We start from the raw sequence: 226,683 nt of genomic DNA, 5'->3' as shown, positions 1-226,683 counted from the left end.
GATCAGCAATGGATCGATGCGGTCTGTGGACAAAACCTGAAAGACCGTCAGTGTTACGACGTCAACGATGGTGAACGCGAATGGCTCGAGTCGGCCGATCCCGACCAAGCGCCCCCTCCCGAGCCATTGAAAGGGAGAAAACGCCCGTGCCAAGGCACCCAGTGCGATCACTGCGTACGCAACGATCAATACGGTTTGTTGTGGCCACTCATGCCGCGGAGTGCCGATGATCATGGCGGCGACCATCAGCCCCACCACGCCGATCCGAATCACCGACGCAATCCGATACGAGCGCAGCTGGTGAATCCTGCGTACCCGGTGCAACTCTGCGTCGCTGGTATCCGCCACGCGAACACAGTACTCATCGGTGCGCGCCCCTCCGGGGCTAAGCGGCAAAACCCGCATCAGGTTGTCCGCGGCGGCAATCTGCGCTGGTGCGGCAAACCGCTACACTGACCGCCATGGCCGGCGCAGCAACGCCCGAGAAGGTCAGCGTCGTTGTCGGCGATGATCACCCGCTCTTCCGGGAAGGGGTGGTGCGCGCACTCGCGCTCAGCGGTGAGGTGAACGTCGTCGGCGAGGCGGATGACGGCACGCGAGCGCTGGAACTGATCAAGGAGCATCGGCCCGACGTCGCGTTGCTCGACTTCCGGATGCCCGGCATGGACGGCGCCCAAGTGGCCGCGGCGGTGCGAAGCAACGACTTGCCCACCCGCGTGCTGCTGTTGTCCGCCCATGACGAGGCGGCCATCGTGTATCAAGCGCTGCAGCAGGGCGCGGCGGGCTTTCTGCTGAAGGACTCGACGCGCTCCGAGATCGTCAAAGCCGTGCTCGATTGCGCGAACGGAAACGACGTGGTGGCCCCCTCTCTTGCCGGAGGACTTGCCGCGCAGATTCGGCAGCGAGCCGAGCCGTCGGCTCCTGTGCTGTCCGCTCGCGAGCGCGAGGTGCTCAATCGGATTGCGCGCGGTCAAAGCATCCCCGCGATCGCCGGCGAACTGTTCGTGGCGCCGTCCACCGTCAAGACCCATGTGCAGCGGCTATACGAGAAGCTCGGGGTCAGCGACCGGGCGGCCGCCGTCGCCGAGGCGATGCGGCAAGGTCTGCTCAACTAGCGGCCGGCCAAACTTCGGGCTCCCGAATCGGCTGGGGCTGCTCTTCGGCCAACATCGCCTTCGCGTGGGCCTCGGCCTCGGCGACCAGGTGGCGAGCCCGGCGCTCCAGCTCGTAGAGGTGGCCGGCGCTGATGCCGGCGCCGATCAGGCGCTGCCTTTCGAAGACCAGTGGGTCGACCGAGGAGACACCGTTCGTACGCTGGGTCATCGCCTGAACCAGAACGGGACCGCCGCCCTCACCCGCGCGTCGCACGGCCTCGGCGACCGAGTCACGCACCGCGTCAACGTCGTTGCCGTCGACAGAGAGCACCGGGATGCCGTGGCACTCGGCGGCGTAGTTGTCCTGACTTGCGTTCTCGACGACGAACACCACCGGAAGCTGCCAGGACACCGCGATGTGGGCGGCCTCGGCGAAGTCCACGGACTTCACGTCACGAGTTTCCATGGCGCACACCGTGACCCGGCCGTCGTCGAGCAATTGCTTGCCGTAAGCATGTCCCACGGCCAGCAGCGGCGACTGCTGCAAAGCGCTTTGAGTTGCCGACAACCCACGAACCGACGCGACGAACGCGGCGTCCTCGTCACCGTCCGGACCGAAGCCCGGTCCGGTCAACGCGGCGATGGCCGGACCCAGCGGCAGCGCGCACGCGACCTGCTGAGCGTGCTGCAGATGAATGATGCCGGTGGTCATGACGTCGCCCGGGCGAAGTGCCGCGGCGGTTCCGATGGCAACCGCCTCCTGGCCGAAGGCGGCCTGGACCGGCTGGTTGAGGCGACCGTCGATGCGCAACTCCTCCACCGCCATGTCGAGCAGGCGCAGGACCCACATTTGGCGGTACAGCTCCACCTGGTCACGCAACCGGGCCGGTGACAGTTCGGGTGTGCGAGTCATCTTGCGGGTCTCCTTAACTCGTCGTGGATACAAGAGTTAAGTTAGGCCGCTCTAGCTCGGTAAACCTCCGCTGATCGGGCCGGAATCCGGATGAACCCCCGTTCCCCCGATTGGGGGACATGCGAACATCAGTCCTGGTCCTGACCTGCGCGTAACAGCAGTCGCGCGGCGGCCGAATACGGGTCGTCCTGGCCGTCGACCACCGACTGAGCCAGCCCGTCGAGGTCCGCCCGGGTCCGCAACTGGCTTTGGGCCAGGGACAGGATTTGGGCGCGGGCTCGCGCCACCCGACGCTCACGGCTGTCGGTGCGGTGATGATCGTCGATGACGGCGACGAGGTCGGCGACACCCTCCCCTCGTGCGGCGATCAGGCTGACGATCGGCGCCTTGGTCTCAGCGCGCAGGTCCCGCACGGTCTGTTCGGCACCTTCGCGGTCGGCCTTGTTGACCGCGACGATGTCGGCGACTTCAAGCACACCTGCCTTGGCGGCCTGGACGGCGTCTCCCGCCCCGGGGTTGAGGATGACGATGGTGGGGTCGGCGACGGCGGCGATCTCGATCTCCGACTGCCCCACTCCCACGGTTTCCAGCAGCACCAAGTGGTAGCCGATCGCACCCAGCAGGCGGATGGCCGCCGGTACCGCGGCCGCCAAACCCCCGAGGTGTCCGCGGCTTGCCACCGAGCGGATCAGCACGTCAGAGTCATTGATATGCGCGGCCATTCGAATGCGGTCACCCAGTAGCGCCCCGCCACTGAACGGTGACGACGGGTCGACGGCCAGTACGGCCACCCGGCAGCCTCGCTCGCGGTAGGCGCCGACGAGGGCCGCAACCGTCGTCGACTTACCCACACCCGGCGGGCCGGTAATCCCGACGACACGCACCGTGAGAGCGCTTGCCGGGCCGATGCTGGCCAGCACCTCGTCGCGCTGGTCGCCCTCGACGAGACTGAGCAGCCGACCCGCCGCGCGCTGAGATCCGTTGCGCGCTGCGGCAATTAAGTCAGCGATCGTCATGAAGACATTATGGAGCCGCAACCTCGATGACCGTCGCGGAGCCCATGCCGCCGCCGGCACACATGGCGGCGACACCGATTCCGCCGCCGCGCCGACGCAGTTCGTGCACCAGCGTGACCAGCATCCGGGCCCCGGTGGCCGCGACCGGATGTCCGAGGCCACAACCGCTGCCGCTGACGTTCACCTTGTCCGGATCGAGCTCGAGCATCTTGATGGTCGCTACGCACATCGCAGCAAAGGCCTCATTGATTTCGAACAGATCTACATCAGAGATCGAAAGACCGCCGCGGGCAAGGGCTTTCGGGATGGCATCGACCGGCGCCAAACCAGTGATCGCGGGGTCGACGCCGACCGAAGCCCAGGACCGCACGGTAGCCAATGCCGGCAAACCCAGCTGGGCACCCAGGCGGTCACTTGCGATGACCAACGCCGCCGCGCCGTCGTTGGCACCGCACGCGTTGCCGGCGGTGATCGAAAAGCCGTCGATCTCGGGATGCAGCGGCTTGAGCCCGGCCAGCTTCTCCATCGTGGTGTCGCGGCGCGGGTGCTCGTCGACCGAGAACAGCCCGTGCGGCGTCTCGATCGCAACGATCTCCTCCTTGAAGCGGCCTTCGTCGATCGCAGCGATCGCGTTGCGATGCGACCGCAGCGCCCAGGCGTCCATCTCCTCGCGGCTGACACCCGCCTTGACCGCGGCGTTCCAGCCCACGGTGATCGACATGTCCATGTTCGGGGCATCGGGCCGGTCCGGGTGCGTCGGCGGAAACCAGTCGACCCACTCGCCGTCCACCTGGATCCGGGACCGCGGTGACGTCGACGCCGCGTTCACACCGCCGGCGATGATCAGCTCGTCCATGCCGGCGCGCACGCTTGCCGCGGCGCTCTGCACCGCGGCCTGCCCGGCCGCGCAATGCCGATTGTTGGCCAGACCGGGCACGTGAGACAGCCCCGCGGTGATGGCCGCGTGCCGGGCGACCACGCCGCCGCCGTAAAGCCCCTCACCCAGGATCACGTCGTCGACCTGCGCCGGATCCAGGTCCGTGGCCGCCTCCGAGACGACGTGGTGTGCGAGCTCGAACGCGGTGGTGTCGCGCAGCGTTCCCTTGCGGGCGGTGCCGATAGGGGTCCGCAGAGCGGACACAATGACTGCTTCAGGCACGGGTTTCTCCAGTTCAGCCAGCACAGTGCGGGGCTTCGAAAGCCGCGCGCAGATTCATGAGAATCATATTCTCTCAGGCTGAGAGTGGCAGTTGCAAGGCGGTCGCCGGACTTGCACGCGCGCGACTGCCAGACGGCGTGCGGACTCATGCGCCGCGGTCGGCATAGTCGGCCCCGCTACGGTCCGTCTCCAGGAACCTTCGGTGCGCCGTAGCGACGGCCGGCGCGTGCCCCCAGGAGAATCCCGACGCTGCGCGGCCCCATGATGACATCCGACTATTCCCCAGACGGGAAATCGTGAAGCGATTCGGCCGGGGCGATGCGCGCGCCAGTATGCCACCGGGACCGCCGCGGTCGTGCTCGCCGACTGTTAAATAATCACTAATTCTGTTGTGGCAGCGCGCGTCGCATGGCACCGGGCATATCGGCGACGCAAATTGCCCGAAACCCTCCCCGAATCGGGGCGGCTATCTAAAGTTGGTCCGCCTAGCCGTTCAGCCAGCAGTCCCGGGGGGGTCGCGTGGATCTCAATACCGTCGTCGACGTCGTCCGTCGGCCGTCCGATCGCCCGGGCACTACCTGGCGCACCGGCGATGCGTGGCTGGCCGGCGGAACGTGGCTGTTTTCTCAGCCGCAGCCCGCCGTGAATCGGCTGGTCGACCTCACCGGGCTTGGCTGGCCCAGCGTGGCGTCGAACTCCGAAGGACTCGAGATCGCCGCGACGTGCACGGTCAGAGAGCTGCACGAATTTGTGCCGCCGGATGGCTGGCTCGCCGGCAGCCTGTTGCACACCAGCTGCGAGATGTTCCTCGCGTCGGTCAAGGTGTGGAACGCCGCCACGGTGGGCGGCAACATCTGCATGTCCCTGCCCGCCGGACCGATGATCACCATGACCGTGGCACTGCAGGCGACGTATCGCCTGTGGGCCGTCGACGGAACCGAACGGACGGTTGCGGCAAAGGATTTCGTCACCGGCGATCACCAAAATGTGCTTGGGCCGGGGGAAATCTTGCGCAGCGTTCACATCCCCGAACACACCCTTGGCAGGCGCTACACCTACCGGCGCTTCACGCTGACCAAGCTCGGCCGCTCCACGATCTTCATGGTGGCCACCCAGACGCCGGCCACCGACGATCTGTTGCTCACCATCACGGCGGCCACCACGCATCCGGTGGTGCTGCAATTCGGCACCGTGCCCGACGCCGACACTTTGCAAGAACACCTGGATGCGATCCCAACGGCGTTCTGGTTCGCCGACCCCAACGGGACGCCCGAGCACCGGCGACATCTAGCAAAGCACTACGCCGAAGAAATCCGCGTCGAACTTGGGGGCGTGCGATGAGCTACACCGTAAACGGCAAGACGTTTTCGCAAGAGCCACAGCCCGGGCAGTGCCTGCGGACCTTCCTGCGTCAATTGGGCTGGTACGGCGTTAAAAAAGGTTGCGACACAGGCGATTGCGGCGCATGCACGATCTGGCTTGACGGTCGTGCCGTGAACAGCTGCATTACGCCGGCGTTCCGGGCCGACGGGCATGAGGTGACCACGATCGAGGGACTCGGTTCACCCGAAAACCTGCACCCGATGCAGCGGCAATTCCGCGACGCCCCGGGATTTCAATGCGGCTTTTGCACTCCCGGCATGATCATGACGGCAGCCGCCTTGACCGATGAACAAAAGAAGGACTTGCCGCATGGGTTGAAAGGCAACCTGTGCCGCTGCACCGGTTATCGGGCGATCGAGGATGCCGTCAATGGCGTGGCCGCGGTCGAAGAGGCAGCGCCCGGCGAGGCGATCGGTACGAGTGCGGGCGCACCCGCGGGGACCGACGTAGTGACTGGACGCGCCGAATACACAATGGACACCGAGATGGACGGCATGCTTCATCTGAAGGTCCTGCACTCACCGCATGCGCACGCGCGCATTGTCTCCATCGACAAATCCGCAGCACTGGCGGTGCCCGGGGTGCACCGCGTGTACACCTGGGAAGACGTGCCCCGCAAGCTATTCAGCACCGCGATCCACACGGATCATCTGGTCGACCCCGACGACACCTACATGCTGGACGACGTGGTGCGCTTCGTGGGCCAGCGGGTGGTCGCGGTGCTGGCCGAGACCATCGGCGCCGCCGAAGAAGGTTGCCGCAAGGTCGTGGTCGAGTACGAACTGCTGCCCGCGGTGTTCGATCCCGACGAGGCGATGAAGCTCGGTGCGCCGCAGTTGCACAGTTCCGACGACCCGTTCATTCGGGACCCGGTGCATAACATACTGGTCGAGCTGCACGGTGAGATCGGCGATGTGGCAGAGGGTTTCGCTCACGCCGACGTCATTCATGAAGGCACGTACTTCACGCCGCGGGTGCAGCACGCACATTTGGAGACGCATGGGTCAATTGCCTGGATGGAAGATGGCCGGCTGCACGTGCGGACCAGCTCGCAGTCCCCGTGGGTCTGCAAGGGCAAGCTGGAGCACCTGTTCAACTTGCGGCCGGATCAAGTGCGGGTCTTCTGCAAGCGCGTCGGTGGCGGTTTCGGCGGTAAGCAGGAAGTGATCAGTGAGGATTTGGTGGCGCTGGCCACGCTGGACACCGGCCGCCCGACATCGTGGGAATACACCCGCGAAGAGGAGTTCACCACCGCCTCGCCCCGGCATCCGATGAAGATCACCGTAAAGCTCGGTGCGCGCGCCGACGGCACGCTGACCGCCTTCCACTTCCGCAACGTGTCCAACACCGGCGCCTACGGCAATCACGGCGGGGAGACCGCGTTCGCCGGAGCCGCCGCGGTCGCGATCTACCGCTGTCCCAACAAGAAATTCGACGCCTACGCGGTGTACACCAATACCGTGCCCAGTGGCGCGTTGCGCGGCTACGGCATGACTCAACCTGCATTTGCGGTGGAGTCGGCAATGGACGAGCTAGCCGTCGCGCTGGGCATCGATTCGCTGGAGTTGCGGCGCCGCAACATCGTTCGCCCCGGTGACCCGTTGCTGGCGATCCACGTCGAGGCCGACGACGTGGAGTCCACCGAGGACACACTGTCTACGTGTATCGATCGCGTTGACGCCGCGTTGCGTTCCCACCCAACCGGGGAGGCGTTAGGTGAGGACTGGCTGATCGGCACCGGCGCAGCCAGCTCGATACACGAAACCGCACCGCCCACCGAGCACATCTCTGTTGGGCTCGCCACCCTCGGCGAAGATGGGATGTACGAGATCGCAATAGGTACTTGCGAATTCGGCGAAGGAACATCGACCGCCCACGTCCAGATCGCCGCGGCCGAGCTGGGCACCACTGCGACGCGGATCCGGCTCGTCCAGTCCGACACCGACCGCACCGGGTTCGACACCGGGGCATTCGCCAGCGCCGGACTGTTCGTCGCAGGCAACGCGGTGCTGCGGACTTCGATCGCGCTGCGCGACCGGATCTTGCGCTTCGCTTCCGAGCACACCGGCGTCGACCTTGCGTCGTGCACGATGGACGACGACGCGGTGCGCTGCGGCGACGCCCGAGTCATGCTGACGGAACTGGCGGCCGCCGCCGCGGGCCGCGGCGTGCTGTTGACCGAATCGCGCAAGGCATATGGTTCGCCGCGCAGTCTCGCCTGCAATACGCACGGCTTTCGTATCGCGGTACACCGGATAACCGGGGAGATCCGCATCCTCTACAGCGTGCACGCCACCGATGCCGGAGTAGTCATCAATCCGCAACAGGTCCGCGGACAGATCGAAGGCGGTGTGACCCAGGGCCTTGGCTTCGTGCTGACCGAGCACCATATGGTGGACGAGAACGGCGTGATGATCAATCCGACGCTGCGCAACTACCGCATCCCGACCTACGCCGACGCTCCACGTACGGAGGTAATCCTGGTCGATTCCACCGACTCGGCGGGCCCCCTGAGGTCCAAGGGGATCGCCGAAATGTGCATCAACCCGGTCGCGCCCGCGATGGCCAACGCGGTTTACCACGCGACCGGCGTCCGATACCGTGAGCTGCCGTTAACCCCGGACCGGATCTTTGCGGCCCTGCAGTCACGCCGACTGATCCCGACCGTCTGAGCGCGACGGACATCGAATGACCTCCAAGGAAATTACCGACAACGTCGCCACTGTGATCATCGGCGAAACAGTCCGCCCAGGTTGCGAAGAGGCTTTTCTCACCTGGCAGCAGAGGCTCAACACCGCGGCGTCGCGCTATCCGGGATTCATTGCCGCGGAGATCAATCCGCCGACGACCTTGCAGCCGCAGTGGTCGCTGATTTACCGCTTTGATTCACTGCCGAATCTGCGGGCATGGGTCAACAGCGCCACGCGTCAGGACGGGCTCGCTGAAGGGCAGCGCTACCTCGAGTGCCCCTCCACCCAACAGGTCATCACAGGCGGCGCGACGCCCCCCGATACTTTGGTCACAACGGTGGTGACCCATCGCGTCAAGCCCGAGCATGTCGATGAATTCCTATCCTGGCAGGAACGACTTCGTTTGGCGGAGAGCAAATTTCCGGGCTTCCATGGTTCTGAGATCTTTCGACCGATCGAGGGCGTGCAAGACGAATGGACCGCGCTCTACCGCTATGACAGCGCTGCTGACCTGGACGGGTGGCTGACGTCGGCGGAGCGCCAACAGCTTCTCGACGAGGGAAAGAAGTTCAGCGACTTTCGGTTACGCACGCTCGATAACTCCTTCGGCAGTTGGTTTACCTTCGACGAGCCCGCCGGCCAGGTGCGCGGTCCATCGCCGGCGAAGACGGCGATTTCAGTGTGGGTCGGCTTGTATCCGACAGCGATGCTGCTCACTCTCGCGATGGCGCCGGCAAGGCTACCGCTTTGGCAGGGAATGCTGATCGCAAACCTAATCTCCAGCGGCATCATGACCTTTTTCACGATGCCGTTTTATGTGAACCGGTTGTTGAAACGGTGGCTTTACCCGACCCCCGGCACACCGATGTCGGCGATCAACGTTCGCGCAGCCCTGTTGATCACCACGTTGATGGGATTTTGGGTGGTGCTGTTCTGGCTGGTGACCACCGTGTTCTGGAAGCTGCCGTGAGAACCGCGCGCCGGCACGGATCGAAACCAGATGACGTCATTGCCTGCGGCATAACCGAGAAAGGGAAGTGACCACCATGACCGAATCCAACGCCCGCACGGTGCCGGACTTCATGCGCCCAGTAGTCGCCGACGAGCCACCGGCGAGCGCGCGCGCCGTGGCCGAGCGCGCGGTCCTCGCCCTGAACGAGTCCATGTTGACGATCTACGACGCATCTCTGGAGATTTTCAAAAAGAACATGCGCGACCAGGTGCCCATCATCCTGGCGCTGTTCACCGGGCAGGGCGGACAGATGATCCTGTACCCGCCAGGACAGCCAGCCGAAGTCGCGCCGTCGGTGCCGATCGTGTACCAACTGTTCAAGTCGGTGGGCCACAGCACCATGGCCATCTACGAGATCGTCTCGCCCTATGTGTCAAACGCCTACGAGAACCAGCTGTGGCGGCCCCCGCTCGAGATGTACCGAGCGCAAAACCAGACCGCTCTGGAAAGCCTTGACGCCCTGAATGTTTCCGATGATGACCGCTCCCTGCTGCGCACGATTCTGCAGAACAATCTGGCCTTCATGGACGAGTGCGTCGCCAGAGGGGGTTACAGCTACGAGGACGTGGAGAACTACATCCGCGACACCACACCCCATTCGGCCAAGACGATCGGTGTCGCCTCGAGCGCCCAGGTAGGCCACTGGGTGAAGGTCATCGAGGGATGGAAGACCAAGCTTGGCGACGACTGGGAGCGCACCTACGGGGTCAGCAACTCGCTGTACGTCGCGCGGCAGAACAACATCCTCTTCAGCGTCCTCGTCCAATTCATGGGCACCGAGACCATGGGTGACCGGCTATTGCTGATCGAGACACCGGAATTCGAGACCACCCCCGAGAAGATGCTCGACGTGCTTGGCCGCATCGTCGCCGACCGCTCACTAGGTCAGGTCTTCTTCCGTGACTACTTCCTCATGGACGTCGAGCTTCTCGGTGGTGGCGGCCGCGCCGCGATCGAACGTGAGATGGCCGACCGGGGCCGGGAAGCGTTGCTGCCACCCCTGGTGCCGTTTAGATCCAACGACTGGCCGTGGAAGACCGACCCGGCTAAAGGGACCGGCCCGTCGCGGCTGGAGGATGCGTTAGCGTGCCCGGTACGCCCAAAGCCGGTCGGATGACGTCCGGTTCGAGGACTCCCATGGATTTCGCACAGCGCGCCATTGACATCGCCCGCACCAGTGTCGCCGAGGGTGGGCTGCCGTTCGGGACCGTCATCGTCAAGGACGGGGAAATCCTCGCCGAGGGCCGAAATCTCGTCCCCGAGACCCATGACCCCACCGACCATGCGGAGATTCGCGCCATCCGCGAAGCATGCAGGAAGCTGGGCACCGAGTACCTGACCGGCTGTACGGTCTACGCCATCGCCCATCCATGCCCGATGTGCCTGGGAGCGTTGTATTCCTGCGCGCCAGACGAAGTCGTCTTTACGGCCAGCCGCGAGGACACCGGGCCGTACCTGGCCGGCGGCCACAACAAGTACTTCGAACCCGACAGTTTCTACGGTGAGTACGCCAAGCCGTGGGACCAGCGTCGTCTGCCGATGCGGTATGAGCCCTACGATGACGCGCTCGACGTCTACAAGCTCTTTCACGAACGCAAGAGCGGCGGTCGAGAGTAATGACGGCGTCAGCCCCGGGTGGAAATCCGATCAAAATCGGTGCCGTGCTGCCCTGATCGTTCCGGGCCACCAGCTCTCCCGGACCCAAGAGCGGCCACGCTAGCGGTTTCGCGGCCTCTTGGGGGAGACGCACCGGTTCGACGAGGTATTGCGGAATTTCCTGCGCGACCACGACGGCGTTGCCGCTGGTGAGCGGTCAGGGTGACCGACACCACAGCAGACGCGCCGATTTAAACGTTGGTGCGCCCGAATCTTCGGGTACGGGGCAGTAGACCCGCAAACGAACGAAAGGGGCTCCATCATGAGTGAGCGCGACAATGGACTCGTGGAAGGCATCAAGGGCGTCGTCGAGGACGCGATCGGCAAGACCAAGGAGATCGTCGGCATCCTGATCAGCCACGAGGGTCTTCGCAAGGAAGGCCGCGCCCAGCAGGACAAGGCCAAGGCGCAGCGCGACGTGGCCAAGAAAGAGGCTCAGGCTGAGGCCGCCCGCGGGGCGGAGAAGACGGCCGAGGCCCGCGAAAAGGCTGCGGCCAAGAGCTAGTTACGCCCGTCAAAGAGCTGAGTCGCGTTGTGCGGCTCAGTTCTTTGCGGCGTTGAACTTCGCGACGTTGGCCCGGAAGTCCTCGGTCAAAAAAGATTGACTCTCGGCCGACAGGGCGTAGTCCAGGCTGGCCAGCACCGCCCGTTCCAGGTGGATGTTGAGCACCCGCTTCGTGCTCTCGACCGCCTGTTGCGGTAGCTCCAAAATCTTTTTGGCGCAAGCGATCGCCTCCGCGAGCGGGTCGGCGGCCACGTGGTTGGCCAGCCCGAGTTCCACAGCGCGCTGTGCCTTGATGCGAGCGCCGGTCAGCGCGTACTCCTTGGCCAGCAGCAGGCTGATGTGCAGCGGCCAGGTAAGCGGGCCACCGTCGGCGGCGACCAAACCGACCTGTACGTGTGGGTCGGCGAGGTAGGCATCCTCGGCGATGTAGACGAGGTCGCTCAGCGCGACCAGGCTGCAGCCGAGACCGACGGCTGGCCCATTTACCGCCGCCACCACGGGAATTCGGCAGCGCGCCATACCCAGCACAATCTCGCGGCCGTCGCGAATGGTCTTGGCCCGCAGCTCCGCATCGTTCGAGAGCTCCTCGAGATACCCGAAGTCACCGCCGGCCGAGAATGCCCTGCCGGCACCCGTGATCACCGCGGCGCGGGCGGCGGGGTCGTCGGTCAATCGCTGCCATATCCGCGCCAGCCCGGAGTGCAGGTCGTCGTTGACCGAGTTCAGCGAGTCCGGCCGGTTCAGCGTGATGATTCGCAGTGCACCGTCGGCACGGACGTCGATTTCAGCAGGCATGTCGTACACGTCAGACTCCCAATCCCAAGATGCGCGAAGCAATGATGTTTTTCTGTATCTGTGATGTTCCGCCCATGACGCTCTGCGCGCGGCTGTACAGGTAAGCGCTCAGCAGATCCGGATCGCGGGTCCCGGCGACCGCCAGAGCGGCGTGCCCCACGGATTGTTCGACCCAGGTCATCAGCAGCTTGTCCAGCGAGCCTTCCGACCCGTGCGACACCCCGTCCAGCTGCTCGGACAACCGCCGCCGCACGTGGTGGGTCAACATGTCCGATTGAACAGCGGCCCAGGCCAGCTCTTCGGGAACCGAACCTTCGCCATTATCCCAGCGCGCCAACAGTTCTCGGACAAGCTTGCCGTACCGCGCGGCATAGCCGAGAGTCGAGGGCTCGCGTTCGTGTCCCACGACGGTCATTGCAACGGCCCAGCCGTCACCGGGAGCACCGACCATCCGATCCGCCGGCACCGTGGCACCGTCGAAGAACACCTGGCCGAATTCGTTGGTGACGCCGTTCATCATCTGCAGCGGGCGTTGTTGCACGCCAGGCTGCTTCATCGCGATCACAAACGCCGAAAGGCCCCGGTGTCGCTTCGCGTCGGGATCGGTGCGGGCCAGCAGCAGGCACCAGTCGGCCACGTCGGAGTAGCTGGTCCAGATCTTGTGTCCGCGGATGACATAATTGTCGCCGTCGCGGGTGGCGGTGGTGGTCAGCGACGCCAGATCCGAGCCGGCTCCGGGTTCGCTGAAGCCCTGGCACCAGCGCTCGGTGCCGTTGATGATGCCGGGCAGGAAGCGCTTGCGGACCTCATCGCTGGCGTGCTCACCGATGCCGTACACCAGATAGCCGACGCTGGGCCGCGGCGGAGCGCCCGCCCGCACCAGCTCCTCGTCGACGATGACGTCGTACACCGGCGCCAGGTCCTGCCCGCCCCAATCGCGTGGCCAGGACAGGCCGAAAAAGCCGTTCTCGTACAGGGCGCGGTGCCAGTCGGCCATCCGCGCCCAGTACTCGTCGCCCGATCCGGAGAATTCCTTGGCGTGCGCCGAAAGCCAGGTGCGCAGTCGCTCGCGGAAGGCGGCCTCTTCGGGTGAGTCACGAAAGTCCAAGATCGATCTCCTTCAAGGTGACGGGCCACAGCTCCGTCGATGTCAGGGCGCGGCGCAGGTAGACGTGCGCGATGCACTCCCAGGTATTGCCGATGCCGCCGTGTACCTGAACCGCGGTCTCACACACGGTTCGGGTGGCACGCGCGCAGTAGACCTTCGCGATCTGCGCGGCCCGGATGGCTTGCGCCGGCTCGAGTTCGTCGACGCCCCACGCGGCATGCCGCAGCACGCTGACCGAACCTTCAATCAGGGCAAGGCTTTCCGCCAGGAGGTGGGCAATGGCCTGATACGAGCCGATCTGCTTGCCGTACTGTTCACGAATTTTGGCGTAGTCACACGCGACGGCCTGTGCGCCCCGGGCGATTCCGACCAGGTCTGCCGTTGTGGCGGCCAGCGCGAGCGCATACCATCGGGCCGCGTCGTCGGCGGCCAGCTCGCCCAGCGTCTCGGGAGAGCCGCCCAATTCGGCGTGGGCTCTGGTCAGGTCGGCACCGGCGCACGCGGTACCGGGGTCTGCGGCCAGCACTGTGGTGCCGGACAGCGATAGAACGCGCCGGGCGCCGCGCGCGTCGATCGCGCGGCCGTCCACCGCCACCGTCGCTTCGGCGGCGTCGGTCCCGATGCGGTGGGCCAGGTCGTCGGCCAGCACCGGGCCGAGAAACGGGGTGTCGACCAACCGGCGGCCGAATTCCTCAGCGACGATCGCGACTTCGACGCCCGAGGCTCCGTCGGAGCGCAGCGACCTCCAGCCCGTCGCCACAATCTGCTTGTCCAGCCTGGTGATTCGGCTGTCGTCGTCAAGGTCGGTAACCGTGGCCGGCCCGAGATCATCGGCCAGCTTTGCGGCCGCATCCCGCAACTGTTGCTGTTCAGCTGTCAGACGTACATCCATAGCGCTCCTTCAGCACTCGGCGCAGCACCTTGCCCGAGGGCAGGCGAGGAATATCGGGTACGAAAACGACGCGGCTCACATGTTTGTAGGACGCCAGCTTCTCATCCACCCGGGCGGTGAGGTCGGCGGCGTCGACGGGAGCCCGGGTGGCCACCGCGGCGACGACGGCTTCCCCGTTGGCCCCGTCCGGAATGCCAAACACCGCACAGTCTTTGACGGCGGGATGCCCATGCAGCACCGTCTCGATTTCGGCCGGCGCAACCTGGAAGCCACGCACCTTGATCATCTCCTTGAGGCGGTCGGTGATCCGCAGCCAACGATCGGCGTCGAGCCAGCCGACGTCCCCGGTGCGATACCAGCCGTCGCACACCGCCTCGCCGGTCGCCGCCGCCGGCAGGTAGCCGGCCATCAGTGAGCTTGACCGCGCCTGGATCTCACCGACCTCGCCCGGGCCGACCGGCTCGCCGGTCTCCAGCGATACGACCCGCAACTCCACCCCCGGTACCGGATGCCCGACAGTGTCGAGCCGGGCACCGTCGAGCGGATTGCAGGCAATGACAGGCAGTTCCGTGGTGCCATAGGCCGGGACCCATCCGACGCCGGTGCGCCGTGTCACGGTCTCGGCGACGCTGGTGCTGACCGGCGTCGCGCCCCACATGATGAAGCGCAGCGACGACAAATCGTACGACTCGAGCGTCGGGTGCGAGGCGATGGCCAAGGCGATGGGCGCGACCGCCATTTCGATTGTGATGCGGTCTGTTTCGATGTGATGCAGCATCGAGTCGATATCGAAGCGGCGGTGCAGGCGCAGCCAGGCGCCGGTGCGCAGCGCAGTCACGATGTTGAGCAGACCGAGGATGTGCGACGGCGGCGTGACAACCTGGATGCGGTCCTGACGGCTGAGTTGCAGCGCGTCGCGCCAGTGCCGCACGGCGTCGGTCAATGCGGCGTGAGTGTGCCGGACCGCCTTGGGCAGACCGGTGGTACCCGAACTGAACACCAGCACCGCATCGGCGCGCGGCGGGGTGGACATCGGCGTCGGCTCGGCGGGGGCGATCGGATCGTCCAGGTGCAGCATCGGCATCAGCCCGGCCAGCACCGGATGATCCCCGACCGCGTGACTGGGGTCGGTCAGCGACAGCGCGTGGTCGACCTCGTCGTGCTTCCACGCGGGACTGATCAGCGCCGCCGTGGCACCCAGCCGCCAGATCCCCAGCAGGACTGCGACGAACTCCGGCCGGTTCGAGGACATGACTGCCACCCGCTGGCCCGCGGTGACACCGATTTTGCCCAGGGCCGCGGCCAGACTGTTGGCCATCGCGTCGAGCTCAGGCAGGCTGACATGCCGTTCCTCGAACACGAGCGCGGCCGGCTCGGTCACGTCCTGTCCTTTCCCGCAGGCCAGGCTGACCCGACATCGGCGCAGTAGAGAAGATGCTATCGATTAGTGAGAATAGTATTCTCTATACTGAAGAACGCAAGTATGGGCGGGGCGGCCGGCGGTGGAACCCGAAGCGTTCCAGCGCGCGGCGATCACCGCGACGATCGAGGAGACTCCAAGGGTGCCAGAACCCACATCGAACGGTGCCGAGCCCGGCACGGTGACGATCTACCTGGAACGCAAGAAGGCGTCGGTGCCGCTGGTTCCAGGCGAAACGCTCCTGGAAAGCGCACGGCGGGCCGGGCTGGATCCCCCGTTCAACTGCGAGGCCGGCAACTGTGGCACCTGCATGGCCCGCCTCGAGAGCGGGCACGCCACGATGCGGATCAACGACGCTCTCGACGACGACGAAGTGGACGAAGGCTACATTTTGACGTGCCAGGGCGTACCCGATTCGGATTCGGTCACGGTGCGCTACGAATAGTCACGAAAGAGGTTGGCGACAATGGCCAAGGGCATCATCCTGGTGGAGAGTCGACCCAGTTCGCCCGAACGCGACCAGGAGTACAACACCTGGTACGACGAAGTCCATCTGCCCGAACTCGTCGCTCTCGACGGATTCGTCTCAGCGCGGCGACTGCGTCCGGTCAACGCCGAAGGCCCCTATGTCGCCATCTACGAGATCGAGGGCGACGACTTGCAGGCCGTCCTGGACAACATGATCGCCAACGCCGGGCAGCTGACGATGTCGGATGCATTGCTGCTCGATCCCGCGCCGATCCCCCGGCTGCTGGCGACGACGACCGAGTGCGACGGCTAGCCGAATTCGGCTGCGCCGCTGTATGGGAGAGGAACCCTGATGGATGTCGATGACCTGATCCTGGTGAGCATTGACGATCATGTGGTCGAGCCGCCGGACATGTTCCTGCGCCACGTGCCCGCCAAGTACAAGCCCGAGGCGCCGATCGTCGTGGTCGACGACAAGGGTGTCGACCAGTGGATGTATCAGGGCAGGCCGCAGGGCGTAAGCGGGCTGAACGCCGTGGTGTCGTGGCCGGCCGAGGAATGGGGTCGCGATCCCGCCGGTTTCGCGGAGATGCGCCCCGGCGTCTACGACGTCCACGAACGCGTTCGGGATATGAACCGCAACGGCATTCTCGCGTCGATGTGCTTCCCGACGTTCACCGGCTTCTCCGCGCGACACCTCAACATGCACCGCGAGGAGGCGACGCTGGTGATGGTGTCGGCCTATAACGACTGGCATATCGATGAGTGGGCCGGCGCCTACCCCGGACGGTTCATCCCGATCGCCATCTTGCCGACCTGGAGCCCGGAGGCGATGTGCACCGAGATCCGCCGGGTGGCGGCCAAGGGCTGCCGGGCGGTGACGATGCCGGAATTGCCCCACCTGGAAGGGCTTCCGAGCTACCACGACGAGAACTACTGGGGCCCGGTGTACCGGACGCTGTCCGAAGAGAACGTGGTGATGTGTCTGCACATCGGCACCGGATTCGGGGCGATCAGCATGGCCCCCAACGCACCGATCGACAACATGATCATTTTGGCCACCCAGGTGTCGGCGATGTGCGCCCAGGACCTGCTGTGGGGTCCGGCGATGCGCAACTACCCCGACCTGAAATTCGCCTTCTCCGAGGGGGGCATCGGCTGGATCCCGTTCTACTTGGACCGCAGCGACCGCCACTACACCAACCAGAAGTGGCTGCGCCGCGACTTCGGCTCTCAACTGCCCAGCGACGTGTTCCGCGAGCACTCACTGGCCTGCTACGTTACCGACAAGACCTCACTCAAGCTGCGCCACGAGATCGGCATCGACATCATCGCCTGGGAATGCGACTATCCGCACAGCGATTGCTTCTGGCCCGACGCACCCGAGCAGGTGCTCGCCGAGCTGCGTGCCGCCGGCGCCGACGACTCCGACATCAACAAGATCACCTGGGCTAACTCCTGCCGGTTCTTCAGCTGGGACCCCTTCGCCCACACCGCCCGCGAACAGGCGACCGTTAAAGCCCTGCGCGCCAAAGCGGCTGACGTGGACGTGTCCATCCGGCCGCGGGCCGAGTGGGCGCGGCTCTACGAGGAGAAGCAGGCTGCCGAGGCCAACGCCTAACGCCGAACGTCGGCTTGGCTAGCCTAGTTCGGCCAGCGCCGGCGCCCATCGCTCTAATTGCCTGATGCCCGAGTCGAATTCGATACCGATCGGCAGCAGCAGCGCTACATGATCGGCACCGGCGGCAAGGTGCTCGCGCACTTGTCCGGCGATGGCAGCGTCGGGCCGATCGACCTCGACGGCCATTCCGACCACCAAAAGCTTCTCGGGCCCCAGCGACTGCCGGGCGTGTGCCGTGAAATCGGGAGTCGACATGGCCGGCAGTGCCCCGTCGGCAATGTCCCCAGCAAGCGCAAGCATTTTCGGGCCGTTGGCCGCGACGATGCGGGCAAAGGCCGTATCGGGCGCCGGCGGCCAAGTGGGCGCGTTCATCCCGTCGAGGTAGTCCCGCATCGTGACCACGCGGTCGCCGAATTCGCGTCCGACGCTGGCCGCCTGCTCGCGATACCCTACCCCCAGTCCCAGTACGAACCGGCCTGGATATGCCTGGGCCAGTTGGGCGGCCGCGGCGTTCATGGTCTGGGCCGGCCGGGCCCAGATGTTGGCGATGCACGTGCCGAAAGTCATCCGCTCGGTGGCGGCAAGCAGCGTGGCGAGCAGTACCAGAGCATCCTTTCCGATGACCTCGTTGGTCCACACCGCGCGGTGTCCGGCCCGCTCCAACCTGCCCACCGCCGCACGCTGCAGGTCGATGGACAGCGCGTCTGTGAGCGAGACCGGCAGGCAGACGCCTAACGTTCCCAACGCTTTTCGGGAATCATCGACGATCGAGTCAGCCATGGTGTCGCTCATTCGCCGAAGTAGTGGCCGGCTTCCAGGTCCTCGAGCAGGGCCGCCCGTTCCGGCTGCCAGTCAAGCACCTTCTGCGTCAAGGCGCTCGACGTCGGATTGTCCAGTGCCGCAAACAGCGCGAGGAAACCGAAATGGCCGGCTTCGTCGACCGGGATGCTGACCACCGGGACGTTCAGGTGGCGGCCGATCACCGTGGCGATGTCCCGGAATGGCACCCCCTCGTCGGCGACCCCGTGCAAACGCGTTCCCGGAGGCGCCTTTTCGAGCGCCAACCGGTACAGATGGGCGGCGTCCAGCGTGTGGACCGCCGGCCAGCGGTTGGCCCCGTCGCCGATGTAGGCGGACTTGCCGGCGTCGCGCGCCGTGCCGATGAGGTGGTGGGCGAAGCCGTGGTGGTCCAAGTCGCTGTGGACCAACGGAGAAAGCCGGATCACGGACGATCGCACCCCCGAGTCGGCCAGCGCGATCACCGCGTTCTCCGAGTCGACCCGCGGTCCGCTGGGCAGTGTGTCCTGTTCGGTGCCGAGACCGCCCTGCCCCAACATCGAGAGCAGCAGCGTGCCCGAGGTGCTGACGAAGGGCCGGTCGGACCCGGTGAGCGCCTCCCCGATTGCCCGCACGGCGCGCAGGTCGGTCTCGGCCGCACCCAGGAAGTCGTCGAAGTCGTGTTTGAACGCGAGGTGAATGACACCGTCGGAGGCCGCGGCGGCGTCTCGCAAGCCGTCGAGGTCGTCGAGGTCACCCCGGTGCACTCTGACGCCCTTCGCCGCGAGCGCCGCGGCGGACTCGTCGGAGCGCGCCAGTCCGGTGACTTGATGCCCGGCTTGCAAGAGTTCGTCGACGACGGCCGAACCGATGTGTCCGCTCGCGCCGGTCACAAAGACATGCATAAATGTTCCCTTTCGTTGTTCGCTGTTCGCGACTTCAAGTCAAGGAGCTCACCGGACTGCCTGTCCAAGGCCTGTTTCACATGACGCGATACCGAATCGGCATCACCGCACGTTATAGGGCTAACAGGTCTAGGAGCTGTCGCGTGGGCGGATACACTTCACGCATGACCGATTCGGCGTTGCCGGTGATCGATCTCGACCTGCGACTGGTCGGGTACTTCGTCGTGGTCGCCGAACGGCGACACTTCGGCCGGGCCGCGAGCGCACTGCGGGTCGCGCAGCCGTCGTTGAGCCGTCAGATCCGCCGGCTCGAGCAGCAGCTGGGCGTTCGTCTGCTGGATCGCACGCCGCAGGGCACCCGGCTGACGGGGGCCGGGGAGGTGTTCCTGCCGCGAGCCAAGGCCCTACTGCGTTCGGCCACTCAGGCCGCCGCACAGGCCCGGGCCGCCGCCGAGCCCAGCCGCATTGCGATCGGATACACGACCGGGATGATCGTCACCCCCGCGGTGCGCGAGATGCGCCGCGAACATCCCGACGCCGAAGTGCAAGTGTCGCACCTGGATTGGGGCCAGGCCCTTGACGCCCTGCTTGGTCATCGGGTGGACGCCGTCGTCACCCGGTTTCCGTTTCCGACCGACGGGCTGCACGTGACGATCCTCTATGACGAGCCCCGGGTACTGGCGGTGCCCGTCGACCACCGCCTGGCGGGCCGCGATTTCGTGACCCTCGACGACATCGCCGACGAGCCGATGCCGCGGGTGCGCAACTCCGACCCGGCCTGGAGTGCTTACTGGCGGATCGATCCCCGTCCCGACGGGCGCCGGGCTCCCGATGGACCATTCATCGACGCGCTCGAGGACAAGTTCGAAGTCATCGCCTCCGGGCAGGCGGTGGCCATCACGGCCGGCTTCCACGGCAACGCGCTGCGACCCGACATCACCACGGTGCCGCTGAAAGGCGTCGAACCCTGCCACGTCGTCTTGGCGACGCGCGCCGGGGATCGCAACCGGCTGGTGGCGGCGTTCCGCAAGCTGGCCGAAGCACACCTCACCGGCCCGGTCCAGGCGTAACCGCGCTCACTCCGGCAGATCCGGCGGCGGCCGATAGTCGGGCTGATACCCGGAAACGTGGATCGGGCTGCCGACGAGGCGGAAATCCCCCGCCGTCACAACCACTTCCGGCGTCGCATCGAGCGCTTCGGGCAGGGTCCGGACGGCGGCCGCCGGAACACCCAACGGGCGCAGTCGTCCTTCCCATCCGGCGGCGCTGTCGGTCGCCAGCATCGCCGTGACCACCGCCAGCACTTCGTCGCGGCGAGCGACTCGCTCGGCCATCGTTTCGAAGCCCCCGATGCCCGCTTCGGCGGCAAACGACTTCCAGAAACCGTCGTGCGTGATGAACAGCGCCAGGTACCCGTCGGCAGTCGGAAATAGCTGGGCCGGAACGTAATACGAGTGGGCCCCGTACGGCCGGCGCTGGGGCTCGATGCCGCTGTTGAGGTAGGCCGACGCGTGATAGTTCAGTTGCGACAGCATCACGTCGCGCAGCGACACATCCACCTGCCCACCGGTTCCGGAGATGATCTTGGCCAAAAGCCCCAGTGCCGCACTCATTCCGGTGGAGTTGTCTGCCGAGGAGTAGCCGGGCAGCGTCGGCGGCCCGTCCGGGTCACCGGTCAGCGCGGCGGTGCCGACACCGGCCTGCACCACGTAATCGAATGCCGGGTCGTCGCCGCCGTACAGCCCGAATCCGGTGATCGCGACGCAGACGATCCGCTCGTTGTGCCGTCGCAGCTCGCCATAGGTGAGCCCGAGGCGCCGAATGGCCGACGGCTTCAGGTTCACCAGCAGCGCATGCGCCTGGCCGACCAGCTCACCCAACCGTTGCTGTCCCGCATCGGAATTCAGGTCCAAGGAGATGCTGGACTTGTTGCGGTTGAGGCTGGCGAAGTAGGTGGCGCCGACGCTGCGAGAGATCTCACCGCCGGCGGGCTCGATCTTGGTGACCTCGGCACCGAGATCGGCGAGCAGCATGGTGGCGTACGGACCCGCCAGCATGGTGCCGACTTCGAGGATGCGTATCCCTGCCAGCGGCCCGATGTTGCTGGCAGTCAACGCAATCCCGCTGCGAGCGAGGCGATCACTTCGCGGGTGCGGCGCTTGGAAGCGACCAACTCGTCGCGGTTGTCGCCAATGGGCAACAGCCGCACCGACAAGTCGGTCACACCGGCGTCGGCGAACCGCCGCATCCGGGCGAGGATCGCTTCCTCGTCCCCTGCCGCACACAAATCACCGACGTCGCGCGCGTCGCCGCGGTCGAGCAGGCGCTGATAGTTGGGCGACACCTCGGCCTCGCCCAGGATTCGGTTGGCCCGCTCCTTGGCCTCGTCGACTTGTGAAGGCGCACAGAGACATACCGGGATACCAGCGACGACCCGCGGCGCGGGACGACCGGCGTCCGCGGCCGCCTTGGTGATCTTCGGTGCGATGTGATCACCGATCGCGCGCTCGTCGGCCATCCACAGCACGGTGCCGTCGGCGAGTTCACCGGCGATCTGCAGCATCACCGGTCCCAGCGCGGCGACCAGGACCGGCATCGGGGTATCGGCCCCGATCGCCATTGGGTTGTGCACGGTGAACGAGTCATTCTCGACGTCAACCGATCCCGGCCCGGCAACCGCGGCGTTGAGCACCTGCAGGTAGTCGCGGGTGTAAGCGGCCGGCTTCTCGTACGGCAAGCCGAGCATGTCGCGGATGATCCAGTGATGCGACGGTCCCACCCCTAGCGCCAGCCGTCCACCGGCCACCGCATGCGTCGAAAGCGCCTGGCGGGCAAGTGCAATCGGATGCTGGGCCTGCAGCGGCACCACCGCGGTACCCAGCTCGATGCGCGAGCTGTGCGCGGCCATCAACGACACCATGGTCAGGCAGTCGAAGTCGTTGGGCACCTGCGGCATCCACGCGGTATCCAGACCCGCGGATTCGGCCCATTCGATATCGGAGGCGAGCTTGTCCACCTTGCGCGTCATATCGCCACGCTCGGCGCCGATCATCACTCCGACGCGCATGGTTCCTCCGTGGCTGATTGCTTCGGTTCAATTTCCGCGGTGCCGGTCAGTGCGCGGATGTCCCGCACCAGGTTCTCGAGCGGTGTGCCGGTCGGGAATACGGCGGCGGCGCCGGCGGAGATCAGCTTGGGGACATCGGCGTGCGGGATGGTTCCCCCGACGACCACGGCGATGTCGGCGGCGTCAGCGGCGCGCAACGCTTCGACAGTCCGGGCGGTGAGCGCCAGATGCGCACCGGACAGGATGCTCAGGCCGACGACGGCGACGTCTTCCTGCACCGCGATCGACGCGATGTCTTCGATGCGCTGCCGGATGCCGGTGTAGATGACCTCGAATCCGGCATCGCGCAGGGTACGGGCGACGATCTTGGCGCCGCGGTCGTGTCCGTCGAGGCCGGGTTTCGCGACCAGGATTCTTACCGCCATCTAGAACACCACCGGTTGCTGGAACTCGCCCCAGACCGCCTTGAGTGCGGAAACCATTTCCCCGACCGTGCAGTAGGCGTTGGCGCAGTCGATCAACTTGTGCATTAGATTGTCAGTTCCCTCGGCGGACTGCGACAGTGCCTTAAGCGTGGATTCGACTGCAGCCGAATCCCTTTCGGCCTTCACCTTGGACAGCCGCTTGAGCTGTAAGTCACGCCCTTCGGCATCGAGCTCATAGGTGACGACATCGTGTTCGGGCTCCTCGGTCACGAACCGGTTGACCCCGACGACCGGTCGGGTGCCGGCTTCGACGTCGCGGTGCAGGTTGAAGGCTTCGTCGGCGATCAGGCCCTGCAGGTAGCCGTCCTCGATGGCGTGCACCATGCCGCCGTGGCGCTCGAGGTCGGCCATGATTTCGATGATGCGCGCCTCGGTGGCATCGGTCAGCGCCTCCACGAAATACGAACCGCCGAGCGGGTCGGCGACGCTGGCTACGCCGGTTTCGTGCGCCAGGATCTGCTGGGTGCGCAGCGCCAGTGTCGTGGTCTCCTCGGTGGGCAGGGCGAACGGCTCGTCCCAGGCCGCGGTGAACATCGACTGCACACCGCCGAGCACCGCGGCCATCGCCTCGTAGGCCACCCGGACGATGTTGTTGTGCGCCTGCGGCGCATACAGCGAGGCACCACCGCAGACGCACCCGAAACGGAACATCGCCGCCTTGGCCGTCGTGGCGCCGTAGCGCTCCTGCACGATGGTCGCCCAACGCCGCCGTCCCGCACGGTATTTGGCGATCTCTTCGAAGAAATCTCCGTGGGTGTAGAAGAAGAACGAGATCTGCGGAGCGAACTGGTCGATCGTCATGCGACCGCGCTCCACCACGGTGTCGCAATAGGTCACCCCGTCGGCCAGGGTGAAGGCCATCTCCTGCACCGCGTTGGCACCGGCATCGCGGAAGTGCGCTCCGGCCACCGAAATCGCGTTGAACCTCGGCACCTCGGCGGCACAGAACTCGATGGTGTCGGCGATCAGCCGCAGCGACGGTTCCGGTGGCCAGATCCAGGTTCCTCGCGACGCGTACTCCTTGAGGATGTCGTTCTGAATGGTCCCGGTGAGCTTCGCCCGCGGAATCCCTTTTTTCTCGGCGGCGGCAACGTAGAACGCCAGCAAGATCGCCGCCGTTCCGTTGATCGTCATGCTCGTGCTGAGCTTGTCCAGCGGGATGCCCTCGAACAAGATCTCGAAGTCGGCCAGGGTGTCGACCGCGACGCCGACCCGGCCGACCTCCTCGCCGAACTCCGGGTCGTCGGAGTCGTATCCGCATTGAGTGGGCAGGTCGAGCGCCACCGACAGCCCGGTCCCGCCTTGCTCCAGCAGGTAGCGGTAGCGGCGGTTGGATTCCTCGGCAGTGCCGAAGCCGGAGTACTGGCGGAAAGTCCACAACTTGCCGCGATAACCCGACGCGAAGTTGCCCCGGGTGAAGGGGAACTCTCCGGGCGCCGGAGGCTCCGCGCCCCTATCCGCCGGCCCGTACACGGGCTGCAGCGGGATGCCAGACGGAGTGTGGGCCGTATTATCCATCGATGAATAACGTACTTGCAAAAAAAGAGAATGCCAATACCACGTGTTGACCTGGTCAAACACGTGACAGACCTGTACAGAGGGAGAGGGAATGGCCGACAACAAGCTCGCCGACCGCACTGTGGTGATCTCCGGCGGCAGCCGGGGCATCGGACTCGCGATCGGAATCGGCGCGGCCCGCCACGGCGCCAACGTAGTGCTGCTGGCCAAGACCGACACCCCGCATCCCCGCCTGCCCGGGACCGTGCACACCGCGGCCGCCGAGGTCGAGGCCGCCGGCGGCAAGGCGCTCGCGGTCGTCGGCGACGTCCGCCGCGAGGAGGATGTGCAGCGCGTGGTCGACGCCGCGGTGCAGCGGTTCGGCGGCATCGACGTCTGCGTGAATAACGCCAGCGCCATCGCGGTGGAACCGACGGCCGTGCTGTCGGCCAAGAAGTACGACTTGATGCAGGAGATCAATCTGCGCGGCACCTTCCTGCTGACCAAGGCATGCGTGCCTCACCTCCAGAAATCCGCCAACCCGCATGTGCTCACCATCTCGCCGCCGATCAACATGAACCCGCGCTGGCTCGGCGCCCACCCCGCCTACACACTGTCGAAGTACGGGATGACGCTGCTGTCGCTGGGCTGGGCGGCGGAATTCGCCTGCCAAGACGGCAAAGACGGAATCGGCGTGAATTGCCTTTGGCCGCAAACCTATATCGCCACCGCAGCAGTGGCAAACATGGCCGATGGCGACAAATTGGCCGAGTCGTCGCGCAGCCCCGAGATCATGGCCGACGCCGCCGTAGAGATCGTCTCTCGGCCCGCTGCCGAAGCCACCGGCAATTGCTACATCGATTCCGAAGTCCTGCAATCGGCCGGGGTCACGGACCTGTCCAGGTACGGCGGCGGGGAGCAGCCGATACCCGACCTTTTCCTGGATTGACCGTTAAGCTGCTGACACCAGCGACCGGCGACTAGCGCCGACGGAGGTCGACGTGACGGTTTCCAGGCCATCAGCGGCTGACATCGAGGCTGCTGCCCAGCATTTCGGCTTTTGCCTGGACGCCGACGAGCAACGGGGTTACCTGGCGGCCGTGACGGAAACGCTGAGGTCCTACGACGTGGTCGATGAGCTCTACGATCTGCTCGATCGCCCGCACGTGCCGGAACGCGAATACCAGTTCCCAGAACCGGCCGATAACCCACTGGGCGCCTGGTATGTCACCACCCGGATCGCGTCCGGCGCCGACGGGCCCCTATCGGGCCGGCAGGTGGCGATCAAGGACAACATCGCGGTCGCCGGGATTCCGATGATGAACGGATCACGAGCGATGGAGGGTTTCGTCCCCGGGCTCGACGCGACGGTCGTCGAGCGCCTGCTCTCCGCCGGGGCCACCGTCGCCGGCAAGAGCGTCTGCGAGGATCTGTGTTGCTCAGGTTCCAGCTTCACCTCCGCCTCCGGCCCGGTACGCAATCCCTGGGCCACGGATCGCGAGACGGGCGGATCATCCAGTGGCAGTGCGGCATTGGTGGCCGCCGGTGAGGTCGAGCTGGCCATCGGCGGCGATCAGGGCGGATCCATTCGGATCCCCGCGGCGCTGTGCGGAATCGTCGGACACAAGCCGACGCACGGGCTCGTCCCCTACACCGGTGCGTTCCCGATCGAGCGGACGATCGACCACCTCGGTCCGATGACGCGGACCGTCGCCGACACAGCGCTGATGCTCACCGTGCTGGCCGGAGCTGATGGCCAGGACCCGCGCCAGTGGCCGCCGATACCCACACTCGACTATCTCGATGCGCTCACCGGTGATGTGGCCGGTCTACGGGTGGGCATTCTCGCCGAGGGGTTCGGATGGCCCAACTCGCTGCCGGAGGCAGACGACCTGGTCCGGTCTGCGGCACAGCGGTTCACCGAAATCGGCTGCACCGTAAACGAGGTCAACGTGCCCTGGCACCGCAATGCCTTGCACCTCCTCACGGTCATCCTCACCGACGGTGGCACCTATCAGATGCTGGACGGCAACGGATACGGGCTCGGCGTGCCAGGATTCTACGATCCAGAACTTATGGCGCACTTCGCAACACAGCGTGCCGCGAAGTCTGACGAATTCTCCAGCACCGTGAAGGTGACGGCACTGTGCGGCCATTACGGGTTGCGCACGCTGGGCGGCACCTCGTATGCGAAGGCGCGCAATCTGGTACCGCAGGTGCGCGCGGCCTACGGCGCGGCGCTGGCCCAATACGATGTGTTGGTCATGCCCACCGTGCCCGGCGTCGCAAATGTGCTGCCCGAGGGAAGCCCGCGAGACGTCGCGTTGATTGCACGCGCCCTCGGTAAAGCATTCAACACCGGGCCGATGGATATCACCGGCCATCCGGCGATATCGGTGCCGGCCGGCCTGGTCGACGGGCTGCCGGTGGGAATGATGCTGGTGGGCAAGCACTTCGACGACGCCACCGTGCTCAAGCTCGCCGATGCCTTCGAATCGCTGCACGGCGGCTTTCCCGCAGCACCGGGCCTCGAATCATAAAGTCATGCGCGGCAGACGATCTCGCCGTGCGGCATCGCCAGCCAACCGTCTTTCGCCGCGGCCCACTCCCGCCATGCCGCCGAGATCTCCTCGAGCTGCGCGGTAGTGGCCAGGCCGAACCGCAGAATGTCGCCGGCGATGCCGGAGTGCAGGATTCGGTCGGCCCACATTCCACCCCACCACTCGCGGGCCTCGGCCGTGGCATAACACCAGAGGCTGCCGGTGGGCGTGACGTCGTCGAAGCCCGCGTCCAGCGCCCATGACAGCAACCGCCGGCCGGCGTCCGGTTCACCGCCGTTGACACGCGCGGCCTGCTGGTAGATATCGCGCCAAAAGTCCAGTGCCGCAAGGCGTGGATGCCAGATGAACCCCGCATAGTCGGCATCTCGAGCCGCCACTATGCCGCCGGGCGCACACACCCGTCGCATCTCGCGTAGCGCCCGGACCGGATCGGCGACGTGCTGTAGCACCTGGTGCGCGTGCACGACATCGAACGTGCCGTCGGCGAAGTCGAGCCGCTCCACGTCGGCGGTTGCGAACGTGACATTGGACAGGTTGCGCTGCCGGGCCTCGCTGCGGGCCACGTCGAGGACATCAGCGAATTGATCGACGGCCGTGACCGATCCGGGCGCCACGATGCCGGCGAGGTCCGCGGTGATCGTGCCGGGGCCGCAGCCCACATCGAGGAGCGTCAGCCCCGGCTTCAGGTAGCCCAGCAGATAACTCGCGGAGTCCGCTGCGGTGCGCCGCTGATGGCTGCGCAGCACCGACTCGTGATGTCCGTGCGTGTAGCTGGCCCGGTCGTTCATGCCGCAAGCCTACAAGCGTGTGGTCATATTATGAAACTATCGTCTCATATCATGAGATGACTAATCGACGGGGACGTTGAGGATCGGGCGGTCGACGCCCGCCCCGGGACCGTCGAAGTGCCACCACTCACCCGAGTACGGGGACAATCCGCCGTACTTCATCGCGTCGCGCAACCGGGACCGATTCGCTTGGGCGTCGGCACCGACTCCCTGGGTCGCGTATGCCGTTGCGCGCGGGGTGAAATCGTCGAAGTCGGTGCCCATGTCGGCCAGGCACAGCCCGTCGGCGTGACGTTCCGGCGGGCACTGTGGCTGCACGCTGGTAAACGTCACGTCCACCGAACGTCCCGACTCGTGGCTGTGGGCGTATGGGCCTGGCCGTGCCACCCAGGCCGGGTTGGGGACCACGTTGAACATTCGGACCTGAACGTCGTGCGGCCGGTAACAATCCCAGAACACCAGCAGATGGCCTTGGGGGCGTAGCGCCGACGCGGCGGTCGCGAGCCCCGCAACCATGGATTGATGCACCAGGCATCGGGCGTCGGAGGGATACAACTGTGTGCCGGTGAAATTGTTGGTCGTCGCGTAGCGCAGGTCGATGATCGCGTCGGGAACGACGGTACGAACGTCGACGAAACCGGCGGCGCGCGCCGCGTCGCTGACGGGCGGCACGTCGGGGCCGGCCTGCGCGGTCGCCGTTTCGAAAATCGCCACCAGGCCGACGGCTACCGCGAGCAAAAGAACCAGACGCACACATCGCATCCAGCCATTGTCGCGGCCGGACATCGGTTAACCGTAACCCAACGGCACAAACACGCCATTGATGAACCGCGGCCGATCACTTATCGTCCAGGGTAGCCGATCGGCTAGTCTGTGGCCGGCGGCCCAAAGGAGCAAGGCGATGGCGAAGTTCGGCGTGGGTGTCATGCACAACACGATCAATTCGCGTTTCGGCCCAAAGCCTTTGCTACATGCCGACTACATGACCGGATTGGCGTGTGGGGCCGATTCGTTCTGGGTCGCCGACCATCTGAATTCGGTGCTGCCCCCGTCGATGTGGAACACCAAGCACGTCGGCGCCGCCCGCATCATCCCCAAGATGGATGCGCACCTGGAGCCCTGGACGATGCTGGGCTACCTCGCGGGGCGCAACAAGGCCCGGATGCGCCTCGGCGTGGCGGTCACCGACACCGGCCGCCGCAATCCCGCCGTCACCGCGCAGGCCGTGGCGTCGCTGCACCTGTTGACCAAGGGCCGCGCGGTGCTGGGCATCGGAACCGGTGAGCGGGAAAGCAACGCGCCCTATGGGGTCGACTGGTCGAGGCCGGTGGGCCGCTTCGAGGAAGCGGTGGCGACCATTCGAGCGCTGTGGAACTCAAACGGGGAGTTGGTCACTCGGGACTCGGAGTTCTTCCCTTTGCACAACGCGACTTTCGCGCTCCCGCCGTACCGGGGCAAGTGGCCCGAGATCTGGATCGCCGCCCATGGACCGCGAATGATGCGCGCCACCGGCAAATACGCCGACGGGTGGTTTCCCGGAACGACGCGCGCCACCGAATACGGCGAGCAACTCGAAATCGTGCGCACCGCGGCCTCGGATGCGGGCCGCGATCCACAGGCGATTACCCCCGCGCTGATCCGGTTCATCGTGACCGGGCGATCCCGCGACGAAATCGACGAGGTCATCGATTCCGATATCGCAAAGGTGTTCACCCTCAACTCGCCCGCCAAAGACTGGGCCCGCCACGGTGCACAACATCCGCTCGGGGCGGACTTCACCGGCGTCCAGGACCTGATCCCGCAATTGATCGACGAGCAGACTGCCCTGTCGTACGCGGCCAAGGTTCCGCGATCCCTCGTCCAGGAATTGTTCGCGGTGGGAACGCCCGACGAGGTGGTCGAACAAATCGCGGAGTTCCGCGATCACGGCCTGCGCTATCTCGTGGTGGGAAATGCCGGTGCGATCCAGCCGAGTCTGCGCAAGAGCGCATCCGCGACGACGCCCTACGTCAAGGTGGTGCGGGGCCTGCGAAAGCTATGAGGAAGGAGGCGGTGGGCAATGCCGATGATCGACCTGACATTCGTGCGTGGCTCCATAGCCGAGGAAGCGGTGAGCCGGCTCGCCGACGAACTGGTCACCGCGCTGTTGCGCGCCGAACGCGCGCCTGACACACCGTTTTTGCGCGACAACACTTTGGTGTATCTGCACGCGATGGACCCGGCCGAGCTATCGGTCGGTGGTCGCGGGCCGGGTGAACCCCGCTTCCGGGTGGACCTGACGGTGTTCGCGGGCGCACTCGACAAGGCCCGAAAGGAACAGCTCACCGCCGACGTATACGTCGCGGTGTGCGCCGCGGCGGGCATCGAACCGCAGGGCCCGCGGGCGTTTCATGTCTGGACCCTGATTCACGAAATCCCCGAAGGCAATTGGGGCGGTGGCGGCAATGTCATTTACTACCAGCAAGTGAAAGGCCTTGTCGACGAGGATTAGTGCGACGGTGCAATTACCAGTGAACGCTCGCGCCCATAAGCAGTGTGAGCTGGATTGCACCCACCGCGGCATGTGATTTGCCTAACTGTATGACAATTATAGGCGTTGTCGTTCACTAATCCTGATACGTTCTCAACTGTATCTTTGGCAGGAATAATGCGTCAGGAAATAAATGCGAAGAATCACCGCGCTGTTGTTCGTTGGCGCCAATATGCTTGCGACGGCGACATTCTGGGGCGCCACGGGAGTTGCGACGGCGGACGCCAGTTCGGGTGGCTCGCTGGTGCCCTTGACCCCGAAATTCCGGGCGTGCGACTTCACTTGGGCGGTTAATGTGCCGACGATGGGTAAGGGCAGCGGCCAGGCCGTCATCAGCAGGTCGGCATCCAACAAGGTCGTCGCACAGGTGCAATTAATTGCCGCCGAGCCGGGAGCCCACTACAACGTCAGGCTGATTCAGTCGCCCCGGACTTCGGCAGGCTGCGGAGCCGGAGACGTCGGAGTCAGCGCTGGCGGCCTCGACACCGACGGCAGCGGAGCGGGCACGACGACCCTGGAAGGCCCGATCGCCGCGAATTCGACCGGCGTATGGGTTTTCGTTGACCGCCCATCGCCGCACTCGCAGACGCCGATTGACTTCTACACCTCGGAAATCGTCACGCCGCTCTAATTAGTCCGCCGCGGTGAACTCGATGTGCATTTCGGTGGACATCAGCAACGCGGTGCTGTCCCTGCGCTCCTCCGATGAATCCCGTTACATCACAGGCCTTCCCGTCACCGTCGATGCCGGGAGCATGCTCGAGTAAGCGCGCGGTCGCTACCCTGGACTTCATGGCTCCCAAAGTGGCGACCGCGGACGCGGTCAGTCTTCCCGATCTTCTCGAGTTCATCCGGCCGCGACACAAGATGCTGCTGACCACCTTCCGGTCGGACGGGTCGCTGCACAGCTCCCCGGTAACCGGTGGCGTGGACGAGCAGGGCCGCATCGTGATCGCCACCTATCCGCAGCGCGCCAAAAGCGCGAACATCCGCCGCACCCCGTCGGCGAGCGTGCTCGTGCTCTCCGACGATTTCAACGGGCCCTACGTACAGGTCGACGGGGACGCCGAAGTAATCGACTTACCGGACGCGGTGGAACTGCTCGTCGACTACTTCCGGGTGATCGCCGGGGAACACCCGGACTGGGACGACTACCGCCGCGCCATGGTCGATCAGGGCAAGTGTTTGATCCGCGTCACGCCGCGCCGCTGGGGGCCCGTGGCCACCGGCGGTTTCCCGCCGAAGTAGCGCCTCAAGCCGACTCGGGTACGTAGACGCCTTGTCCCTGAGCCAATTTTTCCAGTGTGTCGTAGGCCATCCAGACGAATCCCTTTTGACCCCAACGCCTTCCCCAACTGTTCTGGATCCGGACCGCGCCGGCGGACTTCGTGTATGCGTCGTCGTAGCCGACGATGAGCATCACATGGCCGGATTTCTTGCCGTTGTGGTCGCGACTCACGTTTCCGTTCCCGACGTAGGGCGACGGTTGGCCGCGGTAGTGCGCAAAGTCCGTGTAGAGCGAGGTGCCGAAGGCGATCGGTACGCCGGACGCGATGACAGTACGAAGATTGTTCAATCCGTCCGCCCCGGTGATGTGCGTCAACTTGTACTCGGGGACGCGGAAGCCCGGATCCGGCGGGATTGGCTGCGAACCATACTCCGACCACTCGACTCCGCACGTCGCCTTGGATCCCGGCTTGCGGTTCGGGGCGGCAGCCAGGGACGGAGTACCGCCGTTGGATTGAAGCCAATCCAGGCACTTGGTGATTTGCCCGCCGTGACAAGTGTTTTCGGGCGTTTTGTTTGCGATTTCGTACCGGATGTAGGCGTAGTCGGGCCCGGCCAACCGGTCGGGACGGGTTGGTGGGATGCGGCTCTTGCGAGCGGCATAGAACGTCGCGAGGCCGTATACGGAAGCCCACACGAAGCAATTCGGCATCGTTTGCCGGCCCACCGGGGGTAACCACTCGTCCGGGACATGCGACGCCGGCGGCACTTCGCCACGGTGCGCGGGCTTTTCCGTTTTCCCGGGTTCTCCGGAGTCGGGATCGTATCCATAGGACGCAAGATCGGCCGGTTCTTCGCTCTGGTTTTGGCTTTGATTTGGGGCCTGCTCGTGGCCGCTGCAGGAGGGCAGTGCCACCGCCAAGGCGCCGGCCACCGACAAGCTCAGCATCGAACGCCGGCTGATCCTTGGATCCACGGGTTTCTCCTAGGTCAAGCGGCGGAGTTTGCCAACGACGCCTCATAACCTAATTGCGTCCAACGGTGCTCGCCTGGCGTTGGGGAACCTGGCTTCATGGAGCGCATCGATCGATGGTGGCCAGGGCCGGGATCGAACCGGCGAATTTCCGCTTTTCAGGCGGAAATTGAGTTTACGCCAATGTGTTTCAGCTGTTCATGTCGGGCTGGCACATGCGAGTTGAGGCTTACTGCGGATGGAGCGCGGTGGGCGTTTAGTGTCGCGGCATGGATCGCCTCTGGCAGTGGGCGTGGATGCGGTACGGCGCGAGGTAGGCGTGGGCAGATTTAGAGGCAACCTTCATGCACTTCGCGCTGCCTGCAGGCGTGGGCCTACCGGCAGGCCACACCGACCCCTTAACGGCTGGCCGGCTGGGTGAAGAACAGCGGGTCGGCGTGCGCGATGGCATGCGAAAGCATCCCGCGCAAGAACAGCCCATGCCCGTGGGCACCCTTTATGCCGTAGTTTGTGTCAGACCAGCCGCGCTCGGCGTTACCGACAATCACCCCGTTGTTCGGAATGTAGTTCTGGAAGAACGACACCGGAAGACATACCACACCCGACGACGGATCGGACGTGTACTGATCGGAGGCCATTCCCCGGACCTGACCGGTCTTGGCCTTCAGCGACGCATCCGCCCACGGCGGAGTCTCGAGATTGAACTCAGTGCGGTCATCCCAGCCCCGCATCGGCGCTATCGGGGTCATATTGCAGATGTTGTAGTGACTGCGATAGGCGGTGTAGATGCAGGAGCGGCCCCGGGGATTGAGCCGAACCCATTCGCGGATCGACTGCCACAGCGCGATGAACTTCGGCAGACGTTCGGTGTCGTCGTTGCCGAGGTTGATGTCGAATGCGTTGACCTGTGCCAGGTTGTTCTCGAAGAAGGTCTTCGACGGTCCGCTTTGATTCGCCATCAACGCGGCAAGCCGGTCCCCGCTGCGGCTATATCCCGACACCATCACCTTGCCGATGGTGTCGAATTGCGGCGCCTTGCCGGAATTGAGCTGACGGGCGACGAAATCGTAGAGCTCACCTAGGACGGTCTTGAGCGCGACCGGGGTAAGAATGTCGTCGAAGTTTCCTTGATGCTCTGCGACCGGAACGACGTAGGCGAGGTTCGGTTCGCGCTGCGAGACCGCCATGACATGATGCGCGACCGCTTTGAAATCCTGTGCGAGGTAACGGATACCGAGCTTGACGTAGTGTGCTGTGGAGTCGGAAGGACGCTTGCCATCCCAGTACGGCGTCTCCTTGTACTCGGTTTCGTATGTCGGCGGATGGAACAGTACGTGGAAGTTCAGCGGTGACGGAAGCTTGCCGGCTGCCATGCGCGACACCAGCAGGTTGGGGATCCAGACGAAGAACAGCCGCGTGGTCCCCCGCTCACGATCGAGCACGAACACCCGACCGGCAGCCTTCTGTTTGTTCTTCGACGTCACCCCTGCGGTGGAGTACTTCTTGGCCGAATACGTCCACCCCTCAAGAGCTTTGACGCTGTTGTCGAGGATATGGAAGTCGAAGTTTCGCAACTCGTCACCGGGAAGCAGCATCTCGGGATCGGCGATGAGGGCCCCGGTCGTCTTGTCGGGTACCAGCAGCGGCAGCGGTTGGATGGCCTGCACCGTCGTGCTGACATCTTTCACCGGTGCGCCCCAATCCTCACCCGACCCGTCGTGGCCGGCTCACAGACCCTTGAGGCTGTACTCGGTGGCGACTACCTGGTCGGTGGGCAGAATCTCGGTCCACTGGCTGAACACCTTGAACGGCTTGGCACCGAAGTCGATGCCACCGGCCAGCGGATCGAATCCCTTGGCGAACACCACCTCGGTGGGCAGCGCGACCTGCTGGTTGACACCATTGCCGCCGATGGGAATCGGCTGCAGCGACAGCTCGTTTTCGGCGGCGATCTTGTCGGCGATGATCAACAACACGTCCTCGATCGTTTTGCCCTGGTATTCCGGCGGATCCTGCTGTGGATCAAACGGATAGGGCTCCGATAGACCATCGGTGGCTGCGACCTCCGGGCGCTGCAGCCAGGTGATGGCCTCGCGTTCGCGCCCCGGCCGGATCGGCAGCACCGCTTTGACCCACGGCGAGTTCAAGAACGCATTGCGGTTCGCGTCGCCGTCGAGTTGGATCAGCCATCCCAGCGACGTGCCCAGCGGCGCCGGTGTGGTCTCCTCGGTGACCAGGTAGTAGGGCCTGCCGTTCTTGGTCCCGGGACCACCCGTAGCCGGCGGGGTATCAACGATTGTCGTTGGCTGCAATTCACCGGTGGCCGTCATCGGTACCAGCGGCTGCGGCCGCGGACGCCACCAGTCCGGCGCCACGAAGTACAGCATGGCGTCGACGTCGAAGAAGTACCGGATCAGTTCGGAGGCGACATGGTAATCGTCGTCGGTCCAGCCGTTCTCGTTGCCGTAGAGCCGCGAGATCACCTTGCGGTAGATGATCGTGCGCTCCTCTTCGCGCAGGTCGTCGGGATTGCGCGTTTTGACCTGCCCGCTGAGCTTGAGCCGCTTGCGCAGTGTCGCGTAGAAGAGCGCCTCCTTGGCGGCGGCAACCTGATCGTCGTAATCCTTTTTCGCCGCCGCGTTTTCGTCGTCGACCGCCTTGATCGCCTCCGGCGTCGGCGCATAGACGATGGTGGCTTCGAACGGGATCTGCTTTTGGCCGCCGAAGTTGGCGTGGGTCAACCTCATTGAGAATGTGTTCGCACCCACGTTGGGGTTGGGCATCAACCCCGGGTCGTCGAGCTGATACTTCACCTGCGCGCCCTTGAAGTCGATGCTGCCGATGCTGTCGAGCACAGTGCCCGCCGGTGGCGGCGGCAACTTGAAGTCGAATTTGAACTGGATGATGTCGTCCTTGCCGACGTCGGGACTGAAGATGCCGTGATCGGCGTTGTCGCCGGACAACGAGTAGGTGTCTTCGGCGTCGTCGTCGCCACCCTGATACAGGATGAACGGGATCGACAACTGATAGGTCTTTTCCTGATTGTCAGGCCGCGGCTTCACTTCCGGTTGCTTGAGGCCAGGGTCGAGCGCCGCGGCGGCCTCGTGCACGAACTCGCCGAGTCCCAGCGGGTCACCCGGCCGGTCGACGTAGAGCTGCCAGCACAGCTGCTGGCCCAGATCCTGGACCTGCACAGCGACTTTGCGCATCTTGCGGCTCAGCTCATAGCTGACGAGCCGATCGGTGTTGTTCTGCAGAACGTAGCGCCGGCTGGAGGTGTCGGTCGTCTCGGTCACCGTGCGGAAAGTGGTCTTGTAGTTCTGGCGCACCTCGCTGGAAAGCTTTGAGCTCTGCTCGCGCATGTGCTTGTGTGTGTCCTCCTGGGCTTGTTTGCGCGAGACGTCGAGGTTGAACGTCGAGCTGCCGCTGGCCTGAAAGATCGGGCCCACCCCGCCGCTGGCCGAGGTCGAAACACCAAGCTTCATATCGTTGTCGTTTTCGGTCTTGACCGCGTCGGACAACTCATCTTGGTCCTTGGCCTCGGTCTCGCTCTTTGTGGTCTCCTCGGTGGACTGCTCGACGGTCCGCTCGACCAGGGTGCGCCGGGTGTTCGCCTCGTAGAGCTCCACCATCCCGCCGGGGCTGATCCAGACATGTCCGACGGGCGGGCCGAGAAACGTACCGAGCTCGAAGAAGTACTCGCGGAACCGGTGCAGCAGCCCGATCGGCGACAGGAAACTCAACTTCGACGGATGCTGCTCGGCCAGAAATTGCACCGCGGCCACTACCCGCTGCCACTGCGCGAAGGCCGGCGTGAACAGCTGCTTGACCGCGTCGGGCGACGTCTTGCCCAGGTACTGAAGCAGACTCGCAGTCGCCGCCTCTCGACTGATCAACGCCGCTGAGGCCGGCGCAAAAGCGCCTTCGGCGGCGAGGCGCACCACCGGCCCAGCTGGCTGCGCGCCCGGTGCCGGCGGCGGAGGTGCGTTCAGACCACCGAGCACATCGCGGGTGATCTTGGTCAGGGCGGAATCGTTGCCCTCGGCCAGAATTGACGCCCACCCGTCGCCCAGCCCGTTGCTTCGTACCATCGCCGCGAGCTGACGTCCGACCTGCGAGTCGGTGCGATCCACCACCTGCGGTGCCCCCAGCTGCGGAACGGGCTGAGCCTGCGTCGTTTCGGTCACATCGCGAATGAGGTTGGCCGCGCGGGTGAGTCGCACGGCCATGCCCTCGGCGACCCGTTCCTGGTGCAGCTGACTGCGCCACCCGATCAACGGCTGATACACGCCGAAGGGCTCGCTCGCGTAGGGCAGGATTGTCTGCGGCGGCGCACCAGGACTCGTGGTTGGACCTGGCAGCGGCGTCGCTCCGGGGCCGGGCCGCGGAGGAATCGTCAGGATCTCACCGGGGTTGATCGCATTGGGATTCTCGATCGCGTTGGCCTGGGCGATCAGCGGGAACATGGTGCCGTCACCGTAGAACCGCACCGCAATGTCCCACAGTGTGTCACCGGCGACCACGGTGTAGGTCGTTGGGCCGGCTGGATCAGGTGTCGGCGGCGCGGGTGGCTCGGGAATCTGCAGCACCTGGCCGACGAAGATTTGGTTCGGGTCGGCAAGCTGGTTGGCCTGCGCGATCAACGGGTACATCGACGCGTCGCCGTAGAAATCGCGCGCAATCCCCGAAAGTGTCTCGCCGGCAAGAACAGTGTGTACGCGTGGCATTTCGCCCTCCCCATGCGCGGCGCCGAATTGTGCGCCTTCGTCAGTTCGTTAGACCTTGGACGCTAAGGCGATGGGCAAAGCGCGAATAGAGTACTCACCTACTTGTGTTTGGAACGACGGCCGGTCGAGCGTGAGGTAGCTTCATCCGCTGCTTTGCTGAAATCGCCAGTCGCGGCTGCTTGTTCTCGCGCGTACGCGGCGGCACGGCCAAGATCTTGGCGATCGCCGGGGATGGCCCACGGTTCGTTACCGCTGCAACTACCGAGTGGAGCCAAGGGGACTCGAACCCCTTGATGTTGGAGCAAAAACTTGCCGTGACGTGCACTTATGGCCGATTCGAAGACGAGTGGTTCTACGGCAGCGGAAAAGTGGTTGTTGAACTGCATGAATATCGGTGGCCAGGGCCGGGATCGAACCGGCGACCTTCCGCTTTTCAGGCGGACGCTCGTACCAACTGAGCTACCTGGCCCGGAAGGCACCGATAACGTGCCTCGCCTTTGATGGGCGACCCTGACGGGACTCGAACCCGCGACCTCCGCCGTGACAGGGCGGCGCGCTAACCAACTGCGCCACAGGGCCTTGCTCTCCTACTTGTACTGCTCGCTGCGACGTTGCCGCCGCTGCGCGTACCCCCAACGGGATTCGAACCCGTGCTACCGCCGTGAAAGGGCGGCGTCCTAGGCCACTAGACGATGGGGGCCAAAGTCCAACTACCGTTGGGAGCCACGCCAGCTTAGGTCACCGCAGGCCTAATCCTCAAACGAGCGCCGTTCGAGCCGCGTGTGGAGCCCAAGTATCCTGAACGTTCGCCGCCCCTATAGCTCAGTTGGTAGAGCTACGGACTTTTAATCCGCAGGTCCTAGGTTCGAGTCCTAGTGGGGGCACCAAAACGGCAGCACACCCGGCTAGAGCCGGCGCGACGTAGGGCGGGTTGTGGGGCAGACAACAGCGGGTCGAAGTCCTCGTTTGGCCGGCGCACGACTTGGCTATGCTTCGCGAGGTGAGTGTCGATCCAGCCTGGCAAAACGCGCCCGCAGCCTTGGTAACGATGGAAATCCGTCACCCCGCAACGGATTCCCTCACCGAATCATCGAGCCGGGAGCTCAAAAGCCTCCTCGCCGACGACCTGCCCATCGAACGCCAAGCTCAGGACGTGGCCTGGGCAATGGCCCCGGGGGGAGGCCCGGCGCCCACGGCTGAGCAGTTCGCCCGCTATGTCAACCGGGACGGCACCCTGGCCGCCTCGATCAAGAGTCAGGCAATCGTCGTCGAGACCACCGCCTACTCGACGTTCGAAGCGCTCTCGGACGTCGCGATGCGCGTCATCGAGGCTCGTTCCCAGGTGTCGTCGATCGTCGGGGTGGAGCGCATCGGTCTGCGCTACCTCTTGGAAATCCGCGTCCCACTGGGCGCCGACGGTCGCATCGACTGGGCCGAATGGATCGCCGAGCCGCTGCTCGGCCCGCAACGTATCGCTCCCGGCGGGCTGACCCTGACCGAATGGCAGGGCGCCGCGGTCTACCGCGAGCAGCAACCGGGCAAATCGATGATCGTGCGCTACGGGCCCGGCATCGGCCAGGCGCTGGACCCCAACTACTACCTACGCCGGACGCTGCCGGCGCAGCCCGGACCGTTTTTCCAGCTGGACATCGACAGCTTTTGGACTCCGGTCGCCTCGATCCCCGAATACAACCGGGATGCGGTCCGTGCCACGTTCCACAATCTTTACGAGCCGGCCCGCGCGGTGTTCCAGGAAATGCTGACCAGCAGCCTCAGGGACGGCCTGCAGGGCTGATACGCCTATCGGGTGCGCACCGCCCTGCTGTAGGTCACATCCGCGAAAGCCTGTGCGACCTCGTCTTCGGGATAGTGAAATCCGTTGGCCGCGTGCAGTTCCTTGACCGTCTGCGACGACACGTCCCAGCCACGCTGCTTGAGGTGGTCGACGAGGTGGCTGCGGTGACCGTGGTAGACGAGATCGTTGAAGTCGACTTCGAAGCCGAGTTCGCTCATCCGGTCGTGATGCGCACGCCATCGCGGGTCCGCGAAAATCGCTGTGTCGGGGACGAATTCGAAAGCCAACTGGCTGCCCGGAGCGCTGAGCTCGGTGATGTTGTCGAACAACGCGTCCTGGGCCTCGTCGGGCAGATACACCAGCAAGCCCTCGGCGCTCCACGCCGAGGGTGCCTTCGGGTCGAATCCCGCAGCCTGTAGCGCGCCGGCCCAGTCGTCGCGCAGATCGATCGCGACGGTGCGCCGCTCGGCGGTCGGCCGCGCGCCGAGATCACCCAGGGTCAGGGTCTTGAACTCGATCACGTCCGGCATGTCGACCTCGTAGACGACGGTGCCCGCCGGCCACGGCAAACGGTAGGCGCGTGCATCCAGACCCGAGGCGAGAATCACCGCCTGCGCGACGCCACTGCGTGCGGCTTGCAGGAAGTACTGGTCGTAGAACCTGGTGCGACAGGCCATCCCCTCGGCCGTGCGGCGAGGGTCGAATTCGGCGTCCCCGCCGACCGGAATCTCCCCGTTGACCAACCGGACGTACACGTCAATCCCGACGGCCCGCACCAAAGTCGCGGCGTACGGGTCGTCGATCAACTTCTCGGCGTCGGACAGCGCCCGGTGGGCGGCGACCATGGTTGCCGTCGCCCCGACGCTCGTCGCGAGGTCCCAGCGATCACTTTGGCTGCGCGCCATGGGGCTCCCTAAAATCCGTATCCCGAACAAACATAGACAAGCTAGTTATTACCACGGACGCCGGGCCCTGAACCGGTCGGGACTACTCTGCGACTTATCTGCTGCCCCGGAGGACCCGTGACCGATTTCGCCCAACGGACCATCGAGCTGGCCCGTCAAAACGTCGCCGAGGGCGGCCGCCCGTTCGCGACCGTGATCGTCCAAGACGGCGAGGTCCTCGCCGAGAGTGCCAACAAGGTCGCCCAGACGAACGATCCGACCGCCCATGCCGAGATCCTCGCGATCCGCGAGGCATGCATGAAGCTGGGCACCGAGCACCTGGTGGACGCCACCATCTACGTGATGGCCCACCCGTGCCCGATGTGCCTGGGCTCGCTGTACTACTGCTCCCCCAAGGAAGTCGTCTTCTTGATCACCCGCGAGTCCTACGAGCAGTACTACCTCGACGACCGCAAATACTTTGAGGTCTCGACGTTTTACGACGAATTCGCGAAGAGCTGGGATCAACGCCGGCTGCCCATGCGATACCAGCCCCAGGACGCCGCGGTCGAGGTCTACCGGCTGTGGAACGAACGCAACGGCGGTGAACGCAAATCGACGGTCGTCCCGGCCTGAAACCCTAGGAAACCTTGGGGCAGTAGTGCATTGGGTTGTATCGCTCCTCGATGGGCGGCAGGTTGCGCGCCGGGGTATGCACCAGCGGCGCGTCGGCCGGGATCCGTCCGGACGCCCGATCCAATCCCGCCCTGGCCCGCGGGTGCTTTCTGAATCGTGCTGGCACACAGGCGAACACGAGGCGAACGAAGTCGCCCAGGCGTCGGTGCAGCCATTCGTCGCGGCGCGACCACTGGTAGCCCATCAGTTGGCGCACCGGCGGGTCGTAGAGACCGACGGTGAACCAGACGAAGAACGGCGCCAGCAGCTTGCGTTGCGCCGCCCACAACCAATCCGGAGCCTTGCGCGCAAATGGCGGCTTTGGCAAGTCGGTCAGATCCAGCACCGCACGTGCCGCCTCGTTGTTCTCCAGCACATTGCGGCACATGTGATCCCAGTACGCCTGGAAGTCCTCCCAGGACGCCGGCACCGGCCGCATGCTCATGCCGTACATCCGATACCAGTCGATGTGTTCGTCGAACAGCTGGCGCTTCTGCTCCTCGGTCAGCCCGCCGCAAAACCGTTCTGCCACATGGATGGTCCCGACGAAGAAGGTGGCGTGCGCCCAGTAGAAGACGTCGGGGTTCAGCGCGTGATAGCGGCGGCCCTGTTCGTCGACACCCTTGATGTTGACGTGATAATCGCGCACCTCGGCGCCGGTGACCGGAGCGCGGTCCCCGTCGAAGACGACTCCGCCGATCGGATACAGCGACCGCAGCAGCCGGGGCCAGCGTTCCCGGAAGAAGGTCGAGTGGTCACTGACTGCCGCGCCCAGCTGAGGGTGCATATTCTGCATGGATCCCGCCCACGGGCCCTGCAGCATGCCACGCCAATCTCCGAAGTACCGCCACGTCAGGGAATCGGGACCAAGTGGTGGCGCGTTATACCCGGATGGTGATACCGGACACCCGCTCCCGACCCCGTCGGAGGCCTGAGCAGAAATTGCCAACTCGTCGAGAGTGGTCGCGTCGCTACCAGCTTCGGCGCTGGTCAGTGGGCAGGCTGCGGACGTATGTTGGGTCACTGTTGGGTTTCCTGTAGCTAGCCGAAATTTTGACTACGTGCGTTGTCAATTTAGAGCTTAGGAGCGATGTGCAGTCCGGTCAACGACGGGGCCGTTGGTCAGGCGTCCCCCTGGAAAGTCGCCACGCTCTGCGACGCGACAACCTCATCGCCGCCGGCGTGCAATTACTGGGCGGCGAGCGCGGTCCCGCGTTGACCGTCCGGGCCGTCTGCCGCAAGGCCGCGTTGACCGAACGGTACTTCTACGAGAGCTTTTCCGACCGCGACGAATTCGTGCGCGCGGTCTACGACGATGTCTGCGCGCGAGCCATGACGACCCTCACCTCCGCCGACACCCCGCGGGAAGCGGTCGAGCAGTTCGTCGAGCTGATGGTCGACGACCCGGTACGCGGGCGCGTGTTGCTCTTGGCGCCGGCCGTCGAGCCGATCCTGACGCAGTCGGGCGCCGAGTGGATGCCCAGCTTCATCGACCTGCTGCAGAAAAAGCTGTCCAACATCGGCGATCCGGTGCTGCAGAAAATGATCGCCACCAGCCTGGTCGGCGGCCTGACCAGCCTGTTCACCGCCTACCTGAACAGACAGCTCGGCGCCACCCGCAAACAGTTCATCGATTATTGCGTCAACATGCTCTTCAACACCGCGGCCCCGTATGTTCCGCCCCTTGACGGGGTATCAGAGTAACGACCATTTGTTTGCTCAGGGCTACCCGAATTAAGTACGCCAAGTTGTGACTCGGCGCGCCCGGGGCGGAACTTGATGCTACTGATCGACACAGATATATTGACTGCAACCATTAGACACAGATAACTTGGGGGTGACATGCCAGCCGAATTGACGGACCTGCAGCTTTTGCATGAGCTGGAGCCGGTCGTCGAGAAGTACCTGAACCGGCATCTGAGCATGCACAAGCCGTGGAATCCGCACGACTACATCCCGTGGTCGGATGGCAAGAACTTCTACGCGCTCGGCGGGCAGGACTGGGACCCGGAGCAGAGCAAGCTCTCCGACCTCGCTCAGGTGGCGATGGTGCAGAACCTGATGACCGAGGACAATCTGCCCTCCTATCACCGCGAGATCGCGATGAACTTCGGACTCGACGGCCCCTGGGGTACCTGGGTCAACCGCTGGACCGCCGAAGAGAACCGGCACGGCATCGCGCTGCGCGACTACCTGGTGGTGACGCGCGCGGTCGATCCCGTCGAATTGGAGAAACTGCGCATCGAGGTCGTCAACCGGGGCTTCAGCCCGGGCCAGAACCACCAGGTTCGAGCCGACCTGTTCGCCGATAGCTTGTTCGATTCGGTCATCTACGTCACGTTCCAGGAACTGGCCACCCGGATCTCGCACCGCAACACCGGTAAAGCCTGCAACGAGACGATCGCCGACCAGTTGCTGGGCAGGATCTCGGCCGACGAGAACCTGCACATGATCTTCTACCGCGATGTCAGCGAGGCCGGGTTCGAGGCCAATCCCAACCAGGCGATGAAGTCGCTGCACAAGATCCTGCGCAACTTCCAGATGCCGGGCTATCAGGTGCCCGAGTTCCGCCGCAAGGCCGTGTTCATCGCCGTCGGCGGCGTCTACGATCCCCGCATCCACCTCGACGAGGTCGTGATGCCGGTGCTGAAGAAATGGCGCATCTTCGAGCGCGAGGACTTCACCGGTCAAGCAGCCGCATTGCGCGACGACCTTGCCCTGCTGATCAAGGAACTCGAAGAGGCCTGCGACAAGTTCGAGGTGTCCAAGCAGCGCCAGCTCGATCGGGAACTCCGTACCGGCAAGAGGACCACCGCAAGCGAACTGCACCAAACCGCGGGCAAGCTCGTGATGAGCCGGCGGTAACCAAGCGGTGCACATCGGTTCCATCGCGCTCGCCAGCCCGGTGGTCTTGGCACCGATGGCGGGCGTGACCAACGTTGCGTTCCGGACGCTGTGCCGTGAGCTGGAACAGTCGAAGGTCGGCACGGTCAGCGGGCTCTACGTCTGCGAGATGGTGACCGCCCGTGCCCTCGTCGAGCGGCATCCGGTCACGATGCACATGACGACGTTCGCCGCGGACGAATCGCCGCGCTCGCTGCAGCTCTACACCGTCGACCCCGCCACCACCTACGCGGCGGCCAAGATGATCGCCGACGAGGGCCTCGCCGACCACATCGACATGAACTTCGGCTGCCCGGTGCCCAAGGTCACCAAGCGCGGCGGCGGTGCGGCGCTGCCATTCAAGCGGCGCCTGTTCGGCCAGATCGTCGCCGCGGCGGTGCGCGCCACCGAGGGCACCGACATCCCGGTGACGGTGAAGTTCCGCATCGGCATCGACGACGAGCACCACACCCACCTCGACGCCGGCCGCATCGCCGAAGCCGAGGGCGCGGCCGCGGTCGCGCTGCATGCCCGAACCGCGGCGCAGCGCTACTCCGGCACCGCCGACTGGGAGCAGATCGCTCTGCTCAAGCAGCAGGTGACGACGATTCCCGTGCTGGGCAACGGCGACATCTACGACGCCAGCGACGCGCTGACCATGATGGCCAGCACCGGATGCGACGGCGTCGTGATCGGCCGCGGCTGCCTGGGCCGGCCCTGGCTGTTCGCCGAACTGTCGGCCGCTTTCACCGGTACCGCGGCCCCCGCCCCGCCGACGCTCGGCGAGGTCGCCGACATCGTGCGCCGGCACGGCGAGTTGCTCACCGCGCACTTCGGCGAGGACAAGGGCATGCGCGACATCCGCAAACACGTCGCCTGGTACCTGCACGGTTTCCCGGCCGGATCCGATCTGCGGCGCGCTCTGGCCTTGGTCAAGACGCTCGACGAGCTCGACGCGCTGCTGGACCGGCTGGACCGCACGGTCGAATTCCCGGAGGCGGCGACCGGTCCGCGTGGCCGCCAGGGTTCACCGGCCCGCGTCAGCCTGCCCGACGGCTGGCTGAACGACCCGGATGACTGCACGGTTCCGGCGGGAGCCGACGTCATGCACTCCGGCGGCTGAGCCGACCCCGCTCGAAATCGCGTCTGCGGCGATAAGTCAGTACGATGTGGACCTTGCTTGATTGCGTTTGGGTAGCGGTCGGTTTTGCAGCGCTGTTAGCGCGGCGCGGCGGCGAATTGGCGCACGGACACCACTGACGGCGGCATCAGAGCTTCGGAGGCGGGTAGGACATGAGTGACGGCGAGGTAGACGCCACTCTTGACCATCGCCGTGGCCCCCGCGACCGTCGACCGGCCTCCCCGAGTTCGGCCGCCGCATTGAGCGCCGCACCGTGGGAGCGATTCTCCCAACCACTCGCCGATGACAGCGTCCATCGCTGGCAGATTGAGCCGCCCACTCGGACATCCGCCGAAGAGCCGGCCGAACCTGTCGAGCGGTCGGCCCGCAGCGCCGAGCGAGGCGGCAGCCATGCCTCCGGTGCGCTCAGCGTCGCGGACCTGATCGCCAAGGTCGGCGCCAGCAATGCCGGCACCCGGCACCGCCGCGCGGCCCTCGACGACGGACCCACCGAACCCGAGCCGGAGCTGTTCGCCGACCTGCAGGACACCCAGGTCATCGACACCCCGGCCTACTCGCTCGACGTGGTCTCGGAGATTCCCGATCTCGAGCTTACGAACTACCCACACGGCGACGAGCCCGAGCTGGAACTCGCGATCGAGGAACCGGGCGATTCGCGCCCGGTCAAGCCGAAGCGAACCCGTCGACCGAAATCTCCCGCGAACTCGACGCCGAAACGCAAGTCCCGCCGTCGGCCGATATTGCTGGCCGTTCGAACGATGGCCGCCCTGTGTGCCGGGGTGGCGCTGGCCGTGACAGGCGGTGCTTACCAGTGGAGTGCGTCGAAGAACCACCGCCTCAACGTCGTCAACGCGCTCGACCCGGACTCCGCCGACATCGTCGACCCCGGTGGGCAGTACGGCGATGAGGACTTCCTGATCGTCGGCATGGACTCGCGCTCCGGGGAGAACGCCGACATGGGCGCGGGGGACACCGAGGACGCCGGCGGCGCCCGGTCGGACACCGTGATGCTGGTCAACATTCCGGCTAACCGCAAACGCGTGGTGGCGGTCTCGTTCCCCCGCGACCTGGCGATCACCCCGATGCAGTGCGAAGCGTGGAACCCCGAAACCGGTAAGTACGGCCCCCTTTACGACGAGAAGACGAAGACCTGGGGTTCCAAGATGGTCTACACCGAGACCAAGCTGAACTCGGCGTTCTCCTTCGGCGGCCCGAAATGTCTGGTGAAGGAAATCCAGAAGCTGTCCGGTTTGAGCATCAACCGGTTCATCGCCGTCGACTTCGCCGGATTCGCCAAGATGGTGGAAGCACTCGGCGGTGTGGAGGTGTGCAGCAAGACCCCGCTGCACGACTACGAACTCGGTACCGTCCTCGAGCATTCTGGACGCCAGATCATCGACGGCCCAACGGCGCTGAACTACGTGCGGGCCCGCCAGATCACCACGGAATTCAACGGCGACTACGGACGCATCAAACGCCAGCAGTTGTTCTTGTCGTCGCTGCTGCGTTCGCTGATCTCCGAATCCACGCTGACCGACCTCAACAAGCTCAACAACGTGGTCAACATGTTCATCAGCAACAGCCGGGTGGACAACGTCGGCACCAAAGACCTTGTTCAGCTGGGCCAGTCGCTGCAGGGCATGGCGGCCGGGCACTTCACCTTCGTCACGGTGCCCACCGGTGTGACGGACCAGAACGGCGACGAACCGCCGCGCACCGCCGACATGAAGGCGCTGTTCAACGCGATCATCAACGACGATCCGCTGCCCGAGGAGAACGACCAGAACGCGCAGAATCTGTCGCCGGCGCCGACCTCGGGACCGACGACCGCACCCACCACCAAGAAGTCCTCGCCGCCGAGCGCCGCGCCCGAGGGGCGACGCGAGCAGGTGACGGCGACCTCGCCCGACGAGGTCACCGTGCGGGTCTCCAATGCCACACCGCAGAGCGGGCTCGCCGCCACCGCCACCAGCCAACTCAAGCGCAACGGGTTCAACGTCATGTCACCCGATGACTATCCGAGTTCGGTGAATGCCACGACGGTGTTCTTCTCGCCCGGCAACGAACAAGCGGCCGCGACGGTGGCATCGGCATTCGCCAACTCGAAGGTGGCCCGGGTTTCCGGCTACGGGCAGGTCGTTCAGGTGGTGCTCGGCCCGGACTTCAAGTCGGTCAGCACCCCCGCGCCCAGCGGCTCGTCGCTGTCCGTTCAGATCGATCACAGTCCGGGCAGCACGCCAACCAAATTGCCGGACGACCTGACGGTGACCAACGCCGCCGATACCACCTGTGAATAACCATATTTCGCTTCAGTAGATCGCCGATTCGGACGCCGAGTCAGTAGGCTTGGCGACATGCGGACCGCCTACCATGAGCAACTCTCGGATTTGTCCGAGCGCCTTGGCGAGATGTGCGGGCTGGCGGGGGTAGCTATGGAGCAGGCAACCCAGGCACTCCTGCAGGCCGACCTCGTCCTCGCCGAACAGGTGATCTCCGGCCACGAAGAAATAGCCCAGTTGAGCGCTCGCGCCGAGGAGAGCGCCTTCGTCCTGCTGGCGCTGCAGGCACCGGTGGCCGGCGATCTCCGGTCCATCGTGAGTGCGATCCAGATGGTCGCCGACATCGACCGGATGGGCGCGCTCGCGCTGCACGTAGCCAAGATCGCTCGCCGACGCCATCCTCAGCACACTTTGCCCGAGGAGGTCAACGGCTACTTCGCTGAAATGGGCAGAGTCGCAGTCGAATTGGGTAACAGCGCGCAAGAAGTGGTGTTGTCCCGGGACCCGGAGAAAGCCGCCCGGATCCGCGAAGAAGACGACGCGATGGACGATCTGCACCGGCACTTGTTCTCGGTGCTGATGGACCGCGAATGGAAGCACGGTGTGGCGGCCGCCGTCGACGTGACGCTGCTGGGCCGCTTCTACGAACGCTTCGCCGACCACGCGGTCGAGGTGGCCCGGCGAGTGATCTTCCAAGCGACGGGCAAGTTACCCGAAGACGAGACGGCGCAGACGACGTCGTAACCCGTTAGCCGAAGCGACCGGAGATGTAGTCCTCGGTGGCCTTTTGCTTGGGGTTGGAGAAGATCTTCTCGGTGTCGTCGATCTCGATGAGCCGGCCGGCCTTGCCCGCGACTTCCAGGTTGAAAAACGCCGTCTGATCGCTGACGCGGGCGGCCTGCTGCATGTTGTGCGTCACGATGACGATCGTGTAGTCCTGCTTCAGCTCGCTGATCAGCTCCTCGATCGCCATCGTCGAGATCGGGTCCAGCGCGGAGCATGGCTCGTCCATCAGCAACACATCGGGCTGTACGGCGATCGCGCGCGCGATGCACAACCGCTGCTGCTGTCCGCCGGAGAGACCACCCCCGGGTTTGTGCAGCCGATCCTTGACCTCATCCCAGAGGTTGGCGCCGCGCAGCGAGTGCTCAGCGACTTCGTCGAGCAGCCTGCGATTGCGCACGCCCTGCAGCTTCAGGCCCGCCACCACATTGTCGCGAATAGACATGGCGGGAAACGGGTTTGGCCGCTGGAACACCATGCCGATCGCCCGTCGCACAGCAACCGGGTCGATGCCCGGGGCGTAGATGTTTTCATCGTCAAGCATCACCGCACCCTGGACCCGCGCACCGGGGATGACCTCGTGCATCCGGTTCAGCGTGCGTAGGACGGTTGTCTTGCCGCAGCCGGACGAGCCGATGAAGGCCGTCACACTGCGCGGGAGAATCGACAGCGTCACATCGGCGACCGCCTGAAACGACCCGTAGTAGATGTTGACGTCTTTCAGGTCCAACCTCTTGGCCACCGGTACTCCTGCCTAGGACTTCTTGGGAGCAAACATCTTCGAAACCAATCTGGCTGCGACGTTGATCACGGCGATCATCACGATCAGGGTAAGCCCCGCTCCCCAGAGCCGCTCGGTGGGAACCGGGTTCACGCCTGCGCCCGCTGCCGTCTCGTTGAACATCATGCCAGGCAACGTCCCCATGAAGCCCTTGAAGAGGTCGAAGTTCATCGCCTGCGAATAGCCGACCAGGACCAGCAGCGGCGCCGTCTCGCCCATCACCCTGGCCAGCGCCAACATGATCCCGGTGATGATGCCCGACAACCCTGTCGGAATCACCACCCTGACAATGGTTTTCCACTTCGGCACGCCCAACGCATAGCTGGCCTCGCGGAGATCCGTCGGAACAATCCGCAGCATCTCCTCGGTCGATCGCTCAATCACCGGCAGCATCAACAGGACCAGCGCCAATGACACCGCGAACCCCGAGCGGCCAAGGCCCAGCGTGGCCACACACGACGCGTAGATGAACAATGCGGCAATAATTGATGGCACACCGGACAGGATGTCCACCATGAAGGTGGCCAGCCTGCCGAGCCGGGTACCACCGCCGTACTCGACCAGATAGATCGCAAGCATGACACCGATCGGGACGGAGATCGCGGCGGACATCAATCCCTGCAGCAGGGTGCCGACGATCGCATGGTAGGCGCCGCCCCCGGGCACAAACGGCGTCGTGCCCACCTGCGAATGCGTCCACCACGACGTGGACGCGATCGCATTGAAACCCTTGACGATAACCGCGCCCAGCACCCACAGCAGTGGCGCCAGCGCAATCAGCATCGACAGCGAAACTAACACCGTCGCAACGATGTTCGAGGCCCGGCGGCGCCGGCCGAGTCCGGACAGCGTGCGAGCCTTGAGCGGCCGGTCGTAGATCGAGGTCATCGCGCGCCCTTCCGGATCCCGGCGAGGGCGCCGCGTGCCAGCGCATCGACCACGAAGGTCAGCACAAAAAGCACCAGTCCCGCGGCGATATACGCGCCGGCCTTATACCGGTCGTTGAATTCCCATGCGGCGGCCGCGATCTTTGTCGCGAAGGTCGAGCCGCCGTCGAATAGCGACCAGCCGAACGCCTTTTGAGTGCCGCGCACGATGATCAGCAGCGCGACCGTCTCACCCAGGGCGCGGCCCAGCCCCAGCATCGCGCCGCTGATGTACCCCGACTTCCCGAACGGCAACACCGTTGTGGTGACGACCTCCCAGCGGGTGGCACCGAGCGCCAGCGCGGCCTCGATCTGCTCGTGCGGCGTCTGCACGAAAACTTCTCGGGTGACCGCGGTGATCAGCGGCAGGATCATCACGGCCAGCACGATCCCGCCGGTGAAGATGGTGCCGCCGCCGGCCGGAGACGCGGTGCCGTCGGCGAACAGGAAGAACCAGCCCAGCGACTGGTTCAGCCAAGTCGCGACCGGCCGCAGCTGCGGAGCCAGCACATACAAACCCCACGCGCCGTAGATGATCGAGGGCACCGCGGCGAGCAGATCGACCGTGTAGGCCAGCGGCCCGGCGAGCCGCCGCGGCGCGTACTGGGTGAGGAAGATGGCGACGCCCAGAGCCACCGGCATCGCCAGGATCAACGCGAACACCGAGATGAACACCGTCACCTGCAGCAGGTCCAGGATGCCGAAGTGCATCGCCGAGGTGTTGGTGGTGACCCAGTTGCCGCGGTAGGTGAAGAAGTCTTCTTGGTTGCGCTTGAACGCCGGTATCGCGCGCACCAGCAGAAACCCGCCGATCGCGATGACGACGGCGGCGACCAGGACCGCCGAGATCTCCGCGAACTTGCGAAAAATCCGGTCCCCGAAGCGGGATTGAACACCCTTCCAGGAGCGGATGGGTACGACTGGCGTCTCAGAAAAGGACGCGGCAACAACGGCACCCGAACCCGCCTGGGATGGATCTGGCGTAGTCATTGTGAATCCGTCATTGCTGGTTTTGGTGTCGGTCCTTGGACCCGCGGGCTATTGCATCGCATTGATCGCGGTGATCAATCGCTCCTTGACCTTATCGGTCAACGGGATGTAGCCCGCCGAGGAAAGGTTGGCCTGACCGGTGTTCGCCGCCACGCTCAGGAAGGACTTGATCGCCTTGGCGGTCTCGGTGTCGTAACCCTTCGAGCAGACGATCTCGTAGGTGGCCAGCACCAGCGGATAGGCGCCCGCCCGCTGTGCGGCGTACATCGAATTCAGGTTCAGCACCAGGTCGTTGCCACCCGACACGAAGGTGGCCGTGTCGATCGCGGCGCTGGCCGTCTCGGTGGTCAGCGGGACCACGCCAGTGGCCGTGGCGAGTTGCGCGTAGGGAAGGCCAGCCTGGTCAGCGAAGCCTTTTTCGACGTAGCCGATGGCGCCGTGGATGGTCCGCACCGCCTGGATGACGCCGGACGACTTCATCGCTCCTTCGCCGACACCGCCCTGGAATTCGGTACCGACTCCCCGCGACCAGCTCTCGGGCGCTGCGGCGGTCAGAAACTTCTGCACGTTGTCGGTGGTACCCGACGAGTCCATCCGGTAGATCGGCGCGATCCTGATGTCAGGCAGGGCGACACCGGGATTCAGCGCCGTCAGGACGGGGTCATTCCAGACGGCGATCCGGCCGGTCAGAATCCCGGCCAGTGCATCGCCGTTGACGATCAACGTCTTGACCTCGGGCAGGTTGTAGACCAGCGCCACCGGCCCGAACACCAGCGGCAGGTCCCAGGCGGGGTTTCCGTTGCAGCGCTTGGTGGCGGGCAGGATCTGGTCGGTGATCAGCGGCGAGTCCGATCCCGCGAAATCGACGTGGCCGGCGATGAATTGCTCGCGGCCCGCTCCCGATCCCGTCGGGTTGTACGACACCGACTTTCGTGGGCAGTACTGGCCCCAGACATGGCTGAACATCGCCATTGCGTTCTGTTGAGCGGTCGACCCTTCGGCCGTCAGTTCGCCTTTACCGCCGCAGGTCGGCGTGCCGGCGGGCGCCGAGGCCGGGTCGTGATGATTCTCATCGCTGCCGCAGGCCGTCAGGCCCGCACTGGTCATCGTGATCGTCAGCACCGCTGCCGCCAGCGCCTTGCCCACGTTGTCCAGGCTCACCGATCTCGCTTTCTGACGCAGTTTCGACGCATGGGCCCGCCGCTCGAAACTATGCGCTGACGCCCGGTTGGCAAGAGTGCCTAAGTGGTGAACGTGCGGTGAATTGTCAGCTGGCACGCCACTTCTGCCTGCGCTTTCCTTCAGCCCGTGGTGGACGTCGGTGCATAGGCGGTGTCAACGCTGTAGGTGGTGAAGCCCTGCCGCTGATAGGTCCGGACCGCGGCGACATTGTCCGACTCGACGTAGAGCAGCACGGTGACGTCGCCCGAGTCCGGCGGCCCGAGCAGGCGCCGCGCCAGCGACTCGATGCCCACGGCCGTCAACATCTGCCCCAGCCCGCGGCCCTGCGCGGCCGGGTCGACGCCGAGGACATACACCTCACCGAGACGCGGTTGGTCGAGGTGCACCTTGGTCCAGTGGAAGCCCAGTAGCGCCTCGCTGTCGTCGAACGCCAAGAACAAGCCGGCCGGGTCAAACCAGGGCTCGCTGCGCCGCTCGGCCAGGTCGGCCGCGGTCCACCCGCCCTGTTCGGGATGGTCGACGAACGCGGCGTTGTTGACCCGCAGCAGCTCGGCGTCGTCGTCGGTGCCCGCGTAGGTGCGCACCCGCACGCCGGGCAACGGGCTCACCGGGCCGGGGATCGCGTGCAGCGAGAGTCGCATCTGGACGAGTTCCCGCACCGCGACCAGTCCCAGCGCGGCCGCGGTCGCGGTGGCCGGCGCCAGCGTGCCGTGTGCCCAGAAGCGGTTATTCCCATTGGTTTTGGCGATCGCCGCCCGTCCCATCGCCGTGCCGATACCGCGCCGGCGGGCCTGCGGGTGGACCACGAGTTCGGCCATCCCGTCGCCGCCGTCACGCGGCGGACTGAGATTGAGGTAGCCCTGGATCGCGTTGTCCGCGGTGACCAGCAGGTGATCCGTGCGGTCGTGCCCGAGTTCGCGAAGAACCTGCTCGCCGACGGGTGCTACCCCATCGAATTCGGTTGCCGCAGCAACCAGTTCACGCACCTCCTGCTGCTCTTCAGCGGTCAGTGCGCAGCGCCAGTCAGGCGCGATCACTGACTGCGCAGCGGGTCGGCCAGTGGGTCTTGCAGATCCTCGGAGTCGGCCTCGTCGCTTTCGGGCTCGTCATCGGGCTGGGGAATCGGCGCTCGTCCGCGCGCCGGACGAACCGCTTTGTAGCCCACGTTGCGGACCGTGCCGATCAGCGCCTCGTACTCGGGTCCGAGCTTGGCCCGCAGCCGGCGCACGTGCACATCGACCGTGCGGGTGCCACCGAAGAAGTCGTATCCCCACACCTCGTGCAGCAGCTGGGCGCGGGTGAACACCCGCCCCGCATGCTGGGCCAGGTACTTCAGCAGCTCGAACTCTTTGTAGGTGAGGTCCAGCGGGCGGCCCCGCAGCCGCGCGGTGTAGGTGCCCTCGTCGATCACCAGCTCGCCGAGGCTGACCTTGCCGGCGCTTTCCTGATCGGCCAGCCCGCCACGGCGACCCACCACCAGCCGTATCCGGGCGTCAACCTCGGCGGGTCCGGTACCGGGCAGCAGGATTTCGTCCAGCCCCCAGTCGGCGCTGACCGCAACCAGGCCGCCCTCGGCCACCACCGCCACCACCGGGACCGACCGGCCCGCGGTGCTCAACAGGCGGCAAAGCCCGCGCGCGGCCGACAGATCGGTGCGCGCGTCGACCAGCACCGCGTCCGCGGTCCCCGCCTCCAGTAGTGAGGAAGGCTCGGGCGGCGCCGTCCGCACGGTGTGAGGAAGCAACGACAACGACGGCAGGACCGGGTCCGGGTGCAGCTCAGAGGTGAGTAGTAGTAGCTCCAACAAGCCCCTCCAGCTCGTGGGAAAGGCATCTCCCAGATTCATAAAGCACGTGTCGTTAGTGGCCAGGCCACCTAACGATAACGTGCTACCTGGCCTTTGTGCGTGTCCTTGCCAACGACTGTGAGCCCCGCCACGAGGGAGTCCAGACCGGAATCCCCCGCCACGCGCCGCGCCGAACTGCGCCACAATATTCGCATGCGCAGGGTGCTGATCAGTGTGATCGCCTCGGTTTCCGTCGTGGCGGCCATCGTCGTCGGCGCCGTCGGCGTGGACTACGGCGCCAGCATTTACGCCGAGTACCACCTCTCGCGCACCGTACGCAACGCGGCGGATCTGGGGTCAGACCCCTTCGTGGCCATCCTGGCCTTCCCGTTCATTCCGGAGGCCATGCACCGCCACTACAACGAGCTGGAGATCAAGGCAAACGGCATCGATCACGCGCCGACCGGCAAGGCCACGCTGGAAGCCACCATGCACTCGATCGACCTGACCTACGCGTCGTGGCTGATCAGGCCCGATGCGAAGCTGCCGGTGGGCAAGCTGGAGAGCCGCATCATCCTCGACTCGACGCACCTGGGCCGCTACCTCGGCATGGGCGACCTGATGGTGGAGGCGCCCCCCGCCGAGACCAACGACGCTACCGGCGGCACTACCGAATCGGGCATTTCCGGCAACCACGGGCTGGTCTTCAGCGGCACCCCGAAATCGGCAAACTTCGACCACCGGGTGAGCGTGTCGGTGGACCTGTCGATCGCCTCCGATGACCCGGCGACACTCGTGTTCACCCCGACCGGCATCCTCACCGGTCCCGACACCGCCAACCAGGCCGTCCCGGACGACAAGCGCGACGCAGTGCTGCGCGGCTTCGCCGCCAGACTGCCCAATCAGCGACTTCCGTTCGGCGTGGCGCCGCGCACGGTGGGGGCTCGCGGCTCGGACGTCATCATCGAGGGCATCACCACGGGAGTAACCGTGACTCTCGAAGGGTTTAAGCAATCATGACGGAGAAGCGGCGATGACGACCGTTGTCGTCGCGATCGTGGCGGCTGTTGCCATGGCGGCAGCAGCCGGCTGGCTGATGACCCGCCGCTCCGGACGCCTGAAAGAGGTTGATCCCGGTCCCGGCGAGCGCGCCGGCGCCGAATCCGCGGACCTGGGCCTGTCCAGTACCGGGCCGACCGTTGTGCATTTCAGCGCACCGTGGTGCGGACCCTGCGATCGGGTCCGCCGGGTGGTCGGCCAGGTGTGCGACAACATCGGCGACGTGGCGCATGTCGAAGTCGACATCGACGCCAACCCGGCAGCCGCACGCCGGTTTTCGGTTTTGTCGCTGCCGACCACCCTGATTTTCGACGCCGACGGACGCCAGCGTTACCGGACATCGGGTGTCCCCAAGGCCGCCGACCTGCGCTCCGCGCTCGAACCGCTATTGGCTTGATCGCAATGTCATTGGGTAAGCTAACCGACGTGTCATCCCGCATCGAGCTCATGCTCACCAAGCGTCGCGCAGTCGATCTGTGCCGCATCGCGGGCTGTTGTTGTCGCTGTTGCTGTAGCTGCTGAGTAGCCGCGCGCGCCCGCGCAGCACTCGGAGCAGCCCGGAACCCCACCGTGGTGTGTCTCTACTTTTCCGTGCAACAGGCGAATAGGAGTCTTTCGTGTCAGTCACCAATACCAACACCCGGCTGGACCGCGTCGACGTTCGTGGACCCCGATTCGCCGCCTGGGTCACCACCGCGGTCCTGGTCGTCACGCTGCTCGTCTCGGCAATGAGCCCGCCGGCGGCCGCGATCATCCTGGGTCTGCAGGCCGTTGTCTTCGCGATCGGTGCTCTCGGCGGCCCGCGCCGGCACCCCTACGGCCGGGTGTTCGCCACTGTGGTGGCACCCCGGCTGGGCCCGGTCAAGGAGCGCGAACCCGTGGCTCCCCTGAAGTTCGCCCAATTGGTCGGCCTGGTCTTCGCGATCGTCGGTACTACCGGATTCGCCGTCGGTGCGCCCCTGGTGGGCGTCGTCGCGACGGCCTTCGCTCTGGTGGCGGCCTTCCTGAATGCGGCCTTTGGCATCTGCCTGGGCTGCCAGCTCTATCCGCTCGTGGTTCGCTTACGACCACGACCGACCGCCGGTCCGGCGTAACCCAAGTTCATCGCAAGTAATCGAAAGGATCCACCCCATGGCACGCTCTGACGTCCTGGTCTCCGCCGATTGGGCTGAGAAAAACCTCGACACGGCGAACGTCGTGTTCGTCGAGGTCGACGAGGACACCAGTGCCTACGACGGAGGCCACATCGCCGGTGCGATCCGGCTCGACTGGCGCACCGACCTGCAGGACCCTGTCAAGCGCGACTTCGTCGACGCCCAGCAGTTCTCGAAACTGCTGTCCGACCGCGGCATCGCCAACGACGACACCGTGGTCCTCTACGGCGGCAACAACAACTGGTTCGCCGCCTATGCCTACTGGTACTTCAAGCTGTACGGCCACAACGACGTCAGGCTGCTCGACGGTGGCCGCAAGAAGTGGGAGCTCGACGGACGCCCGCTGACCGCCGACACCGTCAGCCGGCCGGCCACCTCCTACACCGCCGCGCCGCCGGACAACACGATCCGGGCGTTCCGGGACGAGGTCATCGCGGCCATCAACACCAAGAACCTGGTCGACGTGCGCTCCCCCGACGAGTTCTCGGGAAAGATCCTGGCGCCCGCGCACCTGCCGCAGGAGCAAAGCCAGCGACCCGGACATATCCCGGGAGCGATAAACGTGCCGTGGAGCCGCGCAGCTAATGAGGACGGCACCTTCAAGTCGGACGAGGAACTGGCCAAGCTGTACGCCGACGCCGGCCTGGACGGCACCAAGGAAACGATTGCCTACTGCCGAATCGGGGAACGTTCGTCGCACACCTGGTTCGTTCTGCAGGAATTACTCGGGCATAAGAACGTCAAGAACTACGACGGCAGTTGGACGGAATACGGCTCCCTGGTGGGCGCCCCGATCGAGTTGGGAAGCTGATATGTGCTCTGCACCTAGGCAAGGACAGACGTTGCCGGCCAGCGTCGACCTGGAGAAGGAAACCGTGATCACCGGCCGCGTCGTCGACCGCGACGGCCAGGCCGTCGGTGGCGCGTTTGTCCGCCTGCTGGACTCGTCGGACGAGTTCACGGCAGAGGTCGTCGCGTCGGCCACCGGCGACTTCCGGTTCTTCGCGGCACCGGGAGCGTGGACGCTGCGGGCGCTGTCCAAGGCGGGCAACGGCGACGCTGTCGTCGCGCCGTCGGGCGCCGGTATCCACGAGGTGGACGTCAAGATCGCGTGACCGTTGACGTGCGACCGGGATCCCCGGAAGCGCGGTCGACGGCGCGAGGCGAATAGACTCGTAGCGTGGTGCTCTTCTTCGAGATCATGCTGGTCGCGGCAGTCGTGGTCATCTCCTGGTTTGCGTTGTACACCCTCTACCGGCTCATCACCGACGAGTCGTGACGTACGAGGACCCTGAGGGAGCGGCCGGCTCTGCAGCCTCCAGTGACCGCGCGGTGGCTGCCGCCGCCGAACGCGCCAAGGTGACCGCGGCCCGCAACATCCCCGCCTTCGACGATCTGCCGGTCCCGCCCGACACGGCGAACCTTCGCGAAGGCGCCAACCTGAACGACGCGCTGCTGGCCTTGCTGCCGCTGGTCGGCGTGTGGCGCGGGGAGGGCGAGGGCCGAAATATCGGGGGCCCCGATGGCGACTACCGATTCGGTCAGCAGATCGTGGTCTCCCACGACGGCGGCGACTACCTGAATTGGGAAGCCAGATCCTGGCGCCTGGACACCGCGGGCAATTACCAGGAGCCCGGCCTGCGCGAGACGGGCTTCTGGCGGTTTGTCCTCGACCCCGACGACCCGAGTGAATCCCAGGCCATCGAGCTGTTGCTCGCCCACTCGTCCGGTTACGTCGAACTCTTCTACGGGCGACCGCGCAACCAGTCGTCGTGGGAGCTGGTGACCGATGCCCTGGCCCGCAGCCGGTCGGGTGTTCTGGTCGGCGGCGCCAAGCGCCTCTACGGCATCGTCGAAGGCGGCGACCTCGCCTACGTGGAGGAGCGGGTGGACGCCGACGGCGGACTGGTCCCGCACCTGTCGGCGCGGCTGTCGCGATTCGTCGGCTAGCGGCCCGCTGCTGTTGGCGGACTAGCTAATTCGCGCTCGTACCAAATCATTGCCTTCGCCCAATCTTTTGCGTGTACTGTTCGACGTCCGAGCAGCCGATACCGCGCGAAGGGAGATCGGCGGATGCGTCCCACGAGGGCACCCTCGCCCATCTTGCGTTGGGCGGTAACCGCGGTCGGCCTGCTGATGATCGCCTACCTGGCCGTGCTGGATGCGCGCCCCTCCCTCGACGACTCATTTCCAGCCTGGGTGGGGTGGTTCGGCCGGCCGGGATCAATGCCGACGCTCGCCGTCGTTGTTCTCGTGCTCATTTGGGCGTCCGTGCTGAATTTCCGCTCGGGTAGCCACCGGGTGGTGGGTGTTTCGTTCACCCTGATCGCAGGTCTGGTCCCGATGACGGCGATTCTCGGGCTGACTTCCTATTGGGGATGTCACGATGCCAACCATCCGGCCCTCTTCACCCCCCTGATGGCGACGGCGAGTCTGGTCAAGGGCGGCACCGGGGACTTCTCGATCAGCGGCAAAACCTGCCCGAGCCCCACGCCGGTCGGCCTGGAAATGGCCCGGATCGCCGCGCTGTCGGCGATTTTCACCGGATTGGGCGGTGCCGTGGTCGGCGTCTTCCGATCCCAGGTGGACCGGATGCGGGCCAACTGGGCCGAATCCGTCACGGCCGTCGTCGGTATCGACAGTGACACCCAGTCGATACTCAGCGCCGTCGCGCGCACCTTGGACCGACGCAGCACTCTGGTCGTCATCACCGGTGCCAGCGACGACCGCGTCCAGCGGGCCCGCCGCCAAGGCGCCCGGGTGGTGCTGGTGGACTTCAACACCCCGTCGACCCTGGTGTCACTTCGGTTGTGGCGCCGCCTTTCTCGGCTCTACCTAGTGGCACCGGACCCGGCGCTCAACCTGCTGTGGCTGGACCTGATCAGCCGCCGGCTCTCCGAAATCGCGCACAAGCAGCGGTTGCCGCTGATCGTGCGCATGGACGATCCCTGGCTGGCCCAGGCGTGGCGCGCCCAGCAGTTCGGCGGATCGGACACCCGATGGGCGGCCGACGTTATCGGCAAATACGAGGTGACCGCGGGCCGGTTACTCAACAGCATTTTGGCGATCGGGCGGATTAAGCATGTATTCGTCTGTGGCACTTCGCAATTGACACTGGCACTCTGCGCGGACCTGACCCAACGCGTGCTGGAGCGCGACTTCTACACGGCACCCGGCGCGGTCGCGTTGCCCGCGCTGACCCTCGTCGAAAGAGACGCCGAAGATTACCTGCGCGATCACGAGTTCCACCGCCAGCAGGCCGGATTCGCCTCGGACGGCCCGACGATCGACGCGGTCGCCGAGGCTCCGACGATACCGACCATGCTGAAGCTGATCGGCGATGTCGACCCTGCCACCAGCGCCGTCATCTTCGTCGACGCCCATGCCGGAACAACCGCGGCCAGGCTCGCCGCCCGCTTCCCCGACATGCCCATCTACGCCTCCGACCTGAACACCAGCATCACCGACGACTCGATCCAGGTCGTCGGCCGACTGCAGTCCTACTCGCTGGTGCTCGACACCGAGGAGGGTCAGGTTCAGGACGCGTGGGAGCGCGCGGCCCGGCTGATCCACGAGCGCTATGTCGCCACGATCGACCCGAGCTGGACGCGGGGGCCAGCATCGGTGCCGTGGGCCGAGCTCAACGAGTTCTACCGCGGGTCCAACCGGCGCCAGGTCCGCAACGCGCTATGGATGGTCGAACAGATCGCGGGGCATACCTGGAACACCTGGGGCAGCCCGCCACAGCAGCTATCGGGCAGCGAGATGGCAGAGCTGTCGCCGCTGGAACAGCTTGCGCTGATGGGCTTCGACCACGACTCCGCGCTGCAGATGGCCCAGGCAGAACACGAGGACTGGTGCCGCTACTACCGGCGCAACGGTTGGAAATACGGCTCCCCACGCGACGACTCACGCAAGATCCACAACAAGCTCGTCGACTGGACCGTGGTGAAAAGCGACCCGGAACTGCTCAACGCCGCGGTGCGCAGTTTGGCGGGCACGCTGTGGAGCCTGCGACAGCTGGGCTTCCGGTCGCGTCCGCTGTGGCAGTCCTTCACCCGGGTCGGCACGGTCACCGCCGAACAACGAAGCGCACCTTGGACTTGGACGTCGGACTCCGGACACACCATGCGCGCCGATGCCGGCGACTGGGCGATCTCCGAGGACGGCAAGGTCTGGTCGGTACGCGACGACATCTTCCGGGACACCTACGAGCCCGCGGGCGACGGGCAGTGGCAGCGCAAGGGGCGAGTGCAGGCGCGCCCGGCTTACCCGGGCGAGACCATCGAGACCCTGGAGGGCCCTACGAATGCCGCCGAAGGCGATTGGGTCGTGCGCGGAGCCAGCGGCGAGCAATGGCCGGTCCCCGGAGACGAGTTCGCCCGGCGCTACGCCGAATACCAGCCGCCCGACGAAGCCCGTGCCCCAGACGTCGGTGAGGGGTAGACGGTCGCCCGTCTCCGAGTCCAAAATCGCGCCGAAAATTTGCGCATCCTGAAGCCTCCCAACACTGATACGGTATCGGCGCATGTGCGTACGGGTCGCGCAGGCAGGCTTTCGGCTCCCGTTGATTCGCTCCGCTTCACCCTAGGAGACTGCGATGGCGCTGTTTATCAGCTACTCGAGCCAAGATCGGTCGAGGGTCGACGCCCTGACCAACGCCCTTCGGCGCGGGCAGAACCAGGTGTGGTTCGACCAGGAGCTCGGTGGCGGCGATTCGTGGTGGGCCAAGATCCTCGAGCAGATCCGCGCTTGTGAAGTGTTCATCGTCGCGCTGTCGAGCAACTGGCTGCAATCCAAGCCGAGCCAGGCGGAGCTGCGCTACGCCCAGGCCCTGGGTCGCCCGATCCTTCCGGTTCGCATCGGTGAAGTCGATAGCATGCGCGTGAATCCCCTTGCCGCATTGCAGATCATCGACTACCGCGAACCGACCGTGGACGCCGGCATCCAGTTGGTCACCGCCGTGCACGCGCTTCGCAGCAAGCCCGTGCCGTTGCCCGACCCGCTGCCAGCTGAGCCCCCGGTGCCGTTCGGCTACATCACCCGGCTGGGGAATACCCTGGCCGAAAAGGAGCTGAGCCCGCAGCAGCAGCTCCAGCTGTTGGTCGAGCTACGGTCCGGATTCGACGAGGACGGCGACGACCCCAGTGCGCGCGGCGACATCGCGCAGCTGCTGCGCATGCTGCGCCTGCGACACGACGTCACGTACCGCACCCGAAGCGAAATCGACAACGTGCTGGCCGAAATCGAGGCTCAGGATGGTCCGCCCGGGGGCGCCGCCAATGCCGCGGCTCCGGCGGCTGCCGCGGCTCCGGCGGCTGCCGCGGCGTCGACTCCCGCGGCCGCACCGACCGGCGCGAACGCGGTCACCGTCCCGACCGCGGTGAGCGGCGGCGCGGCCGGCGGCGGGTCGAACAAACGGCTGCTGATCATCGGCGGCGCGGCAGTCGCGGTCATCGCCGCGATCGCGATCGTCGTGGTGATGACCACGCAGAGCGGCAAGACCAAACCGGCTCCGACGGCGTCGAACTCCAATTCGGCACCGACGGTGGCGAATTCGGGCCCGTCCGCGGACGCGGCAAAGCTACAAACCTATCTGATCGGTGCGCCCGAAATCGCCGCCATCGTGGGTGACCCGACCTTGGTGCCCGGCGACAAGATCATCGCGCTGCGCAGCCCCAAGTGGACACTGACCGACCCGGCGTGCGCCGGCACCTATGAGCCCGCCGTGGCGGCGGCATACGAGGGTGCCAGCGGCTTCAGCGCGGTGGGCGGCCTCATCGTGCACACGGCCACACAGGACCCGCCGAACCGGATCATCGAGACCATCTCGGAATTCTCCTCGCCCGAGAAGGCGAGCGCTTTCGTCGCGGCGTCCGCGGAGAAGTGGAGGTCTTGCGCCGGAAAGACGATCACGGAGACGCTCAATGGCAACAGGTATGACTGGGCGTTCGCGGACGTCACCGGGACCGTACCGAGGATCGCCCAACAACGCACCCGGGGCGACAACGTCAAAGTCTGCCACCACGTCCTGCACGCGGACGGCGCCAGGGTCATCGACGTGACGGTGTGTGGGCCGAATGCCATTCCCGGCCAAGCGGGCAAGATCGCCGAGCAGATCGCCGCGAAATCCAATCAGTAGCGGCCCAAGACATGGAGCGGCCCCCGAGCCATGCTCCTGGTTGGACAGACCGGGAAGCTCGGGGGCCGGGTGGCTACGTGGAATTCGCCAGCGCGCGTAAATCGCTAGCTCTTCGGAAGCCATGCAGCTAGCGCGTAGCCACCTCACATGTCCATGAAGCTATCAATTTCGCGGACCACCTCCTTCCTTGTGTACGGCCGACCGTACCCGCCACTGCGCGAGCCGACAACACAATTCAGCGCTCAGCGATCACTGACGATCGCCGCGTCGACCAGCTGGGCGAAGTCCTCCGTCATCGGCGATCGACCCAGCGGACGACCGTCAAGCGTGTGCACGCGAGCGGCCAGGGTCATGCTGGATACCAACCAGATCCCTTGGGCGGCATGCAAATCCGCGACACGTAGCGCCCGATAGTCGCAGTCGTAACCTTTACTGCGCGCCACCTCGAACAGCGCCTGCTGCGTGGTGCCGCGCAAAATCGGATACCAGGGCGGCGGCGTCAGCAGGCACAGATTGTTGTCCGGGCCCGCATACGAATCGGTGGCGATCACCACCGTCGAACGCGGGCCTTCCAGGATGTAGCCGTCGGAGCTGACGAAAATCACGTCGCCGGCGCCCCGCTGGGCGGCGTGGCGCAGCGCGGCCATATTCACCGCGTACGACAGGGTTTTCGCACCAGCCAACAACCAGGGCATCTCGCCGGCGCCGATCGCGGGTAATCCTCGGTCCAGCGTGATCGCCGCCAGCCCATTGTGGCGAACCACGGCAACCCTTTCCGGGACCGCGCTGACCATCACGTAGCCGGTGGGCCCCGAACCACTCTCACGACCCCGGCTGTAGATCAACCGCAACGCGGCTTCCGCAGACGAGCCGGCCACCCACTCCCGGGTGGCGATGTCGATCGCGCGCCGCCACTTCGGAAGGTCGGGCTCGGGCAGGTCCATGAATTTGGCCGATTGGGTCAGGCGCTGCAGATGCGGCCCGACGAGACAGGCGCCGCCGTCGCGGACCAAGAGGGTTTCGAAGGCACCGTCACCGCGGACCGCCGCGAGATCGTCGGCGTACAAGATCGGGGTGCCGGGCGGATGTATCTCACCGTCGAGGGTGACGATCACACCCGTCTGGGCTGCCATGCCGATTGAGCCTAGCCGCCGACGTGCAGGCTGCAGCCGGGCGCGCCCAGATCCGTAGAGTTGACGTGTGACCTGCGCTAGCGACGATGCAGAGCAAAAGAGCGATGTGGGGGTACCTCCCGCTTGCGGGGGAAAGGAGCAGCGCACATGACGGCAGTACCCGCCCCCGATTCCGGGCCCGACGCCGGCGCGATCTGGCACTACGGCGATCCACTCAGCGAGCAGCGCGCGGCCGAAACCGACGCGGTGCTGGTGGACCGCTCGCACCGCGCGGTGCTCACCCTGACCGGCGCGGACCGGCAGAGCTGGCTGCACAACATCTCGACCCAGCACGTCAGCGAACTTGCCGACGGGGCCAGCACGCAGAATCTCAGCCTGGACGGGCAGGGCCGGGTCGAGGACCACTGGATGCAGACCGAGCTTGGCGGCGTCACCTACCTCGACACCGAACCGTGGCGCGGCGAACCGTTGCTGGGTTACCTGAGCAAGATGGTGTTCTGGTCGGACGTCACCCCGGCGGCGGCCGACATGGCGGTGTTGTCACTGATCGGCCCCCGGTTGCGCGACGGCGCGGTGCTCGACGTGCTCGGCCTTAACGCCCTGCCCGACGACCTGGTCGCCGTTCCGCTCGCCGGCGGTGGCTTTGTGCGGCGGATGCCCGCTTCGGCCGGCCAAATCGAACTCGACCTGTTGGTGCCGCGGGGTGACTCGGCCGGCTGGCAAAGCCGCTTCGCGCAGGCCGGCGTGCGTCCGGCCGGGGTATGGGCCTACGAGGCCCATCGGGTCGCGGCCGTGCGCCCGCGCCTCGGCCTGGACACCGACGAACGCACGATTCCGCACGAGGTGCGCTGGATCGGTGGACCCGGCGCGGGGGCGGTCCATCTGGACAAGGGCTGCTATCGGGGGCAAGAAACCGTCGCCCGAGTCCACAACCTGGGCAAACCGCCCCGGATGCTGGTGCTGTTGCACCTCGACGGCTCGGTGGACCGGCCGTCGACCGGCGACGCGGTGCTCGCGGGCGGGCGTGCGGTGGGACGGCTGGGCACCGTCGTCGATCACGTGGATCTGGGCCCGATCGCGCTGGCGTTGCTCAAGCGCGGGATACCCGCCGACACCGAACTGGCGACCGGCCCGGCGGGCGCTGTGGCGGCGGCCATCGACGCCGATTCGCTGCCGGCGAGCGAACAGATCGGCGCGGGACGGCTTGCCGTCGAGCGGTTGCGGGGCGGGACGAGATAATGTCCGTTGAAGTCCAACACGGCGGGCAGGGGGCACCGACGCTCATCCGCGAGGCACGGTAAGCTGTTGGTAGGACAATAACGACACCAAGAGATCGGAGCCGCCTACTTGTTAGGCCGCTCCGTTATTGCGCGAGGGGGTTCCCCCATGGGCCGCGGCCGGGCTAAGGCAAAGCAGACCAAGGTTGCTCGAGAACTTAAATACAGCTCCCCGCAGACCGACTTCGATCGGCTTCAGCGCGAGCTGGCGGGTACCGGTGCGGACGAATCCGGCGAACTGGATGGCGCCGACGAATTTTGGGATCGCGAAGAAGACTGGCGCCGATAAAGCTTGCCCCCGTGCCGATGCCGCGTGCATCGGCACAGTGTTGTTCCCAGTCGGGTTGTTCCCAGTAGGCGCAAACCCCTAAAACCGCGGGTGCTGCCCAACGAGTTTCGCGCGCGGACCTTCTTTTCCGCCTTTGCAGATGGTCCCCAACACCCAGCAGCCCAGATGGCGTGCGGTCAAAATCGCCAGGGCGCGGTCGGTGTCTTCGGGTGCGACGACGGCGATCATGCCGACGCCCATGTTGAAGGTCTTTTCCATCTCTTCGCGGACGATGCGGCCGCGCTGGGCGATCATCGCGAACACCGGCGCGGGCGTCCAGGTGCCACGGTCGACCTCGGCGGTCAACCCGTGCGGGATCACGCGCTGCAGGTTGCCCGCCAGTCCACCACCGGTGACATGGCAGAACGTGCGCACATGGGTTTCGGCGGCCAGCGCCAGGCAGTCCTTGGCGTAGATCCTGGTGGGCTCCAGCAACTCTTCACCCAGCGTGCGGCCAAACTCTTCGACGTAGCCGGCCAGGTTCATCCGGTCGATCTCGAGCAGGACGCTGCGCGCCAGGGAATACCCGTTGGAATGCAGCCCGGAGGACCCCATCGCGATGATGACGTCGCCGGGCTTGACCCGGTCCGGCCCCAGGATGTCGTCGGCTTCGACGACGCCGACGCCGGTGGCCGAGATGTCGTAGTGGTCGGGTTCCATCAAGCCGGGGTGTTCGGCGGTCTCGCCGCCCAGCAGCGCGCATCCGGCCCGCACGCATCCCTCGGCAATACCGCCGACGATCGCTGCCACTCGTTCGGGCACCGTGCGGCCGACGGCGATGTAATCCTGCAGGAACAGTGGCTCGGCGCCGCACACAACGAGGTCGTCGACCACCATGGCCACCAGGTCGAGGCCGACGGTGTCGTGCTTGTCCATCGCCTGCGCGACCGCCAGCTTGGTGCCGACGCCATCACTGGAGGCCGCGAGCACCGGCTCGCGGTAGTCACCACGCAGCGCGAACAATCCGGCGAATCCGCCCAGCCCGCCGAGCACCTCGGGCCTGGTGGCTTTCGCAGCCAGCGGCTTGAACAGGTCGACCGCGCGGTCACCGGCTTCGATGTCCACCCCGGCCGATGCGTAAGTAATGCCCTGGCTGCCCGGTTCTTCTCCGGGGCTTTTTCCGGGATCCGTCATCGCGATAAAGGCTACCGGTAGGCGCTTCGCGCCGGTATCAAACGTCTTTGAAGGATCCGGTGTGAATTCCGTCAGTGGTTGACGGGAACCTCGTCGGCCGCAACATCGCCGAGCTCCGCACCGCGCGCCGCGTTGGCGAGCATGTGCTCGATGACGTTCTTGCCCAGCGCGGTCTCGCTGGGCAGCTCGATCGGATACTTGCCGTCGAAGCAGGCGGTGCACAGCCGGGAGGCCGGCTGCTCGGTCGCGGCGACCATGCCGCGCAGCGAGATGTAACCCAGCGTGTCGGCCCCGATCGCGTGCCGCACCGCCTCGAGCATCTCTTCCTCGTCCTCGACAGCGTTGGCGATCAATTCGGCCGGCGACGGGAAGTCGATGCCGTAGAAGCACGGCCACTTCACCGGAGGCGAGGCAATCCGCACGTGTACCTCGACGGCGCCGGCCTCGCGCAGCATGCGCAACAACGCACGCTGAGTGTTACCCCGCACGATCGAGTCGTCGACGACGATGAGCCGCTTGCCGCGGATCACCTCTTTGAGCGGGTTGAGCTTCAGCCGGATGCCCAACTGGCGGATGGTCTGGGACGGCTGAATGAATGTCCGCCCGACGTAGGCGTTCTTCATCAGACCCTGCCCGTAGGGAATGCCGGACTCCTGCGCGTATCCCACCGCGGCCGGGGTGCCCGATTCCGGCACACCGATCACCAGGTCGGCGTCCACCGGGCGTTCACGCGCCAGCCGGCGGCCGATCTCCACCCGCGCGCCGTGCACCGAGCGACCGCCGATCGTGCTGTCCGGCCGGGCCAGGTAGACGTATTCGAAGACGCAACCCTTGGGGGTGGGGTTGGCGAAGCGGGTGGACCGCACCCCGTCCGCGTCGATGGCCAGCAACTCACCCGGCTCGATGTCGCGGACGAACGAGGCACCGACGATGTCGAGCGCCGCCGTTTCGGAGGCCACCACCCAGCCGCGGTCCAGGCGTCCGAGCGAGAGCGGCCGCACCCCATGGGGATCGCGGCCGGCATACAGCGTGTTCTCGTCCATGAACGTCAGGCAGAAGGCCCCGCGCACGGTCGGCAGCAGTTCCAGCGCCGCCTGTTCCAGGGTGGAGTCGGCCGCGCCGTGGGCGAGTAGCGCGCCCAGGATGTCGGAGTCCGTCGTCGCCGGGGCCGGGCAACGCTTGGCGATCAGCCCGGCGTCGCGCGCACGGGCGGCCAGTTCAGCGGTGTTGACCAGATTCCCGTTGTGACCCAAGGCAACCCCGGTACCGGCCGCGGTGTTGCGGAACACCGGCTGCGCGTTTTCCCAGGTGGTATCGCCCGTGGTGGAGTAGCGGCAGTGCCCGATCGCGACGTGGCCCTGCATGGCCGCCAGCGTCTGCTCGTCGAATACCTGGCTGACCAGGCCGAGGTCTTTGAAGACCAGTACCTGAGATCCATCGGCGACGGCGATACCGGCGGCTTCCTGACCGCGATGCTGCAGCGCGTAGAGGCCGTAGTAGGTGAGTTTGGCAACTTCCTCGCCCGGGGCCCAAACCCCGAATACACCGCACTCTTCGCGGGGCGAGTTCAGGTCCTGCTCGGACTCATCTGATCCAGCGACGGTCACGGTGGGCGGCTCCCTAGCGAGGGGTAGTGACGCTTCGGAGTTTACGGGCACGTAAGCCCAGCGGACGAATCTGTTGGGCGTGTTGTGCACGAAAGTTCGCGGCGTGTCACCCTAAACCTGCAGTTCAGAGTTATATTCAGGCCACCTCGAACAGGGGCAACCAGTGGTCAATTTCACCCGCCCGCGAGCCCGAGAGCGTTAACAATCCGTTCGCTTTTGCGTCGGCGAGCGTCAACATCCCGGTGGCCAGCAGCAGCCAGGTCCGCGGATCGGTCTCGACGACGTTGGGCGGCGTGCCGCGGGTGTGTTTCGGCCCCGCCACGCACTGCACGGCGACGAACGGCGGGATCCGGACCTCGACGCTGGCGCCGGGCGCCAGCGCGGCCAGGGTGCGCGCGGTGAGCCGGACCGCGGTCGCCAGGGTGGCGCGATCGGGTGCCGGGCGGGTTTGGTCGCGCAGCCAGTCCGCGACGGTCATCAGGACCTGACGTGTCTTGGCCGGATCGGCAGCATCGCGGGCGGCCATACCCTAGGGTCTCAGAATCATGGAGCGTCGTCGTTCCCGGCCGCCGCCCCCCTATAAAACCGTCGGCCTCGTGACGATCGTGGTCATGGGGCTCCTCGGGTTGGTCCTGTACTCGCAGTTTCGCGGAGACTTCACCCCGAAGACGAAGTTGACGATGGTGGTCGCCCGCGCGGGTTTGGTGATGGATCCCGGCTCCAAGGTCACCTACAACGGCGTCGAGATCGGCCGGGTGGCCGGGATTTCCGAGATCACCGAGCGCGGCAAGCCGGCTGCCAAGGTGGTACTGGACGTGATTCCGAAGTACGTCAACATGATTCCGGCCAACGTGGCGGCCGAAGTGAAGGCGAGCACGGTGTTCGGCAACAAATACGTTGCGCTGAGTTCACCGAAGAACCCCGCGCCACAACCGATTGCACCTTCAATGGTGATTGACGCGACAACGGTGACGACCGAGTTCAACACCGTCTTCGAGACGCTGACCTCGATCACCGAGAAGATCGATCCGGTCAAGGTGAACCTGACGCTGTCCGCGACGGCGCAGGCGCTGGCCGGGCTGGGCGAAAAATTCGGCGCATCGTTGCTCAACGGCAACGCGATCCTCGACGACCTGAACCCTCAAATGCCGATGATCCACTTCGACATTGCGCGGCTGGCGGCGCTGGGCGACACGTACGCCGATGCCGCGCCGGACTTGTGGGATGCGCTCGAGCACGCGGTGAGCACGGCGCGAACACTCAACCGGCAGCAGGGAGATCTGGATGCGGCGTTGCTGGCGGCCGCGGGATTGGGCAACAACGGCGCCGACGTGTTCGGCCGAAGTGGACCGTATCTGGCACGCGGCGCGGCCGATCTCGTTCCCACCGCCCAACTACTGGACGAGTACAGCCCCGAAATCTTCTGCACCATACGCAATTTCAACCAAGTCGCACCCAAGCTCCACGTCGCGCTCGGCGACAACGGCTACGCGCTGGGCGCCCACTCGTCGGGCTCGATCGCGGGAGCGCCGAATCCGTACACCTACCCGGAGAACCTGCCGCGGACCAACGCCCGGGGCGGGCCCGGCGGACGGCCGGGATGCTGGCAGTCGATTACCCGCGAACTGTGGCCCGCTCCCATGCTCGTCATGGACACCGGCGCGAGCGTGGCCCCGTACAACCACTTTGAGGTCGGTTCACCAATTGCCGTGGAGTACGTGTGGGGTCGCCAACTAGGCGACAACACCATCAACCCCTGAAGAAACCCCTGATGAACCCCCAGAAGAGAGGCGATGACCATCGCACGCTTGGCTGCTCACCGGGCGGCGGCCGTCGCTCGTCGACTCACGGTGTTGGCGATCACCGCGGCAACGCTGTCGTTGTCGGGCTGTGGCGACTCCGGCGACCACCGCGAAGGTGACGCCAGCGACAACGGCTGCCGCATGCTGGCCGCCGATCCCGGCTGGTATGGCGACAACCGAGACCGGCTCAACGATATGGTCAGTCACCTCGGCACTTGCGGCAAGCTGGAACCCGAGACGGACGGTCCCGCGCTGGCGTTGTTCGACTGGGACGGCACGATGGTGAAGAACGACATCGGCGACGCGACCTTCTTCTGGATGGTGCGCAATTCCAAGGTGCGCCAACCCGTCGACGGAAATTGGACCACCACAAGCTCGTATCTCACCGCTGCCGCGACGGCGGCGCTGGCTTCCGCGTGTGGCGCGCTGGCACCTCCGGGCCAGCCGTTGCCGACGGGAACCAGCCCCGGATGCGCTGACGAACTGGTCTCGGTATACAGCGAACGCCAAATACGAACGGGGGCAGCGGCTTTCGATGGATACAACCATCGGCGCATGGCTCCCGCCGCCGCCTGGGCGGTACAACTGCTCGCCGGCTGGACCGACGCCGAGGTCAGCGGATTCGCCGAAGCGGCTCGCAAGGAGAACCTGGACGCACCCGAGGGCACCGAACAGCAGGTCGGCAGTACCCGCCGGGTTGGGTGGGTTCGCTACTACGCTCAAATGCGGGATCTGGTAGCGACCTTGCAGGCCAACGGATTTGATGTGCGAATCATCTCCGCCTCGCCGGAGCCCGTGGTGCGGGTGTGGGCCGCGGAGCTCGGAATCTCCGCTGACCGGGTGATGGGCACCCGCACCGAGCACGACGGTGATCTGCTCACCGCGCGGTTGGCGTCCTGTGGCGGGGAGACCTCGATTCCGTTCAACGAGGGCAAACGCTGCCGGGTCAACGAGCAGGTGTTCGGCGTCCAGGGGCCGGCGGCGTTCGACCAACTGCCCGAGGACCGGCGCCAGGTGTTCGGGGCGGGCGACTCCGACGGAGACGCCACCTTCACCGCGGACGCGACCGCGCTGCGCCTGGTGATCAATCGCAACCAGATCGAGTTGATGTGCCGGGCCTATGCCAATCTCGACGGGCGATGGCTGGTCAACCCGATGTTCGCCAACCCGTTGGGCGTGAGCCCGCCCTACCCTTGTGCGACACAGGGTTTCGACGCTCCCGACGGCGGCCATGCGCCGTTGCTGCGGCCCGATGGCAGCACCGTGGCCGACCAGCAGGACCGCGTGCACGCGGGATAGCTCGGCTCAGCCGAAGAATCGCGGCAGTACCGCTTCGGACGTCGCGCGCAGTTCGGCCAGTGACACCGTGAACAGGCCTTGAAATTCCACCGCATCCGAGTCCTGGTCGACGACGCCGATGCGGACGGCGGGAAGTCCGCGCGCCTCGCACATGGAGCGAAACCGGCTCTCCTCGGTGCGCGGCACCGCCACGAGTATCCGTCCCGCCGACTCGGAGAACAATGTCACGAACGGATCGCTGCCCTCGGGAAGTACTATGCGGCAACCGGTTTCACCCGCCAGAGCCGATTCCACGATGGCCTGGGCCAAGCCGCCCTCGGACAGGTCATGGGCCGCGGTCACCAATCCGTCGCGTGACGCGGCGCTGAGCACCTCGGCCAGCAGCTTCTCTCGCTGCAGGTCGACCGTCGGCGGCAAACCACCGAGATGGTCGCCGGTCACCTGGGCCCAGATCGACCCGTCGAACTCGTCGCGGGTATCACCGAGCAGCAGCAGGGATTCGCCCGGGTCGGTGCCCAGGGCCGTCGGGATGCGCCGATCGACATCGTCGATCACGCCCAGCACCCCTACCACCGGGGTGGGCAGGATCGCGACCGAGCCGGTCTGGTTGTAGAAGCTGACGTTGCCGCCGGTCACTGGAATCCCCAGGGCCACACAGCCATCGGCGAGCCCCCGGACCGCCTGCGAGAACTGCCACATCACCCCGGGATCTTCGGGTGAGCCGAAGTTGAGGCAGTTGGTCACCGCGACCGGGACGGCCCCGGTGACCGCGACATTGCGGTAGGCCTCGGCCAGCGCCAGCTGGGCTCCGGTGTAGGGATCCAGCTTGGTGTAGCGCCCGGAGGCGTCGGTCGACAGCGCGATGCCGCGGCCGGTGGACTCGTCGATGCGCAGCACCCCACCGTCGGCGTGCTCGGCTAGCACGGTGTTGCCGCGCACATAGCGGTCGTACTGCTCGGTGATGAATGCCCGGCTGCACAGGTGCGGACTGCCCAGCAGCGCAAGCAAAGTCGCGCGCAGTTCGGCACCGGACGTGGGCCGGGGCAGGCCGGCCGAAGTGTCGGCGTTCAACGCGTCCTGGGATTCGGGGCGGGCCACCGGGCGTTCGTATACCGGCCCTTGATGCGCCACCGTGCGCGGCGGCACGTCGACGACGGTCTCGCCATGCCAGGTGATGCGCAACCGGTCGCCGTCGGTGACCTCACCGATGACCGTCGCCAGCACCTCCCACTTGCGGCACACCGCCAGGAAAGCCTCGACGTTCTCTGGAGCGACCACGGCGCACATCCGCTCCTGCGACTCGCTGGAGAGGATCTCGGCGGGCGTCATGTTGGCCGCCCGCAACGGCACGGTCTCCAGCTCGACGCGCATCCCGCCGTCGCCGGCAGATGCGAGTTCTGAAGTCGCACAAGATAATCCGGCACCGCCGAGGTCCTGAATGCCGATCACCAACCCGGCCGCGTACAGCTCCAGGCAGCACTCGATGAGCACTTTCTCGGTGAACGGGTCGCCGACCTGCACCGAGGGCAGTTTCTTTCTGTTCTTGTTGCCGGTGGTGCCGCCCTCGTCGCCGCCGAAGGTCTCCGACGCCAGCACGGACACGCCGCCGATCCCGTCCAGGCCGGTGCGCGCACCGAACAGGATGATCTTGTTGCCGGTTCCCGAGGCGAAAGCCAGGTGCAGGTCCTCCTTGCGCAGCACCCCGACGCACAACGCGTTCACCAACGGGTTGCCCGCATACGACGCGTCGAAGACGGTCTCGCCGCCGATGTTGGGCAGGCCCAGCGAGTTGCCGTAGCCGCCGATCCCGCGGACCACGCCGTCGAGCACGCGGCGGGTATCGGGCGCGTCGGCGGCGCCGAACCGCAGCTGATCCATCACGGCGACCGGACGGGCACCCATGGCCATGATGTCGCGCACGATGCCGCCCACACCGGTGGCCGCGCCCTGATACGGCTCCACGTAGGACGGGTGGTTGTGCGACTCGACCTTGAACGTGACGGCCCACCCGTCGCCGATGTCGACCACACCGGCGTTCTCACCGATGCCGGCCAGCATGCCCGCGCGCATTTCCTCGGTGGTGGTCTCCCCGAAGTAGCGCAGGTGGACCTTGGACGACTTATACGAGCAGTGCTCGCTCCACATCACCGAGTACATCGCCAGCTCGGTGTCGGTGGGACGGCGGCCCAGGATCTCGCGAATCCGCTGGTACTCGCCGTCTTTAAGACCCAACTCACCGAAGGGCTGCGGCTGGTCGGGGGTGGCGGCTGCATGTTCGACGGTGTCGACCACGTGAGTACGAGCGCCCGCTGGGGAGACAGTCACGCCCACAGTCTAAAGAGCTAGTCGCCGCGCAGCAGGCGGGCGCTTTCGGCGTCGGCCGGATAGAACAATTCAACGGCCAATTCGGCGAGTGTGACGTCGAGCGGAGTGCCGAACGTCGTCAGCGTGGTGAACATCGACAGCCGTTGACCGGCGCCGGCATCGAGCACCAGCGGAACGAGCAGCGACGCGCCGTCGGCTGGCGTGCCCCATGGTTTTGCGTTCGTCGCGACGCCGGGGTATCCGCGCACTTCGGCGCGCAGCGCCTGCAACGCCGGGTCGCCGGTCAAAGCGATCGTCCGCTGCAGCTGGTACAGCAGGTAGCCCGCCCACTCTCCGAAATTCAGCGTCCGCCCGGCTAGGCCGTCGGGATGCAGGCACAGCCGGTAGACGTTGCTCGGCGGGCCGAGTAGTTCCTCGGGCAGGCCGGCGGTCAACGCGGACGCGGCGGCATTGGCCCCCACGATGTTCCAGCACCGATCGATGACCACGCCGGGGTAGGGGTCGTGCGCATCGAGGAGCCGCTGGATCGCATCGCGAGCCGGGGACAGGGCGGCGTCGTCGAGTGGGCGCGACCGATAGCGCGGGGCGAACCCGGCGGCCAGCAGCAGCGCGTTGCGCTCCCGCAACGGAATGTCGAGACCCTCGGCCAGCGACAGCACCATCTCCGGGCTCGGACGCGAGCGCCCGGTCTCGATGAAGCTCAGATGTCGCGCCGACACACCCACGCTCAACGACAGGTCAAGCTGGCTGACCCGCCGCCGCGTGCGCCATTCGCGCAACAGAACACCGACCGGCGCGTTACTCACGCACTCACGGTAGCCACCACGCGTACCCGAGGCGATGACCTCACAGGTAATTGTGTTGGCGCACCGCGCCGGAACACGCTTGCTTGCAACGCGCTCACTCGGAGCGTCTACCCCCGGAGGGAATCATGACCGACATCGCATCCGCTGCGCCCAAGTTCAGCGCCGAAATGTTCGCGGCTTTTTGGGCCGCCCCCGACATGTCGCGCGGGATGGACATTTTGGCCGACGACATCGTCGGCTACTGGCCGGGCGACGCGGAGCCGGTCCGCGGGGTCGCGGCATACACGGCGAAGATCGCCGAAATACTCGATGCCGCACCGGATTTGCAGCTCCAAGTCGTCGACAGCGCGACGGTCGCCGGCTCCGCCGCAGGCGAAGAGCTGGTGTTCTTGCATTACATCGGCCGGGGCACCGGCCCGGACGGCCCGTTCCAGATCCGCGGTCTCGACCGGGTGCGCACTCGCGACGGCCTGGTCGTGGAGAACGTGATCCGTTACGACCCGCTGTTCGTGGGGCGGGGCTGAAGTCAGCCCGCGATCTCAGCGAGCGCCGACGCGGTGTCGAGGTCGGCATAGGCGAACGAATACCGTTGCGCCAGTGGGACCGAGACGTCGGTGCGTTGCCACTCCCCGGCGCTGGCGGTCACCAGCCACAGGGTCAGACCGTGCGCAACCGATGCCCGGTAGCGCAACCAGATCTCTGCGGCACTGGGCATTTCGTCGATCGGCAAAGCGAGCGCGTCCCGGTACTCCTGTAGGAGGGCGCGCTCGCTGCGCCGGCGGTCCTCGACGGTCAGCGCGCCCTGCAGGAAGTAGCCGAGATCCAGCGACCAGTTGCCGCGCCTGGCCACCTGCCAGTCCAGGAAGCCGACCTCTCCGCTGGGCAGCAGGTAGGTGTTGCCGATGTGGGGGTCGCCGTGCAGCAGGGTTTGCGGCGAGGTGGTCAGTGTTCTGATGTAGGGCTTCCAGATGGACTCGATCAGCTCGTCGATGGTCAACGACATGACCTCGGCGGGTGCGTCTGCGCCGAGACTTTCCAGTGCGACGGGTAACGGTGCCGCTTGCATGCCCTCCCACGTCACGAAGGGCTCGAGCCAGTCCAGCGCCGGCTCGCGGCGCAGCCGTTGTCCCCAGTACTTGGCGTGCATGCGGGCCAGGCCGCGCACGCCGGTGGCGACCTGCTCGACGGTCATCGGCCGGCTGCCGTCGCGGGGATCGGCGCCCCGGGCGCGCAGATCTTCCATCACCAGCACGAAGTCGTAGTCGGCCTCGTCGATCAGCGCGGTGTAGACGGCCGGATGCTCGAGCGGCAGATCCACCCCGCAGGTGAACAGCCGTGGCTCATGAAACATGCCGCTGGTCAACCGGATCAGTGCTTTGTGGGCAGGATCGGCGGCCTTGACGAAGACGGTCGCCGGACCCGCACCGCAGCGATAGGTGACGCCCAACCGGGCGCGTCGATTGGTGCCGTCGTCGCGGAGCTCAACGGAAACGGTGTCCACGTCCGCACCGGGGAAGTCCGCGGCCAGTGCCGCCGACATCCATTCGGGCGTGACTTCGTCCCAGGTTTTCGGCACCGACAACGACATGGCACTCACCGGCGAGTCCTTTCGTAGAAACGACACGTGTCGTTTCCTATGCTGTGTGAATGAAGGTAGCCCAAGCCGGCGCCGCGCCGCCACCGCCGACCGAGCGGGTAGGTCGACCGCGTGATGCCCGGCTGGATCACGCGATCCTCGACGCCACCCGTGAACTGCTCACCGCCGGCAGCTACGCCGAGCTGTCGATGGAAAGCGTCGCGGCACGCGCGGGCGTCGGGAAAAAGACCGTGTACCGGCGATGGCCATCGAAGGCGCCGATGGTCGCCGAAGCGGTCCTGGAGGCTTACGGCGGATCGGGGTCATTCCCGGTCGCCGAGACCGGCGACATCCGTGCCGACCTGCAAACCTGGCTGACCGAGCATGCCGAGTTCTTGGCCGAGCCGTCGAATGCCGCCTTGGTGCGGGCTCTGGTTGCCGCGGCTGCCGCGCGCCCGGGCGACGGCGAGGATCTCTACCGACAATTGAGCGCCCCGCAGCTCGCCGGGTTGACGACGCGCCTGCGCCAAGCCGTCGACGACGGAGAACTCCGCGCCGGCGCGGGCATCGACGCCGTCGCGCAAGCATTGGTCGGCACGCTGCTCTTCCACGCGCTCACCCGGCCGACCGCGGGCGCCGGATTCGGTGGGCTCGGTGGGCTCGTCGACGCGCTATTCGACGGCGTTTCGAATCACTGACCCGCTACGCAGAACGCGTTGCCTTCCGGGTCGGTCAGCACCACCCAGCGAAAGTTCTCGCTGAACTGGTGCCGGCCCACCTCGGTGGCTCCGGCGGCCGTCAGTCGCGACACCTCACCGTCGACGTCCTCGGCGGCGAAATCGAGATGCAGGCGATTCTTTCCGGGCGTGGGATCAGGCACGTTCTGAAATCCCAACCGCGGCCCCTCCGGCCGCATCACCGCGATGAATTCACCGGGGATCAATTCCTGTGTGGTGCCACCGAACTGGTCCGCCCACCAACCGGCCAGCTTCGCGGCATCGCCGCAGTCGAACGTGACCATCTCCACTTTGAGCGTCATACCGGTCGACTCTAAGCGTGACCGACCTGCTCGACTAGTGCGGCGAGAAAAACGCTTGCAGCGCAGCCGAATAGGCCGCCACGTCGTGCACGCCCATCAGCTCGCGGGCGGAGTGCATCGCGAGCTGAGCGGCGCCGACGTCGACGGTGGGAATACCGGTTTGCGCCGCGGCCAACGGACCGATCGTCGAACCGCACGGCAGGTCGGCGCGATGCTCGTAGCGTTGCAGCGCCACCCCGGCCTGCCGACAGGCCAGCGCGAACGCCGCCGCCGTGCGTCCGTCGGTGGCGTACCGCAGATTCGGATGCACCTTGAGCACCGGGCCGCCGTTGATCTCGATCAGGTGGCCGGGCTCGTGACGCTCCGGGTAGTTCGGGTGAGTGGCGTGCGCCATGTCGGCCGAGGCCAGCAGCGATACCGGCAGCCGACGCAGGAAGTCTTCCCGGCTACCGCCGGACGCCAGCACGATGCGTTCCAGCACCGTGCCCAGCAGGTTGGACTGTGCACCGTGGTCCGACGACGAACCGACCTCTTCGTGGTCGAACAGCACCAACACCGCCACGGCGTCCTGCGGCTCGGCACCCAACAACGCCTCCAAACCCGCATAACAACTGGCCTGGTTGTCCAGCCGGGGTGCGCTGAGCAGACTCGAGTCGGCGCCGAGCACCGTCGACGGCGTCAGGTCGTGCGTCATCAGGTCGGCGGCCAGCACGTCGGCCGGTGCGACCCCGGCGCGCTCGGCCACGTAGTCGACGAATGCACGTGCTTGGTCGCCTTGTGCGTTCGAGCCCCAGACCGCGTTGACGTGGCGCTGCGGGTCCAGGGTCACCGACTTGCGGTCCTCGGCCAGGTGTATGGCCAGCTGTGGTACCCGCAGGATCGGGTCGTCGATGCGGACCAGCCGGTGGTCCAGCCCGGAGCCGTCGCGCACCGACAACCGGCCGCTGATGCCCAGATCGCGGTCCAGCCAGGAGTTGAGCCACGCCCCGCCGTAGGGCTCCAGCGCCACCACCTGCCAGCCGGCGACGACGCGGTCGGGATGTTGCTTGACCCGCAGGTTCGGGCTGTCGGTGTGCGCACCGACGATCCGGAACGCACCGTCGGGTCCGGGTGTGTTCCAGGCGACCAGTGAACCGGCGCGGACGGTGAAGAAGCGCCCCGGCCCTGCGGGCCAGGGGTCGGCCTCGCGAAGTTCGGCGTAGCCGGCGGCGAGCAGCCGGTTCGCGGCCGTCGCGCAGGCATGGAACGGGGACGGAGAGGCGTCGATGAATTCGCAGAGGCCTGCGGCGCTGGCCGACATGTTCAACATCATGGCTGTTCGTTACCGCGCAGTTCACGCTAGGGTCGGCAGAGTGCCGACGGTTCAGCCCCAGCCCATCCTCGCTCCGTTGACGCCTGCCGCGATTTTTCTGGTGGTCACTATCGACGCCGGCGGCGAAGCGACGGTCCACGACGCGCTGCCCGACATCTCGGGGCTGGTGCGCGCCATCGGCTTTCGCGACCCGACCAAGCGCCTGTCGGTGATCACCTCGATCGGCTCGGATGCCTGGGACCGGTTGTTCGGCGGGCCTCCCCTGGCAAAAAAGCCCGCCGAACTGCATCCGTTCATCGAGTTGAGCGGACCGCGGCACACCGCGCCCGCCACCGCCGGCGACCTGTTGTTCCACATTCGCGCCGAGACGATGGACGTGTGTTTCGAACTGGCCGGCCGCATCCTCAAATCGATGGCGGGCACGGTCACCGTCGTCGACGAAGTGCACGGTTTCAAATTCTTCGATAACCGCGACCTGCTGGGCTTTGTCGATGGTACCGAAAACCCCGACGGCGCAATTGCTATCGGCGCGAGCACGATTGGCGATGAGGACCCCGACTTCGCCGGCTCCTGCTATGTCCACGTGCAGAAGTACCTACACGACATGACGGCATGGGAATCGCTGTCGGTGACCGAGCAGGAACGGGTGATCGGCCGGACCAAGCTGGAAGACATCGAACTCGACGACGAGGTGAAGCCGGCCAACTCGCATGTCGCGCTCAACGTCATCGAAGACGACGACGGAAACGAGCTGAAGATCATCCGGCACAACATGCCGTTCGGCGAACTCGGCGCCGGCGAGTTCGGCACCTACTACATCGGGTATTCGCGCACACCGGAAGTCACCGAACGGATGCTGCGCAACATGTTCATCGGTGACCCGCCCGGCAACACCGACCGCATACTGGACTTCTCCACCGCCGTCACCGGCGGGCTGTTCTTCTCCCCGACCGTCGACTTCCTCGAAGATCCACCACCCCTTCCCGCGCTGCTCGAGACCGAGCGACCGGAACCAGCCACGGCGAACGACGGCGCACTTTCGATCGGCAGTCTGAAAGGAACCACTCAATGAAGAACAACCTTTACCGAGAACTAGCGCCGATCACCGACGTCGCTTGGGCCGAAATCGAATTGGAAGCGACGCGGACGTTCAAACGCCACATCGCGGGACGCCGGGTGGTCGACGTGAGCGAGCCCGGCGGTCCGGTCACCGCGGCGGTGAGCACCGGACGCCTGCAGGACGTGCAGGCGCCCACCGAAGGCGTGGTCGCGCATCTGCGCGCCAGCAAACCGCTTGTCCGCCTGCGGGTTCCATTCACCCTGTCGCGCGACGAGATCGACGATGTCGAGCGCGGCTCGCAAGACTCCGACTGGGATCCGGTCAAAGCCGCCGCCAAGAAGCTGGCCTTCGTCGAGGACCGCGCCATCTTCGAGGGCTACCCTGCCGCGTCGATCGACGGGATCCGTAGCTGCAGCTCGAATCCCGCACTGATGCTGCCCGACGACCCGCGCGCGATTCCCGACATCATCACGCAGGCCTTGTCGGAGCTGCGACTGGCCGGCGTCGACGGCCCGTATTCGGTTTTGCTGTCTGCCGACATCTACACCAAGGTCAGCGAGACCACCGAGCACGGCTATCCGATCCTCGAGCACATCAACCGGCTGGTGAACGGCGACATCATCTGGGCGCCCGCCATCGACGGCGCGTTCGTGCTGACCACCCGTGGCGGTGACTTCGATCTGCAGCTGGGCACCGACGTCTCCATCGGCTACACCAACCACGACGCCGACTCCGTGCAGCTGTACCTGCAGGAAACCCTGACGTTCCTGTGCTACACCGCCGAGGCATCGGTCGCGCTGGGCACGTAGGAATCGTTTCACCGCAACGGCTTTCGCCGAATTCCCCGATCAGACGGGTGCCGGGCACTCAGAGATCGAGCACCAGCTCGCCGTCCGGAGCCGCGGAGCAGACCAGCACCGTTCCCGGTGGCGGCGGCTCCAGCGGAACTTGGACGTATTTCGCGGTACCGGCCACGACCCCCGTCTCGCACACATGGCATACACCGCTTCGGCAGGAGAAGCGGGTCGGTACGTCGCACGCCTCCGCGAAATCGAGGATGGTGCCGCAGTCTGGTGACCAGTTGGCGGTCAGTCCGCTGCGCGCGAAGGTAATTGACGGACCGGGTCCCGGCGGCCCGGCCGGCGGGTGTGGGGGCGTGCGCGGAGCATCGCCGACGACGCCGGGATTGATCGGCGGCAGCGCACCGAATAGCTCACTGTGGATACGCGTCGTGTCGAGACCCGCGAGAGTCAGAGCCTCACGCATGTCGGTCATGAATTGGGTTGGGCCGCAGAGATACGCCGCGGCGTCGGGCGGCAGTCCTAACGCAACGATGGCCGGCCGATCCAAACGGCCCCGCGCCTCGGTGTAGAACACCTGCTGGCGAGCGTGCGGCAACGACTCGATCAGGCTCGTGACTTCGGTTGCAAAAGCTTGAGTCTCGCGATTACGGCTGGTGTGCAGCCACCAGATATCGCGGGCACTGCGGGTCGCCGCGAGTGCGTGCAGCATCGCCAAGACCGGAGTGATGCCGATTCCCGCCGACATCAAGACCACCGGGCGGTCGTCGTCGGTGAGGTAGAAATCGCCGCGCGGCGCCGCGGCTTCGATGACCGATCCGGGTTCGATATGCGCATGCAACCATCGACTGGCCATGCCACACTCTTCACGCTTGACGCTGATGCGGTACTCGCCCGCGGCGGGATCGCCCGAGAGCGAATAGCTGCGCAGCGGTACCGGATCGCCGGCCCCGGGGATTCGCGCCGTGAGGTATTGCCCCGGCAGTGCCGGGGGCAGCGAGGCACCGTCGTCGGCCGCAAGGCGGATCGACAGCACCGCCGGACTCTCACGGCGTGTTGCAGTGACCCGCAACGGCCGAAACCCGTTCCACCCCGGCTCGACTCCGATGGCAGGAGCCGACTGCGCACCCGAGGTGAGCATGTCGTTGAAGGATTGCTGCCATCCCGGGCTCAGAGCCGGGACGTCGACGATCTTGCGAAGCGTATCGGCATCTTTGTTCGGCAGATACAACAGTGCGTCGACATCGGCGACGGAAAGCTCGTGGCGACCGCGGCGGGTCCGCACGATGTCGTCGCCGGCCTGGACGTGGCCTTCGCTGATCACGCGGAAATAGAACCCTGGACGATGTTGGGCGACAAGAAGGTTGGGCATCTCGGGCTCGTCAAGGCGCAATCCGATCCGGAAGCAGGTGACCCGCGGTTGGGTAACTTCGAATTCGGCGTCCCCGATGCGGTAGCGGTCGCCGATGCAAACGTCGAAGTCGGATAGACCGGTGATGGTGAAGTTTTCGCCGAAATGTCCCGGCACCAGATCGTCGCGCTCGAGGTAGTTCCGCCAGAATTCGTACGATTCGGTCTGGTAGACCATGACCGCGCGTTGCTCACCGCCGTGACCGCCGAGATCGCCCTGTCCGTCACCGTCGATGTTGAGGCGTCGCACCAGGACCGGGCCCTCGACCGGCGTCTTCCAGATCCCGGTATAGACGGTCTTGTCGCGCCACTGCACGTTTTTGGGCATGCCCACATTCACCGACACGAGCCTGCCCACTGTCGTCTCCTCCACGCGGTAACAGATTGGGACAATCGACCCAGAATATTCCGGTGCAACCGAGCGGTCAACTGGAGCGGGGACTATGCGAGCTGATGACTTTGATGCATACTGGGATGCGCATCCCAAAATCGCGGATAGCGCGTCGGACAAACCCACGTGCCGCAGGAGGAATCCCATGCCGGCTGTTCATCATCGTTACACAACCGTCGACGGCCATCGGCTGTTCTACCGCGAGGCCGGGGACCCGGGTAAGCCGGCGCTGGTTCTCTTGCACGGGTTTCCGACCAGCTCCCGCATGTTCCGGCACCTGATTCCGGCGCTGGCCGACCGCTACCACGTGATCGCCACCGACCACCTGGGCTTTGGGTTCTCCGACGCCCCGGCCGTCACCGAGTTCGACTACACCTTCGATGCGCTGACCGACCTAACCGCGGGCCTGCTGCGCAGCCTCGGGGTCGATCGGTACGCGATGTACGTGCAGGACTATGGCGCCCCGATCGGATGGCGGTTGGCGCTGCGTGACCCGTCCGCCGTTACGGCGATCATCAGCCAGAACGGCAATGGCTACGACGCCGGCTTCGTGGAGAGCTTCTGGAAGACCGTGTGGGCCTACCAGGCCAACCCGACCGCGCAGACCGAGGCTCCGATACGCCAATTTCTCACTTTGGACGCGACGCGCTGGCAATACGTCACCGGCGTGGCCGACGAGACGCTCGTCGACCCCGAGTGCTGGCATCACGACTTCGCGCTGCTATCACGGCCCGGCAATGACCTGGTGCAGCTAAAGCTGTTCCGCGACTACGCCACCAACTCCGCGATATATCCGCAAGTGCACGAGTACTTTCGCGCCGCCCGGGTTCCGCTGCTCGCGGTGTGGGGCCGTGGCGACGAGATCTTCGGGCCCGCCGGCGCCGAAGCCTTCACCGACGACCTGCCCGACGCGCAGATTCATCTGCTCGACGGCGGGCATTTCCTGCTGGAGTCCGCCCTCGACGAAGTCGTCGGGTTGATCCGCAACTTCCTCGAGGCTCGCGTGGCCGCCTGACCGGCGCCCGCCAGCGCCGCGGATAACAATGGGCTGGAGATCCCATAATCTGCGGCGTTCGCGAGTTAGCCTGACGCGATGGCCCATCCCGATGTTCAAGACGAACAACGGTTGACCGCCAAGGGGCGTGCCACCCGCGACAGGATTGTGCAGGCCGCCGCCCAGCTCATCGTCACCGAAGGGCTGTCGGCCTCCAACATGGAGAACGTGCGCAAGGCCGCCTCGGTCAGCGGCTCTCAGCTCGCCCACTATTTCGCCGACAAGGGCGCATTGATTCGCGCGGTCATCAGACGCCAGATCGGCGTCGTTCTGGACTTCCATCGCCAGCCCACGCTGGGCGACCTGGACTCGTTCGACGACTTCGAGCGGTGGATCGATCTGAACATGCGTTACCTGCGACGCATCGGTACCTCCGGTGGCACACCGACCTACCATGCGCTGACCGCCCAGCTGGCCAAGTCCGACGACGCGACCCGCGCCACCTTGGCGGAGGGTTACTGGCAGTGGGTGGACTTGATCGAGCCCGCCATCCAGCGGATGAAAGACACCAGAGTCCTGATCGCCGGCGCCAATCCACGAGAGCTGGCGCTCGCCATCATCTGCGCCCACCAGGGCGGCGGCACGTTGGCGTTCACCTATCGAGCGGCGTGGCCGCACGCCGATGCCACCCGATTCGCGGTCAACTACCTGCGAATGTTTGCCGCCGATCCCGACGAACGCACGCCCCGGCCCCCACGACGTCCCCGCGGACGACGCGCGAAGCCAAGGGCGGCAACGTGACTGAGGACAAGCCGCGGTTCACCCGCAAGGGACAGGCGACGCGGGCACGCATCGTCGAGGCCGCCGCCCGGCTGATGTTCCAGCGCGGCGTGGCCAACACCAGCATCGACGAGGTACGCAGCGCCGCCGGAGTGGGCGGGTCGCAGATGTCGCACTACTTCCGCGACAAACGCGACCTGACCCGTGAGGTCATCGCCGCGCGCCGCAATGACGTCATCGAGTTTCATACCCAACCGCGACTCGGCGAGCTGGACAGCATCGAGTCGCTGCAGGCCTGGGCCGACGCCTGTGTCGATGACATCGACACCGTGTATCGGCTGGGCGGATGCGTCTACGGGTCACTGGCCGGCGAACTGATCGAGGCCGACGACGAAGTTCGCGACGACCTTGCGCACGGCTACGACCAATGGCTTGACCTGTTACGCACCGGCATCGACGCGATGCGCCGGCGCGGTGATCTGCGCGCCGACGCCGACCCGCGGCATCTGGCCGTCTCGCTGGTCATCGCGCATCAAGGCGGCGCGATGATCACGCACGCCACCGGTGCGGCCGAACCGCTGCGGGTCGCCGTCAATGCCGCCGTCGACTACGTGCGTTCCTTCGAAGTCGATAGCCGAAAGAGCCCGTCGCGCAACCGCAAATCCTGAGCAACGCCTGATCCATTCAGCGCTGGGCGCGGGCTGAACGGGGGCTGGACAATTTTGGGCTGAGCGGCCCATAATAGTGGGTCATACGGCCCATTATCATCACGCGCGGCGATATCCGAAGTCTGACTGACGATTTGGAAGAGGCAGGACATGACCACCACAAGCAATGCGACCGCACTGCCGACCGCGCCGGCGGTGGTACGCGAGCAACCGGGCGGGGACACGATGCGGGCGATCATCCTGACCGGGTTCGGGGGTCTAGACCGCCTGGTCCACACCGAGATCCCCAAACCACTGCCGAAGGCCGGCGAGGTGGTCATCCGAGTCAAGGCGTTCGGTATCAATCACGCCGAAATACACATGCGCCGAGGCGAGTGGGCCGAAGCCGCCGAAGTCAGCGGCATCGAATGCGTCGGCATCGTCGACTCGTGCCCGGGCGGCGAGTTTCCGGTCGGCGCCAAGGTCGCCGCCCTGATGGGTGGCCTGGGCCGAACTATCAACGGAAGCTATGCGGAGTACACCCGGGTACGCGCGGCGAACGTCACCCTGATGGAATCCGACCTGCCGTGGTCGCAACTGGCGGCATTGCCGGAAACGTATGCGACGTCGTGGACTTGCCTGTTCCGCAATCTCAAGCTGACAGCCGGACAGACACTGGTGATCCGGGGCGCGACGTCGGCGTTGGGCCAGGCCGCCCTGAAGATGGCAGTCATCACCGGTGCCAACATCATTGCCACCGCGCGCGGCGAGAAGCGCTTTGCCATGCTGGAGCAACTCGGCGCCGCTCGTGTCGAGTTGGAACGGCCCGACCTTGCGGCTCACATCGCCGAGGCCAAGCACATCGACGCGGTGCTCGATCTGGTCGGCAACAGCACCATCCTCGATTCCCTGGACATGCTGCGCGTGGGCGGCACCGCCTGCCTCGCCGGATGGCTGGGCGGACTCGCGCCCATTGCTGACTTCAACCCGTTGGCCCGCATGGCCAGCGGCGTGAGCTTCTCCTTCTTCGCCAGTCCCGTCTTTGGAAATCCGGGATTCGAGGTGTCGAACATACCGCTGCGTGAGATCGCCCAAGAGATCGCCGACGGCAGGCTCGACGCGAAGCCGGCGCGAGTGTTCTCGTTCAGCGAGATTCGCGAGGCGCAGCGGGTGGCGGAGTCGGGAGAGGCCGGCGGAAAGATAGTCGTGGTGGTCGACTAGCCGCGGACTGGACATCGATCAGGTGCTGGGGAAAGCATTGGGCATGCCAGGACACCGTCTGTGCTAGTTTTCGACGTCAACGAGACGTTGATTGATATCGACGCCATCGCACCGCTTTTCGGGCAGCTGTTCGGCGACGACCGCGTGTTGCGCGAATGGTTCGGCCAACTAGTCACCTACTCCATGACAGTGACCTTTACCGAACAGTACGTGGACTTCTTCACCATTGGGCAGGGCGTTTTACGCATGCTGGCCAACAGCTACGGGGTCGATGTCACTGACGCCGACGTGGATCGCCTGCAGTCGCATATGCGCACGATGCCCGCCCACCCCGACGTCGAGGAAGGACTTGCCGCGTTGCGTAACAACGGCTTTCGACTGGCCACGCTTACCAATTCTCCACATCGTCCCGGTGCGCAAACGCCGCTGGAGCACGCCGGGCTGGCCGGCTTCTTCGAACAACAATTGAGCGTGGACGCCTGCCGGGCTTTCAAGCCATCTCCGTCGGTCTACCGATACGCCTGCGAGATGCTCGATGTGGCGCCGGGCGATTGCATGATGGTGGCCGCACACGTGTGGGACCTGCTCGGCGCGCACCGCGTCGGCTTCAGCACCGCTCTGATCACACGCCCAGGCAACCCGCCGCTGCCCATCGACGGCCTGCCACAACCGACTTTCGTGGCGAGCGACCTGCGCCAACTCGCCGAGCAGCTGTCCGCGCTGCCGCGCTGATCGCAGCGCCAGACCGCACCGCCGCAGACCAATCCGAAAGCGGGGAGATCTCCAACGATGCTATCCGACAACGAATTCGATGTAGTCGTGCTCGGTGCGGGACCGATCGGGCAGAACGTCGCAGAGCGCGCTCGGGCCGCAGGCCTGGATGTCGCGGTGGTGGAGCAAGCTTTATGCCGACGGCTACAGCGGCCGGGCGCGTATGGTGGTCGAGGAGGATCAGCACTATCTGCTCGGGGTGACTTTGGTCGGTCCGGGTGCCACCGAGATGTTGCACTCTGCCACGATCGCCGTCGCTGGTCAGGTTCCCATCGCCCGGCTGTGGCACGCGGTGCCATGTTTTCCGACGATCAGCGAGCTGTGGTTGAGACTCCTTGAGGCCTACCGGGATTCGGATGACCGATAGTAGCGACAGGAGCGAAGATGGCCACCGCCGATGGATTTCACCCCGACTTCGACGACGCCAAGCAGCAGGCGCCGCAGAGCCGGGTGCACCACATCAAGGCATCGGACATCAGCTCCGACACCGCACAGTCGGAAGGACTGCGCCGCTTTGCGGCCCTGTCCGGTAAGTCGGTCGGCGCGGAGAAGCTGTGGATGGGTGAGACACACGCATTACCGGCGACCGTCTCGTCCAACCATCACCACGGCGAGTCGGAAACCGCAATATATGTGCGAAGTGGCAACCCGGAGTTCGTCTTTCACGACGGCGTCGACGAGGTGCGCATCACCGCCGCCCCCGGCGACTACGTCTTCATCCCGCCGTATCTGCCGCACCGCGAAGAGAATCCCGACCCGAACACGATTGCGGAGGTCGTGATCGCGCGCAGCAGCCAGGAGGCCATCGTGGTCAACCTGCCCGCGTTGTATCCGCTCGAAAGCGGTCAGTAGACCGCGATTTCGACGAGGTTGCCGTCGGGATCCCGGCAGTAGTGCGAGGTCATCGATCCCAGCGCGCCGGTCTTGGTCACCGGCCCCGCGGTGATCTCGACGCCGCAGGCCTGCAGGTGCGCACGCACCTCGTCCGGACTGGAATCGGTGATGAAGCACAGGTCTTCGGAGCCCGCCGCTTCGACGGTCCCGGTCACCCAGTCCGGATCGTCGGCGAGCGCGCCCACCGGCCGCAGGTTGATCTTCTGATTTCCGAAGCACAGCGCTGTTCGGTTGGACGGTCCGAAGGTCTCGCGGTTCATGCCGAGAACTCGCTCGTACCACGCGGCGGTGGTCTCAATATCGGTGCAATTGACCACAATATGGTCGAACCGTTGCACCGCGAAACCCATTTTGAGACCTCCCGGCGTGGTGGCTGGCGCGAACTATCAACGAGACTACTGGCCGCATCACCCGATCAGGCGGGCCGGCGAATTCACCTCTCCCACCGCAAACTCGATCCGTCGCCGCACCGTCGGGGGCAATGACCACCAGTCCATTAATCCATTGCCCTTGACCGGGAACGCGCGGTGATGCTAAGCAGATGCTCAGCATGCCTTGCTGAGGGTTCAGGAGGAGTCGTGGCAACCGCGCAACTGGTCTTCGATCCGTTCTCAGAGGAGTTCTTCAACGACCCGTATCCGACCTATCGGCGCATGCGAGAAGAGGCCCCGGTCTACTACGACGAGACCCACGACTTCTATGCACTGACTCGCCACGAGGACGTCAGCGCCGCGTTCAAGGACTACGAAACGTATTCGTCGGCACGCGGGATCGATCTGGCCATGGTCAAGAACAACGACCTGCCGCAAGATTCCAAGTCGATGATCTTCATGGATCCCCCGGAACACCGGCGGATGCGCAGTCTCGTCAACAAGGTCTTCACCCCACGCGCGATCACCTCGCTGAAGGACAGCGTCACCGAACTAATCGAGTACCACCTGTCCCGAATCAATCCCAACCGATTCGACGTCGTCGCCGATTTCTCCGCGCTCTTTCCCGTCGAGGTGATCAGCACGGTCCTCGGTGTGCCGGCCGCGCATCGCCAGCAGATCCGCCATTGGGTCGATGCCTCGTTGCATCGCGAACCGGGACAGATCGAAATGGGCGACGCCAACTGGGAGGCGGTCACCCAGATTGGCGCGTTCTATTACAACCTGATTCAAGAACGCCGAAAAGCGCCGCAGGACGACATGATCAGCGGTCTGATCGCCGCCGAGGTGGAGCGCGAAGGCGGCGGCACCACACAGCTCACCGACCTCGAAATCACCGGGTTCGCCACGCTTCTGGGCGGCGCCGGCGCCGAGACGGTGACCAAGCTGGTCGGCAATGCGGTCGTGCAGTTCGCGCGCAACCCAGACCAGTGGCAGAAGCTGCTCGACGATCGCGGCAAGGTCCCGGCCGCGGTCGAAGAGGTATTGCGTTATGAGGCGCCGGCGCAGTACAACGTTCGCTGTTCGCTCAAAGACGTTGAGCTGCACGGTGTCACGATTCCGGCGGGCAAGCCGGTGTTCCTGTTGGGCGGCTCGGCCAACCGCGACCCCAACGCGTTCACCGACGCCGACAAATTCGACATCGACCGCGACCGCACCGAGGCGCAGAACCTCGGCTTCGGGTACGGCGTCCACAGTTGCCTGGGCGCCGCGCTGGCCCGCCTGGAAAGCGTGATCGCGCTGAACAAGCTGCTGGACCTGATGCCCCGGTACGAAGTGCTCTGGGATGAGTGCAAACGGGTGAGCATGCAGAATGTCGCCGGCTGGTCGAACGTTCCGGTGCGGGTGCTGCCCTGAACAATTCAGTCGTATTCCGTTGCAGGGCAGTTCACTTCGCGTGACCGGATCGTTATAAACTCAGCAAATTCTCACCAGTTTCTTTGCCGACACATCGCTCGACTCAAAGCATCCGTAAAGCCGCAGGCCTCACCATTGATGCATGACGACTGAGGCGTTGTCCGCCGACTTGATCGAACGCTACCTGCGCACGCGTGGCAGCCGCTATTTCCGCGGCCAGCACGACGGTGAATTCTTCTACGTCGCCAACACCCGCCCGCGGCGGCTGCATGTCCACCTCGGGATCTCTCGTTGGCACCGCGACGAGTTCACGATTCAAGTGACGCCCGGCTGCTTCTTCCCCGCAGCCGACTGCGACGAGCTGGCGCAGCTTGCCGACTCGTGGAACCGGCGCGGCCGCGACGTCGTCGTGACAGTCCACGGGTCCTCTGACCCACAGCGGGTCGGCGTACTCGCGCGCAGCTCCCGCAAGATTCGGGAGCCCCTCGAATTCGACGACTTCGCGACCTACATCGACCACACCATCGCCGCCGCGATCGAGTTCTTCGCCGATCTGGACTCGGTCGCCGAATGCCCCTCGCAGCCGTTGGTGCTAGACGCCGGCTGAGCGGTCCGGCCGGGGCTCACCGAACTCGGCGCGGATCGCGCCCCACGGGTCCGCATAGCCGGCGGGTGATTTCCGGTATGCACCACGGCGGTTGAGAAATTTGCGGGCGATCGGAGAGAGCAGCCGCAGCGGATAGCGCTGCCAGCCCGCCGCGGCGCGCATCTCCGCCACCATGTGCGGCCAGGGATGGCGCTGGAACCGCAACGCCTGTTGTGCGCGGGCGGTATCCATCCAGTCGGTCACGTACCAGTCCTCGTCGCTGTCGGGATCACCCGGGCGCCCCTCGGGCAGAACGTTGACCAGACCACGGGCGGCCGCCAGCGTTTTGCCGACGTCCGACTGCCGCAGTAGATGCGACTCGTCGCCCCCGATCAGCAGAATCTCACCGAGCACGTCCGCGGTCGACGCCGCCGATAACGCGACCGCGACATCGCGGACGTCGACGGTGTGAATGCGCCCGTCGGTCGGCAACGCGCTTTCCAGGAAGGGCGCGTCCAGGCTCAGCGGCATGGCACCGAGATCGACGCTCATCACTGCGGCCAGCCGCAGGATCACCCATGGCAGACCCGCGGCGCGGACCAGCTCCTCGGCCTCGACCTTGTGCGCACCGTAGAGGTCCGACGGTCGCACCGGGGTGTCCACCCGCAACCATTCGCGGTGCCGGCGCGGGTTGCGCGAGCCGTGCACGGCGTTGCTCGAGGCCTGAATGAAACGCACCGGATGCGGGCAGGCCTGGGCCGCGCGCAACAGCGCCGCGGTCGCGTCGACGTTCACCCGCCTGGCCAGTTTCGGATGGCGATAGATGCCGGGTGGAATCATCGCGGCCAGATGGATGATCACCGTCGGGGCCGTCTCGGCCACGAGGCGATCGACCTCGGCCGGGTCGGTGAGATCCGCCCAGCGCGCGGTGGCTCCATCGGGTAACGACCGCGCCGCCCTGCGCTGGGCGGACGTGCCGAGATCGGTCGCGACGACGCGGTGGCCGTCGGCAACCAGCTGGCGCACGGTCTGCGAGCCGACCAACCCGAAACCACCAGTAACCAGAACAACTTCGGTCATTTCCCCCCCGATGCGTGGAACCCACAGCAAACGGATATGACATTCTCCCAAACAGAGAGTAGCCTATGTCACACGCGGTGTGCCCTGGGGGAACGGCCTCGCGCTGGCAACTACGGCAGGAACACAACCGCGGGGGAATCGCGATGGGCAACGCTGAAGAAGACAGCCTGGAAACCGCCAAATGGGATCCGGCGTTCACCGAACAGGTGCGCAACACCGTCGGCCCGGTGGTCAACCGCTGGTTTCGGGCCGAAGTGCGAAACCTGGACAACGTTCCGCCGACCGGTGGGGCGTTGGTGGTGTCCAACCACTCCGGCGGCATCTTCACGCCCGACGTGCTGATCTTCTCGTCAGCCTTCTACGACAAATTCGGTTACGACCGGCCGGTGTACACCCTGGCCCACTACGGGGTATTCCTGGGACCGCTGGACGGCTGGCTACGCCGGGTGGGCGTTATCGAAGCCAGTCGCGAAAACGCTGCCACCGCACTGCATTCGGGCGCGGTCGTGCTGGTCTTCCCGGGCGGAGACTACGACTCCTACCGGCCCACGCTCAGCGCGAACACCATCGACTTCAACGGGCGCACCGGATATGTGCGAACCGCTATCGAAGCCGAAGTGCCGATCGTGCCCACCGTCTCGATCGGCGCCCAAGAGACCCAGCTGTTCCTGACCCGCGGCAACTGGCTGGCCCGCAAGTTGGGAATCACCAAGGCCCGCATGGACATTCTGCCGGTCAGCTTCGGCTTCCCGTTCGGGCTGAGCGTCATCTTCCCGCCGAACCTGCCGTTGCCGTCCAAGATCGTCACCGACGTGCTCCAGCCGATCGACATCATCGCCGAGTTCGGTAACGACCCCGACATCGACGAGGTCGACGCCCACGTGCGTTCGGTGATGGAAGCCGCGCTCAAGCGGCTGGCCGCCCAGCGCCGCTTCCCCATCCTGGGCTAGCCGGCTAATGCTTCAGGTGGCCGCGATCCACAACGACCTGGCCCGAATTCTGCAGCGCCCGAGCCATTTCCACCAACTCGTCGGAGGTACCGGCCGCATACCGGACGGCGGTGGAAACGGGAGCGCACACATCGACGGTGACGATGTCCGCACCTTCGTTGGCAAGCCGAAGGGCATGCGCACGTCCCTGCCCGCGGGCCGCTCCCCTTACGAGCGCGACCCGGCCCTGATCGGCACGAATCGGCGGGCGCCGACCCATGGCTAACCCGGAAGCACTACGGCATAGTTGCTTTCAGGTCGCGTCTACACGGCGAGGTGACGTGTGAAAAGACTCAACGGCATGGACGCCATGCTGCTCTACAGCGAGACGCCGAACCTGCACACGCACACGCTGAAAGTGGCGATACTCGACCCCGCCGACCACGACGGTGAATTCGACTTCGAGGCCTTCCGGCTGCACGTGCGCCGTCGGCTGCACCTGTTGGAACCGTTGCGCTACAAGCTCGTCGACATCCCCGGGCAACTTCATCACCCGATGTGGCAGGAGAACTGCGACGTCGACCTGGACTACCACTTGCGCCGGGTGCAGGTGCCCGCCCCGGGCGGCCGGTGCGAACTGGACGAGGTCATCGGGCGGGTGGCGTCCACGCCACTGGACCGCAGCCGCCCGCTATGGGAGTTCCATTTCGCCGAAGGGCTTGCCGACGGCCGATTCGCGTTGATCGGAAAGGTGCACCACGCGTTGGCCGACGGCGTCGCCTCGGTCAATCTGCTGGCGCGTGCGATGGATCTCAAGGGCGCGGTGACCGACGAGCGCGACAACGACGAGGCGGGCATCACCCCGACGAAGGGTGATCTGCTGCGGGCGGCCGCGAGAGACCACGTCCGGCAGATCGCGGAGCTGCCCGGACTGGTCAAGGACGCCGCGGTGGGCATGGGCCGGGTGCGGCGCCGGTCCAAAGAGCGCGGGGATCACCCGGATCTGGCCGATGCCTTCGCCGCACCGCCGACCTTCCTCAACCACGTGGTGTCCCCGCAGCGGCGTTTCGCCAGCGCGACGCTGCCACTGGCCGAGGTCAAAGCGACCGCCAAGGCATTGGGCAGCACCGTCAACGACGTGGTGCTGACCATAGCCACCGGCGGATTGCGCACGTTGCTGTTGAGCTACGACGGCGAAGCGCAGCGCCCGATCATCGCCTCGGTGCCCACCGCCACCGACAAGTCGGACCGCATCACCGGTAACGAGATCAGCGGTCTGATGATTTCGCTGCCGGTCCACGTCGCCGATCCCGCCGAGCGGGCGCGGCTGGTCTCGCTGGCGACGCGGATCGCGAAGGAAGACCACGAAATCATGGGCCCGGAGCTCTACGGCCGGATGATGGCCTATCTACCGACGGCGTTCGCCCCGGCCGCATTCCGGTGGCTCGGCCGGCACGACGTGCCGAACAAGCTGATGAACGTGGCGGTCTCCAGCGTGGTGGGGCCGCGTGAGCGCGGGCATTTCGGTGGCGCCGCGGTCACCGAGATCTACTCCACCGGAGTGCTCTCGCCGGGCGCACCGGTCAATATCACCGTGTGGAGCTACGTCGACGGGCTCGGGATCGCGGTACTCACCGACGACCAGACATTCAAAGACCCGCATGAAGCGACCGACGCAATGGTCAAGTCGTTCGCGGAATTACGCAGTGCCGCAGGAGTTCCCGCGCAGCAGACGTCAGGCGGCGAGCACGGCGTCGAGCGCTGAATAGAACAAGCCGAGACCGTCGTCGGAGGGGCCGGTCAACGCTTCGATGGCATGTTCGGGGTGTGGCATCAGCCCGACGACGCGGCCGTTCGCCGAGCTGATGCCGGCGATGCCACGCATCGAACCGTTGATGTCGTCGTGGTACCGAAACACCACGCGACCCTCGCCCTCGAGCTCGTCGAGCACGTTCTCCGGCGCCACGTAGCGGCCTTCGCCCGATTTCAGCGGGACCAGCAGGTCGGCGTCGGGCTCGTAGCGCGACGTCCACGCCGTCGAGTTGGATGCCACCCGAAGCCACACGTCGCGGCAGACGAAATGCAGACCGGCGTTGCGGGTCAGCACCCCGGGCAGCAGCCGGGTCTCACACAGCACCTGAAAACCGTTGCAAATCCCCAATACCGGCATACCGCGACCCGCCGCGTAGACCACTTCGGACATCACCGGGGCGAAGCGGGCGATTGCGCCGGCCCGCAGATAGTCGCCGTAAGAGAATCCACCCGGCACCACGACCGCATCGACCGACTTGAGGTCGGCGTCGGCGTGCCACAGGCTCACCGCCTCCGCGCCGACACGGCGGACCGCGCGGGCGGCGTCCACATCGTCCAGAGTGCCGGGAAAGGTGATGACGCCGATCCGCGCCGTCACAGCACTTCCCGGCTGATCGTCCAGTCCTCGATCACGGTGTTGGCCAACAGTGATTCCGCGATCTCGGCGAGCACCGAATCGTCGACGGTATCGTCGACCTCGAGCTCAAACCTCTTGCCCTGACGGACATCTGAGATCCCGGGATGTCCGAGTCGGCCCAGCGCGCCGACAATCGCCTGACCCTGCGGGTCGAGAATCTCCGCTTTGGGCATCACATGAACGATCACCCGCGCCACCGGCGTTCCTCCTGACGAGTCGCTGTCGGCGCCAACTCTACCGGCGGCCGTTGCCAGACGCGGCTCACGGGCATGAGGCGATATAGGCCTCGCACAGCGGGGCCGTCATGGCGTCCAGTACCTGGTTGTCCGCCATCGAGGGCCACGGCGGCTGCGGCGGGGCGCTAGACCACAGCGTCAGCTCGCTGATCGTGCTGCTCGCGACGTGTGCGACCAGGTAGGTGTGCATGACCACCGGCCCGCTGATCACCGCTGCCATCCGGTTCGGTTCGTCGGTCGTGATCGACGGCGACTGCAACCGCGCGCCCTGCTCGCAGCCCCGCAGCACCGCGACGGCATTGCCGAACACCGACGAGGCGATCGCGCCGCCACGGGCGGTATCACCGCGCCAGTGCACGATCTGGGCCTTCAGCTGCCACTGGCCGTCCGGATGGTCCACGGTCGCGCGGGCCGCGACCGCCGAGGCGCGGGGGTCCTGTGCCAGCGGCCGTGCGGCGCACAGTTCCTCGAACCTGAACCGCGGCCCATTGCCGACCCCGGTCACCTGCACCGCCAGGCCCGCCAGCGCGGGCCAGTTGTAGGTGGAGTTCAGCGGCACCGCGCGCGGCTGTATCCACGCGGTGGCCGGGATCTGGTCACAGATGGGCGGACAGGTCTCCGGTTCGGCCGAGGCCGGGACCACGAAGATTAGGGCGGCCACCAGGCCGCCGGCGAACAGCATCGTCGCGCAAACTACCCGCACACGACCACCCCCGTCAGGGCACAATCGTAGACATGCAACTGACGCATTTCGGGCATTCCTGCCTACTTGCCGAGTTCGATCACACTAGCGTGCTCTTTGACCCCGGAACCTTCTCGCATGGCTTCGAGGGCATCACCGGCCTGGACGCCATCCTGATCACACACCAGCATCCGGACCATGTCGACCCGGCGCGACTGCCGGCTCTGATTGAGGCCAACCCTGGTGCGGCGCTCTACACCGACTCGCAAACCGCGGCGCAGCTCGACGCACCCTTTCGGGCGGTGCACGCCGGCGACGAGCTGACGGTCGGTGAACTGACGATTCGGGCGCTCGGCGGAAAGCACGCGGTGATTCACCCGGAAATCCCTGTGATAGAGAACCTTTCGTATTTGGTCGACGACGGCGACCATCGCGCGCGGTTGATGCATCCCGGTGACGCGTTGTTCGTGCCCGACGAGCCGGTAGACGTATTGGCCGCGCCGGCGGCGGCGCCGTGGATGAAGATCGCCGAGGCGATCGATTACCTGCGCGCGGTTTCTCCGAGGCGGGCGGTGCCCATCCACCAGGGCATCGTCGCCCCTGAGGCAAGGGGTATCTACTACGGCCGGTTCACCGAGATGACCGACACCGACTTCCAGGTGCTGCCCGAGGAAAGCGCGGTCAGCTTCTAGCGTCCGCGGCTTCGAGCGTCACGCCGGCGTGACGTTCGCGGTTCATCGTCACGCCGGCGTGACTAGCCGATGTCGTCGGCGGCACCGCGGCCGGCGGCACGGCCGCTGAAGATGCAGCCGCCCAGGAAGGTGCCCTCCAGGGCGCGGTAACCGTGCACGCCGCCACCGCCGAACCCGGCCGCCTCGCCGGCGGCGTACAGTCCGGTCAACGGGGTGCCACCGTCCTGGAGGACTCGCCCGCCCAGGTCGGTCTCGATGCCGCCCAACGTCTTTCGCGTCAAAATGTGCAGTTTGACCGCGATCATCGGCCCCGCTTTCGGATCGCTCAGCCGGTGCGGCGCCACCACCCGGCCCAGCCGGTCGCCCAGATATCCGCGGGCGGCCCGGATCGCGGTGATCTGACCGTCTTTGGTGAACTTGTTAGCGACCTCACGATCGCGGGCGGTCACCTCCGCCTCCACCGTCGCATAGTCCAGCGGGGCCACGTTGGGCAGCTTGTTCATGCCGGTTACCAACTCGCCCAACGTATCTGCGCTGACGAAGTCCACACCCCGATCGATGAACGCCTGGACCGGTCCGGGCGGCCCGGAGCGGGCCCGGTTGCGCACCAGCTCGCGCACGCTCTGCCCGGTCAGATCCGGATTCTGCTCCTGCCCGGAAAGCGCGAATTCCTTCTCAATGATCTTGGCGTTCAAGATAAACCAGGTGTAGTCGTATCCGGATTTGGTGATGTATTCCAGTGTGCCCAGCGTGTCGAACCCGGGATACAGCGGAACCGGCAACCGGTTACCGGCCGCGTCCAGCCATAGCGACGAGGGGCCCGGGATGATCCGGATGCCGTGCAGCGGCCAGATCGGGTCGTAGTTCGTGATGCCCTCGGTGTAGTGCCACATCCGGTCGGGATTGATCACGCGGGCCCCGGCCTGCTGGGAAATGCCGATCATCCTGCCGTCCACGTGGGCCGGCACGCCGCTCAGCATCTGTTCGGGCACACGGCCCATTCGCTTTGGCCAGTTCTTGCGCACCAGATCGTGGTTGCCGCCGATGCCACCGCTGGTGACGATCACCGCGGAAGCGCGAAACTCGAATTGCCCCACAACTTTTCGCGATGATGACACGCCGCGGGGTTCGGTCGACGGCTCGAGGACGCTACCCCGAACGCCGGTCACCGCGCCGCCCCCGGTGCCTTCCAGGATCAATTCGTCGACTTGGTGCCGGTGCGCGAAGCGGACCGTGGAGCGATCCCGCAGTTGCCGCGCGAAGATGTCTACCAGGGCCGGGCCGGTGCCCCAGGTGATGTGGAACCTGGGCACCGAATTGCCATGTCCCTGCGCGTTGTAGCCGCCACGTTCGGCCCAGCCGACCAGCGGAAACAGTTTCAGACCCCGTTCGCGCAGCCAGCTGCGCTTCTCCCCGGCCGCGAAATCCACGTAGGCGTGCGCCCATTGCCGTGGCCAGTAGTCCTCTTCGCGATCGAAAGCCGCTGTGCCCAACCAGTCCTGCAACGCGAGCTCGTGACTGTCCCGAATGCCCAGCCGGCGCTGCTCGGGGCTGTCGACGAAGAACAGACCCCCGAACGACCAGAAGGCCTGACCACCGAGGTTGGCGCTGTTCTCCTGATCGAGGACCAGCACCCGCAAGCCGCGGTCCACCAACTCGCAGGCGGCCACCAAACCAGAGAGTCCGGCCCCGACAACAATCGCGTCAGCGGCGAAGTCCGCCGCCGAAGAATCGCCCATGTCGGATCAGGGTAGTGCCCCGAACCCAGCGATCGATCAGCTGGCTTAGGTCAGGCCGCGTCGCGAATAGCCTTGTCGGGACGCCAGCGGTAAACCGTCGGCGCGCACCCGTGCATCGAAGCCAGGTCGACGGCGTCCAGCATCGCCTGCAGCGGCCCCGGTTTGCGCAATTGGCGGGCCGCAACCGCTACCCGCACGATCCCGCCGCGACGGGCGATCCGCTCGGAGGACAGCACCACCATGCGGCACCACCACGGCTCGGTGAGGAATCCTTCTCCGATGCCGAGTACGCGGCTGCGCACGCTGGTGTGACGGACCAGGTCGGTGATCCCGTGCAAATCGGCCAGCAGCCTAAAGCCGTTGCCCGGCAATGCCTTAACGACGCCCGGTGAGACGGTCCAGCCCGGTGCGGCGAAGAGCCGGGTACGCAGTCCGAGGTGCTCGAGTACCCGGTCGGCTGCCATCAGCCGAAGGTTGGCCTCGTGTGCCCGCAGGATGGCGAACTCGCCTCGCCGCTTCTTGGTGGCGGCGTCGTCGTAACCGTGCAGCACGATGGCGTCGCCGCCGGCGCGCCGGGCGGTCAGCCACTCGACGGTGCGCGGGTCGTGGTCCAGCCGGTAGTCGCCCGACAGCCGCGGAGCCACCAGCAACGAAACCGGCACCTTGCGGGAATCCATTTGTGCACAGAACGCCTCGACGTCGTCCAGCGTGCGCTCGCCTATCCCCGAGACCGAGACGATCAATTCTCCAGCCACAACCGCAGTTTGACGAGCGCAGATGTCGGGATGGTGAAGGACACGCAGACTGCAAGCGTATATCGACGCGTATGCCGGATGTCACTCGCGGCTCCGATACGGCCTTCGCGCAACGTAGTTGGGCCACTGACGTGATGTCCGCCACCCGAGCGTAGCGCGCTGCCCGGCGTCCGCCATGCCGGCATGCCGTGAGCAAACGCGGACCAGCGTCGCGAAAGAGAAACGGTTCGATATGCTAAGCAACGCCATGGAGAAGGCCCGTACCGCAGCGGGCGACGCCGCGCTGCCCACCGCCCCCGCCGGGCTGCCGGGTGCCGAGGAACGTGTCTATCCGGACAAACTGGACGCCCCGCTACTGCGGATTTCCGGCGTGTGTCTGCTGGCCACCATCATGGCGATCCTGGATGTCACCGTCGTCACCGTCGCGCAGCGCACGTTCATCGCCGAGTTCGGATCCAACCAGGCCGTTGTCGCGTGGACGATGACCGGCTACACACTCGGGTTGGCGACCGTGATCCCACTGACCGGCTGGGCGGCCGACCGATTCGGCACCAAACGGCTCTTCATGGGCTCGGTAGTGGCGTTCGTGCTTGGCTCGCTGCTGTGCGCGGTGGCGTCAACGATATTGCAGCTCATCATATTTCGCATAGTGCAGGGCGTCAGTGGCGGCATGCTGATGCCGCTCGGATTCATGATCATGACGCGCGAAGCGGGCCCCGGGCGACTCGGTCGCCTGATGTCGATATTGAGCATTCCCATGTTGCTCGCTCCGATCGCCGGCCCGATCCTGGGCGGCTGGCTGATCGACACCTCCAGTTGGAAGTGGATCTTCCTGATCAATCTGCCGATCGGATTTGCCACGTTCATCCTCGCCTGGATCGTGTTCCCGCGAGATCACCCCGCGCGGTCGGAAACGTTCGACGTCATCGGCGGGCTGTTGCTCTCGCCCGGTCTGGCGACGTTCCTGTTCGCGGTGTCGTCGATCCCGCGCTGCGGAACGGTCGCCGATCGGCGCGTCTTGCTACCCGCGGTCATCGGCCTGACGTTGATCGCCGCGTTCGTCGTGCACGCATTGCGCCACACGGATCATCCACTCATCGATCTGCATCTGTTCCAGAACCCGGTCCTCACCCGGGCCAATGTGACGATGCTGCTGTTCGCCGGCGCATTCTTCGGAGCCGGTCTACTGCTGCCGAGTTATTTCCAGCAGGTGCTGCACCAGACGCCGATGCAAGCCGGCGTGCACCTGATCCCGCAGGGACTCGGCGCGATGCTGACGATGCGACTGGCCGGTCCACTCGTGGATCGGCATGGGCCGGGCAAATACGTGCTCGCCGGTATCGCGATGATCCTCGCCGGTCTGGGCACGTTCGCTTTCGGTGTGGCCAGGCATGCCGGATATGCACCGACCCTGCTGATCGCACTGACGGTCATGGGCCTGGGGATGGGGTGCACGATGATGCCGCTGTCGGTGGCGTCGGTGCAGGCGCTGGCGCCGCACCAGATTGCCCGCGGCACCACGCTGATGAGCGTCAGCCACCAGGTGGGCGGCTCGATGGGAACCGCGCTGATGGCGATGATCCTGACCGACCGATTCGACCGGAGTCCAGACATCGTCGCGGCGAACAAACTTGCGGCGCTACAGCAGCAGTCGGCAATCAGCGGCGTGCCGGTGGATCCGTCACAAATACCACATCAGTCACTCGCCCCGGGATTTTCCGCAAATCTCTTGCACGACCTTTCGCAGGCCTATACGTCCGTATTCGTGGTCGCGCTGGTATTGGTGGCATTTACCATCATTCCGGCGTCATTTCTGCCGAAAAAGCCCGCCGTTCAAACAGCCGTCGAATAGCCGCAATCGGCTCGCCGAGCAGCACCGATGCCAGCTCCGCGCGGTCTCGTGAAAATGGTCTTACGCACGGATTCGGCACGGGTCGAATTCGTCCGCGCGGGTGTCGGGATGATGGCGGCCACGCCGTCGTCCGGCGCCCATCGCGGCCCATCGGCCCGACCTTAGCGGGTCGGGAATACCGGCAAAGCGGCCAAATGCCGGGCCCATCTCGATATGCTCGGCCCTATGCTCAGCGACGCTATGGAAGGCGCGCGTTCCGCGGCCCCCAACGTCGCGATCCCTCTCGCCTCCGGCGGACACAGCGCCGCGGCAGGCCGCGACTATCCCGACAAGCTCGACGCCAAGCTGATGCGCGTCGTCTTCATCTGCGGGCTGGCCGCCGTGATGGCGGTGCTCGACAGCACCGTCGTCGCGGTCGCCCAAGGCACCTTCGTCACACAGTTCAATTCCAGCCAGGCGGTCGTCGCCTGGACCGTGGCGGCCTACATGCTCGCGTTTGCGACGGTCATCCCGGTAACCGGTTGGGCGGCAGACAGATTCGGAACCAAACGGCTCTTCATCGGCTCGGTCCTGGTGTTCATGCTGGGTTCGCTGCTGTGCGCGATATCGCCAACAATCATGCTGCTCATCGCCTTTCGGGTCGTCCAAGGTATCGGTGGCGGCATGTTGATGCCGCTGAGCTTCGTGATCCTGACTCGTGAGGCGGGCCCGAAGCGCGTCGGCCGGCTGATGGCGATCGGGGGAATTCCGATCCTGCTCGGTCCGATCGGCGGGCCCATCCTGGGCGGCTGGCTGGTCGGCGCCTACGGCTGGAAGTGGATTTTCCTGATCAACCTGCCGATCGGCCTGGTTGCGATCGTCCTCGCGGCAATCACCTTTCCGAAGGATCGGCCGGCCCCGGCGGAAAAACTCGACATTGTCAGCGTGCTGCTGTTGCCGCCGGGTGTCACGCTGTTTTTGGCCGGGGTCTCATCGATCCCGGCACGGGGCACGGTCGGCAATCCTGCCGTGTTGGTGCCGACGATCATGGGGTTTTTGCTCGTTGCGGCATTCGTCCTGCACTCCTTCCGCACCGACCATCCGCTGATCGACCTCCGCCTTTTCAAAAACCGCGTGGTCACCCAGGCCAATCTCGCCCTGCTGGTATTCGGTGCCCCGTTTGTCGGGCTGGGGCTGCTGGTGCCGAGTTACTTCCAAGTGGTGATGCACCAGACACCGATGCAGTCCGGGATGCATTTGACGCCGGTCGGCCTGGGCGCGGTCCTGACGATGCCGCTGGCCGGGGCATTCATGGACAAACGCGGACCCGGCCTGATGGTGCTGATCGGCCTTCCCACGATGGCGGTGGGTCTGGGCATCTTCACCTATGGCGTCGCCACGGAGGCCCCTTACCAGCCGACGCTGCTGATCGGGCTGGCGATCATGGGCCTGGGAGTCGGCTGCACCACGACGCCGCTGTCGGCGGCGGTCCTGCAGGCGCTGGCCCCGCATCAGGTCGCGCGCGGCACCACGCTGGTGACCGTCAACCAGCAGGTGAGCGGATCGATCGGCGCCGCGTTGCTGGGCGTGATCCTGACGCAGTTGTTCAACCACAACGAAACTCTGGTGACGGCGAACAAGCTGGTCGCGGCCCAACAGCAAGCCAGCGGGCAACGCATGCCGATCGAAGCCTCGTCGTCGGCATGGAAAACCATGGGCCCCGATTTCGCGACCAACGTGACGCACGGCCTCTCCCACGCCTATACGGCGGTCTTCGTGGTGGCCGTCGCGATGGTGGTGTTGACGATCATCCCGGCCGCGTTTCTTCCGATGAAGCGCCCGGAGCCCGCGGAAGACCCCGAGCCGGCCGAAGCGCTGGCCGACTGATCCCCGCTTAGCCCTCGAACAGCATCGTCGCGATCCGCAGCACGGTCTCCATCGGGTCGGTCTGCTTGACCTGAGCATTGACCGCATCGTTGAGCCAAAGCGTCGAAAACCCATGCACCAGTGACCATGCCGCCAACTGCGCGCCCGCGGGGTCAGCCTGCGCATGGACGTCGCGCAGGGTCGCCACGCCCCGCGACAGCTCGGCACCGGCAGCTGCTTCCGCAGCGGCCAGTTCGGTGTCCGTGACGTCCAGCAGCGACTTGTCGAACATCACCTGATAGTGGCCGGGATGGTCGATCGCGAACCGCACGTAGGCCAGGGCCGCATCGGCGAAGCGACCCCGCGCGGCGGTCAGCGCCTCGGCCAGCAACCGAAACCCCTGCGCGGCCAGCGCGGTGAACAGCCCACGACGATCGACGAAGTGGTGGGCCGGAGCGGCATGTGACACGCCCGCGCTGCGGGCCAGCTCGCGCAACGACACCCCGTCCGCGCCACGCTGCGCCACCAGGCGCGCGGCCTCGCTCAGGATCACCGCGCGCAGGTCGCCGTGGTGGTAATTCGGACGGTCCATGACGGCCAGCATACCGAAGCAATCTTGACAGTGACTAGATACGGGCCTACCTTGAACTATCTATCTTGTCACTGTCTAGATTGGAATCGAGATGGCTCCGCTGATCACCCTGCTGCTGGGCAGCATCGTCGCCTGGATCGCCGGCCGGCTCGGCGTCGGTTACCTCGCCGGGTGGACCGCGGCCATCGCCGCCGGACTGGCCGCGATGTTCGTTCTGACCGGGATCGCGCACTTCGCACCGCCGCTGCGTCGCGACCTGATCGCCATCGTGCCGCCGCGGCTGCCCGCGCCCGGCCTGCTCGTCACCGTCACCGGCGTGCTGGAGTTGCTGGGCGCGGCGGGACTGCTGCTTCCCGGCACCCGGACCGCGGCGGCGGTGTGCCTCCTGCTGCTGATGCTGGCCATGTTCCCGGCCAACGTCTACGCGTCCCGGATGCCCCGTCCACCCCAGTCGATGACGACGCAGCTACCCCTGCGCATCGCCGCCGAGATCGTCTTCCTCGCCGCCGCCGTGGCGGTCGCCGTCGGCAGCGGCTAGCAGCCACGCGTATTGAAATGCGGTCTCCTGCCATCCGCGATAGCGACCACTGACGCCGCCGTGACCCGCCGCCATCTGTGTCTTGAGCAGCACCGGGTTGCCGTCGGGGTTGGCGTACCTCAGGGCCGCAACCCATTTGGCCGGCTCCACGTAGTAGACCCTGGTGTCGTTCAGCGAGGTCATGGCCAGAATGGCGGGATAGTTCTTCGTCTCAACGTTCTCGTAGGGCGAGTACGACTTCATGTACGCGTAGACTTCGCTGTCGCTCAAGGGATTTCCCCATTCGTCCCACTCGGTGACGGTCAACGGCAGCGAGGGATCCAGGATCGTGGTCAGCGGATCGACGAACGGGACCTGAGCGAGGATCCCGGCGAACAGATCCGGCGCCAGGTTGGCCACCGCACCCATCAGCAGCCCACCCGCACTGCCGCCCAATGCCACCAACTCGCGCGGACGGGTTACTCCCGAGTCCACCAAATGCTGTGCCGCCGCGACGAAGTCGGTGAATGTGTTCTTCTTCTCCAGCAGCTTTCCGTGCTCGTACCACAGCCGGCCCATCTCTCCCCCGCCACGGACGTGGGCGATGACGAACACCATTCCCCGGTCCAGCAGCGACAACCGAGCGATGGAAAAGGCCGGATCCGTGCATATCTCGTAGGCGCCGTACCCGTAGATGAGGGTGGGCGCGGGGAATTCGAGGCCGGCACGGTGCACGATCGAAACGGGGATGCGGGTACCGTCGGAGGCGACCGCCCAGTCGCGCCGCTCGACGTAGTCGCTTGGCCGGTAGTCACCGAGTACGGGCTGCTCACGCAACAAGGTGCGCTCGCCGGTACCCAGGTCGACGTCGTAGACCCGCAATGGCGTGACGAGAGACCCCGCCCTGATCCGCAGCTTGGGCGAAACCCAGTTCGGATTGCCGCCCAGGCCCGACGACATCAGTTCCGAATCGAATGCGATCTCTTCGGGCTCGCCGTACTCGCCATCAGAACCGATGGGCCACAACTGGATTCGTGGCAACGCTGCACGCCGGTAACTGATCACCAGGTGACCGGCAAACGCGTCCGCGGCTTCGAGCCGAACGTCGTCGCGGTGCGCAACCAGAGTGCGCTGCTGCGTGGGATCGCTGACCGGGGCCTCGGTGAGCGTGAAGTTCACCGCGCCGTCGTTGTGCAGGATCAGGAAGCGATCCTGTCCTCCGACCACGGCATGCTCCACCGAGTATTCGACGCCTTCACGGCGCGGTAGCACGACGGTGAACTCGGCCTGCGGGTCGGCGGCGTCGGCGTAGCGCATCTCGGATGTGACCGACGAACCCGAGGCGATGAACACATACGCCTCACTTCGGCTCAGTCCCGCCCCAAGCCAAAACCGCTCGTCTGCTTCGTGATACACCAGTTCCGACGGCTCTTTCGAGCCCAGCCGATACCGCCACACCTTGTCCGGGCGGTGGGCGTCGTCCAGGGTCAGGTAGTACACGGTCCGGTTGTCGGCCGCCCACGTCACTCCGCCCGCGATGTCGGCGATTTCGTCGGGATACTTCTCGCCTGTCCGTAAGTCCTTGAACCGCAGCGTGTACCGTTCGTCGCCGATGACGTCGACGGAATAAGCGAGCAGATTAGCGTCCAGGCTGACCAGCGCGGCGCCCAGGGCGAAGAAGTCGTGCCCGTCGGCCTCTTCGTTCGAATCGAGCAGAACCTGCTCGCCCGGTATTTCGGTGTTCTCGTCCAGAGCCGGCGGGTCCCAGTCATCGGGATTCGATACCGGACAACGACATTGGACGCGATACTGCTTTCCCTCGAAGGTGCGCGAGTAGTACCACCAGTCGCCTTGCCTGGTCGGCACCGACAAGTCGGTTTCCTTGGTGCGCGCCTTGATCTCATCGAAGATCTTTTGCCGCAGCGGTTCCAGGTGGGCAAGGGCCTGGTCGACGTAGTCATTCTCGGCCTCGAGGTAAGAAATGACTTCCGGATTCGACTTCTCGCGCAGCCACTCGTACGGATCGATGAACACATCGCCGTGGTGCTCGCGTGTGGTGTCGATCCGCTTCGCGACGGGCGGGGTACCGGCCGCCGTCATGCGGCGGGGCCGATCCAGTCACCGAAGCTCAAGCCGGAAATCCGTTCGTAAGCATTGATATAACGGTCGCGTGTGGCGGCGATGATGTCGTCCGGCAACGGTGGTGGCGGTTCCGTTCCGTGACGGTCCCAGCCGGATGCGGGACTGGTGAGCCAATTGCGGACGAACTGCTTGTCGAAACTGGTCTGAACCACCCCGACGCGGTAATCCTCGGCAGGCCAGTACCGCGAGGAGTCCGGTGTGAAGATCTCATCGGCCAGCAGCAGGTTGCCGTCACGGTCGGTGCCGAACTCGAACTTGGTGTCGGCGATGATGATTCCCCTCGTCAAGGCATGATCGGCGGCCTGCACATAGATCTGCAGCGTGCGGTCGCGCAGCTCGTTGGCGCGTACCGCACCCATCATCTCGATCACCCGGTCGAAGGCGATGTTCTCGTCGTGATCCCCCAGTGCGGCTTTGGTGGCCGGGGTGAACAGCGGCTGGGCGAACTTGCTGGCCTCGACCAGCCCCGGCGGCAGCGTGATGCCGCAGACCTTGCCGGTCGCCTGATAGTCCAGCAATCCCGAGCCGGTCAGATACCCACGGGCCACACATTCCACCGGCATCATCTCCAGCTGGCGCACCACCAGCGCGCGGCCCAGCACCTCGTCCGGGATGCGTGGGTCATCGGGTGGGCCGGCCAGATGGTTGGGGGCTCCCGTTAGCCCCGAGACGAGGCCGAAGAAGAACACACTCATCGCGGTCAGGATGCGGCCCTTGTCCGGGATCGTACTGTCCAGGACGAAGTCGAACGCCGAGATCCGGTCGCTGGCGACCAGCAGCAGGTGCTCTTCGTCGACGCGATACAGCTCGCGGACCTTGCCGCTGGCCAAATGCTGATAGTCGGACAGTGCAGGGCGCATCCGGCCAGCCTATCGGGAACCCCACCCCGACCCGGGAGCTGTGCTGGGATCGAGGGCATGAGATCGCGCTTTCTGCCCTACGCCACCACGCCCGGCCGATTGCTGGCCCAGCTGTTCAGCGACACGGTCATCGTCGTGTGGACGGCGATCTGGTTGCTCGTCGGCACCGCTGTCTACGACGCCATCTCGACGATTGCCGACGCCGGCCGGCAAGTCGAGGACGGCACCCACAGCATCGCGGGGAACCTGGCCTCCGCGGGGCATGGCGCACAACACATTCCAGTCGTCGGCGACAATGTCAGCAAGCCGCTCACGTCGGCGAGCCAGGCCGCCCTGGACATCGCCAACGCCGTCCACGACCTGGACACCACGGCCAGCTGGCTCGCGGTACTGCTGGCGCTGGCCGTGATCGCTCCCCCGATCCTGGTCGCGGCCGTGCCATGGCTTTATCTGCGGCTGCGGTTCTTCCGGCGCAAATTGACCGTGACGGCCCTGGCCGCCACCCCGGCCGGTGAAGAGTTGCTGGCACTGCGGGCACTGACAAACCGTTCGCCGGCGAAGTTAGCCGCCGTCAGCGCGGATCCGGTCGGAGGCTGGCGGCACCAGGATCCGTTCACGATCCGCGCGCTGGCTGCGCTCGAACTGCGCTCGGCGGGAATCACGATTCGGCGCTAGCTGTGGGCGAGGGAAGACGAACGCCCGCCGGAGACGATCGCCTCGACGTCGGCGCGCCGGAACCTCACGATTCCTCTAGCAGCTCCACGACCAAATGCCGGATGCCGGTGTGGCGGTTGCTTCGCGTCCATTCGACGGGCGCCACCACCCGCACGGCGCCGAAGCGCGACAGCAGCTCTTCGTACAGGACGCGCAACTCCAGGCGTGCCAGATTGGCTCCCAGGCAGTAGTGCACACCTTGACCGAAACCCAAGTGCGGATTGGGTTTTCGTGCGATATCGAACTCGTCAGCCCGGTCGAAGACACTGGCGTCGCGATTTGCCGAGCCCTCCCAGATCTGGACCTTCTGTCCGGCTTCGATCGACTGACCGCCGAGGACGACATCGCGGGTGGCGGTGCGCCGCTTGGACGGCGACGGTGATGTCCACCGCACCATCTCCTCGACCGCCGTCGGCAGCAGGCCGAAATCCGTCCGCAGCGCCCGCAATTGGTCCGGATGCTCGGCCAGCGAGAGCAGCCCGCCCGCGACGGCGTTGCGGGTCGTCTCCGCGCCGGCGCTGAACAGCAGGCTGAAGAACAGATATACCTCGAGATCGGACGGGACCGGCCCGTCCACCTCGTCGACCGTCGCGTTGGCGACCACCGACAGCATGTCGTCGGTCGGATCGGCGCGTTTCGAGGCGATCAGCTCTTGGCCGTAGTTGTACATCCGCGACCCGGCCGCGGCGTCTCTTTCGGAGGCGGACAACTGCGAAAGCGAAGCTTTGCGCGAGCCACCGAAGTCGAACTGCGGCTCGATGGCCTCGAACAGCCAATGCCGTTCGGATTCAGGCACTCCGAGCAGGATGCAGATCATCTGCATCGGCAGTTCGGCGGCAATGTCGACGAGGAAGTCGAACGGTTCGCCGGGTACCACGTCGTTGAGCAGGCGTCGGGCCCGGGATCGCAAATCGTTCTCGACAGCGGAGATCATCCGCGGTGTCAGCCCGGAGCTGACCAGCCGCCGAATCTGAGAATGCCGCGGGTCGTCCATCATGTTGAGCACCTGGCCCGCGATGGACAGGTCCTGTAACAGCGTACCGCCGAACGGCCGAGCCCCGCCGGTCACCGATGAATATGTCGCCGGATCCTTCAACACGGCAAGGGTTTCCGCGTACGTCGCAACGGACCAGAAGCCCTCGCCATCCGGGGTGTTGTCGGTCGGCTCGTGCCAGTAGACCGGCGCCTCGCGGCGGTGCACGGCGAACAACTCATGCGGAAAACCGTTGGCGAAGTTGTCCAGATCGGTGAGGTCGATCCCCGAGAGCGCGCCGGCGAGGGTCACAGGATCGCACCCGGAGCGTATTTGGCCGCGTCCGGATAGCGGCCCACCAGCGAATCAACCATCGCGGCAATCTCATCGACCTGATCGCCGGCGGCGCCGGTGAAGGCTTTCTTGTCCGCCAGCGCGGCATCGAGCGCCGCACGATCCAGCGGCAGGCGCTCGTCGGCGGCCAACCGGTCCAGCAGATCGGGCTCGGCACCGCGTTCCCGCATCGCCAATGCCGTTGCCACCGCGTGTTCGCGGATCACGTGATGCGCGGCCTCGCGCCCCATGCCGGCCCGCACCGCCGCGATCAACACCTTGGTGGTGGCCAGGAACGGCAAGTAGCGATCCAGCTCCCGCTCAACCACCGCCGGGTAGGCGCCGAACTCGTCGAGCACCGTCAAGAACGTCTCGATCTGGCCGTCGATCGCAAAGAAGCTGTCCGGCAAGGCAACTCGGCGTACCACCGAGCAGAAGACGTCACCCTCGTTCCACTGCGCGCCAGCCAGCTCGGCGGCCATCGAGGCATACCCACGCAGCACGACCTGCAACCCGTTGACCCGTTCGCAGCTGCGCGTGTTCATCTTGTGCGGCATCGCGGAGGAACCGACCTGCCCCTCCGCGAACCCTTCGGTCACGAGTTCGTGCCCGGCCATCAGCCGGATGGTGTGGGCCATCGACGACGGTCCGGCACCCAGCTGCACCAGCGCGGAGAGCACGTCGTGGTCCAGCGACCGCGGATACACCTGTCCGACGCTGGTCAGAACCGTTGCAAAACCTAGGAATTCAGCAATGCGCCGCTCGAGCTCGCTCAGCTTGACCGGGTCGCCGCCGAGCAGGTCGAGCATGTCCTGCGAGGTACCCATCGGTCCCTTGATCCCGCGCAGCGGGTAACGGTCGATCAACTCGCGCAGCCTGGTCAACGCCACCAGCGTCTCCTGGGCCGCGGACGCGAACCGCTTGCCCAGCGTGGTGGCCTGCGCGGCGACGTTGTGGCTGCGTCCGGCCATCACCAGATCGCGATAGGCCACCGCGCGCTCGGCAAGCCGCGCGACCACCGCCACCCCATGGGAGAAAACCAGTTCCAGCGACCGTCGGATCTGCAGCTGCTCGACGTTCTCGGTCAGATCGCGACTGGTCATCCCCTTGTGCACATGCTCGTGACCGGCCAGCGCGTTGAATTCCTCGATGCGGGCCTTGACGTCGTGGCGCAGTACTCGTTCGCGTGCCGCGATCGAAGCCAGGTCCACATCCTCGAGCACCCGCTCGTAGTCGGCGACCGCTTCCTCGGGCAGGGGAACACCGAGTTCCGTTTGGGCCCGCAACACGGCCAGCCACAGCCGCCGCTCCGCGACGACCTTGGCCTCCGGCGACCAGATCCCGACCATCTCCGCGCTGGCGTACCGGGCGGCCAGCACATTCGGAATGCTCACCGGGTCAGCTTATCGACCGCGCGACTGCGACTGGCAACGCATTTCCTTCAGTAGCGGCGTCGGCGATTACAGTTTCGCGGCATGTACTACGCCGGCGTCGACCTCGCGTGGGGCATCCGCAACCCGACCGGTATCGCCGTCGTCGACTCCGACGGCTGCCTGGTCAGCGCCGGCGCGGTCCGCGACGACGACGAAATCCTGGCGGCGTTGCGCCCGTACGTGCAGGGCGATTGCGCGGTCGGATTCGACGCACCGCTGGTGGTGAACAACCGCACCGGTCAGCGCCCGGCCGAGACGGCGCTCAACCGCGACTTCCGCAGATTCGAAGCCGGCGCACATCCGGCCAACACCGGAAAACCCGAATTCGCCAACGGGCCCCGTGGGGCGCGGCTGGCCCAGGCGCTGAGCCTCGACATGAATCCACACTCCGCGACCGTGCGGCGCGCAATCGAGGTCTACCCGCACGCGGCGACCGTCGCGTTGTTCCGGCTGGAAAGAACCCTGAAGTACAAGGCCAAGCCCGGCCGCACCGTCGAGCGGCTCAAGTCCGAGTTACTGCTGCTGATGGACGGGGTCGAGCGGCTTGCCTACACCGACGTGCCGATGCGCGTCGCCGATCACCCCGACTGGGTCGCGCTGCGCAAACAAGTGACCAGCGCGCAGCGCAAGAGCGAGCTGCGTCGCGCCGAAGACCCGGTCGACGCGGTGGTCTGCGCCTATGTGGCCTTATACGCCCAGCGTTGCCCGGCCCGGATCACGATTTACGGGGACTTGGCCAGCGGATACATCGTCACGCCGTCCCTGCCTACCGATCTGACCAGGCAATGAACGTCAGATCCGCACCGGTCGCTCGTCGATGGGTGCGAGCACGTCGATGATGTCGATCACCGTGCCCATTGCAGCGGTACGCGGATCGCGCCCCTCGACCAGCGCGGAGACCACCGAGCCGTCGACCGCGCAGATCAGGGTGCAGATCAGCCCGATACGCACGGCTCGCCCGGACCGCTCGATCGCCTCGGCGACCGCATCGGCGCGCTGACGCAGGCTGCGGCGCATGGTTTCGCGCAACGCGGTCAGGCGGGTGCAGGCGATGTTGCGTTCGTATCGCGAAATCAGCTGCTCGACGAGGGTCTGATCGGAGAGGTCACCCACCAGTAGGTCGACCAGTACCTCGGCGGTGGTCTCGGGCCCCCGGCGCCGGCGGGACAACGCGTTGACCCGCGCTCGCAGCTGCGCAACCTCGATCATCGCGATGTGTTCGACCGCGCGCGCGATCAAATCGTCCAGGGACGAGAAGTAATAAGTAGTGGACGCCAAGGGCAGGCCGGCACGCTGTGCGACCGCTCGGTGCCGCACCGCTTCGAACCCGCCCTCGGCAAGCAGCTCGGCGGCAGCGCTCACCAGCGCATACCGTCGACGTTCTCCTTTCGGAGTAACCGCTGCAGTCACGACTAGCCATCGTGCCAGCCAAAGTGGTACTGCATTGCCATTTCCGCTAAACGGCCCGCCAGACCGACATGGCATGATGGCCCGCATGCCCGACTTGAGCCGTCGCGCGGTGCTCAGTCTTGGTGCCAGCGCGGCCATAGGAGCAGCGGGCGCGTTTGCGCTCGACAACCTATTACACACCAGAACAACTCGCAGCATCCCGGTTTCGAGCGCCAGCACGCAGGTTCCGTTGGCACCGCCGACCGCGCCGCTGGAACCGGCTCCTCCCGGGGACCCGGCGCCGACGATGACAACGGGTGCTTTCACCTCCGCGGCGCGTGGCGGGATATCGACCAACTGGGCGATCGCCCGGCCACCGGGACAGACCAAGGCACTGCGTCCGGTTATCGCGCTGCACGGCAAGGGCAGTGACGCGGCCACGGTGATGGCCGGCGGTGTCGAGCAGGGTCTGGCCCAGGCCGTCAATGCGGGGCTACCGCCGTTCGCGGTCGTCGCCGTCGACGGTGGCGGCGGCTATTGGCACAAGCGGTCGTCGGGCGAAGACTCCGGTGCGATGGTGCTGAGCGAGCTGATTCCGATGCTGGACAGCCAGCGGCTGGACACCTCGCGGGTGGCATTCCTGGGCTGGTCGATGGGTGGCTACGGCGCACTGCTGCTCGGCGGCCGGCTCGGCCCCGCGCGCACCGCGGCGATCTGCGCGGTGAGCCCGGCGCTGTGGATGTCCTCCGGTGCGGCCGCGCCCGGCGCTTTCGACGGTCCCGACGACTTCGCGGCGAATTCGGTGTTCGGAATGCCCGCGCTGGCTTCCATTCCGATCCGGATCGACTGCGGCGACAGTGATCCGTTCTACGACGCGACCAAGCAGTTCATCGCCCAGCTGCCGAATCCGCCCGCGGGCGGTTTCTCGCCCGGCGGGCACAACCCCGCGTTCTGGAGCTCGCAGCTGCCGGCCGAACTGACCTGGCTGGCACCGCTACTGACGGGGTAGGACGCCCGCCTTCGGTCGCGAGCGTTACCGCACGCTGCAATATCGCTCCGAAATTCCCCGTGGCGTTACGCTCGCGTGGGTGAGCACGCCGTTCGACTGGAACCTCCCATACGCCTGGCCACGCAAGCCCGTTCTGGGAGGGAACGTCGTGTGCACCTCGCAACCGCTTGCCGCCCAAGCGGGTCTTCGGATGCTCGCCGAGGGCGGCACTGCCGCCGACGCGGCCGTTGCCACCGCGATCGCGCTGACCGTGGTGGAGCCGGTGTCCAACGGCATCGGCTCGGATGCCTTCGCCATCGTCTGGGACGGCGAGCGGCTACACGGACTGAACGCTTCCGGCCGCTCGCCGGCGGCGTGGACACCGGAGTACTTCGGCGGCAACGGTGTTCCCCTGGTGGGCTGGAATTCGGTGACCGTGCCGGGAGCGGTGTCGGCTTGGGTCGAGTTGCACACCAAGTTCGGCAGACTCCCCTTCGAGCGCCTCTTCGAGCCGGCGATCTCCTACGGCCGCAACGGCTTTCCGGTCTCACCCACGATCGCGGAGCAATGGGCCGCACAGGTGCCGCTGTTCGAATCGCAGCCGGGCTTCGCCGCGGCGTTTATGCCCGACGGGCGGGCACCGAAACCCGGCGAGCGCGTACGGCTTCCCGAGCACGCTGCCACTCTCGAAAAGATCGCCGCCACCAACGGGGAGGCGTTCTATCGCGGCAACCTGGCGGCCCAACTCGAAGCGCACGCGACGGCGAACGGGGGTGCATTGCGGGCCAGCGATCTCGCCGCCCACCGGGCGGATTGGGTGGGCACGGTCAGCGGAACGTACCGCGGCTACACCGTCCACGAGATACCGCCCAACGGCCAAGGCATCGTGGCGTTGATCGCGCTGGGAATCCTTCAGTACTTCGAGATGTCCTCGCTGCCAGTGGATTCCGCGGACAGCGTGCACCTGCAAATAGAAGCGCTCAAGCTGGCCTTCGCCGACGCGCAAGCCTACGTCTCCGATATCGACCACATGGCGGTGCGCCCCGAGGACCTGCTGGACACCGAGTACCTGAAGCAGCGGGCCGCGCTGATCGACCGCAATCGGGCCAAACCCGCATCGGCGGGCACCCCGGCGGGGGGCACCGTCTATCTCACCGCGGCCGACGCATCGGGCGTGATGGTGTCGATGATCCAGTCGAACTACCTGGGGTTCGGCTCCGGCGTGGTGGTGCCGGGCACGGGAATCTCACTGCAGAACCGCGGAGCGGGTTTCGTTGCGAATCAAGGACATCCGAACCAAGTCGGGCCGAACAAGCGGCCTTACCAGACGATCATTCCGGGCTTTGTCACCAAGGACGGCGCCCCGGTGATGAGCTTCGGGGTGATGGGCGGTCCGATGCAACCCCAGGGCCACGTGCAGGTGTTGGTCCGCATCGCCGACTACGGCCAGAATCCGCAAGCGGCCTGCGACGGCCCGCGGTTCCGCTGGGTGCAGGGCATGCAGGTCAGCTGCGAGCAGGGCTTCCCACCGTCGACGCTCGACGAGCTGCGCCGGCGCGGGCACGACTTGCTCACCGTGGACGACTACAACGCATTCGGCAGCTGCCAGGCGATCTGGCGCCTCGACGACGGGTATCTCGCCGCCAGCGATCCGCGCCGGGACGGGCAGGCAGCGGCGTTCTAAACGTGGATTTTTCCTTCTTGGGCCAACAATCCGATATCAGTGCGGAAGTGGCTGCCCGGCAGCCGAATTGAGTCGAGAATCCGGTACGCGTGCGCCCGCGCACCGGTCAGATCGGCGCCGGTGCCCACCACGGACAGCACGCGTCCGCCCGACGAGACGATCGCGCCGTCGTCGCGCCGCGCTGTCCCGGCGTGGAGCACGCCGTCGGCTTCGGATCCGGCGATGACGTCGCCGACCCGCGGGCGCCCGGGATAGTTTTCGGCGGCCAGCACCACGGTCACGGCCGCACCGTCTCGCCAGCGCAACTCGCCGAAGCCGGCCAGCGCGCCGGTACTGGCGGCGTGCAGTAGCTGTCCGAGCGGAGACTCCAGCAGGGCCAGCACGGCTTGGGTCTCCGGATCGCCGAAGCGGCAATTGAATTCGACCACCGCGGGCCCCTTCGCGGTGATCGCGAGGCCTACATAGAGCAATCCAGAGAATGGGCACCCACGCCGAACCATCTCGGCGGCAACGGGTTCGACGATCCCGCTGACGATGTCGCGGCACACATCGGCGGGCAGCCACGGCAACGGCGCGTAGGCGCCCATGCCACCGGTGTTCGGGCCCGCGTCACCGTTGCCCACCCGCTTGAAATCCTGTGCCGGCAGCAGCGGCACCACCGTCTCGCCGTCGACCACACAGAACAACGAAACCTCGGGCCCGTCGAGGAAGGACTCCAGCAACACGGGATGACCGGACTCGAGCAAGCTCGCGCCATGGGCGCGGGCGGCGTCGCGATCAGGCGTGACTACGACGCCCTTACCGGCCGCCAGGGAATCGTCCTTGACCACCCAGGCCGGCTCACCCGCCGGCGGCCCGAAGCGACCGAGGGCCGCATCCAAATGCGCCGGATTGTCCACGATTTCGCTCGAAGCGGTCGGCACCCCGGCGGCCGCCATGACCTCCTTGGCGAAGGCCTTGGATCCCTCGATGCGAGCGGCGTCCTTGCCGGGCCCGAAGCACGCGATACCCGCGGCGCGTACGGCATCGGCGACCCCGAGCACCAACGGGACTTCGGGGCCGATGACGACAAGGTCGGCCCGGACCTCGCGGGCCAGCGCGACGACGCCCGCGCCGGAGGTGATGTCGACGTCGTGTTGCTCGGCCAACCTGCCGGTGCCGGCGTTGCCGGGAGCAATGGCTAGCCCCGTGACCTGCGGATCTCTACTGAGAGCCAGCAGCAGGGCATGTTCCCGGGCACCGGAGCCGATCACCAGAACGCGCACGACAGGTCAGACTAGCGGCACGGCGTTACAGGATCTTCTCGAGCAGGTTCTTGAGGTCCTTTTGCTGCGCTGCCGTCAGACGTCCAAGGCGCTTGTCGAACTCGGCGGACAGCAGCGCCAGCCCATTCGCGGCAGCTTGGCGCCCGGCCGGGGTCGGCTGCAACCGATGGCGGCGCAAATCCGCCGGGTCGATCTCGCGGCGCACGAAGCCGGCGGCTTCGAGTCGCTTCAGATACAACGTCACCGTCGCCTTGGGCATGCTCAACGCCGCGGCCAACTCGGCCGGGTAGGGATGCTCGTCGATCTCGGCGAGCAGGAACAGCTCTTTGGACTCGAGCCCCAGCGCGCAGATGTCGGCCTCGGCGCACGATATGACCGAGAGCAGTACCCGATAGTTCAGTGACCAGATCTTGGCCGCATCAACCGCAGACATCGACTTGCCAGATCGTTCAGCAGCGAACTAGTTTAGTAATGAACAACCTCATATCCGAACAATCTACCAGGAGTGGCCATCATGCCTCTGGATCAATACGTGACACTGGGACGGTCCGGCCTGCGCGTCAGCCCCCTGTGCCTGGGCGCGATGACGTTCGGCGAAGACCTCGGCTGGGGCACCAGCGTGGAAGAGTCGCAGCAGATCATCGATCGCTACACCGAGCTCGGCGGCAACTTCATCGACACCGCCAACTTCTACACCCGCAGCCACTCCGAAAAGATCATCGGCGACCACGTCGGACGCCACGCAGCGCGGCGCGATCGCCTGGTGATCGCGACGAAGTTCAGCGGCAATCTGTACCCGGGTGACCCCAATGGTGGTGGCGCGGGCCGCAAATCGCTGATCAGCGCCTGCGAGAACTCTTTGCGGCGGCTGCAAACCGACTACATCGACCTGTACTGGCTGCACATGTGGGACAAGAACACTCCGATCGAGGAGACGATGGCGGCTCTCGACGACCTCGTTACGGCCGGCAAGGTTCGCTACATCGGCGTGTCGGACACCCCGGCGTGGAAGATCGTCGAGGCCAACCTGATCGCCCGGTTCCGCGGCTGGTCGTCCTTCATCGGCCTGCAGATCGAGTACTCGCTGCTCGAACGCACCGTCGAGCGGGAGCTGGTTCCGATGGCCAGCGAATTCGGCCTCGGCATCACACCGTGGTCGCCGCTGAAGAGCGGTGTACTCAGCGGCAAGTACACCCGACGAAATGCCGGTCAGCACAACGCCGATCGTGGCGCGCTGGTCGCGAGCTCGCTCACCGAGCGGACCTACGCGGTCATCGACGAACTCGAGGTCATCGCCAAAGCGCACCAGACGAACGTTGCCGCCGTGGCGCTGGCGTGGGTGCATGCACAGACCGCGGTCTCGTCGATCATCATCGGGGCACGCCGGCTCGCACAGCTCGACGACAACGTCCGCGCGGTCGACGTGCACCTGTCCGCCGAGGAACTGGCCCGGCTCGACAAGCTGACCAAGCCGAGTCTCGGCTTCCCCCAGAGCATGCTGGACATGGCCGCGGGAATGATCAATGGCGGCACCACGATCAACGGTGTCTTCGGAGCGCCCTCGGATTACGTGATGCCCGAAGGCGGCCAGCCCTACTGACCGCGGATTCAGACGGCGAGCAGTCCTAGCCGTCGTTCTTTCCCGAGTGCATCTTCAGCGCACCCTCGACATTGGCCTTCTTGTCCTCGCCGGCGCCCTTGGCCGCGGCCTTCTTGCGCTTGGCCACGACGGCATCGACGGCGCCGTTGAGTGCCGATCCCAGCGGGAACCCGAGATAGTGAGTGAGGAAGACAGCCATCTCCTTCAGCTCGGTCTCGCTGAGTTCGCCGTTGAGAAGTGCTGCGTTGATCTGGATCTCGGCCAGGTCGCGGTTCCCGATCGCGGTGACCGCCGTCAGCGTCATCAGGCGCTTGTCGCGCATCGACAACCCCGGCCGCGTCCAGATGCTGCCGAAGAGATGGTCGACGGTCAGGTCGAAGTACGGGTCGCCCTCGATGTTGGGCATCTCCCAGCCGTAGACCTCGTTCATTTTTTCGAGGCCCTTGCTGCGCAGCTCGTCCATTACGCCTCTTTCTCTGTGTGCGGTACCCCAAGGCCGGCGGCCAGGCGCTGGTACGCCAGTTGAGCAAGCGGCAGGTCAACCGATACGGCCTCGCCCAGGGCGAGCGCCAGGCTCAGGTCCTTCTCACCGAGCCCGCGGGTGTGCAGGAAAGGCTCGTACAGGAAGTTGCCCGGCTCAAGGTCTTTCATGTCTTCGCGCACCATGATCGCTCCCGGCCCGCTGGTGAGTGCGTCGGTGTGGCGCACCACCCGGCCCAGTGCCTGCAGATCCAGGCCTGCCGCCTCGGCGAGTTTCATCGCCTCGCACGCCGCGACGTACGAGGTGAACGTCAACATGTTGCGCGCCAGCTTCATTCGGGTGCCCGCACCGGGATCGCCGGCGTGGATGACGACAGCCGCCCAGTGCTTGAATGCCGGCTTGATCCGCTCGTACACCTCGCGCTCGGCGCCCACCATCGTGGCGAGTTCGCCCTTGGCCGCCGCGGCGGCCCCGCCGCTGACGGGCGCGTCGACAACATGGATGCCGTGCGGTTTGAGCTCGGCCGCCAGCTCGACGGCGGTGGTGTCGCTGATCGTCGAGTGGATCGCAATGACGGTGCCGGGCTTGGCGTGTGCGGCCAACTCCGCCACGACCTCACGCACCTGGTCGTCGTTGAGCACGGTGATGTGGACGATGTCGGCGACAGCAACGTCGGCGACGCTGTCGGCGATGCCGGCGCCCTTTTCGATCAGCGGCGTCATCGCCTCGCTGCGAATGTCGTAAACCGTTACCCCGCCCGGCCATTCGGTCATCTTCGTGGCCATCGGGGCGCCCATATTGCCCAACCCGATGTACCCGAGCTTCACATGTTCGGTCATGACCGGAAGATCTGTCCGCCGTCGACGTTGAAGATCTGCCCGGTGATCCAGGACGCCTCGTCGGACAGCAGGAACAGGCACATGCCGACGAGGTCCTCGGGCTGTCCCATGCGCGACAAGGGAATTCCCTTGACGATGTCGGCGACCATCTCCTGCGGCGTGGTGGACCGGTTGGCCTCGGTATCGATCGGGCCCGGCGCAATGGCGTTGATCCGAATGTTCTGACCCCCGAGTTCGGTGGCCAGTTGCTGGGTGAGCCCGTTGATCCCGACCTTGGCCAACCCGTAGAAGTTCGAGTACAGCCAGGCTGCGGTGGACGACTGGTTGACGATTGCTCCGCCGCCACGTTTGGCCATCTTCTTGTACACCGCGCGGGTGCACCACAGCGCACCGTCGAGGTTCACGCTCATGAACTTCTTGTAGTATTCCGGGTCGACGGTGATCAGGAAGTCGAGCTTCATGCCGCCGAAGATCGCCGCGTTGTTCACCAGGTAGTCGATACCGCCGAACTCGGCCAGCGTGCGGTCGGCCATCTCCTTGGCCGACGCCGGATCCGACACATCGACTTGCAGGGCAAGCGCGGTACCGCCCTCACCCACAATCCCGTCGGCCACCTTCTCGGCACCCGCCACGTTGATATCCGCAACGACCACGGCCGCTCCCTCACGGGCCAGCGCCTCGACATACGCCTGGCCGATACCACCGCCCGACCCGGTGACGATGGCGACCTTGTTTTCAAATCGCATGTGCTTCAAGCTCCTCTGGTTAAACCGCTGTCGCAATGGTCTTGGTTTCCAAGTACTCCTCGAACCCGGCCAGGCCCATCTCGCGGCCGTTTCCGGATTGCTTGTACCCACCGAACGGGGCATCCGCCGAATACCACACGCCGCCATTGACATTGATGGTTCCGGCGCGCACCCGCGCGGCGGCCCGGGCGGCCCGCTCCGGGTCGGTGCCGAACACGGTGCCCGACAACCCGTATGCCGAGTCGTTGGCGATGCGCACGGCGTCGTCGTCGCCGTCGTGCGGTATCACCGTCAGGACCGGTCCAAAGATCTCCTCGCGTGCGACGCGTGCGTCGTTGCCCAGTCCGGCGATCAGGGTGGGCTCGATGAAGAAACCGACCTCGCGGTCGGCCGGCCGGCCGCCTCCGCAGGCGAACGTCCCGCCCTCGGCGATCGCCGAGTCGAGGTAGCCCTGGATCCGATCGCGCTGGCGCGCGGAAATCACTGGGCCGCAGATGGTTCCGGGGTCGGTGGGATCGCCGGCCTTGATGCCGCCCATCGTCGCCGCCGCGATGGAGACGGCTTCGTCGTACTTGGCCCGCGGTACCACCAGCCGGGTGGTGATCGCGCAGCCCTGCCCGGCGTGCATGCACACCGAGAAGCCCGCCACGCCCACCGCGCCGGCCAGGTCGGCGTCGTCGAGGACGATGAACGCCGACTTGCCGCCCAGTTCGAGGAAGACCCTCTTGATGGTCGCGGCGCCGTCGGCCATCACGGCGCGGCCGGTGGCCGTCGATCCGGTGAACGAAACCATGTCCACCCGAGGGTCTTTGGACAACATGGCACCCACACTGTGGTCACTGGAGGTGACGATGTTGATCACACCGGGAGGAAAGTCGGTGTGCTCGGCGATCAGCTCGCCCAGCACGGCGGCACACCAGGGAGTGTCAGGAGCCGGCTTCAGGACGACGGTGTTGCCGGCCGCCAGGGCCGGCCCGATCTTGGCGAGGTTGATCTGGTGAGGAAAGTTCCACGGCGTGATGGCACCGACGACACCGACGGCCTCACGGGCGATGGTGCGCCGGGTGGGGATACCCATCGGCTTGGCCTCGCCGAGATCCTGGTTGTACTCGTAGGATTCGGCGGTATCGGCCGCGAACGCCAGGTCGTTGACCGGGACTTCGAGCTGAGCGATCCCGGTGAGCATCCGGGGCGCGCCGACCTCGGCGATGGTCATGTCGCGCAGCTCTTCGAGATGCTGCAGCATCGCCTCGCGCAGCTGGCGCACACACCGCACCCGCAGTTCGGTGTTGCGTGACCAGTCCGTCTCGTCGAAGGCGCGGCGCGCGGCATCGATCGCGCGGCTCATATCGTCGGCGTCGGCGTCGGCCGCGACTCCCAGCACTTCCTCCGTCGCCGGATTGATCGTGGGGAAGGTACCGGCAGCGCCGGGCGACATCTTGCCGTCGATGAAGAGTTCACTGACGCCGTCGGCCAACAAGGCCATCTCTCGCTCCCGTCTATGCATGGCAATTCCAAGGGACGAAATCGATACGCCCATTCGAATGGACAGTTGTCCGATAATCTCCCATGGCACCATAGCCGTCGGGCCATCGGCGGTGCAAGAGCCGATCTCGAAACCGGCGTCCTCCGCAGCATAAATACTCATTGAGCAGCGTATTTAATCGGCAGGCTTGCTTCGCGTGCCTTCTGTCCGATAGCTTGGACATGTGTCCAGCGATGCCCTGGTTACGGCCACAGCCCAGGCCGAGCAGTCAACCGGTCAGGCGCCGCGCAATCGCCGCCAAGAGGAGACCTTCCGCAAGGTGCTTGCGGCCGGCATCGAAACCCTGCGCGAGAAGTCGTACGCCGACCTGACGGTGCGCGCCGTCGCGGCCCGGGCCAAGGTCGCTCCGGCCACTGCTTACACCTACTTCTCGTCGAAAAACCACTTGATCGCCGAGGTGTATCTGGACCTGGTGCAACAGGTCCCGTTCTTTACGGACGTCAACGACCCCATGCCGGTTCGGGTGGACAAGGTGTTGCGCCATCTGGCGTTGGTGGTCGCCGACGAACCCGAGGTCGGCGCGGCGTGCACCATCGCGCTACTCGGCGGGGGCGCCGATCCCGCGGTGGGCGCCGCGCGCGACCGCATCGGTGCGGAGATCCACCGTCGCATTGCGACGGCCATCGGGCCCGGCGCCGACGCCAGCACGGTGTCCGCGCTCGAGATGACGTTCTTCGGCGCACTGGTACAAGCCGCCAGTGGCCAGTTCACCTATCACCAGATCGCCGACCGGTTGGCCTATGTAGTCAGTCTGATCCTGCCCGGCGCCGGGAAGACGAGCCAGGAGACAAGGACTTAAATGACCGTCCATGTTGGAGACCACGAGTTGGTCCTCGATCCCTACGACTACGACTTCCACGAAGATCCGTATCCGTACTACAAGCGGCTGCGCGACGAAGCGCCGCTGTACCGCAACGAGGAACTGAAGTTCTGGGCACTGTCGCGGCATCAGGATGTGCTGCAGGGATTCCGCAACAGCACAACGCTTTCCAACAAGTACGGCGTCTCGCTGGACCCGGCCTCGCGCGGCCCGCATGCCAGCAAGACGATGAGCTTCCTCGCGATGGACGATCCCGCCCACCTACGGCTGCGCACGCTGGTGTCGAAGGGCTTCACGCCGCGCCGCATTCGCGAACTCGAACCGCGGGTCACCGAAATCGCGGTCAAGCACCTCGACACGATGCTGGAGGCGGCGGCATCTTCAGCATCCGGTGGCACCACTGTCGATTTCGTCGACGAGTTCGCGGGCAAGCTGCCGATGGATGTGATCTCGGAGCTGATGGGCGTACCCGAAGCCGACCGCGTGCAGATCCGGGCCTGGGCCGACGGCGTGATGCACCGCGACGAGGGCGTCACCGACGTGCCGCCGGAGGCCGTCGAGGCGTCGATCAACCTGATCGTCTACTACCAGCAGATGGTCGCCGAGCGGCGCACCAAGCCGACCGACGATCTGACCACCGCGCTGCTGGAAGCGGAGATCGACGGCGACCGGCTCACCGACGACGAAGTGCTCGGTTTCATGTTCCTGATGGTGATCGCCGGAAACGAGACCACCACCAAATTGCTTGCCAACGCCGCGTTTTGGGGATACAAGAACCCCGACCAGCTGGCAGGAGTCTACGACGACGCCGACCTGGTGACGCCGTGGGTCGAGGAGACTCTGCGCTACGACACGTCCAGCCAGATCCTCGCCCGTACCGTGGCGGGCGAGCTCACCCTCTACGACACCACGATCCCCGAGGGGGACGTAGTTCTGCTGCTGCCCGGTTCAGCCCATCGCGACGAGCGGGTGTTCGACAAGCCCGACGATTACCTGATCGGACGTGAAATCGGCTCCAAGCTCATGAGTTTCGGTAGCGGCGCGCACTTCTGCCTGGGCGCCCACCTGGCCCGGATGGAAGCGCGCGTAGCGCTCACCGAGTTGTTCAAGCGAATCCGCGGATATCAAGTCGACGAGGCCAACGCTGTCCGCGTCCACTCCAGCAATGTCCGCGGATTCGCTCACCTACCCATCACCGTGGAGATCCGCTGATGCCTCGCTTTGGCCCCCTTCCCGAACGTCGGCCGGTGATCGTGGCCGGCGCCTCCTCCGGTATCGGAGAGGCCACCGCGATCGAACTCGCCGCGCACGGCTTCCCGGTCGCGCTGGGTGCCCGCCGGGTCGAGAAGCTCGACGACATCGTCGGCAAGATCAACGCCGACGGCGGCGAGGCGGTCGGATTCCACCTTGATGTCACCGACCCAAACTCGGTGAAAACCTTTGTCGCACAATCGGTCGACGCGCTGGGTGACATCGAGGTGCTGGTCGCCGGCGCGGGCGACACCTACTTCGGCAAGCTCGCCGAGATCGCAGGCGACGAGTTCGAGTCGCAGCTGCAGATCCACCTCGTCGGCGCCTTCCGGTTGGCCTCAGCCGTGCTGCCGGGCATGCTCGAACGGCAGCGCGGCGATCTCATCTTCGTGGGTTCCGATGTGGCGCTGCGCCAGCGACCGCACATGGGCGCCTACGGCGCGGCCAAGGCGGCACTGGTCGCCATGGTCACCAACTTCCAGATGGAGCTCGAGGGCACCGGTGTGCGCGCCTCGATCGTGCACCCGGGCCCGACCAAGACGTCGATGGGATGGAGCCTCCCGGCCGACAAGATCGGCCCCGCGCTGGAGGACTGGGCCAAGTGGGGCCAGGCCCGCCACGACTACTTCCTGCGCGCGGCAGACCTCGGACGGGCCATCACGTTCGTCGCCGAGACACCGCGTGGTGGATTCATCGCAAGCATGGAGCTTCAACCCGAAGCCCCGTTGGCCAACAACAAAGACCGACAGAAACTCGCACTGGGCGAAGAGGGGATGCCGTCATGACTTCGCGATACGACGATTCGGCGCGCGCCACGCGCGCCGGTGAGGAGTGAGCATATGACCACCGCCATCGTGCCCCGGGTTTCCGGCGGCGCAGAAGAGCACGGCCATCTTGAGGAATTCCGTACCGACCCAATCGGTTTGATGAAGCGCGTCCGCGAGGAGTGCGGTGACGTCGGCTGGTTCCAGCTGGTCGACAAGCACGTGATCCTGCTGTCCGGTGCGAGCGCCAACGAGTTCTTCTTCCGGTCCGCCGACGAGGATCTCGACCAGGCCGAGGCCTACCCGTTCATGACGCCGATCTTCGGCAAGGGCGTGGTGTTCGACGCCAGCCCGGAGCGACGCAAGGAGATGCTGCACAACTCCGCGCTGCGCGGCGAGCAGATGAAGGGGCACGCCGCCACGATCGAGGGCGAAGTCAAGAAGATGATCGCCAACTGGGGCGACGAGGGCGAGATCGAGCTGCTCGACTTCTTCGCCGAGCTGACCATCTACACCTCGACCGCCTGCCTGATCGGGCTGAAGTTCCGTGAGCAGCTCGACCACCGGTTCGCCGAGTACTACCACCAATTGGAGCGCGGCACCGATCCGCTGTGCTACGTCGACCCGTACCTGCCGATCGAGAGCTTCCGGCTACGCGATGAGGCGCGGGTGAAACTCGTTGCACTGGTGCAGGAAATCATGGATCAGCGGATCGCGAACCCGCCCAAGGACAAAAGCGACCGCGACATGCTCGACGTGCTGGTGTCGATCCGCGACGAAGAGGGCAACCTGCGCTTCTCGGCCGACGAGGTCACCGGCATGTTCATCTCGCTGATGTTCGCCGGGCACCACACCAGCTCGGGGACCTCGGCGTGGACCTTGATCGAGCTGATCCGCCATCCCGACGCCTACGCCGAGGTGCTGACCGAGCTCGACGAGCTCTACGCCGACGGTCAAGAAGTGAGTTTCCATGCGCTGCGGTCGATTCCGAAGCTGGACAATGTGGTCAAGGAGACCCTGCGGCTGCACCCGCCGCTGATCATCCTGATGCGGGTGGCTCAAGGCGAATTCGAGGTCGAAGGTTTCCCGATCCACAAGGGCGACTTCGTCGCCGCGTCCCCCGCGATCAGCAACCGGATTCCCGAGGACTTCCCCGATCCGGACGCGTTCAAGCCCGACCGCTACAACAAGCCCGAGCAGGCCGACATCGTCAACCGGTGGACGTGGATTCCGTTCGGCGCCGGGCGGCACCGCTGCGTGGGCGCGGCGTTCGCCCAGATGCAGATCAAGGCGATCTTCTCGGTCCTGTTGCGCGAGTACGAGTTTGAGATGGCACAGCCGGCCGACAGCTACCATAACGACCACTCCAAGATGGTCGTCCAGCTGGCCCGGCCCGCCAAGGCCCGTTACCGCAAGCGCACCGCCTAGGAGCCTGCCATGGCATTTCGTATCGGAGTCGACCTGGACTTGTGTCAGGGCCACGCCATGTGCGAGCTGGAGGCACCGGATTACTTCAAGGTGCCCAGGCGGGGCAAGGTCGAGATCCTCGACCCCGAACCGCCCGAAGACGCCCGCGATGAAGTCCGGCGCGCGGTCGATATGTGCCCAACCCAAGCACTATTCATTGAGGAAAAGGAAGACTGATCCATGACATCACAAGCGTCACACTCGCGCGCAGATCTCGAGGCATGGGTCGAGCGCTGGCTGCAGACCAACAAGGACTGCGAAAAGGCCGGCGACTGGAAGCCGTTGGCCGACTTCTACACCAAGGACGCGACCTACGGCTGGAACATCGGCCCGAAGGAAGACGTGATGTGCGTGGGCGTCGACGAGATCCGCGATGTCGCACTCGGCCTGGAGATGGAGGGCCTGGAGAACTGGGTCTACGAGTACCAGAAGGTGCTCATCGACGAGAAGCAGGGCGAGATCGTCGGCTTCTGGAAGCAGATCGTGAACAAGACCGACGGCACCCGGGACGAGATCTACGGCATCGGCGGCAGCTGGTTCCGCCTGAACGCCGAAGGGCTTATCGAGTGGCAGCGTGACTTCTTCGACTTCGGTCACGTCGCGTACATGTTCGGCAAGCTGATCGAATCCGGCGACCTGAGCGAAGGGATGCAGAAGCGCATCGAGCGCAGCATGGCCGGCGAGAAGCTGCCCGGTTACTACCCGCTCGGCCAGGCTCCTGTTCCCATCTGGTGACCTCCCGACCGGTTGGTGGTCCCCCGCTTGTTTACAGCCCGGTGATGCACGTCATAATGGTCTGCGAATGAGAACACGTTCTAAATTGCCATCCGGCCCCGGCCGGCCCCTTTCACCGGCACTCGGGTCAGGGCACGTTAGTGGAGGTCCTTCATGAAGACAAAAGGCGCACTGATCTGGGAATTCAACCAGCCGTGGACCATCGAGGAAATTGAGATCGGCGACCCGAAAGCGCACGAGGTCAAGATCCAGATGGAAGCGGCCGGAATGTGCCATTCGGATCATCATCTAGTTACCGGAGGCATCCCGATGGCGGGCTTCCCGGTTCTCGGCGGCCACGAGGGTGCGGGCATCGTCACCGAAGTCGGCCCCGGCGTGGAGGACATCGCCCCGGGCGACCACGTGGTGCTGTCGTTCATCCCATCCTGTGGGCAGTGTCCGACCTGCCAGTCCGGCATGCGCAACCTGTGCGACTTGGGCGCCGGCCTGCTCGGCGGTGAGGCGGTCAGTGACGGCACCTTCCGCATCCAGGCCCGCGGCCAGAACGTCTTCCCGATGACGCTGCTGGGCACCTTCTCGCCGTACATGGTCGTGCACCGCGCCTCGGTGGTGAAGATCGATCCGTCGGTGCCGTTCGAGGTGGCCGCCCTGGTCGGTTGTGGCGTCACCACCGGCTACGGCTCGGCGGTTCGCACCGCCGACATCCGCCCGGGGCAGGACGTCGCGATCGTCGGCGTCGGCGGTGTCGGCATGGCCGCGCTGCAAGGTGCGGTAAACGCCGGCGCGCGCTACATCTTCGCGATCGACCCGGTGGAATGGAAGCGCGATCAGGCACTGAAGTTCGGTGCCACCCACGTCTACCCGGACATCAACGCCGCGCTGATGGGCATGGCCGAGGTCACCTACGGCCTGATGGCTCACAAGGTAATCGTCACGGTCGGCGAGCTGCACGGCGCCGACATCGACAACTACCTGAACATCACCCAGAAGGGCGGCACCTGCGTGCTGACCGCCATCGGCAGCCTGCTGGACAACAACGTGAACCTGAACTTGGCGATGCTGACCCTGATGCAGAAGAACCTGCAGGGCACCATCTTCGGCGGCGGTAACCCGCAGTACGACATCCCGCAGCTGCTGTCGATGTACAAGGCCGGCAAGCTCAACCTGGACGACATGGTCACCACTCAGTACCGCCTCGAGCAGATCAACGAGGGCTACCAGGACATGCTGGACGGCAAGAACATTCGCGGCGTCATCCGGTACACCGACGCCGACCGGTAATCCGACCGGTCCTGGGTGACCAGCTTTCCGCACCTCTTGGCGCCGGGGCGAATCGGCGCCATGACGGTGCGCAACCGGGTCGTCATGTCTCCGATGGAGACGATGTACGGCACCGGCGACGGGCTGCCGTCGGAGCGCACCCGCGACTACTTCGCCGCGCGTGCCCGCGGCGGGGTCGGGTTGATCACATTGGGCGCCACCGGGATCGACCATCACCATCCCGAGACTCCCGGTGGCTTGCATCTGGGCACCGACGCTGCGGTGGGCGCCCATCGGGCACTGGTGGACGTCGTGCACGAACACGGCGCCAAGATCCAGCCGCAGATCGTGCACGCCGGGCCCGACGGGCTGGGTCCGGAGATCTTCGGTGTCGAATCGTTGGGGCCGTCGGTGATCCCGTCGTATCTCACCGGCCGTCCGTCCAGCGAGATCAGCAAGCGACAACTCGGCGAGATCTTCGACTTGTTCAAGGCGGCGGTGCGCCGCGCCGCCGAGGCCGGCTACGACGGCATCGAACTGCACGCCGCACACGGCTACATGCTGCTGGGTTCTTTCCTTGCACCACAACGTAATCGTCGAACCGACGACTATCGGGGCGACTCGGCACGGGGTCGGCTGCAGGTGGTGCTGGAGACGCTGGCAGCCATTCGGTCCGAGGTGGGCGATGCGCTGCCGATCACGCTGCGCATCTCCGGTTACGAGCGGGTCGCCGGAGGGCGGCCGATCTACGAAACCGCCCGAATGGCACCCGAACTCGTCGCCGCCGGCGTCAACGCCTTCCACGTCAGCGGCGGGGTGATCGACCGGCTCGTCACCGGCATGGTCAACGCCGCCGACGACGGCGACGCGCTCAACGTCGGCGCCGCCGCGGCCGTCAAGCAGGTGGTCGATGTGCCGGTGATCGCCGTCGGCCGGATCCACGACCCCCTCCGTGCCGAGCAGATCCTCGCCGGCGGACGCGCGGACTTCATCGCGATGGGGCGCCCACTGCTTGCCGACCCCGACCTGCCCCGCAAACTGCGAACCGGTCATTGGCACCGCGTCCGCAAATGCATCTCGTGCGAAAACTGTATCGACGCAATGGAACAGCGCTTCTCGGTCGACTGCGCCGTCAACCCCCGCACCGGCAAGGAACGCGAACTGTCCGCGCCACGCGCCGGTCGCGCCAAGCGCGTCGTGGTGATCGGTGGTGGGCCGGCAGGTTTGGAGGCCGCCCGGGTCGCCGCCGAACGCGGCCACCGCGTCACGCTTTTCGAACGCGCCGGCCAACTCGGCGGCGCGCTGCGCTGGGCGTCCGTACTGCACCCCGAGAACCAGCCGTTCCTGCGATATCTGCGCGACGAGATCAGGCTTACCAACGCCAAAGTGCATCTGGGCCATGCAGTTTCGGCCGACGATGTCGTCGCGCATGCGCCTGACGCCGTGGTGGTGGCCACCGGCGGCCACGTCGCGGTGCCGGCGATTCCGGGAGCCGACCTGCCGCACGTGCATACCGGGCCGGGATTGCGTGAGTTGCTCGGCGGCCACGCTGACGCCACCGATCCGGCCTGGCAACGGCTGGGCGCCTCGCTGCTGGCGGGTTGGCGGCAGCGGCTGGTGCGCCCGGCCGCCGTCCGGCTTGCCACCCGCGCCTGGATGCCGGTGGGCCGGCGGGTCGTCGTCATCGGCGGAGACCTGGTCGCCCTGGAGCTCGCCGAGTTCCTGGCCAGCCGGGGCCGGCTGGTGTCAATCCTCGAGTCCGGCAAGGACATCGCGCCGGAAGTGGGTAACAAGCGCAAGACCGAACACATGGATCGACTCGACCGGTTGGGTGTCACCGTGCACATCCGCGCGGCCGTCCACCGCATCACGACTCAGGGTGTGATGTTTACGCCTGTCGGTGGGGCGACTCGGGAACTGCCCGCCGACAGCGTTGTGATCGCCGGATCCGTCGAACCCGACACCGCACTGTTCGACAGCGTGACGGCCGCCCTGCCCGGCGCCGACGTGCATGCTGCCGGCGATTGCAGCGGTCTGGGGCTTATTCGTAAGGCAACCGAAGAGGGCGCACGCGCCGCGTGCGCGATCTAACGACAGGAGAGATAGCGATGACCCAAACCACCCAATCCCCGGCCTTGACCGCGTCGCAGTCGTCGTGGCGCTGCGCCCAAGGCAAAGACCGCGACGGCTGGCTGGCGCTGATGACCGACGATGTGGTCATCGAGGACCCGATCGGCAAGTCGGTCACCAACCCCGACGGCACCGGTGTGCGCGGCAAGGCCGCCGTCGGCGAGTTCTTCGACAACAACATCGCGCAGAACCAGCTGACCATTACCTGCGAGGAAACGTTCCCGTCCAGCTCGCCCGACGAGATCGCTCATATTCTGGTGCTGCAGAGCAAGTTTGAGGGCGGCATGACCAGCAAGGTGCGCGGCGTGTTCACCTACAAGGTCAACGAGGCGGGGCTGATCACCAACATGCGCGGCTACTGGAACCTCGACGTGATGGAGTTCGGCCAGCAGGACTGACGCAACGGCGTCGGATCGTCGAACCTATGCTGGGGGCCATGGCGTCGATCTTCACCAAGATCATCAACCGTGAACTACCCGGCCGATTCGTCTATGAGGATGACGACGTCGTCGCATTCCTGACGATTGAGCCGATGACCCAGGGGCACACGCTGGTGGTGCCGCGCGCCGAGATCGATCAATGGCAGGACGTCGACAGTCCCGCGTTCGCGCGTGTGATGTCGGTGAGCCAGCTGATCGGCAAGGCGGTGTGCAAGGCCTTCCGGGCCGAACGTGCCGGGCTGATCATTGCGGGGCTGGAAGTGCCGCATCTGCATGTTCACGTCTTTCCCACCCGCAGCCTCAGCGACTTCGGCTTCGCCAACGTCGACCGCAATCCGTCTCCGGAGTCGCTCGATCAGGCGCAGGCCAGGATCAAGGCGGCGCTCGAGCAGCTGGCCTAGGCCTAGCCCACCTGGGCCGGTACGTCGCTGACGCGCGGCAGGGTGACGCGGAAGCAACATCCCTCACCGGGCGCCGTTTGGACAGTGACCTTGCCTCCGTGCGCGTGGACCAGCGAGTCGACGATGGACAGCCCCAGGCCGGTACCGCCGCTGGCCCGCGCGCGCGACGAGTCGGTGCGATAGAACCGCTCGAACACCCGCGACGCATCCTGCTGGCTCATGCCGGGCCCCCGATCGGCCACCTCGATCACGGCGTCGTCGCCGTGGGTTCCAACCCGCACAATGACGTCGGCACTTGTCGGGGTGTGCTGCAGCGCGTTGGCCACCAGGTTGCTCAGCACCTGGCGGATCCGGGGCTCGTCACCGAGCACCTCCGGGGTGCCGGGACCGTCGAGGATTTCCATCGTCACCTTGCGCTTCGGGTCGATCGCCTGCACATCGTGCACGGCGTCACTGGCCAGCGCCAGCAGGTCGACGCGATGGTGTTCCAGCGGTCGCTGCACGTCCAGGCGCGCCAGCAGCAGCAGGTCGTCGACCAGCAGGCCCATCCGGCTTGCTTCGCTTTCGATGCGCGACAACAACATCGATACGTCGCGGGCCGCGCCCTGGCGATACAGTTCGGCGAATCCGCGAATCGTGGTGAGCGGGGTCCGTAGTTCGTGACTGGCGTCGGTGATGAATCGTCGCATCCGGTCCTCCGAGCCGCGTGCCGTCTCGGCCGAGGACTCGGAGGAAGCCACCGCTTGCTGAATCTGGGTGAGCATTCCGTTGAGCGCCAACGAAAGTCGGCCCACCTCGGTGCGCGGATCACGTTCCGGGACACGGCGATCCAGTTGGCCCGCGGCGATCGCGGCGGCGGTTTGTTCGACCTCGAGCAGCGGGCGCAGGCTGCGGTGCACCACCGCGAATCCGGCGATGCCGACCACCACCAGCACCGCGACCCCGATGCCGAACTGCAGCCACACCAGGGAGCGCACGGTGTGCTGGACATCGGACAGGTCGATCGCGACGGTCGTCAGGCCGTTGGGCCCGCGCACCGATACCGCTCGCCACTGAATATCGGAGCCGTTGACCGAGGGCAGCGTCGTCGGATTGGGGCCCACGTCGTTGTCGGGCGGCAGGGCCGGTTCGGCGTTGCGGTCATTGATGGCCGTAAACGGTTTGCCGTCGGTGCCGACGCCACGCACGTAGTACTTCGACGGGGGCCGGCCCGGGTCCGGGCCTTCGTAGGAGGACGCCGTCAGTTGCCGCCGCGGGGCCAGCGCCCAGCCCCGCGAGGCCTCGAGCAGCGTGGTGTCGATCCGGCTGACCAGACTGTGCCGCAGGATCGACGTGACCATGACACCCGAGGCCGCCAGCCCGCACGCCACCAAGACCAGGGTTGCCGCGACCAGGCCCACCCGGAGGGGCAGTCCCCGGCGAACCTGTGTGGCCGTTTCCGTCTTCTTCGCCACCAATTGCTACTTTCCCCGAATGGCTAAGCGCGTACTCAGCGCGGCTCCCGAAGAACGTAGCCCACCCCGCGCAGGGTGTGCAGCAGCCGCTTCTCCCCAGTATCGATCTTTCGGCGCAGATACGACACATAGGACTCGACGACATTGACGTCGCCGCCAAAGTCGTAACGCCAAACGTGGTCAAGGATTTTCGGCTTGCTCAGCACCGTGCCCGCATTGATTACGAAGTAACGCAGCAGCGTGAATTCGGTGGGCGACAATGACACCGGTTCGCCGGCCTTCCACACTTCGTGCGTTTCTTCGTCGAGCTCGATGTCGGCGAAAGTCAGTCGGGCATTGTGGGTTTCGGCGCCACCCTTGCCGGCGCGCCGCAAGATGACCCGCAACCGGGCAACGACCTCCTCCAAACTGAACGGCTTGGTCACGTAGTCGTCGCCACCCAGCGTCAGACCCGCGATCTTGTCCTGCAGGGAGTCGCGCGCGGTCAGGAACAACGCCGGGGCATCGATTCCGTCGGCCCGCAGCCGGCGCAGCACACCAAAGCCGTCCATGCCGGGCATCATCACGTCGAGGATCACCGCGTCGGGGCGCGCTTCACGTGCGCGGTCCAGGGCCTGGGCTCCGTTGGTCGCGGTGGAAACCTCGAACCCCTGGAACTTAAGACTCACGGAGAGCAGCTCGACGATGTTGACCTCGTCGTCAACGACGAGGATGCGCGCTTCCGGTTTGGTGTCGCCTTGAGGTGCCGCTGTCATCTGGTTGTTCCGTCCTAAGCTGAACGTTGCCTCTGTAATGATTGTGTGATTCCTGTGAGCTCGGTGACAAGCTTCTGCTAGTAGTCTGCCAGGAATCGTCGCGTCAGCTTGGACCAGTACCCGGTTTTCGAGGGCGCGTCGTGCATAGACTCGGACCATGGATCTCGCCAGGAGCATGGTGTTCGCCGCGACCGCGCCCGCCCGGGTCGGCCTTGCGGCTGCCGAGGCGAGCCTGAACCTTGCCACCGCGGCCGTCGGGGTGGCGAAGCGATCACTCGGCGAGAGCGGGCAAACCCGCACCAACGCGGTGACCTCGATGTTGGGGCTCGACGACGCGATCAACCGTGCCAATCGGCTGGCCAGGATGATGGACGACGACGCACCGCTGGGACGCGCAATGGCGGCCGACGGGCCGCTCGACCGGCTCTTGCGTCCGGGCGGCGTGGTCGACCTGCTGATGTCGGACGGCGGCCTGGTCGATCGGCTGACCGCGGAGGGCGGCGGCCTGCACCGGGCGCTGCAGCCGGGCGGGCTGGCCGATCAGCTGCTGTCCGAGGACGGGCTGATCGAACGGGTGCTGTCCGAGGATGGGCTGGCGGACCGCCTGCTGTCCGACGGCGGGCTGATCGACAAACTGACGGCCAAACACGGTCCGCTGGACCAGCTTGCCGACGTCGCAGACACGCTCGCGCGATTGACTCCCGGCATGGAGGCGCTCGAGCCGGCCATCGCCACGCTGCAGGACGCCGTCAACGCGCTCACCATGGTCGTCAACCCGCTGAGCAACATCGCCGATCGGATCCCGCTGCCGGGCCGGCGACCCGGGCGCCGCACGGTGTCGCGTCCGGTGCCCTCCCAGCGGATCATCGAGAGCGACTCCTGAACGGCTAAGCTTGCAGCCGATTTACCCGGCCTCCTTAGCTCAGTGGTAGAGCACTCGCCTTGTAAGCGAAAGGTCGTCAGTTCAATCCTGACAGGAGGCTCCGCGCTGGGTGATCCGGTTTACGGATGGCCCGGGAGGTTTTCCAGACCACCCGCAATGCCGTGTAGATCGTCCTGAATGCCCTGCAGCTTTCCTTCGATGGCCTGCAGATCCGAGAGAGTGTTCTGGTAGGCCGGCTGCACCTCGTCTGCCATCGAAGGCCGAGACTGCGGGCAGTACGAGATGATCGCGCCCGCGGTGACATCGGCGCTTTGGTTGGCGTCCCATATCGAAGATCGCTGCACGAATCCGACCGCATCCGCGAAATTGCGTTGGCGCGCTAGGAAATCGCAGACCGCGTGCCCCTGGGCCACCACGTATTCCTGGCTGGGAACCGGTACGCCTTCATGCTTCAACGCCTCGATGAACGCCATGTCGACGACGTCAGCCCGCGGCCCGGGCGCTTTGGGCGCGACCGGCTGGGGCGGCGGGGCCGACGGCGAGGCTTCCGTCGGTTGCGCTTCCACCGACTGCGCCGATGAATCGTGGTGGCGCAACGCAAGCATCACCACCACCGCGGCGACCAGGGCTACCAGAGATAGCGGCAGCGCTGCGACAAGGCCAAAGCGGCGCACCGCGCCCTTGCGTCGGCGCGGTGGCGCTTTTTCGGTTTTGGTCTCGCGAGGGGTCTCGCGCAACCAGGCGTCCGGGATGTAGTCGAACTCCCCCGCAACCGGGGCGGGGGACGGGATCCCGGCGCTATGGGCCAGCAGCTCGTCGAGCAGCTCGTCGGCCTCTCGGGATGAGGGCTGGGCGCCCTGCGCAGCGATCCGCCGTAATTCTGACTCGATGGTCTCGCGGTCGCGCATATCAACCAGTTTGCGAGCGTCACGACGTTGTGACAAGTCCGGGCCGACACCGTGCGCAACGCGGTAAGGCGCCGACGCGCGATGTCCGTCGTCCCCTCGCGGCTCCAACGTTCCCGACCGTTGACCAGCCGACCGATGAATCGTCACGCGTCCAGGTATCGGAACACATACGGACATCTCCCGACGGATGGATCCACACCGACACCGGGGGCGCCCACTCACTGCCAGCAGCAACAAAGGAGTTCACGATCATGGTCACCATCTCGGACAAAGCGGTGCTGATTACCGGGGGCAACCGCGGTATCGGACGCGCCCTCGTCGACGAAGCCCTGGACCGGGGCGCCAGTCGGGTATACGTCGGATCACGAAAGCCGTTGGCCAACTTTGACTCTCGTGTCACACCACTAGCGCTGGACATCACCGAACCGGCGCAGATACGGCAGTCGGTCACACAAGTGGATGCCGTCGATATCCTGATCAATAACGCGGGTGTGGCGCTGTACGACGACCTGAGCGACCGATCCGCACTTGAACAACACTTGGCCGTAAACCTTTTCGGCACCTACGCGGTAATCAACGCGTACCTGCCTCTCCTGGCACGCCACGGCGGCTCGATCGTCAACAACCTTTCGCTCAACGCCCTGGCGCCATTACCGATCATCCCGGCGTACTCCGTGTCCAAGGCCGCGGCGTTCTCACTGACGCAGTCGCTGCGTTTCACCTTGGCGCCACAGGGGATCCGCGTGCATGCCGTACTCACCGGCCCGGTGGATACCGATATGACACGAGGCCTCGAAATACCCAAAGCCTCACCGCAATCGGTAGCGCAAGGGATCTTCGACGGGCTGGAAAACGACGAGGACGAGATATTTCCCGACGCCCTCTCGCAGTCCTTGGCGGGAACGTGGCGCACGGGCCCAGCCAAGGTACTCGAGAATCAATATTCAGCGCTGCTCGCCCGCGCCTAGCCATTCAAAGGCCAAGTGCGACAACCCATCAACCCAATGTCGGCAAATGGTGATCGACTCTTAGACGGGACTGCGTTCAGCTACCCGGGAAGATGGAAGTCCACACAGTGACAACACAGTAAATTCTCGGTAAACGCGCCTACGTTCGGCGGTCATGAAGAAATTGTTGTGCCAAATGTCGCTGATGATTCCGCTCGTTGGAATTGGCGCGCTGCCGGGCGCGATCGCCACGGCAAGCGCCGATCAGGTGACCTTCTCGCCCGACTGGCCGAACCACAGAAATCAGACGGAAAAGACGATATGCGCAGCACTGGCACAGGGGCGGTCACGACGTCAGATCGTCAGCACCGCGGAAAGGGCGAACAATTACGACCTGACCGGGTTGGCTAACGATGCGGCCGCCGAGCGCGCCGACGCATACATCGATGCGGCTCGCTATGAGGATTGCCCGACCCTCAACGCGAACTGACCCTATTCGCGCGTTTGGCGATCTGACCACGAGCCCTGGCCGGGTTTACCCGCACGGCGCGTCGGGTAATTCCACATTCAACGCATCTGACTGGGTCGAGCCGATGACCATCGGCGCCGCACCGCGGAAAGAAGGATTGTTCGTGGCCGCCAAGCACCGACTGACGAGACCGGGCAGGCGGCTCCGAGTTGTCGCGTGTGGCGCTGCTCCCGTCTCCATTTTGTGCGCTGTGAGCTTCGCCGCACTTACGGTCGACACCGAAAAGCCAACGGCACCCGGCCATGTGACGGCCGCAACACCACCCGCGTCGGTCCCGGTGAGTCAGGAGGGAGTCCTGATCGCGGTGTCGGCGGATTCGGTAACCGCGCGAAGCGCCAGCGGGTACACCCAGACCTATTTGCTCACCCCGGATACCACCGTAATCACCGGCAACGACGGCAAAATCCTGACTGTCACTTCACATTTCACTGTCAATGATGCTGTGGACATTGTCGGGACCGTCCAGGGCGGTAGGGCACTCGCGACCAGCCTGGCTCATCGCAATATCGGGCACGGCGATGGTCCACCAATGGATGCCATTGTAGGCCAATAGATTAGCGACTCGTGAGCAAAGCGTCACAGTCGGATTAATGGATATTATCAAGGGGTAAACCACTTTTCAAGAAGCGCTCTATGAGCGTCGCCCGCCCGAAAGGTGGATCCCCCCGATGACAGCGCCTTACCCGATAGATGTACTGCTCGTCGAAGATGACCCCGGCGATGAACTGATCACGCGAGAAGCGTTCGAGCACCACAAGATCGCCAACAAGCTCCATGTCGCCCGTGACGGCGCCGAGGGATTGGACTTCCTCTACCGCCGTGGGGAATTCTGCGACGCACCACGACCCGATCTCATCTTGCTGGATCTCAATCTGCCGAAGTTTGACGGCCGCCACATCTTGCAGACCGTCAAATCAGACCCCGACCTGCAGGACATCCCGGTCGTAGTGCTCACCACATCGTCGCTCCAAGAGGACATCTTGCGTAGCTACAACCTGCATGCGAATGCCTACGTCACCAAGCCGGTCGACCTCGACCGTTACCTGGCCGCCATCAGAAAAATCGACGACTTCTTCGTCCAGGTCGTGCGGCTGCCCCCACGGCGCTGACCTTGCGATTCGCGCAGGTCTCGGCGCGGCTATGGATCTGTGGCGGAAGCGATGCGCGGCCCTGGTTTTTTCCAGAATCGACGGGGTATGCGATGGCTTATGAGCGTTGAGGACCCCGCAGTTTCCGCCGAGCCGGCGCAGTTGAGTTGTACGGGTGCGGCCGACGCCGTGACCGCGTGCACGTTACGCCGTACGCTCCAAAGCTGGCTCCGGGAGCTTCCGCAGGCGTCACCAGAGGTCAGCGGGGACGTCATTCTCGGCGTCAACGAAGCACTCGCCAACTGCGTCGAACACGCCTACCACGCTCGGGACGCCGTCGGCACCATGCGACTTCAGGCCGGTTATGACCCTGCGGCGCAGACGATCAGGGTGTGCGTCAGCGATCGTGGCAGTTGGCATCGGCGCTCGTCGCGCCAACCCCACGACCCTCGCGCTTCTCGCGGCATCATGTTGATGCACGCCTTGGCAGACCACTGCACCATCAGCACTGACCCCGACGGCACTACCGTGTGCCTGGATTATTTTGCAGCCCAGAGACATTGAGCTAGCTTCGTTAAAGCTGTTAGCTTCCAAAGGATTTACTCGTTGCGCGCGGGCGGTGGCCGCCTCGATCCCGGCGACCGAGGCGGCCGTCGTGTAATCAGATGCCCGGCGGTCGCGGCGCTCCGGGCGGCGGCGGTCCAAACGGAGCGCCGGGAGGCGGACCCCCAATCGGCCCACCCGGCCCCGGGGGACCGAATGGCCCACCCGGCCCGGGCGGCGGCGGTCCAGGTTGACCAGGGCCCGGCGGTTGCGGGAAGGGATCCGCTCCGGCCACCGCGCCACCGATGCCCGTCGCGGCGATACCGAGAGCACCCGCTAATAGCGAGCCAGCGATTAAGTTCCTTATCTTCATCCTCGACCTCTCATATCTGTTCGTCGGTTGATTCCCGCAATGCGCGCCCTGTGGCGGCGGTCGTGCCGGCGGCGCCCGCAGACGAGACCGCCAAAGTGCGCATGGCGTCAACGGCCCTGGCCGGATGGCGGGGGCGGCGGCCCACCAAGAGCCGGTTGGTGCGCACCCGGCGATGGTTCGGGATTCCAGGCTCCGGGGGGTGGTGGCGGCAGCTGCCCCGGCGGCGGCGGCGCGAGGGCCGGTCTGGGCAGCGGGGCCGGCGCTCCCCAACCACCGGCCGGGCCGGCCCATCCTTGCGGCGGTGGCATGGGAGCACCGCACCCGCCCGGCGCGAAGCCGCACGGCGGTGGCGCCGGCATGGGAAACGGCCCTGGCGACATCGGGCCCGCCAAGAGAATCGGCAGGAACAGGGCCGTCAGTATCGCGCCGAAAATGAACCCGGTCGCGCCGACTCCGACCGCGACGCCGACGGGGTGCCGCCGCACGAAGGCCGGCCCACCCGGCGGGCTCAACTGATCGGCAGGGACCGCGATCGGCGCCCGCTGGAATTCCCCGCTCGCCTCATCAGGTCTGGTCCGTGGTGGTTGCTCGTCAACCATGTGTCCTCCAAATGTGTGAACTGCTGCGATGCCGGCGACGCTAGGAAGCGAATCTGGCCCGAACCTGAAGACATCGACCCGAGGCGTGATTTCTTCATGTTGGTTTCAGAAACCTGTTGAGAATGAAGAGATGAGCCATCGCTTCGACTCCGGTCGAGCGCCGCGGCCGGCTGGTAGACCCCGCTCCGGCACCGCCGCGGCGCGAGTACTGGTCGTCGAGGACTCGGAGGCAATCCGCGAAATGGTCAGCGAGGCGTTGACCGACGCCGGGTATTTCACCGCGATGCGGCCCGATGGCGCAGAGCTGGAGGACGTGCTCGACGGCTTTCGGCCAGACCTAGTGGTGCTGGACGTGATGATGCCGGGACGCGACGGCTTCACGTTGATCGACGTCATCCGCGATTGGGGCCACGCCGGGATCGTGTTGCTCACCGCGCGCGACGGACTGCCCGACCGGTTGCGCGGTCTCGACGGCGGCGCGGACGACTATGTCGTCAAACCCTTCGAGCTGGCCGAGTTGATCTCCCGGGTGGGCGCCGTGCTACGCCGACGGGGCCGCCTTCCGGCGGTCGTCCAGTGTGGCGACCTGACGTTGGACCTCGACGCGGCGGTGGCCACGCGTGCGGGAACCGCGATGGATCTCACCGGCACCGAACTCCGGCTGCTTGGCTTCCTGGTGGAGCAACGGGGGCGCATCGTCAGCACCGGGCAGATCCTGACCGCGCTGTGGGGCTACGACGCTTACGACGCAAACCTGGTGCATGTTCACATCAGCGGGTTGCGCCGGAAATTGGAAGCCCACGGACCGCGCATCCTGCATACCGTGCGCGGCATCGGTTATCGCCTGCAACCAGCGCGGCCATGAACGACGACTCCGCGCCGGTATCGCGGACCCCGACCCCGTCGTTGCGCCGACGGGTTGCCGTGCTTGTCCTCGGCGTGCTCACGGTGCTCCTGGTGGTGCTGGGTGTGACGATTGACGCGCTGCTGGGCATCCAGGCCCATCGTGATCTGCATGACCGGCTGATGGCCACCGCTGCGCGCGCCGATGCGCTGGCCGCCGGCAACACCCCGCCCGACCAGCTGGTGGCGCAGCTCGGCGGCGGCGGGATCCGCGTCTTGCTGGTGGCCGCGGACGGAAGCAGCTACGGGGACCCCACCATCTCGCCCGACACGGTCGACGGGCCCACTGTCCCTCCTCCGCTGCCACCGCCACCACCGGGCTGGCAACTTCCACCACCGCCGCCCGGATGGGGTCCTGCACCGCATCCGGGCGCGGTCTTCCCCTTCCCACCGCCCGGACCACCGCCGGACGCCACAGCGACGGTCGTGGTGCACCCGTTGGCGTCGGGCGGGCGAGTGATCCTGGTAGCGGACACCACCCAAACCACCGCGCTGATTCGGCGCTTGCGTGAAGTGATGATCGCCGGCGGCGTGATCACTCTTGTGGTGGCCGGTATCTTGCTGATCGTCGTCACCCGCACCGCCCTGCGGCCGCTGGACCGGCTCACCACCCTCGCCCGATCCATCACTACCGGCGATCGCGGGCGGCGACTGTTGCCAGACCGTGCGAACACCGAATTAGGCCGAGCCGCAGCAGCTTTCGACGGCATGCTGGACGCGTTGGAAGCTTCCGAACAGCGCACCCGCCAGTTCTTGGCCGATGCGGCCCATGAACTGCGCACTCCGATCACCGGTATCCGGGCCACCGCCGAGCAGATCTTGGGGGCCACCGTGCAAGAGGAAGACGACGCGCCAGCCAACAGCCAATACCGCCGCGCGACACTATTACTCACCGAATCCCGGCGGGCCGGTCGGCTGGTCGCCGACATGCTCGACCTGAGTCGCATCGACGCCGGCCTGATCCTGGAGCTCGCCGACACCGACCTCGTCGCAATCGCCGAAGCCGAACGTGAACGAGCGGCCGTGCTCTCCCCCGATCTCACCGTGAGCCGTACCGGTGACCCCATCGCGCCCATTCACGCCGACCGCACCCGAGTCACCCAGATCGTGTCGAATCTCGTCGACAACGCCCGCCGGCACACCCCGGCCGGCGGCCACATCGTGCTCGATGTGCGCGAGGCCAATCATTCGGGATTGCGCTGTGCCGAGCTGACGGTCACCGACTCGGGACCGGGAATCCCGGACGCTGACCGCGAACGAATCTTCGACCGCCTTGTCCGACTTGACTCTTCGCGCAACCGGGACCACGGTGGCGCCGGGCTCGGCCTGCCCATCGCGCGCGCACTGGCGCGTGCTCACCACGGCGAGCTGACCTGCCTGTCCAACGACGGAGGGGCACGGTTTCGGCTCCTGCTGCCGCTACGCGTCGTCGCGCCATAAGCACCCCCGCATACCGATGGTCAAGCGACAGCTAGTCAGTAGACATCGCGCAGGTAGCGATGGTTCTTCATGAGGTCGTTGACGTAGGCGTGTGCGGCGCCGTCGCCCATCCCGCCGCAGCTGCCCACAATTCCACGTAGTGCCTCGTCGACGTCCTTGGCCATTCGCTCGGCGTCGCCGCACACATAGACATACGCACCGTCCTGCAACCAGCCGAAGATGTCCGCTGCATTCTCCCACATACGTTGCCGGACATACTGTTTCGATTCGCCGGCCACCCCATCGCGAGAGAATGCCAAGTCGAGTCGGGTCAGCGTGCCCGACCGGAGGAAGGCAGCCAGCTCGTCGTCGTAGAGGAAGTCGCAGTGACGCCGCCGGTCTCCGAAGAACAGCCATGATCGCCCGGACGCGCCGAGAGCTTGTCGCTCTTGCAGGAAACCACGGAACGGCGCGATGCCGGTGCCCGGGCCGATCATGATGATGGGCACGTCGGCCGCAGGCAAACGGAAGGAGTGGTTGGGTCGCAGGTGTACGCGTACGGTGTCACCGCGGTCCGCCAGGAACGTCGAGGCGACGCCGCCATGCCGGCGATCGCCGACCGTGTAACGAACCGTCGCCACTGTGAGGTGCACGTGGTCGGGATGTACCAGCGGGCTCGACGCGATCGAGTAGTCGCGCGGCTGGAGGAGACGCAGGGTGTCGACGACCTCGTCGACAGTCAGCTCGCCCAGCCGGATCAGGTCGAGCACGTCCTTGCCGTACCACCAAGAGCCCTGCCCCGCAACGGCTTCGGTATCCAGCTCGCTGGCGGCGGCGTCGCGTGTGCGGGCGGCGACCAACGTCTGCAGCGATCGCGACGGTGTCCGTATCTCGAGGTGCTCGGTGAGCAGCTCGCCGAGCCGCTCGTCGTAGCCGATGACGGCGTGGTCGGCACCCACGCCTAACTCGCTCAGGATCGCTGCAACAAGGATCGGATCATTGCTGGCATGGACTGCAATGGAATCGCCGGCGGTGTAATCGATTCCGGAACCGGAAAGGTCGACCTCGTAATGCCGGACCTCTTTGTCGGACTCGGCAGTGGTGAGCAGTCGGTTGACCACGACGCGCGCGTCGAACAGCGGATGGCTGCGATCGCGCCGTAATTGTTCAACGCTGTCGGACGGGCGAGGCTCCGGCGCGCCAACGGCAACCGCGGGCACAGGATCGGTGCGACCGGCCAACAGCAGCTTGACGAGATCGTTGGTCCACGCCTCAGCCTCCTGCACATAGACGCCGTCGACGTCGACGCGGTCCATCAGACGGATTCCGCCCAGGGCTTCCAGTCGCTCATCGAGGAGCCGCCCGGCGTTGCAGAACTGCTCGTATCCGGTGTCACCGAGGGCAAGTACCGCGAACCGCACATGATCCAGCCGCCCGGCGCCCTCGGCGCTGATCGCCTCCCAGAACAAGGAGGCGTTGTCCGGAAACTCGCCCTCGCCCCACGTCGAGCACACGACGACGAAGTGGGTCGCCGATTGCAGGTCGGCCGGCTCGACCTGGTTCAATTCGACGGCGCTGGCGCTGAGGCCCAGCGACTCCTCGACCGCTTCGGCGAACGTCATGGCGGCGTCTTCGGCATTGCCCATGTCACTGCCGTAGCCGACAACGAGCGAGAACTCTGGTTGAGAAGTCATGAATCGCTCCCATTGTCGTCGCGCGTGATACCCACTCCTTGTAAGCTTAGGCTTACCTTATTTTTCCGCTGCGCGATACGCAACAACCCTGACCGCGACGCTCGCGTTCAGCGAACGGCAGGACTAGCTCTTGTCGCGCTTGCGGGAGAGGAACGCCCGCATGTGCTGCTGCGGCTCCCCTGTCAGAAAGGCCATACCGAACTGCTCGACGCTGTCTTCGATCGCCCCGTGGAGGGTCATCTCGAACCATTTGTTGAGCAGGCGCTTTTGCTGACGGACCGCGGATGTGCCGAACCCGCTGAGTTTCGTGGTGAGTTCGGCGATGCGGTGGTCGAGCTCGTCGGCGGCGACCACCTCGTGGACGAGTCCCCACCCGAGCGCCGTCGCGGCGTCGATCGTCTCGCCGGTCAGCAACAACCAGCCCGCATGCGAGGCCCCGATCAGCGCGGGCAGCAAGGCCGAATGGATGACGGAGGGGATGCCGACGGCCACTTCCGGCATGCCGAATTTGGCCCCCGGCGCCGCGATCCGCAGATCGCAGCAGATCGCGACTTCCAGGCCGCCGCCGAGACACCAGCCCGCGAGTCGGGCGATGACCGGCACCGGGCATTCGCGAATCGCCTCGCACAAGCCCGCGAGCCGACGGATGAAAATCTCGCCGGTGGACCGATCCAGCTCGACCATCTCGTTGATGTCGGCGCCACCGATGAACGCCTGCTCGCCCGCCCCGCGCAGCACCACGACCCTGACGTCGCTGTCGTGGCTGATGGCCCGGAACGCCCGGGTCAGTTCGTCGATGGCCGCGCTACCCAAGATGTTGAGCGGCTTGGAGTTGATCAGCTCGACGGTGACCAGGCCGCCATCGCGGCCCAGCCTGGCGAATCGTCGCTCCAACTAAGGGTTTTCGGTGTGCTTAGTAAAGCGGGACCCACACACCGAAGAACCAGTAACCCCAACCGCCGAACTGCCAGTTGAAGACCGGTACGACGGTAAAGGTGTTGTAGGCAAACGGCGAGAAGTTGCTGCGCGCATACACCACATCACGCGGCGGCCCGACCCACGGACGGTTCCAGCCACCAGGAGGCGGTGGGCCGTCCCAGCCACCCGCAGGCGGCGGGCCGTACCAGTGTGGTGGCGGGTGACCCGGAGGCGGGCCGTCGTTCCAGCCCCAGCCCCGCGGCGGCGGTGGCGGCGGTGCCCCATGGCCGACGACGCTGAAGCCGACAGATGAGTCCATCGGTCCGCCGATCTCGGCGGAGGCCGTCAGGTAGGTGCCGCGCGGCTGATACGGCTCGTGCGGCGGTTGGGTGCTCGGGGCCACCACGGTCCGAGTGGGTCGCTGTCCGGACGGCGAGGTGGTTTGGCTGCCCGCCGGCGTCGTGGTTTGAGCGCTCGGCGCCGTAGTGGTCTGTTCGGCGGGCGTCGTGGTTTGGCTGGTCGGCGCAGTCGTGGTCTGTTGGGCCGGCGTGGTCGTTTGGCTGGCCGGCGGGCTCGTGGTCTGCGTGGCCGGTGCGGTCGTGCTCGGGGTGGTTTGCGGCGCGGTGGTCTGCGGACTCGGCTGCTCAGTGGTCTGCGGCGCGGCAGTGGTCTGCGGCGCAGCGGTGGTCTGCGGAGCAGCCGTAGTCGCGGGCGCGGCAGTGGTCGCGGGCGCCGCGGTGGTAGCCGGCGGGGCGGTGGTTTCCGGCGCCTGCGGGCTACGCGGTCCGCCGGGTCCGCCGGGCCCACCCTGGCAGCTGCCATTCGGGCACGGCGGTGGGTCGAGTGGGAAGGCACTCGCGAATCCCGGGTTCAATGCGGAGATGCTGAGTCCCGCCGCGAGCGCCACCGCGCTGACACGCTTTTTCGACATAGCTGCGTCCCCTCTGGGCCCCTTCGGCCCCGACGATGTCTCGTTGGCCCGCGCTACGGGCAGGTCACGTCCATCTCAAAAGGCTTGGTTAGCGTCTGCGGCTGTTCCGGATTGGTCATATCGGTACCGGTTGCAGTGCCCTTGATCGCGTAGTACTTGCCGTCCACCGCGGCCCCGGCATTGCTGGCCTGGTTCGGCGCGGCATCGGAATAGCCGAACGCGATGCCGTTGACGTTGCCCAACCCGACCGCATGGACGATGGGCGGGTTGGCGTTGCTGATGACCGCGCCCACGCCGGCGGAAGCGTCACCGATGCCGATGTTGATGTTGTCGCCGGCCGGCGTGCACGTGACCTGGCCAGAGACGTTCTGCTTCTGGCCGTCCACGATGACCTGGGGGCCGGCCGGTGCTGCCGCCGTGCCCGATGCGCCGGTGTTGGACTTGTTGCTCGAACAGCCGACACAGCTTGCGACCACCATGGCGACGCCGGCCGCGCCGATCACGATCTCACGTTTCACCGACCACTCCCTTGTGTTGCTGGTGCCGCTAACCCCACGTTGCCTCTGTCAACACCCAGGGACCCTACCGGGCGGCGCGGGTCCGTATTCAAGATGCCGGAGCGGCTAGTACCCCATACCGAGCGCGCCGAAACCCGGGACTCGTCAGGGCAGAATGCGGATTCCCCACTTGCCCAACAGCGGCTGCACGAGGGTGAAGTAGGTGGTGTTGTCGTCCCCCTCCGGCGAGGACATCAAGATACCCACCGCACTTACGGTCCCATCGTCGTTCTTCACGTAGCCGGGACTACCGCTGTCGCCACCCAGGCTGTACACGCCGGCTTCGACCACATCGCCGTTGATCGCGGTGATGGTTCCGCAGGTCTCTCCGGTGACCGCACCCAACTTGCAGAACGGTGTACCTACCTTAAGTTCGTTGCTGCTCAACACATCTCGGATAGTTAGTCCACCGACACCACCGGTTGGCACGCCCACAGCGGGGTTGAGGCGGATGATGGCGGCGTCGCGCTTGTCGCCCTCTTTCTCGCTGACGGTGATCGCCCCCAGCGGGATGCTCGGGCCATAGGTCCATACCGAACCGTCGTGCGCGTCGCAGTGGCCGCTGGTCAGCAAGTAATAGCTGCCGTCATTGCCTTGCGCGGCGAAACCCGCTGTGCACCTGCTGCTTTCGTCCTCAAGCTGCACACCCGGCATCGGCGGCTCCTCTGCCGCAGCCTTATTCGCAAACACCGTCGCCGCCACCATCATGGCAGCGAACAAACCCAACCCCCGCAACCGCGCTATAGCCACGCCGCTCTCCTCTTGTCGGGCCAGGATGCTACCAGCCCGATACGGCTTGCTCCTGGTCAGAGCCGCGAGGACGCCGACGGGGTCGCTCGCAATGGCCCAGGTGCGGCTGGCAAATGGCCGGACGTTATCCGACGTCAACGTGGCGGGACAGGAAATCCAGGACAGCTCCGGCGAAAACGTCGTTGCGGTCGCCGGCGACCATGTGCCCCGCACCGTGCACATCGGTGAACTCGACCTCGGGAAAGCGGGCGAGAAATTCGTCGGCGCGCTCCTGGCTGACCAGATCGCTCACTTGGCCACGAACCAGCAGCATGGGCACACCACTGCGCAGGATCGCCTCGACGGCGGCGTGCATGCGATCGGCATCGGTTACCTCGAATGGCGGGAAAGCCGCAGTGCCACTGATGAATTGGGGATCCCAATGCCAATACCAACGATCCCCGCGGCGGCGCAGATTGGTGGTCAGCCCCTCGAGGTCCGTCGGCCTTGGCCGGTGCGGGTTGTATTCGGCGATCGCGTCGGCGACTTCTTCCAATGAGGCGAACCCGGATTCCACCCGGTCGGCCATGAAGTTGTGAATGCGATTCGCCCCGGACTGCTCCATGTTGGGCACGATGTCGACGAGAACGATGGCGCTGGCGATGCCGGGCGAGATCTCCCCGGCCAGCAGCATCGAGGTGAACCCGCCCAGCGAGGCGCCCACCAATACGGGTTTCGGCGGCAGCCCCCGCAGCACCTCTTGGACGTCGGCGGCAAAGCTGACGACGCGGTAGTCGCCTTCGCTGGACCAGTCGGACTCGCCGTGGCCCCGCAAATCGATCGTGACGGCTTGCCAGCCGCGCTTGGCGACCGCGGCAGCCGCGCGGCCCCAGGAGCGACGGGTCTGTCCGCCGCCGTGCAAGAACACCACGGCCCGGGAAAGCGGCTCGCCCTGGCGATCGGCGACGATACGAACGCCGCCTATCCCTGAGGTGGAGAACTGTTCAGGCGCCGTCGTCATCAGGAGATCGTAAGACCACCCCGATCAGTCGTTGCCGCCTGGGGAATCGTGTTCGCCGCGAAAGAACTTGGCGAGCCGCTGTGCGATCCGCCCCACCGGGCCTCCCGATCGCCGTGCTTGCTTAATGCGATCGTGCGTTTGCTTGCCTTTGCGGGCGTAATCGTTGACTGATTCGTCGCCTTCTTCAGCGCGCATCCGTATCCTCCGTTCCATATCCTGTTCGGGCCTTGGGTCCTCTGACGCTGACGCTGCCGGTACCCGCGGATCCGACATGTTCACTCCCCGAGCGAATTCAACGTTGCCTACCCACCCGGACCGGTGTCTCAAAACGGTGCGCGGTCACGCGTCGTCAGCAAATGCGCGATACGTTGCAAGCCAAGTATTTACCGCACGTCAGCGTTTGCCGGCAACACTCGCAAGCTTCACCCGCGCTGCTACCTAATACTTGTTCAGCGTGGCATCGTGCGAATCGCGCTGCCGCTGATCGGTGTTCGGCTTAGCCCTCAGGACACCTGCTCCTTGTGGGCCTTGATCGGAGCACTACTCGGCGGCAGCTTGAGCAGATTGCCACGCAGACTGCCCCGAGCGGTGCGGACCGCCACCAACAACCAGGTGAAGAGCAGACCGGCGTAGGCGATCGCCGCGGCCACCTTGAAGGCCGGCAGATGCGTGTGCGCGGCAAGCTGCGAAGTCCCGGTCACGAAGGTGCCGACCGGGAACGTCAGGCTCCACCACGTCAGGGCGAACGGCATCCCGCGGCGCAGGGTGCGCACGGTGAGCGCGGTGGCCAGCGCGATCCACAACACCGCGAAGCCCCACACCGGAACCCCATACAGGATCGCGAACGCGTTCAGGTCCTCGGCCACGTCGTGGTCGATGGAGCCGTGCAACGCGGCCGTCCCGAGAAGTCCTGCGGCCGTGATGGATTGACCAAGCGGACCCAACACGATCCACAGCGTCGGCACTCGCGCGGTGCCCGAGGTGCCATACAGCACCAGTCGGCTCCAGATCATCGCGATGATGTTGAAAGAGGCCAGCAACGACAACCCGAACATCGCGTAACAGAAATAGAGCATGGTCTGACGGCCGGTGCCCGCGGCGATGTGCGGCAACAGCATCGCACCCATCGCCGCGGTCACCATGGGCGGAACCACGGGCATCAGCCAGCCGCCGAAGGCGGCATCGGGTTCGACGTCGTGCTGGGTGAACATCAGAAACGGGATGCTGACCGCCGTGAACAGACCGCCGAGGGTTCCCGCGGTCCACAGCACCCAGTCCAGGTCGACGGCGACGCGCGCGCCGATCAGGTCCCTGCCGACCACCAGCGCTCCCCCGCCGACGGTCATCAGCGCCATCGGCGCGGCGCCGTAGAAATGGGCCATCTGCGGATTGCGAGCGTGACCGCGCGCCACCGTGGGGTGACGCAGCCAATGACTACCCACCAAGACAATCAGCGCCACCAGCAAGACCGCGGCGATGACCCACACCGCCTCCGCGAACGTGCGCAGACCCACCACGTGAAACGGCAGCGTCGCACCACCGATAGCAACAATGCCCGTTCCCATTACCGAGGCAAACCAGTTGGGGCCGATATTGCCGAGCACCTCGACCCGGGCATGCGACGACGATGGGTTGTCAGACGTTGCACTCGTCATAGCTGACAGACCCTACTTCCCCGGCATCAGGCGATGTTGCGCTTACACTCCATCGGTGACGTATTCCGTGCAAACGAGGCACACCGTGAACAAAGCCCCAGTCTTGATCGGAATCATCGTCATGCTGGTAATCGGTGTACTCGCGTTGCCCACCAAGCAACGGTGCGGGGCGCCGGGCCTGACCTGTGCCACCGCTTTGGATAAGCATGGCTACGTTCACTTTTACTACGAAGTCGAACCGCTCGGCGTATACCTCGCAGAGATAGTCACCGGGTCGAATATCCGGGTGTTCTACCATTCGGGCGAGGACCTCGAAAAAGTTCGCTAACTTTGGGCCACAACAGCTTTCGTTATCCGTGGCAAACCTGCAACGCATAGGCCATCGGTTCGCCGCGCCGCGCGTCGAGCTGAGACGAAACCGTGAGCGCAGGGCTCACGAAGTCCTTCTGGATACCGAATTTCGTTAGGTTCAGCGTCATCTCGACGGTGTCGGGTGCCGTCCTTCTGGCGTGCGTGCCAAGATCCGTACTGATGTCGGCACCGTCGGATCGGATGTTGCTGATCGCCAAGTCGTCGCTGCCCGGCCGCTGGGTCAGCACGGCGAACGGGGTGCCGTTGTTGGCGACGCGGTAGGTCAATTGGTAGCTCGGCGCCGCCGGCAGTGGTTGGGCGAAGTGCACCACGAGCTGCAGGACGTCGGCCCGGGGATGGGTGACCCCGACGGAGTCCACGACGAGCGCGGGCGGCGGTCTGGTCACCGACTGCATCTGGCAGATAAGTCGGTCCGGCAGATGCGACCAATCGTCCCGTGAAGGCCGCACCCAGTTGTAAAAGCCGACGATCACGACGGACACCAACAGAGTCAGGGGTATTACCGTCCGAAGACCCGGTGGGACCCTCTGCCAGCCCTGCCGTAGGCCGCGTTGCGGCGCCTGGGCATCGAGATTGCCCGGGTGTCGGTCTCCGTCCGATGACGAGTCGGAATCGATCTCGTCGGCCATGTTCTCCTCCTGAGACCGGTCCGCGACGGTTGCGGACCCTAAGCTCGGGGCATCCTAGCCAAAACCTGCTGGTAGCGCGAAGATCGCAGACGGCGATTCGGGCGTTTCGCCAGCGTGAGAAGCACCACAGTGAGCCGCTGGGAGTGGTCAAAAATTGGGGGCTTCACAGCCAGCTACCGCATACTTGACCTCATGCTTTTCCCCTTATCACCGCAAACCGCTGATGCGGTGTCCAGTGGTGTCCGGGTGAAGGGTCAAGGTTTCTGATGGCACGTTCCGGCGGAGCACATCGCCGCCATCGAGCAGTTCGTCAACCCTCACCGCTACGCAGAGGGGTGACGCGGGCGTTCATGACACTGGTGTCCACCGCGGCGGTGCTGATGACCGGCGCCGGCTACTACGTGGCGCACGGGGCGCTGGGCGGCATCACCGTTTCGCAGGCGCTGAGTCCCGACGATCCGCGATCCAGCGGTGACAACATGAACATCCTGCTGATCGGTCTGGACTCGCGCAAAGACCAAGACGGCAACGACCTGCCCAATTCGATCCTCAAGCAGCTGCACGCGGGCGATTCAGATGACGGCGGTTACAACACCAACACGCTGATCCTCGTGCACGTCAGCTCCGACAATAAAGTGGTCGCCTTCTCGATCCCCCGCGACGACTGGGTGCCGTTCAACGGCGTGCCCGGGTACAACCACATCAAGATCAAGGAGGCCTACGGCCTCACCAAGCAGTACGTCGCTCAAAAGCTGGCCAACCAGGGTGTGAGCCAGAAAGAGCTGGAGACCAAGGGCCGCGAAGCCGCCCGGGCAGCGACATTGCGCGCGGTCCGCAACCTGACCGGGGTTCCAATCGACTACTTCGCCGAGGTCAACCTGGCGGGCTTCTACGACCTGGCGCAAAGCTTGGGCGGCGTGAACGTCTGCCTCAACCACGCCGTCTACGACTCCTACTCCGGCGCCGACTTCCCCGCCGGGCCGCAACGGCTGGATGCCTCCGAGGCGCTGGCCTTCGTCCGGCAACGCCATGGCCTGGACAACGGCGACCTGGACCGTACCCACCGCCAGCAAGCCTTCATTTCGTCGGTCATGCGAGAGCTTCAGGATTCCGGCACCTTCACCAACCTGGACAAGATGAAGAGCCTGATGGCCGTGGCACGCAAAGACGTCGTGCTGTCGGCCGGCTGGGACGAGGACATGTTCCGCCGCATCGGCGAAATCGCCGGCAGCGCAGCGGCGAACCAGGTGGTATTCCGGACGCTGCCGGTGGTCCGGTACGACAACATCGGCGGCCAGGACGTGAACATCGTCGACCCGGTCGCGATCAAGGCCGAGGTCGCCTCGGCGATCGGCGGCGACATCTCGACAAGCTCGTCCCCGACGACGGCCGCCAAACCCAATCCGTCGACCGTCGTCGACGTGGTCAACGCCAGCAGCACAAGCGGTCTCGCCAGCCAGGTGTCGCGCGCGCTGAAGAAGTACGGCTACACCGCGGGCACGGTCCGCGACCGCAACTGGTTCGACCCGAGCAAGACGTCCATCCAGTACGGCGCCGGCGCCGAGGTCGATGCGCAGAACCTCGCGAACCTGCTCAGCCTGGACGCCCCCAAGCAGCCCGACGCCAGCCTCGAACCCGGGCACGTCCGGGTGACTGTGGATACCAGCTTTACGATGCCGACGCCGGACGAATCGATGGACGATTCGTACTCGTCCTCGTCCTCGTCCTCGTCCACCACGACGTCGAGCAAGAGCAGCTGGAATTACGGCTACGGCACCAGCACCTACCCGACACCCGATCGGGGCAAGCCGATCGACGGGGGCGGCGTGCCCTGCGTTAACTAGCGGCGATCGCAGGCCCGTCTCAGGCGTGCGTGCCGCCGTCCATCCGAATTTCAGTGCCCGTGATCCAAGCTCCGTCGTCGGACACCAGCATCGCGATCACGCCGGCCACCGCCTCAGGTCCTGCCATCCCCGCGCCGCTGGATTCCGTCGTGGTCGGCAGGATCGGCATCAGCCGGGGGAACAGCGACCAATCGGCGTCTTTCGGGATGTATCCGCCGGTGGCATCGGTGATTCCGGACTTGATGCTGCCCGGCGCGACGCACGCCGCACGCAGACCGTCCTTCGCATATTCGAGTGCCAAGGCATGGGTGAAGGCCTGGATTCCGCCCTTGCTCGCGGCGTAGGCCGCCATGTAGGGGTGGGCGAACGACGCCGATGTCGAGCTGAAGTTCACGATCGCGCTGCGCGAATTCGCCAGTAGTGCCGGCAGCGCTTCGCGGACCACGAGGAAGGTGCCGGTCAGGTTGACGGCGATGATCTGATTCCACTGGTCCAGGGTGGTCTGGTGGGTGTGCCAGGCCCGCAGGATGCCCGCCGCGTTGACCAGCGAATCCAAGCCGCCGAGTTTCTCGACCGTCAAGCGCACGCCGTCGATGACCGAGTCCTCATTACCGACATCGATCGGGATGGTGGTGAGCCGCTGCGCTGTCCCTGCCCCCTGCGCGCCGGCCTGGGTGTTGCTGAGACCGTCGGCCGAAATGTCGGCGGCCACAACGCTGGCGCCCTCGCTGAGCAACCGCAACGCGGTGGCCTGGCCGATCCCCGATCCGGCGCCCGTCACCAGGATCCGCTTGCTCTCGAGCCTGTTCATCTGCTTCTCCTAGACCACTCCGCGCAGCGCATCCTCGCCGAACATCTGCACCATCATCGAGGAGTAGTCCGGGCCGCGGCGCAGGATGTGGCCGCCGTCGACGTTGATGCACTGTCCGGTAATCCAGTTCGCCGCGTCGCTGAGCAAGAACAAGGCCAGGTTGGCGACGTCCTCGACCTCGCCCACCCGGGGCAACGGCGTGCACAACGCGTAGTCGCCGCTGATCTCCGGGGACTGAATGACGCTGGCATCAACAAGATCCGTGCGAATCAGGCCCGGGCGGATGCTGTTGACCCGCACCCAGGACGGCCCGAGTTCGTCGGCGGCCAACATCATCATGTGGTCGATCGCCGACTTGGTGACGCCGTAGGGTCCGAACCATCGGTGGGTGTTGCTGGCCGCGATCGACGAGATTCCGACGAACGAGCCGCCGCCGCCCCGCACCAATTCACGGCACACGTGCTTGAGCACGTACATGGTGCCGTTGACGTTGAGGTCGACGGTGTTTCGCCATGCCTCCGAGTCGGTGTGGGTGATCGGCCCGATGGTCAGCGAGCCACCCGCGCAGTGCACCGCGCCGTCGAGCCGGCCGTGCCAGGCCGTCGCGGCGTCCACCGCGCGGGTCACCTCGTCCTCGTCGGTGACGTCGGCCGGCTCGTAACGGATCGCACCGCCGTTACCGGCGCTGTCTGCCAGCGCCTGGACCTCCTCGACGGCGCCCGCCAAACGGTCGGCATTGCGGCCGACGATCATGACCGAAGCCCCGGCCGCGGCCAGCCCGGCGGCAACGCCCTTACCGATTCCACTGCCGCCACCGGTGATCACATACGTCCGGTCTTCGAAAGATAGCTGCACGAGTGCCCTCTCAAACTGGAACAGGTTCTAGCTATAGAAGCATGCAGCACCCGCGGCGAATATCGCTACCCCGGGTCTCGTTAGGCGGAACACCGATGTGCCCGATCGACTATCGCCCCGACTGGGGCGCCGGCCACTACGGCTGGTCGCGGCGAGCGAGCTTCGTCGGCTTCGCGTCACGCCAATCCTCGACGTGCGGCGGCTGGCCGACCGGCCACCTGTTCTCGTTGAACGCAGCCCAGTGCGCGTGGCCCAGCAGATGGACGTGGAACGCGTGGCGCAGCGCCTCGGTATAGCCCATCGCGTCGGAGGCGGCGTTAACCGAATCCTTGATCAGCAGCGACGCCATCGTGGGCCGCTCGGCGATACGCCGCGCGAATTCCAGTGTCTTTTCCGATAATTCGTCGACCGGGAAGACCTTGGAAACCATACCCAGTCGGTGCGCTTCATCGGCGTCAATCGAATCACCGGTCAGCAGCAGCTCTTTGGCCTTACGCGGTCCGAATTCCCAAGGGTGTGCATAATATTCGACACCCGGCATGCCAAGCCGCACGGCAACGACGTCGCTGAACTTCGCGTTGTCGGCCGCGACGATCAGATCGCACGCCCAGATCAGCATCAGGCCCGCCGAGATGGCGTTGCCCTGTACCTGGGCAATGGTGATCTTGCGCAAATCACGCCAACGGCAAGTGTTTTCGAAGAAATAGTGCCACTCCTGGTGGTACAGCTTCTCCATGATCGGCTCGAGCGTGGCCCCGCGAGACCGGAAGCTCGGGTGCTGCCCGGGCCCGGGTGCGCGCTCGGCCAGTGCCTGCTCGGAGCCCAAGTCGTGGCCGGCGGAGAAGTTCCTGCCGCGCGCCGCCAGGATCACCACGCGCACGGTGTCATCGGCCTCCGCGCGGCCGAACGCCTCGTCGAGCTGGACCAGCAGGCCACGGCTCTGCGCGTTGTGGGCCTCGGGCCGGTTGAGCCAGATTCGCGCGATGCGGCCATCGTCGAGGGTCTCGTAGGCCACCAGCTCGTTGGCGCTGGAGTTGGACGCAGCGGCGTCGGCGTGCTCGGAGACTGTCATTGCGCCCACCTCGTTCGTCGTTGAATGCAGTTACACATTACGGCGAGTATGTAAGCAGCTCCGCGCCGGGTTGGTCGTCACCGGCCGAGCTGCGGCCAGCCGAGTTACGGCTGGTCGAGTGCGGCCGCCAGGAGGGCGGCGGCGGATTTGAGCAAGCCCAGCGAGCGGGCCAGCTCAGCGTTCTCTTGCTTCAACTGATCGAGTTCGGTCGCCTGGTCGGTGGCCACGGCGCCCTCGCGGCGGGTCCGCTCGTGCACCGTCTCGGTCAGCGTGTTGCCGAGCGTGTCGGTGACCGCCCGGATCGCCATCCGCTCCATGTCATGGCGTCCGTGCACCGCCGCGACCGCACGCGTCTCCTCGAGGCGCCCGGCCCCGTTGACGGCGACCGGCGGTACCGCTCGCAATTGCTGGCGCGCCATCTGGCCGGCGCCAGGCTCTGCACCCGAGGCGACCGCCTGGGGCTGCTCCAGCAGATGGTGCAGCTCGGCTTCGTGCTGTTCGATCTCCGATTCCCGCTCGGCAAGCCGTGCTTCGTGCTGCTCGAGCTCGGCTTCCTGCTGGCGAAGCTCCGAATCCCACTGGTTGAGCTCGGCTTCCCGGCGGCGAAGTTCGGATTCCCGCTGGGCGAGCTGCGCCTCGTGCTGCGCGACTTCCGCCTCGTGCTGGGCGAATTGCGCCTCGCGCTGCGCAACCTGGGCTTCCCGATAGCGAAGCTGGGCGACCTGCTGGGGAAGCGGCGTTGCCCGGTGGGCGAGTTGGGACTCCTGGTGGCGAATTTGTTCTCCGTGCTTGCGGATTTCCAGTTCTTGGCGGCGGACCTCGGACTCGTGCTCGTGCAGCATGGCTTCCCGCTGGGCCAGCTCGGCTTCCCGCTTCTTGAGCCCCCCATCCCGGTTGCGCAGCTCGGCGTTGCGGTGACGTAGCTCGGCGTCCTCTTCGATGTGGCGGATCAGCTCTTGCTCAACCAGGTCGATGAACAGGTCTACTTCTTGCTCGCTGTAGCCACGTTTTCCAATGCGCGCCCTGGAGAACGCGACATTGTGAACATCGGCCGGCGTGAGAGCCATTGTTCTTCTCCCGAAGTCTTAGACGTCAACGCAACGCCAAAACGCGGCGCACTGCGGCTTAGGATAATGCCTTCGTCGCGATGACATCCTGGTTTGCCTTTGAACAACTGGACATCAGTCAGTAGACAGACAGCTGCGGCCGTAAGCAGGCTACCGCGAAACGAACCATCGGCACCACCGTCTGGGCGCGTCTTTCCACGTCGCACCAGTGATCGTGCCGAACGCGACCCCCTACAGGCGTTACCCGACCGTCAATGGGGACCGGCGCGGATCCCACCCGGATCGCCGGCGCCCGAGCCGCCGCAAACGTTCGCCAGGACACCCCGCGCAATCATCACCCGGAATCCGCCGAATGCGAATCTTCCGATTTAAATCGGCGCCTTTGCTCGGCGCTTGGGCACGACCCCCGCGACCGCATCTCGCCCCGACGAAAATTCGGCATTTGTTAACGACTGCAGTTCTTTGCATGAACAAATGGCCGCGCGAGGGTTTCGACCCGGGGCGCGGTACGGGCAAACCCGCTCCCGCGGGCGGCCCGGCCCTGGACCGCGCCAGACGGCTGCGGGCCGATATCGACGTCGCATAGAGTTGTCCTATGCCTACCAAATCTGACCCTGGCGAAATCGGCGATGTCGAGCCGTTGGCCGACAGCACCGCTAACCAGGCCAGGCGTGTCGTCGCCGCGTACGCGAACGACGCTGACGAGTGCCGCGTTTTCTTGTCCATGCTCGGTATTGGACCGGCGAAACTCGACGCATAAATGGCTCCCCGGCGAAGCCAGCGCTCGACCCCTTCACATTTCGGGAATTCCGACTTTGTGGTGGTCGCCAATCGGCTGCCGGTCGATTTGGAACGGCTTCCTGACGGCACCACAACCTGGAAACGCAGCCCCGGCGGCTTGGTCACGGCCCTGGAGCCGCTACTGCGCAAGCGCAGCGGGGCGTGGGTCGGGTGGCCCGGCGTCGTCGACGAGGAAGTCGACGTCGATGACGAGCCGGTAGCCCAAGACGAGCTGCAGCTCTACCCGGTACGCCTCTCCTCGGACGACGTCGCCCACTACTACGAGGGATTCTCCAACGCGACGCTGTGGCCGCTGTACCACGACGTCATCGTCAAGCCGATCTACCACCGCGAATGGTGGGACCGCTACGTCGAGGTCAACCAGCGCTTCGCCGAAGCCACCTCCCGCGCCGCCGCAAAGGGCGCGACGGTGTGGGTCCAGGACTACCAACTGCAGCTGGTCCCGAAGATGCTGCGCACCCTGCGCCCGGACCTGACCATCGGTTTCTTCCTGCACATCCCGTTCCCACCGGTCGAGCTGTTCATGCAGTTGCCGTGGCGCACCGAGATCATCGAAGGCTTGCTGGGTGCCGACCTCGTCGGATTCCATCTGGTCGGTGGCGCACAGAATTTCCTGTTCCTATCCCGGCAACTGGTCGGCGCCAACACCTCGCGCGGCGCCGTCGGCGTGCGGTCGCGGTTCGGCGAGGTGCAGCTGGAATCTCGCACCGTCCGGGTGGGCGCCTTTCCCATCTCCATCGACTCGGGCGCTCTTGACCAGGTAGCCCGGCACCGCGATATCCGGCGCCACGCCAAGGAGATTCGCGCGGAGTTGGGCAACCCGCGCAAGATCCTGCTCGGGGTTGACCGGCTCGACTACACCAAGGGCATCGACGTTCGGTTGAAGGCCTTTTCCGAGTTGCTCGCCGAGGGACGCATCAAGCGTGACGACACGGTGCTGGTCCAGCTGGCCACGCCGAGCCGCGAACGCGTGGAGAGCTACCAGATTCTGCGCAACGACATCGAACGCCAAGTCGGCCACATCAACGGCGAATACGCCGAAGTCGGGCATCCGGTGGTGCATTACATCCATCGCTCGGTTCCCCGCGACGAACTCATCGCGTTCTTCGTGGCCAGCGATGTCATGCTGGTCACTCCGCTCCGGGACGGTATGAACCTGGTAGCCAAGGAGTACGTCGCCTGCCGCAGCGATCTCGGCGGTGCACTGGTTCTGTCCGAATTCACCGGCGCTGCAGCCGAATTGCGGCAGGCCTATCTGGTCAACCCGCACGACCTGGAGGGTGTCAAGGACACGATCGAGGCGGCGCTCAACCAGCCCGCTGAGGAGGGCCGCCGGCGGATGCGATCGTTGCGGCGCCAGGTACTCGCTCATGACGTGGACCGTTGGGCACGATCATTTCTCGATGCGCTCGCCGAGGCGCATCCGCCGAATACCAAATAGCGGCGACCCATGGTGTTGGCGCCGAAACGCTGTTTTACTCGATGCAGCGTAACGGGAGGGCCGGAAGGGAGGGCACTGTGAGGATGCGTCGCGCGCTGGCCGCGGGAGCCGGCGTCTTCTCAGCAGTGGCAATCGGAATCGCGCTGGACTCCGGTATTCCGGCACACGCGCTCGGCCCACCGGCAGACGGCCAATACAGCTACAACGAAGCCGGCGTATCGGGGGTCACCTGGACCATCACGGCCCTGTGCGATCAGCCCTCCGGAACCCGCAACATGAACGACTATTCCGACCCGATCATTTTCGCGATGCAATGCGCGCTGAATATCGTGAGCGCCACTGACGAGAAGATCAGCGCTGCCGACAAACTGCAGAACTTCAGCGGCCGGGCCCGGATGTCCAGCATGCTGTGGACTTTCGGAGTCGACAAGGCAGATGGTGTCTCATGTCCGGGCGGCGGCACGGCACCCTCCACCGAAACCTGGGCCTTCAGTGACGAATCGATGAGCGGCACACACACCACGATGCACGGTGCCGTCTGCGGCATGGAACCGGCGATGAAAAAGACGCCGTTCTCGCTGCAGATGACCGGGCCGCCGCCCAGCCCGATCCAGCGTTACCCCATGCGCTGCAACGAATTTGCGATGTGCTTCTGAGCAGATCGGCTTAGATCGGCGTGATGTAGTTGATCAGCCATTTATTGCCGATCCGCTTGAAGTCCACCCGTAATCGGCTGCCGTCGTAAAGCGGTTGCCGTGTCTTGTCGGTCACGGTGCGGTTCATGTACACCATCACCGACGCGGAATCCCGCTTGGCGGACATCACCCCAACGCCAACAACATTCGCCTGGACGACCACCTCGCGCTTCTTGGCCTCGGGAATGATCTGCGTGTTGGCACTCTTCTGGAATTCCTGGCGATAGTCGGGCGTCAGCATCGGATACGCATCGGCGAGACTGCGTTCAACGGTCTGGTAGTCGTATGCGAAGACCGCGGGCACCTCTTTGGCGGCCAGCTGCGGTAGCACCGCTCGGGCCGTCTGCTCGCCGCGGATCTCCACCCGTTCCCAGTAGAACCAGCCGGCCGCGGCGGACAACCCGACCACGCCCACGACCGCGAGGTATCCCGCGGTGGCGACCAGCCAACGCCGCCAACGCATCAGTTGCCCCCGTCGGGGTACTTCAGGTCGTAACCCGTCATGTGCCCCTGCTCGTCCTCGTGCACGACGACTCGCAGTCGGTAGGGCATGGATGGCTTGTGGACTCCGTCGATGTCGGCCACCGTTACCCGGACGGATACCAGCACCGAGGCGTTATCCGTAACCGTGTCAATGCCTTCCAGAGCCGCGCCGTTGATCACCGCCTCGGAGGTCGCGTTGGTGGAACGGAACAGCGCCTTGAGGTTTTCAATGTTGTTGTTGGCGCCCAACATGCCGCGCAGCGGGCCGCTGGTGCCGTTGTAGAAACGGTTCACGCTGTCGTCGATGTTGTCCTGCTTGTAGCTGAACATGTTTTGCACCGTCTGCGTGGCGGTGTCGACGAAACGCTGATCACGGGCCTGCGCGGCTTCGGCGTGGCGTTGCGAAATAACCAGCGCGGTCAAGCATGCGGCCAGCCCGCCAAGCGCCAGCAACGCGGCGGCGAACGAAATCCAGCCAACCATGCGCCCATTCGGCCGCCGCCGCGGTGGCGGCTTGAGCGTCTTGAGGGTCTTGACGCGTTTGACCTGTTGCTTCTTCGGTGCGGCGGGAGCCTCGAGCGCCACCTCGGTCGCGGTGCTCGACTCGCTCTTCGCCGGGCCAGCCGCGCGCGATGCCCGGCGACGGGCACGCGGTGCCGCCGTGGATTGTTCGCCGCTGGTTGCAGATGTCACTTACATCGGCCTTGGATCAAGCATGAGGTCCACCCAATTCTCGGCGCTGGACGTATTCGCGCCGGCCGCGAAGATACCAGTGCCTCCCGCCGGGTCCCTGAACGCGCCGGTGGACTCGTCATAGGTGGTGTACGCGGGGCCGCTGGCCTGCGACGGCAGACTCGGCGCAACCGGCGGACCCATGGCCTGCGGGGGTGATGGCGGCGGCAGCCACTTCGGATACGGGAGTATCGGCGGTACCGGGGGGACGCCCGGCGGCATCCACGACGGGTTGCCCGGTGGCGGCGGCCTGTCGTTGGGCGGCGGCGGATCAAAGGCGGGCTGATGGTTGGGCAGCGGCCCCGGCCCGGGCACCACCCCCGGCGGGGGCGGACCGACGATAGGAGTACCCGGATCCGGCTCAGCCTCGGGCGGAATGTAAGGGAACTTGTTGGGCGGCAACGTGTTCAGCCCGTTTGTCTGCGGCGTGTTGTACGGAACCGGCGGACCGCGCCATGGGTTACGCCCGATCGGCACATAACCCCTCGGGTCGCGACACAGCTGAATCGTCGGTGCCCGTTTGCCCGGGAACTCCTGGCACGGATAGTTACGCGCCCCACGCACGGTGCTCGGGTCGTTCTGAGCGACCTTGCAGTACATGTCTCGGGGCAGCTCGCGCACCGTCTCGTCGGCGGGCGTGCGCATCAGCGGCGGCGGCAAGAACCCGACAGCGCACGGCGGCGGGTCGTTCAAGTCGAGCTTGAAGTCCAGCTTGCCGCCCTCGTCCAGAGGCGGGCCGCCCGCCATCGTGATGATCGCGGCGAACAGCGCCGGCAGAACCACCAAGAGTTGCTCGATCGACTTGTGATAGATCACGCCGACCCGGCCTAGGTTCGCCAGGTTGGCGGCCAGCGCCGGGAAACTGGGGCGGATGCCGGAGAACGCCGTGCTGGCCTCGTCGGCCGCGCCCGGAGCGTTGGCCAATGTCGAACGCAGCTGCGGGTCGGCCCGTTGCACCTCGGAAGTGAACCGCGCCAACCCATCTGCCAGCGACTTGATGTCAGCGCCGGCGCGGATCTGAGATTCCAGGAACGGGCCCGCCTGATCGATCAGCTGCGAGACTTGCGGATAGTCGGCGTTGGCCTCGTCCACCAGCAACCGGGCCGATTCGAGCAACCGGGCCAGCTCTGGACCCGAACCGTTGGCCGCCTGGAACGTCTCGTGCAGCAACTCCCGCAACTTGGTGTCACCGAGGCTGTTGACCAGCGCCTCAGCCCGCTTCAACAGATCGGCGACGTCCTGACCGATCCGGGTGTTGGCCTGATCGATCCGAGAACCGTTGTGCAACTTGCTCGATGCCGGATCTTTCGGTGGCACCAGGTCGATGTACTGCTCACCGACGGCGGACACGCTCTTCACGGTGGCGATGACATTCGACGGAATCGGAGTGCCGCTGTTCAGCCGCATTTCCGCGGTGACGCCCTTCGGGTTCAGCGCCACCGAGTCCACCCTGCCGACAGCGACGCCGCGATAGGTGACGTTGGCATTCTTGTACAGGCCGCCACCGGCGACGAAGTCGGCACTCGCCACATAGGTCCCGATGCCGAACGTCGCGGGCAGGCGGAGGTAGAAGATCGCCATGATGGTCAGCGTGATCACGGTGATCACCGCGAATACCCAGAGCTGAATCCTGGTGAGTTTGTCAATCATTGCGCCGCCCCTACTGTCCCGAAGCCGTGCCGGGCGGAATCTTGAACGGGTCGGCGGCCTGTCCGGACAGGTTTGCCAGTTCGCCGGTCAAGAAGTCGGGCGGGTTGACGATCTCGCTCATGTGCATCATGTTCGGGTCAAGCGCATACGACGTGGTGAAGAACGTTTCGCCGAGCCGGCGCAAAGTGAGGTCGAACGTGGTGAACACGTTGAGGTAGTCGCCACGTACGGCTTGCTTGATGCCGTAGTTGGGGAACGGGAACGTCAGCAATATCTGCAGCGACGTGACCAAATTCTTCCGGTTGTCGTTGAGCGCCTTCACGACCGAATAAAGGCCTTTGAGATCTTCGGCGAAGTCGGTCTTCGTCTTTGACAGCACGTGTGAGGTGACCGTCGCCAATTTCTTCAGCGAAGCGAAGGCCTCGATGATGTGTTCGCGATTCTTGTTGAGCACCTTCAGCGCCTCAGGCAGCGTGTCCAGCGCCCGGCCCAGGTTGTCCTTATCGCGCGCGAGCGTCGCGGAAAACCGGTTCAAACCGTCGACCGCATCGATGATGTCACCGACCTGCCGGTTGAGCCCCGACGTCAATTCAGCCAGCCTGGGCACCAGGTCGACGAACTGGTTCTGCCGTCCCGCCACCGCTTGGTACGTCTCATCGGTGATCTCTTCCAACGCACCGAGATTGCCCTTGTTGACCACGACACCGAGGGCCGAGAAAACCTCTTCGGTGGTGGGGAACCGGCCGGTGTTGGACTCCGAGATCTTGGAACCGTCGACGAGCCTGCCGGTCGCCGGCTTGCCCTTGGGCGCGGCGAGATCGATGTGCAGCGAACCCAGCAACGACGTCTGCGCGACGGTGGCGGTGGAGTTCGCGGGCAACACGACATTGCGGTCCAGCGCTAATTTCACTGCGGCATAAAAGGATCCGTCGGGACGCTGCTCGGCAGCGATACCGGCCACACTACCGACCGTGACATCGTCGACCATGACCGGTGAGTTCTGCGGCAATGTCGCGACGTCGGGCATTTCGACAGTGATCGAGAATGCGCCGCTGCCGTGACCCGCGGTGCCCGGCATCGACAGCGAGTTCAGCCCGCCGAACTGGCAGCCGGCGAGCAGCACACTGCCCGCCGCTAATGCACTGCCGCGCAACATGATTCGTTTCATCCGCCGCCGCCTGGAGCGTTTTGCAGCCCGGCGGAGGGGCCCGGCGCAGGCCCCGGCAGGGGGCCGAACGCGGATCCCGGGGCGGGACCGGGGGCAGGAGCGGGCGCGCCGGACGGACCCGGCACCGGTCCGGCCTGCGGGGCCGTCGGCACCAGCAGGGCTTGCAAATCGGCCGGATTCTGGACCGCCGGCGGCGGAACACCTTGCGCCGGTATCCAGGTCAGCTGCGGAATCGGTGTCTGCGCTTTGGCTTCGGTGGCCGGGGTGTCATAGATGATCTGACCCTTGTAGGCGGTGATCGTGTTGAGCGGGTGGAACATGACCGGCGGGTAATTCACCGCCAGCCGGCGCAGCACCGGCCCCAGCCGCTCACGGCACAGCTCGGCACGCCGGTAGTAGTCGGGCGCCCTTGGCCCGCCAGCCGTTTCGAAGGAACCGCCGCAGATGAACTGCACCGGGTTGGCGAACTCCGGGATCGACAACAGACCGTTCAGCGTGCCCTGTGCCGGGTCATAGATGTTGTAGAAGTTGGCGATACCGGGACCGGCGACGTGCAGCACCTGTTCGATGTTGTCGCTCTGGTCGCTCAACGTCTTGCTGAAATCATTGAGCTGGTTGACCGTATCGATCAACGTCGAGTTATTTTGGTGCAGGAATCCCCGAATATCCGTGAGTGCCTGGTTGAGATTGCCCAGCGTGTTGTCCAGGTGACGCGAGCTGTCGGCAAGGACCTGCGATACCGAGGCCACGTTTCCGGCGAACTGCACGATCTGTTCGTTACTGGCCGACAATGCATTGACCAGAACCTGCAGGTTCTTGATGGTGCCGAAGATGTCGCCGCGCGAATCCCCCAGTCGCCCAGCGATTTGCGAAAGCTCCTGCAGAGCGCTGTGGAACGATTGGCCGTTGCCGTCGAACGTATCCGCGGCCTGGTTGATCGCCGTACCCAACGGCCCCTGCATGGATCCGGCCGTCGGACCCAGCGAAACCGCCAGTTGGGTCAGCGCTTCCTTGACCTCGTCCCATTCCACCGGCACCGCGGTGCGAGACAGATCGATGCTGGCGCCATCGGGCAGCACCGCCCCGCCGGTGTAGGCCGGGGCGAGCTGAATAAACCTCGCCGCCACCAGGTTCGGCGACATGATGACAGCCTTGGCGTCCTTCGGGATCTTGACGTCCTTGGGCACCGTCATCGTGATTTTCACATCGGACGGCCGCGGTTCGATCGAATCGATCTTGCCGATCGGGACACCGAGGACACGCACCTGATCGCCGGGATAAAGGCCGACCGCGGACGTGAAGTAACCGGTGATGGTCCGGTTATTCGCCCGCGATGTAAGCACATACACGCCACCCACCAGCGCCGCGACCAGCGCGATGATGGTGGTGTAGCGCAGCCCGCGGCTGCCGGCAATCCTCCTCATGAGGACAATCCCGCCATCATGGCGACTTCGGGCGGATGGTCCAGCGTTCCTGGATCAATCCGCGCAGATAGTCGGAGAGGCTGGCCGGCAGCTTGCCCGGCTGGTAGAAGAAGTCGAACATCGTGGCCAGCAGCGGCGCCGGGATGACGCCGTAGACGTTGACGTTGAACCCTGGCCCGGAGCCAACGACCTCGCCGAGCTCGGTCGCGTAGGTGGGCAACCGCTTGAGAGCCTCGGTGATGTAGTCGCGACGCTCGTTGAGGTTGCTCAGTACGTCGTTGAGCTTGCTCAAGGCGGGGCCGAACTCTTTCCGGTTGTCGGCAACGAAGCCGGAAATCTGGGTGGAGACGTCGTTGATGCCCGAGATCAATTGCCCAAGTGCGGCGCGGCGCTCATCGAGCGCGGCGAACAATTCGTTGCCGTCGTCGACCAACTTGTTGACCTGGTTGGCCCGGTCGGACAACACCGCTGTCACCGACTTCGCATGTGCCAGCAGGCTTTGCAGCGCTTCGTCCCGGCGGTTCAGAGTGCGGGACAACGATGTCACCCCATCCAGGGCGCCGCGCAGTTGCGGGGTGGCGCCGTGCAGCGTATCGGTGAGAACGTTCAACGCCTGTTCGAACTGCGGCTTGTTCAGGTTGTTCGCATTCTGACCCAGATCCTCGAGGGCACCGGCCAGCGTGTACGGCGTCGTCGTGCGGCTGCGCGGAATCGTGGTCGCCTTGCCGTGGCCGGCGGGAGTCACCGCAATCGAACGCTCGCCCAGGATCGTGTCGGTGCGGATCGCGGCCAGTGACTGGTCACCGACCGCGACGTGGCGATCGATGGAGAACGTCACCTTCGCGCTGTCGCCGGCCAGCCCGACCGCCTGCACCTTGCCCACCTTGAAGCCCGACACGTATACGGAGTTGCCGGGCGAGATGCCGCCGGCGTCGCTGAAGTAAGCGTCGTAGACGCGGCCCTGCGGCCAGAACGGCAGGTTGGCGTAGCCGAATGCGAGCAACACCACGCACAGGACCAGCACCACACCGAAGACCCCGGTGCGCAACGGGTCGCGTTCGCGCTTGTCATTGCTTGACAAAAGCGCACCTCCCTTGGCTGGGATCCACCTGGCCACCAAGGGGCAGGCGGATGTCGCTACCGGCCGGTCCGTTGATCTTGATCGTCACGGAGCAGAAGTAGATGTTGAAGAACGAGCCATAGGCACCGAGTGCGGCCAGGCGCAGATAGTCCTCACCCAGTTGCTCGACGTCGTTGTCGACTTCGGCCTTGCGGTTGTCGATCTCGGTGGCCAACGGCCGGGTGTTCTCCAGGATTCCTTGCAGCGGCCGGCGTGAATTCTTCAGCAGCTCAGTGAGATCCGTCGTAGTCGACGCAAGCGGCGGAATGGCTCCGGCGATCGAGTCCTTGTTCTTGGCCAGGCCACTGATCAATTGCTGCAGCTGGTCGACGCTGGTCGAGAATTGCGCGCTCTTTTGATCGATGGTGCCCAGCACCTGGTTCAGGTTGGTGATCGTGTCGCCGATGAGTTGGTCGCGCTGGCCCAGCGCCGTGGAGAAAGCGCTGGTGTCGGCCAGCACATTCGACAACGCTCCACCCTGGCCCTGCAACAACTCGATGACGGCGCCGCTGATCGTGTTGACCTTGTCGGCGTCCAAACCCTTGAGTACCGGCCGCAGTCCACCCAGCAGCGCGTCCAAATCCAGTGCGGGCTGGGTGTGTTGGGCGTTGATCGTGCCACCCGGCGCCAGCTTGCGCAGCTCCCCCGGACCCGACGTGATCTCGAGGAAGCGGTCGCCCACCAGGTTTTCGTAGCGGATCACCGCGCGCGTCGACGAGTACACCGTGTAGCGGCTGTCGATGCCGAATGCGACGTCAACGGTGTTGTCCGGGTTGAGTTTGACGCCGTTCACCGAACCGACGGGCACACCGGAAATGCGAACCTTTTGGCCGGCCTTCAGTCGAGACGCGTCGATAAACGTTGCGTGATAGGTGCTTTCGTCGCCGAATCGGAAGTCGCCGAAGACCACCACCAAGCCCGCGGCGACCAGCAGCATCACCACCGTGAAGATGCTGACCTTGATCACCATCGACCGGTGCGACGGCATTTCCGAACCCGCCATCAGAAGTCGTCCCGTTCCGCGAAGGAGCCGTGGAACAAGAACTGCAGCGTCGAGGGCGCGTCGAACTGCAGTTCGGTAAACGGCTCGTACGGGATGTTGGCGTTGTCGGTGACCAGGAACGGCGCGCGATACCACGATCCGCCGTTCTGCTTGTTCGGAATGTTCGGCAGCCCACGGCAGTTGGGTCCGCCGGAGGCGTTGACGATCGGCAGGGACTCCGGATACGTGTAGGCCGGCGCGCCCAGGACGAAGCTCGACGAGGTGAACAGGCCTGCCTTGCGGACACCCAGAATTGGGCCGAACTCCTTGAGGCCCCGATCGATACCCGCGAACAGGCAGCCGAATTCGGGTGAGTAGTCGGCGGCCACCTTGAGTGGGGCCCGCAGCCGGTTGATCGCGTCGATGAGGTCCTTCTCGGCCGGTTCCAACGTCTCATAGGCGTTGTTGGACAGGCCGATCGTGGCCAACAGGGTGTCGTTGAGGTTCTTCTGCTGGTCGACGACTGTCCTGTTGATGGTGGGCAGGTTGTCGAAGATGGTGTTCAGGTCCGGGGCGGCGTCGGCGTACACGCCTGTGACGATCGCGGCCTTGCGGAAGTCCTCCTGCAGCGCGGGCAACTTCGGATTCGTTTGCTGCGTCAGGGTATTCAAGCCCGACAGCAGCGCACCGAAGTCGTCACCATGACCACGCAAACCTTCGGCGAAGGCGCTGAGCGTCCCGTTCAATTCCACCGGGTCGACCTTATGCAGCAGATCCATCAGCGACTGAAACAGCGTGTTGACTTCCAGCTGCACCGCGGAGGCCTCGACGTGTGCATTGGGACGCAGCGAGGTCGGCGAAGGAGCCTGGGGCACAACGAATTCCACTGACTTTGCGCCGAAGATCGTATTTCCCGAGATATGCACCGGCGCGTTGGAGGGGATGAAATGCATGTCGTCGCTGTTGATTGCCAGGGTCAGGCGTGCCTGCTCGGCCCCGTAGCTGATGTCAGTGACCTTGCCGATCTGGACGCCGCGGTACTTGACCTTGGCACCCTTGTCCATCACCAGCCCCGCCCGGGGTGCCGCGACCGTGACCGTGTCGACGGAGGCGAAAGCCGCTGTGTACGAGAGGTACGTCAGCGTCGCAAACGCCACCAACAAACTGGCCAGCAGCGCCGCTGCCAGCCGAACAGTTGTGCGTCGCGATCCGGTGTCTGCCATGTTTTAAGCGGTCCCCTTAACCCGAGAGGTTGAAGTTACCGGACGCGCCGTAAACGGCTAGCGAGATGAACAAAGTAATGACGACGACGACGATCAGGGAGGTTCGCACCGCCTGACCGACCGCGATGCCCACGCCTACCGGCCCACCGCTGGCGTTGTAGCCGTAATAGGTATGGACCAACATCACCGCGATGGACATCACGATGGCCTGCAGGAACGACCACAGGAGGTCCGACGGGATGAGGAACGTATTGAAGTAGTGGTCATAGAGACCGGCCGACTGCCCATTGATGTATACCGTGGTGAAGCGCGCGGCGAAGAACGCGGCGAGCACCGACAGCGAATACAGCGGGACGATCGCGACCAGGCCGGCGATCAGCCGCGTCGACACCAGGTAGGACACCGAGTGCACCGCCATGCATTCGACGGCGTCGATCTCTTCTGACACCCGCATGGCGCCCAGTTGGGCGGTGGCACCGGCACCGATCGTGGCCGCCAGCGCGATACCGGCAATGACCGGCGCGACCACGCGGACGTTCAGAAACGCCGACAGGAAGCCGGTCAGTGCCTCGATACCGATGTTGCCCAGCGACGAGTAACCCTGGACGGCGATGACACCGCCGGAGGCCAGCGTCAGGAACGCCGCCACGCCGACCGTGCCGCCGATCATCACCAGGGCGCCGGCCCCGAGCGTCATCTCCGCGATCAGCCGGATCGTCTCCTTGCGGTACCGGGTCAGCGCATTGGGGACATAGCGCACGGTTTGGCCGTAGAACAGCGCCTGCTCGCCGAAGTCGTCGACCGGGCCTTGCAGCCGCGCCGCGATATTGCGGAACCGGTAAGTGAAGTCGTAGCTCATCGCGTGATCACTTCGTCGAGAACCGCACGCCGATGGCCGTCATCACGACGTTGATGACGAACAGACAAATGAACGCGTAGACGACGGTTTCGTTGACCGCGTTGCCGACGCCCTTCGGCCCGCCCTTCACGGTGAGGCCGCGGTAGCAGCCGACGAGTCCGGCCATCACACCGAACAACAGAGCCTTGACTTCGGCGAGCACCAACTCGCGCAGTCCGGTCAACACGGTCAACCCGTTGATGAACGCGCCCGGATTCACCCCCTGAAGAAACACGGAGAAAACGTACCCACCGGACAAACCGATCGCGCACACCAAACCGTTAAGCAACAGTGCGACAACGGTAGACGCCAGAACGCGGGGCACCACCAGCCGGTGGATCGGGTCGATGCCGAGCACCCGCATCGCGTCGATTTCTTCGCGGATGGTGCGCGCACCGAGGTCGGCACAGATCGCGGTGGCGCCCGCCCCGGCGACGACGAGCACGGTCACCACCGGGCCTAACTGGGTGATGGTGCCGAACGCCGTTCCGGCGCCGGACAAATCGGCCGCGCCGATTTCACGGAGCAAGATATTGAGGGTGAATGCGACCAGGACGGTGAACGGGATCGACACCAACAGGGTCGGGACCAACGACACGCGTGCGATCATCCACGTCTGATCCAGGAATTCACGGCCTTGAAACGGTCGTCGGAAACAGGCACGGGCCGTATCGATCATCATCTCGAAAAACCCGCCGACAGCACGGGCGGGAACCGCAAGCTGTTCGATCAACCCGGTAGCCCCCCTTTGCTGCTCACGGCGAAGCCTGTCCTTCGCCTTGCGTGGTCTTTCGTCGCAGCCGACTCCGTGTGAGCCGGATCATATTAACTCAGAGAAAGTTCACGCTGTCAATGAACAGGTTATCTCTGTCTAAACCGTTAATTTGTCCTGGTCAGCGGCTTTAAGCTATTGCTAATCTGACACACGTTCTACTAGCTGATTTCGCCCCGAGAAACAGCTTTGCGTCGCTATTGTTCCATTAACGCGGTCGCGGAAAAGTTACGTTCTGGATCCCGACCAGCAAAGTAGTCGCGCAATGTGCTGGTGAGTTCGGCCGAGTCCCATGCGGCGCCGTCCGCGGTGAATCGGTGCTCCGCCGTCGGAGCTGAGACCAATGTCACTTGCGGTCCGTAAACAATGAACACCTGGCCGTTCACCTCAGCGGCTGCGGGAGACGACAGGAACTGCACCAGGTTCACCACGTGCTCGGGCGACAGCGGGTCGACGCCGCCCTCCTCTATATCTGGTGCGCTGCCGAACACGTCGGCCGTCATCGCCGTGCGCGCACGTGGGCAGATCGCGTTGGCGCACACACCGTAGCGGCCCAGCGCCCGTGCGGCGGTCAGGGTGAGCGAGATGATGCCGGCCTTGGCGGCACCGTAGTTGGCCTGCCCGACCGGCCCCACCAGTCCGGCCTCGGATGCGGTGTTGACGATCCGGCCGAAGATCGATCCGCCGGCGTCCTTGGCCCGACTCCGCCAGTAGGTCGCGGCATTGCGGGTGAGCAGGAAGTGCCCACGCAGATGAACCGCGATGACCTGGTCCCATTCCTCATCGGACATGTTGAACAGCATCCGGTCGCGGGTGATGCCGGCATTGTTGACCACGATGTCGAGTCCGCCCAGACCGTCGGCACAGGACACCAGTTCGTCGGCCGTGGAGCGCTGGCTGATGTCACCGGCCACCGCGACGGCCTTGGAACCGGCGGCACTGATCTCGTCGATCACGTCCGAGGCATCGAGGGCGGCGGCGATGTCGTTGACGACGACGGTGGCGCCAAGGCGGGCCAGACCAAGCGCTTCGGCGCGCCCAAGTCCTGCGGCCGCACCGGTCACCACCGCGACCTTCCCGGATAGATCGGTCGCGTTCGTGCTGCTAGTCAATTTATGAATACCTCTAGTTTCGGGGTCCCTCGCCGCTAGTCTTCGCGCAGCAACGCCGCGCGCGGGCACTCGGCGATCGCCTGCTCGGCGAGATTTTCTTGGTCGGACGGAATCGGATCAAGCTTCACGACGGCGTAGTCCTCATCGTCGAGGTCGAAGATATCTGGTGCGATTCCCAAGCACACCGCGTTGCCTTCGCACCGGTCACGATCCACGATCACCCGCACGGCATCCTCCTTGAAGCTGGCCCGGATCTCGTCCTATGTCCCATCAGAATGTAGCTCCACCATAGGGCTCACGTGCGTCTGAGGAAACGGTCGCTGGATTCCCAGACTAGAACGTGTTACAACCGGGAAGACGAACGGGTAGCCGTTGGTCGAATAGCCGCTTGTCACGTTTAACCAAAGGACGGCTGGAATGCGCATCAGTTACACCCCTGAACAGGAGGAGCTGCGTCGCGAGCTGCGGTCGTACTTCACCACGCTCATGACGCCGGAGCGCCGCGAGGCGCTGCACTCAACCCAGGGCGAGGTCGGAACGGGCAACGCGTATCGCGACACCGTTGCGCAGATGGGCAAGGACGGGTGGCTCACCCTGAACTGGCCCAAGGAATACGGCGGCCAGGACCGGTCCCCGATGGACTCGCTGATCTTCACCGACGAGGCCGCGATCGCGGGCGTGCCGGTGCCGTTCCTGACCATCAACAGCGTGGCGCCCACGATCATGGCGTTCGGCACCGAGGAGCAGAAGAAGTTCTTCCTGCCCAAGATCGCCGCCGGTGAACTGCACTTCTCGATCGGTTACTCCGAGCCCGGCGCCGGTACCGACCTGGCGAACCTGCGCACCACGGCGGTCCGCGACGGCGATGACTACGTCATCAACGGCCAGAAGATGTGGACCAGCCTGATCGCCTACGCCGACTGGGTCTGGCTGGCGGTGCGCACCAACCCCGAGGCCAAGAAGCACCGCGGCATTTCGATGCTGGTGGTGCCGACGACCGCCGAGGGCTTCTCCTGGACTCCCGTGCACACGATGGCCGGGGTGGACACCAGCGCCACCTATTACTCGGACGTGCGCGTCCCGGTGACCAACCTGGTTGGCGAGGAGAACGGCGGCTGGAAGCTGGTGACCAACCAGCTCAACCACGAGCGGGTCGCCCTGGTGTCGCCGCAACCGATCTTCCTGGCCCTGCGCGAGGTTCGCGAGTGGGCACAAAACACGAAGGACGACGGCGGGGCCAGGCTGATCGACTCCGAGTGGGTCCAGCTGAACCTGGCGCGGGTGCATGCCAAGGCCGAGGTGCTCAAGCTGATCAACTGGGAACTGGCTTCTGCGGAGGGCGAAGCACTGGGCCCCGCGGACGCGTCGGCGGCGAAGGTGTACGGCACCGAGCTGGCCACCGAGGCCTACCGGCTGCTGATGGAGGTGCTGGGCACCGCGGCAACCGTGCGCCAGGATTCGCCGGGTGCGCTGTTGCGCGGCCGGGTCGAGCGGATGCACCGCGCGTGCCTGATCCTCACCTTCGGCGGCGGCACCAACGAGGTGCAGCGCGACATCATCGGCATGGTCGCTCTCGGCCTGCCTCGAAACCGCTAAGTACCGCTGAGCATCGAGAAGGACGGCATCGGAATGGATTTCACGACAACCGAAGCGGCGGCTGACCTCGGGGGCCTGGTCGACACGATCGTGGGCTCGGTGTGCACACCGGAGCACCAGCGCGAGCTCGACGGGCTCGAGCAACGGTTCGACCGCGGCCTGTGGCAGAAGTTGATCGAGGCCGACATCCTCACCAGCGCGTCGGCGTCAGCGCTGGGCGGCGACGGTTTCGGCGCGCTCGAACAGGTCGCGATCCTGGTTGCGCTGGGCCGCCAGCTGGCCGCCGTGCCGTACCTGGAATCGGTGATGCTGGGCGCCGGAGTGCTGGCGCGCTTCGGCTCCCAGGAGCTGCAGCAGACCTGGGGAGTCCCGGCCGTCAAAGGCGAGAAGATCCTGACGGTGGCCCTGGACGGCGAGATGGGCGAGGGCCCCGTGCAGGCCACCCGCGCGGGCGACGGCTACCAACTGACCGGGACGCGCACGCAGGTCTTCTTTGGCCCCGTCGCGGATGCCTTCCTGGTTCCCGCCGAAACCGATTCCGGCACAGCCGTTTTCCTGGTCAGCTCCGAAGACCACGGCGTCAAGGTGACCACGCTGGCGACCACCGGGAAGAACAGTGTCGGGCATCTCGCGCTCGACGGCGTAGCGGTGGACGGGGCCCGGAAGGTCGGCGGAAGCGAAGTCGTCGCCTGGCTCGGCACGCTGGGAACCCTGGGCCGCAGCGCGTATCAGCTCGGGGTGCTCGATCGCGGTTTGCAGATGACGGCCGAATACGCCCGCGAGCGTGAGCAATTCGACCGTCCGATCGGCAGCTTCCAAGCGGTGTCACAGCGACTGGCCGACGGCTACATCGACGTCAAGGGGCTGCGGTTGACGCTCACCCAAGCGGCGTGGAAGGTCTCCGAGGACATCCCCGCCGAGATCGACGTGGCCAGCGCGGCGTTCTGGGCCGCCGACGCCGGACACCGCGTCGCGCACACCATCGTGCACGTGCACGGTGGCGTGGGCGTCGACACCGATCACCCGGCGCACCGCTACTTCCTGGCCGCCAAAGAGGCCGAGTTCGCGTTGGGCGGCGCCACCGGGCAGCTGCGCCGGATCGGTCGCGAGCTGGCGGAAACTCCTGCCTAGCAGCCCGGCGACGATGCGGTTCGTATGAACGACCGAGGTGAGGGCACCCCCAGCCGCGGAGCGGCGAGGGGGGAGTGGGCGCATTGACTGCGGTGATTCCGGCCGACCCGACGGTTACCAAGCTGCTGGAGCCGCTGGCTGAGATCGACGACCGGGGGATCTACTTCGAGGAGTCGTTCACCAGCTGGCGCGATCACCTGCGACACGGTGCCGCGATCGTGGCGACGCTGCGCGAGCGGCTCGACCCGAACAGGCCGCCGCACGTCGGCGTACTGCTGGAGAACACACCGTTCTTCTCGGCGATGTTGACGGCGGCCGGGATGTCGGGGATTGTGCCGGTCGGTCTCAACTCGGTGCGTCGCGGCGAGGCACTGGCACGCGATATCAGCCGGGCCGACTGCCAGCTGGTCCTAGCCGACTCGAAATCTGCTGCGACACTGGATGACATCGATCACCTGAACGTGGATTCTGCGCAGTGGGTCGCCGAAGTCGACGCACATCGTGATGCCGAGTTGAGTTTCCAATCAGCGTCGGCCGAAGACCTTTTCATGCTGATCTTCACCTCGGGAACCAGCGGTGAACCGAAAGCGGTGAAGTGCAGCCACGGCAAGGTCGCGATCGCCGGAACGACGATGGCACACCGGTTCGACCTCGGCCGTGACGACGTCTGCTATGTGTCGATGCCGCTGTTTCATTCCAACGCGGTTCTGGTCGGCTGGGCGGTGGCCGCGGCGTGCCGGGGCTCAATGGCGTTGCGGCGCAAGTTCTCTGCATCGAACTTCATGGTCGACGTGCGCCGCTACGGCGCGACCTACGCCAACTACGTGGGCAAGCCGCTGTCCTACGTGCTGGCCCAGCCGGAGCAACCCGACGACGCGGACAACCCGCTGCGGGCGGTGTACGGCAACGAGGGAGTGCCCACTGACATCGAACGGTTCGCACGCAGATTCGGCTGCAAGGTGCAGGACGGGTTCGGCTCGACCGAAGGTGGAGTCGCGATCGCCCGCACCCCCGATACGCCGACGGGCGCATTGGGGCCGCTGACCGAGGGGCTAGACATCGTCGACCCCGAGACCGGCAGGTCCTGCCCGCCGGGAGTCGTCGGCGAACTGGTAAACACCAGCGGGCCAGGCCGATTCGAGGGTTACTACAACGACCCTGCCGCCGAGGCCGAACGAATGGCCGGCGGGATCTACCACAGTGGTGATCTCGCCTATCGCGATGAGGACGGATTCGCGTACTTCGCTGGGCGCCTTGGTGATTGGATGCGGGTCGACGGCGAGAACCTCGGCGCAGCACCGATCGAGCGGGTACTGCTGCGATACCCCGACGCGGCCGAGGTCGCCGTGTACGCGATCCCCGATCCGGTGGTCGGTGATCAGGTGATGGCCGCTTTGGTGCTGGCGCAGGGTAGCGAGTTCGACACCGAGAAATTTCGGGCGTTCCTGGCCGAGCAGCCCGACCTGGGGCCCAAACAGTGGCCGTCGTACGTCCGGATCAGCGCGGAGCTGCCGCGGACGGTCACATTCAAGGTGCTCAAACGCCAGTTGGCGGCCGAAGGTATCGACTGTCATGATCGGGTATGGCCGATACCCCGATAGCCCTATGACGTCCCGGCCCCTGGAGCTCGCGCTGGAAGCGAGTTTTGAGCAGCTTTGCGACGTGGTGCCGGCCAACATTGGTGTGGCGATCGCGCGTCCGGACCGGACCTATTCACTGGGCAGATGGTGGTCGGGCGTGGCCTGGTCGACAATCAAAGTGCCGCTGGCGATCGCGGCGTTGCGTAGCGATTGGCTCAACGCCCGCGAGCTGGCGGTCAAGGCCATCACCGAATCCGACAACCGCGCTTCCGAACAGTTGTGGTCGCTGCTGGGCGAACCGGCGGACGCGGCCCGCAAGGTACAGGGCGTTGTCGCCGAGGGTAGCGACACCGCGACGGTGGTCGAATCGCGGCGAGTTCGGCGCGGTTTCACCGCATTTGGCCAGACGCAGTGGACGCTGCGGCGGCAAGCCCGATTCGCCGCGGAGTTGCCGTCGGTCCCCGACGCGACTGAGGTGATCGAGCTGATGACCGACCTCACACCCGATCACCGATGGGGCCTGGCCGCCAATGGCTCTGCGGCCAAAGGTGGTTGGGGTCCCGGAACCGATGGCGATTACCTGGTGCGGCAATTCGGGATCCTGCCCACGCCTTCGGGGGAATGGGGCGTGGCATTGGCAGCCGAAGTCCACGATGGCGGCTTTGAAACCGGTGTCGAGGTGGTCAATACGGTGACGGACTGGCTCGTCAGCCGGCTTCCCGTGCTGGCCCGCTATTGACGATATCGAACTCCAAGGGCCGAATCGGGTTGCCTCAGCCCGTAATCGAAGGCACCACCGCGTCGATCAGATGCGGCCCGGGTTCGGCGAAGCCTTCGCGCAGCGCATCGGCGAACTCCTCGGCGGTGCTCACCCGGCGGGCCGGTACCCCCATACCTTCGGAGATCTTGACGAAATCCATTGTAGGACGCGATAAATCAAGCAGATCCAGCGCCTTGGGACCGGGGGCGGACCCGGCACCGACGCGCTGCAGCTCAATCCGCAAGATGTCGTAGGCGCTGTTGTCGTACAGCACGGTGGTCACGTTGAGGTTCTCACGCGCCTGCGTCCACAGCCCGGCAATCGTGTACATCGCCGACCCGTCGGATTCCAGGCAGAGCACCGGCCGGTCCGGGGCGGCCACCGCCGCACCGACCGCGGTGGGGATGCCGTAGCCGATCGCCCCACCGGTCAGCGTCAGCCAATCATGCGCCGGTGCCCCGGCGGTGGCCTGCGCCAGCAGCAGGCCCGAGGTATTCGACTCGTCGACGACGATCGTCCGTTCGGGCAACAGCGCGCCGATCACTTCGGCCGCCGACGCCGAGGTCAACGCGCCGGTCGGCAGCTGCGGGCGCGACGCGGCGGCCAGGGGCGCAACCGTGCCGGGCGCGATCTCGTCGGCCAGTGCGATCAGCGCGTCGGCCGCACCGAGGTAATCGGCGAGCACGTGCACCTCACAACCCGCCGGTACCAGGTCGCTGGGCATGTTCGGGTAGGCGAAGAACGACACCGGAGATTTGGCACCGGCCAGGATCAGATGCTTGGCGCCGTCCAGTTGGGCCGCGGCGGCCTCGGCGAAATACGCCAACCGCTCGACGGCGGGAACGCCGGCGCCGCGTTCCAGGCGCGTCGGAAAGGTCTCGCAGAGCCAACGGGCCCCGGTTGCCTCCGCGATCCGCGCGGCGGCGGCCAGCCCGGGGCCGCGGGTCGCGTCACCGCCCACCATGATCACCGCCGGTTCTCCCGATCGCAGGACCTCCGCGACCTCGGGCGCCAGCAGGGGGTCCGCACTCGCCGGCCGCGCGGGCGGTGCTGCGGCGGGCTGGGCGCCATCCGACCAGGACACGTCGGCGGGCAGGATCAGCGTGGAGATCAGCGAGCGGGCCCGGCTCGCCGCGATCGCCTCGGCGGCGTCGAGCGCCACGTCGGCGGCGGTAGCCGTGCGGCGCACCCATCCCGAGACAGTGCCCGCGAGCGCGTCGATATCGGATTCCAGTGGGGCGTCGTACTTTTTGTGATAGGTGGCGTGGTCTCCGACGACGACCACCATCGGCACATGCGCCCGGCGCGCGTTGTGCAGGTTGGCCAGGCCGTTGCCCAATCCTGGCCCCAGATGCAACAACACTGCCGCCGGCCGATCGGCGATGCGGGCGTAGCCATCGGCTGCGCCCGTGGCGACACCCTCGAAAAGCGCTAGCACGCCCCGCATTTGGGGAACGGTGTCCAGCGCGGCCACGAAGTGCATCTCCGAGGTGCCGGGATTGGCGAAGCACACGTCCACGCCGCCGTCGACCAGGGTGTTGATCAGAGCCTGCGCACCGTTCACCTGATTGCCTCCAGTTTGAATACGCGTGCGGCATTGCCGTGCAGAAAGTCGCGGCGAGCCTCGTCGTCCAGCCCGAGTTCGTCGAGCCCGGCCAAAGCATGCGTGTGCGTGATCATCGGGTAGTTGGTGCCGAACAGGACTTTGCGTTGTCCGGTACCGGTTTTCATGAACCGGATCAGTTCGTCCGGCAGCCGCCGAATGGTGTACGCCGACGTATCGATGTAGACATTCTCGTGCTTGCGCGCAACGGCCACCATCTCCTCGGTCCATGGATAGCCGACATGTCCGCACACAATCACCAGCTCAGGAAAATCCAGCGCCACCTGGTCGATATAGGGTATCGGGCGCCCGGTCTCCGAGGGCCGTAGCGGGCCGGTGTGACCGACCTGGGTACAGAACGGAACGCCGGCCTCGACGCACTCGGCGAACAGCGGGTAGTAACGGCGATCAGTGGGCGGCGCGTTCCACAGCCAGGGCACCACCCGCAGCCCGACGAATCCTTCGGCGACCCGGCGCCGCAGCTCACGGACCGCCTGCATCGGACGATCGAGATCGACGGCCGCCAGACCGGCAAACCTGTTCGGGTGCAAGCGAACCCAGTCGGCGACCTCGTCGTTGGAGACCATGTCCTGGCCGCCTGGGCCGTACCACGCACTGAGCAGCCCGAAGCCGACGTCGGCCGCGTCCATCGCCGCGACGGTGACGTCGATCGGGATATCGTCGTCCGGGATGGAGCCGCCGGTCCAGCGACGTAAGGACGCCAGCATGTCGCTGCGCAGGAACCGCGCAGTGGGGTGCTGCATCCACACATCGACCGTCATCGCGATTCGACTGTACGGCGCGGACGGGCCACACAGCGCAGGCGGCTGGTCAAGGAGGCGCCATCCATAACAACTGCTGTGGAAGATGCGCGGAACTGCAATAGTGTTCGCAGGCTTCCAGGTGTCGTCCCAGAGCCAACGGAAACTCCACGAGGGCTGATGAAAATTCGTTTGCGTGTGCTGGGCGCGGCGGTGCCGCTGATGCTGATCGCAGCCGCGTGCGGTTCACACTCACCAGGCGCTTCGCCGACGTCTAGCGCCGCCGTCAACATCGCCACCACCCCACCGACGTCAAATGTGACGCTGTCAGAGTCCGGTTCCAAGGACCTCTACCCGTTGCTCGATGCGTGGGTTGCGGCTTATCACTTCAAGTACCTCAACATCACGATCAATATCGCCCGCGCGCCGGCCGCGGTCGGGATCTCGCAAGCTGCAGCGGGAGCGGTGAACATCGGCGCTTCCGGCGTCCACCTGTCCGAGGCTGACGTGGCGGCCCACCCAGGGTTGATGAACATTGCGCTGGCCGTTTCCGCTGTGTACGTCCACTACAACCTGCCCGGTGTCGCCGGGCACCTCAAACTGAATGGCAAAGTGCTGGCCGCCATGTACCAGGGCAAGATCAGGACCTGGAATGACCCGCAGATCGCGGCCCTGAATCCGGGGGTGAGTCTGCCGGCGACTCGGGTCGTTCCGCTCCACCGTTCCGATGCGGGGACCAGCGACACGTTCCTGTTCACCGAGTATCTGTCCAAGCAAGATCCCGAGGGCTGGGGCAAGTCCCCCGGCTTCGGCACCGCCGTCGACTTTCCAGCAGTCCCCGGCGCGCTCGGTGAGACCGGTGCCCCGGGCATGGCGGGCATGGTGACCGGCTGTGCCGAAAATCCGGGCTGCGTTTCCTATCTCGCCAGCAGTTACCACGAGCAGGCTATCCAGAGTGGACTGGGCGAAGCCCAACTGGCCAATGCTTCGGGGAATTATGTGATGCCTGAAGCTGAAAGCATTCAGGCAGCGGCCGCGGGGTCGGCCTCGCAGATGCCTGCGAACCAGGTGATCTCACTGGTCAACGGGCCTGTCCCGGACGGCTACCCGATCGTCAACTACGAGTACGCGGTCGTCTACGCCAAACAGAAGGATCCTGCGGTGGCACAGACCATGCAGGCTTTCCTGTCCTGGGTGGTCACTGACGGCAGCAAACCCAACTTCCTGGACGCGGTGCACATTTACCTTCGGCCGCTGCCGGATTCGGTCCAGAAGCTGTCCATGGCCCAGATCTCCAAGATCACCGCTAGCTGAATTCGTCTCAGGCGTTCAGCGCGGCGCGGGCACAAGCGTGGGTGCGCTGGGCATACCCGCCTCCGAACAGCACGACGTGCGCCAGCAGCGCAAAAAGCTGGTGCAGGCCGACGCGGTCGCGCCAACCTGGTTGCAGCGGTCGCACCTGCTCATACCCCGCGATGATGGCGTCGTAGTGCGGACAGCCGAACAGCGCGAGCATCGCCAGGTCGCTCTCGCGATGCCCGGCGTGCGCGGCCGGGTCGATCAGGACCACGCCGTCCGGTGTCCACATCACGTTGCCGCCCCACAGATCGCCGTGCAAACGGGCGGGCCGGTCGCCGTCTTCGAAATCGCCCGCACGGCAACGCCTCATGACGGCCTCGGTCGCGGTCCGGGCCGACGCATCGAGCCCGCCCGCGGCGAGCTCGAGCATCGGCGCCAACCGCTCTTCGGCGTAGAAGTCGCCCCAGCTTTGATGGCGGCGCAGCGACATCGGCAATGGCTGCGACAGCGGCCCGAAGAAGCCCGGCCCATCCCAGCCGTCCGGACCGGCGCCAAACGCCGGAGCACTCGCGTCGTGCGTGACGGCCAATTGGCCGCCGAAGGTATGTGCGGCCTTCGGATCCGGACTCACTGCTTCGAGGCGCCGTAAGGTCAGGCTCGTTGCGTCAACCGCCACGATCGGCGCACAGGGCACGCCGCCGCCGACCGCCGCAAGCCATCGCAGTCCCGCGGCTTCCCACGCGAAGTAGCCGGAGGGGGCGCCGGCGTGCTGTTTGACGAAGTCGGTCAGGGTATCAGGCAGTCGTCGCGTGAGCGGCGTGCACGTCGTCGGCCGGGCGCGCTTCGGTCTGCTCCTTGGCCCAGCGGTAGTCGGGCTTGCCGGCGGGCGAACGCTTCACCTCGTCGACGAGCCAAAGACTGCGTGGCACTTTGTATCCCGCGATCTCGGAGCGCACGAAGCTATCCAGTTCGGACAGCGCCGGACGGGTCCCCGGCCGCGCCTGCACGACGGCAGCCACGTGCTGGCCGTAGCGGGGGTCGGGCACGCCGACCACCAGGGCGTCGAAGACGTCGGGGTGTCCCTTCAGCGCGGCTTCGACCTCTTCGGGATAGATCTTCTCGCCACCGCTGTTGATCGACACCGAGCCGCGGCCCAGCATCGTGACCGTGCCGTCCTCCTCGACGGTCGCGTAGTCACCGGGGATGGCGTAACGCACGCCGTTGATGGTCTTGAACGTCTCGGCGGTCTTCTTCTCGTCCTTGTAGTAGCCGACGGGAATGTTGCCCTTCTTGGCAATGAATCCACGGACTCCCGAGCCAGGCTGGACCTCGTTGCCGTCGTCGTCGAGGACGACGGTGCGATGGTCGATCGTGACCCGCGGGCCGCCGCTGTGCGGGGCGTCCTTGGCGACGACGCTGGTGCCGCCGAAGCCGGTCTCCGAGGAGCCGATCGAGTCGGTGATGACGCGGTTGGGCAGCAGCTCGAGGAATTTCTCCTTGATGCTCGGGGAGAACAGCGCGGCGGTGGAGGCGAGCAGGAACAGCGAGGACAGGTCGTACTGGTTGCCCTTGTCCTGGTGCGCCAGCAGCGCGTCCAGCAATGGCCGCGCCATCGCGTCGCCGGTAAAGAACAGCAGGTTGACCTTGTGGTCGTGAATCGTGCGCCACACTTCCTCGGCGTTGAATTCCGGTGCGAGGACGGTGGTTTGACCCGAGAAGATCGACATCCAGGTCGCCGACTGGGTGGCGCCGTGGATCATCGGCGGAATCGGGTGGCGGACCATCGGCGGGTTCGCCGCGGCGGCCTTGGCCAGGTCGTACTCATCCTCGACGAATTCTCCTGTGGCGAAGTCGGTTCCACCGAACAGCACGCGGTAGATGTCCTCGTGGCGCCACATCACGCCCTTCGGGAATCCGGTGGTGCCGCCGGTGTAGAGCAGGTAGATGTCGTCGGCGCTGCGTTCGCCGAAGTCGCGCTCGGGTGAACTGTTCGCGATCGCGGAGTGGAACTCGACGCCGCCGTAGCGCTGGAAAGCGTTGTCTGGAACATCCGAGCCGTCCTCCACGACCAGGATCGTCTTGACGTTGGGAGTCTCGGGCAGCACGTTGGCCACGCGGTCGGAGTACTGGCGTTCGTGGACCAGCGCGACCATGTCGGAGTTGTCGAACAGGTAGCGAAGCTCCCCCTCGACGTAGCGGTAGTTGACGTTGACCAGGATGGCGCCGGCCTTGATGATGCCGAGCATCGCGATGACGATCTCGATGCGGTTGCGGCAGTACAGCCCGACCTTGTCGTCCTTCTTCACACCCTGCTCGATCAGGTAGTGCGCCAGGCGGTTGGCCTTCTCCTCCAGTTCGGCGTAGGTCAGCTTTTCATCGCCGCAGATGAGGGCTACACGGTCAGGCACGGCGTCGATGGCGTGCTCGGCAAGATCGGCAATATTCAGGGCCACGGCCACCAAATTAGAACGTGTTACATTTCTTGACAAGTTCGCCCCCACCGACGACGGAAAGGCAGTAGCCGTGGCTCAGGATAATGGGCAAGCGCCAGCAAACGAACCAACGGGACCGGACGCGATCGTTGAGCAGCGCGGTCACACGCTCATCGTCACCCTGAATCGACCACACGCCCGCAACGCGCTGAGCACCGAAATGATGGAAATCATGGTGCAGGCCTGGGACCGCGTCGACAACGACGACGACATCCGGTGCTGCATCCTGACCGGGGCCGGTGGCTACTTCTGCGCCGGCATGGATCTGAAGGCAGCAACCAAAAAACCGCCGGGCGAGTCGTTCAAAGACGGCAGCTACGACCCGTCACGCATCGATGCCCTGCTCAAAGGTCGTCGGCTGACCAAACCACTGATCGCGGCCGTCGAAGGCCCCGCGATCGCCGGTGGCACCGAGATCCTGCAGGGCACCGACATCCGCATCGCGGGCGAGAGCGCCAAGTTCGGCATCTCCGAGGCCAAGTGGAGCCTGTACCCGATGGGCGGCTCGGCCGTCCGGCTGGTACGCCAGATCCCCTACACCGTCGCCTGTGACCTGCTGCTGACCGGCCGGCACATCACCGCCGCCGAAGCCAAGGAGATCGGCCTGATCGGCCATCTGGTGCCGGACGGCCAGGCGCTGACCAAGGCCCTCGAGATCGCCGAGCTGATCGAGAACAACGGCCCGCTGGCCGTGCAGGCGATCCTGCGGGCCATCCGCGAGACGGAGGGCATGCACGAGAACGACGCGTTCAAGATCGACACCCAGATCGGCATCAAGGTGTTCTTGTCCGACGACGCCAAGGAAGGCCCGCGGGCATTCGCCGAAAAGCGCAAGCCCAACTTCCAGAACAAGTAGCGCTTTTGCGCCGAGCGTGCTCTCACTGCGATATTTCGGCTGTTTTTTCGCAGTGACAGCACGTTCGGCGCATGTGTCGGTGGTCGACGACACACTGCCTCCGTGAGAGAGCCATTCATCGGCAGCGAGGCCGTCAAGTCAGGTGCCCTGACGGCCTATCAGCTGCGTAGCCGATTCGTCGCCATCCATCCCGACGTCTATGTCCCATCCGGTACTGACCTCACCGCGACGATGCGAGCCCGAGCAGCCTGGCTATGGTCACGGCGTCGCGGCGTCGTCGCCGGACAATCCGCCGCGGCACTGCACGGTGCAAAGTGGGTCGACCAGCGGGCGCCGGCTCAGTTGCTGTATCAACACCGTCGGCCGCCGCCGGGAATTCGCACGTGGTTGGATCGCGTCGCCGACGACGAGATACAGCTGGTCGGCGGCATGTCGGCGACGACGCCGGCGCGAACTGCCTTCGACCTCGCCTGTCGCAATCCCCTCGGGAAAGCCGTCGCCGCCATCGACGCTTTGGCGAATGCCACCAGGCTCGATGTCGCCGACGTCGAGCTAATCGCCGAACGCTACAAAGGGCATCGAAATGTCCGGCGCGCCAGGCAAACTCTCAAGCTGGTCGACGCCGGCGCGGAGTCACCGCGCGAGACGTGGGTGCGGCTGCTGCTCGTCGGGGCCGGATATCCACGGCCACAGACCCAGATTCCGGTCTACGGCCAATACGGTGAGCTCGTCGCGGTGCTCGATATGGGTTGGGAGAACATCAAACTCGCGGTGGAGTACGAAGGCGATCATCACCGGACCGACCGACGGCAATTCAATCGGGACATCGCGCGCTACGAGGCAGTGACCACCGATCTCGGTTGGGTCGTCGTCCGTGTTACCGCCGAAGACGTGCCGGGCGGCATTCTGCGCCGAGTAGCAGCGGCCTGGTCCCGCCGAACGTGCTCTCAGCGCGAGAAAATCGCCTAAACCCCGCCGTCAGAGCACGTTCGGCGAAGTGCGCCGCCGTCAGAGCACGTTCGGCGAAGTGCGCCGCCGCCGTCAGAGCACGTTCGGCGAAGAGGTGGGGAGAGGCGGGTGTGGGAGGGCCAGCGCTAACGGGCTACGAAAGCGGCGCGGTCGGGGTGAAGGTGACCGGCATCTTCTCCAGGCCGGACACGAAGTTCGCCGGACGCAACGGCAGTGCGGCGTCGGATGCCAGCCGCATGTCGGGCAGGCGCTGTAGCAGGCGGGTCTGCATGATCGACAGCTCGAGGCGGGCGAGCTGGTTGCCGAGACAGAAGTGCGTGCCGAAGCCGAACGCGAGGTGGTTGTTCGGGTAGCGCTCGATGTTGAAGCTCTCCGGATCGTCGAAGACCTTCTCGTCGAAGTTCGCCGACTCGAACAGCAGGATCATCTTTTCGCCCGCGTGCAGCGCGGTCCCGTGGAACTCGGTGTCGGCGGTGATCGTGCGTGCCATGTTCTTCACCGGCGCCGTCCAGCGCAGCATCTCTTCGATCGCGTTGGGCAGCAGGCTCAAATCGGCCGCCAGGCGCTTGTGCTGATCGGGGTGCTGCAGCAGTTGTCTGGTTCCGCCCGACAGGGTGTGCCGCGTGGTCTCGTCGCCGCCGATCAGCAGCAGCAGCACCTCGGTGACGATCTGGTGGTCTTCCAGGCGCGACCCTTCTACCTCCGCGTGCACGAGAACGCTGACCAGGTCGTCGGTCGCCTCCTTCTTGCGTTCCTCGATCATGCCCATCATGTATTGGCTGTAGGTGGCGAAGGCCTCCATCGTGACCTGGATATCGGCCTCGGCCGCGGTGCTACTCAAGGAACTGACCAGATCGTCGGACCACTTGAGGAACATCGCGCGTTCCTCGGGGCGCACACCGAGCATGTCGCCGATGACCGCCATCGGCAGTGGCGCGGCCAGGTCCCAGACGAAGTCACATTCGCCGCGTTCGCACACCGCGTCGATCAGCGTGTCGCACAACGAGGTAATCGAGGCCTCCAGATTCTTGACCCGCTTGCGGGTGAACCCGTAGTTGACGAGCTTGCGGCGCAACAGATGTTGCGGGTCGTCCATCTCGATCATCATCTCGACGCCCGGCTGGTCCGGCCGGATGCCACCGGCATTCGAGAACAGCTCCGGGTTGCGCTCGGCCTCGATGACGGACTGATACGTCGACGCCGCGGCAAGCCCGTTGCGGTCTCGGAAGACCGGCTCGTTGTCGCGCATCCACTTGTAGATGGACCGGGAGTCACCGGCGTAGAAAGCGCCGTCGGTCAAGTCGACGTCGGGTTTGGTCTTCACATCGGGAAGGGTCATGAGATCTCCTCGGCATCGCCGAATGTCATTTGAACTTGGTCAGCAGAGCTGGACAACATCGCGCGCTTCGGAAGACCGAGCGACGCAAGCTCTTTCGCGTAGGCGTGATCGCCCAGCCGGACGCGAACGCCCCCGAGCCGTGTCCGAACCCCGTCCAGAGTGTGCTCGAAGGCGGTCTCGCGGGTAATTCCGTCGCGGTGCGAGTAGCTGCGCTGTGCCTGCTGACGGGGGGTCAACCGAATCGGCAGGCCCGCACGGAAGTCCATGCCGATCACCAGTTGCCCATCGACCGTGCAGTCGAACCCGAACTGGCGACCGTCGCGAATCGTGAAGTCCGCCATGACTTTCGGGTAACCCCAGATCTTGGTTCCCGCCTCCAGGGTGAACTCCTGGTCGACGGGCAGGTGATGGATGAACGCGCCGGCGTTCTGCAGGGCGCGCGGCCCGCTCGCTGTCGACCCGGGCGGGTTGACCATCACGCTGGTGCCGAATTCGTAGTACTGGCCCAGGTCGCCGTCGATGTAATGCATCAGCATCAGGACCACAATCGCGCGCCCGGGCAGGTATCGGCAGACCTGCAGGCCGCTGTAGTCGATCAAGTGCTGGGCGGCGTCGGCGTTCACCGAGAACATCGCCATGTGTTGATTTGCCTGGCGGATCCTCACCGGCATGGTGAGGACGGTGCCCGCGATGGTGTGCTGCGACGCAGTCATCCGGTCAATCTAGAACGTGTTCTCGACATGTAGCAAGAACTGTCTAGACGAGCGTGGCAAGCTCCCGGACCTGCTCCGCGCTGCGGCCGGAGACGACCATCATCGTGACGCCGGCCGCCTCCCATGCCTTGATCTGCTTACGGACGTAGTCGACGTCGCCCACGATCGCGGCATCATCGATGACTTCGTCGGGGATGATCTCGGCGGCCTTGTCCTTCTGGTTGCTGCGGAACAGCTTGGTGACATCGTCGACCACTTCGGAGTAGCCCATCCGGCGATACACATCGGCGTGGAAGTTGGTGTCCTCGGCGCCCATCCCACCCATGTAGAGCGCGATGTAGGGCTTCATGGCCGCGAATGCGGCGTTGCGGTCCTCGGTGATCACAATGTTGGCCGTCGCGCAGATCTCGAAGTCCGCACGGCTGCGTCGCGCACCCGGCCGGGCGAAGCCCTCGTCCAGCCACTCGTTATAGGTGTCGGCCATCCGCGGCGTGTAGAAGATCGGCAGCCAGCCATCGCAGATCTCGGCGGCCAGCGCGACGTTCTTCGGTCCCTCGGCGCCCAGCATGATCGGGATGTCGCTGCGCAGCGGGTGGGTGATCGGCTTGAGCGGCTTGCCCAGGCCGGTAACCGGTTGCCGGGCCCCGTCCTTCAAAGGCAGCGGGTAGTGGGGGCCGTCGCTGGTCACCGGCGCCTCGCGGGCCCACACCTGGCGGATGATGTCGATGTACTCACGGGTGCGGGCCAGTGGCTTGGGGAACGACTGGCCGTACCAGCCCTCCACGACCTGCGGACCGGACACCCCGAGCCCGAGAATGTGCCGGCCACCGGAAAGGTGATCGAGAGTGAGTGCGGCCATCGCGCATGCCGTCGGGGTCCGCGCGGACAGTTGCACGACCGAAGTGCCAAGCCGCACCCGTTGCGTCGACGAACCCCACCAGGCCAGCGGTGTATAGGCGTCCGAACCCCATGCCTCGGCGGTGAACACGGCGTCGAATCCGGCGGCCTCCGCTTCGGCGACGAGCTCACCGTGGTTCTCCGGCGGCGCAGCGCCCCAATATCCCAGCTGCAGACCCAGCTTCATGTCTCCGCCTTTCCCGGCCAGAACGGACCCGACCACTACCCGATGTTGAAACGGTTCTTAGAACCTGTTCTACTCGATGGCGTGACAGCCACTTCGAGCGGCCCGACCACGATCGATCACTCCGAGCCGCCCCTCTCAGCGCCGTTAACTCTGGCCTTCGACTACACCCGTTCAGTCGGTACCACGCTTAGCAATTTCTTCACCGCACTGCGTGAGCGCCGCGTCCTCGGGGTGCGCGGATCGGATGGCCGGGTGCATGTGCCACCGGCGGAATACGACCCGGTTACCTACGAACCGCTGGGCGAGATGGTACCGGTGTCACCCGTCGGCACCGTGGTGTCCTGGACCTGGCAGGCCGACCCGCTGGAGGGCCAGCCGTTGGATAAGCCGTTCGCCTGGGCCCTGATCAAGCTGGACGGCGCCGACACCCCGTTGATCCACGCCGTCGACGCCGGCACACCGGACAAGATCAAGACCGGCGCTCGGGTGCATGTGCACTGGGCCGACGAGACGGTGGGCGCCATCACCGACATCGCTTACTTCGCGCTCGGCTCGGAGGAAGAACCCGTCGCCGACCCGACTTCCAGCGACCAGGACCCGGTCACGATGATCGTCACGCCGGTCTCGCTGACGATCCAGCACACCGCGTCGCACGAAGAGAGCGCATACTTGCGCGCCATCGCGGAGGGCAAGCTGCTGGGCGCCCGCACCGGGAAGAACGGAAAGGTGTACTTCCCGCCGCACGGCGCGGACCCGGCCACCGGCCAGCCCACGACCGAGTTCGTCGAGCTGCCGGACAAGGGCACCGTCACGACGTTCGCGATCATCAACATCCCGTTCCAGGGACAGCGCATCAAGCCGCCCTATGTGGCCGCTTATGTGCTGCTGGACGGCGCCGACATCCCGTTTCTGCATCTGGTCGCCGACATCGACGCGCACGAGGTGCGGATGGGCATGCGAGTGGAAGCGGTGTGGAGGCCCCGGGAGGAATGGGGATTTGGCATCGACAACATCGAGTACTTTCGGCCCACCGGTGAACCGGACGCCGAGTACGACACCTACAAGCACCACCTGTAAAGGGCTTACCTGCACATGAGCGAACGCAATGTTGCGGTCGTCGGCTTTGCCCACGCCCCGCATGTCCGCCGCACTGACGGCACCACCAACGGCGTCGAGATGTTGATTCCGTGTTTCGCCCAGCTCTACGAGGAGCTGGGCATCGCCCGGACCGACATCGGCTTCTGGTGCTCCGGATCGTCCGATTACCTTGCCGGACGGGCCTTTTCGTTCATCTCGGCCATCGACTCGATCGGTGCCGTCCCGCCGATCAATGAGTCGCACGTCGAGATGGATGCGGCCTGGGCCCTTTACGAGGCCTACATCAAGATCCTGACCGGCGAGGTGGACACCGCGCTGGTGTACGGCTTCGGCAAGTCCTCGGCCGGCATCCTGCGCCAGATCCTCTCCCGGCAGACCGACCCGTACACCGTCGCGCCGCTGTGGCCGGACTCGGTGTCGATGGCCGGACTGCAGGCGCGGATGGGCCTCGACTCCGGCAAGTGGAGCGAAATGCAGATGGCCCGAGTCGCATTCGATTCATTCGCCAACGCCCGCCGGGTCGACAAGGTGGAATCGGCGGTCAATGTCGAAGACCTGCTGGAGCGGCCCTTCTTCGCCGACCCGCTGCGACGGCACGATATCGCACCGATCACCGACGGCGCTGCCGCGATCGTGCTGGCCGCCGACGACCGCGCGCGCGAGTTGCGCGAAAACCCGGCCTGGATAACCGGAATCGAGCATCGCATCGAAACCCCGGTGCTCGGTGCGCGCGACCTCACCGACTCTCCGTCGACGCGGGCCGCGACCAAGGCGGCCACCGGCGGCACCACCGCCGACCTCGACGTCGCCGAGATCCATGCGCCGTTCACCCACCAGCACCTGATCCTGGCGGACGCCATTCGGATCCCTGGGAAGACGAAAGTCAATCCGTCCGGCGGTGCGCTGTCGGCCAACCCCATGTTCGTCGCCGGTCTCGAGCGCATCGGATTTGCCGCACAACACATCTGGGACGGTTCTGCGAATCGGGTGCTGGCGCACGCCACCAGCGGACCTGCGCTGCAACAGAACCTGGTCGCGGTCATGGAAGGAAAGAACTGATGGCCGGTGCAGGAGCGCACCTCGCCGCGGTACTGGGTACCGGGCAAACGAAGTACGTAGCCAAGCGCAAGGACGTGTCGATGAACGGCATGGTGCGTGAGGCCATCGACCGGGCGCTGGCCGACTCCGGTTCCACGTTCGACGACATCGACGCGGTGGTGGTCGGCAAGGCGCCCGACTTCTTCGAGGGCGTCATGATGCCGGAGCTGTTCATGGCCGACGCCGTGGGCGCCACCGGCAAGCCGCTTATCCGGGTGCACACCGCTGGATCGGTCGGCGGATCCACCGCGGTGGTGGCGGCCAGCCTGGTGCAGTCGGGCAAGTACAAGCGCGTGCTGGCGATGGCCTGGGAGAAGCAGTCGGAATCAAATGCCATGTGGGCGTTGTCGATTCCGATCCCGTTCATCAAGCCGGTCGGCGCCGGCGCGGGTGGATACTTCGCCCCGCACGTGCGCTCCTACATCCGCCGCTCGGGGGCACCGTTGAACATCGGCGCCATCGTCGCGGTCAAGGACCGGCTCAACGGGGCCCGCAACCCGCTGGCCCACTTGCACCAGCCCGACATCACCGTGGAAAAAGTGATGGAGTCCCCCATGCTGTGGGACCCGATCCGCTACGACGAGACCTGCCCGTCGTCCGACGGTGCCGCCGCGGTCGTGATCGGTAACGAGGAGATCGCCGAAGCCCGGCTGGCGCAAGGAGAGCCGGTGGCGTGGATCCACGCGACCGCGCTGCGCACCGAGCCGCTGCAGTTCTCCGGCCGCGACCAGGTCAGCCCGCAGGCCAGCCGTGACGCGGCCGCGGCGCTGTGGGAGGGGGCGGGCATCAAGAGCCCGATCGACGAGATCGACGCCGCCGAGATCTACGTGCCGTTCTCCTGGTTCGAGCCAATGTGGTTGGAAAGCCTTGGATTTGCTCCCGAGGGTGAAGGCTGGAAGCTCACCGAGGCCGGCGAGACCAAGATCGGCGGAAAGCTACCGGTCAACCCGTCCGGCGGGGTGCTGTCGTCGAACCCGATCGGCGCGTCGGGCCTGATTCGCTTCGCCGAGTCGGCGATCCAGGTGATGGGCAAGGGCGGCGACCACCAGGTTCCGAACGCCCGAAAAGCGTTGGGACACGCCTACGGCGGCGGCTCGCAGTACTACTCCATGTGGGTGGTCGGTGCCGACAAGCCACAGAAAGTAAGCGCGTGAGCGAAAATCCGGCCCACGAAGCAGGCCGTCGCTCGCGCGAGGCGGTCGGCGCCAGGGACAAACAAGCCTGGCTCGCGGTATTCACCGACGACGCCATCGTCGAGGATCCCATCGGGCCGTCGGCCTTCGACCCCGAAGGTAAGGGACACCGCGGCCGCGACGCCATCTCGGCGTTCTGGGACAAGGCCATCGCCCCCACCACCAAGATCGAGTTCTTCTTCCGCGATACCTACCAGTGCGGCAACGAGGAAGCCAACGTCGGCCACATCCTGATCACGACGGGCGACTACCAGACTACGGCCGAAGGCGTGTTCACGTACAAGGCCAACGACGACGGCAAACTGGTTGCCCTGCGCGCGTATTGGGAGATGGACCGCGCGGCCGCAAATACCCGCAAGGTCTAGGTCCTCGCCTAACCCGGTTCCCGGAATTCACCGGGAACGTCCTGTGCGCGTGCAACGTCGCGCGGTATCCTCCTGGTTCCCATGGACGAAATCAGGCCGAAAACACCCGCAACGAGTCGGTCGCACCAGCGGCTGCGGATCCTGTCCATCGCCGGCGCCGCAATCCTGGTGATCCTCGCGGTCGTCGCCGTCTACCTTCTATTGGGACGGACGTCGGCGACACAGGCCTCGACCAAACCCAGTCCGACGCCGAATCCTGCTGGACGGTCCGGCCAGGTCGCCCTGCCGTTCGAGCTCGTGGATACCGACGGGCTGGAGGTGGACGGTGTCGGCAACGTCTTCGTCTCCGACGCGGGCTCCGACCGGGTGTGGGAGCTGAAAGCCGGCTCCGACAAGCCGATCGTGCTCCCGTTCACCGGACTCAAGGAGCCCGGCGGTCTATCGGTGGACGGCAGCAATGCCCTCTATGTGGTCGACCAGAAAAACAATCGGATACTGAAACTGCCGGCCGGCTCCAGCACGCAGATCGAATTGCCGATGACCGGGCTCGCGGATCCCTATGGAATAGCGGTCAATAGCCGCGGGAACGTCTTCGTCGCCGACTTTCAGGGCAATCGGGTGCTGGAATTGCCCGCAGGCTCGAATACTCAGGTGGAGGTGCCATTCGCCGGACTCGACCGTCCCTACGACCTGGCCGTGGACGAGGCCGATACCGTGTACGCGGCCGACGCCGGTAACAACCGGGTGGTGAAACTGGCCGCGGGGACGACCACCCCGGTCGTCCTCCCATTCACCGGCCTGAATTTTCCGAACAGTGTGGCGATCGACCACAGCGGCAATGTGTACGTGACCGACCTGAACAACAATCGAGTGCTCAAGCTTGCCGCCGGTTCAAATGCCGAGTCCCGACTGCCCTTCGACAATTTGAGCGCCCCGTTCGAGGTGGCAGTGAGCCCGAAGGGCGATATCTACGTCGCCGATTTACACAACCGGGTGCTCAAAATGCCGGCGGGATACGAACCGATCGCGTTGGGGAGTTGAGCGGCATTTCCGGTGGGCGAGCATTTCTTCTGAACTTGCTATGCGTCGCGAAAGCAGAGCGGTAGTGTCCTGGTGTCGCGCACACCGCGGTGGTTGAGGAGCCGGTCATGGACGACGATTGGGAGCTTGAGAAGCCTGCGAAGGCCCAGCCGCCACGGCGGTCACGACCCTCTCTGACGATCATGGGCGCCGCGGCCGTCGTGATCGTTGCCGTCCTCGGCGTGGCCGGATACTTCGCCTTCGCGCGACCGTCGTCCGGCAACGCATCGTCCCCCCACACCACGACAACCAGCGCCGCGCCGCCCACGTCTGGCGCGGTCGTGCTGCCGTTCACCCTCGCGGATCCCGAAGGCGTGGAGGTGGATAACGCCGGCAATGTGTATGTCGCCGACTCGGGCGGCAACCGGGTGCTGGAACTGCGGGCCGGCGCCAACACGCCAATCGAGTTGCCGTTCACCGGCCTGAACCGTCCCGCCGGTCTGGCCACGGACCACGACGGCAATCTCTATGTCGTCGACGAATACAACAAGCGGGTGCTGAAGCTTCCCGCCGGCTCCAAGACTCAGATCGAGCTTCCGTTCACCGGCCTGACCGAACCGCATGGGGTGACGGCGGACAGCGCCGGCAACGTCTACGTCGCCGACTTCAAGAACAACCAGGTGCTCGAAATGCCCGCCGGCTCAAACGTTCAGGTCCCGGTTCCGTTCATCGGACTTAACCAGCCTTACGATCTCGCGGTCGACAGCGCTGACGCGATCTACGTCGCCGACGCCGGCAACAATCGGGTGCAGAAGCTGGCCACCGGGTCGACCACCCCGGTCATTCTCCCGTTCACCGGCCTGAACTTTCCGAACAGTGTGGCCATCGATCGCAGCAACAGCGTCTACGTCACCGACTTGAACAACAATCGGGTGCTGCGATTGACGGCGGGCTCGAACACGGTGTCCGTGTTGCCTTTCGGCGATCTCTTCGCGCCCTATGGGATCGCGGTCGGGCCGCAGGATGACGTGTATGTGGTTGACTTCCGCAACCGGGTGCTGAAGTTGCCGGCCGGATATCAGCCGACAGTACTTTCGCAATGATCCCGATGGTCTAGATCGGCTCCAGCCCGGTGAGATGCCGCTGCGCGAGATCGCGATATGCCTGCGGATTCAGGTTGATCCACATCTCGGCACCCGTCCCGGCGATCGGGCCCTTGATCTGAGCCGGCGCTCCGACGACGAGCACCCCGGCCGGAATCTGTGTGCCGGCGGTCACCAGGGAATGCGCTGCGACCAGGCTGCGCGCACCGATCACCGCGCCGTCGAGAACGGTGGCGTGGTTGGCGATCATCGCCTCAGAACCCACGTGAACGCCGTGAATGACACACATATGGGCCACCGTCGCGCCCGGTCCGATGTCGACGGGGATGCCCGGCGGCGCGTGCAACACCGATCCGTCCTGCACATTGGCGCCTTCTCGCACGACGATCGGCCCATAATCGCCGCGCAATACGGCGTTGAACCAGACCGACGCCCCGGCCTCGACCGTGACGTCGCCGATCAGGGTCGCGGTCGGCGCCACGAAAGCCGTCGGATCGATCCGTGGCGCCCGACCCTCGAAAGCAAACAGTGGCATCGTCTAGATATACCCCAAGCATGAAGCACTCCCCGGGACAGCGCAGCTAGACCCGCTGTCGTTGCGCTTACGGGCCGTAAAACTGTAACGTGTTCTAGTTAGAGGGCTAGCAATGGAGGTGACAGGTGACTACCGACACCAAAGCGGTCGGCATCCGGGAAATCGATCCCGGCGCGTTGCCGACCAGATTCGCCCGCGGCTGGCACTGCCTGGGCGTGGCGAAGGACTTCCAGGACGGCAAGCCACATTCCGTTGAGGCTTTCGGCACCAAGCTGGTGGTCTTCGCAGACTCGCACGGGGACATCAAGGTTCTCGACGGCTACTGCCGCCACATGGGCGGGGATCTCTCCGAGGGCACCATCAAGGGCGACGAGGTCGCGTGCCCGTTCCACGACTGGCGCTGGGGCGGCGACGGCCGCTGCAAGCTGGTGCCGTACGCCAAGCGCACGCCGAAAACGGCGCGCACCCGGTCGTGGACGACCGATGTGCGCGGCGGCCTGCTGTTCGTCTGGCACGACCACGAGAACAACCCCCCGGACCCCGCCGTCCGCATTCCCGACATCCCGGAGTCCCACAGCGACGAGTGGACCGAGTGGCGCTGGAACAGCATCCTCATCGAGGGGTCCAACTGCCGCGACATCATCGACAACGTCACCGATATGGCGCATTTCTTCTACATCCACTTCGGGTTGCCGACGTACTTCAAGAATGTCTTCGAGGGTCACATCGCCTCGCAGTACCTGCACAACGTGGGCCGGCCGGACGTCAGCGATTTGGGCACCTCTTACGGCGAGGCGCACCTGGACTCCGAAGCGTCCTACTTCGGCCCGTCGTTCATGATCAATTGGCTGCACAACAGCTATGGCGGCTATAAGGCCGAGTCGATTCTGATCAACTGCCACTACCCGGTGACCCAGAACTCGTTCGTGCTGCAATGGGGTGTCATCGTCGAAAAGCCCAAGGGCATGGACGAAAAGATGACCGAAAAGCTGTCCAGGGTCTTCACCGAGGGTGTCAGCAAGGGCTTTTTGCAGGACGTCGAGATCTGGAAGCACAAGACGAGGATCGACAACCCGCTGCTGGTTGAGGAAGATGGCGCCGTCTATCAGCTGCGTCGCTGGTATCAGCAGTTCTATGTTGATGCCGCCGACGTCGAACCGGAAATGGTGGAGCGCTTCGAGATCGAGGTCGACACCACCCGCGCCATCGAACACTGGAACGTCGAGGTTGCCGAGAACCTCAAGGCACAGGACGCCGAAACCGCTGCGGCCGAAGAAGTTCCAGTCGAACAGCACTGACGACATGGGTGACGATCAGCCGGCGGTTCCCGACGTCGATCGGCTCGCCCGATCGATGCTGCTGCTGCATGGCGACGGCCACGACCACGAGGACAAGCCCGCCCACAACGGTGGGTCTGGATCCTGGTCGAAGTCAAGGGATTTCGCGAACGACCCGCAGCGGGCAGCCGCGGTCCGCGAGGCCAGCCTGGCCGACCGGCAGCGCTACCTGACATCAGGTCTGCAGCCGGTCGATTGCCGCTTCTGCCATGTCACTGTGACCGTGCGCAGGCTGGGACCGGGATATACTGCGGTGCAATGGAATACCGAAGCGTCGCAGCGTTGTGCCTACTTCGCCGAGGTGCGTGAATCCGGTGGTGATCCTGCACGAACCAGGTCCTGCCCCCGCCTGTCCGACAGCATCGAACACGCGGTGGCCGAGGGCTACCTGGAGCGTCCCGAGGAAGACTGATTCAACTTGCGTGTGGTTCGGAGCTCGGCGAATCGAGGGTCGATGACCACTCGGCACGGGGCTACCCGCGTCGAGTGCGCGTCTAGGGCGGGAAAATGGCCGAAATCCCGCCCAGGAGCGACACTCAACGCCGCCGACGCACACTCGACGCGGACTCGGACCGCGCCGGTGCACCCGATCACAGCCCGGCGAAGCGTTCCTTGACCTCGTCCGCGGTGAGCCCGTAGTCGGCCAGCGAGTACTTGTGCTTCGGAGCCCGCGCGCCGGTCTGACTCTCGGCGTGGCTGTCCTCCATGGCCTTTCGCGCCTCGTCGGTCAGGTTCAGGCCGAAGTGGCGGTACACCGTGGCGACCGTTCCGAGCGGATCGGCGATCAAGTCATGGTAGTCGACGTCGCAGAACTGGGCGGGGTCGTATTTGGCGCGTGCGGTGTTGAACAATTGCAGACCGCGCGACCAGGTTTCCATTGCGTCAGCACCGATCTGGGCGCCCGAGAAGGTCTTCGACCATCCTTCGGCGGTGTGCTGCGCCAATGAGCACATCGACGCCAGGATCGTCTCCACCGGCCGGTGTGTCTGGATCACCAGGGCGTCCGGATAGGTCGCCATCAACGCGTCCAGCGCGAACAGATGGCTGGGATTCTTGAGCACCCAACGCTTTCCGACATCGTTCAGCCCAATCAGCTGAAGGTTGCGGCGGTGCCGCTGGTATGACGGTGTCCAGTCCTGCCGCGAGAGCCACTGCGAATAAGTGGGCAGGTGCGACAGCGTCTCATAGGACACCGAATGCAGCGATTGCCGCAGCAGCTGCCAGCACTCCTCCAGCTCATAGGCGGCCATGAAATGCAGGCCGGTGTATTCCGGATTCTCCGCGTGAGCCTTTTCGAACTGCGCGTTCAGCGAGCTGTACCACGGGTTGGCATCCCACTCGTCCCGCGGCGGACGCGGTTGCGGGAACTCGGCCAGCCACAGGTGCAGTCCCTGATGCACGGGATCGGCTCCGAGCAGGCGGTGCAAGATCGTCGTGCCGGTACGCGGCAGGCCGGTGACGAAGATCGGCCGCTCGATGCCCACCTCGGCGTGCTGCGGATACTGCTTCCAGGCCGATTCAGCGAACAGCCTGGACACCAACGCGCCGCGCAAGAAGAAACGATTCATCTTGCTACCCAACGGGGTTAGGCCGGCATCACGCCGATAGGACTCCAGCAGCACCTCAAGGGCTTCGCGGTAGTTGTCGTCGTCAACGCCGAAGTCGTCGAGCCCGACCAGCTTGGTGGCCGAGGCGTGCATGTCCTCGACGGTGCCGACGTCGGTGCGCTCACCGCCCATCTCGCCGTCTCCTCCTCATCGCTTCGCTCTGCATCGTCGATGGCGGCATTAGGTGTGGTACTCCCCGCAGTTGACGTCCAATGTCTGCCCGGTGATGCCGCTGGACAGATCGCTGGCCATGAACAGAATCGCCGAGGCGACCTCGTCCTCGGTAGGCAGCCGCTTCAAGTCGGAGTTCGCCGCGGTGGCCTGGTAGATCTCCACGGCCGTGGTTCCGTACTTGCCGGCTTGGTGGTTGAAGTAGGCCTGCAACGTGTCACCCCAGATGTAACCGGGCGCAACGGAATTGACGCGAATACCCTTGTCACCGAGTTCAGTGGCCAGCGACTGCGACATCGACAGCAGGGCGGACTTGGCCATCTTGTACGCGCCGTACTTGGCCTGCGAGTGCCTCAGCACCATCGAGTTGACGTTGACGACCGAACCCTTGGAGGCTTCCAGCGCCGGCGTGTAAGCCTGGATCAGCCGCAACGCCCCGAGCGCGCTGAGCTCGATCGCGTCACGGATATGCTGAAATGTGGTGCCCGCCAACGGCTTCATCGAAGGCACCCGGAACGCGTTGTTGATCAGAACGTCGACCTTGCCGTAGGTCGCCATCGTCTGTTCGACGAGATTGTTCACCTGATCGTCGTCGGTGATGTCCGTCGATACCGCCAGCGCCTGGTGGCCGGCGTCCTTGAGTTGCTGGGCGACCTCTTCGAGCCGCTCGGCGGTGCGTGCCGCAAGTACCAGATCGGCCCCGTCGCGGGCACATCGGTGTGCCAGCGTGGTACCAAGACCCGGTCCGACGCCACTGATGACGACCACCTTCTTCTTGAGCATCCCTGACATCGTCACCCCAGCATCCTTGCTTGAATTTGTTGCTGGCGCAACGCGATTCGTGCACGCCAATCGTCCTCGGAAATCTTGTTGTGGTCGAAATACGGCAACTTGCTCGCTACCGCGTCGAGGTCGACCAGCTCCACGGTCGGCCCGTCGGCATCGGTCAGCTCGCGCGACACCCGCTGCCAGCGGAACTGCAGATACCCGCGTCGGTGCCCCAGGGTCTCGACCCAGTTGGTCACACCCGGATTCCCGTCGGCAACGACGATGCGGACCTTGCCGTCCGGATCCGCCTGTGCCTGAGTGTTGTTCAGCGAGGTCTGGTGGTTGATGTAGTCCAGCGAGATGTACCACAGGCTGCCGAGCTGGAAGCCGAGATAGGGCGCGTCGCTAACCGGAATGGTGATGATCAGCGCCTGGTCGGGATTCAGGTCGTAGTGACCCACCGACGAATACTGGGTCGCCAGCCCACCCGGGGTCAACCGCGGCGCCACCATCGTGTTGACGGGCAGATTCAGGTAGAACCACTGCGGGAATTGCAGCCAGGTCTTCACCCGCTGCACCAGCTGCTTTCCGGCTGTGGCGTAACGCTTTTCGATGAGTTCACGGGTAAGTGGCGGCGGGGCGGTGCCGGCGGTGTCCAGCCGGGAAATCGCCAGCGTGCCGCGCTGAGCTGACCAGTCGCCGTACACCTCACGCATCACCAGCTGCCCATTGCTGGTCGGCCGCACCCGCCACTCGAAGGTGCCGTCGGCGGCGATCTCCAGTTCACGGTCGTCGAACGCGGCCTGGCTGGCGGGCACGTTGTCGTCGGTGTACTCACCACCGAGCAGCTGGAAGCTCAAGTCGGTGGTGGTACCGCGGACCCCGGTGACCACGTAGTCGTGGTCGGCGTGCACGCGGGTGCCGAAGTACAGGGTGTCGGGATTGTCCAGACCCATCTTGGTGAACGGCCCGGTGCCCGACTGCAGGAACGGGTGATCCCGGTCGTAGTCGAACGCCAGATGGATACACGCCGAGATACCGCCGGCCAGATACTGCAGTCCTTCGAGCAGGTCGGCTTCGGTCTCGATGTGCGGTGCGGCGGCGACGAGCTTCTCGGCTTCGGCGATCGCATCGGTGAGAGAGTGAGAGAACACGCCTAGACGCTAGAACGTGTTCTACTTTTTCGTCAATGGCGAACATTCCCGCGCGTCGCCGCCGGGGTTTACCGACTTGAAAGATTAACCCCGCCCGCTCGCTACGAGGTGCACTGCTGGGACAGGTCGATCAGATGCTGACGGACATCCGGATGCCGACTCAGGTAGTCCATGACGTTGGGGCCGCCGCCCTCCGCCTGAGACTTGGCGGACAGCGTGGCCTTCACGTCGGGATGCCGCGACAGGTACGCGTCGATGGATTGCCCCACGGTCTGATTGCACGGATCCGCGCTTGCGACCGGCAGCGCGATCACGGTGGCAGCGGTTGCGGTGAGTAGCCCCCCGGCGATCAGGCCGTACAGTCCGCGGCGACCCATGCCGTTCGTGTTGGATGTCGTCCTCATGCGCGCGACGCTACGCGCGGCGGCTGTGCCCGGGCTGTGCCCCGACTGTGTTTGAGAGCAACCTGTGCCCTATCCGTGCTCGAAGGCAGTGTTGTCAGGGCGTGACCGCGGGGGTTTCCCGTTCGCGCTTGATCTCCAGCGCGATGTCGATCAGCTGGTCTTCCTGGCCGCCGATCAGCTTGCGCTGGCCGGCGCGGTGCAACAGCTCGTGGGCCGGGACTCCGTAACGCTCCCCCTGACGGACGGCGTGCTTGAGGAAGCTCGAATAGACCCCGGAGTAACCCATGATCAGCGCGTTGCGGTCGAGCAGGCACTCGGCCGGCATGGCCGGGCGCACCACATCCTCGGCGGCGTCGGCGATGTCGAAGAAGTCGATGCCGGTCTTGACGCCGATCTTGTCGAAGACGCCGATCAGGGCCTCGACCGGCGCGTTGCCCGCCCCCGCGCCGAAGCGGCGCACGCTGCCGTCGATCTGCTTGGCACCCGCGCGCACGGCCTCGACCGAGTTGGCCACGCCGAGCCCGAGGTTCTCGTGCCCGTGGAAACCCACCTGAGCGTCGTCGCCGAGCTCGGCGACCAGAGCCTTCACCCGGTCGGCGACCGCGTCGAGCACCAGGGCACCGGCGGAGTCGACGACGTAGACGCACTGGCAGCCCGCGTCGGCCATGATCCGGGCCTGCGCGGCCAGCTTCTCCGGCGAGATGGTGTGCGCCATCATCAAGAAGCCGACGGTTTCCAGGCCGAGTTCGCGGGCCAGCCCGAAGTGCTGGATCGACACGTCGGCCTCGGTGCAGTGGGTGGCGATCCGGCAGATCGAGCCACCGTTGTTCTGCGCCTCCTTGATGTCCTCTTTGGTGCCGACGCCCGGCAGCATCAAGAACGCGATCTTGGCTTCCTTGGCCGTCTCGGCGGCCAGCTTGATCAGCTCCTGCTCGGGAGTCTTGGAGAAGCCGTAGTTGAACGACGAGCCGCCCAGTCCGTCGCCGTGGGTCACCTCGATCACCGGCACCCCGGCCGCGTCGAGGGCCGACACGATCGCCTGGACCTCGTCCTTGGTGAACTGGTGGCGTTTGTGGTGGGAGCCGTCACGCAGCGACGTGTCCGTCATCCGGACGTCCCACACCGGGTTGAAGAAGATGCCATCGGTAGTCATGCCTGCGCTCCTCCCGAGACCGAGGCCCGCTCTTTGGCGATCTCTTCGCCGACCTTGGTGGCCGCGGCCGTCATGATGTCGAGATTCCCGGCGTAGGGCGGCAGGTAATCGCCGGCACCCTCGACCTCGACGAACGTCGTGACCACGTGGTTGCCGCCGTTGACCACCGACGGTTCGTCGAACTGCGGCTCGTTGAGCAGCCGGTATCCGGGAACGTAGGTCTGCACCTCGGCGACCACGTCGTGGATGGATTTGGCGATCGCCTCGTGGTCGGCGTCCTCAGGGATAGCGCAGAAGATGGTGTCGCGCATGATCATCGGCGGGTCGGCCGGGTTCAGGATGATGATCGCCTTGCCACGCTGGGCTCCACCGATGGTCTCGACGCCCTTGCTGGTGGTCTTGGTGAACTCGTCGATGTTGGCCCGAGTACCCGGCCCGGCGGACACCGACGAAACCGACGCGACGATCTCGGCGTAGGGCACCGTCACCACTCGCGAGACCGCGTAGACGATCGGAATGGTGGCCTGGCCGCCGCAGGTGATCATGTTGACGTTGGGCGCATCCAGGTGCTGGCGCAGGTTCGCCGGCGGAATGACCGCCGGGCCCACCGCGGCCGGTGTCAGGTCGATGGCCCGGATCCCGGCGGCCTCGTACTTCGGTGCCGCGTCCCGATGCACGTAGGCGCTGGTGGCCTCGAACACCAGGTCAGGCTTCTCGGACTGGGCCAGCAGCCAGGCCACACCCTCGTGGGTGGTCTCCAAACCCAGCCTGCGGGCCCGCGCCAGGCCTTCGCTTTCCGGGTCGATCCCCACCATCCAGCGTGGCTCCAGCCAGTCCGATCGCAGCAGCTTGTAGAGCAAGTCGGTGCTGATATTTCCCGACCCGACAATCGCCACACTCGCCTTTGACGGCATGATGCTCCTTTTTCGAAGCGTTAAATCAACTGATTCAAAACTAATCCGAAGCCTATTCGAACGACAAATGGACCGAACCCAGCCCCGTGAAATCGGCGACGAAGTCGTCACCGGGGCGGGCATCGATCGCCTTCGTGCAGGAACCCGGAAGCACCACGTCACCTTTACGCAGCCGCACCCCAAAGCTCTCCACCTTGCGGGCCAGCCATGCCACCGCCGTCACCGGATTGCCCAGCACGGCATCGCTGCGGCCCTCGGCGATCACCTCACCGTTGCGGGTCAGCACCGCGTCGATCGTCTTGACGTCGATGTCGGCGGGCGATACCCGGGCCTTGCCCAGCACGTAACCGGCCGATGAGGCGTTGTCGGCGATGGTGTCGCACAACGCAATCTTCCAGTCGGTGATCCTGGTGTCGATCAACTCGATCGAGGGCACCAGGGCTTCGGTGGCCGCCAGCACGTCCTCTTCGGAGCACTCGGCGCCCGGCAAGTCGGCGGCCAGGATGAAGCCGACCTCAACCTCCACCCGCGGGTAAAGGAATCTGCCCGCCTTGACCGGGACGTCCTCGAACACCTGCATCTCGTCGAGCAGGTGACCGTAGTCCGGCTCGTCGACGCCCATCATCTGTTGCATCGCCTTGCTGGACAGGCCGACTTTGTGGCCCAGCACCCGCGCGCCCTCGGCGACCCGCTGGCGGATGTTGATCAGCTGGATCTCGTAGGCGTCGACGACGTCGATGTCCGGGTGAGCGGAGGTGAGCGGAGCGATCGGGACACGGCTACGCTCGGCTTGCGCCAGGTCGGCTGCCAGCTCGTCGCGGGTCGCAACACTGAGCATTTACCGAAGTCCCCTCGTTCGTTTGACCGGGCCGGTAGCGGCCAGCCCGGGCAATTCTATAACGTGTTCTACATGACAGCGCAGGAGTACGACGTCGTCGTGGTCGGCAGCGGCGGAGCCGGCATGGTGGCTGCCCTCGCCGCCGCGCACCGAGGCCTTTCGACAGTAGTCATCGAGAAGGCCCCGCATTTCGGCGGCTCCACCGCACGCTCAGGGGGCGGCGTCTGGATCCCGAACAACGAGGTCCTCCAGCGCGACGGGGTGAAGGACACACCCGATGCTGCCCGCACCTACCTGCACGGCATCGTCGGCGACGTGGTCGAGCCGGAGCGCATCGACACCTACCTGCAGCGCGGTCCCGAAATGCTGTCGTTCGTGCTGAAGAACACCCCGTTGAAGATGTGCTGGGTGCCGCGTTACTCCGACTACTACCCCGAGGCGCCGGGCGGCCGCGCGGAGGGGCGTTCGATCGAGCCCAAGCCGTTCAACGCGCGCAGGCTGGGTCCCGACGAGAGCGGACTCGAGCCGGCATACGGCAAAGTGCCCCTCAATGTGGTTGTGATGCAACAGGACTACGTGCGGCTGAACATGCTGAAGCGACACCCGCGGGGGGTGCTGCGCAGCTTGAAGGTCGGCGCCCGCACCATGTGGGCGAAGGCGACCGGTAAGAACCTGGTCGGCATGGGCCGGGCGCTGATCGGTCCGTTGCGGATCGGCTTGCAGCAGGCCGGGGTTCCGGTGCAGCTGAACACCGCATTGACCGATCTGTACGTCGAAGACGGCGTCGTGCGCGGGGTTTATGTGCGCACCACCGGTGACCCCGAGTCGGTTGAGCCGCAGCTGATCCGAGCGCGGCGCGGCGTGATCCTGGCCAGCGGTGGCTTCGAGCACAACGAGCAGATGCGGGTGAAGTACCAGCGCGCGCCCATCACCACCGAGTGGACGGTCGGCGCCAAGGCCAACACCGGTGACGGCATCATCGCGGGCGAAAAGCTCGGCGCCGCACTGGATATCATGGAGGACGCCTGGTGGGGCCCGACGGTTCCACTGGTCGGCGCGCCGTGGTTCGCGTTGTCGGAGCGCAACTCGCCGGGGTCGATCATCGTCAACATGTCGGGCAAGCGGTTCATGAACGAGTCGATGCCCTACGTCGAAGCCTGCCACCACATGTACGGCGGCGAATTCGGCCAGGGCCCCGGACCGGGCGAAAACATTCCCGCGTGGCTGGTGTTCGACCAGCAGTACCGGGACCGCTACATCTTCGCGGGACTGCAACCCGGACAACGCATTCCGACCAAGTGGATGGAATCAGGCGTCATCATCAAGGCCGACACACTCGAGGAGCTGGCCTCGCAAGCCGGCTTACCGGTCGCCGAGTTCACCGCGACCGTGGCGCGGTTCAACGCCTTTGCCCGCTCCGGAGTCGACGAGGACTTCCGCCGCGGTGAGAGCGCTTATGACAGGTATTACGGCGACCCCACCAACAAGCCCAACCCGAACCTCGGCGAGCTCACCCATGCGCCGTATTACGCCGCCAAGATGGTGCCCGGCGATCTGGGGACCAAGGGCGGTATCCGCACCGATGTCCACGGCCGCGCGCTGCGCGACGACGGCAGCATCATCGACGGCCTCTACGCGGCGGGTAACGTCAGTGCACCGGTGATGGGGCACACCTATCCGGGTCCGGGCGGCACCATTGGGCCGGCGATGACCTTCGGGTACCTCGCCGCGCTGCACATCGCAGGAGAGAACTGACATGCCGATCGATGTAGACGTCGCACTGGCCGCCGAGCTGGAGCCGCTTGAATTCTCTTGGTCCAGTAGCGATATCCAGCTGTATCACCTTGGGCTGGGCGCGGGCGCCGACCCCATGGATCCGCGCGAGCTGCGCTATCTGGTCGACGAAACCCCCCAGGTGCTGCCGACTTTCGGCAATGTCGCGGCGTCCTTCCACATGACCAAGCCGCCGACGGTGCAATTCCCCGGCATCGACATCGAGCTGAGCAAGGTGCTGCACGCCAGCGAGCGCATCGAGGTGCCCGGGCCGCTGCCACCGTCGGGTTCGGCCACCGCCGTCACCCGTTTCACCGATATCTGGGACAAGGGCAAGGCCGCGGTGATCTGGAGCGAGACGACGGCGACCGCGCCCGACGGCACCGTGCTGTGGACGCAGCGGCGGTCGATCTTCGCCCGCGGTGAGGGCGGATTCGGCGGCGAGCGCGGGCCTTCAGGGGGCGGGTCATCGGACGGGGCACCCGATCGGGCTGCCGACCTCGAGGTCGACGTGCCGATCCTGCCGCAGCAGGCGCTGCTGTACCGGCTGTGCGGCGACCGCAATCCGCTGCACTCCGACCCCGAATTCGCTGCTGCCGCAGGCTTTCCCCAGCCGATTCTGCATGGCCTGTGCACCTACGGGATGACCTGCAAGGCCATCACCGACGCGCTGCTGGACGGCGATGCCTCGGCCGTGGCCGCTTACGGGGCGCGCTTTGCCGGTGTCGCGTTCCCGGGCGAGACGCTCAAGGTCGGCATCTGGAAAGACGACAACCGTTTCGTGGCCAGCGTTGTCGCGCCGGCCCGCGACAACGCGGTAGTGCTCAGCGGCGTCGAGCTCATCCCGGCCTAAGTCTTTTACGCCTAAGTCTTTTATGCCTTCGGCGCGTTTTGTGCCGAACGCCCGGCTAGCCGGGCCCAAGAGTGCGAGCGCCCCGCTAGCCGGGCGCTCGGCCAGCGCAGGCGGAGCGAACCCTGCGAACGATGTCGCCAGGCCGGTCCCCAGCGACCACCCGTACGACTATCCAGCCGCGACGCTCTAGTCGTTCCTGTCGTCGTATGTCCCAGGTGTATTGCCGACGATCATTACGGTGCTGCTCTCCGTCGTATTCCACAGCGACTTTGATGTGTTCCCACCCCAAGTCCAAATACGCGAAAACACCGCCGAACTCGTCGAGCACCGGGATCTGTGTCTGTGGCCGCGGCAGGCCCGCCTCGATCAGCACGACGCGAAGCCACGACTCTTTCGGCGACTGCGCCCCGGCATCGAACAGGTCCGCGGCCCGGCGTGCTCGCGCGATGCCCCGGCGTCCCGCATACCTGCGGGCCAACAGCTCGACGTCGGCTGCTTTGACCTCTGCCGCTTTGGCCAACGCATCGATACCTGCAACCGCGGTCGTCGTCGGATACCAGCAGCCGAGGTCCAGCGCTGTTCTCGTCGGCGATGTAACAGCTACACCGCCTATCATGTCGATTTCATCCAATCCGACGACGTCTCTATGCAGCTGTATCCCTGCCGGGCAATGGTGGTAGTTGTGGATCATCTCCACAGCTCTCCTGTCATCGACCCATCTGCTTCCGTGCAGTGCGGCGGCCGAGAACCCTGCCACAATTCCCCGGCGGCCGGTCCACAACCAGGCGGCCTTGGCGCGTACCGCGGCAGTGAGCTCAGCATCGCGGTCGATGTAGACTCCGCGAAACAGCCGGACGTGGCGCGTTTCCAACTGGCTCTTGGTCAGTAGTCCACAGGCGACGGCTTCGCTCCCGACAAATGGCTCGCGCATCGCCGCAGCGTCGCATGCCCTACGACCGACGTCACTTCAGCCGCCGAGTGCCCAGCTAGCCGGGCGTTGTGCCGCGAGCGCCCCGCTAGCCGGGCGCTCGCGATGGGAAAAGGGTTAGCCGAGGATTAGGCCAGAGGTGGGCACACCTGTTCCGGCGGTGACGAGAACATGCTCGACGTCGGGCACCGGGTTAACCGAAGTGCCCCGCAGCTGCCGCACACCCTCCGCGATGCCGTTCATGCCGTGGATGTAGGCCTCGCCGAGTTGGCCGCCGTGGGTGTTGATGGGCAGCCGCCCGCCCACCTCGACCGCACCGTTGGCGATGAAGTCCTTGGCCTCGCCGCGACCGCAGAAACCCAACTCCTCCAACTGAATCAGCGTGAAGGGCGTGAAGTGGTCGTAAAGAATCGCAGTCTGGATGTCGGTCGGCTTGAGACCGGATTGCTGCCACATCTGCTGACCGACCAACCCCATCTCGGGTAGACCCAATTCGGGGCGGTAGTAACTGACCATCGTGTACTGGTCGGGGCTGGACCCCTGAGCCGCGGCCTCGATGATCGCCGGTCGCTGCTTGAGGTCCTTCGCCCGCTCCGGCGACGTCACCACGATTGCGACGGCTCCGTCGGTCTCCTGGCAGCAGTCCAGCAGCCGCAGCGGCTCGGCGATCCAGCGCGAATTCTGGTGGTCCTCAATGGTTATCGGCTTCTCGTAAAAGTAAGCCTTGGGGTTCTTGGCGGCGTGCTTGCGGTCGGCCACCGAGATGGCGCCGAAGTCGCGGCTGGTCGCCCCGGACCAGTGCATATACCGCTGGGCGATCATCGCGACCTGCGCCGCCGGCGTCGACAACCCATGCGGATACGAGAACGAGTTGTCGGCAGCGGTCGAATCAGCCTGCACGCCGGCATTTCCCACCAGCCTGGTCTGCACCTGGCCGAATCGCATGCCCGAGCGTTCGTTGAACGCGCGGTAGGCGACGACGACGTCGGCCACACCGGTCGCCACGGCCATCGCCGCATGCAGGATGGTCCCGCACGCGGCGCCACCGCCGTAGCCGGTCTGGGCGAAGAACTTCAGGTCGCCGATGCCGACCGCACGCGCGACCGCGGTCTCGTTGTTGGTGTCCATCGTGAACGTGGTCAGTCCGTCCACGTCGGACGGGCGCAGGCCCGCGTCGTCCAACGCATCCAGAACCGCCTCGGCCGCCAGCCTTAGCTCACTGCGGCCGGAGTCCTTGGAGAAGTCGGTGGCACCGATGCCAACGATCGCGGCCTTACCCGACAACATCAGGCACCCCCGATCGTGAGCGTCACGTTCGCGATGACGTGGTCACCAAGACTGTTGCGGCCGAACACCTTCAACGTGATCAGGCCATCCTCGACGGCGGTCACCTCACCGGAGAAGGTAACGGTGTCGTAGGCATACCACGGCACTCCCAGCCGCAGCCCGATCGATTTGATCAGCGCCGTCGGTCCCGCCCAGTCGGTGACGTAGCGCTGTACCAGTCCCGTATCGGTCAGAATGTTGACGAAGATGTCCTTGGAACCCTTGGCCTGCGCCAGGTCCCGGTCATGGTGTACATCCTGAAAGTCCCTGGTGGCCAGCGCCGTTGAGATGATGAATGTCGGCGAACCCTCCAGCTTGAGTTCGGGCAGGATGGTGCCCACTTCCACAACAGGTGCGCTCATGCGTCCGGCTCCCAGGCGTACAGGCTCCACTGCGGGCCGGACTCACCGGCCGGGAAGTCGATATAGGTTGCGCGAACCGGCATTCCGATCTTGATCGCGGCATGGTCGACCCCGCGCAGCTCGCCGAGCATCCGAACGCCCTCTTCCAGTTCGACCAGCGCGATCACGAAGGGCGGTGTGCGACCGGGCACCTTCGGCGCGTGGTGCACCACGTAGCTGTACAACGTGCCACGACCGCTGGCCACCACGAAGTCGATGGGGTCGGCTTTGTCCTGCCACACGGCCGGCACCGGCGGGTGCTGCAGGCTGCCGTCGGGCCGCCGCTGGATGCGCAATTCGTGGGCTTTGACGCCTTCCCAGAAGAAGGCGGTGTCACGCGACATCGCCGGACGCATCATGGCATCGGCGTCCAGGTCCGCGGGGACGGAGGCGGCAGCCGCATCCTCGCGAGGTTTGAATTTCAGGATGCGCCAGGCCATCTCGGCGACGTCCTCGTCACCCACCCGCCAGGTGATGTGCTGGTTGATGAACCAGCCCTCACCGAGCCCGGTCTGCTTCGGGCCGACGACGTCGCGCATCTCGGAGTGGATCGTGACCCGCTCGCCCGGGCGTAGATATCGGTGGTAGGTCTGCTCGCAGTTGGTCGCGACCACGCCGATGTAGCCGGCGTCATCGAACAGCTGCATGATCGGGCCCATGGGGTCGTCGGTCGGACGTTCCCCACCCTGGCCGAACATCGTCCACACCTGAATCATGGCCGGCGGAGCCACGATTCCCGGATGACCCGCGGCCTTGGCGGCGGCCTCGTCGACATAGATCGGGTTGGCGTCGCCGAGGGCCTCGACCCAGTTGTTGATGATGGGCTGGTTCACCGGATCCCGGGCGTCGCGCGGCGCGGCGACAACGGTGGCGGTGATTTCCGCGACCGCTTCCTGGATATCGGTCATCGAGGCACCCTCGGCACGTTGAGGCCGGCCGCCGCGATCATCTCGCGCATCACTTCGTTCACACCTCCGCCGAAGGTGATCACCAGGTTGCGCTTGGTCTGCGAGTCCAGCCATTCGAGCAGCTCGGCGGTGTCCGACTCGGCCGGGTTGCCGTATTTGCCGACGATCTCCTCGGCCAGTCGACCGATACGCTGAATGCTCTCGGTACCAAAGACTTTCGTCGACGCGGCATCCGCGACGTTGATTTCCTCGCCGGCCGCGGCCACCTGCCAGTTGAGCAGCTCGTTGACGCGCCACATCGAGTAGATCTCGCCGAGCGCGCGCTTGACGTCATCGTGGTCGATCGGCGTGACCCCGTTTCCGCCCGGCTTGGACGCCCACGCATGCAGGCGATCGTAAATGCCCGCCGTGCGGCCAGCCGGACCCAGCATCACCCGCTCGTTGTTGAGCTGCGTGGTGATCAGCCGCCAGCCACCGTTCTCCTCGCCGACGAGCATGTCGACCGGCACCCGCACGTCGTTGTAGTACGTCGCATTGGTGTGGTGGGCACCGTCGGACAGGATGACCGGCGTCCAGGAAAAGCCGGGATCCTTGGTGTCGACGATCAGGATCGAAATACCCTTGTGCTTCACGGCTTCCGGGTCGGTGCGGCATGCCAGCCAAACGTAGTCGGCGTCATGCCCTCCGGTGGTCCACATCTTCTGGCCGTTGACGATGTACTCGTCGCCCTGGCGCACGGCCGACGTGCGCAGCGAGGCCAGATCGGTTCCCGCCTCGGGTTCGCTATAGCCGATCGCGAAGTGCACCTCACCGGCGAGGATGGCCGGCAGGAACTTCTTCTTCTGCAACTCGCTGCCGTACTGCTGCAGGGTGGGACCGACCGTCTGCAGCGTCACCGCGGGCAACGGCACGTCGGCGCGATGCGCCTCGTTGACGAAGATCGACTGCTCGATCGGGCCGAAGCCCAAGCCGCCGAACTCTTTTGGCCAACCGACCCCCAGCTTCCCGTCCTGGCCCATCCGCCGGATCACCGCGCGATAGGCCTCGTTGTGACGGTCGGACTCCATCGCCTTCGCCTCTTCGGGCGTAATCAGATTCGAGAAGTATTCGCGGAGCTCCGCTTGCAGCGCACGCTGCTCGGGAGTCAGGTCTATGAACATTGCGCTCCAACCAGATCGAGGCGATGAGACGGCCCGCCCAGCAGCCGGGACAGGTCTTTGATCGTGGAGTAGTACCGGTGCATCGGATAGGTGATGTCCATGCCCATGCCGCCGTGCAAATGATGGCAGGTCTGCATCACCGGGGGGGCCTGCGACGCGATCCAGTATCCGAGCACATCGAGATCGTCGTCGGCGTCGCGGCCCTCAGACAGCCGCCACACCACCGACTTCGCGGCCAAACCGATGGTGCGCGAGGCGATGTAGACCTGGGCCAGCTGCGCTGCCACGGTCTGGAAGGTCGACAGCGGCTTGCCGAACTGCTTGCGCCCGGCCACGTAGTCGGCGGTCAGCCGCAGCGCACCGGCCACCAGCCCGTCGGTGAAGGCGCCGATCGCCGCGAGCACCAGTTCATTGATGCGGCGCGCGGTGGCGCCGGCCAGCACGTCGGTGTCGGGAACCGCGACCGCGGCGAACGTCACCGTGTACTCGTCGGAACCATTTGACGTCGGCGTGCGAACCAGCTCGACGCCTTCGGCCTTCGGCGACACCACGACCACCGCGTTGTCGGCCGTCACGATGATCCAATCCGCTTGTTCGGCATATGCCACAGCGACTTTCGTTCCGGACAACCGCCCGTCGGCGAAGGTGGTGGCGGGCCGGTCCGGCAGCGCCGAACCGGGCTCGTTGAGCGCCGCGGTCAGCACCCCGCCCTTGGCCCCGTTTACCAAGCCGGCCAGGAACCGGTCCTGCTGTTCGTCGGAGGCCAGATCCACCAGCGGCACCACGCCGAAGCCCAACGTGGCCAGAGCCGGCGTGATCGCACCGCGCCGGCCGACCTCGGTCAAAACCGTGGCGACCTCGGCCAGGCCCACGCCGTCACCGCCAAGGCGTTCCGGCACCGGCAGCGCCGTCACGCCACCGCGCACCAAAGCATCCCAGCCCAAATCCTTTTCGAGAACCGACGTGGCCACGTCCGCGACAGCCTGCTGCGTTGCAGTGAGATCGAAGTCCATCAGTTGGCAACCGCGCTCTTTCCGGTGTAGTCGACCTGCCAGTGCTTGATGCCGTTGAGCCACCCGGATCGTAACCGCTCGGGCTCCGAAAGCGGTTTCAGGTGGGGCATCTGGTCGGCCACGGCATTGAAGATCAGGTTGATCGTCATGCGGGCCAGGTTCGCGCCGATACAGTAGTGCGCACCGGTGCCGCCGAAGCCGACGTGCGGATTCGGGTCGCGCAGGATGTTGAACGAGTGCGGTTCGTCGAAGACCTCTTCGTCGAAGTTGGCCGACCGGTAGGACATCACCGCTCGCTGCCCCTTCTTGATCAGCACACCACCGAGCTCGACGTCCTCGTTGGCGGTGCGCTGGAAGGCCGACACCGGGGTGGCCCACCGGATGATCTCGTCCGCGGTGGTCGACGGACGCTCCTTTTTGAACAGCTCCCACTGATCCGGGTTGTTCGCCATCGCGATCATGCCGTGGGTGATCGAGTTGCGGGTGGTCTCGTTCCCCGCGACCGCGAGCATCACCACGAAGAAGCCGAATTCGTCGTCGGAGAGCTTCTCGCCGTCGATATCGGCCTGGACGAGCGTGGTGACGATGTCGTCGGTGGGGTTCTCGTTGCGCTCGGCCGCCATCGCCATCGCGTAGGTGATCAACTCCATCGACGACTGCGCCGGGTCTACGGTGGCGTACTCGGGGTCGGTGCCCCCGGTCATCTCGTTGGACCAGCGGAACAGCTTGTCGCGGTCCTCCTGCGGAACCCCGAGCAGACCCGCGATGGCCTGCAGCGGCAGCTCACACGAGACCTGTTCGACGAAGTCACCGCTACCCTCCGCAGCGGCCGTCTTGGCGATGTTCTCCGCGCGCTGAGCGAGCTCGGCTTCCAGGCGGCCGATGGCCCGCGGCGTGAACCCGCGGGAGATGATCTTGCGCAGCCGGGTGTGGTGCGGGGCGTCCATGTTCAGCATGACGCTGCGCTGCAGCTCCACCTGCTCACGCTTCATCTCCGGCGGCCAGGTCGGGATCGCACCGTTCTGCCAGCTCGAGAAGACGTCACTGCGGCGGGAGATCTCCTTGACGTCGGCGTGCTTGGTGACGATCCAGTAACCGTTGTCCTCGAAGCCGCCCGAACCGCCCGGGATGTCCACCCAGTGAATGGGCTCGGCCTTGCGTAGCTCGGCGAGCTCCGCGACCGGCAACCCGGCCAGGTTGACGTCGGGGTCCAGAAAGTCGAAGTCTGCGGGAATGTTGGGGGGTGCCATGTACCGTGCGCTCCTTTGCAACACTAATTGCAACGTGTTCTAGTGCCAGTAAAACACGCCTCCTGCGCTGATAAAAGCCGCCCAGGCATCCTCGCTTGTCAGACTAATGAAACGTGTTCTAGCCTGACGGAATGGGTAACCCTGTCATCGTCGAAGCCACTCGCAGCCCCATCGGCAAGCGAAACGGTTGGCTGTCCGGTCTGCACGCCACCGAGTTGCTCGGGGCTACGCAGAAGGCTCTCGTGGAGAAAGCCGGTAGCTCGTCTGGTTTCCAAGCCGGCGACGTCGAACAAGTCATCGGCGGCTGCGTCACGCAGTTCGGCGAGCAGTCCAACAACATCACGCGCGTCAGTTGGCTCGTCGCCGGCCTGCCCGACCACGTCGGCGCGACGACCGTCGACTGCCAGTGCGGCAGCAGCCAGCAGGCCAACGGCCTGATCGCCGGGCTGATCGCCGCCGGTGCCATCGACATCGGCATCGCGTGCGGCATCGAGGCGATGAGCCGGGTCGGGCTGGGCGCCAACGCGGGCCCCGACCGCGGGATCCTGCGGCCGGCGTCGTGGGACATCGATCTGCCGGATCAGTTCACCGCCGCCGAGCGCATCGCCAAGCGTCGCGGCATCACGCGTGAGGACATCGACCAGTTCGGTTTCGACTCGCAGCGCAAGGCCCAGCGGGCGTGGGCCGAAGGCCGGTTCGAACGCGAGATCAGCGGCATCGAGGCGCCCGTGCTCGACGAGAACAAGCGGCCGACCAGCGATCGTCACGTCGTGACCAAGGACCAGGGCCTGCGCGAGACAACGCTGGAGGGCCTGGCGTCGCTGAAGCCGGTGATCGAGGGCGGGATCCACACGGCGGGTACGTCGTCGCAGATCTCCGACGGCGCGGCGGCGGTGCTGTGGATGGACGAGGACAAGGCCAAGGCGCTGGGCCTGAAGCCGCGGGCCCGCATCATCAGCCAGGCGCTGGTCGGCGCCGAGCCCTACTACCACCTGGACGGCCCAGTGCAGTCGACGGCCAAGGTGCTGGAAAAGGCCGGCATGAAGATGGGCGACATCGACATCACCGAGATCAACGAGGCGTTCGCCTCGGTGGTGCTGTCCTGGGCGCGGGTGCACAACCCCGACATGGACAAGGTCAACGTCAACGGCGGCGCGATCGCGCTCGGCCACCCGGTCGGCAGCACCGGCAGCCGCCTGATCACCACGGCGCTGCACGAACTGGAGCGCACGGATCAGACCACCGCGCTGATCACGATGTGCGCGGGCGGCGCGCTGTCCACCGGCACCATCATCGAACGCATCTAACTCCTCGGTGCACGTCGGTAAGGAGAGCCGCATCGCGGCCGCGCAGGCATATATCGACGCGCTTGTCAGCCATGCCGGCGATGCGGTTCCGTTCGCGGTGGGATGCACCCGCATCGAGCAGGGATTCAAGAACGGCTTCTCCGGAAATCACCTGCGGCGCAGCCTCAATCGCGGATTCCAGTACCGGCTGCTCGCCGGGACCACGCCGCCGGACTATTCCATCAACGGCGACGAGGTGTGTGCCGAATACAACGTGTTGACCAAGGCGGCGTTCGGTGGACGCCGCGTCGGCGCACGCGTTGACGAGACGTTCGTGATCCCCGCCGAAAGTCCGAGCGGGCAAGCGGAAATCCACCACATCAGGGTCCGGTTTCACCCCTTCATTCAGCACAGCCGGTGACGACGGGTCCCGCGGAGCGGGGCGCGGCGGAGACGGCCAGATTGAGCACAGAGGACGTCATGGAAAAACCCAAATCTCTCAACTCACCCGTCGTCGGCTTCTTCATCAAGTGGATGTCGAAGGGCAACACGTGGATCTACAAGCGCAGCAACGGAAAACTCGGCGGCGTGTTCCAGAAGGCGCCAGTCGCTCTGCTCACCACGACCGGGCGCAAGACCGGTGAGCCCCGGGTGAGCCCGCTGCTCTACCTGCGCGAGGGCAACCGCGTGATCCTGGTCGCGTCGAGGGGCGGTAGCGACAAGCACCCGATGTGGTACCTCAACCTCAAGGCCAATCCCAAAGTCTCGGTGCAGATTAAGGACGAAGTCCTGCAGTTGACGGCACGCGATGCCACCGAGGCGGAGCGGGAAGAATATTGGCCGAAGTTGGACGCCATGTACCCGTCATTCGGCGACTACCGGTCGTGGACCGAGCGGGTGATCCCGGTCGTCATCTGCGACCCCTAGACCTGGGCCCCCTACCGATCGCATCCCGTCGCTGGATAGCCGCGACAACAGGACACGACCGCATCCCAACTGCTACAACGAACGTAGCGGACCCATGCGTGGCTCCAACATCGACGGGAGCGCAGTGATGACGAGACCAGCCGCACCCTCGATTTCCGATTCCGCGGCCCGATTCCCCTGCACACCGACCATCAGCCCGACGCGACGCGGCGTCATTTTCGCGGCGCTTTCGCTCGGTGTGTTGATCGCGGCGATGGACCAGGCAATGGTGGTGCCCGCATTGCCGACGATCGTGGAAGACCTGGGCGGCTCCGGTCAGCAATCGTGGGCCGTGGCCGCTTATCTGCTCGGGGGCATCGTCGTCGTACCGGCAGCCGGCAAGCTCGGGGACCTGTTGGGCCGCAAGCGGGTGCTGGAAAGTGCCGTCGTGGTCTTTCTGATCGGCTCGGTGCTGTGCGCGTCCTCCGAAACGATGACCATGTTGGCACTTTCGCGGGTGGTGCAGGGTATCGGCGCGGGGGCGACGTCAGTGACCGCCGCGGCACTGGTCGGTGAGGTGTTCCCGATCCGGGACCGCGGCAGCTATCAGGGCATCCTCGGGGCGGTTTTCGGCGTCGCCACCGTCGCCGGCCCGTTGCTCGGCGGCTTCTTCACCGACTACCTGAACTGGCGGTGGGCCTTCTGGGTCAACGTGCCGACGTCCATCGCGGTTCTCGCGGTAGCCGCCGCGACTATCCCCGCGCTGCCCCGGCGCCCGAAACCGGCCATCGATTACGTCGGCATCGTGGTGATCGCCCTGGCCACTACGGCTTTGATCATGGCCACGAGTTGGGGCGGAACCACGTATCCGTGGGGCTCGGCGCCAATCATCGCGCTGTTCGTCGGTGCCGCGGTGGCGCTGCTCGTCTTCGTCCGGGTGGAAAGCCGGGCCCCCGCGGGCATCCTGCCGCCCCGACTGTTTCGCAGCCCGGTGTTCTCGGTGTGCTCCCTGCTGTCGTTGCTGGTCGGTTTCGCCATGTTGGGCGCGCTCACTTTCGTGCCCATGTACCTGCGCTACGTCGGCGGTGTCTCGCCGACCACCTCGGGCCTGCGCACGCTGCCCATGGTGGTCGGGCTGCTGACCACCTCGCTGGCCGCGGGCACCCTGGTCGGCCGGACCGGCCGGTACAAGATCTTTCCGCTCGCCGGCACGGCATTGATGGCCATCGGCTTCTTGCTGATGGCGCGGATGGACGAGTCGACGCCCTGGCTGGTGCAGTTCTGCTACCTCGTCATCCTGGGTGCCGGGATCGGCTTCTCCATGCAGGTGCTGATCCTGATCGTGCAAAGCACTTCCCGTTTCGAGGACCTGGGCCTGGCCACCTCGGGCGTGACGTTCTTCCGTTTGGTCGGCGGGGCTTTCGGCGCGGCGATATTCGGCGCGCTGTTCGCCAACTTCCTGAACCGGCGCATCGGCTCAACCTTGGCGTCCCGTGGCGTGCCCGTCGAGGCCATGCATTCGCCGGCCGCTCTGCATCGGCTCCCCCAGGACGTCGCGGCCTCGGTGGTGCGGGCGTACGCCGGGTCGCTGGGGCAAGTGTTTCTGTGCGCGGCCTTCATCGCGCTGGTGGGATTCGTCCTCGCGCTGTTTCTGCGCGAGGCTCCCCTGAACGCGATCCATGACAGCCCGAGCTGCCTGGGAGACGGCTTCGCGGTGCCGAGAATCAAGACGCCCCAGGATGTTTTGGAGATCGCGGTCGGACGCCTGCTGGACGAGGCACCTGAGCTGCCATTGGGCGATCTCGCCGAGCAGCCGGGTTGTACGCTCGACGTCGCCGGGCTGTGGGGAGTGTTGCGGATTTACCAGTACGAGCGATGGTTCGAGGCGGCCCGACTCGCCGACATCGCCACACACCTCCACCTACCCCCTCAAGTTCTCCAACCCCTCTTCGACCGCCTCGTCGAAACCGGTTATGCGTCACGCGACGGCGACCGGCTCGCCCTGACCGCGGACGGACTGCGGCACGTCGACTCCCTGGCGGGCCTCGTCCGGCGGCGGCTCGTCGAGCATCTGGCCGTGTCGTCTGGGTCCGTGGAGCTTCCCGATGACGAGGAGTTCGACGCCGCCCTGCGGCGCATCGCCGATGGTGTTCTGGTGCAACGTGATTGGGATGACGACCTCGATCGGCTGGCGGTGTCCGGCAGCGTTACCGCACCGGTTAGCCGGTGACGGAGAGTTCGCCTGTTTCCAGCCAGCTCGCGCACGGCACGCCCAGCTCGTGCAATGCGACCTGGTCGAAGCGCGCGATTTGCGCGGCCGTGAGCTCGTCGCGGTAATCGCGCTTGGGCCCTTTGGCGAAGAAGGCTTTGGCGCTGGACATGTGCGCTCCGTTGAACGGCGCCATCTTTTCCGCCCGGCCGCTCATATAGTCGAACGAGCAATGCTCGGCAATGACGTCCATGCGCAACGACGCGGGGTCGATACCCAAGAACGCGGCGATCCGGGCGATCTGACCGGTGAGGTCGTCCGTGAGTTCGCGGTAGTGCAGGTGCAATACGTTTGGCTCGCCGCGCAGCTTCCACCATGACCGCACGATGTCGAACAGGTCCGAACAGCCATAGCCGCCGGTGTCGAGCCACAGATCGAAGAATGCTTGCATATCCTCGGGAATCACCAACGGCGTCGGACTACTCGACCACTGGGCGTAGATCCGGTTGATTTTCGCCATTGTCGACTCGGAGTAGTGATAGATCATGTTGTGAAGACTGATCGCGGCGTCCTTACCGTTCCTGCCGACAAACACGTACCGGGCCTGCGGGGCAACAGGCAGGGCATCTGCGGGCAGGTGCGACTTGATGACTCGCCTGCTGCCCGCCTCCAGCTGTCGCTTGAGCACGTCGAGCATCCCGTCGCGATCACCCCAGCTGGATTCGAGCCACGGCGAAGTGTCCGACAGACTGCCCTCGGTCTCCTCCCCGTCATGCAATATCTGCTGGATGATCCGCTGGGTCCACGTCGTGCCGGCCTTGACCGGAGTGACGATGACGACGTCGCCGTCGACCAGGCCGCCCTGGGCAAGAAAATCATTCCACGCCAACGAATTATGTAAATAATCCCGTACAACTCGGGTTGGGGCGGTCAAGGGTTGCGTCATCACAGACCCACTTTTCAATCGGGCACGCCGCACGAGATACGCCCGTCGTGCCGTATTTCAACGATTGCGTCGTATTCGCGTTTTTCAGGGACGACGTCCCGGCAAAGTTCGGGAGTTGCTGAGCATCAAAGCGAAGGGACCAAGGACCCACTGACAATACGACATTGGTGTTCGAGCCGCCAGAAATAGCGTCGACTCGTCAAAGGGATCCGCGCAGGCCGTTTCGATCGTCTCTAACGAAGGGACGCGCGATCGCGCGCCTACCCGCCGGGCTGTCGACCGTGCTAGGCCCCGTACACCGGGACCGGCGGGCGCGCCTTGGCCAGCAGGTCGGCAACGACCGGCCCAAGCTCGGCGGGATCCCAACGGTCGCCCTTATCGATCTGTGGGCCGTGCGCCCAGCCCTCCGCGACGCGGATCTTGCCTCCCTCGACCTCGAAGACCTTCCCGGTGACGTCGCGTGATTCGACGCTGCCCAGCCAAACGACAATGGGCGAAACGTTTTCCGGTGCCATCGCGTCGAAAGCCTGGTCCTGCGTTGCCATCATCTCCGCGAAGACAGTCTCGGTCATGCGGGTCCGGGCCGACGGCGCGATCGCGTTGACCGTCACGCCGTATCGGCCCATTTCGGCGGCGGCGACCAGTGTCATGGCCGCGATGCCGGCCTTGGCGGCGCTGTAGTTGCCCTGCCCGACGCTGCCCTGCAGGCCCGCACCCGAACTGGTGTTAATGATCCGTGCGTCAACGGTTTTGCCCTCTTTGGACAGTCCTCGCCAGTACGACGCGGCGTGACGCATCGTGGCGAAGTGACCCTTGAGGTGTACGGCGATGACGGCGTCGAACTCTTCCTCGCTGGTGTTGGCCATCATCCGATCGCGAACAATGCCGGCGTTGTTCACCAGGACGTCGAGTCCGCCGAATGTGTCGACCGCGGTCTGAACCAGCGCGGCGGCTTGCTCCCAGTCCGCGATGTTGGATCCGTTGGCGACGGCTTCGCCACCGGCAGCAGTGATCTCGTCCACCACGCTCTGCGCGGCACTGCCGCCGCTTGCCGGTGATCCGTCGAGACCCACACCAATGTCGTTGACGACTACGCGCGCACCTTCGGCCGCGAAGGCCAGTGCGTGCGCGCGACCGATCCCGCCGCCCGCTCCGGTGACGATGACGACACGGCCGTCGACTATTCCCATTAGCTGCCCATTCTCCTCGGATCCTCTACTTGATCGCGCTGGCGTTCGTGGTGGCCAGATAGTGCGGCGGCTCGCCGCCCCCGTGCACCTCGAGTGAAGCACCGCTGATGTAAGACGCCGCGTCGGACGCCAAAAACGCTGCGGCCCAACCGACATCCTCGGGCTTGGCCAGCCGGCCCAGTGGCACGTTCTTGGAAATCGCGGCGATCGACTCGGCGTCACCGTAGAACAAGTCGGCCTGTTCGGTCTCGACCATGCCGACCACGCAGGCGTTCACCCGGACCTTGGGTCCCCATTCCACCGCCAGCGTCTGGGTGAGGCTTTCCAGGCCGGCCTTCGCCGCACCGTACGCGCCGGTGCCCGGGGATGGCCGCCGGCCGCTCAGGCTGCAGATGTTGACGATCGACCCCCCGCCCGGCTGAGCCTGCATCTTCTCATTGGCGAACTGCGAAACCAGCAGCGCACCAATCAGATTGAGCTCGATGATCTTGCGGTTGAACTTCGGGCTGGACTCCGCGGTCGGCACGTAGGGCGATCCGCCGGCGTTGTTGACCACGACGTCGAGTCGGCCGTGGTGGTCGACGATGGCGTCGATCAGCGACTTGACCTGGTCCTCGTCGCGGACATCGCAGGCGTGAAACTCGTACGGCAGCCCCTCGACGGCGCGGCGCGCGCAGGTGACCACGGTCGCGCCCTGCTCGGCGAATACCGCACTGATTCCGGCACCCACCCCGCGGACGCCGCCCGTCACCAAAACCACCCGCCCGGCCAATCCTAAATTGATGGCTCCCGCAGAAAGGGGGCCTGCTTCGGCGCGAGTCACTGTGCTAGCGTACCAAGCAAGTGCTTGCTTAGGTAGTCGGCCTCAACTTCACGAGGAAGTGCCAATTGACCATTACATCCACCAGCACAGAGCCGGGCATAGTCGCGGTCACCGTCAACTACCCGCCCGTCAACGCCATCCCGTCGCGCGGCTGGTTCGAACTCGGCGACGCGATCACTGCCGCCGGCGCGAACCCCGAGACCCACGCGGTGATCCTGCGCGCCGAGGGCCGCGGATTCAACGCCGGCGTCGACATCAAAGAGATGCAGCGCACCGAGGGATTCACCGCGCTGATCGACGCCAACCGCGGCTGCTTCCACGCCTTCCGTGCGGTCTACGAATGCGCCGTTCCGGTGATCGCCGCGGTGAACGGGTTCTGCGTCGGCGGCGGCATCGGCCTGGTCGGCAACGCCGACGTCATCGTGGCCTCCGACGACGCCACCTTCGGGTTGCCTGAGGTGGAACGCGGCGCGCTGGGCGCGGCCACACACTTGTCGCGACTGGTCCCGCAGCACATGATGCGGCGGTTGTTCTTCACCGCCGCCACCGTGGACGCCGCGACCCTGCACCACTTCGGTTCGGTGCACGAGGTGGTCTCCCGCGACGAGCTCGACGAGGCCGCTCTGCGAGTCGCCCGCGACATCGCCGCCAAAGATACCCGCGTGATCCGCGCGGCCAAGGAGGCGCTCAACTTGATCGACGTGCAGCGGGTCAACTCGAGTTACCGTATGGAACAAGGCTTTACGTTCGAGCTCAACCTCGCCGGGGTCTCCGACGAGCACCGCGACGCGTTCGCCGGTACGGCGAAGGGTGAGAAGTCTTGAGCGACAAGCGAACCACTCTCGACGAAGCTGTTGCCGGGCTGCGCAGCGGCATGACCATCGGCATCGGCGGCTGGGGGTCACGGCGCAAGCCGATGGCGTTCGTACGCGCCATGCTGCGCACCGACGTCAAGGATCTGACCGTGGTCACCTACGGCGGACCCGACCTTGGATTGCTCTGCGCCGCAGGCAAGGTCAAGCGGGTCTACTACGGATTCGTCTCGCTGGACTCACCGCCGTTCTACGACCCGTGGTTCGCCAAAGCGCGCAGCGCCGGGGCAATCGAGGCCCGGGAGATGGACGAAGGCATGCTTCGCTGCGGGCTACAGGCCGCGGCACAACGGTTGCCGTTCCTGCCGATTCGCGCGGGACTGGGCAGCTCGGTGCTCGACTTCTGGGAAGGCGAGCTGCAGACGGTGACCAGCCCGTATCCCGCACCGGGTGGTGGCCACGAGACGCTGCTCGCGATGCCGGCGTTGCGCTTGGACGCGGCGTTCGTGCACCTCAATCTCGGTGACAGCAAAGGCAATGCGGCATACACCGGCATCGACCCCTACTTCGACGACCTGTTTTTGATGGCCGCCGACAAGCGCTACCTGTCGGTGGAACGAGTGGTATCCACCCAGGAGCTGATCAAGGCGGTGCCGCCGCAGGCGCTGCTGGTCAATCGGATGATGGTCGACGGCGTCGTCGAAGCACCCAACGGTGCGCACTTCACCACCGCAGCACCGGATTACGGCCGCGACGAGAAATTCCAGCGACACTATGCCGAGGCCGCCTCGACCGAAGAGGGCTGGCAGCAGTTCGTGGCGACCTACCTCTCCGGCGGCGAGGCCGAATATCAATCAGCCGTGCGCGCTTTCGCAGAGGAGGCATCTTCGTGACAAACACCGTGAGCACTCGAGCCGAAGTGTGTGCGGTCGCCTGCGCCGATCTGTTCAGGGATGCCGGCGAGATCATGGTCAGTCCGATGACGAACATGGCCTCGGTCGGCGCGCGGTTGGCCCGGCTGACGTTCTCCCCCGACATCCTGCTGACCGACGGCGAGGCGCAGCTGCTAGCCGACACGCCCGCACTGGGCGCCTCGGGTGACGTCGAGGGCTGGATGCCGTTCGGCCGGGTCTTCGAGACCCTGGCCTGGGGCAGGCGCCACGTGGTGATGGGCGCGAATCAGGTTGACCGCTTTGGCAATCAGAACATCTCGGCGTTCGGACCCCTGCAGCAGCCCAAGCGCCAGATGTTCGGCGTCCGCGGCGCGCCGGGCAATGCCATCAACCACGCGACCAGTTACTGGGTCGGCAACCACTCCGAGCGAGTGTTCTGCGAGAAGGTAGACATCGTCTGCGGAATCGGCTGGGACAAAGTGGCCGCCGACAATCCGGCATTCCGGTTCACCAACACCTATCGGGTGGTGTCGAACCTCGGCGTATTCGACTTCGGCGGACCGGACCGCACCATGCGGGCGGTGTCGCTGCATCCGGGTGTTTCGGCCGACGAGGTCCGGGAGAACACGTCGTTCGAGATCGATGGCCTGGACGGCGCTGCGGAAACCCGGCTGCCGACCGACCAGGAACTGCGCCTGATCCGCGAGACGATCGACCCGAAAGCATTGCGCGACCGAGAGATACGTTCATGATCATTCCGCCTCTCCCCCGCAAGCGGGCGGTACCCCCACCTCATCGCTTCGTCCCCCTCGCCGCTTCGCGGCTGGGGGTGCCCCCACTGCACCGTCGGCGGTGGCTATGAAACTGCGCACGCCGCTGACCGAGCTGGTCGGCGTCGAGCATCCGGTGGTGCAAACCGGGATGGGCTGGGTGGCCGGTGCCCGGTTGGTGGCGGCCACTGCCAATGCCGGCGGGCTCGGCATCTTGGCGTCGGCCACGATGACGCTGGACGAGTTGGCGACCGCCATCGGCAAGGTCAAGGCCGCCACCGACAAGCCGTTCGGTGTGAACATGCGCGCCGACGCGGCGGACGCCGCCGACCGGGTTGAGCTGATGATCCGCGAGGGCGTGAAGGTGGCGTCGTTCGCGCTGGCGCCCAAGCAGGAACTGATCGCCCGCCTGAAAGAGGCCGGGGCGGTGGTGATCCCGTCGATCGGCGCGGCCAAGCATGCGCGCAAGGTCGCGAGCTGGGGTGCCGACGCGATGATCGTCCAGGGCGGTGAGGGCGGCGGGCACACCGGACCCGTCGCGACCACGCTGCTGCTGCCGTCGGTGCTGGACGCCGTGAAGGGCACCGGCATCCCGGTCATCGCGGCGGGCGGCTTCTTCGACGGACGCGGGCTGGCTGCCGCGTTGTCCTACGGTGCCGCCGGGGTGGCGATGGGCACCCGGTTCCTGCTCACGTCGGATTCGACCGTGCCCGACGCGGTGAAGCGCCGCTACCTGGAGTCGGCGCTGGACGGCACCGTGGTCACCACGCGCGTCGACGGCATGCCGCACCGGGTGTTGCGTACCGGGCTGGTCGAGAAGCTGGAAAGCGGAACGCCGATAAGGGGTTTGACCGCTGCGGTGCGCAATGCCGCGAAGTTCAAGCAGATGTCCGGGATGACCTGGAAGTCGATGATCCAAGACGGCATGGCGATGCGCCACGGCAAGGAAATGACCCTGGCGCAGGTGGTAATGGCGGCCAACACTCCAATGCTGCTGAAAGCCGGCCTCGTTGAGGGCAACACCGAAGCCGGAGTGCTGGCGTCCGGTCAGGTCGCCGGCATTCTCGAAGACCTACCGTCGTGCGCCGAGCTGATCGAGTCGATCGTGCGCGACGCCATCGAGCACCTTCAAGCGGCATCCGGGTTCATCGAGGGTTAGCGCGCTGGCGCCTAGCGCACGACGCCGAGTGTGAATCTCACGACGCAACACGCCGTCTGGGCGTCGTAGAGTTCACAGTCGGGCCCGTGGAGCGCCATCCGGCGGCTTGCATCGCTGCGACGACCCGGGCGACGAAGGTGCCCTGGCGGTATCGAAGTAAATCGCTGCTCGCTCTAACGACTGTCCAACCCAGAGCGTGCAATGCGCTGTACCGGTCGATGTCTCGGTCACGCTGTTGGCGGTCCGTCCAGTGCTGTGGACCGTCGTATTCGATGCCGACGCGAAGCTCCTCGTAGCCCATATCTAAACGGGCGACGAAATCGCCGAACCCGTCGGATACCCGGATCTGTGTTAGCGGCTTCGGCAAGCCGGCGTCGATCAGCGCCAGCCGAGTCCGCGTCTCCTGTGGGGATTCCGCGCCTGCGTCAAGCAGTGGCATTACTCGGCGGAATCGGGTCAGACCACGCGTGCCGGGGTGCCCGGCGATGACGGCCTCAATGTCAGTCGGTGTCACGTCCGTCGCATTCATCAGCGCATCGAGCCGTTGAACAGCGTGTAGCCGCGAGGTAGTCCGTCGCCCGATATCGAAGGCGGTCCGCACCGGCGATGTGACCGGGACACCGTCGACGGTGAACACTTCGTGGGGTTTCAAGACATCGGTGTGCACCGTAATCCCGCTGGGAGGCCGCCGATTGTCATGCACCAGTTCGACGTCGAGCGCCGCACTCACCCATTTCGTGCCGAGCAACGCGGCCGCCGAGTTGCCCGCGACGACCGCGCTACGTCGCGACTACAACCACGCTGCGGTAGCACGCTGGATCGCCGTCAGCTCGATGCCGGCCGGAGCGTAGACCCCGGGGTAGACGGGTTCGTACAACACGCGCATGGCCCGCTCCGGCAAAGCTTTCGCGGCCAGCGCTTCCGAGGCCAGGAATGGCCACGGGTGTTCTTCCACGGCCGAATGCTGGCATCACCCACCGACACCATTCACCGAGTGTGCATCCTGCGACGCGACGCGCCGATAAAGCGTCGCGTGGTTCACACTCGGCGAAGAAGAGGCCCCCGGGGGGGCGGGGGTAGGCCGAGTGCTACAGGCGCTCGATGATCGTGACGTTGGCGGTACCGCCGCCCTCGCACATCGTCTGCAAACCGTAACGGCCGCCGATGCGTTCGAGTTCGTTGAGCATGGTGGTGAACAGCTTGGCGCCGGTGGCGCCCAACGGGTGCCCGAGGGCGATCGCGCCGCCGTTGGGGTTGACCTTCTCCGGATCGGCCTTGACTTCCTTGAGCCACGCCATCACCACCGGCGCGAACGCCTCGTTGATCTCGACCGTGTCGATGTCGCTGATGGACAGCCCGGTCTTTTCCAGCGCATAGCGGGTGGCCGGAATCGGCCCGGTCAGCATGAACACCGGGTCGGCGGCGCGGGCGCTGATGTGGTGAATGCGGGCGCGCGGGGTCAGCTTGTGATCCTTGACCGCCTGCTCGGAGGCCAGCAGCACCGCGCTGGCACCGTCGGAGATCTGGCTGGCCATCGCAGCGGTCAGCCGGCCACCCTCGACCAGCGTCTTGAGGCCGGCCATCTTCTCCAGCGTCGATTCGCGCGGACCCTCGTCGACCCGGAACGGGCCGGATTCAGTTTCCACGGTGATGATTTCGTTGTCGAAGTGGCCGCCGCGAATCGCCGCGAAGGCACGCTCATGACTGGTCAGCGCGTAGCGCTCCATCTCTTCGCGCGAGATGTTCCACTTCTCCGCGATCAGCTCCGAGCCGCGGAACTGAGAGATCTCTTGGTCGCCGTAGCGATGCAGCCACTGCTTGGACTCGTTGGTCGGCGAAGTGAAGCCGAACTGCTCGCCGAGCGTCATCGCCGACGAAATCGGGATCCAGCTCATGTTCTGCATGCCGCCTGCCACGATGAGATCGGCCGTCCCCGCCATGATCGCCTGTGCGCCAAAGGAAACCGCCTGCTGGCTGGAGCCGCACTGCCGGTCCACGGTGACACCGGGGACTTCTTCGGGATAGCCGGCGGCCAGCCACGACAGCCGCGCGATGTTGCCGGCCTGTCCGCCGATGGCGTCAACACAACCGGCGATCACATCGTCGACGGCGGCGGGATCGACATCCACCCGGTCGAGAAGTCCGCGCCACGCGTGGGCACCCAGATCGACGGGATGGATCCCGGCCAGTGCGCCGTTGCGCTTGCCGACCGCGGTACGCACAGCGTCGATGACGTACGCCTCAGCCATGGTGTCGCTCCTCCTCATCGCTTCGCTCTGCATCGTCGATGACACGAGCCATGTTCAGACTCCTTCTTTGGTGATCCCGCCAAGCACGATGGCGAGATATTGCTGGCCCACCTGCTCTGCGGTGAGCGGTCCGCCGGGTTGATACCAGCGCACCGACACCCAGGTGGTGTCACGGATAAATCGGTAGACAAGGTCGACGTCGAGGTCGGGCTGGAAGTAGCCCTCGTCGACGCCCTGATTCAGCAACTCGACCCACATCTTGCGTTGTTGCCGATTCATGTCCTCGATGTAGGAGAAGCGGGGCTGCGACAGCAGCCGCTGGGCTTCGTCCTGGTAGATGACGACCTGCGCGTGCCGATGCTCGATCGCTTCGAACGAGGCCATGAACAGGCCCTTGAGCCGCTCCAGCGGATTGGTTTCGCTGTCGACGATCTCTTGGTAGCGGGCGAACAGCCAGTCCAGGAACTCGCGCAACAGCTCGTCGACCATCTCCTCTTTAGAGGAGAAGTGGTGATACAGGCTGCCGGACAAGATGCCGGCGCCGTCGGCGATATCGCGCACGGTCGTGGCGCGCAGACCCCGCTCGGCGAACATCGTGGCGGCGAGCTCCAAGAGCTCGTCTCGCCGGCTGTTCGCCTGACCGGTCACTCGGTCCACCGGGTCAGGATATCAACCAAGCGCTTGCTTGGCCACCCGGGATCACGGGTGTTGGCTGGAAACCGAGATGACCTCGCCGGTGAGATAGCTCGAGTAGTCGCTTGCCAAGAACGCGATGGTGGCCGCGACTTCCCACGGCTCGGCGGCCCGCCCGAACGCCTCGCCGGCCGAGAGCCGGTCAAGCAGGTCGGATGAGGTCGTCTTGTCCAGGAACTTGTGCCGCGCGATGCTGGGCGACACCGCATTGATTCGGACGTCGTATTCGGCGGCTTCGATTGCGCTGCAACGGGTCAGCGCCATCACGCCCGCTTTGGCTGCCGCATAGTGCGACTGCGAGTGTTGCGCCCGCCAGCCCAGAACGCTGGCGTTGTTGACGATGACGCCGCCGTGCGGCGCGTCGCGGAAGTACCGCAGCGCGGCGCGGGTGGCACGAAATACTGAGGTCAGGGTGACGTCCAGGACGCGGTCCCACTCCTCGTCGGTCATGTCGGCCACCGGCGTCTGCCCACCCAGTCCGGCGTTATTGACCAACACGTCGATGCGCCCCATCCGTGCGGTGGCCGAGTCGATCAGCGCGTCGATCTGAGCCGTCGACGTCACGTCGCACACCACGTGCTCGACCCGACCCTGGCCCAGCGCCGACAACTCCTCGGCGGCCTCGCCCAGCCGTCGCTCGTGGTGGTCGGAGATCACCACGTCGGCGCCCTCGGCCAGCGCCCGGCGGGCAGTCGCCGAGCCGATGCCGGTGCCTGCGGCCGCCGTCACAACGACCACCTTGCCGGTCAAGAGTCCGTGTCCGGCAATCTCTTTCGGAGCTTCGGACAGACTCATGCTTCCTCCTGTGTCTTCGCGCAAGCGCTCATCCACGAACTTCCCGGGGTAGGCCGAGCACCCGCTCGGCGATGATGTTGCGCTGAATCTCGTTGGATCCGCCGTAAATGGTGTCGGCACGGCTGAACAGGAACAGCCGCTGCCACTCGTCGAACTCGCCGTCCGCCAGGGTCAGCCCGGGCTTGCCGACGACGTCCATCGCAAGCTCGCCGAGATCGCGATGCCAGTTGGCCCACAACAACTTCGACACGTTGTCCTGACCGGGCTGCTCGACGTCCATGGTGGCCAGCGCGTAGCTGCGCATGGCCCGCAGACCGGTCCAGGCCCGGGTCAGCCGCTCCCGGATGAAGGGATCGTCGGCGGCGCCGTTGCGCTGCGCAACCTCGGCCAGGTTGGAAAGCTCACGGGCGTAACGGATCTGCTGTCCCAGCGTCGAGACCCCGCGCTCGAAGGTCAGCGTTCCCATCGCGACCCGCCAGCCGTCACCCGGCTCGCCGACCACCAGGTGAGCCTCGGTGCGGGCATCGTCGAAGAAAACCTCGTTGAATTCCGAGTCACCGGTCAGCTGGATGATCGGGCGTACTTCCACGCCCGGTTGGTCCAGCGGCACCAGCAGATACGACAGCCCGGCATGCCGCTTGGAGCCCTTCTCGGTGCGCGCGATCACGAAGCACCACTGCGCCCAATGCGCCAGCGAGGTCCACACCTTCTGGCCGTTGATCACCCACTCGCCGCCTCCTGAGCCGTCGAGCTCGGCAGTGGTTGCCACGTTGGCCAGGTCGCTGCCGGCGCCCGGCTCCGAATACCCCTGGCACCACAGCTCGGTGACGTCGAGGATGCGGGGCAGGAAACGCTGCTGTTGCTCGGGCGTCCCGAACGCGATCAGTGTCGGGCCGAGCAGCTCCTCGCCGAAGTGGTTGACCTTGTCCGGGGCATCGGCCTTGGCGTACTCCTCGTAGAAGGCCACCCGGTGCGCCGTCGAGAGCCCCCGGCCGCCGTGCTCTTCCGGCCACCCCAGACAGGTCAAGCCCGCGGCGGCGAGATGCTGATTCCATGCCCGGCGTTCTTCGAAAGCTTCGTGCTCGCGCCCCGGACCGCCAAGGCCCTTGAGTGCTGCGAATTCGCCGACCAGATTGTCGGCGAGCCAACCGCGGACCTCCGCCCGGAACTCCTCGACGTCCTGCATGCCCTGTAGGCTAACCTACCAAGCACTTGCTTTGTTAGGAGTATCCCGATGACTGGCGATCCGCGCACTGTGCCCGCGGCGTTGGATCAGTTGGTCGACCAATTCCCCGACCAGGCAGCGCTCGTCACCGAGGAAAGGTCCTTCACCGCGACCGAGCTGCGCGACGAGGTGCACCGCGCGGCCGGGGCGCTGATCGCGCTCGGCGTCGAGCACGGCGACCGGGTGGCCATATGGTCGCCCAACACTTGGCATTGGGTGGTCGCCTGTCTGGCGATTCACCACGCCGGCGCCGCGATGGTGCCCTTGAACACCCGTTACACCGCCGCCGAAGCCAGTGACATCCTGGCGCGCACGGATGCACCGGTGCTGTTCGCAATGGGGCAATTCCTCGGCAACGATCGGCTTGGCGACCTGGACCGCGCCGCGCTGCCCGCGTTGCGCCACATCGTCCGGATTCCGATCGACGCCCCTGAGACCGGGGACGGAACCTGGGACGAATTCATCGAGAAGGGCACCGACGCCGACGCGGTGATCGCGCGGGCCTCCGCCGTCATGCCCGACGACCTCAGCGACATCCTGTTCACATCCGGAACCACCGGCCGCAGCAAAGGCGTGCTCTGCGCGCACCGGCAATCGCTGTCGGCGTCGGCGTCGTGGGCCGCCAACGGCAAGATCAGCAGCGACGACCGCTACCTGTGCATCAACCCGTTCTTCCACAACTTCGGGTACAAGGCCGGCATCCTGGCGTGCCTGCAAACCGGGGCGACGCTGATCCCGCACCTGACGTTCGATCCGCTGCGCGCGCTGCAGGCAATCGAGCAGCACCGCATCACCGTATTGCCCGGTCCGCCAACGATTTACCAAACGCTGCTCGATCACCCAGCGCGCGGCGACTACGACCTGAGTTCGCTGCGGTTCGCTGTCACCGGCGCCGCCACCGTTCCGGTTGTGTTGGTGGAGCGCATGCAGTCCGAACTCGACATCGACATCGTGCTGACCGCCTACGGCCTGACCGAGGCCAACGGCATGGGCACCAGTTGCCGTGCCGACGACGACGCGGTGACGGTCGCGACCACCTGCGGCCGCCCGTTCGCCGGCTTCGAATTACGGATCGATTCAGCGACTCCCGGCGAATCTGGCGAGGTACTCCTGCGTGGACCGAATGTCATGCTGGGCTACCTCGACGACCCGGAGGCCACCGCCGCGGCCATCGACGCCGAGGGCTGGCTGCACACCGGCGACATCGGCGTCCTCGACACGAACGGCAACCTGCGCATCACCGACCGGCTCAAGGACATGTACATCTGCGGTGGATTCAACGTCTACCCCGCCGAGATCGAACAGGTGCTGGCCCGCATGGATGGGGTGGCCGACGCCGCGGTGATCGGGGTTCCCGACGAGCGCCTGGGCGAGGTCGGCCGGGCGTTCCTGGTGACCCGCCCCGGCGCGAAACTCGACGAGCAGTCGGTAATCGCTTACACCCGAAAGCATTTGGCGAACTTCAAGGCACCGCGGTCCGTGCGGTTCGTCGACGAATTGCCGCGCAATGCCGGCGGCAAGGTGCTCAAACCACAATTGCGAGAATGGACCTGAAATTGGATTCGAAATGGACTTAGCACTAGACGAAGAGACGCTGGCCTTTGCGGCCGAGGTGCGGGACTTCCTCTCGGCCAACGCAGAGTCTATCCCAACCGAGTCGTATGACAACGCGGAAGGCTTTGCCCAGCATCGCCATTGGGACAAGGTGCTGTTCGACGCCGGGCTATCGGTCATCAACTGGCCAAAGAAGTACGGCGGCCGCGACGCGTCGCTGTTGCATTGGGTGGTCTACGAGGAAGAGTACTTCCGCGCCGGAGCACCGGGGCGCGCCAGCGCCAACGGCATCTCGATGCTGGCGCCGACGTTGTTCGCACATGGCACCCAAGAGCAGCAGGACCGCATCCTGCCGAAAATGGCCAGCGGCGAACAGATCTGGGCGCAGGCGTGGTCGGAGCCCGAATCCGGCAGCGACCTGGCGTCGTTGCGGTCCACCGCCACCAAGACCGAAGGCGGCTGGCTGCTGAACGGCCAGAAGATCTGGAGCTCGCGGGCCCCGTTCGCCGAGATGGGCTTTGGGCTGTTCCGATCCGATCCCTCTGCGGAGCGGCATAACGGGTTGACCTACTTCATGTTCGACCTGAAGGCCAAGGGCGTGACCGTGCGGCCCATCGTCCAGCTGGGCGGGGACACCGGATTCGGTGAGATCTTCCTCGACGACGTCTTCGTCCCCGACGAGGATGTCATCGGCACCCCGAACGACGGCTGGCGCGCGGCCATGAGCACGTCGAGCAACGAGCGCGGCATGTCGCTGCGCAGCCCGGCCCGCTTCCTGGCGGCCGCCGAACGGCTGGTGCAGCTGTGGAAAGACAACGGCTCCCCCACCGAATTCGCCGATCGGGTCGCCGACGCCTGGATCAAGGCGCAGGCCTACCGACTGCAGACGTTCGGCACGGTGACCCGGTTGGCCGCCGGCGGTGAGCTGGGTGCCGAGTCCTCGGTCACGAAGGTGTTCTGGTCCGACCTCGACGTGGCGATTCACCAAACCGCGCTGGACATCCGCGGCGCCGACGGGGAGCTGGCCGGGCCGTGGACCGATGGCTTGTTGTTCGCGCTGGGCGGCCCAATCTATGCCGGTACCAACGAAATTCAGCGCAATATCATCTCCGAGCGGCTGCTGGGCCTGCCGCGCGAAAAGTCCGGAGGCAAGAAGTGAAATTTGCGCTCGACGAACAGCAGCGCGACTTCGCGGCCAGCATCGACGCGGCCCTGGGTGCGGCGGA

At 65.6% G+C, this 226,683-nt stretch carries 226 protein-coding genes, 5 tRNA genes and 3 pseudogenes (2 of these 234 cut by a window edge); 116 read left to right on the top strand and 118 right to left on the bottom strand.

The features are described from left to right. Window positions 1-348 carry the beginning of a sensor histidine kinase gene (locus tag SKC41_RS11285; protein ID WP_330977706.1) on the bottom strand. The gene continues 870 nt to the left of window position 1, outside the view, so only the first 348 of its 1,218 coding nucleotides appear in the window; its start codon is at window positions 346-348; its stop codon lies off the left edge, out of view. A 113-nt stretch (window positions 349-461) separates the two neighbouring features. Here SKC41_RS11285 and SKC41_RS11280 point away from each other — a divergent pair, with 113 nt between their 5' ends. After that, window positions 462-1,115, top strand: coding sequence for a response regulator transcription factor (locus SKC41_RS11280; RefSeq protein WP_330977705.1), 654 nt, complete (start codon window positions 462-464; stop codon window positions 1,113-1,115). On the opposite strand, the gene SKC41_RS11275 is transcribed toward SKC41_RS11280, so the two are convergent. From SKC41_RS11275 to SKC41_RS11265, 3 genes are all read right to left on the bottom strand, one after another. Continuing rightward, entirely contained in the window at window positions 1,108-2,007 is a 900-nt protein-coding gene (locus SKC41_RS11275) for a thiamine pyrophosphate-dependent enzyme (RefSeq protein WP_330977704.1), read from the bottom strand. The two genes, SKC41_RS11280 and SKC41_RS11275, sit on opposite strands and share 8 nt — an antisense overlap. 128 nt (window positions 2,008-2,135) lie before the next feature. Next, complete coding sequence (locus SKC41_RS11270; protein ID WP_330977703.1) at window positions 2,136-3,023, bottom strand: ArgK/MeaB family GTPase; 888 nt, start codon at window positions 3,021-3,023, stop codon at window positions 2,136-2,138. Between the two features lie 7 nt (window positions 3,024-3,030). After that, entirely contained in the window at window positions 3,031-4,182 is a 1,152-nt protein-coding gene (locus SKC41_RS11265) for a thiolase family protein (RefSeq protein ID WP_330977702.1), read from the bottom strand. Window positions 4,183-4,701: 519 nt separating this feature from the next. Between SKC41_RS11265 and SKC41_RS11260 the strand changes: the two genes are divergently transcribed. The 6 genes from SKC41_RS11260 (at window position 4,702) to mbp1 (ending at window position 11,428) form a co-directional block, all read left to right on the top strand. Further along, window positions 4,702-5,523, top strand: coding sequence for an FAD binding domain-containing protein (locus SKC41_RS11260; protein ID WP_330977701.1), 822 nt, complete (start codon window positions 4,702-4,704; stop codon window positions 5,521-5,523). After that, window positions 5,520-8,237, top strand: a complete 2,718-nt coding sequence (locus SKC41_RS11255; protein ID WP_330977700.1) for a molybdopterin-dependent oxidoreductase — start codon at window positions 5,520-5,522, stop codon at window positions 8,235-8,237. Before SKC41_RS11260 ends, SKC41_RS11255 begins: the two co-directional genes overlap by 4 nt. Before the next feature lie 16 nt (window positions 8,238-8,253). Beyond that, window positions 8,254-9,225 carry an antibiotic biosynthesis monooxygenase gene (locus SKC41_RS11250; RefSeq protein ID WP_330977699.1) on the top strand — a complete coding sequence of 324 codons (972 nt, stop codon included), beginning with the start codon at window positions 8,254-8,256 and terminating at the stop codon, window positions 9,223-9,225. Window positions 9,226-9,301: 76 nt separating this feature from the next. After that, a complete protein-coding gene (locus SKC41_RS11245) occupies window positions 9,302-10,384 on the top strand; it encodes a hypothetical protein (protein ID WP_330977698.1) in 1,083 nt (360 codons plus the stop codon). Window positions 10,385-10,404: 20 nt separating this feature from the next. Continuing rightward, window positions 10,405-10,884 (top strand): nucleoside deaminase, encoded by a 480-nt coding sequence (locus SKC41_RS11240; protein WP_330977697.1) that lies wholly within the window; start codon window positions 10,405-10,407, stop codon window positions 10,882-10,884. Window positions 10,885-11,185: 301 nt separating this feature from the next. Continuing rightward, the gene (gene mbp1 / locus SKC41_RS11235) at window positions 11,186-11,428 is read left to right on the top strand and encodes a microaggregate-binding protein 1 (RefSeq protein ID WP_330977696.1); all 243 of its coding nucleotides are present in this window, start codon (window positions 11,186-11,188) and stop codon (window positions 11,426-11,428) included. Between the two features lie 36 nt (window positions 11,429-11,464). On the opposite strand, the gene SKC41_RS11230 is transcribed toward mbp1, so the two are convergent. Genes SKC41_RS11230 through SKC41_RS11215 form a run of 4 tightly spaced genes read right to left on the bottom strand, consistent with a single transcriptional unit; the run spans window position 11,465 to window position 15,604 of the window. Beyond that, complete coding sequence (locus SKC41_RS11230) at window positions 11,465-12,232, bottom strand: enoyl-CoA hydratase/isomerase family protein (RefSeq protein ID WP_330977695.1); 768 nt, start codon at window positions 12,230-12,232, stop codon at window positions 11,465-11,467. A 1-nt stretch (window position 12,233) separates the two neighbouring features. Further along, window positions 12,234-13,331, bottom strand: a complete 1,098-nt coding sequence (locus SKC41_RS11225; protein ID WP_330977694.1) for an acyl-CoA dehydrogenase family protein — start codon at window positions 13,329-13,331, stop codon at window positions 12,234-12,236. After that, window positions 13,318-14,223: an acyl-CoA dehydrogenase family protein gene (locus SKC41_RS11220; RefSeq protein ID WP_330977693.1), complete on the bottom strand. Its 906-nt coding sequence runs from the start codon at window positions 14,221-14,223 to the stop codon at window positions 13,318-13,320. The genes SKC41_RS11225 and SKC41_RS11220 overlap by 14 nt, the downstream gene beginning before the upstream one ends. Continuing rightward, a complete protein-coding gene (locus SKC41_RS11215; protein WP_330977692.1) occupies window positions 14,201-15,604 on the bottom strand; it encodes a class I adenylate-forming enzyme family protein in 1,404 nt (467 codons plus the stop codon). The genes SKC41_RS11220 and SKC41_RS11215 overlap by 23 nt, the downstream gene beginning before the upstream one ends. Before the next feature lie 121 nt (window positions 15,605-15,725). Here SKC41_RS11215 and SKC41_RS11210 point away from each other — a divergent pair, with 121 nt between their 5' ends. Genes SKC41_RS11210 through SKC41_RS11200 form a run of 3 tightly spaced genes read left to right on the top strand, consistent with a single transcriptional unit; the run spans window position 15,726 to window position 17,732 of the window. Further along, window positions 15,726-16,088, top strand: a complete 363-nt coding sequence (locus SKC41_RS11210; RefSeq protein WP_330977691.1) for a 2Fe-2S iron-sulfur cluster-binding protein — start codon at window positions 15,726-15,728, stop codon at window positions 16,086-16,088. 21 nt (window positions 16,089-16,109) lie between these two features. After that, the gene (locus SKC41_RS11205) at window positions 16,110-16,424 is read left to right on the top strand and encodes a hypothetical protein (RefSeq protein ID WP_330977690.1); all 315 of its coding nucleotides are present in this window, start codon (window positions 16,110-16,112) and stop codon (window positions 16,422-16,424) included. A 39-nt stretch (window positions 16,425-16,463) separates the two neighbouring features. Beyond that, window positions 16,464-17,732, top strand: a complete 1,269-nt coding sequence (locus SKC41_RS11200; RefSeq protein WP_330977689.1) for an amidohydrolase family protein — start codon at window positions 16,464-16,466, stop codon at window positions 17,730-17,732. An 18-nt stretch (window positions 17,733-17,750) separates the two neighbouring features. On the opposite strand, the gene SKC41_RS11195 is transcribed toward SKC41_RS11200, so the two are convergent. Then, window positions 17,751-18,512 (bottom strand): LLM class flavin-dependent oxidoreductase, encoded by a 762-nt coding sequence (locus SKC41_RS11195; RefSeq protein WP_330977688.1) that lies wholly within the window; start codon window positions 18,510-18,512, stop codon window positions 17,751-17,753. Between the two features lie 8 nt (window positions 18,513-18,520). Beyond that, on the bottom strand, window positions 18,521-19,414 hold the full coding sequence (locus tag SKC41_RS11190; protein WP_330977687.1) for an SDR family oxidoreductase: 894 nt from the start codon (window positions 19,412-19,414) through the stop codon (window positions 18,521-18,523). 164 nt (window positions 19,415-19,578) lie between these two features. Here SKC41_RS11190 and SKC41_RS11185 point away from each other — a divergent pair, with 164 nt between their 5' ends. Then, the gene (locus SKC41_RS11185; RefSeq protein WP_330977686.1) at window positions 19,579-20,484 is read left to right on the top strand and encodes a LysR substrate-binding domain-containing protein; all 906 of its coding nucleotides are present in this window, start codon (window positions 19,579-19,581) and stop codon (window positions 20,482-20,484) included. 6 nt (window positions 20,485-20,490) lie between these two features. Here the strand turns inward: SKC41_RS11185 and SKC41_RS11180 are convergent, their stop codons facing one another. From SKC41_RS11180 to SKC41_RS11165, 4 genes are read right to left on the bottom strand one after another with little or no spacing between them, the layout of a single operon-like run. Further along, entirely contained in the window at window positions 20,491-21,528 is a 1,038-nt protein-coding gene (locus SKC41_RS11180) for a CaiB/BaiF CoA transferase family protein (protein ID WP_330977685.1), read from the bottom strand. After that, the gene (locus SKC41_RS11175; RefSeq protein WP_330977684.1) at window positions 21,525-22,481 is read right to left on the bottom strand and encodes an LLM class F420-dependent oxidoreductase; all 957 of its coding nucleotides are present in this window, start codon (window positions 22,479-22,481) and stop codon (window positions 21,525-21,527) included. Before SKC41_RS11175 ends, SKC41_RS11180 begins: the two co-directional genes overlap by 4 nt. Then, window positions 22,466-22,906, bottom strand: a complete 441-nt coding sequence (locus tag SKC41_RS11170) for a cobalamin-dependent protein (protein WP_330977683.1) — start codon at window positions 22,904-22,906, stop codon at window positions 22,466-22,468. The genes SKC41_RS11175 and SKC41_RS11170 overlap by 16 nt, the downstream gene beginning before the upstream one ends. Further along, the gene (locus tag SKC41_RS11165; protein ID WP_330977682.1) at window positions 22,907-24,484 is read right to left on the bottom strand and encodes a methylmalonyl-CoA mutase family protein; all 1,578 of its coding nucleotides are present in this window, start codon (window positions 24,482-24,484) and stop codon (window positions 22,907-22,909) included. Window positions 24,485-24,575: 91 nt separating this feature from the next. Between SKC41_RS11165 and SKC41_RS11160 the strand changes: the two genes are divergently transcribed. Then, complete coding sequence (locus SKC41_RS11160) at window positions 24,576-25,412, top strand: SDR family oxidoreductase (protein ID WP_330977681.1); 837 nt, start codon at window positions 24,576-24,578, stop codon at window positions 25,410-25,412. Between the two features lie 52 nt (window positions 25,413-25,464). Continuing rightward, on the top strand, window positions 25,465-27,003 hold the full coding sequence (locus SKC41_RS11155; protein WP_330977680.1) for an amidase: 1,539 nt from the start codon (window positions 25,465-25,467) through the stop codon (window positions 27,001-27,003). A 2-nt stretch (window positions 27,004-27,005) separates the two neighbouring features. Here the strand turns inward: SKC41_RS11155 and SKC41_RS11150 are convergent, their stop codons facing one another. Beyond that, window positions 27,006-27,812, bottom strand: coding sequence for a methyltransferase domain-containing protein (locus SKC41_RS11150; RefSeq protein ID WP_330977679.1), 807 nt, complete (start codon window positions 27,810-27,812; stop codon window positions 27,006-27,008). Between the two features lie 60 nt (window positions 27,813-27,872). Beyond that, on the bottom strand, window positions 27,873-28,565 hold the full coding sequence (locus tag SKC41_RS11145; protein WP_442931678.1) for a M15 family metallopeptidase: 693 nt from the start codon (window positions 28,563-28,565) through the stop codon (window positions 27,873-27,875). A 148-nt stretch (window positions 28,566-28,713) separates the two neighbouring features. Between SKC41_RS11145 and SKC41_RS11140 the strand changes: the two genes are divergently transcribed. The 5 genes and pseudogenes from SKC41_RS11140 to SKC41_RS11120 all read left to right on the top strand — a co-directional run bounded on the left by SKC41_RS11140 (window position 28,714) and on the right by SKC41_RS11120 (window position 31,590). Then, the gene (locus SKC41_RS11140; protein WP_442931590.1) at window positions 28,714-29,853 is read left to right on the top strand and encodes an LLM class flavin-dependent oxidoreductase; all 1,140 of its coding nucleotides are present in this window, start codon (window positions 28,714-28,716) and stop codon (window positions 29,851-29,853) included. Between the two features lie 18 nt (window positions 29,854-29,871). After that, the gene (locus SKC41_RS11135; RefSeq protein WP_330977678.1) at window positions 29,872-30,303 is read left to right on the top strand and encodes a tautomerase family protein; all 432 of its coding nucleotides are present in this window, start codon (window positions 29,872-29,874) and stop codon (window positions 30,301-30,303) included. 172 nt (window positions 30,304-30,475) lie between these two features. Continuing rightward, a complete protein-coding gene (locus tag SKC41_RS11130; protein WP_330977677.1) occupies window positions 30,476-30,973 on the top strand; it encodes a hypothetical protein in 498 nt (165 codons plus the stop codon). A gap of 34 nt (window positions 30,974-31,007) precedes the next feature. Then, window positions 31,008-31,109 (top strand): annotated as a pseudogene (locus tag SKC41_RS11125) (SDR family mycofactocin-dependent oxidoreductase); the annotation flags it as partial. A gap of 25 nt (window positions 31,110-31,134) precedes the next feature. Then, window positions 31,135-31,590, top strand: coding sequence for a PPOX class F420-dependent oxidoreductase (locus tag SKC41_RS11120; protein ID WP_330977676.1), 456 nt, complete (start codon window positions 31,135-31,137; stop codon window positions 31,588-31,590). 4 nt (window positions 31,591-31,594) lie between these two features. On the opposite strand, the gene SKC41_RS11115 is transcribed toward SKC41_RS11120, so the two are convergent. The 6 genes from SKC41_RS11115 to SKC41_RS11090 all read right to left on the bottom strand — a co-directional run bounded on the left by SKC41_RS11115 (window position 31,595) and on the right by SKC41_RS11090 (window position 37,969). Then, on the bottom strand, window positions 31,595-32,545 hold the full coding sequence (locus SKC41_RS11115; protein ID WP_330977675.1) for a C1 family peptidase: 951 nt from the start codon (window positions 32,543-32,545) through the stop codon (window positions 31,595-31,597). 395 nt (window positions 32,546-32,940) lie between these two features. Continuing rightward, window positions 32,941-34,230 carry a hypothetical protein gene (locus tag SKC41_RS11110; protein ID WP_330977674.1) on the bottom strand — a complete coding sequence of 430 codons (1,290 nt, stop codon included), beginning with the start codon at window positions 34,228-34,230 and terminating at the stop codon, window positions 32,941-32,943. A gap of 39 nt (window positions 34,231-34,269) precedes the next feature. Beyond that, a complete protein-coding gene (locus SKC41_RS11105; protein ID WP_330977673.1) occupies window positions 34,270-37,269 on the bottom strand; it encodes a LysM peptidoglycan-binding domain-containing protein in 3,000 nt (999 codons plus the stop codon). 395 nt (window positions 37,270-37,664) lie between these two features. Beyond that, window positions 37,665-37,738 (bottom strand) — tRNA-Phe (locus SKC41_RS11100). Window positions 37,739-37,774: 36 nt separating this feature from the next. Beyond that, window positions 37,775-37,848: transfer RNA gene (locus SKC41_RS11095), tRNA-Asp, on the bottom strand. A 48-nt stretch (window positions 37,849-37,896) separates the two neighbouring features. Beyond that, window positions 37,897-37,969, bottom strand: a tRNA-Glu gene (locus SKC41_RS11090). A gap of 111 nt (window positions 37,970-38,080) precedes the next feature. Between SKC41_RS11090 and SKC41_RS11085 the strand changes: the two genes are divergently transcribed. Next, window positions 38,081-38,156 (top strand) — tRNA-Lys (locus SKC41_RS11085). Between the two features lie 101 nt (window positions 38,157-38,257). After that, window positions 38,258-39,064, top strand: a complete 807-nt coding sequence (locus SKC41_RS11080; protein WP_330977672.1) for a TIGR04255 family protein — start codon at window positions 38,258-38,260, stop codon at window positions 39,062-39,064. A gap of 5 nt (window positions 39,065-39,069) precedes the next feature. Here SKC41_RS11080 and SKC41_RS11075 read toward each other — a convergent pair whose 3' ends face one another. Next, complete coding sequence (locus SKC41_RS11075; protein WP_330977671.1) at window positions 39,070-39,969, bottom strand: class I SAM-dependent methyltransferase; 900 nt, start codon at window positions 39,967-39,969, stop codon at window positions 39,070-39,072. A 117-nt stretch (window positions 39,970-40,086) separates the two neighbouring features. On the opposite strand from SKC41_RS11075, the gene SKC41_RS11070 reads away from it, so the two are divergent. Further along, entirely contained in the window at window positions 40,087-40,584 is a 498-nt protein-coding gene (locus SKC41_RS11070) for a nucleoside deaminase (RefSeq protein WP_330977670.1), read from the top strand. A 4-nt stretch (window positions 40,585-40,588) separates the two neighbouring features. Here the strand turns inward: SKC41_RS11070 and SKC41_RS11065 are convergent, their stop codons facing one another. Then, entirely contained in the window at window positions 40,589-41,572 is a 984-nt protein-coding gene (locus tag SKC41_RS11065) for an oxygenase MpaB family protein (RefSeq protein ID WP_330978839.1), read from the bottom strand. 143 nt (window positions 41,573-41,715) lie between these two features. On the opposite strand from SKC41_RS11065, the gene SKC41_RS11060 reads away from it, so the two are divergent. From SKC41_RS11060 to phoU, 5 genes are all read left to right on the top strand, one after another. Continuing rightward, complete coding sequence (locus tag SKC41_RS11060) at window positions 41,716-42,327, top strand: TetR/AcrR family transcriptional regulator (RefSeq protein WP_330977669.1); 612 nt, start codon at window positions 41,716-41,718, stop codon at window positions 42,325-42,327. Window positions 42,328-42,465: 138 nt separating this feature from the next. Beyond that, window positions 42,466-43,488, top strand: coding sequence for an acyl-ACP desaturase (locus tag SKC41_RS11055; RefSeq protein ID WP_330977668.1), 1,023 nt, complete (start codon window positions 42,466-42,468; stop codon window positions 43,486-43,488). A 7-nt stretch (window positions 43,489-43,495) separates the two neighbouring features. Then, window positions 43,496-44,629 carry a tRNA dihydrouridine synthase DusB gene (gene dusB / locus SKC41_RS11050; RefSeq protein ID WP_330977667.1) on the top strand — a complete coding sequence of 378 codons (1,134 nt, stop codon included), beginning with the start codon at window positions 43,496-43,498 and terminating at the stop codon, window positions 44,627-44,629. Between the two features lie 170 nt (window positions 44,630-44,799). After that, window positions 44,800-46,944, top strand: a complete 2,145-nt coding sequence (locus tag SKC41_RS11045) for an LCP family protein (protein ID WP_330977666.1) — start codon at window positions 44,800-44,802, stop codon at window positions 46,942-46,944. Window positions 46,945-47,001: 57 nt separating this feature from the next. After that, window positions 47,002-47,670, top strand: coding sequence for a phosphate signaling complex protein PhoU (phoU, locus tag SKC41_RS11040; protein ID WP_330977665.1), 669 nt, complete (start codon window positions 47,002-47,004; stop codon window positions 47,668-47,670). Window positions 47,671-47,674: 4 nt separating this feature from the next. Here phoU and pstB read toward each other — a convergent pair whose 3' ends face one another. The 6 genes from pstB to SKC41_RS11010 form a co-directional block, all read right to left on the bottom strand. Further along, window positions 47,675-48,451, bottom strand: coding sequence for a phosphate ABC transporter ATP-binding protein PstB (gene pstB, locus SKC41_RS11035; RefSeq protein ID WP_330977664.1), 777 nt, complete (start codon window positions 48,449-48,451; stop codon window positions 47,675-47,677). Window positions 48,452-48,463: 12 nt separating this feature from the next. Beyond that, a complete protein-coding gene (pstA, locus tag SKC41_RS11030; protein WP_330977663.1) occupies window positions 48,464-49,378 on the bottom strand; it encodes a phosphate ABC transporter permease PstA in 915 nt (304 codons plus the stop codon). Then, window positions 49,375-50,406 carry a phosphate ABC transporter permease subunit PstC gene (pstC, locus tag SKC41_RS11025; RefSeq protein WP_330977662.1) on the bottom strand — a complete coding sequence of 344 codons (1,032 nt, stop codon included), beginning with the start codon at window positions 50,404-50,406 and terminating at the stop codon, window positions 49,375-49,377. Before pstC ends, pstA begins: the two co-directional genes overlap by 4 nt. 48 nt (window positions 50,407-50,454) lie before the next feature. Continuing rightward, complete coding sequence (gene pstS, locus SKC41_RS11020; protein WP_442931589.1) at window positions 50,455-51,567, bottom strand: phosphate ABC transporter substrate-binding protein PstS; 1,113 nt, start codon at window positions 51,565-51,567, stop codon at window positions 50,455-50,457. A 140-nt stretch (window positions 51,568-51,707) separates the two neighbouring features. Beyond that, the gene (gene mshD, locus SKC41_RS11015; protein WP_330977661.1) at window positions 51,708-52,625 is read right to left on the bottom strand and encodes a mycothiol synthase; all 918 of its coding nucleotides are present in this window, start codon (window positions 52,623-52,625) and stop codon (window positions 51,708-51,710) included. Then, on the bottom strand, window positions 52,622-53,395 hold the full coding sequence (locus tag SKC41_RS11010) for a winged helix-turn-helix transcriptional regulator (RefSeq protein WP_330977660.1): 774 nt from the start codon (window positions 53,393-53,395) through the stop codon (window positions 52,622-52,624). Before SKC41_RS11010 ends, mshD begins: the two co-directional genes overlap by 4 nt. A gap of 186 nt (window positions 53,396-53,581) precedes the next feature. Here SKC41_RS11010 and lmeA point away from each other — a divergent pair, with 186 nt between their 5' ends. The 9 genes from lmeA to SKC41_RS10970 all read left to right on the top strand — a co-directional run bounded on the left by lmeA (window position 53,582) and on the right by SKC41_RS10970 (window position 61,729). Next, window positions 53,582-54,394, top strand: coding sequence for a mannan chain length control protein LmeA (gene lmeA / locus SKC41_RS11005; RefSeq protein WP_330978837.1), 813 nt, complete (start codon window positions 53,582-53,584; stop codon window positions 54,392-54,394). Between the two features lie 13 nt (window positions 54,395-54,407). Beyond that, entirely contained in the window at window positions 54,408-54,830 is a 423-nt protein-coding gene (locus SKC41_RS11000) for a thioredoxin family protein (RefSeq protein ID WP_330977659.1), read from the top strand. A 5-nt stretch (window positions 54,831-54,835) separates the two neighbouring features. Further along, window positions 54,836-54,955 carry an Ms5788A family Cys-rich leader peptide gene (locus SKC41_RS31855; protein WP_442931588.1) on the top strand — a complete coding sequence of 40 codons (120 nt, stop codon included), beginning with the start codon at window positions 54,836-54,838 and terminating at the stop codon, window positions 54,953-54,955. 95 nt (window positions 54,956-55,050) lie between these two features. Then, the gene (locus SKC41_RS10995; protein WP_330977658.1) at window positions 55,051-55,527 is read left to right on the top strand and encodes a DUF4395 domain-containing protein; all 477 of its coding nucleotides are present in this window, start codon (window positions 55,051-55,053) and stop codon (window positions 55,525-55,527) included. Window positions 55,528-55,564: 37 nt separating this feature from the next. Further along, window positions 55,565-56,398 carry a sulfurtransferase gene (locus SKC41_RS10990; RefSeq protein ID WP_330977657.1) on the top strand — a complete coding sequence of 278 codons (834 nt, stop codon included), beginning with the start codon at window positions 55,565-55,567 and terminating at the stop codon, window positions 56,396-56,398. Between the two features lies 1 nt (window position 56,399). Then, entirely contained in the window at window positions 56,400-56,702 is a 303-nt protein-coding gene (locus SKC41_RS10985) for a DUF1416 domain-containing protein (RefSeq protein WP_036471607.1), read from the top strand. Between the two features lie 160 nt (window positions 56,703-56,862). Continuing rightward, entirely contained in the window at window positions 56,863-57,537 is a 675-nt protein-coding gene (locus SKC41_RS10980; protein ID WP_330977656.1) for an FABP family protein, read from the top strand. Between the two features lie 123 nt (window positions 57,538-57,660). Then, entirely contained in the window at window positions 57,661-60,033 is a 2,373-nt protein-coding gene (locus SKC41_RS10975; RefSeq protein ID WP_330977655.1) for a hypothetical protein, read from the top strand. 154 nt (window positions 60,034-60,187) lie between these two features. After that, window positions 60,188-61,729 carry a sensor domain-containing protein gene (locus tag SKC41_RS10970; RefSeq protein ID WP_330977654.1) on the top strand — a complete coding sequence of 514 codons (1,542 nt, stop codon included), beginning with the start codon at window positions 60,188-60,190 and terminating at the stop codon, window positions 61,727-61,729. A 242-nt stretch (window positions 61,730-61,971) separates the two neighbouring features. Here the strand turns inward: SKC41_RS10970 and SKC41_RS10965 are convergent, their stop codons facing one another. Beyond that, window positions 61,972-62,844, bottom strand: coding sequence for an aminodeoxychorismate lyase (locus tag SKC41_RS10965; protein WP_330978836.1), 873 nt, complete (start codon window positions 62,842-62,844; stop codon window positions 61,972-61,974). Window positions 62,845-63,009: 165 nt separating this feature from the next. Between SKC41_RS10965 and ygfZ the strand changes: the two genes are divergently transcribed. Together ygfZ and SKC41_RS10955 are read left to right on the top strand one after the other, a co-directional pair. Further along, window positions 63,010-64,101, top strand: coding sequence for a CAF17-like 4Fe-4S cluster assembly/insertion protein YgfZ (gene ygfZ / locus SKC41_RS10960; protein ID WP_330977653.1), 1,092 nt, complete (start codon window positions 63,010-63,012; stop codon window positions 64,099-64,101). A 147-nt stretch (window positions 64,102-64,248) separates the two neighbouring features. Continuing rightward, a complete protein-coding gene (locus SKC41_RS10955) occupies window positions 64,249-64,428 on the top strand; it encodes a DUF3073 domain-containing protein (RefSeq protein ID WP_330977652.1) in 180 nt (59 codons plus the stop codon). Between the two features lie 78 nt (window positions 64,429-64,506). Here the strand turns inward: SKC41_RS10955 and purM are convergent, their stop codons facing one another. The 3 genes from purM to SKC41_RS10940 all read right to left on the bottom strand — a co-directional run bounded on the left by purM (window position 64,507) and on the right by SKC41_RS10940 (window position 67,734). Beyond that, window positions 64,507-65,601 (bottom strand): phosphoribosylformylglycinamidine cyclo-ligase, encoded by a 1,095-nt coding sequence (purM, locus tag SKC41_RS10950; RefSeq protein ID WP_330977651.1) that lies wholly within the window; start codon window positions 65,599-65,601, stop codon window positions 64,507-64,509. Between the two features lie 71 nt (window positions 65,602-65,672). Continuing rightward, window positions 65,673-67,208, bottom strand: coding sequence for an amidophosphoribosyltransferase (gene purF, locus SKC41_RS10945; protein ID WP_090606853.1), 1,536 nt, complete (start codon window positions 67,206-67,208; stop codon window positions 65,673-65,675). A 136-nt stretch (window positions 67,209-67,344) separates the two neighbouring features. Continuing rightward, the gene (locus SKC41_RS10940; RefSeq protein ID WP_330977650.1) at window positions 67,345-67,734 is read right to left on the bottom strand and encodes a sterol carrier family protein; all 390 of its coding nucleotides are present in this window, start codon (window positions 67,732-67,734) and stop codon (window positions 67,345-67,347) included. Between the two features lie 19 nt (window positions 67,735-67,753). Here SKC41_RS10940 and SKC41_RS10935 point away from each other — a divergent pair, with 19 nt between their 5' ends. Together SKC41_RS10935 and SKC41_RS10930 are read left to right on the top strand one after the other, a co-directional pair. Beyond that, complete coding sequence (locus SKC41_RS10935) at window positions 67,754-68,968, top strand: MCE family protein (protein ID WP_330977649.1); 1,215 nt, start codon at window positions 67,754-67,756, stop codon at window positions 68,966-68,968. Window positions 68,969-69,001: 33 nt separating this feature from the next. Then, the gene (locus SKC41_RS10930) at window positions 69,002-70,309 is read left to right on the top strand and encodes an HAD family hydrolase (RefSeq protein ID WP_330977648.1); all 1,308 of its coding nucleotides are present in this window, start codon (window positions 69,002-69,004) and stop codon (window positions 70,307-70,309) included. 6 nt (window positions 70,310-70,315) lie between these two features. Here SKC41_RS10930 and purL read toward each other — a convergent pair whose 3' ends face one another. Next, on the bottom strand, window positions 70,316-72,601 hold the full coding sequence (purL, locus tag SKC41_RS10925) for a phosphoribosylformylglycinamidine synthase subunit PurL (protein WP_330978835.1): 2,286 nt from the start codon (window positions 72,599-72,601) through the stop codon (window positions 70,316-70,318). A 50-nt stretch (window positions 72,602-72,651) separates the two neighbouring features. Beyond that, window positions 72,652-73,440, bottom strand: a complete 789-nt coding sequence (locus SKC41_RS10920; RefSeq protein WP_330977647.1) for a helix-turn-helix domain-containing protein — start codon at window positions 73,438-73,440, stop codon at window positions 72,652-72,654. Between the two features lie 125 nt (window positions 73,441-73,565). Here SKC41_RS10920 and SKC41_RS10915 point away from each other — a divergent pair, with 125 nt between their 5' ends. Continuing rightward, a complete protein-coding gene (locus SKC41_RS10915) occupies window positions 73,566-73,964 on the top strand; it encodes a nuclear transport factor 2 family protein (RefSeq protein ID WP_330977646.1) in 399 nt (132 codons plus the stop codon). Window positions 73,965-73,966: 2 nt separating this feature from the next. Here the strand turns inward: SKC41_RS10915 and SKC41_RS10910 are convergent, their stop codons facing one another. Next, window positions 73,967-75,037, bottom strand: coding sequence for a phosphotransferase (locus SKC41_RS10910; protein WP_330978834.1), 1,071 nt, complete (start codon window positions 75,035-75,037; stop codon window positions 73,967-73,969). A 50-nt stretch (window positions 75,038-75,087) separates the two neighbouring features. Between SKC41_RS10910 and SKC41_RS10905 the strand changes: the two genes are divergently transcribed. Next, a complete protein-coding gene (locus SKC41_RS10905; protein ID WP_330977645.1) occupies window positions 75,088-75,714 on the top strand; it encodes a TetR/AcrR family transcriptional regulator in 627 nt (208 codons plus the stop codon). Here the strand turns inward: SKC41_RS10905 and SKC41_RS10900 are convergent. Both SKC41_RS10900 and SKC41_RS10895 read right to left on the bottom strand, forming a co-directional pair. Next, the gene (locus SKC41_RS10900; protein ID WP_330977644.1) at window positions 75,708-76,055 is read right to left on the bottom strand and encodes a VOC family protein; all 348 of its coding nucleotides are present in this window, start codon (window positions 76,053-76,055) and stop codon (window positions 75,708-75,710) included. The genes SKC41_RS10905 and SKC41_RS10900 overlap by 7 nt on opposite strands. Window positions 76,056-76,089: 34 nt before the next feature. After that, entirely contained in the window at window positions 76,090-77,355 is a 1,266-nt protein-coding gene (locus SKC41_RS10895; RefSeq protein ID WP_330977643.1) for a M18 family aminopeptidase, read from the bottom strand. A 52-nt stretch (window positions 77,356-77,407) separates the two neighbouring features. Between SKC41_RS10895 and SKC41_RS10890 the strand changes: the two genes are divergently transcribed. Next, entirely contained in the window at window positions 77,408-78,439 is a 1,032-nt protein-coding gene (locus SKC41_RS10890) for a Dyp-type peroxidase (RefSeq protein ID WP_330977642.1), read from the top strand. Continuing rightward, the gene (locus SKC41_RS10885) at window positions 78,436-79,236 is read left to right on the top strand and encodes a family 1 encapsulin nanocompartment shell protein (RefSeq protein ID WP_330977641.1); all 801 of its coding nucleotides are present in this window, start codon (window positions 78,436-78,438) and stop codon (window positions 79,234-79,236) included. The genes SKC41_RS10890 and SKC41_RS10885 overlap by 4 nt, the downstream gene beginning before the upstream one ends. Window positions 79,237-79,294: 58 nt before the next feature. Here the strand turns inward: SKC41_RS10885 and SKC41_RS10880 are convergent, their stop codons facing one another. Next, window positions 79,295-80,995 (bottom strand): MOSC domain-containing protein, encoded by a 1,701-nt coding sequence (locus tag SKC41_RS10880; RefSeq protein WP_330977640.1) that lies wholly within the window; start codon window positions 80,993-80,995, stop codon window positions 79,295-79,297. 178 nt (window positions 80,996-81,173) lie between these two features. Here SKC41_RS10880 and SKC41_RS10875 point away from each other — a divergent pair, with 178 nt between their 5' ends. The 7 genes and pseudogenes from SKC41_RS10875 to SKC41_RS10845 all read left to right on the top strand — a co-directional run bounded on the left by SKC41_RS10875 (window position 81,174) and on the right by SKC41_RS10845 (window position 86,293). After that, window positions 81,174-82,043, top strand: coding sequence for an alpha/beta fold hydrolase (locus tag SKC41_RS10875; protein ID WP_330977639.1), 870 nt, complete (start codon window positions 81,174-81,176; stop codon window positions 82,041-82,043). 78 nt (window positions 82,044-82,121) lie between these two features. Then, on the top strand, window positions 82,122-82,823 hold the full coding sequence (locus SKC41_RS10870; RefSeq protein ID WP_330977638.1) for a TetR/AcrR family transcriptional regulator: 702 nt from the start codon (window positions 82,122-82,124) through the stop codon (window positions 82,821-82,823). Further along, a complete protein-coding gene (locus tag SKC41_RS10865) occupies window positions 82,820-83,470 on the top strand; it encodes a TetR/AcrR family transcriptional regulator (protein ID WP_330977637.1) in 651 nt (216 codons plus the stop codon). The genes SKC41_RS10870 and SKC41_RS10865 overlap by 4 nt, the downstream gene beginning before the upstream one ends. A gap of 150 nt (window positions 83,471-83,620) precedes the next feature. Then, window positions 83,621-84,670 carry a zinc-binding dehydrogenase gene (locus tag SKC41_RS10860; RefSeq protein WP_330977636.1) on the top strand — a complete coding sequence of 350 codons (1,050 nt, stop codon included), beginning with the start codon at window positions 83,621-83,623 and terminating at the stop codon, window positions 84,668-84,670. Window positions 84,671-84,730: 60 nt separating this feature from the next. Continuing rightward, window positions 84,731-85,402 (top strand): haloacid dehalogenase type II, encoded by a 672-nt coding sequence (locus tag SKC41_RS10855; RefSeq protein ID WP_330977635.1) that lies wholly within the window; start codon window positions 84,731-84,733, stop codon window positions 85,400-85,402. A 163-nt stretch (window positions 85,403-85,565) separates the two neighbouring features. Continuing rightward, window positions 85,566-85,808: pseudogene (locus tag SKC41_RS10850) on the top strand (pyridine nucleotide-disulfide oxidoreductase); the annotation flags it as partial. A 17-nt stretch (window positions 85,809-85,825) separates the two neighbouring features. Then, complete coding sequence (locus SKC41_RS10845; RefSeq protein WP_330977634.1) at window positions 85,826-86,293, top strand: cupin domain-containing protein; 468 nt, start codon at window positions 85,826-85,828, stop codon at window positions 86,291-86,293. Here SKC41_RS10845 and SKC41_RS10840 read toward each other — a convergent pair. Beyond that, window positions 86,287-86,685, bottom strand: a complete 399-nt coding sequence (locus SKC41_RS10840; RefSeq protein WP_330977633.1) for a VOC family protein — start codon at window positions 86,683-86,685, stop codon at window positions 86,287-86,289. The two genes, SKC41_RS10845 and SKC41_RS10840, sit on opposite strands and share 7 nt — an antisense overlap. Before the next feature lie 228 nt (window positions 86,686-86,913). Here SKC41_RS10840 and SKC41_RS10835 point away from each other — a divergent pair, with 228 nt between their 5' ends. Both SKC41_RS10835 and SKC41_RS10830 read left to right on the top strand, forming a co-directional pair. Continuing rightward, window positions 86,914-88,122 carry a cytochrome P450 gene (locus tag SKC41_RS10835; protein WP_330977632.1) on the top strand — a complete coding sequence of 403 codons (1,209 nt, stop codon included), beginning with the start codon at window positions 86,914-86,916 and terminating at the stop codon, window positions 88,120-88,122. A 142-nt stretch (window positions 88,123-88,264) separates the two neighbouring features. After that, window positions 88,265-88,729: a hypothetical protein gene (locus tag SKC41_RS10830; RefSeq protein ID WP_330977631.1), complete on the top strand. Its 465-nt coding sequence runs from the start codon at window positions 88,265-88,267 to the stop codon at window positions 88,727-88,729. Here the strand turns inward: SKC41_RS10830 and SKC41_RS10825 are convergent. Continuing rightward, complete coding sequence (locus tag SKC41_RS10825) at window positions 88,715-89,788, bottom strand: NAD-dependent epimerase/dehydratase family protein (protein ID WP_330977630.1); 1,074 nt, start codon at window positions 89,786-89,788, stop codon at window positions 88,715-88,717. The genes SKC41_RS10830 and SKC41_RS10825 overlap by 15 nt on opposite strands. A gap of 143 nt (window positions 89,789-89,931) precedes the next feature. Between SKC41_RS10825 and SKC41_RS10820 the strand changes: the two genes are divergently transcribed. The 3 genes from SKC41_RS10820 to SKC41_RS10810 are packed head-to-tail and all read left to right on the top strand — an operon-like array spanning window position 89,932 to window position 92,482. Further along, a complete protein-coding gene (locus SKC41_RS10820) occupies window positions 89,932-90,738 on the top strand; it encodes a lysophospholipid acyltransferase family protein (protein ID WP_330977629.1) in 807 nt (268 codons plus the stop codon). A gap of 16 nt (window positions 90,739-90,754) precedes the next feature. Beyond that, window positions 90,755-91,003 carry a hypothetical protein gene (locus SKC41_RS10815; protein ID WP_330977628.1) on the top strand — a complete coding sequence of 83 codons (249 nt, stop codon included), beginning with the start codon at window positions 90,755-90,757 and terminating at the stop codon, window positions 91,001-91,003. A 57-nt stretch (window positions 91,004-91,060) separates the two neighbouring features. Then, complete coding sequence (locus SKC41_RS10810) at window positions 91,061-92,482, top strand: WS/DGAT/MGAT family O-acyltransferase (RefSeq protein WP_330977627.1); 1,422 nt, start codon at window positions 91,061-91,063, stop codon at window positions 92,480-92,482. Here SKC41_RS10810 and purQ read toward each other — a convergent pair. The 3 genes from purQ to SKC41_RS10795 form a co-directional block, all read right to left on the bottom strand. Next, window positions 92,453-93,127: a phosphoribosylformylglycinamidine synthase subunit PurQ gene (purQ, locus tag SKC41_RS10805; protein ID WP_330977626.1), complete on the bottom strand. Its 675-nt coding sequence runs from the start codon at window positions 93,125-93,127 to the stop codon at window positions 92,453-92,455. The two genes, SKC41_RS10810 and purQ, sit on opposite strands and share 30 nt — an antisense overlap. After that, on the bottom strand, window positions 93,124-93,363 hold the full coding sequence (purS, locus tag SKC41_RS10800) for a phosphoribosylformylglycinamidine synthase subunit PurS (RefSeq protein WP_330977625.1): 240 nt from the start codon (window positions 93,361-93,363) through the stop codon (window positions 93,124-93,126). Before purS ends, purQ begins: the two co-directional genes overlap by 4 nt. A 64-nt stretch (window positions 93,364-93,427) precedes the next feature. Continuing rightward, entirely contained in the window at window positions 93,428-94,084 is a 657-nt protein-coding gene (locus tag SKC41_RS10795; RefSeq protein WP_330977624.1) for an ATPase, read from the bottom strand. A 53-nt stretch (window positions 94,085-94,137) separates the two neighbouring features. Between SKC41_RS10795 and SKC41_RS10790 the strand changes: the two genes are divergently transcribed. Next, the gene (locus SKC41_RS10790; RefSeq protein WP_330977623.1) at window positions 94,138-94,776 is read left to right on the top strand and encodes an MBL fold metallo-hydrolase; all 639 of its coding nucleotides are present in this window, start codon (window positions 94,138-94,140) and stop codon (window positions 94,774-94,776) included. A gap of 62 nt (window positions 94,777-94,838) precedes the next feature. On the opposite strand, the gene SKC41_RS10785 is transcribed toward SKC41_RS10790, so the two are convergent. Both SKC41_RS10785 and SKC41_RS10780 read right to left on the bottom strand, forming a co-directional pair. Then, a complete protein-coding gene (locus tag SKC41_RS10785; RefSeq protein WP_330977622.1) occupies window positions 94,839-96,515 on the bottom strand; it encodes an FAD-binding dehydrogenase in 1,677 nt (558 codons plus the stop codon). Window positions 96,516-96,565: 50 nt separating this feature from the next. Beyond that, a complete protein-coding gene (locus SKC41_RS10780; RefSeq protein ID WP_330977621.1) occupies window positions 96,566-97,270 on the bottom strand; it encodes a DUF2334 domain-containing protein in 705 nt (234 codons plus the stop codon). A 232-nt stretch (window positions 97,271-97,502) separates the two neighbouring features. Here SKC41_RS10780 and SKC41_RS10775 point away from each other — a divergent pair, with 232 nt between their 5' ends. Further along, window positions 97,503-99,122 (top strand): DHA2 family efflux MFS transporter permease subunit, encoded by a 1,620-nt coding sequence (locus tag SKC41_RS10775; RefSeq protein WP_330977620.1) that lies wholly within the window; start codon window positions 97,503-97,505, stop codon window positions 99,120-99,122. Between the two features lie 225 nt (window positions 99,123-99,347). Further along, on the top strand, window positions 99,348-100,988 hold the full coding sequence (locus tag SKC41_RS10770) for a DHA2 family efflux MFS transporter permease subunit (protein ID WP_330977619.1): 1,641 nt from the start codon (window positions 99,348-99,350) through the stop codon (window positions 100,986-100,988). 7 nt (window positions 100,989-100,995) lie between these two features. Here the strand turns inward: SKC41_RS10770 and SKC41_RS10765 are convergent, their stop codons facing one another. Beyond that, window positions 100,996-101,559, bottom strand: coding sequence for a TetR/AcrR family transcriptional regulator (locus tag SKC41_RS10765; RefSeq protein WP_330977618.1), 564 nt, complete (start codon window positions 101,557-101,559; stop codon window positions 100,996-100,998). Window positions 101,560-101,650: 91 nt separating this feature from the next. On the opposite strand from SKC41_RS10765, the gene SKC41_RS10760 reads away from it, so the two are divergent. Continuing rightward, window positions 101,651-102,097, top strand: coding sequence for a DoxX family protein (locus SKC41_RS10760; protein ID WP_330977617.1), 447 nt, complete (start codon window positions 101,651-101,653; stop codon window positions 102,095-102,097). Here the strand turns inward: SKC41_RS10760 and SKC41_RS10755 are convergent. Further along, complete coding sequence (locus tag SKC41_RS10755) at window positions 102,026-104,176, bottom strand: S9 family peptidase (RefSeq protein WP_330977616.1); 2,151 nt, start codon at window positions 104,174-104,176, stop codon at window positions 102,026-102,028. The two genes, SKC41_RS10760 and SKC41_RS10755, sit on opposite strands and share 72 nt — an antisense overlap. Next, window positions 104,173-105,078, bottom strand: coding sequence for a phosphoribosylaminoimidazolesuccinocarboxamide synthase (locus tag SKC41_RS10750; RefSeq protein WP_330977615.1), 906 nt, complete (start codon window positions 105,076-105,078; stop codon window positions 104,173-104,175). Before SKC41_RS10750 ends, SKC41_RS10755 begins: the two co-directional genes overlap by 4 nt. A 57-nt stretch (window positions 105,079-105,135) precedes the next feature. Between SKC41_RS10750 and SKC41_RS10745 the strand changes: the two genes are divergently transcribed. Next, on the top strand, window positions 105,136-105,753 hold the full coding sequence (locus SKC41_RS10745; protein WP_330977614.1) for a hypothetical protein: 618 nt from the start codon (window positions 105,136-105,138) through the stop codon (window positions 105,751-105,753). A gap of 64 nt (window positions 105,754-105,817) precedes the next feature. Here the strand turns inward: SKC41_RS10745 and SKC41_RS10740 are convergent, their stop codons facing one another. Next, window positions 105,818-107,077: a cytochrome P450 gene (locus SKC41_RS10740; protein WP_330977613.1), complete on the bottom strand. Its 1,260-nt coding sequence runs from the start codon at window positions 107,075-107,077 to the stop codon at window positions 105,818-105,820. Continuing rightward, complete coding sequence (gene purB, locus SKC41_RS10735) at window positions 107,074-108,492, bottom strand: adenylosuccinate lyase (protein ID WP_330977612.1); 1,419 nt, start codon at window positions 108,490-108,492, stop codon at window positions 107,074-107,076. Before purB ends, SKC41_RS10740 begins: the two co-directional genes overlap by 4 nt. A gap of 81 nt (window positions 108,493-108,573) precedes the next feature. On the opposite strand from purB, the gene SKC41_RS10730 reads away from it, so the two are divergent. Continuing rightward, complete coding sequence (locus SKC41_RS10730; RefSeq protein WP_330977611.1) at window positions 108,574-109,320, top strand: DUF429 domain-containing protein; 747 nt, start codon at window positions 108,574-108,576, stop codon at window positions 109,318-109,320. Window positions 109,321-109,323: 3 nt separating this feature from the next. Here the strand turns inward: SKC41_RS10730 and SKC41_RS10725 are convergent, their stop codons facing one another. Beyond that, window positions 109,324-109,941, bottom strand: a complete 618-nt coding sequence (locus SKC41_RS10725; protein ID WP_442931587.1) for a TetR/AcrR family transcriptional regulator — start codon at window positions 109,939-109,941, stop codon at window positions 109,324-109,326. 73 nt (window positions 109,942-110,014) lie between these two features. Here SKC41_RS10725 and SKC41_RS10720 point away from each other — a divergent pair, with 73 nt between their 5' ends. Next, window positions 110,015-110,929: an alpha/beta hydrolase-fold protein gene (locus tag SKC41_RS10720; protein WP_330977610.1), complete on the top strand. Its 915-nt coding sequence runs from the start codon at window positions 110,015-110,017 to the stop codon at window positions 110,927-110,929. 79 nt (window positions 110,930-111,008) lie between these two features. Continuing rightward, entirely contained in the window at window positions 111,009-112,592 is a 1,584-nt protein-coding gene (locus SKC41_RS10715; RefSeq protein WP_330977609.1) for a gamma-glutamyltransferase family protein, read from the top strand. Here the strand turns inward: SKC41_RS10715 and purD are convergent. Both purD and SKC41_RS10705 read right to left on the bottom strand, forming a co-directional pair. After that, complete coding sequence (gene purD, locus SKC41_RS10710; protein ID WP_330977608.1) at window positions 112,589-113,857, bottom strand: phosphoribosylamine--glycine ligase; 1,269 nt, start codon at window positions 113,855-113,857, stop codon at window positions 112,589-112,591. The two genes, SKC41_RS10715 and purD, sit on opposite strands and share 4 nt — an antisense overlap. A 25-nt stretch (window positions 113,858-113,882) precedes the next feature. Then, window positions 113,883-114,290, bottom strand: a complete 408-nt coding sequence (locus SKC41_RS10705; RefSeq protein WP_330977607.1) for a MarR family winged helix-turn-helix transcriptional regulator — start codon at window positions 114,288-114,290, stop codon at window positions 113,883-113,885. A gap of 72 nt (window positions 114,291-114,362) precedes the next feature. On the opposite strand from SKC41_RS10705, the gene SKC41_RS10700 reads away from it, so the two are divergent. Next, entirely contained in the window at window positions 114,363-115,457 is a 1,095-nt protein-coding gene (locus tag SKC41_RS10700; RefSeq protein WP_442931586.1) for an aldo/keto reductase, read from the top strand. A gap of 25 nt (window positions 115,458-115,482) precedes the next feature. On the opposite strand, the gene SKC41_RS10695 is transcribed toward SKC41_RS10700, so the two are convergent. From SKC41_RS10695 to SKC41_RS10680, 4 genes are read right to left on the bottom strand one after another with little or no spacing between them, the layout of a single operon-like run. Beyond that, window positions 115,483-115,920, bottom strand: a complete 438-nt coding sequence (locus SKC41_RS10695) for a carboxymuconolactone decarboxylase family protein (protein WP_330977605.1) — start codon at window positions 115,918-115,920, stop codon at window positions 115,483-115,485. Further along, on the bottom strand, window positions 115,920-116,777 hold the full coding sequence (locus SKC41_RS10690) for an NAD(P)-dependent oxidoreductase (protein WP_330977604.1): 858 nt from the start codon (window positions 116,775-116,777) through the stop codon (window positions 115,920-115,922). The genes SKC41_RS10695 and SKC41_RS10690 overlap by 1 nt, the downstream gene beginning before the upstream one ends. After that, window positions 116,774-117,523 (bottom strand): SDR family oxidoreductase, encoded by a 750-nt coding sequence (locus SKC41_RS10685; protein WP_330977603.1) that lies wholly within the window; start codon window positions 117,521-117,523, stop codon window positions 116,774-116,776. The genes SKC41_RS10690 and SKC41_RS10685 overlap by 4 nt, the downstream gene beginning before the upstream one ends. 19 nt (window positions 117,524-117,542) lie before the next feature. Next, the gene (locus tag SKC41_RS10680) at window positions 117,543-119,009 is read right to left on the bottom strand and encodes an aldehyde dehydrogenase (protein WP_330977602.1); all 1,467 of its coding nucleotides are present in this window, start codon (window positions 119,007-119,009) and stop codon (window positions 117,543-117,545) included. 223 nt (window positions 119,010-119,232) lie between these two features. Here SKC41_RS10680 and SKC41_RS10675 point away from each other — a divergent pair, with 223 nt between their 5' ends. From SKC41_RS10675 to SKC41_RS10630, 10 genes are all read left to right on the top strand, one after another. Next, the gene (locus tag SKC41_RS10675) at window positions 119,233-119,868 is read left to right on the top strand and encodes a TetR family transcriptional regulator (protein ID WP_442931585.1); all 636 of its coding nucleotides are present in this window, start codon (window positions 119,233-119,235) and stop codon (window positions 119,866-119,868) included. Beyond that, window positions 119,869-121,101 (top strand): cytochrome P450, encoded by a 1,233-nt coding sequence (locus SKC41_RS10670; RefSeq protein WP_330977601.1) that lies wholly within the window; start codon window positions 119,869-119,871, stop codon window positions 121,099-121,101. Beyond that, a complete protein-coding gene (locus tag SKC41_RS10665) occupies window positions 121,101-121,925 on the top strand; it encodes an SDR family oxidoreductase (protein ID WP_330977600.1) in 825 nt (274 codons plus the stop codon). Before SKC41_RS10670 ends, SKC41_RS10665 begins: the two co-directional genes overlap by 1 nt. A 54-nt stretch (window positions 121,926-121,979) precedes the next feature. Next, window positions 121,980-123,332, top strand: coding sequence for a cytochrome P450 (locus tag SKC41_RS10660; protein WP_330977599.1), 1,353 nt, complete (start codon window positions 121,980-121,982; stop codon window positions 123,330-123,332). A gap of 9 nt (window positions 123,333-123,341) precedes the next feature. Next, complete coding sequence (locus SKC41_RS10655; protein ID WP_330977598.1) at window positions 123,342-123,548, top strand: ferredoxin; 207 nt, start codon at window positions 123,342-123,344, stop codon at window positions 123,546-123,548. Window positions 123,549-123,551: 3 nt separating this feature from the next. Beyond that, window positions 123,552-124,106, top strand: coding sequence for a nuclear transport factor 2 family protein (locus tag SKC41_RS10650; RefSeq protein ID WP_330977597.1), 555 nt, complete (start codon window positions 123,552-123,554; stop codon window positions 124,104-124,106). A gap of 153 nt (window positions 124,107-124,259) precedes the next feature. Beyond that, complete coding sequence (locus tag SKC41_RS10645) at window positions 124,260-125,387, top strand: NDMA-dependent alcohol dehydrogenase (protein WP_330977596.1); 1,128 nt, start codon at window positions 124,260-124,262, stop codon at window positions 125,385-125,387. Between the two features lie 15 nt (window positions 125,388-125,402). Continuing rightward, entirely contained in the window at window positions 125,403-127,457 is a 2,055-nt protein-coding gene (locus tag SKC41_RS10640) for an FAD-dependent oxidoreductase (protein ID WP_330977595.1), read from the top strand. 17 nt (window positions 127,458-127,474) lie between these two features. Then, the gene (locus SKC41_RS10635; RefSeq protein WP_330977594.1) at window positions 127,475-127,894 is read left to right on the top strand and encodes a ketosteroid isomerase family protein; all 420 of its coding nucleotides are present in this window, start codon (window positions 127,475-127,477) and stop codon (window positions 127,892-127,894) included. A gap of 38 nt (window positions 127,895-127,932) precedes the next feature. Continuing rightward, a complete protein-coding gene (locus SKC41_RS10630) occupies window positions 127,933-128,337 on the top strand; it encodes an HIT family protein (RefSeq protein ID WP_330977593.1) in 405 nt (134 codons plus the stop codon). A gap of 2 nt (window positions 128,338-128,339) precedes the next feature. Here SKC41_RS10630 and SKC41_RS10625 read toward each other — a convergent pair whose 3' ends face one another. After that, complete coding sequence (locus tag SKC41_RS10625; RefSeq protein ID WP_330977592.1) at window positions 128,340-129,791, bottom strand: sensor histidine kinase; 1,452 nt, start codon at window positions 129,789-129,791, stop codon at window positions 128,340-128,342. A 35-nt stretch (window positions 129,792-129,826) separates the two neighbouring features. Next, entirely contained in the window at window positions 129,827-130,546 is a 720-nt protein-coding gene (gene phoP / locus SKC41_RS10620; protein ID WP_330977591.1) for a two-component system response regulator PhoP, read from the bottom strand. Window positions 130,547-130,703: 157 nt separating this feature from the next. Here phoP and SKC41_RS10615 point away from each other — a divergent pair, with 157 nt between their 5' ends. Next, window positions 130,704-131,429 carry a hypothetical protein gene (locus SKC41_RS10615; protein ID WP_330977590.1) on the top strand — a complete coding sequence of 242 codons (726 nt, stop codon included), beginning with the start codon at window positions 130,704-130,706 and terminating at the stop codon, window positions 131,427-131,429. Window positions 131,430-131,457: 28 nt separating this feature from the next. Beyond that, window positions 131,458-131,529 (top strand) — tRNA-Thr (locus tag SKC41_RS10610). A gap of 19 nt (window positions 131,530-131,548) precedes the next feature. Here the strand turns inward: SKC41_RS10610 and SKC41_RS10605 are convergent. Beyond that, window positions 131,549-132,337 (bottom strand): DUF732 domain-containing protein, encoded by a 789-nt coding sequence (locus SKC41_RS10605; protein WP_330977589.1) that lies wholly within the window; start codon window positions 132,335-132,337, stop codon window positions 131,549-131,551. Between the two features lie 251 nt (window positions 132,338-132,588). Here SKC41_RS10605 and SKC41_RS10600 point away from each other — a divergent pair, with 251 nt between their 5' ends. The 5 genes from SKC41_RS10600 to SKC41_RS10580 all read left to right on the top strand — a co-directional run bounded on the left by SKC41_RS10600 (window position 132,589) and on the right by SKC41_RS10580 (window position 135,465). Then, entirely contained in the window at window positions 132,589-133,305 is a 717-nt protein-coding gene (locus tag SKC41_RS10600) for an SDR family NAD(P)-dependent oxidoreductase (protein WP_330977588.1), read from the top strand. Between the two features lie 154 nt (window positions 133,306-133,459). Continuing rightward, the gene (locus SKC41_RS10595) at window positions 133,460-133,774 is read left to right on the top strand and encodes a hypothetical protein (RefSeq protein WP_330977587.1); all 315 of its coding nucleotides are present in this window, start codon (window positions 133,460-133,462) and stop codon (window positions 133,772-133,774) included. A 103-nt stretch (window positions 133,775-133,877) separates the two neighbouring features. Continuing rightward, complete coding sequence (locus tag SKC41_RS10590; RefSeq protein ID WP_330977586.1) at window positions 133,878-134,366, top strand: hypothetical protein; 489 nt, start codon at window positions 133,878-133,880, stop codon at window positions 134,364-134,366. A 115-nt stretch (window positions 134,367-134,481) separates the two neighbouring features. Next, a complete protein-coding gene (locus SKC41_RS10585; RefSeq protein WP_330977585.1) occupies window positions 134,482-134,922 on the top strand; it encodes a response regulator in 441 nt (146 codons plus the stop codon). 99 nt (window positions 134,923-135,021) lie between these two features. Continuing rightward, window positions 135,022-135,465 (top strand): ATP-binding protein, encoded by a 444-nt coding sequence (locus SKC41_RS10580; RefSeq protein ID WP_330977584.1) that lies wholly within the window; start codon window positions 135,022-135,024, stop codon window positions 135,463-135,465. Between the two features lie 459 nt (window positions 135,466-135,924). Here the strand turns inward: SKC41_RS10580 and SKC41_RS10575 are convergent, their stop codons facing one another. Next, entirely contained in the window at window positions 135,925-136,416 is a 492-nt protein-coding gene (locus tag SKC41_RS10575; protein WP_330977583.1) for a hypothetical protein, read from the bottom strand. Window positions 136,417-136,546: 130 nt separating this feature from the next. On the opposite strand from SKC41_RS10575, the gene SKC41_RS10570 reads away from it, so the two are divergent. Both SKC41_RS10570 and SKC41_RS10565 read left to right on the top strand, forming a co-directional pair. Continuing rightward, entirely contained in the window at window positions 136,547-137,281 is a 735-nt protein-coding gene (locus SKC41_RS10570) for a response regulator transcription factor (protein WP_330977582.1), read from the top strand. Then, window positions 137,278-138,759, top strand: coding sequence for a sensor histidine kinase (locus SKC41_RS10565; protein WP_330977581.1), 1,482 nt, complete (start codon window positions 137,278-137,280; stop codon window positions 138,757-138,759). Before SKC41_RS10570 ends, SKC41_RS10565 begins: the two co-directional genes overlap by 4 nt. 35 nt (window positions 138,760-138,794) lie before the next feature. Here the strand turns inward: SKC41_RS10565 and SKC41_RS10560 are convergent, their stop codons facing one another. The 8 genes from SKC41_RS10560 to SKC41_RS10525 form a co-directional block, all read right to left on the bottom strand. Beyond that, entirely contained in the window at window positions 138,795-140,432 is a 1,638-nt protein-coding gene (locus SKC41_RS10560; RefSeq protein ID WP_330977580.1) for a diflavin oxidoreductase, read from the bottom strand. Window positions 140,433-140,555: 123 nt separating this feature from the next. Then, window positions 140,556-141,326 (bottom strand): enoyl-CoA hydratase, encoded by a 771-nt coding sequence (locus SKC41_RS10555; protein WP_330977579.1) that lies wholly within the window; start codon window positions 141,324-141,326, stop codon window positions 140,556-140,558. A gap of 19 nt (window positions 141,327-141,345) precedes the next feature. Beyond that, the gene (locus tag SKC41_RS10550) at window positions 141,346-142,281 is read right to left on the bottom strand and encodes an MAP_0585 family protein (RefSeq protein WP_330977578.1); all 936 of its coding nucleotides are present in this window, start codon (window positions 142,279-142,281) and stop codon (window positions 141,346-141,348) included. Between the two features lie 53 nt (window positions 142,282-142,334). Continuing rightward, window positions 142,335-142,799 (bottom strand): lipoprotein LpqH, encoded by a 465-nt coding sequence (locus SKC41_RS10545; protein ID WP_330977577.1) that lies wholly within the window; start codon window positions 142,797-142,799, stop codon window positions 142,335-142,337. A gap of 144 nt (window positions 142,800-142,943) precedes the next feature. Beyond that, window positions 142,944-143,588, bottom strand: a complete 645-nt coding sequence (locus tag SKC41_RS10540; RefSeq protein ID WP_330977576.1) for a S1 family peptidase — start codon at window positions 143,586-143,588, stop codon at window positions 142,944-142,946. 124 nt (window positions 143,589-143,712) lie between these two features. Further along, window positions 143,713-144,588: an alpha/beta fold hydrolase gene (locus SKC41_RS10535; protein WP_330977575.1), complete on the bottom strand. Its 876-nt coding sequence runs from the start codon at window positions 144,586-144,588 to the stop codon at window positions 143,713-143,715. 24 nt (window positions 144,589-144,612) lie between these two features. Then, window positions 144,613-144,783, bottom strand: coding sequence for a hypothetical protein (locus SKC41_RS10530; RefSeq protein ID WP_330977574.1), 171 nt, complete (start codon window positions 144,781-144,783; stop codon window positions 144,613-144,615). 308 nt (window positions 144,784-145,091) lie between these two features. Next, window positions 145,092-146,243, bottom strand: coding sequence for a TDT family transporter (locus SKC41_RS10525; protein WP_330977573.1), 1,152 nt, complete (start codon window positions 146,241-146,243; stop codon window positions 145,092-145,094). Between the two features lie 121 nt (window positions 146,244-146,364). Between SKC41_RS10525 and SKC41_RS10520 the strand changes: the two genes are divergently transcribed. Next, entirely contained in the window at window positions 146,365-146,571 is a 207-nt protein-coding gene (locus SKC41_RS10520) for a hypothetical protein (RefSeq protein WP_442931677.1), read from the top strand. A 22-nt stretch (window positions 146,572-146,593) separates the two neighbouring features. On the opposite strand, the gene SKC41_RS10515 is transcribed toward SKC41_RS10520, so the two are convergent. Beyond that, entirely contained in the window at window positions 146,594-147,244 is a 651-nt protein-coding gene (locus tag SKC41_RS10515) for a DUF2510 domain-containing protein (RefSeq protein ID WP_330977571.1), read from the bottom strand. A 266-nt stretch (window positions 147,245-147,510) separates the two neighbouring features. Between SKC41_RS10515 and SKC41_RS10510 the strand changes: the two genes are divergently transcribed. Next, complete coding sequence (locus SKC41_RS10510) at window positions 147,511-149,088, top strand: LCP family protein (RefSeq protein WP_330977570.1); 1,578 nt, start codon at window positions 147,511-147,513, stop codon at window positions 149,086-149,088. 19 nt (window positions 149,089-149,107) lie between these two features. Here the strand turns inward: SKC41_RS10510 and SKC41_RS10505 are convergent, their stop codons facing one another. The 4 genes from SKC41_RS10505 to SKC41_RS10490 all read right to left on the bottom strand — a co-directional run bounded on the left by SKC41_RS10505 (window position 149,108) and on the right by SKC41_RS10490 (window position 152,893). After that, window positions 149,108-149,899, bottom strand: coding sequence for an SDR family NAD(P)-dependent oxidoreductase (locus tag SKC41_RS10505; protein WP_330977569.1), 792 nt, complete (start codon window positions 149,897-149,899; stop codon window positions 149,108-149,110). A gap of 9 nt (window positions 149,900-149,908) precedes the next feature. After that, window positions 149,909-150,754, bottom strand: coding sequence for an SDR family oxidoreductase (locus SKC41_RS10500; protein ID WP_330977568.1), 846 nt, complete (start codon window positions 150,752-150,754; stop codon window positions 149,909-149,911). Between the two features lie 136 nt (window positions 150,755-150,890). Continuing rightward, entirely contained in the window at window positions 150,891-151,826 is a 936-nt protein-coding gene (locus SKC41_RS10495) for an enoyl-CoA hydratase (RefSeq protein ID WP_330977567.1), read from the bottom strand. 104 nt (window positions 151,827-151,930) lie between these two features. Then, window positions 151,931-152,893 carry a DivIVA domain-containing protein gene (locus tag SKC41_RS10490; protein WP_330977566.1) on the bottom strand — a complete coding sequence of 321 codons (963 nt, stop codon included), beginning with the start codon at window positions 152,891-152,893 and terminating at the stop codon, window positions 151,931-151,933. A 595-nt stretch (window positions 152,894-153,488) separates the two neighbouring features. On the opposite strand from SKC41_RS10490, the gene SKC41_RS10485 reads away from it, so the two are divergent. The 3 genes from SKC41_RS10485 to SKC41_RS10475 all read left to right on the top strand — a co-directional run bounded on the left by SKC41_RS10485 (window position 153,489) and on the right by SKC41_RS10475 (window position 155,791). Beyond that, entirely contained in the window at window positions 153,489-153,653 is a 165-nt protein-coding gene (locus SKC41_RS10485) for a hypothetical protein (RefSeq protein WP_090607062.1), read from the top strand. Continuing rightward, window positions 153,654-155,135 (top strand): alpha,alpha-trehalose-phosphate synthase (UDP-forming), encoded by a 1,482-nt coding sequence (locus tag SKC41_RS10480; RefSeq protein ID WP_330977565.1) that lies wholly within the window; start codon window positions 153,654-153,656, stop codon window positions 155,133-155,135. Window positions 155,136-155,218: 83 nt separating this feature from the next. Further along, entirely contained in the window at window positions 155,219-155,791 is a 573-nt protein-coding gene (locus tag SKC41_RS10475) for a hypothetical protein (RefSeq protein WP_442931676.1), read from the top strand. Between the two features lie 10 nt (window positions 155,792-155,801). Here SKC41_RS10475 and SKC41_RS10470 read toward each other — a convergent pair whose 3' ends face one another. From SKC41_RS10470 to SKC41_RS10415, 12 genes are all read right to left on the bottom strand, one after another. Continuing rightward, complete coding sequence (locus SKC41_RS10470) at window positions 155,802-156,293, bottom strand: mammalian cell entry protein (RefSeq protein ID WP_330977563.1); 492 nt, start codon at window positions 156,291-156,293, stop codon at window positions 155,802-155,804. Next, window positions 156,293-157,006, bottom strand: a complete 714-nt coding sequence (locus tag SKC41_RS10465; protein ID WP_330977562.1) for a mammalian cell entry protein — start codon at window positions 157,004-157,006, stop codon at window positions 156,293-156,295. The genes SKC41_RS10470 and SKC41_RS10465 overlap by 1 nt, the downstream gene beginning before the upstream one ends. Continuing rightward, complete coding sequence (locus SKC41_RS10460; RefSeq protein ID WP_330977561.1) at window positions 157,007-158,695, bottom strand: virulence factor Mce family protein; 1,689 nt, start codon at window positions 158,693-158,695, stop codon at window positions 157,007-157,009. A gap of 10 nt (window positions 158,696-158,705) precedes the next feature. Further along, window positions 158,706-159,863, bottom strand: coding sequence for a virulence factor Mce family protein (locus SKC41_RS10455; protein WP_330977560.1), 1,158 nt, complete (start codon window positions 159,861-159,863; stop codon window positions 158,706-158,708). Further along, window positions 159,860-161,287, bottom strand: coding sequence for a virulence factor Mce family protein (locus SKC41_RS10450; protein ID WP_330977559.1), 1,428 nt, complete (start codon window positions 161,285-161,287; stop codon window positions 159,860-159,862). Before SKC41_RS10450 ends, SKC41_RS10455 begins: the two co-directional genes overlap by 4 nt. Window positions 161,288-161,303: 16 nt before the next feature. Beyond that, window positions 161,304-162,368, bottom strand: coding sequence for a virulence factor Mce family protein (locus tag SKC41_RS10445; protein WP_442931584.1), 1,065 nt, complete (start codon window positions 162,366-162,368; stop codon window positions 161,304-161,306). Further along, window positions 162,355-163,410, bottom strand: coding sequence for an MCE family protein (locus tag SKC41_RS10440; protein ID WP_330977558.1), 1,056 nt, complete (start codon window positions 163,408-163,410; stop codon window positions 162,355-162,357). Before SKC41_RS10440 ends, SKC41_RS10445 begins: the two co-directional genes overlap by 14 nt. Further along, window positions 163,410-164,612 carry an MCE family protein gene (locus SKC41_RS10435; protein WP_330977557.1) on the bottom strand — a complete coding sequence of 401 codons (1,203 nt, stop codon included), beginning with the start codon at window positions 164,610-164,612 and terminating at the stop codon, window positions 163,410-163,412. Before SKC41_RS10435 ends, SKC41_RS10440 begins: the two co-directional genes overlap by 1 nt. A gap of 16 nt (window positions 164,613-164,628) precedes the next feature. Then, window positions 164,629-165,471, bottom strand: coding sequence for an MlaE family ABC transporter permease (locus SKC41_RS10430; RefSeq protein ID WP_330977556.1), 843 nt, complete (start codon window positions 165,469-165,471; stop codon window positions 164,629-164,631). A 7-nt stretch (window positions 165,472-165,478) separates the two neighbouring features. Then, window positions 165,479-166,243, bottom strand: a complete 765-nt coding sequence (locus SKC41_RS10425) for an MlaE family ABC transporter permease (RefSeq protein ID WP_330977555.1) — start codon at window positions 166,241-166,243, stop codon at window positions 165,479-165,481. 236 nt (window positions 166,244-166,479) lie between these two features. Then, entirely contained in the window at window positions 166,480-167,394 is a 915-nt protein-coding gene (locus tag SKC41_RS10420) for a 3-oxoacyl-ACP reductase (RefSeq protein WP_330977554.1), read from the bottom strand. Between the two features lie 35 nt (window positions 167,395-167,429). Then, the gene (locus SKC41_RS10415; RefSeq protein WP_036471727.1) at window positions 167,430-167,621 is read right to left on the bottom strand and encodes a ferredoxin; all 192 of its coding nucleotides are present in this window, start codon (window positions 167,619-167,621) and stop codon (window positions 167,430-167,432) included. 190 nt (window positions 167,622-167,811) lie between these two features. Between SKC41_RS10415 and SKC41_RS10410 the strand changes: the two genes are divergently transcribed. From SKC41_RS10410 to SKC41_RS10395, 4 genes are all read left to right on the top strand, one after another. Next, the gene (locus tag SKC41_RS10410; protein ID WP_330977553.1) at window positions 167,812-168,990 is read left to right on the top strand and encodes an acyl-CoA dehydrogenase; all 1,179 of its coding nucleotides are present in this window, start codon (window positions 167,812-167,814) and stop codon (window positions 168,988-168,990) included. Window positions 168,991-169,023: 33 nt separating this feature from the next. Continuing rightward, window positions 169,024-170,121, top strand: coding sequence for an acyl-CoA dehydrogenase family protein (locus tag SKC41_RS10405; RefSeq protein ID WP_330977552.1), 1,098 nt, complete (start codon window positions 169,024-169,026; stop codon window positions 170,119-170,121). Between the two features lie 92 nt (window positions 170,122-170,213). Beyond that, window positions 170,214-171,722: a long-chain-fatty-acid--CoA ligase FadD17 gene (fadD17, locus tag SKC41_RS10400; protein WP_330978830.1), complete on the top strand. Its 1,509-nt coding sequence runs from the start codon at window positions 170,214-170,216 to the stop codon at window positions 171,720-171,722. A gap of 4 nt (window positions 171,723-171,726) precedes the next feature. Next, window positions 171,727-172,440 (top strand): hypothetical protein, encoded by a 714-nt coding sequence (locus SKC41_RS10395; RefSeq protein ID WP_330977551.1) that lies wholly within the window; start codon window positions 171,727-171,729, stop codon window positions 172,438-172,440. 34 nt (window positions 172,441-172,474) lie between these two features. Here the strand turns inward: SKC41_RS10395 and SKC41_RS10390 are convergent, their stop codons facing one another. Then, window positions 172,475-174,025 carry an acetolactate synthase large subunit gene (locus SKC41_RS10390; RefSeq protein ID WP_330977550.1) on the bottom strand — a complete coding sequence of 517 codons (1,551 nt, stop codon included), beginning with the start codon at window positions 174,023-174,025 and terminating at the stop codon, window positions 172,475-172,477. Continuing rightward, a complete protein-coding gene (locus SKC41_RS10385) occupies window positions 174,022-174,846 on the bottom strand; it encodes an amidohydrolase family protein (RefSeq protein ID WP_330977549.1) in 825 nt (274 codons plus the stop codon). The genes SKC41_RS10390 and SKC41_RS10385 overlap by 4 nt, the downstream gene beginning before the upstream one ends. A gap of 159 nt (window positions 174,847-175,005) precedes the next feature. Between SKC41_RS10385 and pstS (SKC41_RS10380) the strand changes: the two genes are divergently transcribed. Next, the gene (pstS, locus tag SKC41_RS10380) at window positions 175,006-176,139 is read left to right on the top strand and encodes a phosphate ABC transporter substrate-binding protein PstS (RefSeq protein ID WP_330977548.1); all 1,134 of its coding nucleotides are present in this window, start codon (window positions 175,006-175,008) and stop codon (window positions 176,137-176,139) included. A gap of 7 nt (window positions 176,140-176,146) precedes the next feature. Here pstS (SKC41_RS10380) and SKC41_RS10375 read toward each other — a convergent pair whose 3' ends face one another. Together SKC41_RS10375 and SKC41_RS10370 are read right to left on the bottom strand one after the other, a co-directional pair. After that, window positions 176,147-176,914 (bottom strand): fructosamine kinase family protein, encoded by a 768-nt coding sequence (locus tag SKC41_RS10375; RefSeq protein ID WP_330978829.1) that lies wholly within the window; start codon window positions 176,912-176,914, stop codon window positions 176,147-176,149. A gap of 4 nt (window positions 176,915-176,918) precedes the next feature. After that, a complete protein-coding gene (locus SKC41_RS10370) occupies window positions 176,919-178,583 on the bottom strand; it encodes an acyl-CoA synthetase (protein WP_330977547.1) in 1,665 nt (554 codons plus the stop codon). 64 nt (window positions 178,584-178,647) lie between these two features. Here SKC41_RS10370 and SKC41_RS10365 point away from each other — a divergent pair, with 64 nt between their 5' ends. Together SKC41_RS10365 and SKC41_RS10360 are read left to right on the top strand one after the other, a co-directional pair. Beyond that, entirely contained in the window at window positions 178,648-179,472 is an 825-nt protein-coding gene (locus SKC41_RS10365; protein ID WP_330977546.1) for a crotonase/enoyl-CoA hydratase family protein, read from the top strand. 102 nt (window positions 179,473-179,574) lie between these two features. Beyond that, the gene (locus SKC41_RS10360) at window positions 179,575-180,441 is read left to right on the top strand and encodes a hypothetical protein (RefSeq protein WP_330977545.1); all 867 of its coding nucleotides are present in this window, start codon (window positions 179,575-179,577) and stop codon (window positions 180,439-180,441) included. Between the two features lie 133 nt (window positions 180,442-180,574). Here the strand turns inward: SKC41_RS10360 and SKC41_RS10355 are convergent, their stop codons facing one another. The 3 genes from SKC41_RS10355 to SKC41_RS10345 are packed head-to-tail and all read right to left on the bottom strand — an operon-like array spanning window position 180,575 to window position 183,577. Further along, window positions 180,575-181,765, bottom strand: a complete 1,191-nt coding sequence (locus SKC41_RS10355) for a cytochrome P450 (protein WP_330978828.1) — start codon at window positions 181,763-181,765, stop codon at window positions 180,575-180,577. Between the two features lie 11 nt (window positions 181,766-181,776). Further along, window positions 181,777-182,493 carry an acetoacetate decarboxylase family protein gene (locus tag SKC41_RS10350; RefSeq protein WP_330977544.1) on the bottom strand — a complete coding sequence of 239 codons (717 nt, stop codon included), beginning with the start codon at window positions 182,491-182,493 and terminating at the stop codon, window positions 181,777-181,779. Between the two features lie 43 nt (window positions 182,494-182,536). Further along, the gene (locus tag SKC41_RS10345) at window positions 182,537-183,577 is read right to left on the bottom strand and encodes an LLM class F420-dependent oxidoreductase (protein WP_330977543.1); all 1,041 of its coding nucleotides are present in this window, start codon (window positions 183,575-183,577) and stop codon (window positions 182,537-182,539) included. 81 nt (window positions 183,578-183,658) lie between these two features. On the opposite strand from SKC41_RS10345, the gene SKC41_RS10340 reads away from it, so the two are divergent. The 6 genes from SKC41_RS10340 to SKC41_RS10315 all read left to right on the top strand — a co-directional run bounded on the left by SKC41_RS10340 (window position 183,659) and on the right by SKC41_RS10315 (window position 189,454). Then, entirely contained in the window at window positions 183,659-184,654 is a 996-nt protein-coding gene (locus tag SKC41_RS10340) for a Zn-ribbon domain-containing OB-fold protein (RefSeq protein ID WP_330977542.1), read from the top strand. Window positions 184,655-184,669: 15 nt separating this feature from the next. Continuing rightward, window positions 184,670-185,734: a thiolase domain-containing protein gene (locus SKC41_RS10335; protein WP_330977541.1), complete on the top strand. Its 1,065-nt coding sequence runs from the start codon at window positions 184,670-184,672 to the stop codon at window positions 185,732-185,734. After that, window positions 185,734-186,927, top strand: a complete 1,194-nt coding sequence (locus SKC41_RS10330) for a thiolase domain-containing protein (protein ID WP_330977540.1) — start codon at window positions 185,734-185,736, stop codon at window positions 186,925-186,927. The genes SKC41_RS10335 and SKC41_RS10330 overlap by 1 nt, the downstream gene beginning before the upstream one ends. Beyond that, the gene (locus tag SKC41_RS10325) at window positions 186,924-187,331 is read left to right on the top strand and encodes a nuclear transport factor 2 family protein (protein WP_330977539.1); all 408 of its coding nucleotides are present in this window, start codon (window positions 186,924-186,926) and stop codon (window positions 187,329-187,331) included. The genes SKC41_RS10330 and SKC41_RS10325 overlap by 4 nt, the downstream gene beginning before the upstream one ends. A gap of 81 nt (window positions 187,332-187,412) precedes the next feature. After that, entirely contained in the window at window positions 187,413-188,372 is a 960-nt protein-coding gene (locus SKC41_RS10320; protein ID WP_330977538.1) for an NHL repeat-containing protein, read from the top strand. A 107-nt stretch (window positions 188,373-188,479) separates the two neighbouring features. Further along, window positions 188,480-189,454, top strand: coding sequence for an NHL repeat-containing protein (locus SKC41_RS10315; RefSeq protein ID WP_330977537.1), 975 nt, complete (start codon window positions 188,480-188,482; stop codon window positions 189,452-189,454). A 10-nt stretch (window positions 189,455-189,464) separates the two neighbouring features. Here SKC41_RS10315 and SKC41_RS10310 read toward each other — a convergent pair whose 3' ends face one another. After that, window positions 189,465-189,989, bottom strand: coding sequence for a gamma carbonic anhydrase family protein (locus tag SKC41_RS10310; protein WP_096290274.1), 525 nt, complete (start codon window positions 189,987-189,989; stop codon window positions 189,465-189,467). A gap of 125 nt (window positions 189,990-190,114) precedes the next feature. Between SKC41_RS10310 and SKC41_RS10305 the strand changes: the two genes are divergently transcribed. Next, window positions 190,115-191,287 (top strand): Rieske 2Fe-2S domain-containing protein, encoded by a 1,173-nt coding sequence (locus SKC41_RS10305; protein ID WP_330977536.1) that lies wholly within the window; start codon window positions 190,115-190,117, stop codon window positions 191,285-191,287. Window positions 191,288-191,291: 4 nt separating this feature from the next. Beyond that, window positions 191,292-191,738, top strand: coding sequence for a hypothetical protein (locus SKC41_RS10300; protein WP_330977535.1), 447 nt, complete (start codon window positions 191,292-191,294; stop codon window positions 191,736-191,738). A 178-nt stretch (window positions 191,739-191,916) separates the two neighbouring features. On the opposite strand, the gene SKC41_RS10295 is transcribed toward SKC41_RS10300, so the two are convergent. From SKC41_RS10295 to SKC41_RS10265, 7 genes are all read right to left on the bottom strand, one after another. Beyond that, window positions 191,917-193,065 (bottom strand): sulfotransferase family protein, encoded by a 1,149-nt coding sequence (locus SKC41_RS10295; RefSeq protein ID WP_330977534.1) that lies wholly within the window; start codon window positions 193,063-193,065, stop codon window positions 191,917-191,919. Window positions 193,066-193,113: 48 nt separating this feature from the next. Continuing rightward, window positions 193,114-193,896: an SDR family oxidoreductase gene (locus SKC41_RS10290; RefSeq protein WP_330978827.1), complete on the bottom strand. Its 783-nt coding sequence runs from the start codon at window positions 193,894-193,896 to the stop codon at window positions 193,114-193,116. A gap of 2 nt (window positions 193,897-193,898) precedes the next feature. Continuing rightward, window positions 193,899-195,026 carry a hypothetical protein gene (locus SKC41_RS10285; protein ID WP_330977533.1) on the bottom strand — a complete coding sequence of 376 codons (1,128 nt, stop codon included), beginning with the start codon at window positions 195,024-195,026 and terminating at the stop codon, window positions 193,899-193,901. Window positions 195,027-195,127: 101 nt separating this feature from the next. Continuing rightward, the gene (locus SKC41_RS10280) at window positions 195,128-195,430 is read right to left on the bottom strand and encodes a hypothetical protein (protein ID WP_330977532.1); all 303 of its coding nucleotides are present in this window, start codon (window positions 195,428-195,430) and stop codon (window positions 195,128-195,130) included. Between the two features lie 94 nt (window positions 195,431-195,524). Continuing rightward, the gene (gene dmpG, locus SKC41_RS10275) at window positions 195,525-196,583 is read right to left on the bottom strand and encodes a 4-hydroxy-2-oxovalerate aldolase (RefSeq protein ID WP_330977531.1); all 1,059 of its coding nucleotides are present in this window, start codon (window positions 196,581-196,583) and stop codon (window positions 195,525-195,527) included. Then, entirely contained in the window at window positions 196,580-197,497 is a 918-nt protein-coding gene (locus tag SKC41_RS10270; protein ID WP_330977530.1) for an acetaldehyde dehydrogenase (acetylating), read from the bottom strand. The genes dmpG and SKC41_RS10270 overlap by 4 nt, the downstream gene beginning before the upstream one ends. A gap of 52 nt (window positions 197,498-197,549) precedes the next feature. Then, window positions 197,550-198,335, bottom strand: a complete 786-nt coding sequence (locus SKC41_RS10265) for a 2-keto-4-pentenoate hydratase (protein ID WP_330977529.1) — start codon at window positions 198,333-198,335, stop codon at window positions 197,550-197,552. A gap of 72 nt (window positions 198,336-198,407) precedes the next feature. On the opposite strand from SKC41_RS10265, the gene kstD reads away from it, so the two are divergent. Both kstD and SKC41_RS10255 read left to right on the top strand, forming a co-directional pair. Further along, entirely contained in the window at window positions 198,408-200,090 is a 1,683-nt protein-coding gene (gene kstD / locus SKC41_RS10260) for a 3-oxosteroid 1-dehydrogenase (RefSeq protein WP_330977528.1), read from the top strand. Window position 200,091: 1 nt separating this feature from the next. Continuing rightward, a complete protein-coding gene (locus SKC41_RS10255; protein WP_330977527.1) occupies window positions 200,092-200,961 on the top strand; it encodes a MaoC family dehydratase in 870 nt (289 codons plus the stop codon). Between the two features lie 85 nt (window positions 200,962-201,046). Here SKC41_RS10255 and SKC41_RS10250 read toward each other — a convergent pair whose 3' ends face one another. The 7 genes from SKC41_RS10250 to SKC41_RS10220 form a co-directional block, all read right to left on the bottom strand. Beyond that, complete coding sequence (locus tag SKC41_RS10250; RefSeq protein ID WP_330977526.1) at window positions 201,047-201,892, bottom strand: DUF559 domain-containing protein; 846 nt, start codon at window positions 201,890-201,892, stop codon at window positions 201,047-201,049. Window positions 201,893-202,006: 114 nt separating this feature from the next. Then, window positions 202,007-203,176: a lipid-transfer protein gene (locus tag SKC41_RS10245; protein ID WP_330977525.1), complete on the bottom strand. Its 1,170-nt coding sequence runs from the start codon at window positions 203,174-203,176 to the stop codon at window positions 202,007-202,009. Next, window positions 203,176-203,577 (bottom strand): MaoC family dehydratase, encoded by a 402-nt coding sequence (locus tag SKC41_RS10240; protein ID WP_330977524.1) that lies wholly within the window; start codon window positions 203,575-203,577, stop codon window positions 203,176-203,178. Before SKC41_RS10240 ends, SKC41_RS10245 begins: the two co-directional genes overlap by 1 nt. Beyond that, window positions 203,574-204,524 (bottom strand): bifunctional MaoC family dehydratase N-terminal/OB-fold nucleic acid binding domain-containing protein, encoded by a 951-nt coding sequence (locus tag SKC41_RS10235; protein ID WP_330977523.1) that lies wholly within the window; start codon window positions 204,522-204,524, stop codon window positions 203,574-203,576. Before SKC41_RS10235 ends, SKC41_RS10240 begins: the two co-directional genes overlap by 4 nt. Beyond that, window positions 204,521-205,684, bottom strand: coding sequence for an acyl-CoA dehydrogenase FadE29 (fadE29, locus tag SKC41_RS10230; RefSeq protein ID WP_330977522.1), 1,164 nt, complete (start codon window positions 205,682-205,684; stop codon window positions 204,521-204,523). Before fadE29 ends, SKC41_RS10235 begins: the two co-directional genes overlap by 4 nt. Beyond that, window positions 205,675-206,697 carry an acyl-CoA dehydrogenase family protein gene (locus SKC41_RS10225; protein ID WP_330977521.1) on the bottom strand — a complete coding sequence of 341 codons (1,023 nt, stop codon included), beginning with the start codon at window positions 206,695-206,697 and terminating at the stop codon, window positions 205,675-205,677. Before SKC41_RS10225 ends, fadE29 begins: the two co-directional genes overlap by 10 nt. Continuing rightward, window positions 206,697-207,947 carry a cytochrome P450 gene (locus SKC41_RS10220; protein ID WP_330977520.1) on the bottom strand — a complete coding sequence of 417 codons (1,251 nt, stop codon included), beginning with the start codon at window positions 207,945-207,947 and terminating at the stop codon, window positions 206,697-206,699. The genes SKC41_RS10225 and SKC41_RS10220 overlap by 1 nt, the downstream gene beginning before the upstream one ends. 131 nt (window positions 207,948-208,078) lie before the next feature. Between SKC41_RS10220 and SKC41_RS10215 the strand changes: the two genes are divergently transcribed. From SKC41_RS10215 to SKC41_RS10200, 4 genes are all read left to right on the top strand, one after another. Further along, window positions 208,079-209,254 (top strand): steroid 3-ketoacyl-CoA thiolase, encoded by a 1,176-nt coding sequence (locus SKC41_RS10215; RefSeq protein ID WP_330977519.1) that lies wholly within the window; start codon window positions 208,079-208,081, stop codon window positions 209,252-209,254. A 7-nt stretch (window positions 209,255-209,261) separates the two neighbouring features. Beyond that, complete coding sequence (locus SKC41_RS10210; RefSeq protein WP_330977518.1) at window positions 209,262-209,654, top strand: hypothetical protein; 393 nt, start codon at window positions 209,262-209,264, stop codon at window positions 209,652-209,654. A gap of 59 nt (window positions 209,655-209,713) precedes the next feature. Then, window positions 209,714-210,160, top strand: a complete 447-nt coding sequence (locus SKC41_RS10205) for a nitroreductase family deazaflavin-dependent oxidoreductase (RefSeq protein ID WP_330978826.1) — start codon at window positions 209,714-209,716, stop codon at window positions 210,158-210,160. Between the two features lie 127 nt (window positions 210,161-210,287). Continuing rightward, the gene (locus SKC41_RS10200) at window positions 210,288-212,369 is read left to right on the top strand and encodes an MDR family MFS transporter (protein WP_330977517.1); all 2,082 of its coding nucleotides are present in this window, start codon (window positions 210,288-210,290) and stop codon (window positions 212,367-212,369) included. On the opposite strand, the gene SKC41_RS10195 is transcribed toward SKC41_RS10200, so the two are convergent. The 3 genes from SKC41_RS10195 to SKC41_RS10185 all read right to left on the bottom strand — a co-directional run bounded on the left by SKC41_RS10195 (window position 212,359) and on the right by SKC41_RS10185 (window position 215,307). Beyond that, window positions 212,359-213,237, bottom strand: a complete 879-nt coding sequence (locus SKC41_RS10195) for a sulfotransferase domain-containing protein (protein WP_330977516.1) — start codon at window positions 213,235-213,237, stop codon at window positions 212,359-212,361. The two genes, SKC41_RS10200 and SKC41_RS10195, sit on opposite strands and share 11 nt — an antisense overlap. Window positions 213,238-213,578: 341 nt before the next feature. Then, window positions 213,579-214,484, bottom strand: coding sequence for an SDR family oxidoreductase (locus tag SKC41_RS10190; protein WP_330977515.1), 906 nt, complete (start codon window positions 214,482-214,484; stop codon window positions 213,579-213,581). Window positions 214,485-214,509: 25 nt separating this feature from the next. After that, window positions 214,510-215,307: an SDR family oxidoreductase gene (locus SKC41_RS10185; RefSeq protein WP_330977514.1), complete on the bottom strand. Its 798-nt coding sequence runs from the start codon at window positions 215,305-215,307 to the stop codon at window positions 214,510-214,512. A 65-nt stretch (window positions 215,308-215,372) separates the two neighbouring features. Here SKC41_RS10185 and echA20 point away from each other — a divergent pair, with 65 nt between their 5' ends. From echA20 to ipdC, 4 genes are all read left to right on the top strand, one after another. Continuing rightward, window positions 215,373-216,131 (top strand): (7aS)-7a-methyl-1,5-dioxo-2,3,5,6,7,7a-hexahydro-1H-indene-carboxyl-CoA hydrolase, encoded by a 759-nt coding sequence (gene echA20 / locus SKC41_RS10180; RefSeq protein ID WP_330977513.1) that lies wholly within the window; start codon window positions 215,373-215,375, stop codon window positions 216,129-216,131. After that, window positions 216,128-217,012 (top strand): cholesterol ring-cleaving hydrolase subunit IpdA, encoded by an 885-nt coding sequence (gene ipdA / locus SKC41_RS10175; RefSeq protein WP_330977512.1) that lies wholly within the window; start codon window positions 216,128-216,130, stop codon window positions 217,010-217,012. Before echA20 ends, ipdA begins: the two co-directional genes overlap by 4 nt. Window positions 217,013-217,020: 8 nt before the next feature. Continuing rightward, complete coding sequence (gene ipdB / locus SKC41_RS10170) at window positions 217,021-217,764, top strand: cholesterol ring-cleaving hydrolase subunit IpdB (RefSeq protein WP_330978825.1); 744 nt, start codon at window positions 217,021-217,023, stop codon at window positions 217,762-217,764. A 106-nt stretch (window positions 217,765-217,870) separates the two neighbouring features. Next, window positions 217,871-218,941, top strand: coding sequence for a (3aS,4S,5R,7aS)-5-hydroxy-7a-methyl-1-oxo-octahydro-1H-indene-4-carboxyl-CoA dehydrogenase (ipdC, locus tag SKC41_RS10165; RefSeq protein ID WP_330977511.1), 1,071 nt, complete (start codon window positions 217,871-217,873; stop codon window positions 218,939-218,941). 37 nt (window positions 218,942-218,978) lie between these two features. On the opposite strand, the pseudogene SKC41_RS10160 reads toward ipdC, so the two are convergent. The 5 genes and pseudogenes from SKC41_RS10160 to ipdE1 all read right to left on the bottom strand — a co-directional run bounded on the left by SKC41_RS10160 (window position 218,979) and on the right by ipdE1 (window position 223,864). After that, window positions 218,979-219,896 (bottom strand): annotated as a pseudogene (locus SKC41_RS10160) (DUF559 domain-containing protein). A 133-nt stretch (window positions 219,897-220,029) separates the two neighbouring features. After that, window positions 220,030-221,190, bottom strand: coding sequence for a steroid 3-ketoacyl-CoA thiolase FadA6 (gene fadA6 / locus SKC41_RS10155; RefSeq protein ID WP_330977510.1), 1,161 nt, complete (start codon window positions 221,188-221,190; stop codon window positions 220,030-220,032). Between the two features lie 54 nt (window positions 221,191-221,244). Next, window positions 221,245-221,847, bottom strand: a complete 603-nt coding sequence (gene kstR2 / locus SKC41_RS10150) for a TetR family transcriptional regulator KstR2 (protein WP_330977509.1) — start codon at window positions 221,845-221,847, stop codon at window positions 221,245-221,247. Window positions 221,848-221,889: 42 nt separating this feature from the next. Beyond that, window positions 221,890-222,678: a (5R,7aS)-5-hydroxy-7a-methyl-1-oxo-2,3,5,6,7,7a-hexahydro-1H-indene-carboxyl-CoA reductase gene (gene ipdF / locus SKC41_RS10145; protein ID WP_330977508.1), complete on the bottom strand. Its 789-nt coding sequence runs from the start codon at window positions 222,676-222,678 to the stop codon at window positions 221,890-221,892. A gap of 28 nt (window positions 222,679-222,706) precedes the next feature. Beyond that, entirely contained in the window at window positions 222,707-223,864 is a 1,158-nt protein-coding gene (gene ipdE1, locus SKC41_RS10140) for an acyl-CoA dehydrogenase IpdE1 (protein WP_330977507.1), read from the bottom strand. Window positions 223,865-223,912: 48 nt separating this feature from the next. Between ipdE1 and fadD3 the strand changes: the two genes are divergently transcribed. The 3 genes in view from fadD3 to SKC41_RS10125 are tightly spaced (at most 13 nt apart) and all read left to right on the top strand, a layout consistent with a single transcriptional unit that may run on beyond the window. Continuing rightward, window positions 223,913-225,457, top strand: a complete 1,545-nt coding sequence (gene fadD3, locus SKC41_RS10135) for a 3-((3aS,4S,7aS)-7a-methyl-1,5-dioxo-octahydro-1H-inden-4-yl)propanoate--CoA ligase FadD3 (RefSeq protein ID WP_330977506.1) — start codon at window positions 223,913-223,915, stop codon at window positions 225,455-225,457. 13 nt (window positions 225,458-225,470) lie between these two features. Next, entirely contained in the window at window positions 225,471-226,616 is a 1,146-nt protein-coding gene (locus SKC41_RS10130) for an acyl-CoA dehydrogenase family protein (protein ID WP_330977505.1), read from the top strand. Continuing rightward, a protein-coding gene (locus tag SKC41_RS10125) for an acyl-CoA dehydrogenase family protein (RefSeq protein ID WP_330977504.1) crosses the window boundary here: on the top strand, window positions 226,613-226,683 show its 5' end (the start). 865 nt of this gene lie beyond the right edge of the window; only the first 71 of its 936 coding nucleotides appear in the window; the start codon lies at window positions 226,613-226,615; its stop codon lies beyond the right edge, outside the window. The genes SKC41_RS10130 and SKC41_RS10125 overlap by 4 nt, the downstream gene beginning before the upstream one ends.

Source organism: Mycobacterium sp. 050128, from assembly GCF_036409155.1.
GTDB lineage: Bacteria > Actinomycetota > Actinomycetes > Mycobacteriales > Mycobacteriaceae > Mycobacterium.
This window is presented reverse-complemented; position numbering and strand designations above follow the sequence as displayed.

What these genes read in the sequence shown, in the direction of transcription:
- SKC41_RS11280 (WP_330977705.1), top strand. Translation starts at nt 462, where the DNA reads ATGGCCGGCGCAGCAACGCCCGAGAAGGTCAGCGTCGTTGTCGGCGAT.
- SKC41_RS11275 (WP_330977704.1), bottom strand. Translation starts at nt 2,007, where the DNA reads ATGACTCGCACACCCGAACTGTCACCGGCCCGGTTGCGTGACCAGGTG.
- SKC41_RS11270 (WP_330977703.1), bottom strand. Translation starts at nt 3,023, where the DNA reads ATGACGATCGCTGACTTAATTGCCGCAGCGCGCAACGGATCTCAGCGC.
- SKC41_RS11255 (WP_330977700.1), top strand. Translation starts at nt 5,520, where the DNA reads ATGAGCTACACCGTAAACGGCAAGACGTTTTCGCAAGAGCCACAGCCC.
- SKC41_RS11250 (WP_330977699.1), top strand. Translation starts at nt 8,254, where the DNA reads ATGACCTCCAAGGAAATTACCGACAACGTCGCCACTGTGATCATCGGC.
- SKC41_RS11245 (WP_330977698.1), top strand. Translation starts at nt 9,302, where the DNA reads ATGACCGAATCCAACGCCCGCACGGTGCCGGACTTCATGCGCCCAGTA.
- SKC41_RS11240 (WP_330977697.1), top strand. Translation starts at nt 10,405, where the DNA reads ATGGATTTCGCACAGCGCGCCATTGACATCGCCCGCACCAGTGTCGCC.
- mbp1 (WP_330977696.1), top strand. Translation starts at nt 11,186, where the DNA reads ATGAGTGAGCGCGACAATGGACTCGTGGAAGGCATCAAGGGCGTCGTC.
- SKC41_RS11220 (WP_330977693.1), bottom strand. Translation starts at nt 14,223, where the DNA reads ATGGATGTACGTCTGACAGCTGAACAGCAACAGTTGCGGGATGCGGCC.
- SKC41_RS11205 (WP_330977690.1), top strand. Translation starts at nt 16,110, where the DNA reads ATGGCCAAGGGCATCATCCTGGTGGAGAGTCGACCCAGTTCGCCCGAA.
- SKC41_RS11200 (WP_330977689.1), top strand. Translation starts at nt 16,464, where the DNA reads ATGGATGTCGATGACCTGATCCTGGTGAGCATTGACGATCATGTGGTC.
- SKC41_RS11195 (WP_330977688.1), bottom strand. Translation starts at nt 18,512, where the DNA reads ATGGCTGACTCGATCGTCGATGATTCCCGAAAAGCGTTGGGAACGTTA.
- SKC41_RS11190 (WP_330977687.1), bottom strand. Translation starts at nt 19,414, where the DNA reads ATGCATGTCTTTGTGACCGGCGCGAGCGGACACATCGGTTCGGCCGTC.
- SKC41_RS11185 (WP_330977686.1), top strand. Translation starts at nt 19,579, where the DNA reads ATGACCGATTCGGCGTTGCCGGTGATCGATCTCGACCTGCGACTGGTC.
- SKC41_RS11175 (WP_330977684.1), bottom strand. Translation starts at nt 22,481, where the DNA reads ATGCGCGTCGGAGTGATGATCGGCGCCGAGCGTGGCGATATGACGCGC.
- SKC41_RS11170 (WP_330977683.1), bottom strand. Translation starts at nt 22,906, where the DNA reads ATGGCGGTAAGAATCCTGGTCGCGAAACCCGGCCTCGACGGACACGAC.
- SKC41_RS11165 (WP_330977682.1), bottom strand. Translation starts at nt 24,484, where the DNA reads ATGGATAATACGGCCCACACTCCGTCTGGCATCCCGCTGCAGCCCGTG.
- SKC41_RS11160 (WP_330977681.1), top strand. Translation starts at nt 24,576, where the DNA reads ATGGCCGACAACAAGCTCGCCGACCGCACTGTGGTGATCTCCGGCGGC.
- SKC41_RS11150 (WP_330977679.1), bottom strand. Translation starts at nt 27,812, where the DNA reads ATGAACGACCGGGCCAGCTACACGCACGGACATCACGAGTCGGTGCTG.
- SKC41_RS11140 (WP_442931590.1), top strand. Translation starts at nt 28,714, where the DNA reads ATGGCGAAGTTCGGCGTGGGTGTCATGCACAACACGATCAATTCGCGT.
- SKC41_RS11135 (WP_330977678.1), top strand. Translation starts at nt 29,872, where the DNA reads ATGCCGATGATCGACCTGACATTCGTGCGTGGCTCCATAGCCGAGGAA.
- SKC41_RS11130 (WP_330977677.1), top strand. Translation starts at nt 30,476, where the DNA reads ATGCGAAGAATCACCGCGCTGTTGTTCGTTGGCGCCAATATGCTTGCG.
- SKC41_RS11120 (WP_330977676.1), top strand. Translation starts at nt 31,135, where the DNA reads ATGGCTCCCAAAGTGGCGACCGCGGACGCGGTCAGTCTTCCCGATCTT.
- SKC41_RS11105 (WP_330977673.1), bottom strand. Translation starts at nt 37,269, where the DNA reads ATGCCACGCGTACACACTGTTCTTGCCGGCGAGACACTTTCGGGGATT.
- SKC41_RS11080 (WP_330977672.1), top strand. Translation starts at nt 38,258, where the DNA reads ATGCTTCGCGAGGTGAGTGTCGATCCAGCCTGGCAAAACGCGCCCGCA.
- SKC41_RS11075 (WP_330977671.1), bottom strand. Translation starts at nt 39,969, where the DNA reads ATGGCGCGCAGCCAAAGTGATCGCTGGGACCTCGCGACGAGCGTCGGG.
- SKC41_RS11055 (WP_330977668.1), top strand. Translation starts at nt 42,466, where the DNA reads ATGCCAGCCGAATTGACGGACCTGCAGCTTTTGCATGAGCTGGAGCCG.
- SKC41_RS11045 (WP_330977666.1), top strand. Translation starts at nt 44,800, where the DNA reads ATGAGTGACGGCGAGGTAGACGCCACTCTTGACCATCGCCGTGGCCCC.
- phoU (WP_330977665.1), top strand. Translation starts at nt 47,002, where the DNA reads ATGCGGACCGCCTACCATGAGCAACTCTCGGATTTGTCCGAGCGCCTT.
- pstA (WP_330977663.1), bottom strand. Translation starts at nt 49,378, where the DNA reads ATGACCTCGATCTACGACCGGCCGCTCAAGGCTCGCACGCTGTCCGGA.
- pstC (WP_330977662.1), bottom strand. Translation starts at nt 50,406, where the DNA reads ATGACTACGCCAGATCCATCCCAGGCGGGTTCGGGTGCCGTTGTTGCC.
- SKC41_RS11000 (WP_330977659.1), top strand. Translation starts at nt 54,408, where the DNA reads ATGACGACCGTTGTCGTCGCGATCGTGGCGGCTGTTGCCATGGCGGCA.
- SKC41_RS31855 (WP_442931588.1), top strand. Translation starts at nt 54,836, where the DNA reads ATGTCATTGGGTAAGCTAACCGACGTGTCATCCCGCATCGAGCTCATG.
- SKC41_RS10990 (WP_330977657.1), top strand. Translation starts at nt 55,565, where the DNA reads ATGGCACGCTCTGACGTCCTGGTCTCCGCCGATTGGGCTGAGAAAAAC.
- SKC41_RS10985 (WP_036471607.1), top strand. Translation starts at nt 56,400, where the DNA reads ATGTGCTCTGCACCTAGGCAAGGACAGACGTTGCCGGCCAGCGTCGAC.
- SKC41_RS10975 (WP_330977655.1), top strand. Translation starts at nt 57,661, where the DNA reads ATGCGTCCCACGAGGGCACCCTCGCCCATCTTGCGTTGGGCGGTAACC.
- SKC41_RS10970 (WP_330977654.1), top strand. Translation starts at nt 60,188, where the DNA reads ATGGCGCTGTTTATCAGCTACTCGAGCCAAGATCGGTCGAGGGTCGAC.
- ygfZ (WP_330977653.1), top strand. Translation starts at nt 63,010, where the DNA reads ATGACGGCAGTACCCGCCCCCGATTCCGGGCCCGACGCCGGCGCGATC.
- SKC41_RS10955 (WP_330977652.1), top strand. Translation starts at nt 64,249, where the DNA reads ATGGGCCGCGGCCGGGCTAAGGCAAAGCAGACCAAGGTTGCTCGAGAA.
- purM (WP_330977651.1), bottom strand. Translation starts at nt 65,601, where the DNA reads ATGACGGATCCCGGAAAAAGCCCCGGAGAAGAACCGGGCAGCCAGGGC.
- SKC41_RS10940 (WP_330977650.1), bottom strand. Translation starts at nt 67,734, where the DNA reads ATGGCCGCCCGCGATGCTGCCGATCCGGCCAAGACACGTCAGGTCCTG.
- SKC41_RS10935 (WP_330977649.1), top strand. Translation starts at nt 67,754, where the DNA reads ATGGAGCGTCGTCGTTCCCGGCCGCCGCCCCCCTATAAAACCGTCGGC.
- SKC41_RS10930 (WP_330977648.1), top strand. Translation starts at nt 69,002, where the DNA reads ATGACCATCGCACGCTTGGCTGCTCACCGGGCGGCGGCCGTCGCTCGT.
- SKC41_RS10915 (WP_330977646.1), top strand. Translation starts at nt 73,566, where the DNA reads ATGACCGACATCGCATCCGCTGCGCCCAAGTTCAGCGCCGAAATGTTC.
- SKC41_RS10905 (WP_330977645.1), top strand. Translation starts at nt 75,088, where the DNA reads ATGAAGGTAGCCCAAGCCGGCGCCGCGCCGCCACCGCCGACCGAGCGG.
- SKC41_RS10900 (WP_330977644.1), bottom strand. Translation starts at nt 76,055, where the DNA reads ATGACGCTCAAAGTGGAGATGGTCACGTTCGACTGCGGCGATGCCGCG.
- SKC41_RS10895 (WP_330977643.1), bottom strand. Translation starts at nt 77,355, where the DNA reads ATGTCGGCCAGCGCCGCAGGCCTCTGCGAATTCATCGACGCCTCTCCG.
- SKC41_RS10885 (WP_330977641.1), top strand. Translation starts at nt 78,436, where the DNA reads ATGAAGAACAACCTTTACCGAGAACTAGCGCCGATCACCGACGTCGCT.
- SKC41_RS10875 (WP_330977639.1), top strand. Translation starts at nt 81,174, where the DNA reads ATGCCGGCTGTTCATCATCGTTACACAACCGTCGACGGCCATCGGCTG.
- SKC41_RS10870 (WP_330977638.1), top strand. Translation starts at nt 82,122, where the DNA reads ATGGCCCATCCCGATGTTCAAGACGAACAACGGTTGACCGCCAAGGGG.
- SKC41_RS10860 (WP_330977636.1), top strand. Translation starts at nt 83,621, where the DNA reads ATGACCACCACAAGCAATGCGACCGCACTGCCGACCGCGCCGGCGGTG.
- SKC41_RS10845 (WP_330977634.1), top strand. Translation starts at nt 85,826, where the DNA reads ATGGCCACCGCCGATGGATTTCACCCCGACTTCGACGACGCCAAGCAG.
- SKC41_RS10840 (WP_330977633.1), bottom strand. Translation starts at nt 86,685, where the DNA reads ATGGGTTTCGCGGTGCAACGGTTCGACCATATTGTGGTCAATTGCACC.
- SKC41_RS10830 (WP_330977631.1), top strand. Translation starts at nt 88,265, where the DNA reads ATGACGACTGAGGCGTTGTCCGCCGACTTGATCGAACGCTACCTGCGC.
- SKC41_RS10825 (WP_330977630.1), bottom strand. Translation starts at nt 89,788, where the DNA reads ATGACCGAAGTTGTTCTGGTTACTGGTGGTTTCGGGTTGGTCGGCTCG.
- SKC41_RS10820 (WP_330977629.1), top strand. Translation starts at nt 89,932, where the DNA reads ATGGGCAACGCTGAAGAAGACAGCCTGGAAACCGCCAAATGGGATCCG.
- SKC41_RS10795 (WP_330977624.1), bottom strand. Translation starts at nt 94,084, where the DNA reads ATGCTGTTCGCCGGCGGCCTGGTGGCCGCCCTAATCTTCGTGGTCCCG.
- SKC41_RS10790 (WP_330977623.1), top strand. Translation starts at nt 94,138, where the DNA reads ATGCAACTGACGCATTTCGGGCATTCCTGCCTACTTGCCGAGTTCGAT.
- SKC41_RS10785 (WP_330977622.1), bottom strand. Translation starts at nt 96,515, where the DNA reads ATGGGCGATTCTTCGGCGGCGGACTTCGCCGCTGACGCGATTGTTGTC.
- SKC41_RS10775 (WP_330977620.1), top strand. Translation starts at nt 97,503, where the DNA reads ATGCTAAGCAACGCCATGGAGAAGGCCCGTACCGCAGCGGGCGACGCC.
- SKC41_RS10770 (WP_330977619.1), top strand. Translation starts at nt 99,348, where the DNA reads ATGCTCAGCGACGCTATGGAAGGCGCGCGTTCCGCGGCCCCCAACGTC.
- SKC41_RS10765 (WP_330977618.1), bottom strand. Translation starts at nt 101,559, where the DNA reads ATGGACCGTCCGAATTACCACCACGGCGACCTGCGCGCGGTGATCCTG.
- SKC41_RS10760 (WP_330977617.1), top strand. Translation starts at nt 101,651, where the DNA reads ATGGCTCCGCTGATCACCCTGCTGCTGGGCAGCATCGTCGCCTGGATC.
- SKC41_RS10755 (WP_330977616.1), bottom strand. Translation starts at nt 104,176, where the DNA reads ATGACGGCGGCCGGTACCCCGCCCGTCGCGAAGCGGATCGACACCACA.
- SKC41_RS10750 (WP_330977615.1), bottom strand. Translation starts at nt 105,078, where the DNA reads ATGCGCCCTGCACTGTCCGACTATCAGCATTTGGCCAGCGGCAAGGTC.
- SKC41_RS10745 (WP_330977614.1), top strand. Translation starts at nt 105,136, where the DNA reads ATGAGATCGCGCTTTCTGCCCTACGCCACCACGCCCGGCCGATTGCTG.
- SKC41_RS10730 (WP_330977611.1), top strand. Translation starts at nt 108,574, where the DNA reads ATGTACTACGCCGGCGTCGACCTCGCGTGGGGCATCCGCAACCCGACC.
- SKC41_RS10720 (WP_330977610.1), top strand. Translation starts at nt 110,015, where the DNA reads ATGATGGCCCGCATGCCCGACTTGAGCCGTCGCGCGGTGCTCAGTCTT.
- SKC41_RS10705 (WP_330977607.1), bottom strand. Translation starts at nt 114,290, where the DNA reads ATGTCTGCGGTTGATGCGGCCAAGATCTGGTCACTGAACTATCGGGTA.
- SKC41_RS10695 (WP_330977605.1), bottom strand. Translation starts at nt 115,920, where the DNA reads ATGGACGAGCTGCGCAGCAAGGGCCTCGAAAAAATGAACGAGGTCTAC.
- SKC41_RS10690 (WP_330977604.1), bottom strand. Translation starts at nt 116,777, where the DNA reads ATGACCGAACATGTGAAGCTCGGGTACATCGGGTTGGGCAATATGGGC.
- SKC41_RS10685 (WP_330977603.1), bottom strand. Translation starts at nt 117,523, where the DNA reads ATGCGATTTGAAAACAAGGTCGCCATCGTCACCGGGTCGGGCGGTGGT.
- SKC41_RS10680 (WP_330977602.1), bottom strand. Translation starts at nt 119,009, where the DNA reads ATGGCCTTGTTGGCCGACGGCGTCAGTGAACTCTTCATCGACGGCAAG.
- SKC41_RS10670 (WP_330977601.1), top strand. Translation starts at nt 119,869, where the DNA reads ATGACCGTCCATGTTGGAGACCACGAGTTGGTCCTCGATCCCTACGAC.
- SKC41_RS10665 (WP_330977600.1), top strand. Translation starts at nt 121,101, where the DNA reads ATGCCTCGCTTTGGCCCCCTTCCCGAACGTCGGCCGGTGATCGTGGCC.
- SKC41_RS10660 (WP_330977599.1), top strand. Translation starts at nt 121,980, where the DNA reads ATGACCACCGCCATCGTGCCCCGGGTTTCCGGCGGCGCAGAAGAGCAC.
- SKC41_RS10655 (WP_330977598.1), top strand. Translation starts at nt 123,342, where the DNA reads ATGGCATTTCGTATCGGAGTCGACCTGGACTTGTGTCAGGGCCACGCC.
- SKC41_RS10650 (WP_330977597.1), top strand. Translation starts at nt 123,552, where the DNA reads ATGACATCACAAGCGTCACACTCGCGCGCAGATCTCGAGGCATGGGTC.
- SKC41_RS10645 (WP_330977596.1), top strand. Translation starts at nt 124,260, where the DNA reads ATGAAGACAAAAGGCGCACTGATCTGGGAATTCAACCAGCCGTGGACC.
- SKC41_RS10635 (WP_330977594.1), top strand. Translation starts at nt 127,475, where the DNA reads ATGACCCAAACCACCCAATCCCCGGCCTTGACCGCGTCGCAGTCGTCG.
- SKC41_RS10630 (WP_330977593.1), top strand. Translation starts at nt 127,933, where the DNA reads ATGGCGTCGATCTTCACCAAGATCATCAACCGTGAACTACCCGGCCGA.
- phoP (WP_330977591.1), bottom strand. Translation starts at nt 130,546, where the DNA reads ATGACAGCGGCACCTCAAGGCGACACCAAACCGGAAGCGCGCATCCTC.
- SKC41_RS10615 (WP_330977590.1), top strand. Translation starts at nt 130,704, where the DNA reads ATGGATCTCGCCAGGAGCATGGTGTTCGCCGCGACCGCGCCCGCCCGG.
- SKC41_RS10605 (WP_330977589.1), bottom strand. Translation starts at nt 132,337, where the DNA reads ATGCGCGACCGCGAGACCATCGAGTCAGAATTACGGCGGATCGCTGCG.
- SKC41_RS10600 (WP_330977588.1), top strand. Translation starts at nt 132,589, where the DNA reads ATGGTCACCATCTCGGACAAAGCGGTGCTGATTACCGGGGGCAACCGC.
- SKC41_RS10595 (WP_330977587.1), top strand. Translation starts at nt 133,460, where the DNA reads ATGAAGAAATTGTTGTGCCAAATGTCGCTGATGATTCCGCTCGTTGGA.
- SKC41_RS10590 (WP_330977586.1), top strand. Translation starts at nt 133,878, where the DNA reads ATGACCATCGGCGCCGCACCGCGGAAAGAAGGATTGTTCGTGGCCGCC.
- SKC41_RS10585 (WP_330977585.1), top strand. Translation starts at nt 134,482, where the DNA reads ATGACAGCGCCTTACCCGATAGATGTACTGCTCGTCGAAGATGACCCC.
- SKC41_RS10580 (WP_330977584.1), top strand. Translation starts at nt 135,022, where the DNA reads ATGAGCGTTGAGGACCCCGCAGTTTCCGCCGAGCCGGCGCAGTTGAGT.
- SKC41_RS10575 (WP_330977583.1), bottom strand. Translation starts at nt 136,416, where the DNA reads ATGGTTGACGAGCAACCACCACGGACCAGACCTGATGAGGCGAGCGGG.
- SKC41_RS10570 (WP_330977582.1), top strand. Translation starts at nt 136,547, where the DNA reads ATGAGCCATCGCTTCGACTCCGGTCGAGCGCCGCGGCCGGCTGGTAGA.
- SKC41_RS10565 (WP_330977581.1), top strand. Translation starts at nt 137,278, where the DNA reads ATGAACGACGACTCCGCGCCGGTATCGCGGACCCCGACCCCGTCGTTG.
- SKC41_RS10560 (WP_330977580.1), bottom strand. Translation starts at nt 140,432, where the DNA reads ATGACTTCTCAACCAGAGTTCTCGCTCGTTGTCGGCTACGGCAGTGAC.
- SKC41_RS10550 (WP_330977578.1), bottom strand. Translation starts at nt 142,281, where the DNA reads ATGTCGAAAAAGCGTGTCAGCGCGGTGGCGCTCGCGGCGGGACTCAGC.
- SKC41_RS10535 (WP_330977575.1), bottom strand. Translation starts at nt 144,588, where the DNA reads ATGACGACGGCGCCTGAACAGTTCTCCACCTCAGGGATAGGCGGCGTT.
- SKC41_RS10530 (WP_330977574.1), bottom strand. Translation starts at nt 144,783, where the DNA reads ATGCGCGCTGAAGAAGGCGACGAATCAGTCAACGATTACGCCCGCAAA.
- SKC41_RS10525 (WP_330977573.1), bottom strand. Translation starts at nt 146,243, where the DNA reads ATGACGAGTGCAACGTCTGACAACCCATCGTCGTCGCATGCCCGGGTC.
- SKC41_RS10520 (WP_442931677.1), top strand. Translation starts at nt 146,365, where the DNA reads ATGCTGGTAATCGGTGTACTCGCGTTGCCCACCAAGCAACGGTGCGGG.
- SKC41_RS10515 (WP_330977571.1), bottom strand. Translation starts at nt 147,244, where the DNA reads ATGGCCGACGAGATCGATTCCGACTCGTCATCGGACGGAGACCGACAC.
- SKC41_RS10510 (WP_330977570.1), top strand. Translation starts at nt 147,511, where the DNA reads ATGGCACGTTCCGGCGGAGCACATCGCCGCCATCGAGCAGTTCGTCAA.
- SKC41_RS10505 (WP_330977569.1), bottom strand. Translation starts at nt 149,899, where the DNA reads ATGAACAGGCTCGAGAGCAAGCGGATCCTGGTGACGGGCGCCGGATCG.
- SKC41_RS10495 (WP_330977567.1), bottom strand. Translation starts at nt 151,826, where the DNA reads ATGACAGTCTCCGAGCACGCCGACGCCGCTGCGTCCAACTCCAGCGCC.
- SKC41_RS10490 (WP_330977566.1), bottom strand. Translation starts at nt 152,893, where the DNA reads ATGGCTCTCACGCCGGCCGATGTTCACAATGTCGCGTTCTCCAGGGCG.
- SKC41_RS10485 (WP_090607062.1), top strand. Translation starts at nt 153,489, where the DNA reads ATGCCTACCAAATCTGACCCTGGCGAAATCGGCGATGTCGAGCCGTTG.
- SKC41_RS10480 (WP_330977565.1), top strand. Translation starts at nt 153,654, where the DNA reads ATGGCTCCCCGGCGAAGCCAGCGCTCGACCCCTTCACATTTCGGGAAT.
- SKC41_RS10475 (WP_442931676.1), top strand. Translation starts at nt 155,219, where the DNA reads ATGCGTCGCGCGCTGGCCGCGGGAGCCGGCGTCTTCTCAGCAGTGGCA.
- SKC41_RS10470 (WP_330977563.1), bottom strand. Translation starts at nt 156,293, where the DNA reads ATGCGTTGGCGGCGTTGGCTGGTCGCCACCGCGGGATACCTCGCGGTC.
- SKC41_RS10460 (WP_330977561.1), bottom strand. Translation starts at nt 158,695, where the DNA reads ATGATTGACAAACTCACCAGGATTCAGCTCTGGGTATTCGCGGTGATC.
- SKC41_RS10455 (WP_330977560.1), bottom strand. Translation starts at nt 159,863, where the DNA reads ATGAAACGAATCATGTTGCGCGGCAGTGCATTAGCGGCGGGCAGTGTG.
- SKC41_RS10450 (WP_330977559.1), bottom strand. Translation starts at nt 161,287, where the DNA reads ATGAGGAGGATTGCCGGCAGCCGCGGGCTGCGCTACACCACCATCATC.
- SKC41_RS10440 (WP_330977558.1), bottom strand. Translation starts at nt 163,410, where the DNA reads ATGGCGGGTTCGGAAATGCCGTCGCACCGGTCGATGGTGATCAAGGTC.
- SKC41_RS10435 (WP_330977557.1), bottom strand. Translation starts at nt 164,612, where the DNA reads ATGGCAGACACCGGATCGCGACGCACAACTGTTCGGCTGGCAGCGGCG.
- SKC41_RS10430 (WP_330977556.1), bottom strand. Translation starts at nt 165,471, where the DNA reads ATGAGCTACGACTTCACTTACCGGTTCCGCAATATCGCGGCGCGGCTG.
- SKC41_RS10410 (WP_330977553.1), top strand. Translation starts at nt 167,812, where the DNA reads ATGCGCATCAGTTACACCCCTGAACAGGAGGAGCTGCGTCGCGAGCTG.
- SKC41_RS10405 (WP_330977552.1), top strand. Translation starts at nt 169,024, where the DNA reads ATGGATTTCACGACAACCGAAGCGGCGGCTGACCTCGGGGGCCTGGTC.
- SKC41_RS10395 (WP_330977551.1), top strand. Translation starts at nt 171,727, where the DNA reads ATGACGTCCCGGCCCCTGGAGCTCGCGCTGGAAGCGAGTTTTGAGCAG.
- SKC41_RS10385 (WP_330977549.1), bottom strand. Translation starts at nt 174,846, where the DNA reads ATGACGGTCGATGTGTGGATGCAGCACCCCACTGCGCGGTTCCTGCGC.
- pstS (WP_330977548.1), top strand. Translation starts at nt 175,006, where the DNA reads ATGAAAATTCGTTTGCGTGTGCTGGGCGCGGCGGTGCCGCTGATGCTG.
- SKC41_RS10350 (WP_330977544.1), bottom strand. Translation starts at nt 182,493, where the DNA reads ATGACTGCGTCGCAGCACACCATCGCGGGCACCGTCCTCACCATGCCG.
- SKC41_RS10345 (WP_330977543.1), bottom strand. Translation starts at nt 183,577, where the DNA reads ATGAAGCTGGGTCTGCAGCTGGGATATTGGGGCGCTGCGCCGCCGGAG.
- SKC41_RS10335 (WP_330977541.1), top strand. Translation starts at nt 184,670, where the DNA reads ATGAGCGAACGCAATGTTGCGGTCGTCGGCTTTGCCCACGCCCCGCAT.
- SKC41_RS10330 (WP_330977540.1), top strand. Translation starts at nt 185,734, where the DNA reads ATGGCCGGTGCAGGAGCGCACCTCGCCGCGGTACTGGGTACCGGGCAA.
- SKC41_RS10320 (WP_330977538.1), top strand. Translation starts at nt 187,413, where the DNA reads ATGGACGAAATCAGGCCGAAAACACCCGCAACGAGTCGGTCGCACCAG.
- SKC41_RS10315 (WP_330977537.1), top strand. Translation starts at nt 188,480, where the DNA reads ATGGACGACGATTGGGAGCTTGAGAAGCCTGCGAAGGCCCAGCCGCCA.
- SKC41_RS10310 (WP_096290274.1), bottom strand. Translation starts at nt 189,989, where the DNA reads ATGCCACTGTTTGCTTTCGAGGGTCGGGCGCCACGGATCGATCCGACG.
- SKC41_RS10300 (WP_330977535.1), top strand. Translation starts at nt 191,292, where the DNA reads ATGGGTGACGATCAGCCGGCGGTTCCCGACGTCGATCGGCTCGCCCGA.
- SKC41_RS10295 (WP_330977534.1), bottom strand. Translation starts at nt 193,065, where the DNA reads ATGGGCGGTGAGCGCACCGACGTCGGCACCGTCGAGGACATGCACGCC.
- SKC41_RS10290 (WP_330978827.1), bottom strand. Translation starts at nt 193,896, where the DNA reads ATGTCAGGGATGCTCAAGAAGAAGGTGGTCGTCATCAGTGGCGTCGGA.
- SKC41_RS10280 (WP_330977532.1), bottom strand. Translation starts at nt 195,430, where the DNA reads ATGAGGACGACATCCAACACGAACGGCATGGGTCGCCGCGGACTGTAC.
- dmpG (WP_330977531.1), bottom strand. Translation starts at nt 196,583, where the DNA reads ATGACTACCGATGGCATCTTCTTCAACCCGGTGTGGGACGTCCGGATG.
- SKC41_RS10270 (WP_330977530.1), bottom strand. Translation starts at nt 197,497, where the DNA reads ATGCCGTCAAAGGCGAGTGTGGCGATTGTCGGGTCGGGAAATATCAGC.
- SKC41_RS10265 (WP_330977529.1), bottom strand. Translation starts at nt 198,335, where the DNA reads ATGCTCAGTGTTGCGACCCGCGACGAGCTGGCAGCCGACCTGGCGCAA.
- kstD (WP_330977528.1), top strand. Translation starts at nt 198,408, where the DNA reads ATGACAGCGCAGGAGTACGACGTCGTCGTGGTCGGCAGCGGCGGAGCC.
- SKC41_RS10255 (WP_330977527.1), top strand. Translation starts at nt 200,092, where the DNA reads ATGCCGATCGATGTAGACGTCGCACTGGCCGCCGAGCTGGAGCCGCTT.
- SKC41_RS10250 (WP_330977526.1), bottom strand. Translation starts at nt 201,892, where the DNA reads ATGCGCGAGCCATTTGTCGGGAGCGAAGCCGTCGCCTGTGGACTACTG.
- SKC41_RS10245 (WP_330977525.1), bottom strand. Translation starts at nt 203,176, where the DNA reads ATGTTGTCGGGTAAGGCCGCGATCGTTGGCATCGGTGCCACCGACTTC.
- SKC41_RS10240 (WP_330977524.1), bottom strand. Translation starts at nt 203,577, where the DNA reads ATGAGCGCACCTGTTGTGGAAGTGGGCACCATCCTGCCCGAACTCAAG.
- SKC41_RS10235 (WP_330977523.1), bottom strand. Translation starts at nt 204,524, where the DNA reads ATGACCGATATCCAGGAAGCGGTCGCGGAAATCACCGCCACCGTTGTC.
- fadE29 (WP_330977522.1), bottom strand. Translation starts at nt 205,684, where the DNA reads ATGTTCATAGACCTGACTCCCGAGCAGCGTGCGCTGCAAGCGGAGCTC.
- SKC41_RS10225 (WP_330977521.1), bottom strand. Translation starts at nt 206,697, where the DNA reads ATGGACTTCGATCTCACTGCAACGCAGCAGGCTGTCGCGGACGTGGCC.
- SKC41_RS10220 (WP_330977520.1), bottom strand. Translation starts at nt 207,947, where the DNA reads ATGGCACCCCCCAACATTCCCGCAGACTTCGACTTTCTGGACCCCGAC.
- SKC41_RS10215 (WP_330977519.1), top strand. Translation starts at nt 208,079, where the DNA reads ATGGGTAACCCTGTCATCGTCGAAGCCACTCGCAGCCCCATCGGCAAG.
- SKC41_RS10205 (WP_330978826.1), top strand. Translation starts at nt 209,714, where the DNA reads ATGGAAAAACCCAAATCTCTCAACTCACCCGTCGTCGGCTTCTTCATC.
- SKC41_RS10200 (WP_330977517.1), top strand. Translation starts at nt 210,288, where the DNA reads ATGACGAGACCAGCCGCACCCTCGATTTCCGATTCCGCGGCCCGATTC.
- SKC41_RS10190 (WP_330977515.1), bottom strand. Translation starts at nt 214,484, where the DNA reads ATGGGAATAGTCGACGGCCGTGTCGTCATCGTCACCGGAGCGGGCGGC.
- ipdC (WP_330977511.1), top strand. Translation starts at nt 217,871, where the DNA reads ATGAAACTGCGCACGCCGCTGACCGAGCTGGTCGGCGTCGAGCATCCG.
- fadA6 (WP_330977510.1), bottom strand. Translation starts at nt 221,190, where the DNA reads ATGGCTGAGGCGTACGTCATCGACGCTGTGCGTACCGCGGTCGGCAAG.
- ipdF (WP_330977508.1), bottom strand. Translation starts at nt 222,678, where the DNA reads ATGAGTCTGTCCGAAGCTCCGAAAGAGATTGCCGGACACGGACTCTTG.
- ipdE1 (WP_330977507.1), bottom strand. Translation starts at nt 223,864, where the DNA reads ATGCAGGACGTCGAGGAGTTCCGGGCGGAGGTCCGCGGTTGGCTCGCC.
- fadD3 (WP_330977506.1), top strand. Translation starts at nt 223,913, where the DNA reads ATGACTGGCGATCCGCGCACTGTGCCCGCGGCGTTGGATCAGTTGGTC.
- SKC41_RS10130 (WP_330977505.1), top strand. Translation starts at nt 225,471, where the DNA reads ATGGACTTAGCACTAGACGAAGAGACGCTGGCCTTTGCGGCCGAGGTG.